General features: G+C 65.6%; 166 protein-coding genes. 39 read left to right on the forward strand and 127 right to left on the reverse strand.

What is annotated here, in order from left to right; all coding sequences use genetic code 11:
* Positions 1-185, forward strand: a 185-nt coding sequence (locus ACIP9X_RS09625) for a hypothetical protein (RefSeq protein WP_400479512.1), incomplete at its 5' end; no start/stop codon positions are given.
* 283 nt (positions 186-468) lie between these two features.
* Here the strand turns inward: ACIP9X_RS09625 and tyrS are convergent.
* The 3 genes from tyrS to ACIP9X_RS09640 all read right to left on the reverse strand — a co-directional run bounded on the left by tyrS (position 469) and on the right by ACIP9X_RS09640 (position 4,911).
* Complete coding sequence (gene tyrS / locus ACIP9X_RS09630; protein ID WP_400479513.1) at positions 469-1,782, reverse strand: tyrosine--tRNA ligase; 1,314 nt, start codon at positions 1,780-1,782, stop codon at positions 469-471.
* Positions 1,783-1,886: 104 nt separating this feature from the next.
* Positions 1,887-4,115 carry a HelD family protein gene (locus ACIP9X_RS09635; RefSeq protein ID WP_400479514.1) on the reverse strand — a complete coding sequence of 743 codons (2,229 nt, stop codon included), beginning with the start codon at positions 4,113-4,115 and terminating at the stop codon, positions 1,887-1,889.
* 148 nt (positions 4,116-4,263) lie between these two features.
* Positions 4,264-4,911 (reverse strand): DNA-3-methyladenine glycosylase, encoded by a 648-nt coding sequence (locus ACIP9X_RS09640; protein WP_400479515.1) that lies wholly within the window; start codon positions 4,909-4,911, stop codon positions 4,264-4,266.
* Between the two features lie 83 nt (positions 4,912-4,994).
* Here ACIP9X_RS09640 and ACIP9X_RS09645 point away from each other — a divergent pair, with 83 nt between their 5' ends.
* Entirely contained in the window at positions 4,995-6,617 is a 1,623-nt protein-coding gene (locus ACIP9X_RS09645; protein WP_400479516.1) for a DNA-3-methyladenine glycosylase 2 family protein, read from the forward strand.
* 44 nt (positions 6,618-6,661) lie between these two features.
* The gene (locus ACIP9X_RS09650) at positions 6,662-7,198 is read left to right on the forward strand and encodes a methylated-DNA--[protein]-cysteine S-methyltransferase (protein ID WP_400479870.1); all 537 of its coding nucleotides are present in this window, start codon (positions 6,662-6,664) and stop codon (positions 7,196-7,198) included.
* Between the two features lie 88 nt (positions 7,199-7,286).
* Here the strand turns inward: ACIP9X_RS09650 and ACIP9X_RS09655 are convergent, their stop codons facing one another.
* The 21 genes from ACIP9X_RS09655 to ACIP9X_RS09755 form a co-directional block, all read right to left on the reverse strand.
* The gene (locus ACIP9X_RS09655) at positions 7,287-8,894 is read right to left on the reverse strand and encodes a DUF222 domain-containing protein (RefSeq protein WP_400479517.1); all 1,608 of its coding nucleotides are present in this window, start codon (positions 8,892-8,894) and stop codon (positions 7,287-7,289) included.
* A gap of 97 nt (positions 8,895-8,991) precedes the next feature.
* Complete coding sequence (locus ACIP9X_RS09660; RefSeq protein WP_400479518.1) at positions 8,992-9,753, reverse strand: maleylpyruvate isomerase family mycothiol-dependent enzyme; 762 nt, start codon at positions 9,751-9,753, stop codon at positions 8,992-8,994.
* 162 nt (positions 9,754-9,915) lie between these two features.
* Positions 9,916-11,331, reverse strand: coding sequence for an argininosuccinate lyase (gene argH, locus ACIP9X_RS09665; protein ID WP_400479519.1), 1,416 nt, complete (start codon positions 11,329-11,331; stop codon positions 9,916-9,918).
* Entirely contained in the window at positions 11,331-12,536 is a 1,206-nt protein-coding gene (locus ACIP9X_RS09670; RefSeq protein WP_400479520.1) for an argininosuccinate synthase, read from the reverse strand. The genes argH and ACIP9X_RS09670 overlap by 1 nt, the downstream gene beginning before the upstream one ends.
* A 104-nt stretch (positions 12,537-12,640) precedes the next feature.
* Positions 12,641-13,171: an arginine repressor gene (locus tag ACIP9X_RS09675; RefSeq protein WP_400479521.1), complete on the reverse strand. Its 531-nt coding sequence runs from the start codon at positions 13,169-13,171 to the stop codon at positions 12,641-12,643.
* Complete coding sequence (argF, locus tag ACIP9X_RS09680; protein WP_400479522.1) at positions 13,172-14,167, reverse strand: ornithine carbamoyltransferase; 996 nt, start codon at positions 14,165-14,167, stop codon at positions 13,172-13,174.
* Positions 14,164-15,435 carry an acetylornithine transaminase gene (locus tag ACIP9X_RS09685; RefSeq protein ID WP_400479523.1) on the reverse strand — a complete coding sequence of 424 codons (1,272 nt, stop codon included), beginning with the start codon at positions 15,433-15,435 and terminating at the stop codon, positions 14,164-14,166. The genes argF and ACIP9X_RS09685 overlap by 4 nt, the downstream gene beginning before the upstream one ends.
* Positions 15,432-16,364: an acetylglutamate kinase gene (argB, locus tag ACIP9X_RS09690; protein ID WP_400479524.1), complete on the reverse strand. Its 933-nt coding sequence runs from the start codon at positions 16,362-16,364 to the stop codon at positions 15,432-15,434. Before argB ends, ACIP9X_RS09685 begins: the two co-directional genes overlap by 4 nt.
* Positions 16,365-16,394: 30 nt before the next feature.
* Positions 16,395-17,561 carry a bifunctional glutamate N-acetyltransferase/amino-acid acetyltransferase ArgJ gene (gene argJ, locus ACIP9X_RS09695; protein WP_400479525.1) on the reverse strand — a complete coding sequence of 389 codons (1,167 nt, stop codon included), beginning with the start codon at positions 17,559-17,561 and terminating at the stop codon, positions 16,395-16,397.
* Positions 17,558-18,589: an N-acetyl-gamma-glutamyl-phosphate reductase gene (gene argC, locus ACIP9X_RS09700; RefSeq protein WP_400479526.1), complete on the reverse strand. Its 1,032-nt coding sequence runs from the start codon at positions 18,587-18,589 to the stop codon at positions 17,558-17,560. The genes argJ and argC overlap by 4 nt, the downstream gene beginning before the upstream one ends.
* Positions 18,590-18,695: 106 nt before the next feature.
* Positions 18,696-19,793 (reverse strand): alanine racemase, encoded by a 1,098-nt coding sequence (locus tag ACIP9X_RS09705; RefSeq protein ID WP_400479871.1) that lies wholly within the window; start codon positions 19,791-19,793, stop codon positions 18,696-18,698.
* 29 nt (positions 19,794-19,822) lie between these two features.
* Positions 19,823-20,686: a DeoR/GlpR family DNA-binding transcription regulator gene (locus tag ACIP9X_RS09710; protein ID WP_400479527.1), complete on the reverse strand. Its 864-nt coding sequence runs from the start codon at positions 20,684-20,686 to the stop codon at positions 19,823-19,825.
* Between the two features lie 79 nt (positions 20,687-20,765).
* Positions 20,766-21,446 carry an SDR family NAD(P)-dependent oxidoreductase gene (locus ACIP9X_RS09715; RefSeq protein WP_400479528.1) on the reverse strand — a complete coding sequence of 227 codons (681 nt, stop codon included), beginning with the start codon at positions 21,444-21,446 and terminating at the stop codon, positions 20,766-20,768.
* Positions 21,436-22,731 (reverse strand): exo-alpha-sialidase, encoded by a 1,296-nt coding sequence (locus tag ACIP9X_RS09720; RefSeq protein ID WP_400479529.1) that lies wholly within the window; start codon positions 22,729-22,731, stop codon positions 21,436-21,438. Before ACIP9X_RS09720 ends, ACIP9X_RS09715 begins: the two co-directional genes overlap by 11 nt.
* Positions 22,732-22,734: 3 nt before the next feature.
* Positions 22,735-23,511, reverse strand: a complete 777-nt coding sequence (locus tag ACIP9X_RS09725) for an HpcH/HpaI aldolase/citrate lyase family protein (RefSeq protein ID WP_400479530.1) — start codon at positions 23,509-23,511, stop codon at positions 22,735-22,737.
* A gap of 37 nt (positions 23,512-23,548) precedes the next feature.
* Positions 23,549-24,538 (reverse strand): aldo/keto reductase, encoded by a 990-nt coding sequence (locus tag ACIP9X_RS09730; RefSeq protein ID WP_400479531.1) that lies wholly within the window; start codon positions 24,536-24,538, stop codon positions 23,549-23,551.
* 58 nt (positions 24,539-24,596) lie between these two features.
* Positions 24,597-25,424: an ATP-binding cassette domain-containing protein gene (locus ACIP9X_RS09735; protein ID WP_400479532.1), complete on the reverse strand. Its 828-nt coding sequence runs from the start codon at positions 25,422-25,424 to the stop codon at positions 24,597-24,599.
* Positions 25,417-26,337: an ABC transporter ATP-binding protein gene (locus ACIP9X_RS09740; RefSeq protein WP_400479533.1), complete on the reverse strand. Its 921-nt coding sequence runs from the start codon at positions 26,335-26,337 to the stop codon at positions 25,417-25,419. The genes ACIP9X_RS09735 and ACIP9X_RS09740 overlap by 8 nt, the downstream gene beginning before the upstream one ends.
* Position 26,338: 1 nt before the next feature.
* Complete coding sequence (locus tag ACIP9X_RS09745; protein ID WP_400479534.1) at positions 26,339-27,280, reverse strand: ABC transporter permease; 942 nt, start codon at positions 27,278-27,280, stop codon at positions 26,339-26,341.
* Positions 27,277-28,212 carry an ABC transporter permease gene (locus ACIP9X_RS09750; RefSeq protein ID WP_400479535.1) on the reverse strand — a complete coding sequence of 312 codons (936 nt, stop codon included), beginning with the start codon at positions 28,210-28,212 and terminating at the stop codon, positions 27,277-27,279. The genes ACIP9X_RS09745 and ACIP9X_RS09750 overlap by 4 nt, the downstream gene beginning before the upstream one ends.
* Positions 28,213-28,215: 3 nt before the next feature.
* Positions 28,216-29,790: an ABC transporter substrate-binding protein gene (locus ACIP9X_RS09755; protein ID WP_400479536.1), complete on the reverse strand. Its 1,575-nt coding sequence runs from the start codon at positions 29,788-29,790 to the stop codon at positions 28,216-28,218.
* Positions 29,791-30,035: 245 nt separating this feature from the next.
* Here ACIP9X_RS09755 and pdxA point away from each other — a divergent pair, with 245 nt between their 5' ends.
* The 3 genes from pdxA to ACIP9X_RS09770 all read left to right on the forward strand — a co-directional run bounded on the left by pdxA (position 30,036) and on the right by ACIP9X_RS09770 (position 34,080).
* Positions 30,036-32,423, forward strand: a complete 2,388-nt coding sequence (pdxA, locus tag ACIP9X_RS09760; protein ID WP_400479537.1) for a 4-hydroxythreonine-4-phosphate dehydrogenase PdxA — start codon at positions 30,036-30,038, stop codon at positions 32,421-32,423.
* Between the two features lie 95 nt (positions 32,424-32,518).
* Positions 32,519-33,484 (forward strand): quinone oxidoreductase family protein, encoded by a 966-nt coding sequence (locus ACIP9X_RS09765; protein WP_400479538.1) that lies wholly within the window; start codon positions 32,519-32,521, stop codon positions 33,482-33,484.
* Between the two features lie 83 nt (positions 33,485-33,567).
* Positions 33,568-34,080: a GNAT family N-acetyltransferase gene (locus ACIP9X_RS09770; protein ID WP_400479539.1), complete on the forward strand. Its 513-nt coding sequence runs from the start codon at positions 33,568-33,570 to the stop codon at positions 34,078-34,080.
* 290 nt (positions 34,081-34,370) lie between these two features.
* Here the strand turns inward: ACIP9X_RS09770 and ACIP9X_RS09775 are convergent, their stop codons facing one another.
* On the reverse strand, positions 34,371-34,811 hold the full coding sequence (locus ACIP9X_RS09775; protein ID WP_400479540.1) for a VOC family protein: 441 nt from the start codon (positions 34,809-34,811) through the stop codon (positions 34,371-34,373).
* A 436-nt stretch (positions 34,812-35,247) separates the two neighbouring features.
* On the opposite strand from ACIP9X_RS09775, the gene ACIP9X_RS09780 reads away from it, so the two are divergent.
* Positions 35,248-35,736 carry a GNAT family N-acetyltransferase gene (locus ACIP9X_RS09780; protein ID WP_400479541.1) on the forward strand — a complete coding sequence of 163 codons (489 nt, stop codon included), beginning with the start codon at positions 35,248-35,250 and terminating at the stop codon, positions 35,734-35,736.
* Positions 35,737-35,866: 130 nt separating this feature from the next.
* Here the strand turns inward: ACIP9X_RS09780 and ACIP9X_RS09785 are convergent, their stop codons facing one another.
* From ACIP9X_RS09785 to ACIP9X_RS09815, 7 genes are all read right to left on the reverse strand, one after another.
* Entirely contained in the window at positions 35,867-36,430 is a 564-nt protein-coding gene (locus ACIP9X_RS09785) for a dihydrofolate reductase family protein (RefSeq protein WP_400479542.1), read from the reverse strand.
* A 1,593-nt stretch (positions 36,431-38,023) separates the two neighbouring features.
* Positions 38,024-38,296, reverse strand: coding sequence for a DNA gyrase subunit A (locus ACIP9X_RS09790; RefSeq protein WP_400479543.1), 273 nt, complete (start codon positions 38,294-38,296; stop codon positions 38,024-38,026).
* Positions 38,297-38,525: 229 nt separating this feature from the next.
* On the reverse strand, positions 38,526-38,732 hold the full coding sequence (locus ACIP9X_RS09795) for a hypothetical protein (protein WP_400479544.1): 207 nt from the start codon (positions 38,730-38,732) through the stop codon (positions 38,526-38,528).
* Between the two features lie 67 nt (positions 38,733-38,799).
* Positions 38,800-39,594, reverse strand: coding sequence for a peptidase M56 family protein (locus tag ACIP9X_RS09800; RefSeq protein ID WP_400479545.1), 795 nt, complete (start codon positions 39,592-39,594; stop codon positions 38,800-38,802).
* A complete protein-coding gene (locus ACIP9X_RS09805; RefSeq protein WP_400479546.1) occupies positions 39,591-40,193 on the reverse strand; it encodes an RNA polymerase sigma factor in 603 nt (200 codons plus the stop codon). The genes ACIP9X_RS09800 and ACIP9X_RS09805 overlap by 4 nt, the downstream gene beginning before the upstream one ends.
* A gap of 91 nt (positions 40,194-40,284) precedes the next feature.
* A complete protein-coding gene (locus ACIP9X_RS09810; protein WP_400479547.1) occupies positions 40,285-40,836 on the reverse strand; it encodes an HIT family protein in 552 nt (183 codons plus the stop codon).
* Positions 40,837-40,965: 129 nt separating this feature from the next.
* A complete protein-coding gene (locus tag ACIP9X_RS09815) occupies positions 40,966-41,604 on the reverse strand; it encodes a hypothetical protein (protein WP_400479548.1) in 639 nt (212 codons plus the stop codon).
* A gap of 496 nt (positions 41,605-42,100) precedes the next feature.
* Here ACIP9X_RS09815 and ACIP9X_RS09820 point away from each other — a divergent pair, with 496 nt between their 5' ends.
* Together ACIP9X_RS09820 and ACIP9X_RS09825 are read left to right on the forward strand one after the other, a co-directional pair.
* A complete protein-coding gene (locus tag ACIP9X_RS09820; RefSeq protein WP_400479549.1) occupies positions 42,101-43,012 on the forward strand; it encodes a hypothetical protein in 912 nt (303 codons plus the stop codon).
* A 191-nt stretch (positions 43,013-43,203) separates the two neighbouring features.
* Positions 43,204-43,605, forward strand: a complete 402-nt coding sequence (locus tag ACIP9X_RS09825) for a hypothetical protein (RefSeq protein ID WP_400479550.1) — start codon at positions 43,204-43,206, stop codon at positions 43,603-43,605.
* A gap of 873 nt (positions 43,606-44,478) precedes the next feature.
* Here ACIP9X_RS09825 and ACIP9X_RS09830 read toward each other — a convergent pair.
* On the reverse strand, positions 44,479-45,267 hold the full coding sequence (locus ACIP9X_RS09830) for a tetratricopeptide repeat protein (RefSeq protein WP_400479551.1): 789 nt from the start codon (positions 45,265-45,267) through the stop codon (positions 44,479-44,481).
* 231 nt (positions 45,268-45,498) lie between these two features.
* Between ACIP9X_RS09830 and ACIP9X_RS09835 the strand changes: the two genes are divergently transcribed.
* Complete coding sequence (locus ACIP9X_RS09835; protein WP_400479552.1) at positions 45,499-45,978, forward strand: hypothetical protein; 480 nt, start codon at positions 45,499-45,501, stop codon at positions 45,976-45,978.
* Positions 45,979-46,721: 743 nt separating this feature from the next.
* Here the strand turns inward: ACIP9X_RS09835 and ACIP9X_RS09840 are convergent.
* Together ACIP9X_RS09840 and ACIP9X_RS09845 are read right to left on the reverse strand one after the other, a co-directional pair.
* Positions 46,722-46,859: a hypothetical protein gene (locus tag ACIP9X_RS09840; RefSeq protein ID WP_400479553.1), complete on the reverse strand. Its 138-nt coding sequence runs from the start codon at positions 46,857-46,859 to the stop codon at positions 46,722-46,724.
* 661 nt (positions 46,860-47,520) lie between these two features.
* Complete coding sequence (locus ACIP9X_RS09845) at positions 47,521-49,011, reverse strand: hypothetical protein (protein WP_400479554.1); 1,491 nt, start codon at positions 49,009-49,011, stop codon at positions 47,521-47,523.
* A gap of 1,791 nt (positions 49,012-50,802) precedes the next feature.
* Between ACIP9X_RS09845 and ACIP9X_RS09850 the strand changes: the two genes are divergently transcribed.
* Complete coding sequence (locus ACIP9X_RS09850; RefSeq protein ID WP_400479555.1) at positions 50,803-51,399, forward strand: recombinase family protein; 597 nt, start codon at positions 50,803-50,805, stop codon at positions 51,397-51,399.
* A gap of 10 nt (positions 51,400-51,409) precedes the next feature.
* Here the strand turns inward: ACIP9X_RS09850 and ACIP9X_RS09855 are convergent, their stop codons facing one another.
* The 6 genes from ACIP9X_RS09855 to pheS form a co-directional block, all read right to left on the reverse strand.
* Positions 51,410-52,591 carry an FAD-dependent monooxygenase gene (locus tag ACIP9X_RS09855; RefSeq protein ID WP_400479556.1) on the reverse strand — a complete coding sequence of 394 codons (1,182 nt, stop codon included), beginning with the start codon at positions 52,589-52,591 and terminating at the stop codon, positions 51,410-51,412.
* A complete protein-coding gene (locus ACIP9X_RS09860) occupies positions 52,588-52,959 on the reverse strand; it encodes a hypothetical protein (RefSeq protein WP_400479557.1) in 372 nt (123 codons plus the stop codon). Before ACIP9X_RS09860 ends, ACIP9X_RS09855 begins: the two co-directional genes overlap by 4 nt.
* A 42-nt stretch (positions 52,960-53,001) precedes the next feature.
* Entirely contained in the window at positions 53,002-53,208 is a 207-nt protein-coding gene (locus ACIP9X_RS09865) for a hypothetical protein (protein WP_400479558.1), read from the reverse strand.
* A gap of 311 nt (positions 53,209-53,519) precedes the next feature.
* A complete protein-coding gene (locus ACIP9X_RS09870) occupies positions 53,520-54,044 on the reverse strand; it encodes a hypothetical protein (RefSeq protein ID WP_400479559.1) in 525 nt (174 codons plus the stop codon).
* 254 nt (positions 54,045-54,298) lie between these two features.
* Positions 54,299-56,842, reverse strand: coding sequence for a phenylalanine--tRNA ligase subunit beta (gene pheT, locus ACIP9X_RS09875; RefSeq protein WP_400479560.1), 2,544 nt, complete (start codon positions 56,840-56,842; stop codon positions 54,299-54,301).
* 2 nt (positions 56,843-56,844) lie between these two features.
* Positions 56,845-57,906: a phenylalanine--tRNA ligase subunit alpha gene (gene pheS / locus ACIP9X_RS09880; RefSeq protein WP_400479561.1), complete on the reverse strand. Its 1,062-nt coding sequence runs from the start codon at positions 57,904-57,906 to the stop codon at positions 56,845-56,847.
* Between the two features lie 244 nt (positions 57,907-58,150).
* Here pheS and ACIP9X_RS09885 point away from each other — a divergent pair, with 244 nt between their 5' ends.
* Complete coding sequence (locus tag ACIP9X_RS09885; protein ID WP_400479562.1) at positions 58,151-58,654, forward strand: hypothetical protein; 504 nt, start codon at positions 58,151-58,153, stop codon at positions 58,652-58,654.
* Positions 58,655-58,749: 95 nt separating this feature from the next.
* A complete protein-coding gene (locus ACIP9X_RS09890; protein ID WP_400479563.1) occupies positions 58,750-59,871 on the forward strand; it encodes an Rv2578c family radical SAM protein in 1,122 nt (373 codons plus the stop codon).
* A gap of 101 nt (positions 59,872-59,972) precedes the next feature.
* Here the strand turns inward: ACIP9X_RS09890 and ACIP9X_RS09895 are convergent, their stop codons facing one another.
* The 4 genes from ACIP9X_RS09895 to ACIP9X_RS09910 form a co-directional block, all read right to left on the reverse strand.
* On the reverse strand, positions 59,973-60,779 hold the full coding sequence (locus ACIP9X_RS09895) for a MetQ/NlpA family ABC transporter substrate-binding protein (RefSeq protein ID WP_400479564.1): 807 nt from the start codon (positions 60,777-60,779) through the stop codon (positions 59,973-59,975).
* A gap of 48 nt (positions 60,780-60,827) precedes the next feature.
* Positions 60,828-61,529: a methionine ABC transporter permease gene (locus tag ACIP9X_RS09900; protein ID WP_400479565.1), complete on the reverse strand. Its 702-nt coding sequence runs from the start codon at positions 61,527-61,529 to the stop codon at positions 60,828-60,830.
* Entirely contained in the window at positions 61,526-62,506 is a 981-nt protein-coding gene (locus ACIP9X_RS09905; RefSeq protein WP_400479566.1) for a methionine ABC transporter ATP-binding protein, read from the reverse strand. The genes ACIP9X_RS09900 and ACIP9X_RS09905 overlap by 4 nt, the downstream gene beginning before the upstream one ends.
* Positions 62,507-62,658: 152 nt before the next feature.
* Positions 62,659-63,117 carry a (deoxy)nucleoside triphosphate pyrophosphohydrolase gene (locus tag ACIP9X_RS09910; protein ID WP_400479567.1) on the reverse strand — a complete coding sequence of 153 codons (459 nt, stop codon included), beginning with the start codon at positions 63,115-63,117 and terminating at the stop codon, positions 62,659-62,661.
* 117 nt (positions 63,118-63,234) lie between these two features.
* On the opposite strand from ACIP9X_RS09910, the gene ACIP9X_RS09915 reads away from it, so the two are divergent.
* Both ACIP9X_RS09915 and ACIP9X_RS09920 read left to right on the forward strand, forming a co-directional pair.
* Positions 63,235-64,443, forward strand: coding sequence for an MFS transporter (locus tag ACIP9X_RS09915; RefSeq protein ID WP_400479568.1), 1,209 nt, complete (start codon positions 63,235-63,237; stop codon positions 64,441-64,443).
* A gap of 171 nt (positions 64,444-64,614) precedes the next feature.
* Positions 64,615-64,884, forward strand: coding sequence for a GlsB/YeaQ/YmgE family stress response membrane protein (locus ACIP9X_RS09920; RefSeq protein WP_400479569.1), 270 nt, complete (start codon positions 64,615-64,617; stop codon positions 64,882-64,884).
* A 98-nt stretch (positions 64,885-64,982) separates the two neighbouring features.
* On the opposite strand, the gene ACIP9X_RS09925 is transcribed toward ACIP9X_RS09920, so the two are convergent.
* The 4 genes from ACIP9X_RS09925 to infC form a co-directional block, all read right to left on the reverse strand.
* Complete coding sequence (locus tag ACIP9X_RS09925) at positions 64,983-65,876, reverse strand: TrmH family RNA methyltransferase (protein ID WP_400479570.1); 894 nt, start codon at positions 65,874-65,876, stop codon at positions 64,983-64,985.
* Between the two features lie 55 nt (positions 65,877-65,931).
* Positions 65,932-66,402: a 50S ribosomal protein L20 gene (gene rplT, locus ACIP9X_RS09930; RefSeq protein ID WP_400479571.1), complete on the reverse strand. Its 471-nt coding sequence runs from the start codon at positions 66,400-66,402 to the stop codon at positions 65,932-65,934.
* A gap of 117 nt (positions 66,403-66,519) precedes the next feature.
* A complete protein-coding gene (rpmI, locus tag ACIP9X_RS09935; protein WP_009358635.1) occupies positions 66,520-66,714 on the reverse strand; it encodes a 50S ribosomal protein L35 in 195 nt (64 codons plus the stop codon).
* 117 nt (positions 66,715-66,831) lie between these two features.
* Positions 66,832-67,740, reverse strand: a complete 909-nt coding sequence (gene infC, locus ACIP9X_RS09940; RefSeq protein WP_400479572.1) for a translation initiation factor IF-3 — start codon at positions 67,738-67,740, stop codon at positions 66,832-66,834.
* A gap of 378 nt (positions 67,741-68,118) precedes the next feature.
* Between infC and ACIP9X_RS09945 the strand changes: the two genes are divergently transcribed.
* Complete coding sequence (locus tag ACIP9X_RS09945) at positions 68,119-68,505, forward strand: DUF1844 domain-containing protein (RefSeq protein ID WP_400479573.1); 387 nt, start codon at positions 68,119-68,121, stop codon at positions 68,503-68,505.
* Between the two features lie 310 nt (positions 68,506-68,815).
* On the forward strand, positions 68,816-69,277 hold the full coding sequence (locus ACIP9X_RS09950; protein ID WP_400479574.1) for a hypothetical protein: 462 nt from the start codon (positions 68,816-68,818) through the stop codon (positions 69,275-69,277).
* A gap of 52 nt (positions 69,278-69,329) precedes the next feature.
* Here ACIP9X_RS09950 and ACIP9X_RS09955 read toward each other — a convergent pair whose 3' ends face one another.
* The 9 genes from ACIP9X_RS09955 to ACIP9X_RS09995 form a co-directional block, all read right to left on the reverse strand.
* Positions 69,330-70,658 carry an MFS transporter gene (locus ACIP9X_RS09955; RefSeq protein ID WP_400479575.1) on the reverse strand — a complete coding sequence of 443 codons (1,329 nt, stop codon included), beginning with the start codon at positions 70,656-70,658 and terminating at the stop codon, positions 69,330-69,332.
* 58 nt (positions 70,659-70,716) lie between these two features.
* Positions 70,717-71,625 (reverse strand): SseB family protein, encoded by a 909-nt coding sequence (locus ACIP9X_RS09960; RefSeq protein ID WP_400479576.1) that lies wholly within the window; start codon positions 71,623-71,625, stop codon positions 70,717-70,719.
* Positions 71,626-71,634: 9 nt separating this feature from the next.
* Positions 71,635-72,381 (reverse strand): bifunctional 1-(5-phosphoribosyl)-5-((5-phosphoribosylamino)methylideneamino)imidazole-4-carboxamide isomerase/phosphoribosylanthranilate isomerase PriA, encoded by a 747-nt coding sequence (gene priA / locus ACIP9X_RS09965; RefSeq protein ID WP_400479577.1) that lies wholly within the window; start codon positions 72,379-72,381, stop codon positions 71,635-71,637.
* Positions 72,382-72,521: 140 nt separating this feature from the next.
* Positions 72,522-72,680: a hypothetical protein gene (locus ACIP9X_RS09970; protein ID WP_400479578.1), complete on the reverse strand. Its 159-nt coding sequence runs from the start codon at positions 72,678-72,680 to the stop codon at positions 72,522-72,524.
* Positions 72,681-73,511 carry an imidazole glycerol phosphate synthase subunit HisH gene (gene hisH, locus ACIP9X_RS09975; protein ID WP_400479579.1) on the reverse strand — a complete coding sequence of 277 codons (831 nt, stop codon included), beginning with the start codon at positions 73,509-73,511 and terminating at the stop codon, positions 72,681-72,683.
* Positions 73,508-74,134 carry an imidazoleglycerol-phosphate dehydratase HisB gene (hisB, locus tag ACIP9X_RS09980; protein WP_400479580.1) on the reverse strand — a complete coding sequence of 209 codons (627 nt, stop codon included), beginning with the start codon at positions 74,132-74,134 and terminating at the stop codon, positions 73,508-73,510. Before hisB ends, hisH begins: the two co-directional genes overlap by 4 nt.
* Before the next feature lie 62 nt (positions 74,135-74,196).
* Positions 74,197-75,315, reverse strand: coding sequence for a histidinol-phosphate transaminase (locus tag ACIP9X_RS09985; RefSeq protein ID WP_400479581.1), 1,119 nt, complete (start codon positions 75,313-75,315; stop codon positions 74,197-74,199).
* An 84-nt stretch (positions 75,316-75,399) separates the two neighbouring features.
* Entirely contained in the window at positions 75,400-75,711 is a 312-nt protein-coding gene (locus ACIP9X_RS09990; RefSeq protein ID WP_400479872.1) for a LysM peptidoglycan-binding domain-containing protein, read from the reverse strand.
* Positions 75,678-75,821, reverse strand: coding sequence for a hypothetical protein (locus tag ACIP9X_RS09995; RefSeq protein ID WP_400479582.1), 144 nt, complete (start codon positions 75,819-75,821; stop codon positions 75,678-75,680). Before ACIP9X_RS09995 ends, ACIP9X_RS09990 begins: the two co-directional genes overlap by 34 nt.
* Before the next feature lie 482 nt (positions 75,822-76,303).
* Here ACIP9X_RS09995 and lexA point away from each other — a divergent pair, with 482 nt between their 5' ends.
* The gene (gene lexA, locus ACIP9X_RS10000) at positions 76,304-77,050 is read left to right on the forward strand and encodes a transcriptional repressor LexA (protein ID WP_400479583.1); all 747 of its coding nucleotides are present in this window, start codon (positions 76,304-76,306) and stop codon (positions 77,048-77,050) included.
* A gap of 121 nt (positions 77,051-77,171) precedes the next feature.
* On the opposite strand, the gene ACIP9X_RS10005 is transcribed toward lexA, so the two are convergent.
* The gene (locus ACIP9X_RS10005; protein WP_400479584.1) at positions 77,172-79,229 is read right to left on the reverse strand and encodes an ATP-dependent DNA helicase; all 2,058 of its coding nucleotides are present in this window, start codon (positions 79,227-79,229) and stop codon (positions 77,172-77,174) included.
* Positions 79,222-80,799 (reverse strand): GTPase HflX, encoded by a 1,578-nt coding sequence (gene hflX, locus ACIP9X_RS10010; protein ID WP_400479585.1) that lies wholly within the window; start codon positions 80,797-80,799, stop codon positions 79,222-79,224. The genes ACIP9X_RS10005 and hflX overlap by 8 nt, the downstream gene beginning before the upstream one ends.
* Positions 80,800-81,142: 343 nt before the next feature.
* Here hflX and ACIP9X_RS10015 point away from each other — a divergent pair, with 343 nt between their 5' ends.
* The gene (locus tag ACIP9X_RS10015; protein WP_400479586.1) at positions 81,143-81,757 is read left to right on the forward strand and encodes a class I SAM-dependent methyltransferase; all 615 of its coding nucleotides are present in this window, start codon (positions 81,143-81,145) and stop codon (positions 81,755-81,757) included.
* Here the strand turns inward: ACIP9X_RS10015 and dapF are convergent.
* The 6 genes from dapF to ACIP9X_RS10045 all read right to left on the reverse strand — a co-directional run bounded on the left by dapF (position 81,738) and on the right by ACIP9X_RS10045 (position 87,353).
* Positions 81,738-82,682, reverse strand: coding sequence for a diaminopimelate epimerase (gene dapF / locus ACIP9X_RS10020; protein ID WP_400479587.1), 945 nt, complete (start codon positions 82,680-82,682; stop codon positions 81,738-81,740). The two genes, ACIP9X_RS10015 and dapF, sit on opposite strands and share 20 nt — an antisense overlap.
* A gap of 64 nt (positions 82,683-82,746) precedes the next feature.
* The gene (gene miaA / locus ACIP9X_RS10025) at positions 82,747-83,649 is read right to left on the reverse strand and encodes a tRNA (adenosine(37)-N6)-dimethylallyltransferase MiaA (RefSeq protein WP_400479588.1); all 903 of its coding nucleotides are present in this window, start codon (positions 83,647-83,649) and stop codon (positions 82,747-82,749) included.
* A gap of 3 nt (positions 83,650-83,652) precedes the next feature.
* Entirely contained in the window at positions 83,653-85,197 is a 1,545-nt protein-coding gene (miaB, locus tag ACIP9X_RS10030; protein ID WP_400479589.1) for a tRNA (N6-isopentenyl adenosine(37)-C2)-methylthiotransferase MiaB, read from the reverse strand.
* An 88-nt stretch (positions 85,198-85,285) separates the two neighbouring features.
* Entirely contained in the window at positions 85,286-85,909 is a 624-nt protein-coding gene (locus ACIP9X_RS10035; RefSeq protein WP_400479590.1) for a regulatory protein RecX, read from the reverse strand.
* A complete protein-coding gene (recA, locus tag ACIP9X_RS10040) occupies positions 85,896-86,948 on the reverse strand; it encodes a recombinase RecA (RefSeq protein WP_400479591.1) in 1,053 nt (350 codons plus the stop codon). Before recA ends, ACIP9X_RS10035 begins: the two co-directional genes overlap by 14 nt.
* 207 nt (positions 86,949-87,155) lie before the next feature.
* Complete coding sequence (locus tag ACIP9X_RS10045; protein ID WP_400479873.1) at positions 87,156-87,353, reverse strand: DUF3046 domain-containing protein; 198 nt, start codon at positions 87,351-87,353, stop codon at positions 87,156-87,158.
* Between the two features lie 70 nt (positions 87,354-87,423).
* Here ACIP9X_RS10045 and ACIP9X_RS10050 point away from each other — a divergent pair, with 70 nt between their 5' ends.
* Positions 87,424-87,933, forward strand: a complete 510-nt coding sequence (locus tag ACIP9X_RS10050; protein ID WP_400479592.1) for a MarR family winged helix-turn-helix transcriptional regulator — start codon at positions 87,424-87,426, stop codon at positions 87,931-87,933.
* Between the two features lie 85 nt (positions 87,934-88,018).
* Here the strand turns inward: ACIP9X_RS10050 and ACIP9X_RS10055 are convergent, their stop codons facing one another.
* The 7 genes from ACIP9X_RS10055 to ACIP9X_RS10085 all read right to left on the reverse strand — a co-directional run bounded on the left by ACIP9X_RS10055 (position 88,019) and on the right by ACIP9X_RS10085 (position 96,029).
* A complete protein-coding gene (locus ACIP9X_RS10055) occupies positions 88,019-88,471 on the reverse strand; it encodes a helix-turn-helix domain-containing protein (RefSeq protein WP_400479593.1) in 453 nt (150 codons plus the stop codon).
* 138 nt (positions 88,472-88,609) lie between these two features.
* The gene (locus tag ACIP9X_RS10060) at positions 88,610-89,104 is read right to left on the reverse strand and encodes a CinA family protein (protein WP_400479594.1); all 495 of its coding nucleotides are present in this window, start codon (positions 89,102-89,104) and stop codon (positions 88,610-88,612) included.
* On the reverse strand, positions 89,101-89,814 hold the full coding sequence (gene pgsA, locus ACIP9X_RS10065; protein ID WP_400479595.1) for a CDP-diacylglycerol--glycerol-3-phosphate 3-phosphatidyltransferase: 714 nt from the start codon (positions 89,812-89,814) through the stop codon (positions 89,101-89,103). Before pgsA ends, ACIP9X_RS10060 begins: the two co-directional genes overlap by 4 nt.
* A 52-nt stretch (positions 89,815-89,866) precedes the next feature.
* Complete coding sequence (locus ACIP9X_RS10070) at positions 89,867-92,767, reverse strand: DNA translocase FtsK (protein WP_400479596.1); 2,901 nt, start codon at positions 92,765-92,767, stop codon at positions 89,867-89,869.
* A gap of 137 nt (positions 92,768-92,904) precedes the next feature.
* On the reverse strand, positions 92,905-94,596 hold the full coding sequence (locus ACIP9X_RS10075) for a ribonuclease J (RefSeq protein ID WP_400479597.1): 1,692 nt from the start codon (positions 94,594-94,596) through the stop codon (positions 92,905-92,907).
* Between the two features lie 42 nt (positions 94,597-94,638).
* Positions 94,639-95,547: a 4-hydroxy-tetrahydrodipicolinate synthase gene (dapA, locus tag ACIP9X_RS10080; RefSeq protein WP_400479598.1), complete on the reverse strand. Its 909-nt coding sequence runs from the start codon at positions 95,545-95,547 to the stop codon at positions 94,639-94,641.
* 89 nt (positions 95,548-95,636) lie between these two features.
* Positions 95,637-96,029, reverse strand: a complete 393-nt coding sequence (locus ACIP9X_RS10085) for a hypothetical protein (protein WP_400479599.1) — start codon at positions 96,027-96,029, stop codon at positions 95,637-95,639.
* 121 nt (positions 96,030-96,150) lie between these two features.
* Here ACIP9X_RS10085 and ACIP9X_RS10090 point away from each other — a divergent pair, with 121 nt between their 5' ends.
* The gene (locus tag ACIP9X_RS10090; RefSeq protein ID WP_400479600.1) at positions 96,151-97,386 is read left to right on the forward strand and encodes a heparan-alpha-glucosaminide N-acetyltransferase domain-containing protein; all 1,236 of its coding nucleotides are present in this window, start codon (positions 96,151-96,153) and stop codon (positions 97,384-97,386) included.
* Positions 97,387-97,416: 30 nt separating this feature from the next.
* Here the strand turns inward: ACIP9X_RS10090 and ACIP9X_RS10095 are convergent, their stop codons facing one another.
* Entirely contained in the window at positions 97,417-97,905 is a 489-nt protein-coding gene (locus tag ACIP9X_RS10095; RefSeq protein ID WP_400479601.1) for a hypothetical protein, read from the reverse strand.
* A gap of 5 nt (positions 97,906-97,910) precedes the next feature.
* Complete coding sequence (dapB, locus tag ACIP9X_RS10100; protein ID WP_400479602.1) at positions 97,911-98,669, reverse strand: 4-hydroxy-tetrahydrodipicolinate reductase; 759 nt, start codon at positions 98,667-98,669, stop codon at positions 97,911-97,913.
* A gap of 223 nt (positions 98,670-98,892) precedes the next feature.
* Between dapB and ACIP9X_RS10105 the strand changes: the two genes are divergently transcribed.
* On the forward strand, positions 98,893-99,195 hold the full coding sequence (locus tag ACIP9X_RS10105) for a hypothetical protein (RefSeq protein WP_400479603.1): 303 nt from the start codon (positions 98,893-98,895) through the stop codon (positions 99,193-99,195).
* On the opposite strand, the gene ACIP9X_RS10110 is transcribed toward ACIP9X_RS10105, so the two are convergent.
* The 7 genes from ACIP9X_RS10110 to ACIP9X_RS10140 all read right to left on the reverse strand — a co-directional run bounded on the left by ACIP9X_RS10110 (position 99,166) and on the right by ACIP9X_RS10140 (position 104,876).
* Positions 99,166-99,489 carry a hypothetical protein gene (locus tag ACIP9X_RS10110; RefSeq protein ID WP_400479604.1) on the reverse strand — a complete coding sequence of 108 codons (324 nt, stop codon included), beginning with the start codon at positions 99,487-99,489 and terminating at the stop codon, positions 99,166-99,168. The genes ACIP9X_RS10105 and ACIP9X_RS10110 overlap by 30 nt on opposite strands.
* Before the next feature lie 242 nt (positions 99,490-99,731).
* Positions 99,732-100,490 carry a MerR family transcriptional regulator gene (locus ACIP9X_RS10115; RefSeq protein ID WP_400479605.1) on the reverse strand — a complete coding sequence of 253 codons (759 nt, stop codon included), beginning with the start codon at positions 100,488-100,490 and terminating at the stop codon, positions 99,732-99,734.
* Between the two features lie 146 nt (positions 100,491-100,636).
* Positions 100,637-101,104, reverse strand: a complete 468-nt coding sequence (locus ACIP9X_RS10120) for a molybdenum cofactor biosynthesis protein MoaE (RefSeq protein ID WP_400479606.1) — start codon at positions 101,102-101,104, stop codon at positions 100,637-100,639.
* Entirely contained in the window at positions 101,094-101,603 is a 510-nt protein-coding gene (locus ACIP9X_RS10125) for a MogA/MoaB family molybdenum cofactor biosynthesis protein (RefSeq protein WP_400479607.1), read from the reverse strand. Before ACIP9X_RS10125 ends, ACIP9X_RS10120 begins: the two co-directional genes overlap by 11 nt.
* A gap of 2 nt (positions 101,604-101,605) precedes the next feature.
* Positions 101,606-102,100, reverse strand: coding sequence for a cyclic pyranopterin monophosphate synthase MoaC (gene moaC / locus ACIP9X_RS10130; protein WP_400479608.1), 495 nt, complete (start codon positions 102,098-102,100; stop codon positions 101,606-101,608).
* On the reverse strand, positions 102,088-103,386 hold the full coding sequence (glp, locus tag ACIP9X_RS10135; protein WP_400479609.1) for a gephyrin-like molybdotransferase Glp: 1,299 nt from the start codon (positions 103,384-103,386) through the stop codon (positions 102,088-102,090). Before glp ends, moaC begins: the two co-directional genes overlap by 13 nt.
* Before the next feature lie 23 nt (positions 103,387-103,409).
* Entirely contained in the window at positions 103,410-104,876 is a 1,467-nt protein-coding gene (locus ACIP9X_RS10140) for a molybdopterin-dependent oxidoreductase (RefSeq protein ID WP_400479874.1), read from the reverse strand.
* A gap of 268 nt (positions 104,877-105,144) precedes the next feature.
* Between ACIP9X_RS10140 and moaA the strand changes: the two genes are divergently transcribed.
* On the forward strand, positions 105,145-106,296 hold the full coding sequence (moaA, locus tag ACIP9X_RS10145; RefSeq protein WP_400479610.1) for a GTP 3',8-cyclase MoaA: 1,152 nt from the start codon (positions 105,145-105,147) through the stop codon (positions 106,294-106,296).
* A gap of 4 nt (positions 106,297-106,300) precedes the next feature.
* Entirely contained in the window at positions 106,301-106,567 is a 267-nt protein-coding gene (locus ACIP9X_RS10150; RefSeq protein ID WP_400479611.1) for a MoaD/ThiS family protein, read from the forward strand.
* 133 nt (positions 106,568-106,700) lie between these two features.
* Here ACIP9X_RS10150 and ACIP9X_RS10155 read toward each other — a convergent pair whose 3' ends face one another.
* From ACIP9X_RS10155 to truB, 10 genes are all read right to left on the reverse strand, one after another.
* A complete protein-coding gene (locus ACIP9X_RS10155; RefSeq protein ID WP_400479612.1) occupies positions 106,701-107,162 on the reverse strand; it encodes a DUF1579 family protein in 462 nt (153 codons plus the stop codon).
* Positions 107,163-107,259: 97 nt separating this feature from the next.
* A complete protein-coding gene (locus tag ACIP9X_RS10160; protein WP_400479613.1) occupies positions 107,260-108,603 on the reverse strand; it encodes a M16 family metallopeptidase in 1,344 nt (447 codons plus the stop codon).
* Between the two features lie 174 nt (positions 108,604-108,777).
* A complete protein-coding gene (locus ACIP9X_RS10165; RefSeq protein WP_400479875.1) occupies positions 108,778-111,036 on the reverse strand; it encodes a polyribonucleotide nucleotidyltransferase in 2,259 nt (752 codons plus the stop codon).
* A gap of 244 nt (positions 111,037-111,280) precedes the next feature.
* A complete protein-coding gene (gene rpsO, locus ACIP9X_RS10170) occupies positions 111,281-111,550 on the reverse strand; it encodes a 30S ribosomal protein S15 (protein WP_400479614.1) in 270 nt (89 codons plus the stop codon).
* A 137-nt stretch (positions 111,551-111,687) separates the two neighbouring features.
* Positions 111,688-113,016 carry a kynureninase gene (kynU, locus tag ACIP9X_RS10175; protein WP_400479615.1) on the reverse strand — a complete coding sequence of 443 codons (1,329 nt, stop codon included), beginning with the start codon at positions 113,014-113,016 and terminating at the stop codon, positions 111,688-111,690.
* A complete protein-coding gene (kynA, locus tag ACIP9X_RS10180; RefSeq protein ID WP_400479616.1) occupies positions 113,013-113,867 on the reverse strand; it encodes a tryptophan 2,3-dioxygenase in 855 nt (284 codons plus the stop codon). Before kynA ends, kynU begins: the two co-directional genes overlap by 4 nt.
* A 41-nt stretch (positions 113,868-113,908) precedes the next feature.
* Positions 113,909-114,895, reverse strand: coding sequence for a bifunctional riboflavin kinase/FAD synthetase (locus ACIP9X_RS10185; RefSeq protein WP_400479617.1), 987 nt, complete (start codon positions 114,893-114,895; stop codon positions 113,909-113,911).
* A 126-nt stretch (positions 114,896-115,021) separates the two neighbouring features.
* On the reverse strand, positions 115,022-115,468 hold the full coding sequence (locus ACIP9X_RS10190; protein WP_400479618.1) for a hypothetical protein: 447 nt from the start codon (positions 115,466-115,468) through the stop codon (positions 115,022-115,024).
* A gap of 19 nt (positions 115,469-115,487) precedes the next feature.
* Complete coding sequence (locus ACIP9X_RS10195; RefSeq protein WP_400479619.1) at positions 115,488-115,841, reverse strand: hypothetical protein; 354 nt, start codon at positions 115,839-115,841, stop codon at positions 115,488-115,490.
* A 2-nt stretch (positions 115,842-115,843) separates the two neighbouring features.
* Positions 115,844-116,779 (reverse strand): tRNA pseudouridine(55) synthase TruB, encoded by a 936-nt coding sequence (truB, locus tag ACIP9X_RS10200; protein WP_400479620.1) that lies wholly within the window; start codon positions 116,777-116,779, stop codon positions 115,844-115,846.
* A gap of 100 nt (positions 116,780-116,879) precedes the next feature.
* Here truB and ACIP9X_RS10205 point away from each other — a divergent pair, with 100 nt between their 5' ends.
* The gene (locus ACIP9X_RS10205; RefSeq protein ID WP_400479621.1) at positions 116,880-118,034 is read left to right on the forward strand and encodes a pyridoxal phosphate-dependent aminotransferase; all 1,155 of its coding nucleotides are present in this window, start codon (positions 116,880-116,882) and stop codon (positions 118,032-118,034) included.
* Positions 118,035-118,056: 22 nt separating this feature from the next.
* Here ACIP9X_RS10205 and ACIP9X_RS10210 read toward each other — a convergent pair whose 3' ends face one another.
* Positions 118,057-118,542 carry a nucleoside deaminase gene (locus ACIP9X_RS10210; protein ID WP_400479622.1) on the reverse strand — a complete coding sequence of 162 codons (486 nt, stop codon included), beginning with the start codon at positions 118,540-118,542 and terminating at the stop codon, positions 118,057-118,059.
* A 189-nt stretch (positions 118,543-118,731) separates the two neighbouring features.
* Here ACIP9X_RS10210 and ACIP9X_RS10215 point away from each other — a divergent pair, with 189 nt between their 5' ends.
* Complete coding sequence (locus ACIP9X_RS10215; RefSeq protein ID WP_400479623.1) at positions 118,732-119,853, forward strand: ScyD/ScyE family protein; 1,122 nt, start codon at positions 118,732-118,734, stop codon at positions 119,851-119,853.
* A 104-nt stretch (positions 119,854-119,957) separates the two neighbouring features.
* Here the strand turns inward: ACIP9X_RS10215 and rbfA are convergent, their stop codons facing one another.
* The 5 genes from rbfA to rimP all read right to left on the reverse strand — a co-directional run bounded on the left by rbfA (position 119,958) and on the right by rimP (position 125,793).
* A complete protein-coding gene (gene rbfA, locus ACIP9X_RS10220) occupies positions 119,958-120,467 on the reverse strand; it encodes a 30S ribosome-binding factor RbfA (RefSeq protein ID WP_400479624.1) in 510 nt (169 codons plus the stop codon).
* A 120-nt stretch (positions 120,468-120,587) separates the two neighbouring features.
* Positions 120,588-123,473, reverse strand: coding sequence for a translation initiation factor IF-2 (gene infB, locus ACIP9X_RS10225; protein WP_400479625.1), 2,886 nt, complete (start codon positions 123,471-123,473; stop codon positions 120,588-120,590).
* Between the two features lie 152 nt (positions 123,474-123,625).
* Positions 123,626-123,967 carry a YlxR family protein gene (locus tag ACIP9X_RS10230; protein ID WP_400479626.1) on the reverse strand — a complete coding sequence of 114 codons (342 nt, stop codon included), beginning with the start codon at positions 123,965-123,967 and terminating at the stop codon, positions 123,626-123,628.
* A 231-nt stretch (positions 123,968-124,198) separates the two neighbouring features.
* Entirely contained in the window at positions 124,199-125,176 is a 978-nt protein-coding gene (nusA, locus tag ACIP9X_RS10235) for a transcription termination factor NusA (protein WP_400479627.1), read from the reverse strand.
* Complete coding sequence (gene rimP, locus ACIP9X_RS10240; RefSeq protein ID WP_400479628.1) at positions 125,176-125,793, reverse strand: ribosome maturation factor RimP; 618 nt, start codon at positions 125,791-125,793, stop codon at positions 125,176-125,178. The genes nusA and rimP overlap by 1 nt, the downstream gene beginning before the upstream one ends.
* A gap of 105 nt (positions 125,794-125,898) precedes the next feature.
* Between rimP and ACIP9X_RS10245 the strand changes: the two genes are divergently transcribed.
* Positions 125,899-127,191 (forward strand): ferritin-like domain-containing protein, encoded by a 1,293-nt coding sequence (locus tag ACIP9X_RS10245; RefSeq protein ID WP_400479629.1) that lies wholly within the window; start codon positions 125,899-125,901, stop codon positions 127,189-127,191.
* 108 nt (positions 127,192-127,299) lie between these two features.
* On the opposite strand, the gene ACIP9X_RS10250 is transcribed toward ACIP9X_RS10245, so the two are convergent.
* Positions 127,300-128,961 (reverse strand): DUF222 domain-containing protein, encoded by a 1,662-nt coding sequence (locus ACIP9X_RS10250; protein ID WP_400479630.1) that lies wholly within the window; start codon positions 128,959-128,961, stop codon positions 127,300-127,302.
* A gap of 270 nt (positions 128,962-129,231) precedes the next feature.
* Here ACIP9X_RS10250 and ACIP9X_RS10255 point away from each other — a divergent pair, with 270 nt between their 5' ends.
* Positions 129,232-130,269 (forward strand): aminoglycoside phosphotransferase family protein, encoded by a 1,038-nt coding sequence (locus tag ACIP9X_RS10255; protein ID WP_400479631.1) that lies wholly within the window; start codon positions 129,232-129,234, stop codon positions 130,267-130,269.
* A gap of 24 nt (positions 130,270-130,293) precedes the next feature.
* On the opposite strand, the gene ACIP9X_RS10260 is transcribed toward ACIP9X_RS10255, so the two are convergent.
* The 9 genes from ACIP9X_RS10260 to dxr all read right to left on the reverse strand — a co-directional run bounded on the left by ACIP9X_RS10260 (position 130,294) and on the right by dxr (position 139,306).
* Positions 130,294-131,088 (reverse strand): sulfite exporter TauE/SafE family protein, encoded by a 795-nt coding sequence (locus ACIP9X_RS10260; RefSeq protein ID WP_400479632.1) that lies wholly within the window; start codon positions 131,086-131,088, stop codon positions 130,294-130,296.
* 18 nt (positions 131,089-131,106) lie between these two features.
* Entirely contained in the window at positions 131,107-132,918 is a 1,812-nt protein-coding gene (locus ACIP9X_RS10265; RefSeq protein ID WP_400479633.1) for a proline--tRNA ligase, read from the reverse strand.
* A gap of 123 nt (positions 132,919-133,041) precedes the next feature.
* Complete coding sequence (locus ACIP9X_RS10270; protein ID WP_400479876.1) at positions 133,042-133,929, reverse strand: GNAT family N-acetyltransferase; 888 nt, start codon at positions 133,927-133,929, stop codon at positions 133,042-133,044.
* Positions 133,892-135,058, reverse strand: coding sequence for a flavodoxin-dependent (E)-4-hydroxy-3-methylbut-2-enyl-diphosphate synthase (gene ispG, locus ACIP9X_RS10275; protein WP_400479634.1), 1,167 nt, complete (start codon positions 135,056-135,058; stop codon positions 133,892-133,894). The genes ACIP9X_RS10270 and ispG overlap by 38 nt, the downstream gene beginning before the upstream one ends.
* 36 nt (positions 135,059-135,094) lie before the next feature.
* Entirely contained in the window at positions 135,095-135,385 is a 291-nt protein-coding gene (locus tag ACIP9X_RS10280) for a YciI family protein (RefSeq protein WP_400479635.1), read from the reverse strand.
* Between the two features lie 25 nt (positions 135,386-135,410).
* Positions 135,411-135,956 (reverse strand): hypothetical protein, encoded by a 546-nt coding sequence (locus ACIP9X_RS10285; protein WP_400479636.1) that lies wholly within the window; start codon positions 135,954-135,956, stop codon positions 135,411-135,413.
* A complete protein-coding gene (locus ACIP9X_RS10290; protein WP_400479637.1) occupies positions 135,953-136,648 on the reverse strand; it encodes a MarR family transcriptional regulator in 696 nt (231 codons plus the stop codon). The genes ACIP9X_RS10285 and ACIP9X_RS10290 overlap by 4 nt, the downstream gene beginning before the upstream one ends.
* 81 nt (positions 136,649-136,729) lie before the next feature.
* Positions 136,730-138,061: a M50 family metallopeptidase gene (locus ACIP9X_RS10295; protein ID WP_400479638.1), complete on the reverse strand. Its 1,332-nt coding sequence runs from the start codon at positions 138,059-138,061 to the stop codon at positions 136,730-136,732.
* Between the two features lie 18 nt (positions 138,062-138,079).
* Positions 138,080-139,306, reverse strand: coding sequence for a 1-deoxy-D-xylulose-5-phosphate reductoisomerase (dxr, locus tag ACIP9X_RS10300; protein WP_400479639.1), 1,227 nt, complete (start codon positions 139,304-139,306; stop codon positions 138,080-138,082).
* 132 nt (positions 139,307-139,438) lie between these two features.
* Between dxr and ACIP9X_RS10305 the strand changes: the two genes are divergently transcribed.
* Complete coding sequence (locus tag ACIP9X_RS10305) at positions 139,439-140,914, forward strand: lipase maturation factor family protein (RefSeq protein ID WP_400479640.1); 1,476 nt, start codon at positions 139,439-139,441, stop codon at positions 140,912-140,914.
* Between the two features lie 35 nt (positions 140,915-140,949).
* On the opposite strand, the gene ACIP9X_RS10310 is transcribed toward ACIP9X_RS10305, so the two are convergent.
* The 7 genes from ACIP9X_RS10310 to ACIP9X_RS10340 are packed head-to-tail and all read right to left on the reverse strand — an operon-like array spanning position 140,950 to position 149,099.
* On the reverse strand, positions 140,950-141,789 hold the full coding sequence (locus ACIP9X_RS10310; protein ID WP_400479641.1) for an HpcH/HpaI aldolase/citrate lyase family protein: 840 nt from the start codon (positions 141,787-141,789) through the stop codon (positions 140,950-140,952).
* 48 nt (positions 141,790-141,837) lie between these two features.
* Positions 141,838-142,404 (reverse strand): MaoC family dehydratase, encoded by a 567-nt coding sequence (locus ACIP9X_RS10315; RefSeq protein WP_400479877.1) that lies wholly within the window; start codon positions 142,402-142,404, stop codon positions 141,838-141,840.
* Positions 142,405-142,445: 41 nt separating this feature from the next.
* Complete coding sequence (locus tag ACIP9X_RS10320) at positions 142,446-143,192, reverse strand: CoA transferase subunit B (RefSeq protein WP_400479642.1); 747 nt, start codon at positions 143,190-143,192, stop codon at positions 142,446-142,448.
* Between the two features lie 2 nt (positions 143,193-143,194).
* Positions 143,195-143,977 (reverse strand): CoA transferase subunit A, encoded by a 783-nt coding sequence (locus tag ACIP9X_RS10325; protein ID WP_400479878.1) that lies wholly within the window; start codon positions 143,975-143,977, stop codon positions 143,195-143,197.
* Between the two features lie 44 nt (positions 143,978-144,021).
* Positions 144,022-145,197, reverse strand: coding sequence for an acyl-CoA dehydrogenase family protein (locus tag ACIP9X_RS10330; protein WP_400479643.1), 1,176 nt, complete (start codon positions 145,195-145,197; stop codon positions 144,022-144,024).
* A gap of 60 nt (positions 145,198-145,257) precedes the next feature.
* Positions 145,258-147,483 carry an acetyl/propionyl/methylcrotonyl-CoA carboxylase subunit alpha gene (locus ACIP9X_RS10335; RefSeq protein ID WP_400479644.1) on the reverse strand — a complete coding sequence of 742 codons (2,226 nt, stop codon included), beginning with the start codon at positions 147,481-147,483 and terminating at the stop codon, positions 145,258-145,260.
* Between the two features lie 8 nt (positions 147,484-147,491).
* Positions 147,492-149,099: a carboxyl transferase domain-containing protein gene (locus ACIP9X_RS10340; RefSeq protein ID WP_400479645.1), complete on the reverse strand. Its 1,608-nt coding sequence runs from the start codon at positions 149,097-149,099 to the stop codon at positions 147,492-147,494.
* 149 nt (positions 149,100-149,248) lie between these two features.
* On the opposite strand from ACIP9X_RS10340, the gene ACIP9X_RS10345 reads away from it, so the two are divergent.
* Positions 149,249-149,935, forward strand: coding sequence for a TetR/AcrR family transcriptional regulator (locus ACIP9X_RS10345; protein ID WP_400479646.1), 687 nt, complete (start codon positions 149,249-149,251; stop codon positions 149,933-149,935).
* A 121-nt stretch (positions 149,936-150,056) separates the two neighbouring features.
* Here ACIP9X_RS10345 and ACIP9X_RS10350 read toward each other — a convergent pair whose 3' ends face one another.
* Genes ACIP9X_RS10350 through pdhA form a run of 3 tightly spaced genes read right to left on the reverse strand, consistent with a single transcriptional unit; the run spans position 150,057 to position 153,615 of the window.
* Positions 150,057-151,430: a dihydrolipoamide acetyltransferase family protein gene (locus tag ACIP9X_RS10350; protein ID WP_400479647.1), complete on the reverse strand. Its 1,374-nt coding sequence runs from the start codon at positions 151,428-151,430 to the stop codon at positions 150,057-150,059.
* The gene (locus ACIP9X_RS10355) at positions 151,427-152,437 is read right to left on the reverse strand and encodes an alpha-ketoacid dehydrogenase subunit beta (protein ID WP_400479648.1); all 1,011 of its coding nucleotides are present in this window, start codon (positions 152,435-152,437) and stop codon (positions 151,427-151,429) included. The genes ACIP9X_RS10350 and ACIP9X_RS10355 overlap by 4 nt, the downstream gene beginning before the upstream one ends.
* Positions 152,437-153,615 (reverse strand): pyruvate dehydrogenase (acetyl-transferring) E1 component subunit alpha, encoded by a 1,179-nt coding sequence (gene pdhA / locus ACIP9X_RS10360; RefSeq protein ID WP_400479649.1) that lies wholly within the window; start codon positions 153,613-153,615, stop codon positions 152,437-152,439. Before pdhA ends, ACIP9X_RS10355 begins: the two co-directional genes overlap by 1 nt.
* Positions 153,616-153,809: 194 nt before the next feature.
* Here pdhA and ACIP9X_RS10365 point away from each other — a divergent pair, with 194 nt between their 5' ends.
* The 4 genes from ACIP9X_RS10365 to ACIP9X_RS10380 all read left to right on the forward strand — a co-directional run bounded on the left by ACIP9X_RS10365 (position 153,810) and on the right by ACIP9X_RS10380 (position 156,131).
* The gene (locus tag ACIP9X_RS10365) at positions 153,810-154,283 is read left to right on the forward strand and encodes an Lrp/AsnC family transcriptional regulator (RefSeq protein ID WP_400479650.1); all 474 of its coding nucleotides are present in this window, start codon (positions 153,810-153,812) and stop codon (positions 154,281-154,283) included.
* 120 nt (positions 154,284-154,403) lie between these two features.
* Positions 154,404-154,943, forward strand: a complete 540-nt coding sequence (locus ACIP9X_RS10370; protein ID WP_400479651.1) for a hypothetical protein — start codon at positions 154,404-154,406, stop codon at positions 154,941-154,943.
* 112 nt (positions 154,944-155,055) lie between these two features.
* Positions 155,056-155,460: a DUF4383 domain-containing protein gene (locus tag ACIP9X_RS10375; protein ID WP_400479652.1), complete on the forward strand. Its 405-nt coding sequence runs from the start codon at positions 155,056-155,058 to the stop codon at positions 155,458-155,460.
* A 38-nt stretch (positions 155,461-155,498) separates the two neighbouring features.
* Entirely contained in the window at positions 155,499-156,131 is a 633-nt protein-coding gene (locus ACIP9X_RS10380; protein WP_400479653.1) for a hypothetical protein, read from the forward strand.
* A gap of 125 nt (positions 156,132-156,256) precedes the next feature.
* Here the strand turns inward: ACIP9X_RS10380 and ACIP9X_RS10385 are convergent, their stop codons facing one another.
* Entirely contained in the window at positions 156,257-157,873 is a 1,617-nt protein-coding gene (locus ACIP9X_RS10385; RefSeq protein ID WP_400479654.1) for a cation acetate symporter, read from the reverse strand.
* Positions 157,870-158,265, reverse strand: coding sequence for a DUF485 domain-containing protein (locus ACIP9X_RS10390; RefSeq protein ID WP_400479655.1), 396 nt, complete (start codon positions 158,263-158,265; stop codon positions 157,870-157,872). Before ACIP9X_RS10390 ends, ACIP9X_RS10385 begins: the two co-directional genes overlap by 4 nt.
* Positions 158,266-158,429: 164 nt before the next feature.
* On the opposite strand from ACIP9X_RS10390, the gene ACIP9X_RS10395 reads away from it, so the two are divergent.
* The 4 genes from ACIP9X_RS10395 (at position 158,430) to ACIP9X_RS10410 (ending at position 162,249) form a co-directional block, all read left to right on the forward strand.
* Complete coding sequence (locus ACIP9X_RS10395; RefSeq protein ID WP_400479656.1) at positions 158,430-159,620, forward strand: sensor histidine kinase; 1,191 nt, start codon at positions 158,430-158,432, stop codon at positions 159,618-159,620.
* Between the two features lie 79 nt (positions 159,621-159,699).
* Positions 159,700-160,419 carry a LytR/AlgR family response regulator transcription factor gene (locus ACIP9X_RS10400; protein ID WP_400479657.1) on the forward strand — a complete coding sequence of 240 codons (720 nt, stop codon included), beginning with the start codon at positions 159,700-159,702 and terminating at the stop codon, positions 160,417-160,419.
* Entirely contained in the window at positions 160,416-160,778 is a 363-nt protein-coding gene (locus tag ACIP9X_RS10405) for a hypothetical protein (RefSeq protein WP_400479658.1), read from the forward strand. Before ACIP9X_RS10400 ends, ACIP9X_RS10405 begins: the two co-directional genes overlap by 4 nt.
* A gap of 7 nt (positions 160,779-160,785) precedes the next feature.
* Positions 160,786-162,249, forward strand: a complete 1,464-nt coding sequence (locus ACIP9X_RS10410; protein ID WP_400479879.1) for a cation acetate symporter — start codon at positions 160,786-160,788, stop codon at positions 162,247-162,249.
* A 39-nt stretch (positions 162,250-162,288) separates the two neighbouring features.
* Here ACIP9X_RS10410 and ACIP9X_RS10415 read toward each other — a convergent pair whose 3' ends face one another.
* The 6 genes from ACIP9X_RS10415 to rpsB form a co-directional block, all read right to left on the reverse strand.
* Positions 162,289-162,873, reverse strand: coding sequence for a DivIVA domain-containing protein (locus ACIP9X_RS10415; RefSeq protein ID WP_400479659.1), 585 nt, complete (start codon positions 162,871-162,873; stop codon positions 162,289-162,291).
* A gap of 59 nt (positions 162,874-162,932) precedes the next feature.
* Positions 162,933-163,865 (reverse strand): phosphatidate cytidylyltransferase, encoded by a 933-nt coding sequence (locus tag ACIP9X_RS10420; protein WP_400479660.1) that lies wholly within the window; start codon positions 163,863-163,865, stop codon positions 162,933-162,935.
* A complete protein-coding gene (gene frr / locus ACIP9X_RS10425; RefSeq protein ID WP_400479661.1) occupies positions 163,865-164,422 on the reverse strand; it encodes a ribosome recycling factor in 558 nt (185 codons plus the stop codon). Before frr ends, ACIP9X_RS10420 begins: the two co-directional genes overlap by 1 nt.
* 96 nt (positions 164,423-164,518) lie before the next feature.
* Positions 164,519-165,256, reverse strand: a complete 738-nt coding sequence (gene pyrH / locus ACIP9X_RS10430) for a UMP kinase (protein WP_400479662.1) — start codon at positions 165,254-165,256, stop codon at positions 164,519-164,521.
* Between the two features lie 118 nt (positions 165,257-165,374).
* A complete protein-coding gene (tsf, locus tag ACIP9X_RS10435) occupies positions 165,375-166,211 on the reverse strand; it encodes a translation elongation factor Ts (RefSeq protein WP_400479663.1) in 837 nt (278 codons plus the stop codon).
* 126 nt (positions 166,212-166,337) lie between these two features.
* The gene (gene rpsB, locus ACIP9X_RS10440) at positions 166,338-167,198 is read right to left on the reverse strand and encodes a 30S ribosomal protein S2 (protein ID WP_400479664.1); all 861 of its coding nucleotides are present in this window, start codon (positions 167,196-167,198) and stop codon (positions 166,338-166,340) included.
* 419 nt (positions 167,199-167,617) lie between these two features.
* On the opposite strand from rpsB, the gene ACIP9X_RS10445 reads away from it, so the two are divergent.
* Positions 167,618-168,202: a M23 family metallopeptidase gene (locus ACIP9X_RS10445; RefSeq protein WP_400479665.1), complete on the forward strand. Its 585-nt coding sequence runs from the start codon at positions 167,618-167,620 to the stop codon at positions 168,200-168,202.
* 2 nt (positions 168,203-168,204) lie between these two features.
* On the opposite strand, the gene ACIP9X_RS10450 is transcribed toward ACIP9X_RS10445, so the two are convergent.
* Entirely contained in the window at positions 168,205-169,395 is a 1,191-nt protein-coding gene (locus tag ACIP9X_RS10450; protein ID WP_400479666.1) for an acyl-CoA dehydrogenase family protein, read from the reverse strand.
* Positions 169,396-169,641: the final 246 nt, after the last annotated feature.

The following is a 169,641-nucleotide window of genomic DNA, read 5'->3' on the forward strand; positions in this document are numbered from 1 at the left end:
AACCAGGCTGCACAAAATTTGAAACCAGCCAAAACACCAGACCACACCCACAGGGGCAGGCGCAGCCCGGCAATTCAACCAATTTAATAAAAAATTGGTATCAACAAACTTGGCACACTATTGAGTTCTCAAACAACAGACACATTCGAATACTTCTCGAAGCAGACTTACAATTCAATTTGTAATCTATATTCGCTTCGCATTTCTTCGCTGCGATGTTTACAGCTTATTTCATTCATTTTCACTTTGCAAATCCGGGTTGTTTTCCCGTTATTCACCCAGTGAGCCGAATCCGCCCATAACAATAGGAAGCTTTTCCTCATTTCATGCTTCGCATATGAAGAATTGCTTCTCAGTTGAAGGGGGTTGTTCACCGCTCAGCGGCGGCGACTCAAAAAACAATACACGCTCCCCCAGGGCCGCGCAAATCGGCCCCGGGGAAGCGTGCAGAGGGTAGTAACTGAGGTGCTAAACGCCCGATACCTGGACCGTGGCGAGGTTCTTTTTCCCGCGGCGCAGCAGCAGGTATTTTCCGTGCAGCAGCTGCGATACGGGGATCACCGCATCTGGATCAGAGACTTTCGCGTTGTTCACGTAGGCGCCGCCTTCGCCGACAACCCGGCGCGCTGCCGACTTGCTCTCGGACAGCCCCGAGGCCACGAGCAGGTCGATGATGCCCAAGCCGGCACCGTCCACGGAAGCTGAGGGCAGCTCCGAGGTGGCGGCAGCGAGGGTCTGTTCGTCAAGCAGGGAGAGGTCGCCGTTACCGAAGACGGCAGCGGATGCCGCGATGACCTTCTCGGTTGCATCGACGCCGTGAACCAGTGAGGTCACTTCGTAGGCCAGCTTCCGCTGCCCCTCGCGTGCGAACGGACGTTCAGCAATCGATTCGGCCAGCGCCTCGATCTCGGAACGGTTCAGGAAGGTGAAGACCTTCAGCCGGGGTACGACATCCGCGTCCGCCGTGTTCAGCCAGAACTGGTAGAACGCGTACGGGCTGCACATCGCCGGATCCAACCAGATGGCGTTGCCTTCACTCTTGCCGAACTTTGAGCCGTCCGCGTTGGTGATGAGCGGAGTCCCCAGGGCGTGGACGCTCTTGCCCTCCACCTTCCGGATGAGTTCCGTGCCGCTGGTCAGGTTGCCCCACTGGTCGGAGCCGCCGGTCTGCAGCACGCAGCCGTACTCGCGGTACAGCTCCAGGTAGTCCATGCCCTGCAGGATCTGGTAGCTGAACTCGGTGTAGCTGATGCCCTCCTCGGAGTTGAGGCGGGACGCGACGGCGTCCTTGCGCATCATCGTGCCGACGCGGAAGTGCTTGCCCACCTCACGCAGGAAGTCGATGGCCGAAAGCGGCGCGGTCCAGTCGAGGTTGTTCACCATGCGCGCGGCATTCGCACCTTCGAAACTGAGGAACCTGCGGACCTGCGCCTGCAGGTAGCCGACCCACTCGGTGACGGTGTCCTTCGTGTTCAGGGTGCGTTCCGCCGTCGGCCGCGGATCACCGATCAGCCCGGTGGATCCGCCCACGAGGCCCAACGGCTTGTGCCCGGCCAGCTGCAGGCGCCTCATGAGGAGGAGCTGGACCAGGTTGCCCAAATGCAGGCTGGGAGCGGTCGGGTCGAATCCGCAATAGTACGTGACCGGGTCTCCGGCGAGCAGTTTCTCCAGTTCCACCTCGTCGGTGGAAACGTGGACAAGGCCGCGCCATTTGAGCTCCTGCCAGATGTTGGCGAAGCTGGGGTCGTTCTGCTGGGATTCGAGGTCGTTTTCGTGTGACACGCTTTCTAAGGTAGCAGGATCGGGGGTCCGGAGCGCTCTGTGCCGGACACCCCGAACGCCAGGCACCCCGGACCGCGCCGCGCGGGCTGATGCCCGCGGACCGCTTAGCGTTCGATGCCTGCGGGGACTTCCGCTGCTGCGATAAGGCGCAGCCGCTGCGTGGGCCTGGTCATGGCGACGTAGAGGTCTCCCACCCGGCCGTGCTCATGGTTGAGCATGGCGGACGGCTCAAGGACCACCACTGCGTCGAACTCCAGCCCCTTGGCTTCCCTGGGGCTGATCACCACGACATCCTGTTCATAGCTGCCGGCACCGGTGCCGATGCGGCGCCCGTAGACGGCGCGCAGGGCAGAGGTGGCCTCCGGCAGGAGGCGGTCGTCGGCAATCACGGCGAGCAGGCCGCCGTCGATCGCCTCCAGCTCCCCTGGAAGCACCTCAACCAGGCGGTTCACAATCTCGCCGGGCGCGACCCGGTCGATGATGGGCGCCCAACTGCCCTCGCGGACTGCCTTGGGCGCGGACACCACGAGGCCGGCAGCGTTGGCCATCCGCGCAGCGGCTTCAGCGATCTGCGACGGCGTCCGGTAGTTGACGGTGAGTTCCTCGAGCTGCCAGCGCCTGCCGAACATCGGCGCCAGGGCGCCTTGCCACGACTTGGCTCCAGCCACCGAGCTGGTCTGCGCAATGTCCCCCACGATGGTGAAGGACTTCAGGGGGCAGCGCCGGACAAGGAGGCGCCACTGCATGGGCGAGAGTTCCTGCGCCTCATCCACCACGATGTGTCCGAAGGCCCAGGTGCGGTCGCTGGTGGCGCGCTCGGCGGCGGTCAGTCGTGCCTCGCGCTCCTGGTTCTGCTCCACGAGCTCCTCTGCGGACATGAGGGCATCGACCCCGGCCGCCTCCATGTTGACGAGCGTCTGGCGGGCGTTCGCGAGATCGCGGGCACGGTCGTGCTCCTGCTGTGCGAGCCCCCGGCCAGCTGCGGGGTCGAGCTCCCCAAGGAGTTCAGCTGCCTCGTCGAGGAGGGGCACATCGGACTCGGTCCAGGGTGCGTCGGGGGCGCGGAGCAGGAGTTCGCGCTCCCTGGGAGTCAGGTGCGGCGTGCAGGCCTCCAGGATGGCGGGCTTGCTCAGCAGTTCACCGACGAGCTTTTCCGGCGTCATCGGCATCCAACAGAGGTTGAGCGCGATGCGGACGTCCCGGGCAGAGCGGACGTCCTCGGCCAGATATGATCGGTCGGCGTTGTTGCCGATGTTGCCGGCTTCCACCAGCTCCGTCAACTGCTCGGTCAGCTCGCGAAGGAGGATCTTCACGAACGTGAGCCGGGCCTCATTGTGCGGCTTGCCGGTGGAGCGTGCGCGGTCACGGGCACGGCGGACCTGCCGCGGCGTGAGGGTCAGCTTGCGGCCGTCGACTTCGAGGATGCGGTTCTCTGCGGGGAGACGCTGCCGGTTGGCGACGGCATTGGCGATGACGTCAGCCATGTCCAGCCGCCCCTTGATGGCCGCCACTTCCGCTTCCTGCTCAGGCACGGCGTTGATGCCGGGCATGAGCCGGCCAAGGCTCGCCATGACCACGCCCGTTTCGCCGAGCGACGGCAGGACGCGCTCGATGTACTTCATGAAGGACGACGACGGTCCCACGAGCAGCACGCCGGCGGTCTTGAGCCTGTCCCGGTGCGTATAGAGGAGGTACGCGGCACGGTGCAGCGCCACGGCGGTCTTGCCGGTTCCCGGGCCGCCCTGAACCACGAGCGCGCCGGAGATGGAGGACCGGATGATGCGGTCCTGCTCGGACTGGATGGTGCCCACAATGTCGGACATCCGTCCGGTCCGCTTGGAATTCAGGGCAGCGAGCAGGGCGCCCTCCCCCTGCAGGGAGTCGCTGTCTGCGAGCATGTCGGGGTCGAGGACGTCGTCTTCAATCGCCTTGACCTCGCGGCCCTGCAGGATCAGGTGCCTGCGCCTGCGTACACCCTGGCGGTCAAATGCCGTGGCCTGGTAGAAGTGGCCGGCCTCCGGAGCGCGCCAGTCCACCATAAGGCGCTGCAGGTCATCGGTGGTCAGGCCGATGCGCCCGATGTACTGCGCTTCACCGGAGTCCAGGTCCAGCCGGCCGAACACCAGGCGGTCGTCGACGGCGTCCAGCTGCGCCAGGCGGTCCTCGTACAGTGCGGCGAAGGCGTCGCGTTCGGAGACGTTCTGCATGGTGCCAACTGCTCCGGCGCGGCGCACCTGCGCCAGCTGGGCGCGCTTTTCCGCGCGCAGCTCATCAAGCCGTGCATACAGGCCGGCAACATAGTCCCGTTCGTGGGCCAATTCGGCGTCGAGCATTAACGTTCCCCTATCGCAAAAGACAGACCGTCCATTCTACAACCATTTTTACGAACGCGCCCTTGGCTTGCCGGTATTTGCGGGGCTGGCAGCGTGCCACTCCCCCCGCGCGCACCGGTGGGCCGGCGAGTAGGACGAACTGGAGGGGTCAGGTGCGGGCGGCGCGCACCTTGGCTGCCTTGTACCGGGAGACTGTTGGGTCGCCTGTGAGCCAGAAGCGCCACGGGTAGTCGTGGGATCCCCCGTCCCCCGCGACACCTACGCGTGGTCCGGAGCTGACGTCCCCAGCCGGGACAGTCGCCAGCTCCAGGCCGAAGGGGTGAACGAGCGCATCGCGGCCGCTGTCCGCCGTCGTCAGTCCCAGTGCCGTGGCCAGGCGGGCGGGCCCGCTGGCAAGATCCTTCGGCGATCTCGACGTCGGCCGCCTCGCCGCTGCCAACGGCAGCCCGTCCACCACTTCCCCCGCCCGCAGCAGCACGGCGGAGGCGTGACCGTCCGGTCCGCAGACGAGGTTGGCGCAGTAGTGCATCCCGTACGTGAAGTAGACGTAGAGGTGGCCGGCGGGGCCGAACATCGGCGCGTTGCGGCGGGTGGGTCCGCGGAAGGTGTGGGAACCGGGGTCAGGGTGCAGGGAGTCCCCCGGCCCCATGTAGGCCTCCAGTTCGGTGATCCGCACGGACACGCACCCCTCCGGGCTGTGATGGGTAAGGACGGACCCGAGGAGCAGGGGTGCCACTTTCCGTGCGTCCCCGGTCAGGAATTCCCGCACCTCATTCCGCTGGAGCTCGTTATGCATGCTCCGACTTTACCCATATGCCGACTCACGGCCATGTCCGATTTCCGCTAGCCGCCCCTCCTGCAGGCTGGCAGGATGGATTCATGGACTTCTGGCAGCGCTACCGTGCAATCGATGCGCGGGACACCCGTTTCGATGGGCAGTTCTACACGGCGGTGCGGAGCACGGGCATCTACTGCAGGCCTTCCTGCCCGGCGAGGACGCCGAAGGCGGAAAACGTCACGTTCTACGAGACGTCGGCTGCCGCCCATGACGCCGGCTACCGTGCCTGCAAGCGCTGCCTCCCGGAAGCGGTGCCCGGCACCCCGGCCTGGAACCTGCGTTCGGACATTGCGGGACGGGCCATGCGCCTCATCAACGACGGCGTAATCAACCGCGACGGCGTCGAGGGCCTGGCCGCACGGCTGGGATATTCGTCCCGGCAGCTAAACAGGATCCTCACCCACGAACTCGGCGCCGGCCCGCTCTCCCTCGCCCGGGCGAGCAGGGCCCAGACAGCACGGACACTGCTCGTGTCCACGTCGATGAAGCTTGCAGACGTCGCGTTTGCCGCCGGGTTCAGCAGTGTGCGCCAGTTCAACGAAACCGTGGGCGAGGTGTTCGCCATGACACCCACGGCCCTGCGTGCCACGGCGCACCGTCATCCGGCGCCGGCAGCCTCCACGGCGCTTACGTTGAATCTCCCCTATCGTGAGCCGTTCGATCCCGGCATCTTCAGCTTCCTCGCGGTCCGCGCCATCCCGGGAATCGAGGCCGGAACAGCCACGTCCTACGCCAGGACCCTCCGGCTGCCGCACGGCGACGCGCGATTCACGGTGGAATACACCGGCCCGGACAACAGCGGTGCCGGAACCAACGCTGCGGAATACAAAACCGGGGATCGCAACACGGCGGCGTACGACGGCGGCAGCCGGGGGCGGTCCCTGGTCCTCACCATCGGCGCGGTGGATCTGAGGGATCTGCCGGCCCTGCTGAGCAGGGTCCGCCGGCTTTTCGACCTCGACGCCGACCCTGTCGCCATCGACGAGGCGCTGGCCGCCGATCCCCGTCTTTCGGCATCTGTAGCCGAGGCTCCCGGGATCCGCATGCCGGGCGCACTGGACCCGCACGAACTCCTGATCCGGGCCATGGTGGGGCAGCAGATAACTGTGGCCGCTGCCCGGACGGCGCTCACCCAGCTGGCGGCGGCGGGCAGCCCCAGCGCGGTCCCCGGGGAAGGGCTGGACAGGCTGTTTCCCAGACCGGAGCAGATTGCGGTCAACGGCAGGGAATTCCTGCGGGGGCCACAGCGCAGAACGGATTCGCTGCTGGCTGCAGCCGCAGCTCTGGCCGCCGGCGACCTGGAACTGGGATACGGTGATGACCTGCCCGGCCTTCATTCCAAGCTGCTTCCGCTGGCCGGCATCGGACCCTGGACCGTGGGATACGTGGCCATGCGGGTCATAGGCGCTCCGGATGTTTTCCTGGGCAACGACGCCGCAGTCCGCAACGGCATCCGCAACCTCTCCCCAGGGGTTGCTGCCGGCTCTGGTGCCGGGGCTGCCCATGGCCTGTCTTCCGGGTTCAGCGGCTCTCCTGATTTCACCGACGTCAGCCCGTGGCGCTCATACGCCACCATGCACCTCTGGCGCGCAGCGGCTGTCCCGAAATCCGCCCGCACTCCGAAGACCACCACGACAACAACTGCGGCAAAGGCAATGACATGACAAGCCAGTACAAGATGACAAGCCAGGACTTCAAAGGAAAAGGAATGGCAGTGGGGCTTACGGAAACGGCCGGCACTGCGCAGTTGCTGACCATGGCCACTCCGGACGGACCGTTCACGATCATCGCCCGGGACGGCGTGGTACTGGCTTCCGGCTGGACCGCGGAAGTGCAGGAACTCACCGGACAGATCCACCCGGCACTGCTGCCCGCCGCCTATGAGAGCGTTGAGTACCTCGGCGCCATCTCCTCAGCGGTGGAAGCCTTCTATGCCGGAGATCCTGCGCCTGCCATGAATGTTCCGGTGCTCCAGAGGTCGGGCCCCTTCCGGGCCCATGCCTGGGACGTGCTGCGGACCGTCAGCCCGGGAGCGCCTGTGACCTACACGGAGTATGCGGCGCTGTCGGGAAACTCAAAGGCTGTGCGGGCGGCGGCCAGCGCATGCGCACTGAACGCCGCAGCACTGTTCGTACCCTGCCACCGCGTGGTCCGCACAGACGGCACCCTGGGCGGATTCCGGTGGGGCCTGAAGGTCAAGGAAAGCCTGCTCGCCCGTGAAAAGCAGGGGCTGGCAGCCGTTTGAACGACGTGCGCTTCCTCAGCCCCGTGGTTGCTCACCGGAATCGTCCTCTATCCAGTCATCCTGTGGCTGGGCCAATGCGGGAGATTCCTCATGCGGCGATGAATTGGGCCCAGTCGGGGAAGGGATCCACTGGCAGCGGATCTAATGGCAAGGCATCCACCGTCAGTGGATCTGGTGGCGGCGGCGGATCGAGGCCCCCGAGGCTATCCGGCCAGCCTGGACTGTCCGGTTCCTTGATCCTGTCCGGCCAGTCGGGGCTCTCCGGTTCCTCGAGGTTGTCTGGCTCGAGATTTTCTGGCCAGTGGGGTGGTTCCCAGTCCTGTTGTTCGCTGGGGTAGTAGCGGCCGGTCGGTGAGATCCACCCGGGTGGCCTGTCATGGTTTGCGCCGACCGGCCTCCAGCGACTGCTGTGTTTGAGGCGGTGATGCCGGGGGCATGCCTGGCCGAGATTAAGGATGCCGGTGTTCCCGCCGTCGGACCAGGCGAGGAGGTGGTCTGCTTCGTTGTCGAGGGACGGGTTGTTGCAGGCGGGGAACGTGCAGCGCGCGTCGCGGAGCCGGAGCCATTGGCGCATCGGGGTGGTCAGCCGGTAGCTGGTGCGGCCGATCTCCAGCGGCGCGCCGTCGCGCGGATCGACCAGCACCCGCAGGAAGGAGGTCGCCCCGTCTGCGACGAGCTTTCGTGCCATTGATGCCGGGATGGGGCCGTACCCGTCGAGGGTGGCCGGTTCCTCCCCGGCGCCGATCAGCGAGAACACCGGGACGGTGACCAGCACCTGCGCCGTAGGGGACGGGGTTCCGTCGGCGACACCGCGCAGCAGCCAGCCTTCGGTGACGTCCGCGCGCAGCTGCGTCAACGTCCTCGATTCGCCCGGACCCTGCAGGGCCCGGGCCGCGTCGGTAACCCGGTTCCAGATGGCGGCCGCGGTGTCCGCGGGCAGGTACGCCGAGAACCAGGCCATCCCGTCCCGGTCCGGGGTGTACTCCACCCGGCGGTCCGCGGCGCTTCTGCGGTGGCGGGTTTCGATGCTGACCGGGTGGTGCCGTTCCCGCCAGGCGCGTACCTTGGCGCGGAACCTGCCCGGCACCAGGTCCCCGGCCGGGCAGCCGCGGGCGGCGCCGGGTGCGTCCGGATCCAGGAAGTGGGCTTCCAGGGCCGCGGCGGCAGCCGGTTCCAGGTTGGCTGCTTCATCGCACAGGATCCGTACGTGCATCCAGGAAATAGTCCCGGATCCCAGCGCGGCCAGCGCCAGCGGCCGCCCGGTGGTCAGGGTGCGGGCGTCGGACAGCAGGGCATTGGCGGTGCGTTCACTCACCGTCAGCACGCCGGCGACCTCGGCGGTCACGGCCATCTCCCGGGCGGTGCGCTCCTGCGGGGAACGAGCCTGCGCCGCCAGGGCCTCGGCAGCGGCGGCGTACGCGGCGATGAGCTGAACCTTCAACGCCGCCAGCCGGGCTTCCAACCCGGCCACCCCGGCCAGGCCATCCAAAAACGCGTCCGCCTGATCCCGCAAAGGATCGTGATGTGAAGGAGAGTCAGCGCTGATCAGGGGGACAGCGCCCGCCGCGGCCGCGTTGCCGTCGCCGGCCCCGCCGTCGGCACTGGCGACAAAACCAGCAGGGCGGAGAGCAACAGCCAGCGCAGCAACGGAGGACTCTATGCCCTCCAACGTCTCCCCAACCGCCGCGTCATCCATACCCACAGCATGCCAGCAGGCACCGACATTAAAGCGTCTCTGGGGGAGCACCCTCACCTCGCCGCCACTAAGTATGTCGCCAATAGGGAAACACGACCTAAGGCGTGGGCACTCCGGAAGGCCATGGCAGCAATTCCGGCAGGTCCACGCTGTCGGCGGCGGCCGACGCGCGCAGGCTGCCCAGCGTAGGTTCCCGCCCGGCGAGCCACGCGGCGATGTCCGTGACCATTCCACTGACCACGATGGAGCGCCCGCCGGTGCCGATCGTCACAGGAGGCATGCCCAAAGGCTGCAGCACGAGTTTCTGGTCTTCAGGTACACGTGCTGACAGGAAGCTGAAGAGGTGCTCGCAGAAGTGCCTGCTCCAGGTCTCCGGACCGCGTCCTGTGCCGAGATCCGAGGCATGGATCACGAGCTCGCGCCAGAGTGCGAGGCCGCCGTCGAGCACCACTCCCCCGCGGTAGGAGATCGGTGCCTGCCAGCTTCCTGCTCCCGATGAAGCGTCGATTGAATCGAAGGCGCGCAGCGCCCGTTCCAGCGCTGCATCCAGGTCCGCGCGGTGCTGCTCCAGGGCGTGTCCGGCGCTCATTTCGATCGCCTTCGTGCGGCCGTCATAGCCGCCGTCGTACAGTTCGACCGTTTCGCCGCGCGCCGCGAATTCGACCTGCCGCGCCATGGCGTTGCAGATGCCGGTGATGTGCGCCAGGACGTGGCCCCGGCTCCAGCCCGGCAGCGCGGAGGGTGCCGGGACGTCCGCGTCGGTGAGCTTCGCTGCCAGGGAGGACACGACGTCGGCCGCTTTGTGGAGCTCAGCGCGCACAGTGTCGGGTGTGATTGCGTCAGGTGTGATTGCAGTCATGCCGCCATCGTAGCGGAGGGCTAATCACCGCTAACGCGCACGAGATGGCACGTCAGGGCAGTAGTTTCGAAAAACATTGCCGCGACGTGCTCCCCACCGGCTCCCGGCCTTCGCGAGCTCAGGCCGGGTCCCTCGCCGGCGGGGCACATCTCGGATCGATTGCTAGCCTGCGTACTCCCGCACGCCGGCAAGCTCGCCTTCCAGGGCGGCCAGCTGGCGTTCGACGGCGGCCGGTGCGGTGCCGCCCTGCGAGTTGCGGCTGTTGAGGGAACCCTCGGTGCTCAGGACCGTGCGGACCTCGGGAGTCAGGTGCTCTGAAATTGAGGCGTACTCCTCGTCCGTCAGGTCCCAGAGTTCGACGTCGCGGCTTTCGGCCTGCTTCACCGCGGCGCCGGAGAGCTCGTGCGCCTCACGGAACGGAACGCCCTGGCGGACAAGCCATTCGGCGATATCCGTGGCCAGCGCGAAACCCTGCGGAGCCAGGGATTCCATCCTGTCGGCGTTGAACTTCAGTGTTGCGATCATGCCGGACACGGCAGGGAGCAGCAGCTCCAGCGTGTCGGCGGCGTCGAACACCGGCTCCTTGTCCTCCTGCAGGTCGCGGTTGTACGCGAGCGGCAGGCCCTTCAGGGTGGCAAGCAGACCGGTCAGGTTGCCGATCAGTCGTCCGGCCTTGCCGCGCGCAAGTTCAGCCACGTCCGGATTCTTCTTCTGAGGCATGATGGACGATCCGGTGGAGTAGGAGTCGTGCAGCGTGACGAAGGAAAACTCCTTCGTGGCCCACAGGATGACTTCCTCGGAGACCCGCGAGAGGTCAACGCCGATCATGGCCGCGACCCAGGCGAATTCGGCGAAGACGTCGCGGGAGGCGGTGCCGTCGATCGAGTTGTGGGATGCGGAGAAGAAGCCCAGGTCCGCGGCGACGGCCTCCGGGTCCAGCCCCAGTGAGGAGCCGGCGAGGGCGCCGGAACCGTAGGGTGAAACACCGGCGCGCTTGTCCCAGTCCAGGAGCCGCTGCACATCACGCAGCAGGGCCCAGGCGTGGGCCAGGAGGTGGTGGCTGAGCAGGACGGGCTGGGCGTGCTGCAGGTGGGTGCGGCCGGGCATGGCCACGCCCTGGTGCGCCTTCGCCTGGTCCACCAGTGCGTCGATCGTGGCAAGCACACCGCGGGCGATGATCCGGGCATGGTCCCGCAGGAACATGCGGCCGAGGGTGGCCACCTGGTCGTTGCGCGAGCGGCCGGCACGGAGCTTGCCGCCCAGCTGCGTGCCCGCACGCTCGATCAGTCCGCGTTCCAGCGATCCGTGAACGTCCTCGTCGGACTCCGCAGGCAGGTAGGCGCCGGAGGCCACGTCAGCGTCCAGCTGCTTCAGGGCAGCCAGCATGCCTTCCAGCTCGGCGTCGTCCAGCAGCTGTGCCTTGTGCAGCACACGGGCATGTGCCATGGAGCCGGCGATGTCGTAGCGCGCCAGGCGCCAGTCGAAGTGTGTGGACTTGCTCAGCGCCGCCAGTGCGTCCGCGGGGCCGCCGGCGAACCGGCCGCCCCAGAGCGCACCCTCGTTGGTTGCCGAAGCCATTACTTTCCTGCGACGCGGATGTCGCGGCCGGAGGCAACCTTGGCGGACATGCCCCACAGCTCGATGAATCCGCGGGCCATGGACTGGTCGAAGGTGTCACCGGTGTCGTAGGTGGCGAGGTCGAAGTCGTACAGCGAGGTGTCCGAACGGCGGCCGTTAACGATCGCCTGGCCGCCGTGCAGCACCATGCGGATGTCGCCGGAGACGTAGCGCTGGGTGTCCTCGATGAAGGCATCCAGGGAGCGCTTGAGCGGGGAGAACCACTGGCCGTCGTATGCCAGTTCGGCCCAGCGCTGGCCAACGGTGGCCTTGAAGCGGGCCTGTTCGCGCTCGATCGTGATGTCCTCGAGGTGCTTGTGCGCGGTGATCAGCGCCATGGCGCCCGGTGCTTCGTAGATTTCCCGGGACTTGATGCCGACCAGGCGGTCCTCGACCACGTCGATCCGGCCCACGCCCTGGGCGCCGGCGCGGCGGTTGAGTTCCTTGATGGCCTGCAGCGGGGTGACCTTCACGCCGTCGATCGCTACCGGAACGCCGGCTTCGAAGGTGATGGTGACTTCATCCGGGGCCGGCGGGAATTCCGGGGCGGCGGTGTAGTCGTAGATGTCCTTCGTGGGGGCGTTCCAGATGTCTTCGAGGTAGCCGGTTTCGACGGCGCGTCCCCAGACGTTCTGGTCGATCGAGTACGGGTTCTTCTTGGTCGTCTCGATGGGCAGTCCCTTTTCCTCGGCGAAGGCAATGGCCTTGTCGCGGGTCAGGGCGAGGTCGCGGACCGGTGCGATGCACTTCAGGTCCGGGCCGAGGGTCTGGATGCCGACTTCGAAGCGGACCTGGTCGTTGCCCTTGCCGGTGCAGCCGTGGGCCACGGTGCTGGCGCCGAACTCACGGGCGGCCTTGACCAGGTGCTTAACGATGACCGGACGGGAAATGGCGGAAACCAGCGGGTAGTGGCCCTGGTAGAGGGCGTTGGCCTTCAGCGTGGGCATGCAGTACTCGTTGGCGAACTCGTCGCTCGCGTCAGCCACGTAGGCCTCGACGGCGCCGCAGCCCAGTGCGCGCTGGCGGATGGTCTCCAGTGATTCGCCGCCCTGTCCGACGTCCACCGCGACGGCGATGACCTCGGCACCGGTGGCTTCACCGATCCAGCCGATGGCTACGGAAGTATCGAGGCCACCGGAGTAGGCCAGAACAATACGCTCAGTCACGTCAAATGCTCCTTAGTTGTTTGGTTGAACTTGTTTTTCGTCTGATGAAGAGCCTGTCACATTGGCGTGCCGGGCCCAATCTGGGGTGGTGCCTGGGGTCCGGTTTACTGGCCGGCTTCCTCTGCGAGCTGCAGAAACCGCGCGGCGAGGTCCGGTCCGCCCTGCGGGTCACGGGCCACAAGCAGGACGGTGTCATCCCCTGCGATCGTGCCGAGGATCGAGGGCATGACGGAGTGGTCGATCGCCAGGGCCAGGAAGTTGGCGGCCCCGGGAGGGGTACGGAGCACCGCGATGTTGGCCGAGGCTTCGGCGGTGACCAGCAGTTCCCCGCACAGCCTGGCGAGCCGCGCATCAAGGATTTCCTGGCTGACGCCGCTTTTCGCCGCCCGCTCCCCGCCTTCGCCGGGAACAGCGTAGACCAGCACGCCTTCCTTCCCGCGGACCCGGACGGCGCCGAGCTCCACGAGGTCCCGGGACAGCGTCGCCTGGGTGACCTGCACGCCGTCGTCCGCCAGCAGAGCTGCAAGCTCTGCCTGGGACCGCACGGACTCGCCCGTCAGGATCGCGGTGATCCGCGCCTGCCGGGCTGTCTTGGTGGCCGGGCTCGCGCCCGGAGCCGGGGGTTGGACGGACAACTAGGCCTGCCCCGCCACCGGCGGCAGCCCGTCCACGACGGCCAGTCCCGAACGGTGCATGAGCCATGCCATCAGCGCCTTTTGCGCGTGCAGCCGGTTTTCCGCCTCATCCCACACGATGGACTGCGGTCCGTCGATGACGCCTGCCGAGATTTCGTAGCCCCGGTACGCCGGGAGGCAGTGAAGCACGACGGCGTCATCCGCCGCCAGTGCCATGGCGGCGTCATCCACGGAGTACTCACGGAACAGCTGAAGCCGGGCTTCCTTTTCGGCTTCCTGGCCCATTGAAACCCACGTGTCCGTAGCCACGACGTCCGCGCCCTTGAGGGCTTCGGCGGCGTCGGTGGTGATGAGGACGGAGCCGCCCGTCTCGGCGGCGCGTTCTTCCGCTGCGGCAACAATGGCTTCAGCCGGCAGGTATCCGTCAGGTCCGGCGATCCGCACGTGCATTCCTGCGGTGACGCCGGCCAGCAGGTAGGAGTTGGCCATGTTGTTGGCGGAGTCACCGAGGTAGGCCATGGTGAGGCCCTTCAGCCTGCCCTTGTGTTCCTTGACCGTCAGCAGGTCCGCGAGGAGCTGGCAGGGGTGGTAGTCGTCGCACAGGGCGTTGATGACCGGAACCCTGGAGTTTGCCGCCATGGCAACCAGCCCCGCGTGGGCTCCGGTGCGCCACACGATGGTGGAGACCATCCGCTCGAGCACCTTTGCGGTGTCTTCCACGGACTCCTTGTGGCCGATCTGCGCCTCGCCGGGATTGATGATGAGGGCGTTGCCGCCCATGTCGGCCACGCCCGCAGCGAAGGACACCCGGGTGCGGGTGGAGGTCTTGTCGAAGATCACGGCCACCGTCTTGCGCCCGCTGCCTTCCGCGGCGAAGGGCTGCACGCTGTAGGGCGCGGCCTTCATGCGGACCGCGAGCTCCAGGACCTCAGCCTGCTCAGCGGGGCTGAGGTCGGTGTCCTTGAGGAAGTGGCGGGTGGTGGCTGGTGCAGTCACTGTGCGTCCTTTGCAGTTTGCAGGATGGCCGGGAGGGCGGCCAGGAACCGGTCCGCCTGCTCCTCGGTGAGGATGAGGGGCGGGGCGAGCCTGATGGTGCGCGGGCCGGGGCTGTTGATGATGAACCCGACTTCGAGGCCGGCATTGACGGCCGCGGGTGCGACGTCGGCGTCCAGGTCGAAGCCGATCAGCAGTCCTTCCCCGCGGACTTCGGTGACGCCGACGACGGCGGCCAGGGCTGAGCGGAGGTGGTCCCCCACCTTCCGCACATTGTCCAGGACCTGCTGGTTTTCGATGGCGTGCAGGGTGGCCAGGGCCGCGGCGGTGGCCACGGGGTTTCCGCCGAACGTGGTGCCGTGCTGCCCGGCGGACAGGAGCGATGACGTTTCCTGGCCGAAGGTCAGGAGCGCGCCGATGGGGAATCCGCCGCCGAGTCCCTTGGCCAGGGTGATGGCATCGGGCACGATGCCTGCGTCCTCGCTGGCCAGCCATTTGCCGGTGCGTCCGATGCCGGTCTGGACCTCGTCCAGGATCAGCAGCGCACCGGCGGCCGAGGTGGCTTCGCGGGCGGCCCGCAGATATTCGGCCGGAAGCGGACGGACGCCGGCTTCACCCTGGATGGGTTCGAGAAAGACCGCCGCCACGGTCTCGTCCACGGCGTTACGGAGCGCCTCAATGTCGCCGAACGGGATGTGCTCCACACCGCCGGGCATGGGCTCGAACGGTGCGCGGTAGGCTTCCTTCGCCGTCAGCGCCAGGGCACCCATGGTCCGGCCGTGGAACGCACCTTCCAGGGCGATGATTTTGGTGCGGGTCCCGCCGGGCCCGTCCGAGTTCCGGCGGGCCAGCTTGAAGGCGGCCTCGTTGGCTTCGGTTCCGGAGTTGGTGAAGAACACCTTGGACCCGGACGGGGCATTGCTCAGCGCCAGCAGCTTCTCAGCCAGGGCGATCTGGGTGGGGCTGGTGAAGAAGTTGGAGACGTGTCCAAGGGTGGCCAGCTGGCTGGAGATCACCGAGGTCACGAACGGGTGGGCGTGTCCCAGGGCGTTAACGGCGATGCCGCCGAGCAGGTCCAGGTACTCCTTGCCGTCGGCGTCCCAGACCAGGCAGCCCGCTCCGCGGACCAGGACGCGCTGGGGTGTGCCGAAGACACCCATGAGGGATGAAGAATAGCGTGCGAGCCACTCCGAGCCCGCGTGCCCGCTGGTTTCAACGAGCTCGGTGACCGGGGACTGCTCGACCACTGCGGATTGTTCAAGGTTGCTCATGCGTCCACTTCCTCAGCGGGGATCACCTGGGTGCCGATGCCCGCCGTCGTAAATGTTTCAAGGAGCATGGAGTGCGCGAGGCGCCCGTCCACGATGTGCGCGCGTTCCACGCCGCCGTCGACGGCCTTCAGGCAAGCCTCCATCTTGGGAATCATGCCGGACTCGAGGGAGGGCAGCAGGTCGCGGAGCTCCGAAGCGGTCAGCGATGAAATCAGTGACGAGCGGTCCGGCCAGTTCGCGAACAGGCCTTCGACGTCAGTCAGGATGACCAGTTTGGAGGCGCCGAGCGCTTCGGCCAAGGCGGCCGCGGCGGTATCGGCGTTGACGTTCAGGACCTGTCCCGTGGTGCTGCCGTCGCCGGAGATTTCCGGCGCCACGGTGGAGATCACCGGGATCCGGCCGGCCGCGAGAATGTCGACGATACCTTCGGGGTTGACGCCCACCACTTCGCCGACGAGGCCGAGGTCCACCTCTTCGCCGTTCACCACGGTTCCGGTGCGAACGGCGCGCAGCAGGCCGCCGTCTTCACCGGACATTCCCACGGCGTAGGGGCCGTGGGAGTTGATGAGGCCGACCAGTTCGCGGCCCACCTGGCCGGTGAGGACCATGCGGACCACATCCATGGCTTCGGGGGTGGTGACGCGCAGGCCGCCCTTGAACTCGGATTCGATGCCCAGCCGGCTCAGCATGGCGTTGATCTGCGGACCGCCGCCGTGGACCACCACGGGGTGGATGCCCACGTGGTGCAGGAACACGACGTCTTCGGCAAAGGCGCGGCGCAGTTCGTCGTTGACCATGGCGTTGCCGCCGTACTTGATCACCATCGTGGTGCCGGCAAAGCGCTGGATCCAGGGCAATGCCTCGATCAGGGTGCCGGCTTTGCCTTGCGCGTCACGCATGGATGTTGTCTCGCGGGTCTGGGTGTTCATGCTGCCGTTTCTCCAGGGATGCTGGTGGATTTAGCTTGAGTACGCGCTGTTTTCGTGGACGTAGTCGTGGGTCAGGTCGTTCGTCCAGATGGTGGCTTCCGAGCTGCCGGCCTGCAGATCGATCTCAACGATCACCTCGCGCGGCTCGAGGTCCACAAGCTTGCGGTCCTCGCCGATGCCGCCGTTGCGGCAGATCCGAACGCCGTTCATGGAAACGTTCAGCTGGTCCGGTTCGAAGGCGGCGTCGGTGGTTCCGACGGCGGACAGGACGCGTCCCCAATTCGGGTCCTTGCCGAAGATGGCAGCCTTGAAGAGGTTGGAGCGGGCCACGGCGCGGCTCACGGTTTCGGCGTCGCGTTCACTGGCGGCGTTGAAGGTCCGGATGGCGATGTCATGGCTCGCGCCCTCGGCGTCACCGATAAGCTTGCGGGCCAGTTCCGCGCACACCTGGGTGAGTCCCTTGCCGAAGGCCTCGGCGGAGGGAACGGCGCCGGATGCGCCGGAGGCCAGCAGCACCACGGTGTCGTTGGTGGACATGCAACCGTCCGAGTCGGCACGGTCAAAGGTGACGCGCGTAGCCTCGCGGAGGACGAAGTCGAGCATTTCCGGCAGAACGTTTGCATCAGTGGTGAGGACCACCAGCATGGTGGCCAGCCCGGGAGCGAGCATGCCCGCCCCCTTGGCAATGCCGCCGATGGTGAATTCCTGGCCCTCAGCGTCAACGCCCTTGAAGACCGCCTGCTTCGGCACCGTATCCGTTGTCATGATGGCGGCAGCAGCGGCCGCTCCGCCGTCAGCGTCGAGCGCAGCGGCCGCAGCGTCGACCGCCGGAAGGAGCTTGTCCATGGGGAGCTGCTCGCCGATCAGGCCGGTCGAGCAGACGAAGACGTCGGTGGCGGAGATGCCCAGGACCCTGGCCGTCTTCTCCGCCGTCGCGTGGGTGTTCTGGAAACCCTGCGGACCGGTGCAGGCGTTGGCTCCGCCGGAGTTCAGGATGACCGCGTCCACCCTGCCGTCGGAGACCACCTGGCGCGACCAGTGGACAGGGGCGGCAGCTACGCGGTTCGAGGTGAAGACGGCTGCGGCAGCCTTGGAGGGACCGTCGTTGACCACGAGGGCGAGGTCGGGGTTGCCGGACGCCTTCAGGCCGGCTTTCACGCCGGCGGCCCGGAAGCCCTGGGGTGCGGTAACGGTCACGGGGCTACTCCCTGCAGATTGAGGCCTGCGGTTTCCGCAAGGCCGAGGGCGATGTTCATGGACTGCACGGCTCCGCCTGCGGTCCCCTTGGTCAGGTTGTCGATGGCGCACGTGACGATGACGCGGCCGGTGTGCGAGTCCAGGGCCAGCTGCATGGCGGCGTGGTTGGAACCCTGGACGGACTTGGTGGAGGGCCACTGGCCTTCCGGCAGCAGGTGGACGAACGGTTCGTCGTCGTAGGCCTCGATCCAGGCGGCGCGCAGCTCCTCAGCGGACACGCCGGGCTTGACCCGGGCCGTGGCGGTGGTGAGGATGCCGCGGCTCATCGGTGCCAGCGTGGGCGTGAAGGACACGGTCACCGCCTCTCCCCCGGCGTTGGACAGGCCCTGCTCGATTTCCGGCGTGTGGCGGTGTCCGCCCCCGACCCCGTAGGGGCTCATGGAGCCCATGACCTCGGAACCGATCAGGTTGATCTTCGCTGCCTTACCGGCTCCCGAAGTGCCGGAGGCGGCGACGATGACCACGTCCTCGCCCTGGAGCAGCCCGGCGGAGAAGCCCGGCGTCAGCGCCAGCAGGGCCGACGTCGGGTAGCAGCCGGGTACGGCGATCCGCTTGGCGCCTTTGAGCTTCTCCCGCTGTCCGGGCAGTTCCGGCAGGCCGTAGGGCCAGGTGCCGGCATGCGCGGAGCCGTAAAACTTTTCCCACGCCGCCGGGTCCTCGAGGCGGTGGTCAGCGCCGGCGTCGATCACCACGGTGTCCCCGGACAGCTTGGCGGCGATTTCCGCGGAGGCACCGTGGGGAAGGGCGAGGAACACGACGTCGTGCCCGGCCAGGTTCTCCACGGTGGTGTCCTCAAGAATGCGGCTGGACAGGCCATGGAGATGCGGCTGCAGTTCGCCTAGTCTTGAACCGGCGTTGCTGTGTGCGGTGATGGCGCCGATGGTGACACCGGGGTGGCCGGACAGAATGCGCAGCACCTCGCCGCCGGCGTAGCCGCTGGCACCTGAGACGGCAACAGAAATAGTCATGGTTCCGACTATACAGCAAGAGTATGCATAGGTCCCGATATTTATGCATGGCTGTCACCTGCCCGCACGAGTGCCCGTGCCCGTGCCCAAGGCGAAGGCTGGTGCGTCAGCTGTTCCTACCCCGCGCCGCTACTGCCCAGCGGCCGGCGAGCGCTCCCTCACGAACGAGGGACACCTCGTCCACCAGGTTCATCGTCAGGCACACGTGGTTGGGTACCACCCGGAGCAGCTCTCCACGGTCCGGCAGGGCGAGTCCCTGCGGCCATTCAACCGTGGCGTGGTGTTCGGACAGGGCGGTGATCCTGGCGTCCGGATGGTCCAGGAGACGGCCGTAACCGCTGGCCCAGGCCGGACGGTCGCTGCCCAGGACCTTGCTGCCGGCATCGATGATGAAGCGCCCCGGTTCACCCGCCGCGGTGCGGTGGTGGCTGACCACCGTGCTGGCAACGGTCAGCGCGATGTCCGCGGGTTCGCACCGCCCGAGCTCGAACTGCTGGGCGTCACCGAACACGTAGACTCCGGGGCGCAGCTCAGTTCCGGCCGTGGCCCGGTCACGTGAGTAGGCGGGGTCGAGTGAGTCGGTGGGATCAAGTGAGGCGGTGGGCGTGGACCCGCCGCTGATGGTCCGCACTGTAAAGCCCGCAGCTGCCAGTTCGTCGGCCCCGCGGCGCAAGGCTTCATCTTCCTGCCGGACGGCCGCCATTGGCATTCCCGGTGCGTAGCTGTGGCCCGGGAACGTGAAGACACCGGCCACGTCCAGTCCTGCATCTGCAGCAGCCCGCGCCACAGCGGCTGCGTCTTCGGGGCGGACTCCGCTGCGGTGGTGTCCGCTGTCGAGCTCCACAAGTACGGCAATCCTGCCGGCACCGGCTCCCAGGTTCCTCCCCATAAAGGACGCGCTTTCCGCAGAATCCACGCCCACGGTGATGCTGTTTGCCTCGGCGAGCGCCCGCAGCCTCGCAGCTTGTGGTGCAGTCACCCACAGTGGGTAAGCGATGAAGATGTCCCGAACGCCGGCCTTGGCGAAGACCTCTGCTTCACCGATGGTCGCCACCGTCAGTCCGACAGCGCCGGCCGCGAGCTGCCGCTCCGCGATCTCCAGCACCTTGTGCGTCTTGGCGTGCGGGCGCAGCCGGAGTCCGCGGGCCTGCGTTGCCGCGGCCATGCGGGCGATGTTCCGGTCGAGAATGTCGACGTCGATCATCACCTCAGGCGTGATGACTTCAGGAGGGATCACGACGCCGGGACCTTGCTGCTGGCGCCGCCGGCAACTTCTTCGTGGGCAGCTTCTTCATGGGCAACTTCTTCGCGGGATCGGGTGCCTGCTCCCCCGGGGTCAACGAGGTGAACGGTGACCCCAGTGTCCCGGAACAGCTGCACCTGCCCAACGTCGGCAACTGTATCGGTGACGAGGATCCAGGGCAGCGGGATCCGCGCCCACGCATGGAACGGCCGTTTGCCGAGCTTGGTGGAGTCCGCCAGGACGTACACGGTCGTTCCCCGCCGTGCCATGAGCTCCTTGAGCCTGGTCTGGGCGTGGTCCACCTCGCACAGGCCGTCTTCGGCGGTCACGGCGTCGGCGCTCAGGAAGACCCGGTCGAAGGTCATGCGCTCCAGCGCGGCTTCGGCGAGCGGCCCGACGAACGTCTGGCTCACGCCGCGGAGCCTGCCGCCCAGGCAGTCCACCTGGACCCCCGGCGAGTCCGCCAGTTCCTGGAGTGTGTTGATGCCCGGCGTGGCGACCGTCAGGTTCTCCCGGTCCCTCAGGGCGTGGGCCAGGGCACCCACTGTGGAACCGCCGTCGAGCAGGATGTTCTCGCCCTCCTGGATTTCTGCTGCCGCCCAAGCGGCAATCGCATGCTTCTGCTCGAAAGCCTCACCGGTGCGCTGGCGCAGGGACGGTTCCGGATGGGCGCCGAGGGCAACCGCACCCCCGTATGTCCGGGCCAGCTTTCCTTCACCGTTCAGGTGCGCCAGGTCCCGGCGGATGGTCGAGGCGGTCACGTTGAAATGCCGCGACAGTTCCTCCACAGATGCCAGCCCGGTGGTGACGGCGAGGTGATAGATCTCTTCCCGTCGTGCCTTGGCTGTTGTCATGCTGCTCCTTCTTCCGGGCGGTGACGCCGTCCTCATGCTATGGCCAAATCCCGCCTGCCGGTCGCAGGGAGGCGTCTGGTCACAGCGAGGCCCCGCCGCACACGACGTAGTTCTGGCCGGTGATGGACTTCCCGTGCGGGCCCAGCAGGAATCCGGCCAGCGCGGCGACGTCCTCCGGGTCCACCAGTGCGCCAAGCGGCGGCATCACCGGCGGAGTGGCCGACCGGCCGGGGTCGGCCAGCATAGGGGTGTCCGTCGGGCCCGGTGACAGGACGTTGACCGTGATGGCCCGGGGTGCGAGCTCCTGCGCCCAGGACCGGCCCATGCCGAGCAGCGCAGCCTTGGTGGCCGCGTACTGGCTCTTGCCCGGGAACCCCGTGGAGGTCCTGCTGCCGATCAGCAGGACGCGTCCGCCGTCCGGCATGCGCGGCACCACGGCGTTTGCAAGGGCCTCGGCGGCGGCCACGTGCACTGCGAACATGCCAGCGAGGGCATCAGCGTCCAGTTCCCCCAGGACGGCGGTGCGCTGGAATCCCGCCGCATGCACCAGTGCCTGGGCAGGACGCACGTCGGCCACCACAGCGGCCAGCGAGCCGGGATTGGAGAGGTCCGCGGGCAGCCAGTCAAAGCCGGGGCCCAGGTCCGCCTCCCGGCGGCTGAGTCCCGTGACGTTCCAGCCCTCCAGCAGCAGTTTGGTTGCGATGGCCTGCCCGATGCCGGAACTGCAGCCCGTGACGACCGCGTGGCGCTCAGCTGCCATTGGCAGCACGCTCCCCTTCGCCGCCGGGCGTGGTGCTTCCGTTATATGCCCACTGCGGCGCAACCCGCACGTACTTGATCGCCTGCCGGAAGTAGGTGTAGGCGATGTTGAGCGCGCCATCCGGGCTCTGGTGAATGGAGGGGTACGAGTACTCGCGGTTCAGGCCTTCGCGGGAGTTGTTGGACAGGCAGTAACCGTCCCCGACGTCGAGGTTCCGGCGGATGGGCCAGGTGCGGCCGGAGTCCTCCGAGATGGCCAGGGTCATGGGCGAGCGTGGCGTCCCCCAGAAGGCGCGCCGCTCGCCGTCGTCCTTTTCAGCACCCGGAGCTCCAACACCCGGAGCCGGAACCGGCTCGGTGAGCTGGCCCTGTTCGGCGGCGAGGCCGTCGTCGTCAATCTCGTCATAGAGCGAAAGGCGCCGCTCGGTGTTCGCCCCGGCGCGGCTGTGGTTGTAGACCAGCGCCAGGCGGCCGTCGGCGAGCGCCGTGAACTGAATGGAGGAGTTGTTGTTGGGCAGCTCGGTGGGGACGGGTTCGCTCCAGGTGGTGCCGTCGTCGGTGGAGCGGGACTCGTAGATGGAGTCCGCCCAACGGCTGCGGAAGAGGGCCAGCAGTGAGCCGTCGGCGACAGGCTGGATGTTCATGTGGACGCAGCCCAGGCTTCCGGGCAGGACCTGCTCGCGCCATGTGGCGCCGGCGTCGTCGGAAATCATCACTGCGCTGTCGTCGCTGTTGCCCACCCATCTTTCGCCAGGCGTGGTGATGCAGCGGAAGATCGGGATAATCAGGCGGCCGGACGGCAGGACCACCGGCAGCTGGCGGACGAACACACCGCCGGTCTCGTTGGCCGGGAACAGCGTCTCCACCGGCCCCCACGTCCGGCCGCTGTCCGTGGAAATCCGACGGCGGACCTCAGCGGTGTCCTGGTTCCCTGCCTTCTGCGCGGTGTAGAGGAGCCAGAGTGAGCTGCTCTCTCCGGCAAGGCCGGGCGCCGTGAACAGGATGGGGTTCTGCTCGGAGCGGGTGGAGTCGTTGGAGAGCTGCTGCGCGGCCGACCACTGGCTGCTGCCCGGCTCCAGGGTGGAGAACCAGATGGAGATGTCCGGGACGCCCTCCTGGGTCCCGCCGAACCATACGCAGCCGAGCCGGCCGTCCGGCAGGGTCAGGAGGTTGGCGGCGTGGCTCTGGACGGTGGGCGCCGGAAGGTAGGCAAAGTCGGCGCCGTCAGCGTGCTTCAGGATGCCGTCCGGCGTGATGGTGCTGTAGTCGGCGTTGGTTGTCTGCATGCCTCAGCCCTCCGACTTGGCGGCTGCCAGGTGTGCTTTGGCGGCGAGCTCGAGGTGGGTCAGGTCGGAGGCGACCGTGGTGAACGTGTAGCCCTGGCGGAGGCGCTGGGCGGCGATCTCACCGGAGGCCGTGTGGATGCCTGCGGCGATGCCGGCAGCGGCGGCCGCGTCCGCAACCGTTTCCAGCGCGGCGTTGAACTCGGCCTCGATGGCCGGGTCGCCCGGGAAGGCGCCGCCGACGGCGATGGCCAGGTCGGAGGGGCCGACGTAGATGCCGTCGAGGCCGGGCGTCGCGCAGATCTCCTTGACGTTGGCCAGTCCGTCCGGCGTCTCGATCATGGCGAACACCAGTGTGGCGGCGTTGGCCTGGGCCGGGACGGGCCCGATGCGCAAGGCGGAACGCATGGGCCCGTAGGAGCGTCCTCCCATGGGCGGGTACTTTGCCGCCGCCACTGCGGCGGCGGCGTCCGCGGCGGTGTTGACCAGGGGCACAATGACACCGACGGCACCCGCGTCCAGGGCCTTGCCAATGGCGGTGAGGTTGTTGTCCTCCACACGCACCATCCCGACGGCGGTGTGCCCGGCGTCGATGGCCATCAGCCCGTTCAGGACGCCCGAGTAGCCGAGCAGCCCGTGCTGGGCGTCGAGGGCAACGTAGTCGTAGCCGAGCCGGCCGATGCGCTCCGTGGCCACCGGGGCGTCAAGCACCGCCCAGTAGCCGACGGCCTGTTCGCGGGCGCGGATTTTGCGGGCGAATTCAGTGGCCAGTTCCGATGTCATCTTGATCTTCTACCTTCAGTTTCGGGTGGGGTCTTGGTCAGCGGTTGTAGGCGGGCATGGGACCGCGGAGCCCGGCGCCGACAGCATCGCAGGCTTCGGTCACGTCCCGGGGCAGCGCGCCCTTGGCGACGGCGGCGATGTTCGCCTGCAGCTGCTCCACCTTGGACCCGCCGAGCAACATGGAGCCGACGCCCTCGCGGTAGGCGAGCCAGCGCAGCGACAGCTCTACGAGGCTGATGCCGGCATTCTCGGCAATTCCTGTCAGTGCCGTGACAGCTTCAAACAGCTGCTTGTCCCAGTAGCGCTGGGTGTACATGGCGGCGAGCTTGGAGTCACCGAAACGCCCCTCGGCCGGCCTGGACTCGAAGCTGTGCCGGCCTGTCAGCAGGCCGCCGCCCAGCGGGTTGTAGACCATGGTGTGGACATTGTGGGTGGCGGCGAATTCGAGGTATTCCTCCTCCACACGCCGGGCCACGAGGTTGTAGAGCTGCTGGGCGACCACGGGCCGGGGCGCACCCACTTCACGGGCCACATGGATGACGTCGGCAATCTGCCAGGCTGCGAAGTTGGAGACGCCCAGGGCCCCGATCTTGCCTTCGGCTGCGAGCTCGGCCACGGTGCGCAGGGTGTCCTGCAGCGGTGTGGCGCGGTCCGGCTGGTGCAGGTAGAACAGGTCGATGCTGTCCACGCCGAGCCGGCGCAGACTTCCTTCGATGCTGTTCCGCAGGCCCTGCGGCGACAGCGGCGAGTGCTGCCCGTGGTCCGCGTGCGGCATGCCTGCCTTGGAGGCGAGGATCACCTCGTCGCGCCGGTCCTTCAGCAGGCGGGACAACATTTCCTCCGTCACCCCGCCCACGTAGGCGTTGGCGGTGTCGATGGTGGTGATGCCGGCGTTCAGTGCTTCATCGATCATGCGTCCGGCGGTGGCTTCGTCGGCCGTGTCGCCGAACGTCATGGTGCCCAGGACGAGCCTGGAGATGGGTAGCTTCAAGCCGTCCACCGGGGTGCCTTCTGGCTGCTTGCTCATGCGTTGATTCTCCGTGGTTGCAGTATCGGTCAGTTTGGATACCGGGGCGGCCTCCGGCTCAGGCGCCCTTCAGCGCCAGCGAGCGGACGACGTGCCGCGGCTTGAGGCCCCGCATGGTGGACGGGTCCAGGGCGGCGCGGCGCAGTTTGCGGGTGTAGTCCTCCTTGGGTGCGGTCAGCACGGACGCAGTGCTGCCGGACTCCACCAACTTGCCGCGCTGCATGACCATGACGCTATCGCTGATCTCCTGCACCACGCCAAGGTTGTGCGAGATGAAGACGTAGGTGATGCCGGTCTCCTCCTGGATGGACTTCAGCAGCCGCAGCACCTGGGCCTGGACGGACACGTCGAGCGCGCTCGTGGCCTCGTCGCAGACCAGCAGTTCCGGCTTGGAGGCGAGCGCCCGGGCAATGCCGATGCGCTGCCGCTGGCCGCCGGAGAACTCCGAAGGATGGCGATCCAGGGATTTGGCCGGCAGGCCCACCTGGTCGATCAGCTTGGCGGCTTCCTTGTGCCGCTCGGCCTTGGACCGGACGCCCTGCAGTTTCAGCGGTTCGGCCACGATCTCCTGGGCGGTGAGGTGCGGGTCCAGCGAACCGTAGGGGTCCTGGAAGACCATCTGGAACTTTGAGCGCAGCGGCCGCAGCTTGGCTTCGCTGAGTGCAGCCAGGTCCGTGCCGTCCAGCACGATCCGTCCGCCGGCCGGCGTGACGAGCCGCATCAGCGCCTTGGCAACCGTGGACTTTCCGCAGCCGGATTCACCGACGACGGCGATTGTCTTGCCTTTGTCGACGGCAAAGGAGACGTCGTCCACGGCACGGAACGTACCGCCGGGCACGTGGTAGTCCACCACGAGGTTTTCGACGGAGAGGAACGGCTTAGTCATGCTGGGCTCCTGTGCTGGTGAGGGCGGTGTTATCCGTCGGGGACGTAGGGCCGGTGGTGTCACCGGTGCCGGCCGGGGTCTCGTCCCACGGCCCCAGGACCGGAACGGCCGCCAGCAGGCTGCGGGTGTACTCGGTGGACGGGTGGTCCACGATCTGCTGCACGTCGCCGGACTCGACAAAGGAGCCGTCCTTCATCACGTTGATGCGGTCCGAGATCAGCCGGGCGACGCCGAGGTCGTGGGTGATCATCAGGATGCCGATGCCGCGCTGCTCCTGCAGTTCCAGCAGGAGGTCCAGGATGCCGGCCTGCACGGTGACGTCCAGTGCCGAGGTGGGCTCGTCGGCCACGAGGAGCTGCGGCTCACTGGCCAGGGAGATCGCGATCAGCACGCGCTGCAGCATGCCGCCGGACAACTGGTGCGGGTACTTCTTCAGCTGCGCTTCCGGGGTGGGGATGTGCACCTGTTCCAGCAGCCGGATGGCCCGGGCGCGGACGGCGTCCTTGTCCTTGGAGGCGGCTCCGGCAATGCGGATGGCTTCGGACAGCTGGCTACCGATCGAGTGGACGGGACTCAGCGCGGTCATGGGATCCTGCGGGATCAGCGCCACCGTGCGGCCCCGGACCTTGCCGATCGCCTTGGGCTCGGCCACGACGTCCACACCGTCGATGAGTACGGTGCCGGAAAGCACCGCCAGGTCGTCCGGCAGGAGGCGGAGGATGCCCATCGCCGTCGTCGATTTTCCGGAACCGGACTCGCCGATGATGGTGACGGTCTCGCCGCGGTGGATGCTGAAGTTCACCGAGTCCACGGCCCGGATGATGCCGGCGTCGGTGATCAGTTCCACCTGGAAGTCGCGGACCTCCAGCAGGGCCGGCTCGGTGCGGCCCTGCGTTTCGGGCTGTGCGTTCATGTCAGGCATCCTTGTTCTTGCGGCGGGGGCGGTCACGGAGGCCGTCGCCCAGCAGGTTGACGCCCACCACCATCAGCACGATCACCAGGCCGGGCAGGGTGACCATCCACCAGGAGGTGGTGATGTAGTCCTGGCCGTCCGAGATGATGCGGCCCCAGGTGGCGAACGGGCGCTGGGGTCCGGCGCCGAGGAAGCTGAGCGCGCTTTCGAGCAGCACGGCCTGGGCCAGGAGCAGCAGGACCACCAGCGTCGCCTGCTTGATGACGTTCGGGATGATGTGCTGGATAAGGATCTGGATGCGGTGGAGGCCAAGGATGCGGGCCGCGGCGACGTAAGGTTTTTCGCGCTCCACCAGCACCATGGATCTGGTCAGCCTTGCCACTTCCGGCCATTGGGCTATGGCGATCACGAACGTGATCACCGGGATGGACGGGCCGAAGAGCGCCACCACGAGGAGCAGCATCATCAGGAGCGGCAGGGACATCTGCGCCTCGAGGAGGCGGGAGACCACGGTGTCCACCCAGCCGCCGAAGTAACCGGCGGCGGCACCGAGGAGGATGCCGATGGCGCCGGAGACCACAACGGCCAGGATGCCGATGGTCAGGGAGACCTGGCCGCCGTGCAAGACGCGGGAGAGCAGGTCACGGCCCAGCTGGTCGGTGCCGAACAGGTGGCCGTCCACCAGCGGAGCGAGCCGGCGTGCCGAGAGGTCCTGGTGGTTGGCGTCCGGCAGCGGCAGCACCTGGGCGAACAGGATGGGAATGATGACGATCAGCGTGCAGACGGCACCGATGCGCAGCTTCCACTTCGCGGCGTTGCGGCGGCGGGTGGCACCTGCCTTGGCGATCAGATCCTTGGTGACGGCACTGGGTGAGGGCGTGCGGGACGGTTGTGCGCCTGGCAGTCCTCCTGCGGAAGGTGTCGCCGTGTCGCTGAGGCTCATGCTGTTGCCGCCTTTCCAAGACGAACGCGGGGATCAAGGAGCGGGTAGGCGAGGTCGATGACGAGCTGGACGGCTACGGCCAGCAGCGCCGTCAGCAGGACGGTCGCCTGGATGAGGGGGTAGTCGCGGGTTTCGAGGGCCCGGACGATGAGGGATCCGACGCCGGGCCAGGCGAATACGACTTCCACCACCACGACGCCGTTGAGCATGGCCGCGAACCGCGTGCCGAGGGCGGTAAAGACCGGGATGGCGGAGTTGCCCATGGCGTAGCGCCACGTCAGTGCGGAGCTGCCGATCCCCCTGGACCGTGCGACGGTCAGGTACGGGGCGGCGAAGTTGGCGGTCATCTCCCGCCGCACCATCCGGGAGATCAGTGCGATCTGCAGGATGGCGATGGTGACAGTGGGAAGCACGAGCCCTCCCCAGGTGGCGAAGCCCGAGGCCGGGAACAGCGGGATCAGGACGGCGAACCCGGTGAGGAGCATGATGCCCGTCCAGAAGTCCGGCATGGACTGCCCGGCGATGGTGAGGACGTTGACGCCGAGTTCCCGGTTGGTGTCCGGCCGGCGGGCCATCCACACGCCCAGCGGGATGGCGACGACGGCGGTGAGCAGGATGGACGCGGTGGCGAGCGTCAGCGTGTACGGCATGCGTTCGGACACCACCTGCATGGCCGGGGCCTGGAAGGAGTAGGAGGTGCCAAGGTTGCCGGTGAAGAGCTGCTGCAGGAAGATCCAGTACTGCTCCAGCACCGGACGGTCCAGTCCGAACTGCTCACGGACCTTGGCCAGCTGTTCGGTGGTGGCCAGCGGGCCGGCGTAAGAAACGGCCGGGTCACCGGGGGCCATGCGGATCAGGATGAAGACCGTGGAGACCGTGAGGAAAACGGTCAGCAGGCCCTGCCCGAGCCGCTTGAGGATGTAGTTCGTCATGACTCAGGCCTCCAGCCGGACATCAACAAGGGGGTAGGAGTTGGTGGGCGCCAGGTTCACGGCGGCGACCCGCTCCCGGTGCGCCAGGACCGACTTCGGCACGAACGCCCAGGCACAGGGCCAGGTGTCCCAGATGGCCTTTTGCGCGGTGGCGAGCAGCTGCTGCCGGCGGACGGGATCCACCTCCGAGGAGGCGGCACGGATCTTGGCTTCCACGTCCGGGACCACGTAGCCCTGGTAGGTGTCGCGGGTCGTTTCCTTAGCCGCGGTGCCGGCGTACATGCCCTGCATCATGGTGATGGCCAGGCCGGTGGGGCTGCTGAACCCGTTGCCCAGCAGGTCCCAGTCGCCCTGCTTGCCCTGGCGCCAGGCCAGGATGTTGCCGCCGGGTTCGAACTGCTGGAGCTGGGTCTTCACGCCCACGTTGCCGAACATCTCCACGAGGGCCTCCATCACGGAGGTGTCGGAGGCGAACTCGCCGGTTTCCCAGATAATCTTCAGGGTCAGGTCGGTGACGCCGAGGCTCTTCAGGGTGGCCTTGGCCTTCTCCGGATCGTAGGTGTAGGTGCCTGTCTTGGAGTAGCCGGTGAGGCTGGACGGCACCACGCCCTCGGCCTCGCTGACGGAATCCACAAGCACGTCCTTGACCAGTGCCTCGCCGTCGATGGCCCAGCTAAGCGCCTCGCGGACCCTCACGTCTGCCAGCGGGTGTGAGGCCGGCTTGCGGAAGTTGTAGAAGATCTGGTTCAGCCGCAGGCTGGATGCCTCTTTAAGCACGACGCCGGGAAGTCCGGCGAGCTGTTCGCGCGAGTCGGGCGTGATGGAGTCGATGACATCCACCTCGCCGCTGCGCAGGGCGATGACGCGGCTGGATTCCTCCGGCAGGAAGCGGACTTCGACGTTGTCCACGGCGGGTGCGGGGCCCCAGTAGTTCTCGTTGCGCTGGAGGCTGTAGGTACCGGCGCCGCGGTTGAACTTCGTGACGACGTAGGGGCCTGAGCCGACGCCTTCCTGTAGTTCCTCCGGCTTGTTCTTGGCCGCCGGGCTGATCAGGATCATGCTCATCAGGGAGTCGAGGATGGGGATGGGGTTCTTGGACTCCATCCGGAAGGTCCGGTCATCAACCGGCACGACAGTCGGGAATTCCGGGAAGAACCCGGCCACGAAGGAGCCCTGCACCTGCTGGTACATCTTCAGCGCGGTGGCCACGTCGTTGATGGTCACCGGGCTGCCGTCGGAGTAGCGGACGCCCTCGCGGAGCCGGACGGTCCACTGGGTGGGCGAGGTCATCTCGAAGCGGTCTGCCAGAACCAGGACCGGCTTGGTTTCGGGGCCGATGGCCGTCAGTCCCTGGCGCACGGCGCGCTGGACAGTGACGGCGGCGTCGAACTGGTTGAGTTTGTTGTCCAGGCTCACGAGGGACCTGTTGAGGGCCAGCGTCAAAGTACTGGGTCCCGGCAGGCCGGTGGGGCCGGCACACCCGGCCAGGGAGCCTGTGCCCAGGAGAAATCCGGCGGCTGCGCCAAACTGCAGAAGGCGGCGCCGTGAGATCTCACTTCCTTGAGGAAGAACGGTCATCGTTGACCTCTCGGTTGAATGGGTCGGCTGGCGGCCGGATGGCCAGCGCCGTGTTACATGGATCACTCTGCCACCTCTGCGCGAAATGCGCAACCGTCCTAGCGCATTTCGCGCAACCGTGACATGATGGTGCTACCGACGGCGCCTCGGTGCTCCTCCCGAAGGCCCAAGGAAGTCCACAGCAACGGTGGATTACAGCAGTGTTGATCCGCGCAGGACCTGATCTCAAAAGAAGGGAGGACGACGTGACTGCAGTCCTCATCCAGACCGACGACTTTTCCGGCGCAGCCGAAGTGGGACAGTGCTTTGCATCCCACGGGCTGGACACGCGCCTCCTCCTGTCCGCGACGGAAGCCGGGGCTGACCTTGAAGCCGCAGCCGCTGTAGACGGCAACCCCGCTGTTTTGGTGTTCGACACCCACACGCGGTCCATGGCTCCGGAGGCGGCAGCCGCCCGGTGCAGCACAGTCTTCGGCGGTTCTGCTGCCGACGGTGCACGCGTCCTGTTCAAGAAGCTTGATTCCCTGTGGCGCGGCAACGTTGGCCCGGAACTTGCGGCACTGACTGCGCTGGGGCTCCACGTTGTGGTGGCGGGCGCACTTCCCCAGCTGAACCGCACGGTGGTGGGCGGCATTGCGTTTGCGGACGGCGTGCGGCTGGACCGCACCGGGCTCTGGCGGGCGGAGTCGGCGCCGCCGCCCTCCGAGGTTGGGCAGCTTTTGGGCTCCGGCTCCTCCGTGCAGCTTGCCGGGCTGACGACGGTGAGGTCGGGCGGCCTGGCCGCCTTCCTGGCAGATGCCCTTGCGGGCGGCCCCTCCGCCGACATCCCCGCCACGGTGATCGTCGACGGCGAGACAGCTGCAGATCTCGAGGCCGTCGTCGACGCACTGCTGGACCTCGGGTTCACGGCCGCCGGGCGGCGGGTCGTGCTGGCCGGGACCGGCGGCATCGCTGCCCTGCTGGCCGCGAAACTGGGCAGCGGACCGGCTGGAGCGGGCGATCCTTCCCGAACCGATCCTGCGCGAAACGCGCAGACCCATCTCCCGCCGTCGCACGCCCTGCCCATGCCGGACAGCGCCCGGCCGGTGCTTGCCGCCGTCGGCTCCGCTTCCGATACGGCAGCAGCGCAGTTGCGGAACCTGGAAGCAAGCGGCTTCACAGCCCTGCGGATCGGCCCGGACGAACTGCAGCGCCCGGAGGCTGCCCTCCCCCGGCTCGCAGAGGCGCAGCAGCTCATCGCGGCAGGCGGGCCGGTGGCCTTGACGGTCAGGGCCGACGTCGTGAATCCGCACGAATCCGGCAGGATTGTGCGGAACCTCGCGCAGCTGACAGCAGGCGCCGGAGCCAGCGCGGATCTCATTCTTACCGGCGGTGAGACGGCCCGCGAGGTGCTCGATGCCCTCGGCGTCCGTTGGCTGACGCCGCTGGCGTCCGTGCAGCACGGCGCTGTGGTCAGCCTTTCCGACGACGGGCGGCTGGTGGGCACCAAGCCCGGCAGCTTCGGCGACGACGCCGCGCTCGTCCAGCTTTACTCAGCAATCAGAGACCTTCGGTCAGCCAACGACCTTCACCCCTTTTCCCATGAACCTGGAGCATCAATGACATCCGCAGTGAACGCAACCAAGCAGGACACCCGGCCTTTCATCGCCGTGACCATGGGCGACGGCGCCGGCGTCGGCCCCGAGGTGACCGTGGGGGCTCTCCTGGCCGAAAACGCCTACCGCGACTGCCGGCCGGTGGTCATCGGCGACGTCCACCGTCTGCAGCTGGGCGCCAAGGCGCTGGGCGTGGACGCCGACATCGTGGAGGTGGAGACGGTGGACGAAGCTGTTTTCGAGGCCGGCCGGATCAACGTGATCGACCCGAAGCTGCTCCCGGAAGACCTGCCCTGGGGCCGGGAGTCGGCCGAAGCAGGCAACGCGGCGTACCACTACATCCGGATCGCGTGCGAGCTGGGCATGAGCGGCCAGGTCCAGGGCATCTGCACGGCTCCCCTGAACAAGGCGGCACTGCACAGGGCCGGGCACATCTACCCGGGGCACACTGAACTGCTGGCGCGCTTCATGGGCGTCGAGGAAGTGTCGATGATGCTCTCCACGCCCAAGGTGAAGGTTATTCACGTGACCACGCACATCGGACTCATAGACGCGATCAACAAGATCGAACCGGGCCTGGTGGAGCGGACCGTTCGCCGCGGCCACGGCGCAATGCAGCGGGCCGGGATCGAGAACCCGAAGATCGGCGTCTGCGCCATCAACCCGCACGCGGGCGAGAACGGCCTCTTCGGCTACGGCGAGGAAGCGGAAAAGATCACCCCGGCCATCGAGAAGCTCCAGGCGGACGGCGTCGACGCCCGCGGCCCGCTGCCTGCCGACACGGCGTTCTTCCTGGCCGGCCGCGGGGACTATGACCTGATCGTGGCGATGTACCACGACCAGGGGCACGGCCCCATCAAGGTCCTCGGCATAGAAGCAGGCGTCAACATCACGGTGGGGCTGCCCGTCATCCGGACGTCGGTGGACCACGGTACGGCCTTCGACATCGCCGGCAAGGGCATCGTGGATGTGAGGAGCATGATCGAGGCGCTGCGCCAGGCCGCTGAAATGTCTCCGAGCCCGGCTCCGCGCCCCTGATGAGGTGTGCCTGACTTCGCCTCGTGCACGGCTCTCCATAGGATGGTTTGAGAATCCGACGGTCGGAAGTCCCGGCCCGGGAAAGGAGAGCTTCCATGACGCATGCCATCGTCGCCCAGCAGCCGGGCGGTCCCGAGGTCCTGGACTTCGCGGAGACCGACCGTCCCGTTCCCGGCCCCGGCCAGCTGCTCATCAAGGTGGCAGCAGCCGGCGTGAACTTCATCGACACGTACCAGCGCGGCGGCATGTACCAGGTGCCCTTCCCTTTCACCCCGGGCTCGGAGGTAGCCGGCACAGTTGAGGAAGTCGGCGAAGGCGTCGAGACTTTCTCGGTGGGCAGCCGGGTAGCTACGGCCGAGGGTTCCAAATGCTACGCCGGCTACACGGTGCTGGATGCGGCGAAGGCTCTCCCGGTGCCGGACGGAGTTGACGACCAGACGGCGGCGGCACTCCCCCTGCAGGGCATGACGGCGCATTACCTCATCAACTCGTCCTTCAGGGTGGAGCCGGGCCACACGGTGCTGACGCATGCCGGCGCCGGCGGTGTTGGCCTGCTGCTGACCCAGCTGCTCAAGGAGCGCGGCGCAAGGGTCCTCACCACCGTTTCCTCCGACGCCAAGGAGGAACTGGCCCGGGAAGCCGGCGCCGACCACGTGCTGCGGTATGAAGGGTTCCCCCACCACGTCCGCGAGCTGACCGGCGGCAGGGGCGTTGACGTGGTGTACGACGGCGTCGGCCGGAACACGTTCGACGGGTCGATGTCCTGCCTGCGCACGCGCGGATCGCTGGTGCTGTTCGGGGCGGCGTCCGGTGCCGTCCCGCCCGTTGACCCCCAGCGACTGAATGCCGGCGGATCCCTGACGCTGACCCGGCCGTCCCTTGCACACTTCCTGCTCAACGAACAGGAACGCCACTGGCGGTCCGGGGAGATCTTCGCTGCCGCCGCCAACGGCAACCTCAAGGTCCGGATCGGCGCCACCTATCCCCTGGCCGATGCCCGCCAGGCCCACGAGGACCTTGAAGGCCGGCGCACCACGGGCAAGGTGCTGCTGGTTCCGTAACGGGCTCGCTTTTGGTGCGGTGCCGGGCTTGCCGGGCACCGCACGCTGGCCCGTGCCTGAACAGCCCCCTTATGCTCAGGCTTATGACAGAAGGCTTCCTTGTTCGCGCCGCCAGGGCTGAAGATGCTCAGGCCATGGCATCCATGCACGTCGCGTCCTGGCAAGAGACCTATCGCGGACTCATGTCAGACGAACTCCTCGACAGTCCGGATTTGCTCCCGGCCCGGGAGTCGTTTTGGACCACCGTACTGACAGAAGAACGATTCTTCGCCTATCGCGTGGCCGTTGCAGAGCGCCAGGGGTCGCTTATTGGTGTTGCAATGGCCGGACCGGTGCAGGACAAGCCTTGGTCAGTGCATCTTTACGTGCTGTACGTTCTCGCACTGAATCATGGCTTTGGTGTGGGAGAAGCTCTCTTGGACGCTGTTGTCGACCCTGGCGAAACGGCAGCGCTGTGGGTCGCGGACCCCAACCCGCGGGCACAGGCCTTCTATCGCAAGCATGGGTTCGTGCCGGATGGGGTCAGCCAGACCGAGGATAACGTGCGAGAGATTCGCATGGTGCGTTCCAGCCGCTGGCATCCCGGGCAAACCTAGGGGCCTACTACTCTCGTAGGCATGACTGATGAGCATGTCCGGGCCGCGTATCGAGCACGTGCCGCGGAGTGCACGGCTCTCTTTGGGTCGCCACTCTCCGCAGTCTCGGCGAACCGGAATCCTTGCAGGGTGTGCTCGCCTGGTGCTTCCTCCTGAGCCTGCTTGCCGAAATGGCGCTGCCCGACTATGCCCGGAAGGGCCATACGCCCACACGCGGCGGTTGGTGACGTGTGGCGGCCGTAACCCGGACGGGTTGCACCTGCACCAGCAATCGGTACAACTCGCCGGTGTTAACCGATCCGCTCGGCCAGGGCCACGATGATCCCTTCCGGTCCGCGCACGTAGGCCATGCGCCAGATGTGCTCGTATTGACCCACGCCGCCGATCAGGCCGTAGCCTTCCTGGGCCAGCCATTCGACGGCTGCTTGGAGGTCGTCCACCTCGAACGCCACGTTGCGCAGGCCTAGCTCGGTAGACATTGCGGCAGGAGACCCGGGCTCGTGGTCCGGTCGAACGAAGCTCGACAGCTCCACGCCGGCACCTCCGTCAGGCGGCCGCAGCATGACGATCTCGCTGCGGGAATCGGGGATGCCGATGACGGTGTCCACGAATTCGCCCTCCATGAACATCCGGCCCTCGACCTCGAGACCCAGACCGACGAAGAACGCCGTTGCTCTGTCAAGGTCAGCAACGGTGATGCCGGCGTGGTCGAAGCGTCGCACATGCGACATGGTCCAACCTCCAGTTCTCGTTGACAACGTCCGCGTGGACGTCTGCACAGACGGGCCCGCCGTCGAAGCCGCCCATCCCGCATGGATTAGAGAGATCCTCAGCCTACCCGCCTGGCGTGGACAAAAGACGGCAACGCTGGATTCGGCAGCGGATGGGTGAAGTGTACGGCCGACGTTCCTGCCACCGGTCGGCCACAGGTGAATTGCAGTACGGGAGCCCGGTAGTAACAATGGCGGCGGGTTGTTGGCAAGGAACCCGTATACGTCATCGACGGACTCGCAGTCCAACCGGTGAGTCCAGAAGACTACCTGCCGGTCAGTCTCATTACAGCCAATGGTTAGTGCCGCGGATAATCTGCGTCCCTGAGGTGGAATTATCATTCTCAGCGCATTACCGCGCGAGTCACAGCACCGGTTTCAGAGCTAGCATCAGTGGATGGTGCGAATCGTCGGCTACACGCCGGATTACCGGGAAAAGGTACTCGCGCTTTCGCTGAGAGCCTGGGAACCGGTGTTTCCCTTGGTCCGCGACTCGGTGCCCGGCTTCGTTTACGAGGCCTTCTATCCATTGGGATGGGAGGAACGCCAGTACCGCGACATGGCGGCTGTCCTTGATAATGAGCCGGAAAATGTAGCGATGGCTCTTGAGAGTAATCAGCTAGTGGGCTGGGTATGTACTCGGCTGCACCCGGAGGACAGCATGAGCGAGGTATATGTTCTAGCCGTGGATCCTGCCCACCAGCGTAAGGGGATTGGCCGGGCCCTCATTGATTATTCTTTCGATGTAGGCCGGGAAGCTGGCATGAGCATGGTGCTTGTAGAGACCGGTGATGATCCCGGCCATGAACCTGCCCGGCGCGTATATGAGGCACTTGGCTTCGAACGATGGCCAGTAGCTCGCTACTTCAAGAATCTTTCCGATTAAGGAGATGGTCTGCGCGTTAGAGAGACGCTGTTGGGGCAGGATCCGGCAGGAACGTCACGATTGTCTTGGAAATACAGCGCCACGAGATCCTAGGGTGGCCCGAAGCCCGCGCTGATTCGACGTCGGGCACTCAGCGCTTGGTCTCGTACCTGGTAAGGAGCACGCTGTCGGGAAACGTCCGGGTCTCCACTAGGCTCAGGTTCACCCAGTTGTCCAGGGCTGTGAAAAACGGCGTGCCGCCGCCCACCAGGACCGGATGGGTGACGATCGCGTACTCGTCGATCAGCCCGGCCCGAATGGCCGCCGCGGCGAGGGTGGCACCGCCGATGTCCATGGGGCCGCCGTCTTCGGCCTTGATCCGGGTGATCTCGGTGACCGCGTCGCCGGTGACCAGGCGGGTGTTCCAGTCGACCGTGCTGGTCGTCGAGGAGAACACCACCTTCGGCATGTCCCGCCAGCGGCGGGCAAACTCGATCTGCGCCGGTGTGGCGCCAGGCTGCTGGTCGGCGGTCGGCCAGTGGGAGCTCATCGTCTCCCACAGTTTGCGCCCGTACAGCGCCAGGCCCGTTGCCCCCACCCGGTCGGACCACCATTGGAACAGCTCGTCGCTCGGTACGCTCCAGCCGAGGTCGTCGCCGGGCGCGGCGATGTAGCCGTCCAGGCTCACGTTCATGCCGAAGGTCAGTTTGCGCATGGCGCCAGTCTCCCGTGAGTCGGTATTCGTTGTACAGACCAACACGGCGCGGAAAAGTTATCGGTCAGGCCAGGCCGAGGGCGAGCTGACAACCACGCCAAGCAGATGCTTCGTACGGAAAGGATGGAGTCCCGACCTTTCGCCAGTGTAGCTATCGACCGTTTGGGGGAACCTGTAGCGGGACAGGTTTCTCTACCTACGGACTGTGCGCGGCGTGGCCATGACCGAGCTAAGGAACCACGGGCATTGGGGCTGGAGAAGCACTTTTCATACGTTCGGGGGTCCAGCCGCGGTGCTCCCCTTCATGGGGTACCGTAGCCTGCGAATCCGCAGAGCTGCTTTCGGAGCCCGGATCTATCTGGACGGGCATCGGCTCGGGCGAAGCATTTCGCATCTGTTCTTCGGTCAGCAAGATTGAGCTGTTGCCACAACTGGAGGCAGTCGCAGAATCGGCGGGGAGACCTGTCGATTCTGCCGGGCCGACAGGGTAGCGAGCAGTTTCACTGCATGTTAACGGGGCGGCTGGATCCGCAACAGTAACGCCAGGCGAAGGCTCACTAGAAGGCAACGGCAATGCATCGTCTGGTGTTTCCAGCTGCATTCCGCTACCAGGATTTCCGCAAGCAGTTAAGGCGAAGACAACGGCATAAACTGCCGCAAACCGATGGATCTCGCGCAAGCGTCCCATGCCCCGATTGTCCCGGCAATCCGGGGACATAAATAGGGGTTTGGCCTGAACTGCTCGTCTCGATCCGATCAACATTTCTATTTTCCGGTCGTGGGTGTGCTGGTTAGGGCCGCAAGGCCCGTCAGCAGGTCCCCGAGGAACCCCTCACGGCACAAGTCGCTAGGTCTCGTCCATTTTCCTTCGGGAACCCGGGACGGACACCGGTTGAGCGCTGTGGCCCGATATGTGGGTTAACGGTCCATATTGAACGCACTGACATGGTTTTGCCCTTGTGTCTGAAGGTTGTCCTTCTTCTGACAAAACGGCTGTGGCGTTATACGCTTCGAGAAATCTCGGCCTAGGCGGGGGCTATGAAGAATCTAAAGATACTTGCTTGCATCACTGTTGTTCTTTTCATGGGAATGACGGTTACCTCGTGCGGTTCCAGCATGGGGTCGCCAAACCCAAGCCAGACATCACCGACGTCATCGAGCGAATGTGCCCAATTCGTGCCTGAGGCCCCTTGCGGGAAATACACCAGCACGGCCGGGTCTGATGGCGGCGCACCAATCTCCTGGGTAAGGGCAGGGGAGGTAACGGCGCAACTCTCTAAACGAGATGGGGAGACCTACCTGACAGTAGTGATGCCGTGCGGTCCCCTCGATGCCGTTGTGACGATCAATGACAACACCATGCGACTGACGGGGCAGAGGGCGATCGGTGCCTCAGGCTGCATAGAAAACCTTGGGGAGAGACAGGACTGGGTCCTTAAGCTCCTCGGGGGAAGTGTGGAGCTGGGCTACAGCAACAACACCCTGACGTGGGCGAACGGCAAAGATTCGCTTTCTTTCGTTACCCGCTGAAGTTTCCAGCCAGGCTGTGCGTCCCAATTGCATAACCAGTAATCGACGGAGAACACGAAGTCCTCAGCGGCCATCAGGCAACTTTGATCTAAGTTCTTCTGCACGGGAAGCGATGCCCCGACGCTGTTCGCGGGTGAATCTTCTAGCCTGCAGGTCGAGGACTGCCCGGCTGCCCAACTCTCCCACACCCAACAGCTGACCCACCCGACGGACTGCTTCGTCCCCGTCCTCTGAATCCTCAATCATCTGGAAGACCTCGTCACGCCGATCCATCGCCTGTATTAGGGCATCGAGGATCATCAATTCTTGCCTGGTCTGCCGCTCATCCTCATCCATGCGGCGATTCTTGCACGACGGAAGTCATTGGGCATTGCGTCCAGTTGAGGATGGCCGAAGGAGCCCTTTACGGCACCCAGCCGTGCCTTGGCATAGCCACTGTTCCTTCTGCTGAGACGAGGGGGTACATTCATCTGGCCTCTGTTCCTAAGAGCGGGGAGATAGTCAGCAGATGAGCAGGGGGACCGTCGTGGTTTTACAGGGAGCCGCTTTCACACTATTCGGGGGGCTATTCCTGCTCATCGGCTTGGCGATAGCCGTATTTCGGACTGCCGTCTCGAAGGGGCATCGGGAATGGATGAACATGTTCGCCGGCCGACGAGGCCGCGAAGCAGCTGAAGCGGTGACACAGGGCACCTGGCTGGCGATAGGAGTGATGTTTGGGCTCCTTGGAGCCGGGCTTCTGTTCGCTGGCCTGAACCTTCTCCTGCGTCATTGAAAGCCGTGTCGCCCAATTTGACGCCTATAGGAGCATCGTCGTTGGATCGCGGATTGAGGAACCCCTATGGGGACGTCGAGTGGGAGGCAGGAATTCCGCCGCCGGAGCCTGGTGCTTGGAAGATCCCGACTTTGGTTTGGCCGTCGCTGAGGTACACAGGGATCTCGCGCGGCGGGCGTGGGGTGCTGAAGTTCTTTGAGGCGTCTTCGGGGCTGGTGGGCGTGGGTCCACCGTAGAGGTCTTTGGCGTAGGCGTAGCCGGATACGCCGTTCGATGCGGTGACGGCGATCAGGTCGGGAGTCCCTTTTTCGGGGCTTTCGACGCCGTAGGTCTCGCCATCGGCGTTGATGCCCCACTCTGTTCGTTCATGTTTGACGTATTTGGCTGTGAGCTTCCAGCGGCTTTCGGGCTCCGTCTTGATGGTCACGCTGTGCTGGCCTGGGGCGAGGCCGATGGTGTAGCCGGACCAGCCTGCGGTGGGGTTTGCCGCGTCTGCGGCGGAGCAGGTGCTGGCAACTCCGTCGGGCCACTCAAAGCGGCCGGCGGTAAGGCAGGTAAGTTCCATGGCGATCCCGGTGGTTCCTTCAGGTGGTTCGCCCAGTTCAATGGTGGCGGTTCCCGTCTGGACTGTCGTTGAGGGGGAAGCCAGCGGGGTGGTGTTCTCGCCTCCGGGGAGTGTGAAGAGGCCCGCAGTTGCCGCTCCGATGCCACCGAGGAGGCCGGCACTGGCCAGGACGCCGCCGCTTAGCCATAGCCGTGTCTGCCTGCGGGTCCGGGCGGGGACGGATTTTTGGACTCGGGAGACAAGTTCGGCCTCGAGTGCATTGCTGAAGCGGTCATCGACGCGCAGCTCGTTCATGAGAGTTCTCCTTCCAGAACTGGAGTTGTGGAGGTAGAGGCGGGCTGCTCACCCGTGAGGGCGTTCTTCATGCGCTGACGTGCACGGTGCATTCTTGTTTTCGCCGCTCCAGGGGTGAGGTTGAGGACCGCTGCTGCGGCGGCGATGGTGTATTCCTCGAAGACGACCAGGCTCACCAGGTGCACGTCCTCAGCGCTCAGTGCGTCAAGGGCACGGGCGACATTCTGGTCGAGAACCTCCTGTGCCGCGCCCGTCGGGTCCTGGGCAGTGCGGTCTGTTTCGTCCGCTCTAGGAAGGGAGGCCAGGAGCCGGCGGTAGCGGAGCGCTGAGCGCCGGCGGTTGCGTGCAGCGTTCGTGGTTGTGACCAGCAGCCAGGGAAGAATTGATCCTTCGACGATCCGCACCTTCGCCCGGCGCCTCCACAGTTCAAGGAAGGCTGTGGCCATGATGTCCTCAGCGTCATGCCTGTCTCCGCAGAGCCGATATGCGTGGCGGAAGATCCTGTCGCGGTGCCGGGAGTACAGCACCCTGAAAGCTTCACCCTCGCCATTGCGGCTGCGGTTCCATAGCCCCGCATCATCCGACTGAACGTTCCCCATGCCCTGTATTGTCCGTGACAGCCGGAAAGGTTACACATGGCCGAAGAATCTTTTGGGAACCCTCTACGGAAGTTTCTGCCCAGAATCCGCCTCAGCCGCGAGTTCCGCTTACTGCACCAGCATCAAACTCACGGATAGCGTCGGCGAGTAAACGCGCAGGACTTGCTGAAACCTTCTTTAAGGAGCGCTGACTCGGCCATGTGGTGAACCCGTCATCTTCCCATCGAGGAACGACATGGAAGTGAAGATGGGGTACGGATTGCTCTGATCCTGGACCACTGGCGCTGAGTAGGTTCACACCTGGGGCACCCAACGTGGCGCGCAGGGCCAGACTGACCTTCTGAATAAGCGCCATTGTGGCCATTAGCGAAGAAGAACCAGCTTCATGGACGCCCGATGCATGCGCCGTTGGGATTACCAGAGTGTGTCCCGGCGCCAATGAGCTTGACGGCAGGGGTAGGAACGCAGCGGCATGCTCCTCTTTCGCGACCCAATCAGCAGACGTGGCATCTAGCAGCAAGGAACAAAATACGCAGCTCATCCAACCATCCTGCCTTGTGGGTACGGAGCGGTGGAATCGCGTCGAGGTCGACACGCTCCAATAGGACCCAGTTTTGACCGACCTGCGACAGGCCCTGCCCATCTGTGTCGGCGAAGAAGACAGCTCCTCCCTTGTTAGGACACTTTTCGAGGCTGCCGATTGTACGGCTGTACCGGGCCCTATTCCGGGAACGGGGCAGTCCGATGACGGCGGGGATGTAAGAGGGGGGTGTCAGCTCGTTGCTAGGGCGGTCAGCGCCGCTGAATCCAAGAAGTCTAAGAGAACATCGTCGTGGGCCGCGTCCAGCTTGCCGTATTGCCCGTCGTCGTAGATCTCAGCTCGCACAATAAAGCGGGTGGCGGCTGGAGGCGAAGTCGCCCAACAGCGCCATGTGACACCATCTTCGTTCGCTTTCGGACTCAAAACTTCGCAGGTCGAGTGGAAAGGTTCGTCAGTCACATCTATCGCTTTGAGCGACTCTGCTTCGAGCAAATTGATTCTGACGGAGTATTTGCGGTCGGTAAATCCGAAGAGTGAGGCTCTGACCAACACCTCGACACCGCGGGGAGAAGGCTCATCTCTAGGAGAGGAAGGCTCTCCTCGATTCATCTTGTCCTCGTAGGCGCGGTAATCGACGCTTTGCTCAATGCCGATCCGATCCACCGTAGCTCCAAGCTTGTCTCGCGGTTTCAGGTCAGGGGCTATCAGGTACGTTGCCCCGACCAGGGCAGCGACAAGTGAGGCCACCGCGCCGAGCCACGTGATCACGCCTTTAGTGAATCCGCTAAGCCGCGTGAACCGCGAGAAGATGCCAGTCCCCTCTGCCGGGGGGACGCTCTCATCCCCCTCCCGCTTTTCCTTTTTAGGCATCCCCTGAGTCTAGGTGAGTCAGTTCGAAAGCTCCCCAGACGATGCGGAGTTGGACCAAGCGTAGGATCCCGCCAAGGCACGGCCCCGAGGGTCAGGCCCGCCGACTGTGTTCAGCACTCTGAGAGCTGTTCCGCTGCAAGTCACAAACGACCGTTTCTGACCTGCCGCCGGCACGCCTCCGAAAAATGTGTGACTTTCGGCGCTATTTGGCGGCGTTCTGTGATCGATATATGGCGCGTAGAACCACCATGGACCGAGGCGCGGCCTAGCCCCTTATCTCGTATCCCTAGGGTTGCGAGACTCCCTCGCAGCCTTCCTGCGCTTCCGGGTCTACGGCCCGGGGGGGCTGAAAACCTTCTCTCGGCGCCGTCCCTAGGGCACGTGTACATGGCCGGGCTTTCCTCGGCATCACCGGCCGTATTCACCCGTCACCTTCCTTGTCAGCGCGGATTCCCCGGGTGTAACTTCAAGACTCCATCGGAGGGGAAGGAGCATTATGGAGCGCCTGCCCGATGCGCTAATCACTACTGCCATGTGGCTGGCAGCAGTATTTGTCGCTTTCCTAGTCCTTGCGTTGCTTTTTCGGTGGGTAGGGTTCGCCCGCGCGCGAAGGAGGTTTAGTGATTTGGACATGGACCGCCTCCGTGAAGAGCTAGTGGAACATGTGTCGTCCAAGAGTAAAAACCGTCGGCAACCCGTACCCCTAAAGGTCTTCTGGAAGGGTAGACGGATTCCTCGAACCGCCAGATATGAGGTTGTGAAGCCTCTTCTGGAAGAGGGCATCCTTCATGCCGTTGAAAAGGCTAAGCCAGCGTCGGAGGGGCAAGGCTTAGCCGATGACTTCCAACGTTGGATCAATGGGCAAGGCGACAGGTTTTTTGCTTGGTTGACACCCGTGGCTCCTGAAGTAGTTTTTCTCAGTGACATGGATTGGGAAGTACTGAAGAGACAACATTATTCGGCCCGTGAACTCTTGGAGATGCGCAAGGTGATCAACGTATTCGGGGACGGTAATACCTTCGGCAACGGTAATCAGGTAGACCACAGCCGGCATGTTGATAAGAGCAGGCACAAAACACGTGCCGGTAGGGACAACATAGGTTCAGGCATCAGCGGCGGATCCACAGTGTCCGTCCGCTGGCTCAACGGTTCAAATGAAACAGAAAACCTGGCGGCACTTGCTGCGGCGCTCAGGAAAGATGCTGCGGCACTCGAGTCCGACGACGACAGGGCCTTTGCCAGGAGCCTAGCCACGAGAGTTGAGGAAAAGGCGGCGGCGGCTGAACCGGACAAGGGGGAAGTCGCTCACGTTCTTGAGCGGGTAGCTTCTTTCGTGACGCCCTTGGCTACAGCGATGACCGAGACCCACAAGACACTAGGTCTCTTCTGGCCATCAGAAACGGGATGACCAGTCGCGCTCGGAACTAGATCGGGCCCCAGGGTTAGACCGACGCCGCTATTGCTTGCTGTGATTTCCTCCTGCATTCTTAGTCACCGGATCTTTCTGGAACGGTCTAGTTTCCGGCCTCATTCCCGGCTAGGAGGTTGTGTCTGGTGTCGAGGAAATGCTCACCGGCTGGCTTTGTCACAGGCATTGGGGTGGTGTTTATGGGCGTGAATCTTGGCGCTTGTTCCCTGGAGCCCGCCGCTAATACCGCACCCGCCTCCAGTTCACCCACGGCTGCCCACCTCATCGTCACCGATTGGCGCAATGGAGATGACGCCATGCTGGCCCAGCACTCGGGAGTCCTTATCACGCAGTCGGACGGCTGCGTTGGTCTGGGAGTTCCGGACGGGAAGAAGTCCAAGCCGATACTTTTACGCTGGCCGGCCGGGACAACCCTGTCCGAAGACGGCGAAGCCGTCGTGGGATTGTCTGGTAAGCGCTTTGCTTTCGGCACGGAGATTGGCCTGGGCGGCGGTTTCGGTCAGGTGACGGTTCCTCCTGACTGCGATTCGACCATGTGGGACAGCGTTTACGACGTGCAGCAGCCACTTTGAACTTTCGAGGACCTAAGACAGCTTCAAGCGCTCAGACGCGCTCCTTTGATGAACGCTGAACGGCACATTGGCTGCTCATGGTCGAGATGCTCTGCCAATGGAACGGCTCACTCCAGCTGCGAGTCCCGGTAACCGACTCCGCAGGAGATCGGCTACGAACATTTCAGTCAGCGGGAGTGAGCCGGGACCGAACCGCCACGAGCCCTGGCCCGAAACGTGAACTCATTGCCTTTTGGAGCGACCCGTCGTCATAGGAAACGTTGAGGAGAACGTACCCGTTTTCAATGAACGTATCCGTCCATTCACGCTGGTTCGATTTCCATAGCTGACGTTCAATTTGCTGCAAGCGCTCCTTGTTCCCGCGGCCAGGGTTGTGAGGATCCAGTCGAGGATCCGGTTTGCCCCACGGTTCGTCATGAGCGATGTGCCGTGGGGGCTGCCTCGTAACGGTCAGGCTGGTCCCGTTCCAGGTTCCATACACCACATAGTTTCCCCACGTCACGTTGGCCGCTTTTTCCTCACCATCCGCTAGCGACCAGTCCCACCCGTGAATGGGGGGGGTCCAATGCAACCTGGCGGGTAGGAGTCGTTGCCTATGCCCATACACAGTTCGGGCAGCTCGTTATTTTCCTGACGTACGAGGCCTGCGCCGACGAGCTCGTCGGAGCGCGCTGTTAGGGGCGGTTGCTCCGTTGGCTTGCCGGATGGTTCATCGGCAGGCGGCCCGGGCACCGTACAGGCTGCGAGTACTGCCGTAAACGCGGCAACGACTCCGGTACCAATAAGCCCTGCCCTCATAGCAAAAGTATGCCCCCAGTTAACGTCAACCGGGCGGTTGGGAGGCAAGGGATGAACTAAGTCTGTGGCCCGGACCTATTTCAGCCGTATGTGCCGTTGTTTGCCGCGAAGATTATGCAAGACCTTCGGCGACAGTTTGTCGCCCTGCTGTGCTGCCTTCTTCAGGAGGGCCCTGCCTTCTCGAGTCTGCCCGGACTGCCAGAGAGCCAGCCCCAGGTTATGCAGTGCATTTGGTTCGCCTTCCGCCACGCTGCGTCGAAGGAGTTCAATCTCTTTGTCCGGATTGCCCGCTTTTGAGTAGAGGTCGGCCAGCGGAATCAGGACGTCGACTTCGCCGTTTTGAAGATGCTTTTCAAGTAGGTTGATTGCGCTTTCAGGATCCAGGTCGTCAGTGGTGTCGATGTATTCCACTGCCGCCTCGGCGCTGGTTTCGCTACCTTCCCTTAGAACCTTCACAGCTGATTCTTCATCACCTAGTGCTCTGTACGATCTGGCAAGTCGAAGCGGAATGGCGGCGTTACTGCCGGCGAGGCGCAGCCACTTAATAGCTTCAGCATGCCTTTCCATCTCCCAGTTCGTTTCTCCCAAAGCGAATGCCGCCTTCGGATCCCCTACGGCATGTGCCTTCTCGAACTGAACCAGGGCCTCCTTGGGTCTGTTGATGTCACGAAGGAACACCCCATAGTTCAGGTACGCTTCATTCACTCCCTGCTCAATGGCCAGACGGTACAGGACTTCAATGGCTTCCGACTGCGAGATCAGCCGTAAATCATTCGCTGCATTGAACAGACCATCCGGGTCGCCCGCCAGGATCAGCTCCACGGACGACCGAAAGTCCACCCCTTCGGTCTCTGCACTATTCACTGCCCCACCTGACTTCGGGTCCCTGCCGGGAACGCTACGGAAAAACACGGGGCCGCAGGCCCAGCATCAGGGCCAGACTATGGCAGCACCTCTTACTGGGCCAGCAATTTATGCCCACTTCATGGGAGGAACCGTGAACGGAACGTTTCACGACCTGGCGTGAGAGCGTTGGGCTGAACGCCGAACGACCGCCGCTCGGAGTAGCATGAGAATCTCGCGAAGGGGCCAGCATTGGGGCAGGAGTCGTTCATTCCGGATTGGGCATTTCCAATCCTGGCAACTCTCGGAGTGTGCCTTTTGATCCTCATTGTGCTTATTCCGATGGCTCTGCTCCGCACTCAGCGCGGGCGGGCAGCCGCTCAAAACGAAGGAATCCACGTTGAAGGCGTAAGGGCATCAAAGTCTCTTACATTGGGGATTTCATCAGAAATGCTGCGCGAAAAAATTCACTCCATCGTGCAAAGCGAGAGAAGGTTTTCGAGAATTGAAGAGGCTCCGGGCCGCATAGACGTTTTTGTCCGCGGCAATCTCTGGACCTGGGGTGAGGTCATCCAGGTTACGTTCACCGAGACGGCCGACGGCACCGAAGTCACGGCAATTTGCCGGCCCCGAGTCTCTACGACGCTTTTCGACTACGGGCAAAGCGGCAGTGATCTGGGCTTGTTTATCGACCTGCTGGTAGACCGGACGGAGTCCGGTCAGCGGGGCTAAGCCACCTAAGGTGTCGAGTCAGTTGGGTCATCAGCCGAACCCCCTACGGGCAATTTCGCCGCACGAACACCATCCGAGTCTGTTGGCGCCCCGCTACGGAAATTCCGCCCCGCGGAACCACCGTTAGACTACAATCCCTAGGCGCTAGGAGCTAGCGGTGCGAATACTCATTGGATCCAGCAGTGCGCAAAGCATTCATGCTGTCGTAGCATCTACAGCCGCCGAGAAGGCTTCATGGCTGACTGGGATCTCTCTTGTCCCTGCAGCTCCTGGCGGGATCACGTTATCGACTGATGCGGACTTGTTGGGCTCAGGAACGGTGCAGCTTGAGAGTTTAAGCCTCGTAACAGTTTCAGCCGGGGCAGAAAACTTGCTGGGCGTTCCCTCGGCTCCCATTGGCCAGCGGAGGACGTTCGGGGCCCACTTGTCGCTCACCGCACGGGATGTTGCAGGCTTTCTACACGTCGATTTGGAGTTGCCGCGCCTAGCGGCAGGCGAGCAGAGTGAGGCATCAGCAGCGTGGGAGGAAGTGCCTCCAGACGGTCATGTTCTCTTGGTGCATACCCACATCATGGGCAGGGCGGAGATGGACATAACCTACCTGCTTTTTCGTTACGTCTGACGGAAACTCCTTATCAAAACTGTCCGAACGTACCTCTGAAGGACCGGTGTCAACGCCGGCGCTTCCTTCTGGGAATCCGCTGCGGGACAGTCCGACCGGAGGGTACCGGCGAAGGGACGTATCAGGTGGCGGGCCAAAGCGCGGATTCAACTGCAACAATTTTCGCGCCATAGCGCCGGTCCATCTTTTTCTGGATGCTCCCGTCGTCGTAGATGACGGTCAAAAAGACATAGCCGTTTTCGACTAGCACAGAGAGCATTGTTGGTTCCCCGGAGTTCAACAGTTCATTTCGGATCTTCCTCAACTGATCCGGTGTGCCAGCGCCTCGATGCTCGGCATCCCGGCGTGGGTCGCCTGGTCCTCGGGGGACGTACTCATTGAGTCCGAGAGGCCGTGGAGGTGTTCGCCCCAAGGTGAAGGTTTTGCCGTCCCACGTCCCCTGCAGCAGGTAATCGCCATGCGTGACCGTTCCTACGGTTTTCGATCCGCTGACCGTGTTCCAGTTCCAGCCCTGGATGACTGGACCGCTGCACAGGGGCGGGTCAGACGCCGCTATGTAGCCTAAGCAGAATTCGGGCTCTGCGGGTCGCTGTTGAAGCACCGTTCCCTGGCCAATGAGTTCCCCGGGAACGGAGGACTTCGACGCCGCGTCACTGACGGTAGGACCGTCGCCTGGTTGAGCGGTGGCGGTGCAGCCAGCAAGCACTACGGCAAGGCTGCCGATTAACGCGCTCTTGGCAATTCCGCCTCTCCTCATGCCTAAAGTATCGCTCTTGCGTTCCTGAGGAACCACGGGAATTTACCGATCAAGGCCCACAGAACCTACCTAGTTGAAGCTGGTGCGGCTGCTCAGCGGCCCCTGTGAGGAACGCTTTACGGGCCGGTTTTCGACTCAATTGACAGGGCGGACTTCCGGGCTTCTATTCTTCGGGAAAGGACCGGATGATCTCGGGCGGGAATGCTTCGAGTAGTTGCCTCCTGAGCTTTTTGCCGGCTTTCCACTCATCCATGTTGAGGTCGCAGCTTCTGCCTCGTTGGTCCATCAGTGAGATGCAGCCGCAGCTGCGGTCACCGACGACGGCGACGTCGGCCAAGAAGATCGACTTCGATTTGCCGGAGGCGTGAGTCACCAGGTGTGTTGGGGTAAGTGTCAAGGTGGCGTGGGTAGATTTGTTCCGCCACGTTGGGTGCTCAGCGTCGCCTTCTGCTGCCGGTTGATGATTTTTCGGCGTGTTGTTCCGCTGCCAGATTTCATAGCGATCTATCGCGAGCCCTAGGCTTTCGGCCTCTTTTTTGGAAAGCTTCACCGAGTTATCGAATGCGACGATCAGCGAACCGATACTGGTTCTGAGGATCTTTGTGAGTTCGGCGGAGCTGATGGCTGTCGCCCGGTCAAGGAGTTCCTGCCGGTCCCGCCTGCACCGTCCGAGCAGGGTGTCGATTGCCAGTTGATCCAGGTAGTCCTGGGGAACGTAATCGTCCCATCCCAATTCGGCGATCCGGGCGTGCCGTGCTGACTGGACGGCATCCTCGCTGAACCCTGCATCTACGATGCCGCGCAGGGTGTTTACGCCTTCCCTGAGAGCCGGGATGCTGTTCTGCCGGACCGGATCAAGAATGAGATCGAGTTGGCTCTGGTCGGTATCGATCGCGGTTGTGAAGTTTTCTACGGAATAGATGATTCCGGCTGCGTGCCGAAGCCGAGTCAGTAGTTCGTACCGCAGTGCTTCACAGAGGAGATCGGCATCGTGTGATGGCACCAGAAGAGACAGCGCGACGCCCTGTTTCCGGGACCTGATCAGTGTCGGAGCCGTGACGAGCGGTGGATCCTGATGATGAATGACGGCCTTCCCCGATGGCAGACGGATGTCCAACGTGGAGGGCAAGGGACCCGTGAAGGTGAGGGCCGCATTGGCGGCGGTGAGCCAGCCCCAGGCCCATTTGGTGGTTTCAGCCTTGGTTAGACCGGCGGTAGCAGGTGCCCCGAATTGCGCGGCGCCCACGCCGCTCGGCCCGTACCGGTAGGTCAACAGGCCGGCGGAGACAGTACTGAACTCGTGCGGGTCCTCCGCCTCGAGGACGGACTTTTCAAGCGCGATAACTTCATCTGTTACGGCTTCGAAAGTTGATACGGCGGCCGCGATCGCATTGAGGAAACCGGCGACATCCTCTGGCCTGCCCAGGGCGTAGAACTGGAGTGAGTCAGTGGTCACGGTACCGCCGTGCACCACCGTTGCGGGCTGCGCCATGCGCAAAAGCACGTGCTCAACAAGATGAGTGATTCCGGCGAGCGTTGGTGGTTCATCGCGCATTCCGACGCCGAATATCAAGGTGCCCGTGCAGAGACCTTCCCGGTCCAGCCAGAATGAGGTAATCCCGTTGTGGGAGCTCGTGTTTACGGTCTGCATCATGGGTGACAGTCTTGCAGAACGTCGTTCAGTTATTTATCAGATGCAACGACGGATAGCTGCCGGCCGGGAAGCGATTCACCATCCGTGTGAGGAACCCCTCACGGCAGGGCGGCCCAGTCTAGTCCAAGTTCCCTCGCGGACCATTGAAGGTAATTTTATTCTCGTCCGTAGCTGCACTCTTTGGCTGTCCCCTTTAGTCCACTTGGCTGTAGATGAAGCCGGTAGCAGCGGATGCGCACAGGAAAATCCAGAACAATGCCCAGTTCTTGTTAGTAACTACTTGGGCCGACAGCTGTCGAGACCGCACTACTGGCACGAAGAATGCGGCCAGACCTGCGAACAAAAAGACTGTGCAGAGGACTATGAGAAGCCACGCCATGCGAAAATCACTCTCCCAAAGTGGTTCTGCTCCCTTGCCGGAGGGCTCTTATCCACGAGCTGTTTTCGCTCACAATGCAGGATCAGGCTGGTCTCACGCAAGGCCACCAGAACAACAACCGTCCCAAAGAGGGCCAACCCGCATTGCCTCCCGTCAGCCGGTGATGGCCTTCGGGCCTTCAGCGAACCCCCTGTCGGACTATTGTCCTGCGCCGACTTGGCTGGCGCACCGCTATTTCTACCGCCAGATGGTCTGAATCAGCGCCGTCGCTGCGAATAGTGTCATAAATATTGCCTTTCCTGCACCTATGGCACGTGCAGTTCCCGTATCCATTAGCCACCCCACACCAGCCGACTCAAGACCTCTGCCCCGCACGTTTTCGGCCCAGATCTCGGCCGTTCGTTCATAGTTCCTCCAGGTCAATAGCCCTACGCCGACCACGGATACCGATAGGACGATGAGGGGCGCGGCCATCAATAGATCCATCGGAGGCACCGGCAACCGAAAGATAAGCCCAACAAGAAGCAAGAGAATGATGACCGCAACGCTGGCCCCTTGCCAGACGCGAAAAATACGCACAAGTCGGGGCAGTCTCCGATGTTCAGCCAACGTCCTCCGAAAGAACCTCATCTCGATCCCTTTACTGCTGCAGGACTGATCCTTTGGCGCCGCCATTGCATGAATCTTTTCCCTGCTACAAAAGTGCACAACATGGGAATGAGTGGAATGAACGGGACCCTTGAGTCAGCGGCAACGAAGGCCACCGCACCCCAGAAGAGAGTTGTGGCTACCACCCAAGCCGCGACCGTCTTCCCTTTTACTGGCCCTGGAGGAAGTTCCTCACCACTGGCGCGCCGCTCTTGCAATTCCTTCCAGGCGTACCAACCCAGGGGAATCAAGATGGCGGCGGTCAGACCGAGGATGATCATGGCGGCCAAGAAAGAAGATGTGCCAACCATCTCAAGGGGTATGCGACCTAACGGACCGAGAAGAAAGAGCAACAGAAACAGCCAGAAGTAGAAGCGTCTGCGTTTAGGCGGCAACTCATCCCAGGTTCTATTGTGCCGATCGTAACGGGAGGTTGAGTTGTCGTTCGCGGCCGCCATGCTTCACTGTCTCACTTCAGGCTTCGGCGCACTACCGGTCACGTGCCGGGTACTGCTGCAGCTTAAGCCCAGGAGAACGGGAGACGGCTGAACCGCTTTTGCGAGTTCACGAGCCAGATTTCCCGTTACTTCACGAGACAAAATCGTCCGGAGAGGGTCCGTCCGCGAATCGTCCCGTAAGCCGGTACTCCCCCGGAAACGCTGGGTCCTGACCTGCGCTTTTGTCGCTAAAGCTTTTCGACTTTCCCGTAAGCCCGGTTCTATGAACTGTTCGGTGAAGGCGCCTGATATGGCACACTGCTGTGCATGGCTGAACTCACGATCGGTTACGCGAGAGTCTCCACCGACGAACAGGACCTCACAGCTCAGCGGGACGCCCTGTTAGCAATAGGCATCCACCCTGATCGAATCTATGTCGATCACGGCCTAACCGGCAGCGATAGGAACCGCCCTGGCCTTCGTGAGGCGTTGGCAGCCTGCCGCGCCGGCGACACCTTTGCCGTGACCAAACTCGACCGACTTGCCCGGTCCGTGCTGGACGCGCATCAGATTGCCAATGAGCTCGCCGAACGCGGGGTCAAACTCAACATCGGCGGCTCGATACATGATCCCACCGACCCGATGGGGAAGTTGCTGTTCAACGTCCTTGCGATGATTGCTGAGTTTGAAGGCGATCTCATACGGGCCCGGACCCGCGAAGGCATGAAGATCGCCAAGGCAAAGGGCCGGCTACGCGGGAAGCAGCCCAAACTCTCGCCCAGGCAGGAAGCTCATCTGGTTCAGCTGCATGCCGGTGGCGAACACACGATGTCTGAGATCGCCGAGCTGTTCTCGGTTGGCCGTTCCACCGTCTACCGGGCCCTCGAACGGGCGCGCAAGAAAGCGGGAACCGCGGACTCCTGACGCTGCACCGCTATCCGATTCTGCGCAGGACCTGGCGGGCCACTATCCGATTGATCCCCGGTACGTGCGTTGCCCGTATGATCCACCTGCGCAGGAGCCGCTGAGCGTGGCTAGCGGGGAGGAACGACGACGCCGCTCGCCTTCCCGCGCGCTGCGCCACCTCCACCACCGGTCGCCAGCAACGTTCGAACTGCCCGAGAGCAACACCGATCCCATTCGGCGAGGCCACCGGACCGAGCGTGTCCCCCAGCAAGGCGGCCCCTGCCACGGCGAGCGAGGCACCCTGGCCTGCCAGGAGGGAGACTGCCCCGCAGGCATCCCCCACGAGAACGCACCTACCCTTCTGCCAGTCCGGCATGACGATCTGCGCGACGACGTCGTCATACGGTTGCTCGGGACACAGTTCAAGGAGCCGGTCGACAGCACCACCGAGTCCGGCGAACTCCCGGCGCAACCGTTCCCGGACGCTTTGCGCTCCGGAGTTCCTGCCCGCGGCCGCATCGCGATACACGAGGAACGCGGCCACCTCGTCGGTGCGGAGGCTGTAGAGTCCGGCCATCCGGTCGACGGAATCGGTAAGCACGAAACGGTTCCTGTAGCGGGCATTGAGCCTGGGATCCCTAACGATGAACGCAGCCGCGCGCATGCCCAGGGGACGCAGGTACTCCTGTTCGGGTCCGAAGATGTGGGCACGCACTTCGGAATGGACTCCGTCAGCCCCGATGAGAACATCTGCGGTGAGCACCTTCCCCGGCGAGCCGTCGACGGCGGCACTCGCCCCGCCGTCGTCCGTCCAGGCCCGGGCGACCCGGGCGCCGTAGCGGACGTGGATCCGGCCGGCGGGGACGTCCCCGAGTGCTGCCAGGGCCGCCCGCTCCAGGTCCGGGCGCAGGAGGCTCAGCACCTTCCCGCCGGCAAGTCTGGCCAACTGGCCGTAGTCGAGGCTGGACGTGCGGCGCCCCGCCGCATCCACATAATCGGCCGCTTCGACACGGTAGGCGACGGCCGCCAGCCGCGGGTAAAGGCCGATCCTCTCTGATGAATCAATCCCCGGACCGAAGAAGTCCATCATGTAGCCGTCGGGCCGGGGTGCGGACGACTTCTCGAGGACCTCCACGTCCCAGCCAGCCAGACCGAGTTGGCGGGCGGCGACAAGCCCCGCTATCCCCGCCCCGACAACAATGGCTTTCATGTCACCAGACGCCGCGCGTGCTCTACGTCCCGGGGTGTCGGGACCTCAGCCGTGCTACCGCTGAACACCCAACGGGTTGTGGCGCCGTCGGGGCCGGTGAGGGCACCTGGGCGGAGTGCGTGCTCGATGCGCTGGCGCACCTCGGCCTCATTGGCCGGCTCGCAGCTGAAGATGACACGGACCACGAGGCGGTCGCCGTCGCCCTGAGAGTCGTCCCGCTGTGCGGAGGTGTAGTGGGCTGCCAGCGGGCAGGGCGGATCGTGCTCCCAACTGCCGCACGACTCCAGGGTGATGGCGGCGCCCGGCGCCCGCGCGTCGCCGCCGGGCGGCAGGAGCAGAAGCGCTCGGTGCGCGAAGGGCGTCCTCATGGCTCATTGTCCCGCGTCTGAACACGAAGTGTTGGGAACTCCCTAGTCGGTGCCGATGTTTCCGACCATCCACAGTCTGCCCTTGGCGCAGCCCCGTTCGGCCCAGGCGTCGTTGAACGAATCGGCACCGCCTCCACCGATGGCAAGGGGCAGTCCTGAGCGCGCTACGACGTTCTTGCTGGCGTCAAGGACTTGGAAGGACCACGCATCGCCCTCGACGGTGTACCCCTTTGGCCATACGAGAGTCACTGGGTCTCCGGCCGTCTTTGCATGGACGCAGCCGTCGTCATCAACTGCCAACGTGCCACGGAGAAGCGCTTCCATGCCGCTCCGCTCGGGTCTATCGGATGTGACAATGCGCAGCGGCGAAGACAAACACCCACTGGCCGTCGTCAGCATAGCCAAAGCCAAAGCGAATCCAATAACTAGCAGTCGTGGCCGCAGGATTCTCATACGGCGGACTATACGCGCCCCGCCAGGCGAACGGGAGGTCCCTGGCCGCTGTGCCCCTGCGACGCCCAGCCAGCCCACAACACTGACTTTTCCCTGGACAGCCAAACCTAGACAGTCAGGGTGACAGGGGCTGCTGTCGAAGGTCCCCCGCACTGCCCGCTTCCCCCTACGCGTGTCCATTGCAAGGGGACTTCCCGCTCCACCAGCACCTGCCCCTCTGCTGAACGGGCGCGAATGACAGCCCGTTCCGGGGTCCGCATCATCAGCTGGAACCGCCAGGTCCGGTCATCCGCCTTCGAGGCAATGAAAGGACTGGGCGTCCTGGCAGAAGTCGACGGCGTGGCCACCTGCGGAGAACGTGACGGGACAGCATCTGCGTCAGGGGTGGCGCCCGGAATCCGGGAAGCGCTGGGTGCCGGACGTGGTGCCGGCACTGAGCAGGTATTCTCCACACAGAATTCCACCACTCCCACGCTCTCAACGGCGCCGTCCAGCGACACGGTGAGCGAATTGCTCCAGGCAATCGCCGGGCAGACGTTCGGCGAAGCGCAGGAGCCCAATCCCAGCGTGAGCGGCAAAGCGACGGCCGCAGCCACAGGAGTCAGGTGGCGCAGCCCCTTAACAACGCGCACTAGGCGGCCAGGAAACCGCTCACTTCCAAGTTCCGGCATGCTCCATTGCATTTCGTTCCCCCAGTTCGAACACGGCCCAACGGCTGTGGCGCGTTCAGCATCGCACCCGCCGCACCCCCTGTAAACCCGCGCCCCCTGTAAATAGGGAAACCTGTAGCTGATAGGAAAACCCGCAGGGACAAGAAATCCCCGCAGCCGGAAGGCTGCGGGGATTTCTTAGCCAGGCTCAGGAACCCGCCGTCACCAAACACAGATCAGCGCTGAACAGCCCCGAAACGCTCGGCAGCCACAGCCACCGCACTTTCACGGGCCGCAGATGCCTCGTCGGCGGTCAGGGTCCGGTCGTTGGCGCGGAAGCGGAGCCCGAAGGCGAGCGACTTCTTGCCGTCCTCGATGCCCTTGCCGGCGTACACGTCGAACAGGGCGACGTTCTCGAGCAGCTCGCCGGCGCCTTCGCGGAGGGCGGCCAGTACGGCGTCGGCAGGGACTTCCTGCGGCACCACGAGAGCAACGTCCTGCGTCGCCACCGGGAAGGTGGAGATGTGGCGTGCCACGATCACGTCGGCGGCGGCCTCGAACAGGGCGTCAGCGTTGATCTCGAGCGCAACGGAACGGGCCGGCATGTCCGACGCAGCCAGGAGCTTGGGGTGCAGCTCGCCGGCGTAGCCCACCACCTCGCCGGTGCGCAGCGACAGCTGAGCGGCCCGGCCGGGGTGGAAGGCCTGGTGCTGGCCCTGCGCCACCACGACCTCGACGCCGAGCACGTCGCCGATGAGGCGGGCGATGTCCAGCGCGTCGGCCCAGTCCCACAGCCTCGGCGTGTGGCCTGCGGCGGCCGGGGAGTCGTGGCCGGTCAGGACGGCGGCGACGTGCAGCGGCTGGGCGGGAACGCCGTCGTACAGGGCGTCCAGCACCTCATCGGCAGGCTTGACGCCCAGCGGCGGAATGGAAGCAGTTCCCACCGACTCGCCGGGCAGGAAGACGAGTCCGGCCTCGAACAGCGCCAGGTCGCGGAAGCCGCGCGAATGGTTGCGCTTGGCCACCTCGATCAGGCCCGGCAGCACCGACGTCCGCAGGTAGCCGTGCTCCTCGCTGATCGGGTTGGCCAGCTTGACGGCGGTCCGGGCAGCCCCGGCCTCCGCCACACCAAACGTGTCGTTGGCAGCCTTCGAGACGAACGGGTAGGCCAGCACCTCGGTGAGCCCGGCGTCGGCGAGCGACTGGATCAGCCGGCGCCGCTGCTGCTGCACGCGCGTCAGGCCCCGCCCCGGAGGAGCGACCGGCAGGGTCGCCGGAATCTGGTCGTATCCCACCAGTCGGGCGATCTCCTCGGACAGGTCTTCCTTGGTTTCAAGGTCCTGCCGCCAGCTGGGCGCCGAAACTGTCCAGCCGCCGTCGGACTTTTCCACCACGGCGCCGAGGTCCTCGAGGGAGGTGACAATCTGTTCTTCTGTGAAGTCGATGCCGATCCGCTGGGCTGCGAAATCCGCGGGCAGGGCGATGGAGACGGCGTCCGGCGCAGTACCGACGTCGGTGCCCGTCTCGTCAGCCGTGCCTCCGGCAAGCTCCACGAGCAGGTCGACGGCGCGTTGGGCCGCAATGTTCGCCACCTGCCAGTCGACGCCGCGCTCAAACCGCTTCGACGCTTCGGACGGCAGCTTGTGGCGCCGGCGCGAGCGGGAAATCGAGACTTCCTCGAAATGGGCCGCCTCAATCAGCACTGTGGAGGTGGCGTCGGAGACCTCGGTGGACGCGCCGCCCATGACGCCGGCAACACCGATGGGGCCAGAATCGTCCGTGATCAGCAGATCCTCGGGGTCAAGCGCGCGTTCCTTGCCGTCGAGGGTGGTGAGCTTCTCCCCCACCACGGCACGCCGGACCACGATGTCGCCTGACAGCTTGTCCTGGTCATAGAAATGCAGGGGTTGGCCAAGCTCAAGCATCACGTAGTTGGAGATGTCCACGGGCAGGGAGATCGAGCGGATCCCGGCCAACCGAAGCCTGGAGGACATCCATGGCGGCGTGGGCCGGGTGGCGTCGACGCCGCGCACGGTGCGGGCAACGAAGCGGTCGCAGCCCGGGTTGCCGTAGATGGGAGCGTCGTCGTTGATCTTCACGCCGTAACCGCCGGTCAGGGAAGCCGGGGCGTTCACCTTGGAGGCGGGGTCGGTGAAGACCGTACCCGTCGCGTGGGCGTATTCCCGGGCGACGCCGCGGATCGAGAAAGCGTAGCCGCGGTCCGGGGTGACGTTGATTTCGGCTGCTTCGTCATAGAGGCCCAGGAGTTCCATGGCATCGGTGCCGATTTCCGGGTCGAGCCCGATCCTTGAGAGCACCAGGATGCCGTCGTGGTCCTCGCCGATGCCCAGTTCGCGGACGGAGGCGATCATGCCGGCGGACATGTGGCCGTAGGTCTTCCGCGCCGAAACGTGGAAGTCACCGGGCAGCACGGCACCCGGCAGGGTGACAACCACCTTGTCGCCCTCGACGAAATTGTGGGCGCCGCAGACGATGCCCTGCACGCCGGACGGGTCGATGCCCTTGCCGGTGAGGGTCTGCTCCTGCCCCTCGGGGACAACGCGCACCTGGCACCAGTTGATGGTCTTGCCGTTGGACTGCGGCTCCTTAACCAGGCTCAGCACCTGGCCCACCACGACCGGTCCGCGCAGGGCGTCCGTGGGGCGGTGGACCGCTTCTTCTTCAAAACCGACCTTGACCAGGTCCGCCATGACGTCTTCAGCCGTTGCTCCGGCCGGTACCTGCGCGGACTCACGCAGCCAGGAAAGTGGGATACGCACTGTTAGATCTCCATCCCGAAGTGCTCGCTGAAACGTACATCGCCTTCGATCATGTCGCGCATGTCGCCGACCTCGTTGCGGAACATGAGCGTGCGCTCGATGCCCATGCCGAAGGCAAAACCTGAATAGACGTCCGGGTCGATGCCGGCGGCGCGGAGGACGTTGGGGTTGACCATGCCGCAGCCGCCCCACTCGATCCAGCGCGGACCGCCCTTGGCGCCCGGGTGGAAGATGTCGAGCTCCGCGGACGGCTCGGTGAACGGGAAGTAGTTGGGGCGCAGCCGGATCTGGGCTTCGTCGCCGAACATCTGGCGGGCGAAGTGCTCCAGCGTGCCGCGCAGGTCCGCCATGCTGAGGTTCTTATCAATCGCCAGGCCCTCGAACTGGTGGAAGACCGGGGTGTGCGTGGCGTCGAGCTCGTCGGTGCGGAACACCTTGCCGGGGCACAGCACGTAGATGGGCACCTCGCGCTCCAGCATGGAGCGGACCTGCACGGGTGAGGTGTGGGTGCGCATGAGGAGGTGCGCTTCCGGCGGCTCCACGAAGAACGTGTCCTGCATTTCGCGGGCAGGGTGGTCCGGCTTGAAGTTCAGGGCGTCAAAGTTGAACCATTCGGATTCCACCTCGGGGCCCTCTGCGATTTCCCAGCCCATGCCCACGAAAATGTCCGCCACACGGTCCTGCAGCGTAGAGAGCGGGTGGCGCGCTCCAGCCCGGCGGCGGCGCGGGGCGGCTGTCACGTCAACGGTTTCCTCTATAAGGATGCGCGCGTCGTTCTCGGCCTCAAGCTCCGCGGTACGGTCGGCGAGCGCCTTGTTAACACGTCCGCGGGAGGAGCCCATGAGCTTCCCGGCGACGGCCTTCTGGTCCTTGGGCAGGCTTCCGATCTCGCGGTTGGCCAGGCTCAGGGGCGATTTCTCACCGGTGTGGGCCAAACGCACAGCCTTAAGCTCATCGAGCGTGGAGGCACCTGCGATGGCGGAGATTGCCTGATCGACGGCGGCGGTGATGGCGGCTTCATCCGTGGGGTTCGGGACGGCAGCGCCCGGCAAAGTTTCAGTCATCTACTGTTCTTAGCTACGAGTCGGGTGATGCCAGCGGCCGGTGCTGCTGGACCGGTTTCCCGGCAGCGCGTCCGTCACTGGCACGTCATCGCACAGCGCCGTTCAAGAACGCCGCGCAAGGACAAGGGCAGGCTCGCCGGGGTTGGCCGGCAGGCACTGTTCCCAGTCTAATTGAACCGGCCCGGCTGCCCGAACTGCCGTCCCGCAGTGCCGGCCGGGAGGGCTGCGACGCTAGCATGGCTTCATGACTCCGGCACAGCGGCTGCGCCAACTCGCGAACCTGCTTAACGCCTCCACGCCACTGGGACTCCTGCTCGCACGGCTGGCCGGGACCACGACGCTCAAGGGACCGCGCGGCCTCATCATCGCCACGGGGTATGACCGGAAGCTACCCCTAGCGGGGGCGTTCGCGGTGGGCAACGTGATCATCTACCGCGCCGGCCCCGAGGCGGCACTGGCGAACCCCTTCCTGCTCGGGCACGAGGAACGGCACAGCACGCAATACGCATGCCTCGGCCTGCCGTTCCTGGTGCTCTACTTTGCGGCCGCCGGCTGGTCCCTGCTGCGGCACGGGGACCCGGCGTCGGGAAATCCCTTTGAACGGCACGCGGGGCTTGCAGCCGGCGGCTACACGTACGACGGCGTCACTCGCCGCCGGCCGCACTTGCGGCGCCGCCTCCGTCCCGGCCCTCAGGGCAAGGCGTGCGACGGCGTCACTCGCCTTGGTCGGCGACGTCACCGTCCGTGACGGCTGCTGATGCCGCAACGCCCATATGACAGCAACTGCGTGGACACGCGGCTCCGGTCCTTGACTTCTATTCGAACGTACATTCGAATAGAGCCATGAGGTGGGACGCACAAGCACTTAAGCCGGCACCCGGAGAGCGCAGTACAGACGGCGCACCCGCGGCCGCCCCAGCCGCAGTGCCGCTGTTGCCGCTGGCCGGGCTTGTGCGTTCCGTCTCCACCCCTGAGTTTGCCGGCGTCACCTTCCATGAGGTCACCGCCAAATCGGTGCTCAACAAGGTACCGTCCGGTTCCAGGATGCCCTTTGAATGGACCGTGAACCCTTACCGGGGCTGCAGCCATGCGTGCGTTTATTGCTTTGCCCGCAAGACCCACACTTATCTGGACTTCGATGCCGGGCTCGACTTCGACAGCCAGGTGGTCGTCAAGATCAACGCCGCGGAAGTGCTGCGCAAGGAACTGGCCAAGCCGTCCTGGGGACGCCAGCAGGTGGCGCTCGGCACCAACACCGATCCCTACCAGCGCGCCGAGGGCAGGTACCGGCTGATGCCCGGCATCATCGGCGCCCTGGCCGACTCCGGCACGCCCCTGTCCATCCTGACCAAGGGGACGCTGCTGGCCCGCGACATCCCGCTGCTGAAACACGCCGCCACACAGGTGCCGGTGGGGCTCGGTATTTCGCTCGCCATGACGGACGAACAGCTGTCAGAGGCCATCGAACCCGGCACCCCCGGTCCCCGGGCCCGGCTCAAGCTCGTGTCACGGCTGCGTGACGCCGGTCTGCCCTGCGGCGTCATGGCCATGCCCATCCTGCCCTGGCTTTCGGACAGCGACGAGGCCCTCGACGATCTGTTTGCCTCCCTCGCCAAGGCCGGAGCCACTGGAGTGACAGCAGGGGCGCTCTATCTCAAGCCCGGCACGCGCGAATGGTTCATGCAGTGGCTTGCGGCCACGCACCCCGAACTCGTCGGACGGTACCGGCGGCTGTACAGCACTGGTTCCTACGCCTCCAAGGAATACCGGTCGTGGCTTGCGGGGAAGGTCCGGTACTTCAAAGCGCGGCATGGATTTGGCGGCTCTCACGGGTTCAGCCACCGTGATGTCGACGATCCCCGCGGCGAGGAGGCGGCCTACCCGGAAGGCAGCATTCCCGAGCCGGCCGGCGGGCACACCGCCGAGGCGGCCGCAGCACAGGCGTCCCAGCCGACGCTCTTCTGACGCCGTGCGGGCCTCTGCCCGCGCGGCACATTTGGAACAACAAAAGGAGGGGCAGGACGGTTCACAAACCGTCCTGCCCCTCCTTCTGTTCCCGTCCGGTCTTAGCTCGCGGGGATGACGAGGCCCTTGAACTCCGTCTGGATGAAGTCCTTCATCCCCTGGGACGTGAGGATCTTGTAGAGCTTCTGCACTCGGGGGTCGTCCTTCATCTCGGCCTTGACGGCGAGGACGTTGTAGTAGGCGCTGTCTTTGCCTTCGACGAGGATCTGCTTGTCGGCGCTCAGGCCGGCGGGCAGGGCGAAGGCCAGGGTCACGATCGCGGCGTCCTTGTCATTGAGGGCCTGCGGCAGGCTGGCGTTCTCGATCTCCGTGAACTTCAGGTTCTTGGGGTTGGCCTTGACGTCCTTGAGGGTGACCGGGTTCTCGGTGACCTCGATGAGGCCCTTGGACGCCAGCAGCTTCAGGGCGCGGGCCTCGTTGGTGGGGTCGTTCGGAATGGCCACGGAAGCGCCGGCGGGCAGGGCGTCCAGGCTGCTGAAGTTGTTGGAGTACAGGGCCATAGGCGGCAGGTACACCTTGCCCACGCTGACCAGGTTCTTGCCGGACGCCTTGTTGTAGGTCTCGAGGAACGTGGTGTTCTGGAACAGGTTGGCGTCAATGTCGCCGTCGCTGACGGCGGGGTTCGGCGTGTTGTAGTCGCTGAACTCCTTGTAGTCGACGGTGAGGCCCTCCTTGGGCGCAAGCTCGCGCTGGACGTGCTTCAGCATGTCCCCGGCCGGAACAGCCAAGGCTCCAACCTTGATGGATTCCGATGCCGGCGAGGAGGAAGCTCCGCCGCCGCATGCGGACAGGGTGAGGACTGCGGCTGCGCCGGCAGCGGCCGCCTTAAGGAGAGAGGAGCGAATCATGGGGAACTCTTTCAGGGATGGAACGGATGGAATCGAAAACCAGGGTGGTCAGCGGTGGGAAAGCCTGCGTGCCGCGAAGTTTCCCAGCGACTGGAAGAGCTGGACCAGCAGGATCAGTAGGATGACCACGCCGAACATGTACTCGGGGCTGTAGCGCTGGTAGCCGTAGCGGAAAGCGACATCGCCGAGTCCGCCGCCGCCCACGGCGCCCACCATCGCGGAGTAGCCGATCAGGCCCACCACCGTGGTGGAGAGTCCAAGGGCCAGGGCCGGTACGGCCTCGGCGACCAGTACTTTCGTGAGAATGGTCCAGCGTGTGGCACCGAGGGATTCGGCAGCTTCAACGAGGCCCCTGGGCACCTCCCGGATGCCGATTTCCACGAGGCGCGCGAAGAACGGGATGCCCGCGATCGTCAGTGGAACGATGGCCGCCGTCGGGCCGATAAACGAGCCGACCAGCAGGCGGGTGAAGGGAATAAGCAGGATCATCAGGATGATGAACGGGATCGAGCGTCCCATGTTCACCAGCACGTCCAGCAGGCGGTTGATGGCCAGTCCCAGCACTCGGCTTCCAAACGGCTTGGCAAGCAGGCCGCCTGCCTCGGTGGTCACGAGCAGCACGCCGGCGGCAAGGCCGAAGATCACAGTCAGCAGGAGACTCACGCCGACGGTATAAAACGTCTCCCCCGCGCCCTTGAGGATGGTGTCCAGCCAGTCCGACCAGAAGTAAGGGTCGTTGCGGTCGATCATTTGATTACCTCCACATAGAGTCCCTGCGAACGCAGGTCGGCAATGGCACCTGCCACGGTCCCCCGGTCGCCGGGCAGTTCCAGCCGGGTCCGCCCGGTCTGCCGCCCGTGGATCGTCTCGACGGCGGCGCCGAGGATTCCGACGTCGATACCGTGCTCGCGTGCCAGATGGGCGATGACGGGCCGGTCCGTGGGAACTCCCGTAAAGGTGATTTCGACGACGGAGGAGGAGGTCTCCGGCAGGTCGCCGAGGGGAAACAGTGCCTGGCCCAGAAGGGACCGGTCGGTCGTCAGCAGCTCCTCCACGCGCCCCTGCTCAAGAATCCGTCCTTGGCTCATGACAGCGGCGGAATCGCAGATACGCTTGACCACGTCCATCTCGTGCGTGATCAGAAGCACTGTCAGGCCGAGGTCCTTGCTCAGCTGGCGGATGAGATCCAGGATCTGCCGGGTCGTTTCGGGGTCAAGCGCGGAGGTGGCTTCGTCGCTCAGCAGCACCGAGGGGCTGGAAGCCAGTGCCCGGGCGATCCCGACACGCTGTTTCTGCCCGCCGGACAGCTGGGCGGGATAGGCATCCGCTTTGCCCTGCAGGCCTACGAGTTCCAGGATCTCCATGGCGCGGCTGCGCCGCCGGCTGCGTCCGGTTCCCGTGATCTCCAGGGAGAGCTCCACGTTGGACCTGACCGTCCGGCCGGTGAGCAGGTTGAAGTGCTGAAAGATCATGCCGATGTCGTGGCGTGCTTCCCGCAGTTCCCTGCCCCCAAGCTTGGTCATCTCCCTGCTGCCCACGCTGACGCTGCCCGAGTCAGGCGTCTCCAAGGAGTTGATGGTGCGGATCAGCGTGCTCTTGCCAGCACCGCTTTGACCGACGACGCCGTAAATCTCCCCCGGGGCCACGGACAGGGACACGTCATCGAGGGCCCGGACCTGTGAAGCTCCGGAGCCGTAGCTCTTGACGACACGGCTCACCGAAATCATGGAACTCCTTAGGCTGGGATTGATACGCCGGTCCCCTCGAAGATGTCCAAGGGGTGGACGCAGCAGAAACGTCCAGCATGCAAATTCTGCCCAGATGCCCCCAGCATCCCTAATCCGAACAATAGGAAGGGATCCGGGGGTTGGGGCGGAATTTAATTTGCGGGGAGTGAGTCCGCGGTCGCTGTGGCGCCGAGCTCCGCCAACAGGGCCCGGACAATCGGAAGGTCGGCCGGGATCCAGGGGAGGCTGAGAGCTTCCTCACTTTCCCGGATGCTGATCCAAGCCAGTTCGTCATGGTCCTCAAGGGGCCGGGGCTCGCCGTCTGTGACTTCAGCAAACCAAACGCGCATGGAGGCCCGCTCATTGAGCGGCCAGCCGGACTGCCGAGGGGAGGTCAGCTCAGCTCCCAGGCGGACTCCGATACCCAACTCCTCACCCAGCTCCCGGCGCAGGGCGGCTTCGGCCGTCTCGTTGGGTTCCACTTTGCCGCCGGGAAACTCCCACATGCCGGCGAACTGCGGGGGTGCTGTCCGCCTGGCCACCAGCAAGCGGGTTGGCCGGTCAAGTGAATCCAGGACTGCACCGCCCACGACGCTTATCGGTTCTCTCACCTCCCCAGTGTATGGGGGACAATGGTTAAGGCGCGCGCCTCTGCCGCCCCCTCCCCCAACGCCGCGGAATTCGCTCCAGCAGCGCCCTGTCACCACCAAGCTCGGAAAAGCAGGCACATGACCACCACCATTCACGCTCCCGGCAAAGCCGCAGCCAACCGCTCCCATCTCGGCCTCGCCATCCTGGCACTGGCCATGGGAGGGTTTGGAATCGGCGTTACCGAGTTCGCCATGATGGGGCTTCTGAAGGAGGTGGAGCTTGGCCTGAACATCGGCACCCCCGAGGCCGGCCACCTCATCTCCGCGTACGCGCTGGGCGTTGTCGTCGGGGCACCCGCGCTGGCCGCCGTCGGTGCGAAACTCCCGCGCAAGCATCTCGCCCTCGGCCTCATGCTGTTCTTCAGCGTTGCCAACCTGACGTCCTTCATCGCCGCTGACTACACGAGCATGCTGGTGTCCCGTTTTGCCGCCGGGCTGCCGCATGGTGCCTTTTTTGGTGTGGCCGCCGTGATTGCGGCATCGCTCGTGGCCCCGACAAAGCGCGGGTGGGCGATTTCCATGGTCATGGCCGGCCTGACGGTGGCGAACGTCATCGGCGTTCCCTTCGCCACGTGGCTGGGACAAACGTTCGGCTGGCGGCTGCTGTTCGTTCTGGTCGGTGCCCTCGGTCTGCTGACGCTGGCCCTGATCTGGAAATTCGTTCCCTTCCAGAAGGCCCATGCCGACGCGAGCATCCGCCGCGAACTTGGTGCACTGAAGCGGGCACAGGTCTGGCTCGCCATCATGATCGGCATCGTCGGGTTCGGCGGGTTCTTCGCCACCTACACATACATTGCACACACAATGACCTCGGTTGCAGGCATTCCCTCTGCTTTCCTGCCGTTTGTGGTGGCCCTCTATGGCCTCGGAATGGTGGCGGGCAACATTGTCGGCGGCAGAATCGCCGACAAGTCTGTTATGGGAACCATTTATAGCGTGCTGCCGGGAATTGCGGTGGCACTGGTGGTTTACGCGGTCGCCGTGCACTGGCCCTGGTCGGCGTTCGTGATGGTGTTCGTTGTGGGCGCAGTCGGCTCAATGCTGGTTCCCGCACTGCAAACCAGGCTACTCGATGCCTCGCCCGACGCCCCGTCCCTGGCCTCCTCCCTGAACCACGCGGCGCTCAACGTTGCCAACGCCCTGGGCGCGTTCCTCGGCGGCCTCGTAATTGCCTGGGGATGGGGATACGTCGCTCCTGCTTTGGTGGGGGCAGTGCTGGCCGTCCTGGGCCTGGGCGTAGCGGTGCTCAGCGGCCTGCTGGAACGCAAAAGGCCGCTGGCCCCGTAACCCGGAGGTCAGGCTGACGCCAATGAGTGCGAAGAGGGCACCAGACCTGGGGCCGCTGCGCCACGAAATCCTTGAAACTAAGCGTACTGACAAAGAAACATGCGCTGTGCTAGCTTGAAGCCATATCGGGAGTGATTTTGTGTCGGTCCCGACGAATATGAAGGAGGAGACATGGGTTTTCTTGCTTGGATTATTCTCGGCCTGATCGTAGGCGCAATCGTTAAGGCCGTCATGCCCGGCAGGGTTGGCGGCGGCTGGGTCACCAGCCTGGTTCTGGGCGTCGTTGGCGCAATCGTTGGTGGCTGGATCGGCAGCCTTCTTTTCGGCAGAGGTGACCTGGCCTTCTTCGACCTCGGCACCTGGATCCTCGCTATCGTCGGCGGCCTGGTAGTCGCCGGCATCTACGGGGCCATCACCGGACGCAACCGCACAACAACCTAAGAACACCAAGGCCGCCTCGTGGGCGGACCTGACTTAAAGAAGAACGCGGGAACCCACTCCGGTGGGTCCCCGCTTTTTTATGCCCCTGAAGCCTCCTGCTACGGCTGCTGGGACCGAGCACTCGCATAAAGGCAAACGGTGGCTGCCGTTCCGAGGTTCAGGCTTTCGGCAAAGCCGTACACAGGAACTGCCACCCGGTGGTCGGCCAGGGCAAGCTCGGCTTCAGAGAGTCCCTGCGCCTCGTTTCCGAAAAGCCAGGCTGTAGGCGCCTCAAGTGCGTAGTCCGAGCCGGTGTCCGCACCGCTCAGCCGCCGGGCAGCGCTCTCATCCTGCAGCCGGTCCAGATTCAGCTTCCCGTAGCCATCAGCCGCCAGCACGCCGATGCCCCGGGACTTGCACTGCGCCGCAAGCTCCTCGACGTCGGCGCCAAGCACCACTGGCAGGTGGAAGAGCGAGCCGGCCGTGGACCGCACGGCCTTGGGGTTGTAGATGTCCACACTCGAGCCGGTCAGGACCACGGCATCCGCGCCGGCCGCATCGGCAGCGCGGAGGACGGTTCCGGCGTTTCCTGGATCCCGGACCTGGCACAGCACGGCGATCAGCCGCGGCCGCGCGTCGAGCACTGTGTCCAGAGGGACGTCGACGAAATCACAGACGGCGATGATCCCCTGCGGAGTCACGGTATCGGCCATGGCGGCCAGCACGTCGTCGGTTGCCAGCCGGGCGCTGGTCCCGGCTGCCAGGTCTTCGAACTCCGGATACCGGTCCAGGCACGCTTCGCTGGCGTACACTTCGCGAACGACGCCCGGCTCCCCCGCCTCCAGTCTCTTGCGGTGCAGCACCAGGGCTTCACGGACGGCCTGGGGCCCCTCCGCCAGGAACTGCCGGCGCTTTAAACGGACCGGGCGCCCGGCAAGCTTTGCCACATCCCGGACCCGATCAGCTCGGGGGTTGGAAAGTGGAAAGTCTTGCGGGCGCCCGGTTTCGTTCATATAAGAACCTTAGTTGCTGTCGCAGCAGGTCCTCGAACTGCCAGAACGGGAACTGCTAAACAGCAGCCTCGTCAGCGGCCGGCTTTTTGGCGGCAGCCTTCTTGGCAGCAGGCTTCTTGGCCTTGGCAGCCGGCGCGGCTTCGGCGGAAACAGCCGGAGCGGAGGTGTCGGCAGGCAGGGAGTCCTTGGCGACCTGCACCAGCGCAGCGAAGGCGTTGGCGTCGGAAACGGCCAGCTCAGCAAGCATGCGGCGGTCAACCTCGACCTCAGCGGCCTTCAGGCCCTGGATCAGGCGGTTGTAGGTGAGGCCGTTGGCGCGGGATGCAGCGTTGATGCGCTGGATCCACAGACGGCGGAAGTCGCCCTTCTTCTTCTTGCGGTCGCCGTAGCTGTACACAAACGAGTGCAGCAGCTGCTCTTTTGCCTTTCGGTACAGGCGTGAGCGCTGTCCGCGGTAACCTTTGGCGCGTTCGAGAACTACCCGGCGCTTCTTGTGGGCGTTTACCGCCCGCTTCACACGTGCCACGTGCGTACTCCTTCAAAATTCTTATCCCAAGCGACTGCTGCCGGAATCCCGGCGGGCCTGAGAAGGCTTATTGGTGGTTGACGGCTGCCAGCGGCAACCAGTCAGAGTGCTTGGAAATTAGATGCCGAGCATCTTCCGGATGACCTTGGCGTCGCCCTTGAAGACGATCTTGTCGCCGGCGAGGCGACGGGTCAGCCGGGAGGACTTGTGCTCGAGGTAGTGGCGGCGGTTGGCCTGCTGGCGGCGCAGCTTGCCGCTGCCGGTCAGCTTGAAGCGCTTCTTAGCACCACTGTGGGTCTTCATCTTCGGCATGGGAACCGATCTCCTAACGTTTCCGCAGACTATGTCTGCAGTCTTTCGTGCAGCCGCCCCTGCGGGCGGCGTGCTGGTTGCTTACTGCCTGAAGGCGGTACCTTCCGCAGCTGTGAACTAGGTGGTCTTCTTGCCTGCCGGCTTCGGCGTGGCCCGGGGTGCTGCAGGGCGTGCAGCGGGCTTCGGCGCAGCGGGCCTGGCCACCGGCTTCGGTGGAGCAGGCACTGCTGCAGGCTTGGGTGCTGCAGGAGCAGCGGCCTCAGCCTCGGGGGCCTTGGGTGCGGCGGGAGCCGCGGGGGCCGGAGCCGGGGGCTTCGGAGCTTCCGGAGCCTCTGCCGCCGGTGTTTCGACGGCGGGTTCCGGCGTTTCGACGGCGGGTTCCGGCGCAGGTGCTTCAGTGTTGACCTGGAAGCCCTCGGGCAGCAGGTCTGCAAGCGACTGCGTCATGGGTGCCTGCTCATCGCCCGAGGTGTCGATCCGGCCGGATGCCTTGGCTTCGTTCTGGGCCTTCGCTTCGGCGCGCTGGGCCGTACGGCGGGCTTCGGCCTTGGCCTCAGCCTTGTTCTTCAGTGGACCGATGACCATGACCATGTTGCGGCCGTCGATGCGCGGGCTTGATTCCACCACACCAACTTCACCGACATCCTCAGCGAAGCGCTGGAGCAGGCGCAGGCCCATCTCGGGACGCTGCTGCTCGCGGCCACGGAACTGGATCATTGCCTTAACCTTGTCCCCGGCTCCAAGGAAGCGCAGGGCGTGGCCGCGCTTGGTCTCGTAGTCGTGGGTGTCGATCTTGAGGCGGAACCGGATTTCCTTCAGAACCGTGTTGGTCTGGTTCTTGCGGGCCTCACGGGCCTTGACTGCGGCCTCGTACTTGTACTTGCCGAAGTCCATCAGCTTGCACACCGGAGGCTTGGCCTGAGGTGCAACTTCAACGAGATCTAGGTCGGACTCGGCAGCCAGACGCAGGGCATCCTCGATACGGACGATTCCTACCTGTTCGCCGGCAGGGCCGACCAGCCGCACCTCAGGGACGCGGATACGCTCATTGATTCTTGGCTCGCTAATGTTAAAGCTCCTGTGTTCGTGATTGGTGTTCCACCGGCAAACAGAGAAGGCCCCCAATTGCCGGAGCAATCGAAGGCCTCGAGGATCGGACAGGCATACCCGGAAGGGCTGCCCGCGCTTCGCCAGGACTGTGCCTGCCGGAAACGCCCGACCTTTACCCGGCAACCTTGCTTCCCTGTGGAACTGGGAAAACGGCCGACGCGGGTGGGAGAGAACTCCGCTTGCAAACTGAAAGACGATTCTACAGAAAGATACCCGCCAACCGCACATTGCGGCAGTGGGTCTCATACACGGCAAAATAACGACATTCAGTCGGTCTGTGTCAAGCTTACCAGTATGAGCACTCCAGACAGTAATTCACACGTTTACCAGGCGCCCGCGCCGCAGGCCGATGTCTCACAGCAGGTCCGCGACATCGCAGAAGTTCCCGCCATCGAGGTCATCACGACGGCCGCTGTCCACCTCATGAGCGCCGCGGCCGTGAAGCTTGGCCTGGCCGCCGAGGAGAACGCAGAGGAACTCAAGGACCTGGATGAGGCCCGGAAGCTCATCACCGCCCTTGCCGGACTCGTGACTGCGGCGGCTCCTGAAATCGGTTCCCAGCACGCCGGTCCCTTGCGCGACGGGCTCCGTTCCCTGCAGCTCGCCTTCCGTGAAGTGTCAATCATTCCGGATCCCCCCGGCAAGGGTCCGGGCGAGAAGTTCACCGGCGCGGTCAACTGACTCAGGGCAGTAACTGACGCAAAGAAGCGTTCGACGGCGGCGGGCCGGCCTTCCGGGGCGGGTCCGCCGTCGTTCTCTTTTAAGTTCGAGGGCGGTGCAGCACCCCAGCCCGACAACCCCAATAAATTGGCTATTGTCACCGAAGCTGACCCTGAGTAAGCTCAGCTAGCCGGTTTTCCCGGCTAGCATTCGGGGCTGCGTCCTGAACGGCGCTCCCGTCAGGGGCAATGCCCCGTACACCCAGGCAGCGGGCTTCCCGGCTCACCGCCCGGAGGCAAGGACCGCCCTTTTACAAAGGCAGAACGCCATCATGCTAGGCACAACAATCCGTCTCGCCATCATCCTCGTCGCCAGCCTCGGACTGACTGCAGTCGCCACACCCGCTTACGCTGCCCCCGCAGTCCTGGTAGACGTCGGGCCTGGCACCCTCGTTGCTGACGGCGCCGCCGTCGATGTCCCAATAACGTTCACCTGCGACACGGACCCCGGCAGGATCATCGCCGTCCCTGTGGTGGAAGTGAACCAGCGCGTCACCGAGGGGCGGATTGCCAACGGCTTCGGCAACGCCCAACTCAGCTGCACGGGACAAAGCCAGACTGTCACCATCCGGGTCATTCCCCGCGCGATCGCCTACGATCCCGGGATCGCTGTGGTGTTCGTCGTGCTGCAGACGTGCACAGCGGAGTTCCAGTGCGCCGTTGTGACTGAAAGCAAGGAAATGCAGCTCGAAAAGCCGCTTGAAGTCCGGATTCCGCCCGTGGTTCCGGAGTAGGTCGCTCCAGAGCAGGAATCTTCGAAAGGAACCCTGCCGGGCCCTGTCGACATCAGGACCCGGCAGCCCGCCGGCGGCGGCGCTGCTGAAGGGCGATGCCGGCGGCGCAGAGCAGCACGCCGGCCACACCCACCGAGACGAATCCGCCCCACGCTCCGACGCCGTCGATGAACAGCCCCGCGAGCGGCGCCCCGAGCGCGATGCCCGCCGTCAGGGCCGACCCGTACCAGCCCATCGCTTCGCCCCGGCGCGCCTCGTCCACGAGGTCGGCGACTTTTTCCGACGCAGCCGAGAGAACCGGTGCGCACAGGAAGCCCGGAAGCAGGGACAGCAGGCTCAGGGTCAGGGTATCGGTGGCGAATCCCATCGGGATGGTCAGTGCCGCCATTCCCATCAGGAGCAGGATCGGGGACACGGGGCGATGCAGAGCGCCGTAGACGATGCCGCCCAGGACGGAGGCAGCACACCAGAAAACGAAGACGATTCCGATCTCGGCCTCGCGTCCGTTGGTTTCAAGGGCCGCGACGATCCCCACGTCGGTGCCGCTGAGCACCATTCCGGCCCCGGCCGCCACGGCGAACACAGCGGCCACGGACGCGGTGAACCAGGCGAAGCTGGCCGCTGCCCTCCCCCGCAGGCCTGCGTTTCGCAAACCCATCCATCCCAGGCCGCTCCGGCGGCGCTCCGCCGTCGCAGGTCCCAGCTCGGCGGCAGCTTCCTGGACGTGGGCCGGCGCTGCGGCAGCAACCGCCATTGCGGCAGCGGCCTGTTCCTCGGCCTCGCTGGCCCCGTTGCCGGCCGCACTTCGGGTGGGCGGGTTGAACCACATCAGGAACAGGCCCGCCAGGGAGGTGGAGACCCCAACGATGGTCAGGCCAAGGACTGATTGGCCGCTGGTGGCCACGACCGCCCCCGCCGCAGGCCCGACCATGAACACCATCTCCGTACTGATGGCATCGAGCGCGAAGGCCGTCCGCCGCTGGTCGCCGTCGGCGAGCACGCCCAGCGACTGCCGCACCACGCTGAAAATGGGCAGCGTCAGCAGGCCGCCCACGAAGACAAGCGGCAACAGCCACTGATAGGAAACGTGCGGCACTATCGACCAGATGACGGTCTCGGAAACCACCGAGGGGATCAGCGCCTTGCGCAACCCAACGGTGTCCACCCGCCGCCCGCGCCAAGGGGCACCCAGGGCAATGCCAACGGTCATGACCGCGGCAGCTGCGCCGGCAGCGGCATACCCCTGCCCCAGGGTGAGAACGATATGCAGCGTCAGCAGCACGCCGGCGGCCGAATGGGGTATGCGGGCAATCATGCCGACCACCAGGAGGCGGCGTATCGGCGCCACGGCCAACAGCTCCCGGTACAGGGTGAAATTCACGGGTAGTTCCTTCGTTCCGCTGCGGGGCAGAATCGGACGGACCACCATGGACCGGCGGTTACTCTGCGGCGCGCCTTAGCTTGACTTCGACCGAGTCAACACGTTCACCGAACAATACATTCCGGCTCCACTCATTGTGCAGGTCCCCAACGAGTGACTGGACGGCGGCGGCGTCCAGCCCGTCCTCCAGATACAACACCACGCGGAGCTCGGGGCCGGGTCCTCCGCCTGCCATCCGACGGCCGGATGCTGTTGCCGCAGCCACTCCTTGCCCGGGCAGAACTTCCAGACGCCGGACGGCAGGCCAGGCGGCCGCTGTCGCTTCCAGCACTGCAGCAAGCTCGGGGTCCGCGTAGGCGGGAACCCAGGGCTGCTGCTGCGCGAGAGACCAGACCGCCGGCCGACGCACCACGAACGTCACCTCGGAGCCGGGATCCACGACGAGCAGTTCCGCGCCCTCAGAGACTGCTGAGAGAGCAGCCCGCGCCGCGTATACGGCGACAGGCCTCGCGTCGGAGTGCCAGGCGGTCAATGCCGCCGAAGAAGTGAAGACCGGCATGGCGAGCCGGCCGTCCGGCGCCTTGAGTGTCACCAGCGCCATGTCCGCCTGCTTGTCGGCATGGAGCCCGGCGGCGCCTTCCGCTTCCTCGGCCAGCTGCGCCACCACGGGGACAAAGACACGCGCTGTTGCCAGCGAGGCGACAACAGCGGCTTCATCCGCGTCGCCGCTCAGGAGTGCGTCGATGGCGGCGAGATAGGCGTTGTCTGCCGTACCGTCGTCGTCCTCGAAGTTGTGGATCTTTGCATCCTCACCGGATAGGCTGCGCCCTGCCCAGGGCTGGCCAGCGGAATCCGTGGCTCCGCCGGCGCCCGCAAGGGCCGCCTCGATATGGCCCGGTAGACGGCGGGCGGGCAGCTGCCCTGCCGCATCCTCCCGGTTTTCCGGGGTCAAGCCTTGCCCAGCCATGGGGGCAGCCTAGGGGCGGCCGGCGACGTCGAGGGCCTCGGGCAGGGTGAAAGCCCCGGCGTAGAGGGCCTTACCGACAATCGCGCCTTCGACGCCCAATGGGACCAGTGAGCGAAGGACCTTCAGGTCATCGAGGCTGGAGATGCCGCCGGAGGCGACCACGGGCTTGCCGGTCTTTTCCACCATCTGGCGCAGCAGCTCAACGTTCGGTCCCTGCAAGGTGCCGTCCTTGGTCACATCGGTCACCACGTAGCGGGCACAGCCGGCTTCCTCGAGCCGGCCCAGCACGTCCCACAGGTCGCCGCCTTCTTTGGTCCAGCCGCGCCCGGCGAGGGTGGTTCCCCGGACATCGAGTCCGACGGCGATGCGGTCACCGAAGCGGTCGATCGCACGGGCCGTCCACTCCGGGTTTTCCAGGGCTGCGGTTCCCAGATTGACCCGGGCGACGCCCAGGTCAAGCGCCCTTTCCAGCGACTCGTCATCGCGCAGCCCGCCGGAGAGTTCCACCTTGATGTCCAGCCGGCCCACGACTTCGCGCAGCAGCTCGGCGTTCGAACCGCGGCCGAACGCCGCGTCCAGGTCCACGAGGTGGACCCACTCGGCGCCCTGCTGCTGCCAGTTCAGGGCTGCCTCAAGCGGCGTGCCGTAGCTGGTCTCACTGCCGGCTTCGCCCTGGACCAGGCGCACAGCCTGACCGTTCACGACGTCGACTGCGGGAAGCAGTTCAAGTGCCGGCAGTTCGTTCTGGCTGGTCATCTCGGTCCTCTGTTCTCGTGGGGCGCAGTTTCCGGTACGTGTCAGTCTGACGCAGCGGCCTTTGCGGGGTGTTGTGGCGTGCAGTGGTTGTGAATCGGGCACCTGGCCATGAAAGCGTGCAGTGGCCAGCGCGCCCGGGGTCAGGCTGCCGGCAAGGTCAGCAGGTAGGCGGCGAGCAGTGACATTGCCGCCAGGACGCCGAAGCCTATCTGCGTCCAAAGCGGCTTCTTCTGCTGCCTAAAGGAAAGCGCGCCGCCGATCAGCAGGCCGGCGAGGCCCATCAGGACGACCGACCACATCTAGGCGTCCGCTGCAGGCGTGCTGCCTGCGGCCTGCGTGCCCGCCGGCTTGGTGTCGGCCTGCGCGCTGTCTTCCCGCGCGCTGTCTCCCTGGATTGGGCCAGCAGCAGTCCGGTGGTGGGAAGTGTGCAGGCTGTTCACCCAGTTCCTGAGGAGGCGCCCGCCCGCGTCGCCCGATTTTTCCGGGTGGAACTGCGTGGCGCACAGCGGACCGTTCTCCACGGCTGCGATGAAGGGCGCACCGTGCTCGGACCAGGTGACGAGCGGCGGTGCCATGCGAGGCTGGATGACGTCGAAGTCCCAGCTCTGCACGCCGTAGGAGTGCACGAAGTAGAACCGGTCATTTTCCACGCCTTCGAAGAGCTTGGAACCCTCCGGGACCTTGACCGTGTTCCATCCCATGTGAGGAACCACGTCGGCGGGAAGGAGCTCGACCTTGCCCGGCCACTCCCCCATGCCTTCTGCTTCTGTCCCGTGTTCCACGCCCGCTTCAAAAAGGACCTGGAGGCCGACGCAGATGCCAAGGACGGGTCGGCCGCCGGCAACGCGCCGGCCGATCATCCGGATGCCGTCCACGGCCTTCAGCTCGCGCATAACGGTCTCGAAGGCGCCGACGCCGGGAACCACCAGGCCGTCAGCGTTCAGGACGTCCTCCGGCTTGGAGCTGAGGATGACTTCAGCACCGGCCCGCTCGAGCGCACGAACAGCAGAACGGACATTGCCGGAACCGTAGTCCAGCACGGTGACGGTCGGTTTCCCTTCGGGCGACGGCGGCTTCACCGTGGCTGAGGGGTCAATAATGGCGCCGTCGCGCAGCACTTTGCCGGTCACAGTGCACCCTTCGTGGACGGAATCCCCTCAACTCGGGGGTCGGGCTCGACGGCGGCGCGCAGCGCCCGGGCAAACGCCTTGAACTGGGCCTCGACAATGTGGTGCGGGTCCCGCCCGGCGAGGACGTTCATGTGCAGGCAGATGCCGGCGTGGAGGGTGATGGCCTCGAAGACGTGGCGGGTGAGCGAACCGGTGAAGTGTCCGCCGATGAGGTGGTATTCCTGGCCAGCCGGCTCTCCGCCGTGCACCAGGTAGGGCCGGCCGGAGACGTCAACCACGGCGTGGGCAAGAGCCTCATCCAACGGCACGGTAGCTTCACCGAAACGGCGGATGCCGGCCTTGTTGCCAAGGGCAGTGCGCAGCACCTCGCCGAATGTGATCGCCACGTCCTCCACCGTGTGGTGGACGTCGATGTGGATGTCGCCGGTTGCCTTCACGGTCATGTCGATAAGCGAGTGCTTGCACAGCGCGGTGAGCATGTGGTCGTAGAACGGGACCGAGGTGCTGATGTCTGATACGCCGGTGCCGTCGAGGTCGATCTCCACGAGCACGGAAGATTCGCTGGTGGTGCGCTCCAGGCGCGCGGTCCGGGCCTTGACAGTCTGGATTCCGGTATCGGTCATGGTGATAGGTGTCCTTTTTAACGAAGGAGGATGCAGACGCTGCTCTCGGTCTACCCTCCAGTTTAGGCCGGAAGAGCTGCCTGCCGGGCCAGGATGGTTTCCAGCGCCTCGAGGAAGGCTGTGGTTTCTGTCTCAGTGCCGGCGGTGACACGCAGATGTCCGGGGATGCCGACATCCCTGATCAGCACGCCGGAGTCGAGGAGTTCCTGCCACACCTGGTGCGGGTTCTCGATGCCGCCGAAGAAAACGTAGTTGGAGTCCGACGTTGCGGGCTTCAGGCCCATGCGCGTCAGCTCGGTGACAATCCTGTCGCGCTGCCGCTTGATGTCTTCAACGTCGGCCATCAGGGCTTCCCGGTGCTCCAGTGCGGCCAGAGCCGTGGCCTGGGTGATCGCCGACAGGTGGTATGGAAGGCGGACCAGGCGCAACGCGTCAGCCACTTCCGGGGCTGCCGCCATGTATCCGAGGCGGGCCCCGGCCAGGGCAAACGCCTTGCTCATGGTCCGGGAGACGATAAGCCGCTCGCGCCCGGGCAGCAGGGTCAGTGCGCTGGGCGTGCCGTCGTGGGCAAACTCGTGGTACGCCTCGTCGACGATAACTACCGTCTGGCTGGCCTCGCCGGCTTCATAGACAGCTTCCACCACATCCAGCCCCAGGCCGGTGCCGGTGGGATTGTTGGGTGAGCAGAGGAACACGACGTTCGGCTGCAGCTCACGGACCTGGCGTGCGGCCGACTCGGCGCTCAGGCCGTAGCCCTCCGCCCGCTGCCCCACAATGTATTCGGTGTCGGTTCCACTGGCCAGCAGGGGGTACATGGAGTACGTGGGTGGAAAGCCCAGGGCCGTGCGGCCGGGGCCGCCGAATGCCTGGAGAATCTGCTGGAGGACTTCGTTGGAGCCGTTGGCGGCCCAGATATTCTCGGCGCCCAGCCCGTGGCCCAGGTACTCGGCGAGGGCTTCCCGGAGCTTGGTGAACTCGCGGTCCGGGTACCGGTTCAAGCCGGCCGCGGCTTCCGTCACGGCCTCCGAAATTGCAGCCCTGACGTCCGCTGGCACCCCGTGGGTGTTCTCATTGACGTTCAGCAGGATGGGCACCTCCAGCTGCGGTGCACCGTAGGGCGTCAGCCCCCGCAAGTTGGTCCGGAGGGGCAGGCGGTTCAGTCGCTCAAGCTGGTCAGTCACTTGGACAGTTTATTTGCCCGGAGCGGCGAGCAGGAAACTGTGACCGGTGAGGCGGCGGGCGGGGGGCAGACGGGGCGCCCGCAATCAGGACCTGGCGGAAGGGACGAACAGCTGCTGCCCCGGCATGACCTTGCCATTCTCCAGGCTATTTAACTGGACGATATCGGCGATGGTGTCACGGGCGTCCCTGGTGGGATCTGCGCTCACGGCGATGGCCCACAGGGACTCCCCCGGCTGCACCGTCACGGTGACGGTCTCTGTGACTGAGAGTCCGCTGGCTGTGTCCGCTGCCTTGGCCGGGGAATTCAGCAGGCCGGCGAGGGAGATCAGGAGCGCCGCAAGAAGCACCAGCGGGAACCCGATCAGTACGATCCGGCCACGTCGGGTGAGCCGCAGACGAGGCGGCTTCCCCGCCTGCCCGCTTGCGGCCTGAGACCGAACCGCGTGAGGCTGCAGTGCATGAGTCTGACGTACGTCAGACTGCATGACGTGAGGCTGCACCCCATGAGACTGCACTTTGTGAGACTGCACTTTGTGAGACTGCCCTGCGGGAGACTGCACTGCGTGAGGCTGATGAACCGTTGTTGAAGCTGACATGACCTAAGCCCTCCTGGACTACTCTGTGCTGCTGCCGGTCGGTACTGCTGAGCATGTGTACAGCTGCTTCCCTGGCTGCCGCCGGGGCTGAGCTGCTGCCCACGCGCCCGGGTTCAACCGGATGTCCGCCATCATGTTCGAAGAACGGATCGGACCTGCAGTGGCAATAGAACACATGTTCGAACTTTGCTTCTCCAGTTTTAGCACTTATCAACGAACAAAGTCGAGACTCGCTAGAACAAATGTTTGAAAAAGCCGTGCGGCTGGCCTACGTTGGAAATCAAAGAACAACCACTTCTGCAGTTGATCAGCAGGGTCTGACATTTTCAGGCCGGGGGGTTCCCGGCACTGCAGCCCCGCAGTCCGGGTGGAACGAAAGGCACTTGCGAACATGGCAGCATCAGCCTCCGAAGGCAAAGCTACCCAGCGCAGCCAGCGGCCCCGGAAGCCCAAGGGGCTCACCATCCGCCAGAAGAAGATCCTGGAAACCATACAGCGTTCGGTAAATGACAACGGCTACCCTCCCTCCATGCGGGAGATTGGCGATACCGTCGGGCTGGCCAGCCTGTCCAGCGTGACCCACCAGCTCTCACAGCTGGAGAAGCTCGGATATCTCCGGCGCGATCCCAAGCGGCCCCGGGCAATGGAAGTCCTCATGCCGCTGACCCTGGACGCCGGCCTGTCCAAAGCTTCCGACCCCGAGCAGGACGTCCGGCTTCGCAGCGTCGGCCCGGCCGGCGTGTCCGAGCTTCCCAGCGCAACGGACACAGCCATGGTGCCGCTGGTCGGCCGCATCGCGGCCGGCGGCCCCATCCTCGCGGACCAGATGGTGGAGGAGCTGATGCCGCTCCCCCGGCAGCTTGTGGGCCACGGGGAACTGTTTATGCTGCGGGTCGCGGGTGACTCCATGGTGGACGCCGCGATCTGCGACGGCGACTGGGTGGTGGTGCGCCGTCAAAGCGACGCCGTCAACGGCGACATCGTTGCGGCGCTGCTGGATGACGAAGCAACAGTGAAGACCTTCCGGCAGCGTGACGGCCACACCTGGCTGCTTCCGCAAAACACGCAGTACGAGCCCATCCTGGGCGACCACGCCGTCGTCATGGGCAAGGTCGTTTCGGTGCTCCGCTCGCTCTAGGCTCCGTTCGCTCTAGGCTGCGTTTGCTCTAGGCTGCGTTCGTTCCGGGCTGCGTTCGTTCTGGACACGCGCACCCGAGGACTCCGACGCACTGCAGGCCACGCTGACTCCGGGCCCCCGCTCACTCCGCCTGGGCGAGCCTTTCCAGTGCTGCAATGGCGATCTTGCGGTCCGTCGTGGGCCAGAACGGCGGGAGCGCAGCCCGCAGAAATCCGCCGTAGCGCTCGGTGGAAAGCCGCGAATCCAGTACTGCCACCACACCCCGGTCATCCGTGGACCGGATAAGACGTCCGGCACCCTGGGCCAACCGGATCGCCGCATGCGTGGCCGAGACGGACATGAATCCATTGCCGCCGGACTGCGCCACCGCACGCGAACGTGCAGTCATCAGCGGATCATCCGGCCGCGGGAACGGAATCCTGTCAATCACCACAAGCCGGCACGAGCCGCCGGGCACGTCCACCCCCTGCCAGAGGGACATGGTCCCGAACAGGCAAGTGTCCGGCTCGTCTGCGAACTGCTTGACCAGCGCGGTCATCGTGGAATCGCCCTGGCAGAGCACGTCGACGTCGAGGCGGGGGCGAAGAGCATCAGCGGCCTCCTCGGCGGCGCGACGGGACGAGAAGAGGCACAGTGCTCCCCCGCCCGAGGCCTTGATGAGAGCTTCGAGTTCGTCGAGCGCTTCGGGCGACGTGCCCCTCCCCGGCTTGGGCAGATGCCCCGCCACATAGAGAATGCCTTGCTTCGGGTAATCGAAGGGGGAACCCACGTCCACGCCGGTCCAGCTGGGGGCGCCCTCGCCCAGGAGGCCGAGGCCGCCGGCCGCGGGTTCGAAGGCCGAGCCGATGGCGAGCGTGGCGGAGGTCAACACTACGGTGTGGTCCGCGAACAGTCCCTCCCGGAGACGCCCGGCGACGCTCAGCGGGGCGATATTGATCAGCGCGGGCTGGGTGTCGTCCGGCGGTGAGTAGCCCTGCTGGGGATCGAAGGTGCTGTTCCGGGAAAACCAGACCACTTCGCGGTTCTCGCGCGCGGCGAGCAGCCGTTCGCACAGTTCCAGAATGACAAGGAGGCGGGAACGCGCGAGCTGCCGGCCGCCGTCGGCCGTGCTGTTGCTGTCCCCCTTGGAATCGGAGAGCGCTGCCCTGCACGCCTCCCGGAGCTGGTCAACGCAGTCGAGCTGCTCGGCATTGAGTCCGTTCGGCAGCAGGCCGCTGGGAACGCCCGCGAGGGCAAGTTCAAGGTTGGCTGCGGCGTTATTGAGCGCATCCACAGTGATCCCGGTGTGCTTCCGGGCACCTGATGCTGCCGCGTGGACCATGGCAACGGACAGCTGCCCGGACACTGCGCCGGTGACGCGGTCCTGCAGCTCGTGCGCCTCGTCGACGACGACCACATCGTATTCGGGCAGGACAGCCAGGCCCTCAAAGGCGCTGACGGCGAGCATGGCGTGGTTGGTGACGACGACGTCCGCCTCGGCTGCTTCGTGCCTGGCCAGTTCACTGAAGCACTCTTCGGCGAGGGGGCATTTTTGGGCGCCGAGGCATTCCATCGACGTGACGGAAACCTGCCGCCAGGCGCGGTCGGTGACGCCTGGAAGGAGTTCATCACGGTCGCCCGTGGCAGTCTTTTCTGCCCATTCGCGGAGCCGGACGACCTCCTTGCCGAGCTGTGATGAGGGCCCGCCCATGGCAGCGGCGAAATGCGGGACGCTGGTGTCCTCGCCGAGGGAGAAGAGCTGTCCCTCGGAGGGCTCCTCCGAAGGAAAGCCGCCTTCAAGCTTGTGCCGGCAGACGTAGTTGGCCCGGCCTTTGACGAGGGCCACCTTCACCGGGCGGTCGAGGGCCGGCTTGAGGGCCTCCAACAGCCGGGGCAGGTCACGGCCAACGATCTGGGTCTGCAGCGCCAGGGTGGCGGTGGAGACAAGAGTGGGCTTGTTGCTTTCCAGCGAGTGGGCGATGAGCGGGACCAGGTAGGCCAGGGACTTTCCGGTGCCTGTGCCTGCCTGGACCAGCAGGTGGTCGCCGGTTTCGATGGCCCGCGCCACCTGCCGCGCCATCTCATGCTGGCCGCTTCGGCTCTGGCCGCCCATGCCGGCCACGGCGCGGTCGAGGAGCTCGATGACGAACTCCTCGCCGGCCGTGGCACCGGAGGAGGCGGAGGCCGCCCGGTCAGTCATTGGTAATGAAGGATTCCAGTTCAGCCGCAAGGCCTTCCCGGACCATCACGACGGCCCGGGTGCCGCCCTCTTCGTGCTCCATGCTCAGGATCTCCGCGTCAGACTCGTGGAGCTTGTTGATCAGGTCACCCCGGTGGTACGGCACCAGCAGCTCCAGCTTGACGCTGGGCCGCGGGATGCCGTCACTGATGGCCTTCAGCAGCTCGGAAATCCCCTCGCCGGTGCGGGCCGACACCACCACGTGGCGGGGCTCGCGCTGCTTCAGGCGCTCGACGACGAACGGGTCGGCCGCGTCTGCCTTGTTCAGCACGATGATCTCGGGCACCTTGCGGGCATCCACCTCGGCGAAGACCGAGCGCACGGCAGCGATCTGCCCCTCCGGATCCGGGTGGGAGACGTCCACAACGTGCAGGATCAGGTCGGCGTCCGCGACTTCCTCCAGCGTGGAGCGGAATGCCTCCACGAGCTGGGTGGGAAGTGACCGGACGAAGCCCACCGTGTCCGCAAGCGTGTACCCCAGACCGTCCGAGGTCTCAGCCTTGCGGACGGTCGGGTCCAGCGTGGCGAACAGGGCGTTCTCCACCAGGACGCCGGCGTCGGTCAGCCGGTTCAGCAGTGAGGACTTGCCCGCGTTGGTGTACCCCGCAATCGCCACAGACGGTACGGCATTGCGACGGCGGTTGGCCCGCTTGGTCTCCCGGGCCGGCTTCATCGCGGCGATTTCGCGGCGCAGCTTTGCCATCCGGGTGCGGATACGCCGGCGGTCAAGTTCGATCTTGGTTTCACCGGGGCCACGCGAACCCATGCCGGCACCGGCACCGCCCACCTGGCCACCGGCCTGCCGGGACATCGATTCACCCCAGCCACGGAGGCGCGGGAGCAGGTATTCGAGCTGCGCAAGCTCCACCTGGGCCTTGCCCTCGCGGCTCTTCGCGTGCTGGGCGAAGATGTCGAGGATCAGCGCTGTGCGGTCGATGACCTTGACCTTGACGATGTCTTCGAGTCCGCGGCGCTGGGAGGGTGCAAGTTCCGCGTCAACCACCACGGTGTCTGCGCCGGTGGACATCACGACGTCCTTGAGTTCCAGGGCCTTTCCCGCGCCGAGGAACGTGCCGGGGTCCGGCTTCGCCCTCCGCTGGACCAGTCCGTCGAGGACCTCCGAGCCTGCCGTTTCGGCCAGGGCGGCGAGTTCGCGCAGGGAGTTCTCGGCGTCGGCAAGGGTGCCTTCGCTCCAGAGCCCCGTCAGCACCACACGCTCCAGGCGCAGCTGCCGGTATTCGACTTCGGTGACGTCCTCGAGTTCGGTGGACAGCCCTGCCGTACGGCGCAGGGCGCGGCGTTCCTCGAGATCCTGCTGGTCTCCGTCGAACATGCTGTGTTCTTCGTCAAGCCGTGAGATGGCCTGTGCTTGGCCAAGGACCGCGTTGCCGGCGGCTTCCGAGCCGTTGGCGTCCGCGGCGTTCCGTGCCGGAACGTCCTTGGATAGGATCCGGTCGATCACAGCCTGGATTTCCGCAGGACTCATGTCCTGGGCGGCTGGTTCGGATCCGGAATTGTGCTGACTGGTCATGGTCTCCTTAGAAGGTTCTGCATCTTCAGAATAGTGCTGATTGCTGCCCTTGGGCGTGGTATTCGCGCTGGGCTGACTGCGAGGGGTCATGAAGGCTCCTGAAATGCCGACGGCTCAAGGGCCGGAGCGGCAGGAAGTGGACTGGCTGAGTGTTGATGGGTGCGCTCCGGGCGGAAGGTGGTACACCTGCGTCGCGACGGGAGGGCATGTGGCCGGGGCCGCGGCTAAAGCCTGCGGCGGAGAAATACCGGCTACTCAAAAGTCAGGAACATGCCTACTAGGATAGCAGAAGTCCGGCACCGGTTTTCCATCCCGCAGGTGAGCCCACTAATATGGGCCAGTTATGGACTCTGCCCACTATTTCAGCGCCTCGCCCGCAGGGCCGTTCACCCGCAAGCCGCTTACCGTGGAGCTGGCCGGTGAATCGCGCAGGCTGCACACGTCCTCGGGCATCTTCAGCCCGGACGGGATCGACAAGGGGACGGCGATCTTGCTGGCGGAGGTCCCCGCCCCGGCGCCGCAGGGAAACCTGCTGGACATAGGCTGCGGCTGGGGCCCCATTGCGCTGTCCATGGCGCTGCGTGCGCCGCACGCGCAGGTTTATGCGGTGGACGTCAACGAACGCTGCATTGCGCTCACGAATGAGAACGCTGCCCTTCTTGGGCTGAACAACGTCACCGCCAGCGCGCCGGAGGGGGTTGATCCGGAGCTGCGGTTCGATACCATCTGGTCCAATCCGCCGATCCGGATCGGCAAGGACGAGCTGCACTCACTGCTGTTGCTCTGGCTGCCGCGCCTGGCACCGGGCGGCTCGGCATGGCTGGTGGTGCAGAAGAACCTGGGTTCCGATTCCCTGCAGCGCTGGCTGGACACGGTGCTCGATGATTCCTTCACGGTGACCCGTGAGAGCACGTCAAAGTCGTTCCGGATCCTGCGCGTCAGGAAAGCGTCCCGCTAGCAACGATCGTTGCCGGGCCGCTCAGCTCCACGTGCTCGCGGCCGTCGGCCACTGTGAAGAATTTCACGCCGACGACGCCGCCCGGTACCTTCACATGCCAGGCGTCCGGTGCCCCCTGTCCGGCCCAGTGACGGATAGCCACGGCGGCGGCGCACGCGCCGGTGCCACAGGATTGGGTCTCCCCGACTCCGCGTTCGTGCACCCGCATGGTCACGGTGCCCACGCCGTCGTGGACCAGCGGCTCTGAGGGCACGACGAACTCGACGTTGGTTCCGTGCTCGGGCTTCGGGTCCACGTGGGGGGCGGCGAAGAGTTTCATGCCGTCCAGCTCGGACAGTTCCGCCAGGGCCACCACCGTGTGCGGGTTTCCCATGCTGACTGACAGCGCGGGCCGCGGCACCTCCAGACCGTCAGCACTGACGAGGGAGTCCATGGCCCGGGCGGCGGCATCGGCGGGGAAAATGAATTCCCACGGGCCCATGTCCACGGCGTACCCGTCAGCGGTGCGGACGATCGTTTTGACGCCGCCGCGCGTTCCGATTGTGAGCGCGCCCCCCGGCGGCAGTTCCGCCAGGCCCTCGGCGAGGAGGAAGTGAACGAAGACCCGGACGCCGTTCCCGCACATTTCGGACAGTGAACCGTCGCCGTTGCGGTAATCCATGAACCATTCGGCATCCGGGTTCACGGAGAGAATCTGGCGGCCTTCATCGAGCAGCCGGGACGGGACGGCACGGATGAGGCCGTCCCCGCCGATGCCGCGGTGCCGGTCGCACAGCCCGGCGACCTGCTCCGGGGAGATGGAATGCATGCCCTCAGGGTCGGCGATCAGCACGAAGTCGTTGCCGGTGCCGTGGCCCTTCGAGAAGCGGAGGCCACTCAGTTGTGACACGGGGCGCTCAGCGGTTTCTGCAAGGGCTTCATTCATATTTCAAGGTTACCCGCCGCCAGAGGGGTCCGAAAAACAGACGGCGCCGTATCTGCTGGGCGCGTCAGCTGCAGAGAACCGCGGCCTTTGCGACCAGGTCAGGATCCTGCCAGTCCAGCCACGCGATGCGCGGATCCGCACGGAACCACGTGAGCTGGCGGCGGGCGAACTGCCGGGTGGCCACGATCGTCTCCTCGGCTGCCTGCGGAACGTCGGCTTCGCCGTCGAGCACTTTCAGGAACTGGGCGTATCCCAGTGCGCGGGGCGCGGTTCGGCCGCGCCGCAGCCCGGCAGCATCAAGGCGCTCAACCTCTGCCAGGAGTCCCCTGTCGACCATCCGGTGGACGCGTGCGGCGAGCCGCTCCCGGAGTATCTCCCTGTCCACCTCCAGTCCGATCTGGACGGTCGGCTGCACGTACTCCCGGTTGGGCATGAACGAACTGAACGGGCGGCCTGTCAGCTCAAAGACCTCCAGCGCACGGATGATCCGCCGCGCGTCGCCGAGCCGGCCGGCGGAAACCGGGTCGACGCGCCTCAGCCGCTCCAGGAGCGGGGCAATGCCGGCGTCAGCGTGTTCCTGCTCGAGCCGCTTCCGGATGGAGGCCGAGGTACCCGGGAACTCAAGGACGTCGACCGCGGCACGGACATACAACCCGGAGCCGCCCGCGAGGATCGCGCGTTTCCCCCGGCTGTGGATGTCAGCGATGGCGGCCCGGGCGTGCTGCTGGAACTCGGATACGGATGCTTCCTCGGTCACATCCAGGATGTCCAGCAGGTGGTGCGGAACCCCCTTGCGTTCGGCATCGGTGACCTTGGCAGTTCCGATGTCCATGCCGCGGTAGAACTGCATGGCGTCGGCGTTGATAACCTCGCCGTCAAGTTTCAGTGCGAGCTCGACGGCCAGGTCTGACTTTCCGGACCCAGTCGGCCCGACCACCGCGATGACAGGCGGCTGCCTGGCGTCCACTGGCTAGCGACTGGGGATCGGGAGCGACGGCATGCCGAGCGAGACGCTGGATTTCCCGCTCGGAGCAGCAGGCGCGGGAGCGCCGCAGGAATCGGCCTGTGACCTGTCCCATGCGTCCCCTGCCCGCGATCGGCGCAGGGAGTAATCCTCCGCGGTTGCGGGGTCGGCAACCAGGTGGAAAGCGGCAGCCTCGGTAATCGTGACGGTGACGAGGTCACCGGGCCGCGGGGCGGGGGCACCCTCCGGCACGGAGAAGTGGACGAGCCGCTGGTCCTGCGCCCTGCCGGACAACCTGTGGGTTTCCTCTGCCTTGCGTCCCGACTGGGCGGTCACCATGACCTCGACCCGCCGCCCGAGCTGCTTCGCGTTTTCCTCCGCAGCGATGCGGTCCTGCAGGGCGGTGAGCCGTTCGAAGCGTTCCTGGACCACAGCCTTGGGCAGCTGGTCGGGAAGGTCGGCTGCCGGCGTACCGGGCCGCTTGGAGTACTGGAAGGTGAAGGCAGTGGCGAAGCGGGACTTTTCGACAACGTCCAGGGTCGCCTGGAAATCCTCTTCGGTCTCGCCGGGGAAGCCCACGATGATGTCCGTGGAGATCGCGGCGTGCGGCATCTTCTCCCGGACCTTGTCCAAGATTCCCAGGAACTTCGAGGAGCGGTAGGACCGTCGCATGTCCTTCAAAACCTTGTCCGAGCCCGACTGCAGCGGCATGTGCAGCTGCGGCATGACGTTCGGCGTCTCGGCCATGGCGTCGATGACGTCGTCCGTAAAGGCGGCGGGGTGCGGGCTGGTGAAGCGGACCCTCTCCAGGCCCGGGATCTCGCCGCATGCGCGGAGCAGCTTGGAGAACGCCTGGCGGTCGCCGAACTCCACGCCGTAGGAGTTCACGTTCTGGCCAAGGAGTGTCACTTCGATGGCGCCGTCCTCCACCAGAGCCTGCACTTCGGCGAGGATGTCCCCGGGGCGGCGGTCTTTCTCCTTGCCGCGCAGGGCGGGAACGATGCAGAAAGTGCAGGTGTTGTTGCAGCCGACCGAGATGGACACCCAGCCGGAATACACCGAATCGCGCTTCGTGGGCAGCGTCGACGGGAAGACGTCCAGCGACTCAAGGATCTCCAGCTGCGCCTCGCTGTTGTGGCGCGCACGGTCCAGAAGGGCCGGCAGGGCACCGACGTTATGCGTGCCGAAGACGGCATCCACCCACGGAGCCTTCTTCAGGATGGTGTCGCGGTCCTTCTGGGCCAGGCAGCCGCCGACGGCGATCTGCATCCCGGGGTTGGCCGCCTTGACCGGGGCCAGCTGGCCAAGGTTTCCGTACAGCTTGTTGTCTGCGTTTTCCCTGACCGCGCACGTGTTGAACACCACGACGTCGGCCTGGGTGCCCTCCGCCGGAACGTAGCCCGCCGCTTCGAGCATCCCGGCCATGCGCTCGGAATCATGGACGTTCATTTGGCATCCGAAGGTGCGCACCTGGTAGGTGCGGGGCGCGCCGGAAGCGTCGGCGGCTGCGGGTAGGGCGCCGCTTGCTGGGGAAGGGTAGGTCAGGCTCACCCATTAAGCGTACCGGCTGCGTCCGCATGCAGGGCGCGGCCCTTAGGCGGGCATGCTGTGGGCGGGCGCTCTGCCTGCCCGTGACGCTCTAACTGCCCGAGACGCTCTCACTGCCCGAGACGGAGTCCAGCACTTCGCCGACGATGCGGAAGGCCTGCGACGGCTGGTACCCCTTGCGCGCGAGCATGGAGGCCAGGCGCCGGGCTACTTTGTCCCGCTCGGCGCGGTCCGTCAGGTCCAGGCCAGGACGCAGCTTGCGCTCCACCAACTGCCGGGCCGCAGCTTCCTCGTCCTCATCGCTAAGCTGCTCCAGCGCCGACGCCGCCATCTCGGGGTCGATGCCCTTCTCCGACAGCTCGCGGCGCAGGGCGCCCTTTGCCAGCTTGCGGGTCTGCGAGCGGCTCCGCACCCACATGTCGGCGAACTCCGCATCATCGACGAGCTTGACCTCCTCGAAGCGGTCCAGCACAGCAGCAGCGACGTCTTCCGGCACATTGCGTTCCGCCAGTTTGCGCTCCAGCTGCAGCCTGCTCTTGGGCGCGCTGGTCAGCTGGCGCAGCACGATGGCACGCGCCACCGACGCCGGATCTGCTTCCCTGTCCTCGGAGGGTGGCGGCGGTGCGCTCTCTCCGGACGGAGATGCCGGGGCAGACCAGTGGCCTTCCCCGGCACCGGCGCCCCGGCCGCGCCGCCTGCTGCTAGAAACCGTCAACAGCCTTCAGCTTCGGCGAAGCCTCAGCCTCAGCAGCGGGCTTGACTCCCACGCCGAGCTTTTCCTTGATGAGCCGCTCCAGTTCCGCCGCGAGTTCGGGGTTGTCGCGAAGGAAGCGCCTGGAGTTCTCCATGCCCTGGCCAAGCTGGTCGCCGTCATACGTGAACCAGGAGCCGGACTTCTTGATGATGCCGTGCTCCACGCCCATGTCGATAATGCCGCCCTCGCGGGAGATGCCCTGGCCGTAGATGATGTCGAATTCGGCGATCTTGAAGGGCGGCGCCATCTTGTTCTTGACGATCTTGGCCTTGGTGCGGTTACCGACCGAGTCGGCGCCTTCCTTCAGCGTCTGGATACGGCGGACGTCGATACGGACGGAGGCGTAGAACTTCAGCGCCTTACCACCGGTGGTGGTTTCGGGTGAGCCGAAGAACACACCGATCTTTTCGCGGAGCTGGTTGATGAAGATGGCGGTGGTCTTGGTCTGGCTCAGCCGGCCGGTGATCTTTCGCAGGGCCTGGCTCATCAGTCGTGCCTGGAGGCCGACGTGGCTGTCGCCCATGTCGCCTTCGATTTCCGCACGCGGGACGAGGGCAGCCACGGAGTCAATGACCACAATGTCCAGTGAACCGGAGCCGACCAGCATGTCCATGATCTCGAGCGCCTGCTCACCGGTGTCCGGCTGGGATACCAGCAGTGCATCGGTGTCCACACCCAGCTTGGCCGCGTACTCGGGGTCCAGGGCGTGCTCAGCGTCGATGAAGGCGGCGATCCCGCCGTTGCGCTGAGCGTTCGCTACGGCGTGGAGGGCAACGGTGGTCTTACCGGAAGATTCGGGACCATAGATCTCCACGACCCTGCCACGCGGAAGCCCGCCGATGCCAAGGGCGACATCCAGGGCAATCGATCCGGTGGGGATGACCTCGATGGGGGCTCGGGTCTCATCACCCAGCCGCATGATCGATCCTTTGCCGAACTGCTTGTCAATCTGGGCAAGCGCTGCTTCAAGCGCCTTTGCACGGTCCGGGGCTGCCGCCATGGTTCACACCTCTGTTGCTTTCTCGCTGTGGAGTGGCCTGCGCGGCCCTTTTCTCTGTCATCTCTGACGCTATCGCCGGCCTGTGACAATATTGCCCGGCGCGGTTGCGTATGTGGATAACCCGCTGGAAAAAAGCATAGTCCCATCCGAACAGATATTCGAAGAACTGGTCGGCGTGTCAGGATTCTGCCAGCGGAGTGGGAGGACTCAGTGCCTGGTGGGTTTGATATCCCGGCCAAGGCGGCGTTCAGCGGGAACGTCCTGTACGTCGCACATGGCCAGCCAAACGTCGCGGGGATTGACGCCGGCGGCCAGTGCTTCGTCGGCGGTCCGGCCTCCGACTCCCGCGAGGCTCAACGAGCTGCTGAGTACGCGGGAATAGCCTGCACCAAACTCATCGTCCATGAGCCGCCAAAAATCACTGATCCGCACAACATAGAGTCTCTCATGGCCGGCGGACTCTAGAATGGTTGCCATGAGCAACCCCGTTGACGTCCCGGGGACGTCCGCCCCTTCTGAAGACACCCTGGATGCCGCCCTGAAGTCTGTGGAGCAGCAGATCAGCATCTTCTGGCGGCGTGCCCGCGCTGTTTCCCAGCAGTTGTCGCGCCAGGTGCATCCGGACATGGAACCCGCCGCCTACGGGCTGCTCACGATGATCCGCAAGACGGGACCCATCAGGCTGACCGAACTGGCGTCGTGCATCGGCGTCGGCAAGCCCTCCGTGAGCCGCCAGATTGCGTTCTTGGAGAGCATCGGCCTCGTTCTCAAGGAAGCGGATCCCCTGGATGGACGCGCACAGACAATCCGCCTCACGCCCAAGGGCGAAGAGAAGATGCACCAGGTACAGGACGCCAGGCACCAGGTCTTCCGGGAGCGGTTGGGCGAATGGCCGGTGGAGGACCTGGAAGCACTCGCCACCTATATGGCCAAGTTGAATTCAACATATGAGCGTGACGGGTTTCCAAGGGACGAAACCCCGTAGATGGACGAAGGCCCCCGGCTGCTGCCGGGGGCCTTCGGTCTCGTTATGAAGCTGTCTCGTTATGAAGCTTTAGATTCGGTGCCGGTCACCGGGCGCCGGACAGCAGGCCCTTGGCCAGCTCGTTGTTCAGCTCAGTGTTGAGGTCGCGGTCGAGATCACGGCCGTAACGCTGGGAGAATTCCTGCGGCACCGTGTCGGGCACTGCAACGCCCTCGGCCATGGCCACACGGTCACTGACCTCGCGGAGCATGCTGGACAGCGGAACGTCCAGGGCAGAGCAGATTGAGGACAGGAGCTCCGAAGAGGCTTCCTTCTGGCCGCGCTCCACTTCGCTCAAGTAACCCAGGGAAACCCGGGCGCTGTGGGACACTTCGCGGAGGGTACGCCCCTGGCGCTGGCGGACATCGCGCAGGACATCACCGATTTCGTGACGTAGTACTACCATCTTGCGCTCCTTCTGTTCGCTCTTGGACTGATCAGCGAGGCCCACATCCTTCCAGCGGACAACGCCGTTTACGGATACGGGCTGCTTTACCATCTGTATCGCCTTGCTCCCTCATGAGTCCGGTCCGCTGGAGGGCGAACCGATGTTGGTGTTTTCATCCTAGGCGCCTCCCTATTCCGGAAGCGACACAATGTAACAACTATTCGGAAATGGTTTTTGTTCCCGGCAACCTTACTCCCGGTAACTTAGCGAGGCGAGGGCCTCCCGAAGCCGTTCCAGGGCGGCCTCGCAAGCCAGCGCCCTGATCTCCGCCCGCGTGCCCTCGAAACTGTAGGGATAGGAGGTGGCACCGTGCGCGCTGGCGACACCGATGAACACCGTTCCCACCGGCTTCCCGTCATGCTCCCCCGGCCCCGCCACGCCGGTGGTCGCTACGGCCAGGTCCGCTCCACAGGCGGTGCGTGCCCCTTCGGCCATGGCTGCGGCCACGTCGCCGTTCACCGACCCCACGGCGTCAAGTAGTTCCTGGGGAACGCGGAGGAGGTCACGCTTGACGGAATTGCTGTACGAGACGACGCCGCCCCGCAGCATTGCAGAGGCACCGGGTGTGTCAGCAAGGATGGCGCTGACCATGCCCGCAGTCAGGGACTCTGCGGTGGCTATCGTGATGCCGCTGCCTGCCGCTGCCGCCACGGTTTCGCCGGCAAGTCTGTGAAGGTTGCTCATGCCTCCCCCTCCCGGGTGTCCGGCCGGTGCTCTTCCTCGGCCATATGTTGGTCCCCTGCCCTGTGCTCTTCCTCGGCCATCTGCTGTTCTTCTGCCCTGCGGCGCAGCCCCTGGGAGCGGACCTTGAGTGCCTCGATGACGTACTCGACGCCGGTCCACACCGTGATGAGCACGGCGACCAGCATGACGGCGAGGGCCACCCAGACCAGCCAGGGCGCGATGGCGGACAGCGGAAGCAGGTACAGGAAGATTGCGGCGGTCTGCACCACGGTCTTGAGTTTTCCTCCCCGCGACGCCGGAATGACGCCGTAGCGGATGACGAAGAACCGCAGTGCGGTGATACCCCATTCGCGGACGAGGATGACCAGCGTGATCCACCAGGGCAGTTCGTTCAGGACCGAGAGCATGACCAGCGCGGAGCCGGTCAGCAGCTTGTCGGCAATGGGATCGGCAATCTTGCCGAAATCGGTGACCAGTCCGCGGCTGCGGGCGATGTCGCCGTCGAGCTTGTCCGTGTAGATGGCGACGGCGAACGCCGCCACGGCGGCCCACCGCCAGGGCCCGGACTCGCTGCTGAGCCCCGGCGCGTCTGCCAGGAGGAACCACACGAAGAACGGCACCAGCACGATGCGGAGCATGGTGAGGATGTTGGGTAGATTCCAGATCCCGGAGCTGTTGGAGCCGGCCGCGGTCGCTTCGGTGCTAGTCACCTTCCTAGGCTACCGTCTTCCGGGCCCCCGCTTCAGGGCTACCGGTTCAGTGCTACCGCCCCGTGAGGGACCAGGCGTCTTCGGAGCCGTCACCGTCGTCGCCCGGGCCGTCGGCGCCGTCGTAGTACTCAACGTTTTGCGTGCGGTTGTCCAGGTCGGCGGCAACGAGGTCCTCCGCATAGCCGCCCTGCGCAATGTTGGCGTTGGCGTTGTCGCTCAGTGCGGCGGTCTGCGAATCGGGCGCAGCCGGGGCCTCCTGGCCCTTCATGGCAGCCAGCACGGCGGCAAGGTCGTCCGGCTTGACCAGGACGTCGCGGGCCTTTGATCCTTCGGACGGGCCCACCACTCCCCTGGACTCCAGGAGGTCCATGAGGCGGCCGGCCTTGGCGAATCCGACCCGCAGCTTGCGCTGCAGCATCGACGTGGAGCCGAACTGTGTGGTGACCACAAGTTCGGTGGCCTGCAGCAGCACCTCGAGATCGTCTCCGATGTCGTCGTCGATCTGCTTCTTGGGGGCATCTGCGGCGACGTCGTCCCGGTACTCAGCTTTGAGCTGGCCCTTGACGTGCTCCACCACGTTATGGATTTCAGACTCCGTCACCCAGGCGCCCTGCACGCGCATTGCCTTGGAGGCGCCCATGGGCAGGAACAGGGCGTCACCCTGCCCGATCAGCTTTTCGGCGCCTGGCTGGTCGAGGACCACGCGGGAGTCGGTGACCGAGGAGGTCGCGAACGCCATGCGGGACGGCACGTTCGCCTTGATGAGGCCGGTGACGACATCCACGGACGGCCGCTGGGTGGCCAGGACCAGGTGGATGCCGGCGGCGCGCGCCAGCTGCGTGATCCGGACGATGGAGTCTTCGACGTCGCGCGGGGCCACCATCATGAGGTCGGCGAGCTCGTCCACGATCACCAGGAGGTAGGGGTAGGGCCGTATGACGCGCTTCGAATCGACCGGTGGATGGACCTTGCCGGCGCGGACTGCTTTGTTGAAGTCATCGATGTGCTTGAAGCCGTAATTGGCAAGGTCGTCGTAGCGGGCGTCCATTTCCCGGACCACCCACTGCAGCGCCTCCGCCGCCTTCTTCGGGTTCGTGATGATCGGCGTGATGAGGTGCGGCACGCCCTCATAGGCGGTCAGTTCCACGCGCTTGGGGTCCACCATGACCATGCGGACCTCGTCAGGGGTGGCCCGCATGAGCAGGGACGTGATCATGGAGTTGACGAAGGAGGACTTACCGGCGCCGGTGGCACCGGCCACCAGGAGGTGGGGCATCTTCGCCAGGTTGGCGACGACGTATCCGCCTTCCACGTCCTTGCCGACGCCCATGACCATGGGATGGTCGGTGCGCCGGGCGTTCTGGCTCCGCAGGACATCGCCCAGCGACACAGTCTCACGGTCCGTGTTGGGAATTTCGATGCCGATGGCGGACTTACCGGGGATGGGGCTCAGGATGCGCACATCGGAACTGGCAACGGCGTAGGAGATGTTCTTGGACAGCGCCGTGACGCGCTCCACCTTGGTCCCGGGCGCGAGCTCGATTTCGTAGCGCGTGACAGTGGGACCACGGCTGAACCCGGTCACCGTGGCGTCTACGTTGAACTGGGTGAGCGTATCGGTCAGGGCGGCAACGACGGCGTCGTTGGCTTCCGTCCGCTCCTTCGGGATGGACCCTGGAGTCAGCATGTCCGACGACGGCAGGGTGTAGGTGACGTCGCCGGCCAGCGAAAGCTGCTCTGTGCGCTGCGGGATGGGCGTGGGCGGCGGCGGGGGCGCCACCGGCTTGGACGGCACGTGAACGGCCGCACCCGGTGCATTCATGCCCGGCGCTGCGCCGGGCATGTTCAAGCCCGGGGTCACGAGCGGGATGGCCTCCGTGGCGTTCTCCCCGTGGGCGTCCGCCCCCTTGGTTCCAAGCCCCTGGGCGGCCTTGATCTTCTCGACGGCGATCTCCGCCTGGGTGGGGCGGCGGACTCCCGGGGCCACAGCTGAGGCGCCCTTGCCCGACGAGGCGGGCTCGTCGTCGTCGTCAATGACCGCATGCTCGAAGGCCTCGTCACCAACGTAGCCCTCGAGACGCGGGTCGGCGCCCTGCTCCTTGCCGAAGAGGCGCTTGCGCTTCTTCTTCGGCGCTGCCGGGGCACTGTTTTCGTAAAGGTAGCTGCGGTCGTGGCTGTCCGTGTCGTGTTCCTGCAGGTCAATGCCCATGAGGTGCTCATAGGCCGCGCGCAGCCGCCGCGGGATGGCCGTGAACGGTGTGGCGGTGACGATCAGCAGAGACACGAACGCCAGCAGTCCATACAAGGCCAACGGTACGGCGGCGTGGATGGCGGCAAGGGGCGATGCCGCCAGGAAGCCCAGCATGCCGCCTGCCTGGCGGAGGCCGTCGAAACCCTGGGCGACAGTGGGCTGGCCGCCGATGATGTGGGCCAGTCCGCAGCCCGCGAGGGTCATGATGAGGAAGCCGATCCCCACGCGGTTGTTGCCGCGGCCGTCGGCAGGCCGGCGGAACAGCCGCACAGCGCAGATGAACAGCATCAGCGGCAGCACCAGCGACATCCACCCGAACGTCCCGTTGACCACGGCGTACACCGCGTCGGGGAACCAGCCCCGGAAGCCCCACCACGCGAAGGTCGCGATGAAGACGGCCAGCGCGAGGTTGAACAGCGCTGCGCCGTCCCTGCGCTCTTCGGGCGCCAGGTCGCTGACATCGTGGCCGATCCGGCGCACTCCCCCGCCCACCAGGTGGCCGACGGCAAGCCAGGCCCCACCCAGGATCCGCAGGAGCCAGGGCTGGTGGGGTTCGACGGCGGCCATCTGGCGGGTGCGGGCGGTCTGGCCGGTCGAGCCCGACCGTCCCGACTTGGAGGCCGTTGCACCGGCGCGGCCTGATGACGTGCCCGATTTGGTGCCGGGCGTACGTTTTGGCGCGGAGGAAGTACGTGTGGCCATATGTGCCACGGTACTCCACCCCGCGCCTGATTCCGCGGATTTCCGGGCCTTGGGGCGCTGTGTTCGCCTGCCCCTGTTTCCACCCGGATCCCTGTCTTCTCCCAAATCCCAGGCCCGCTGCACCCGCGGGAGTAACCCTAAGCTTCGAGGACCACCGGAATGATCATCGGGCGGCGCCGAAGCTTGCGGTTGACCCAGGTCCCCACGATCCTGCGGACAACCTGCTGCAGTTGGTGCGTGGTGTGGTCCGCGTTGCTAAGCACTGCTTCTTCGAGAGCTGTGTTGATCTTGGGAATAATGTCATCGAAGACCGAGTCGTCCTCAGCCACTCCCCTGGCGTGGATTTCCGGCCCGGAAACCACCTTGCCGGTGGCCCGGTTGATGACCGTGATGATGGAAATGAACCCTTCATCGCCCAGGACACGCCGGTCCTTGAGGTCGGCGTCGGTGATTTCGCCGACGCTGGAGCCGTCCACGTAGACGAAGCCCACTTCGACCTGGCCTACGACGTCGGCCCGGTGGTCCTTGAGGTCAACGACCGTGCCGTTGTCCGCCAGCAGGATGCTGGCCTCCGGCACGCCGGACTCCTCGGCGATCTTTCCGTTGGCGATCAGGTGCCGGGTTTCGCCGTGGACGGGCATTGCGTTGAGCGGTTCGAGGATGTTGTAGCAATAGAGCAGTTCCCCGGCCGCGGCGTGGCCTGAGACGTGGACCTTGGCGTTGCCCTTGTGGATGACATTGGCGCCGAGCTTCAGCAGGCCGTTGATGATGCGGAACACGGCGTTCTCGTTGCCCGGGATGAGGCTCGAGGCGAGGATCACGGTGTCGCCCTGGCCCACCACCACGCGGTGGTCGCCGTTGGCCATGCGGGACAGCGCGGCCATGGGTTCGCCCTGCGACCCGGTGGACATCAGCACCACCTTGTTATCCGGCAGGGTGTCGATGTTTTTGAGGTCCACGAGGATGCCGTCCGGCACGTCCAGGTAGCCGAGCTTTTCGGCGATGGCCATATTCCTGACCATGGAGCGTCCCACGAACGCCACGTTGCGGCCATGCTTGGCTGCGGCGTCCAGGACCTGCTGTACGCGGTGGACGTGGGAGGAGAAGGAAGCCACGATGATGCGCTTCGTGGCCTGCGCGAACAGCCGCTCCAGGGTGGGGCCGATCTCTTTCTCAGCGGTGGTGAACCCGGGGACATCGGCGTTTGTCGAGTCGGACATGAAGAGGTCCACGCCTTCTTCGCCAAGCTTGGCGAAGTGCCGCAGGTCGGTGATCCTCCCGTCCAGCGGCAGCTGGTCCATTTTGAAGTCACCCGTGTGCAGCACGGTGCCGCCGGCGGTGCGAAGGAAGACGGCCAGCGCATCCGGAATGGAGTGATTGACGGCGACGAACTCGCACTGGAACGGGCCGAACTGCTCCACCTGCCCCTCGGTCACCGTCAGGGTGTAGGGCCGGATGCGGTGCTCCTGGAGCTTCGCTTCGATCAGGGCCAGTGTCAGCTGTGATCCCACCAGCGGGATGTCGCTGCGGAGACGGAGGAGGTAAGGTACGGCGCCGATGTGGTCCTCGTGGCCGTGCGTGAGCACCACGGCCACGACGTCATCCAGCCGGTCCTCGATGTAGGAAAAATCGGGCAGGATCAGGTCCACCCCGGGCTGGGTCTCCTCCGGGAAGAGGACACCGCAGTCAACGATCAGCAACTTTCCGTCGATTTCGAAGACAGCCATGTTGCGGCCGATCTCGCCCAGCCCGCCAAGCGGAACAATCCTTAGGGTGCCGTCCGCAAGTCGGGGAGGCGTAACGAGGCCGGGTAGGGCTACTTGGGTCATATTGCACTTCTTTCCAGGCGGAAGAGTGCCGGTCTCAGTCCGTCAGGAAAAGACCAGCCCTCCTTCCGCCAAATCCCCGCGGATGGTTTCGATCTCGGCTTCGTCCGGCTCCACGAGGGGCAAGCGGACAATCGAGTTGGGCAGGACTCCCTGCCATTTAAGAATTTGTTTGGCCGCGACGGCACCCTGGACGCGGGTCATTGTTGCGCGCACCACGGGCTCGAGCTCGAAGTTGATCTTGCGCGCGGTTCCGAGGTCGTTGGCGTTGACGGCGTCGATGAGCTCGCGGAAGCGGCGGGTGGCGACGTGGGTGGTCACGCCCACCAGGCCGACGGCGCCCAGGGCCATCCAGGGAAGGGTCAGGCCGTCATCCCCGGAGTAGAAGAGGAGGTCAGTCTCGGCCATGACCCGGGTGGCAGCGGTGAAGTCAGCCTTGGCGTCCTTGACGGCGACAATGTTCGGGTGCTGGGCGAGCCGGATCATGGTCTCGGGTGCGATCGCGATGGAGGAGCGGCCCGGGATGTCGTAGAGCATGACGGGCACGTCGACTGCCGACGCGATGGTTTCGAAGTGCGCCCGGACGCCGGCCTGGCTGGGCTTATTGTAGTACGGCGTCACGAGCAGGAGACCGTCGACGCCCAGTGCCGCTGCCTGCTGGGACAGGTGCACAGAGTGCGCGGTGTCATTGGTTCCGGTGCCGGCGATGATTGCGGCCCGTCCCCCAACCGCTTCCTTGACGGCGCGGAACATGCCCAGGTTTTCCTCGTCGGTGAGGGTGGAGGTTTCACCGGTGGTGCCGGTGACCACCAGGCCGTCGCAGCCGTCATCGACGAGCTTGCCGGCCAGCTCCGCGGCCTGCTGGTAGTCCACTTTGCCGTCCTGGGTAAAGGGCGTGACCATGGCGGTCAGGAGGGTTCCAAGAGCAGGAATGTTCGCGGGAGTTTCAGCCATGGGAAAAACGTTACCCTGTCACCGGCACGTTAGGACAATGGCGGGCGAGTGATGATGGTCAAAGTCGCGCCTGCCGTCAAGCGCGGCGGTCACAGATGGCGCGGGCCGCCCGGAGCCTTGCTGGAATCATTTCCGGCGCAGTACCGGCCTACAGCCGCTTCTCTGAGAGACTCTGCCCACGCCGCCAGGCGCTGGGCAGCCCGGACGTAATGGAACAGCTCCGTCGGTGTCAGCGCGTCGAGGTCAGTCTCGGACAGGCGGCGTGCCAGCTCTCCCCCTGGCGCCTGGGCAGAAAGAGGCGTGCCCTCCCGCTCCCATTGCACGTCCTCTGCCGGCTCTCCGGAGACAAGCTGCCGGAAGAGGTAGTCCACCACTCCCGGACTCATGGCCCTCAGCGGACCATCCGTGCCGCCCTTCTTCCCCGGCCCGGGGCTGCCCGGCTGATGGTTGCTTGAGGAGTAATCGCCAAAGGGTTGAACCATGCCGATAGATTATTCGAATATATGTTCGAATGCAATAGGCGCCTGCGTCAATTCCGGGACGACAAGCTGCTGCCCGGCTGAAGCACGCTGGCCGCACAGGTGAATGTGAGACGATCACATCATGACCTCGGGGAGCACGGCTGCATCGTCCAGAACATCGAAAGGCAAGGCAGCCTCCACCCGCCTCTCAGGCATTGACGCCGCCCGTGGCCTTGCCCTCTTGGGGATGATGGCCACCCACCTGCTGCCGACTTTCGAGGCGGACGCCAACCTGACCCCGACATGGATCGGGCTGACTTTTTCAGGACGGGCCGCGGCCCTCTTCGCAGTGCTGGCCGGCATCGGTCTTGCGCTGTCCACGGGCAAGAAACACCCCTTGGAGGGCAGTGCCCTCGCGGCTGCCCGGCGGGGCATAGCCCTGCGCGCCCTGGTGATCGCCGTCGTCGGACTGGCACTGGGCGGCCTCGAGGTCAACGTCGCGGTGATCCTGGTGCACTATGCCGTCCTCTTCCTGTGCGTTCTGCCGTTCCTCGGCCTGCGACTCAAAGCCCTGTGCGCCTGGACCGCCGGCTGCATCCTGGGCTCACCGGTGCTTGGCTTCCTACTGCGGCCCTGGCTGATGGCCGCGGAACCTCCGCTGCAGCTGAACCACAACCCGGGGTGGGAAGACCTGACCACGCCCGGCCAGCTGCTGGGCGACCTGTTCCTGACCGGCTACTACCCGGTCCTGCAGTGGCTTTCGTATCTGCTGATCGGCCTGATCATCGGCCGCCTCTCCCTGACGGCACCGGGGCTTCCGCTGCTGCTGCTGGCAGCGGGCACCGCCGTCGCCGCCTTCGCCAAGGTGCTGGGCACCGCGGCCATGGAGGCGTGGGGCGGCCGGGAGGCCCTGCAGGCAATACTGACGGACCCCAACTACCCGCTGGACAGCCTCCTGCAGGTGAATCTGGCCGGCGTCCGGCAGGAAGGTTCCTGGTGGTGGCTGGCCGGCAGCGCCCCGCACTCCGGAACCACCCTCGATCTGCTGCATACCAGCGGAGTGGCTGCCGCCGTCGTCGGACTTTGCCTTCTGGTGGGCAAGCTTGGCGAATGGCTGGACCTGGACCTCCTGCTGCCCCTCCGGGGCGCAGGGGCCATGACGCTGACCCTGTACACCGTGCACGTCTGGGTGGTGGCATCGTTCCACCTCAAGCCCCTGCCGGAGGGATGGACTGAGGACGGCATGTACTTCGCGCACGCCGCACTCGCCGTGCTCATCGGCATGGCCTTCGTGATCCTGAAGCGCCGCGGCCCCCTCGAATGGGTCGGCCATGCCGCCAACCAAGTGGGACGGCAGGAGCCGGACAGGGTGCGCTGAGGGCGTTGCACTTACGTGCGCCCGGGGCGGTTACCGCGCGAGTGCGCCGTTGGAGGCACGGAAAAGCCGCACCGCGTCCCGCATGGCAGAACGGGCGCGCTTGCGGTCCCCTGCTGCGTCGTAGGCGCAGCTGAGCCGGAACCAGGAGCGCCAGTCATCAGGGGCCGCTTCGGTCTCGGCGCGGTACTTCTCGAACTCCTCGTCTGCGGCGGCGCGGACAATCCTTCCCGCCGGGGTGCGGGGCAGGTTGTCCACCGGGAGGCCGCCTTCGGCCTCGAGAACCTTCGCCATCTGTTCCGTGCGGGCACCAAACAGCAGCTCGCGGATCAGGGCCCAGGCGCCGATCACCGGAAGGACGAGATACGCCGCCCCGATGGCGCGCGCCACCGGTTCAGGATCCGTCAGCAGGAGGAGAGAGCGCTGGAATGACACGACCAAATAGAACACAAGCAGGAGCGTGACGGCGCCTACCCAGATTTTGGTGCGGTTCTGCTTCAGCCGGCCGAAAAAGCGATTCACGGTCCCTACAGCCCCAGATCCAGATAGCCGTCCAGGCCGACCGTCAGACCGGGGTGCCGGGCGACGTTCCGCACACCCAAAAGGACTCCCGGCATGAAGGAGGCGCGATCGAAGGAATCGTGGCGGAAGGTGAGCTGTTCCCCCGGTCCCCCGAGCAGGACTTCCTGGTGCGCCACGAGGCCGCGGAGCCGGACACTGTGGACGCGCACGCCGTCGACGTCACAGCCCCGGGCACCCGCGAGCTCGCTGGTGGTTGCATCCGGGCTGGGATCGAGGCCGGCATTGGCACGCTCCCCGGCGATGAGCTGGGCAGTGCGGACCGCGGTGCCTGAGGGGGCATCCACCTTGTCGGGGTGATGGAGTTCGATGATTTCAACCGACTCGAAATACCTGGAGGCCTTGGCGGCAAAGGCGGAGGCCAGCACCGATCCGAGGGCAAAGTTCGGCGCAATGAGGACGCCCACGTCCGGCTTGCCGGACAGCAGGGATTGCAGCTCCGCGAGCCTGCCGGCGTCCCAGCCCGTGGTCCCCACCACGGCGTGCATGCCGTGCTCGACGGCGAAGCGGACGTTCGCTTCCGTGCTCTCCGGCACCGTCAGGTCCACGATGATCCGGGCGCCTGAGCTGCTGAGCGTATCCAGCGAATCGCCCCGGCCCAGGGCGGCCACGAGCTTCATATCGGAAGCTGCTTCGACGGCCTTGACTGCTTCGGCGCCCATGCGCCCGTGCGCGCCCAGAACGGCGACGGGGAGTTGTTCGGTCATGGCTTCAACCCTACCTTTTGCCCGGCCTGACAGTAGAACCGGGGTGCGCGTTACCCCCCGTGGATGACCGCCGCGACGGAAAGCCAAAGGCTGGGAAAACGGAGGGAGAACGGCGTATGAGAAGACTCTCAGACGAGTCTCATTCATGCTTCACGTTGACGGCCCATGATGGAAGCACCCAGGGGGCAGGGACAGAGACTTAGACGAGCTGAAGGAGGCCTCAATGCGTACGGAAATTCGCGGGCTGCACAAGTCATCAGCTTTGCAGGAATGGGAAACGGCCGTACCGGAGCCGCTGGCATGCGTCCAGCTCGGCAGCCCGGAACTGCGCCGGCAGATTGTGGACATCATCCTGGACGTCCTTTCCGATGCGGAACCCGTCCGTCCGGAGGTCCGTGAGCGGATGTTGCAGCACCTGGCCGAAAACCCCGGGCACCCGGAACGGGCCCTGCTGGACCACCTTCGGGACCCCGACCTCCGGACGGACGCGGCTCCCTCAGGGATTCTCGAAACCGAGGATGTGTGAGAGCAGGGCCTGCTCCGGGTTGCCCGGATACTCCATCAGCTGCCATAGAAGCCGCTGGCGGACCTCAGGGGACGTCGCCGCTCCAGAGACCACGTCTGCGATAACGTCCAGGACCTGACCGCGCAGGGACGGATCACCCCGGACCCGCGTCGGAGGACGTCTGTTCCCGTCAAATCCTCCGAACCCGTCCAGTCCTGTGGAACGGGCCGTTCTTCCGATGTCCCGCTTTTGCAGCGGCGTATCCTCCCGTGGTCCTTGGATTCCGGTCTCCGAGCCTGAGTCCGCCGGTTCCATTGGCCTATCCTTTCTGCTGCAGCTGCCAGTGCACCCCTCCGCACACTGCCGTGAGACCGGCCCGGGCAGGAGTCCGGGCCTCATCCGGAGCAGCCTGCGGGCCGTTTTCAGCGCCGCGGGCTCCTCCCGATGACTGTCATCGTGCCGCACATCAGCTACAGAAAGCCGGACCCCCGACCCCCTTTCCTGACCCCCCTGCTGTTCCCCCACCCGCGCTGCTCCCCCCAAAGGATGTTCCTGCCTTATAAGTGCTTCTCGGCAAAGACGCGGAGGGCGTCGCGGACGAAGCGCGCTCCCTGCTCGCCGCCGTAGTTGGCGGCGAAACGGGGGTCTGCCACGTACATCTCGCCAAGGCCGGTCACGTATCCCTTGCGGTCCCCTCCGGGGACGAATGCCGGTGTGCCAGGAATCGCCGAGAGCCACTCCACGTGCCGTCTGGCAAGCTCCTGCGCCGCATCGCTGTCCGCCGGCATGCCGGATTCTGCCGCCCGGATCCAGTCGCTGCCGAGTTTCTCAGCGCCCTGCCGCCAGGCCTTCTTCTCCTCGGCGCCCATGCCCTGCCACCAGGAATTTCCGGCGGCATACGCCTCCTTGCCCCACCGTTCCTCGACCTCGTCTTTGTAGAGGGTGTGGTCAAAACCGTCGAACATTTCTTCAGCCACGAGCTCTCCATCTCCTTTCAGCGCTTCCAGTGTTTGCCGGACGGAGGCAGCCTGCCGTGCAAGCCGTGCCTGCTCCTGCCGCAGCCACTCAAGGTGGTTGCCGAGCGCCCGGACGGCATCGGTTTCGTGCCTCAGCACGTCGGAAATCGCCGGCAGTCCCAGTCCGAGTCCGCGCAGGAGGAGGATCCTTTGCAGCTGCACGAGGGCAGCGGAGTCGTAATACCGGTAGCCGTTCTGTCCCGTCCGGGAAGGCTTGAGCAGCTCGATGTCGTCATAGTGGCGGAGCGTGCGGCTGGTTGTGCCGGCAATCTTCGCGATCTCCTGGATAGACCAGTCCACGTCCGCCCCTGTCCGTCCGCGGGCCTGCGGTTTGCGGCCCGACACAGCGACTCTAAAGGTTGACGCAACGGAAGGGTCAAGAGGTTGCCGCTCGCCCCTAGGTTCCCGACGCTCCTAGGCTCCGGCGCTGGCCCCTGCGCCGGCCCCTAGGCTCCCGCCCCGACCCACTCCACGGTGCCGTCAGTGAAGAACTGTTCCTTCCAAATGGGAACCTGTTCCTTGATCCGGTCCACCAGTTCCGAGCACACCGCGAACGCCTGCCCGCGGTGCGCGGCAGCCACGGCGCAGACCAGGGCAGGATCACCGATCTTCAGGTCACCCACCCGGTGAGCGGCCCAGATGCGCACCGGAGTACCCGGCTCTCCGCTGTCATCGCGGGAATGCTCGGCCACGAGTTTCGCCACGACGTCGGCAAGAACCCGGTGCGCCGTTGGATGCGCGGTGTAGTTCAGCCTGTCCACGCTCTTGCCGCCGTCGTGGTTCCGCACCACGCCGCTGAAGCTAACGACAGCCCCGGCGGTCTCCGACTCGACGGCAGCGATGGCCACATCGACGGAGATCGGTTCCTCGCTCAGTACGGCGTGCACAATGTCGAACGCCTGTTCAGTGTCCATGTCCGCCCTCCAGCTGGTCACAGAGATGCCCGATCACCGGATCCAGCACGGACAGTCCGTCCATGACGCCCTTGGGTGATCCGGGCAGATTAACGATGAAGGTTCTGCCGGCAGCGCCCGCATGCCCGCGGCTCAGCATCGCCAGCGGTGTCTTGGCAATGCCCGTCTGCCGGATCCCTTCCATGATGCCGGGAATTTCCCGGTCCAGCAGGGGCAGCGTCATTTCGGGCGTCCGGTCGTCGGGGCTGAGCCCGGTCCCGCCGCTGGTGATGACGACGGCGGGCTGCTGGGTGAGCAGGGCCCGGATGGCGGCACCTACCGGCTCCCCGTCAGGAACCACCATGGCCGGGAAGGCGTCGAAACCGTGCTCGGTGAGCCAGTCGATGATGACCGGCCCGGTCTCGTCCTGGTAGAGGCCGGCCGCTGCGCGCGTAGAGGCAATGACCACGCCGGCTTTCCTCCCCTGGACCTCCCCGTGGACGTGCGGTACTCCTGGCATGCTCACAGTGTCCAGTCCCCGCTCTTGCCGCCGCTTTTGGCAAGGACCTTGATGTCGGTCAGCACCGCGTGCTTGTCCACCGCCTTGATCATGTCGTACACGCTCAGGGCCGCGACGGAGGCCGCCGTCAGCGCCTCCATCTCGACGCCGGTGACTCCCCTGGTCTTGACGGTGGCCAGGATGCCGACGGTCTCGGGGCCGAGCTCGAAGTCCACGGTCACCTTCGAAATCGGCAGCGGATGGCACAGTGGAATGAGGTCAGGGGTTTTCTTAGCCGCCATGATGCCGGCTACCCGCGCAACGGCCATGGCATCGCCCTTGGGCAGCCCGCCGGTGCCGAGCAACGCCAGCACCTCCCGGGTGCTGTGGACCGTCGCGGTGGCTGTCGCCTCCCGTGTGGTTTCGGATTTTCCTGAGACGTCCACCATCTGGGCGGTGCCGTCGCTGCGCAGGTGCGTCAGTGCGGCAGGGTCATTTTGTGCTGTCACAGCATCCATACTTCCACTTCGGCGCCCTCATCGAGAGCGGAGACACCTTCGGGCACCTGTACCAGGGCATTTGATTGCGCCAACGCCCTGATCAAATGGGAGCCTTCGCCTCCCTTAAGCCGAACAGTACCGCCGGGCAAAAAGGTCCCGCGCCGCACCTGGTGCTTGCCCGCGGGCGACGTGAGCGGCTGCAGGAGCCGGCCGCGCACAACGGTTCTGGGTGCGGGCGAGCCAAACAGTTCACCGAGGACAGGGCGCAGGAACATCTCGAACGACACAAGGCAGCTGACCGGGTTGCCGGGAAACCCCAGGAGGGGCACGCCGTCGAACCTTCCGATGCCCTGTGGACCGCCGGGCTGCATGGCCACGTGGGCGAAGTCCACATCCTGGCCGTCCATCGCCTGGCGGACCACTTCGTAGGCTCCCTTGCTGACTCCCCCGGTGGTAACGATGAGATCGACCCCCGAATGGCTTCGCAGCAGGCGGCGGAGGGCCTCGGGATCATCCGTCGAGATGCCGGCCCTGGTCACGGCCAGCCCGGCCTGCAGCAGCGAGGTCTCCAACAGCGTGCCGTTGGCGTCGTAGATCTTTCCGTCGCCCAAGGGTCCGCCCGGTGCCACCACTTCATCTCCAGTGGTGACCAGCAGGACTGTCAGCCGGCGGTGCACCAGCACGTCGGGCAGGCCAAGCGCCGCGGCCAGGCCCAGCTGGCCCGGGCCCAGATGCGTGCCTGCGGCCAGGGCCGTCTCCCCGGCCTGGATGTCGCTGCCGGCCTGCCGGATGAATGTCCCGGGCGGCGTGGACGGCAGCTGCACTGTTGCCGCTGTTCCGGGAGCCGGAAACACGGCGGGAACCGCCCGCTCAACGGGAACGACGGCGTCCGCCCCGGGAGGAATCATCGCGCCCGTCATGATGGGAGCTGCTGTCCCCGCTGCCAGCCCGGCGGGACTGGCACCGGCCGGCACGGGAGCGGCGACGCGCAGGACCGTGACGCCGTCGAGCACGTCCTGGGAACGGATGGCAAAGCCATCCATCTGGGAGTTGGCGAAGGGCGGAAGATTCAGCGGCGCGGTGATGGTCTCGGCCAGCCCCCGGCCCAGGGCCTCGGTCAGGGGAACCCGCTCCGTGGGGCGGGAGGACAGCAGCGGCTCCAGGAGGTTCCGCACCGCCTGCCGGTGTTCGGCCACGCTGCGGTGCCTGGCAGCCGGAGCAGTGTCCGCTGCGGCAGTGTCGGCGGTTGCGGAGGCAGTGTCGGTTGCGGAGGCAGTGGCGTGCGGCTGCGGGTGACTGTGCATGGTCCTGCCTTAGGGAGCGCCGGCTATGGGTTTACGTCAACTCTAATGGTGTGGAAGCCTGTGGCGCCGTCCGGGGCAACGGATCGGCGTTCCTCCGTCTGGACGCGGCCGTTGAGGTCTGTGGCGCGCACCTGGACTTCATGCCGGCCCGGCTGCAGGTTGATTCCCAGCTTCCACTGGTACCAGGTGTCCACAGAAATGCCCGGCGCCAACTCGGCCTGCTGCCAGTCGCCGCGGTCCACGCGCAGCTCCACTTTCCCGATGCCCGTGTGCTGTGCCCACGCCACGCCTCCGAACATCAGAGCACCCGGACGGCCGGACCGGCCGTCACGGGGAACATCAATCCGCGAGGAAATCTTGATGGGTCCGCGTTCAGACCAGCCGCGCGGTGTCCAGTAGGCGACGTCGTCGGCGAACCGGGTGACCTTGAGTTCCGTGAGCCATTTCGTGGCGGACACGTATCCGTACAGTCCGGGGACGATCATGCGCACGGGGAAGCCGTGTTCGAGCGGCAGAGGCTCGCCGTTCATGCCGATGGCGAGCAGCGCGTCCCGGTGGTCCGTCAGGACTTCCAAGGGCGTGCTCGCGGTCCAGCCGTCCGAGCTTCTGGACAGGACCATGTCTGCGCCCGGCAGCGGGCGGGCCATGGCCAGCAATTCACGGACCGGCCAGCCGAGCCACAGCGCGTTGCCGATCAGGTCACCGCCCACCTCATTGGATACGCAGGCAATGGTCACGTACCGTTCCAGCAGGGGCTTCGCCTGCAGGGCCTCGAAGTCGAGTTCGACCTCCCGCTCCACCATGCCGGTGACTTTCAGCGTCCACTCGCGCGGATCGAGGACGGGGACGGAGAGCGCTGTGTCAATGCGGTAGAAATCGGGATTCGGTGTGACGAGAGGCTGCATTCCGTCCAGACCAATCTCGGCTCCGGGCGGAATCGCCACGGCCTGGGACCGGGGAGCAGGCAAATGCAGGGTGCGCCGGAGTTCGTTGACCCCCGCCGCCCCTCCCCGCCAGGCCGTTGCAACCGCCCCGCCCACCAGGACTGCCCCGCTTGAACCTCCGAGCAACGAGAGGAACCCCCGCCGCCCGTTTTTCGCGGCGTCCGGGCCGTTCGTTGCCGCATCCGGCCCGGCGTCCCGCCTGCCGTCCCGCCCGCTGGCCCGCCACGCACCGAGCCGGGCTATGAGGCTTTGCATCAGCAGTCCGCCGATGCCCGCTGCCAGCACCGGAAGGGCGACGGCGGGAACAGTCACCTGGGCGCGGGTCAGCACAGCTGCCACGCCGACAAGTCCGAAGACGGCGAACACGGCGGCTCCGGCCAGACGTCTGCGGAGTTCCAGCACGCCGGCGAATGCGGCCAACGCCGCGATCACCAGGGCCATGCCAGCCAGCAGCGCCAGCTTGTCCGCGGTGCCGAACAGCGCCACCGCCCAGTCCTTGACCACGGGCGGAACAACATCGATGACCACGCCGCCCACGGCCGTCATGGTGGACAGCGAAGGGCTGACGAATCCCGCGATGAGCTCGCTCGCCACCAATCCGGCACCTGCCGCAACAACTCCCGCGGCTGCCGCCCACCGGCGGGACGGGGCCACCGGAAGTCCTGATCCGGCGCGCGTTTGAGGGGCGGGAGCGCTTTGCTGTGCGGCCGCTGTCCCGGGCACGTCGGGCTGGGACTCGTTCACCCTTCCAGCATATGTTCGCGGCGGCGTCATGCGCGTGATGCTTTGGCCCAATCTGGCGTAGCCTGAATTCATGAGTGTTCAGCTTGGCATGCCGCAGCCCCGCGAAGGGAGCAGTCCGCTTGCCGACGCGCAAGGCACTGCCGGCGCACAGGGCGTTTCCGGCGCGCAGGGCATTCCGGCTGCTCGCCCGGCGGATGCTCCCGCAGGCCTGGCTGACCGCTATGGCCGACGCGCCACGGACATGCGCCTCTCCCTGACGGACAAGTGCAATCTGCGCTGCACCTACTGCATGCCCGCCGAAGGGCTGGAATGGCTGGCGAAGCAGGCGGTCATGTCGGCCGATGAAATCGTGCGCATTGTCCGCGTGGGCGTTGACCTGCTCGGAGTCCGGGAGCTGCGGCTGACCGGCGGCGAACCCCTGGTCCGTGCCGACCTCGTCGACATCATTGCGGCGCTCCGCCAGGAGCACCCGGACCTGCCGATCTCCATGACCACCAACGGTGTAGGCCTGGACAGGAAGGCCGCCGCGCTCAAAGCCGCGGGACTTACCCGGATCAACGTTTCGCTGGACTCCCTGCACGAGGAGACGTTCGCCAAATTGACCAGGCGCCCCTTCCTGGACCGCGTCCTTACGGGCGTGGATGCCGCCTGGGCTGCGGGACTCGGCCCGGTCAAGCTCAACGCGGTTCTCATGCGCGGCATCAATGACACCGAATCACCCGCGCTGCTGGCCTGGGCGTTGGAGAAGGGCTATGAGCTGAGGTTCATTGAGCAGATGCCGCTCGACGCCGACCACGGCTGGACCCGGCGGAACATGATCACGGCGGCAGAGATCCGCGAGCTGCTGTCCGCGGACTACGTCCTGAGCCCGGATCCCCGCGCCCGCGACGGCGCACCGGCGGAACGCTTCGAAGTACGGCATCGACCCGCGGGGCCGGTGTTGGGAACCGTGGGGATCATCGCCTCCGTCACCGAGCCGTTCTGTTCCGACTGCCGGCGCACCCGCATCACCGCGGAAGGCAAGATCATGAGCTGCCTCTTCTCGCGGGAGGAATTCGACCTGCTCGGACTGCTCCGGGCGGGCGCCACGGACCAGGAACTGGCAGAACGCTGGCAGGATGCCATGTGGCTCAAGCCCAAAGCCCATGGCATGGACCACGTGGGACTCGACGCTCCGGACTTCGTCCAGCCGGACCGCAGCATGAGCGCCATCGGAGGCTGAACCCTTGAACGTACGTTACTTTGCTGCCGCACGCGCTGCGGCAGGCGTGGAAGAAGAACGCTTCGACCTCCCGCCCGGGTCCACGGTGGAGGCCCTGCTCGCCGCCGTCCTCGACGTCGAACGTCCGGAGCCTCCGGCCGGAACGCCGGGGCTTGCCCGCATCCTTGCGCGCAGCAGCTTCCTGCTCAACGAAGTCGCGGTCCGGGACCGCTCAGTGGTCCTCTCCGAGGGCGACATGGTGGACGTCCTGCCGCCCTTCGCCGGCGGCTGAAGCCAAGCCCACGGCTGGCCCTTCTCCGGGGCTCATCCCAACTAAGTAGCAGCTCAGGCGGTTCTCAGGGCTGGGAACGGCCTGACGTGCTACTTAGTTGGGGCTCAAGGGGCTTAAGTGTCCGTTCGCGCTGTCAGGCGCGGCGGCAGACTGAGGTCATGAAGGGGCTGTAGTCGTGGGCGTCCCCCAGCCGGAGCTCGGTGGTGTGGATCAGGGTACCGTTATCCACGCGGAAGGTGTGCCGGGCGGTGCCGCGGTCGCTGTGCCGTTCGACTGTGAGCTTGGCATCGTGCCAGGCACCGCGGGCCGGAGCTTCGGGCGGCTTCCCCATGCTGTCCACGAAGTACCAGAGCGTTTCGCCGTGGTCGGGATCCACCGTGAAGACGCCGTGGCCTTCGAAATGCGTGCCGTCGGGCTCGGTGTGGCGGTACGTCTGCACCACGGCCAGCCCGCCGGCAGCCCTCGTGAATGTCACTTCAGCCTTGGCCGTCCGGGCCGGACCCCATGGCGACGCGGCCAGCTCGGTGGTTCCCAGCCAGTGCCCGACGAGCATCTCCAGCGCCTCGTGGGCTGTCCCCGGGTGAGGCTGGTCCATCGTTCCTCCGAGTGCGGTTCCGCGCGGTATCCATGCGCAGTGGGATCTGGCTCCATCATGGTCCTGCCCACCGGGGGTGTCCAGCGGCATCCCCAAGTCAGAAGCCGAAAGTTTCCGTCTCCTCGAACGGGCCCACTACCGTCACGGTCCGGGGCGCTGCGGCGAGTTCGCCGGCCAGTTCCTGGACCTGCTCTGCTGTCACGGATTTGATCAGCCGCAGGGTCTCATCGATGTCCTGGTACTCCCCGGAAACGAGTTCGGCGCGGCCCAGCCGGGACATGCGCGAGCCGGTGTCCTCCAACGCCAGAACGATGCCGCCGCAGAGCTGGCCCACAGCCTTGCGAAGTTCTTCCTCGGAGATGCCACCCTCGGCGAGGTTGTCCAGCTCCGCGCCCAGCAGTTCAAGGACCTGGCGGACCTTCGTGGGGGTGCAGCCGGCGTACATGCCGAAGTAGCCGGCGTCCGCGTAGGAGGAGGCAAAGGAATAAGTGGAGTACACGAGCCCCCGCTTTTCACGGATCTCCTGGAACAGGCGCGAGGACATGCCTCCGCCAAGCACCGCGTTCAGCACGCTCATGACGTACCGGCGTTCATCCGTGGCTACGATCGTGGGGCAGCCCATGATGATGTTGGCCTGTTCCACCGGGCGCTTAACCACGTGCATCCCGGCGGTCCCGGTGATCTCCGCGCGTTCCGTGGACCGCCGTTCCACCGGAGCCGCATCGGGCTCCAGCGGCCAGCCGGCACCGTGGAGTGCATCCACCACAAGGCGGCACACGTCGTCGTGATGCAGACCGCCGGCGGCGGTGATGACCAGTTCATCGGGACGGTAGTAGCGCCGGTAGTGGTCCCATACAGAGTCGCGGGCCACTGCCCTGATCGCGTCCGGGGTCCCGCCGATGGGCCTGCCCAGGGGGTGTGAGCCGAGAACCGCGGCGACAAAGTGCTCGTGCGCCACGTCCGTGGGGTCATCGCTGTCCATGGCGATTTCCTCGAGGATGACGTCGCGTTCCTGTTCCATTTCCGCCGGGTCCAGCACAGCGCCGGTGATCATATCCGCAATGACGTCGATGGCCATCGGCAGGTCCGTGTCCAACACGCGGGCGAAGTAGCAGGTGCTTTCCTTGGCGGTGGCCGCGTTGGATTCCCCGCCCACCTCGTCGAAGGCAGACGCGATTTCCAGGGCCGTGCGCCGCCGGGTGCCCTTGAACAGCAGATGCTCAAGGAAGTGGGTTGAGCCGTGCTGGCCGGGTGCCTCGTCCCGGGATCCCACTCCTACCCAGAATCCGATGGTGGCGGAACGCTGGCCGGGCATGGCCTCGGTCAGCACGCGCACCCCGCCCGGCAGAACGGAACGGCGCACTTCAGAGCCTCCGTCAGCTCCGTGGATCAGGGTGTCACCGTGGAGGTTCTGCGCCAGCGGCAGGGGTACGACAGTCATCAAGGCCTTTCAGGAAGCGGAGCCAAATCTGCCTGCAATCGTACCAGCGGCGCCCCGGGTCGTAGTCCCCAAAGGGCTGCCGGCAGAGTGTCAGGAAGTCTTAACGGGGGCGGAGCCGGTGGATCAACCACCGGCCCCGCCGTTTCATGCTGTGTGTCCCGGAAACCGGAACTGTTAGACGTCAGCGCCTTCAGCAGGCTCCGTCGTGTGGGCGCGCTCGGACTCGCCGGCGCCTTCCTCTTCAGCCACGACCGGCGACAGGGAAAGCTTGCCGCGGTCATCGATCTTGGTGATCTCCACCTGGATCTTCTGGCCGACCGAGACCACGTCTTCGACGTTGTCCACGCGCTTGCCGCTGGCGAGCTTGCGCAGCTCGGAGATGTGCAGCAGGCCGTCCTTGCCCGGGGTGAGGGAGATGAACGCACCGAAGGTGGTGGTCTTGACGACCGTACCCAGGTAGCGCTCGCCGATTTCCGGTACCTGCGGGTTGGCGATGGCGTTGATCGCGGAGCGTGCTGCGTCGGCAGACGGTCCGTCGGTGGCGCCGATGTAGACCGTGCCGTCGTCCTCGATGGAGATGTCGGCGCCGGTGTCCTCCTGGATCTGGTTGATCATCTTGCCCTTGGGGCCGATGACCTCGCCGATCTTGTCCACGGGGATCTTGACGGCTATGACGCGCGGAGCGAACTCGGAGAGCTCGTCCGGGGTGTCGATCGCTGCGTTGATGACCTCGAGGATATGCAGGCGGGCTTCGCGTGCCTGCTTCAGTGCTGCTGCCAGCACCGAGGCGGGGATGCCGTCGAGCTTGGTGTCCAGCTGGATGGCGGTGACGAACTCGGACGTGCCGGCCACCTTGAAGTCCATGTCGCCGAAGGCGTCTTCGGCGCCGAGGATGTCGGTGAGGGCGGCGTAGCGGGTCTGTCCGTCAACCTGGTCGGACACGAGGCCCATGGCGATGCCGGCAACGGCAGCCTTCAGCGGAACACCGGCGTTGAGCATGGACAGCGTGGAGGCGCAGACCGAGCCCATCGACGTCGACCCGTTGGAGCTGAGGGCCTCGGACACCTGGCGGATGGCGTACGGGAACTCCTCGCGGGACGGGAGCACCGGCACGAGCGCGCGCTCCGCCAGGGCTCCATGGCCGATTTCGCGGCGCTTCGGCGAACCGACGCGGCCGGTCTCACCGGTGGAGTACGGCGGGAAGTTGTAGTTGTGCATGTAGCGCTTGCGCGTTACAGGCGACAGCGAGTCAATCTGCTGTTCCATCTTCAGCATGTTCAGCGTGGTGACGCCCATGATCTGGGTTTCGCCGCGCTCGAAGATTGCCGAGCCGTGGACGCGGGGCAGAACCTCGACCTCGGCGGTCAGCTGGCGGATGTCCGTCAAACCGCGGCCGTCGATGCGGACCTGGTCCTTCAGGATGCGCTGGCGCACGACGTGCTTGGTGACGGAGCGGAACGCTGCCGACACTTCCTTCTCGCGGCCCTCGAACTGGCCGGACAGCGAAGCAACAACTTCGTCCTTCAGCTCGTCGGCTGCGTTGTCGCGCTCCTGCTTGTCGGCGATCTGGAAGACGGCGGTCAGCTTCTCGGCTGCAGCGGCCTCAACGGCGGCGTACACGTCGTCCTGGTAGTCCAAAAAGACCGGGAACTCGACGGTGGGCTTGGCGGCGCGGGCTGCCAGGTCCTGCTGGGCGTCGCAGAGGGCCTTGATGAACGGCTTGGCAGCCTCGAGGCCCTCGGAAACGACCTCTTCGGTGGGAGCGGTGGCGCCCTGTTCCTTGATGAGGTTCCAGGAGTTGTCTGTGGCTTCGGCCTCGACCATCATGATGGCGACGTCATCGCCCGCAACGCGGCCGGCAACGACCATGTTGAACACGGAGTTCTCAAGCTGGGAGTGCTTCGGGAAGGCAACCCACTGCGAACCCTGCTCGTCCGCCACGAGGGCAACGCGGACGCCGCCGATCGGACCGGAGAACGGCAGGCCGGAAAGCTGGGTGGACATCGAAGAGGCGTTGATCGCCACGACGTCGTACAGCTCGTCCGGGTTGATTGCCAGCACGGTGACGACAATCTGGACCTCGTTGCGCAGGCCCTTAACGAAGGCCGGACGCAGCGGGCGGTCCATCAGGCGGCAGGCCAGGATAGCTTCCGTGGACGGGCGGCCTTCGCGGCGGAAGAACGAACCCGGGATGCGGCCTGCGGCGTACATGCGCTCTTCGACGTCCACCGTCAGGGGGAAGAAGTCAAAGCCTTCGCGCGGGTGCTTGCCGGCGGTCGTGGCGGAAAGCAGCGCAGTGTCTTCGTCGATGTACACCATGGCTGCGCCGGCTGCCTGCTTGGCAAGACGGCCGGTTTCGAAGCGGATTACGCGCTTGCCGAAGCGGCCATTGTCAATGACTGCTTCTGAGAACTGGATTTCGGGACCCTCCAAGAGAGTCACCTCCGTTTCTTGGTTAACGGAAGTCCAGCCGCATCAACCCAGTCCAGCATCTGTCTACTGGCCTGCACTGCACCCGGTCATCGATCGAGACCCACGGGCCGGCTTCTGTCAGCGAAGCTTCCCGGGGATCACTACCGAGGACCGCGAATGCGTGATGCGGTTGATCCTCCTGTTGAATTTTTTAGTGCAGAAGGCGGCCCGTTCCCAGCGGGAATGGGCCGCCCCCTAAGTCAGACTAGCGGCGCAGGCCGAGACGCTCAATGAGCGAACGGTAGCGGGCGATGTCAGTCTTCTTGAGGTAGGTCAGCATGCGCTTGCGACGACCGACCATGGCCAGCAGACCGCGCTGGGTGTGGAAGTCGTGCTTGTGCTCCTTCATGTGCTCAGTCAGATCCTTGATCCGCTGGGTCAGAACCGCAATCTGGACCTCCGGCGAACCGGTGTCGCCCTCGGACGTTGCGTATTCCTTGATGATGGACTGCTTTACGGCGGCGTCAAGTGCCACAATAACTCCTAGAGATGTGCCGTGAGGCCCGAGTCAGAAATTTACTGCCGGGTGTGCAGGCGCGGACGGTCCCGTCAACAACAGGCTGTCCGCACGAAACAGGATCCAGCAACCACGGACTGCAGCCGGATCCTCGGTTAGTTTACCGGCCCTGTCGCAATCTTGTCGAAACGCCCACCAATGACCCGAGCGGCGTCAGTGCCCGGCAGCAGGTCCCGGATGGCCGCCATGCCGCGGTGCAGTTCGGCGAAGCCGGTGCTGAGCGGCGAAAGACCGATCCTGATGCCCGACGGCGCGCGGAAGTCCGGGATCACGTCGCTGTTCCACAGGGCGGCCGTGACTTCCCGGAACGAGGGATGGTCCAGGGTGATGTGGCTGCCGCGCTGCCCGGGGTCGCGCGGCGTGGCGAGCCTGACGCCGGCGGGAGCCAGCCACGCGTCGTGCAGCTCCACTGCAAATTCCGTGAGCTGCAGCGACTTTTCCCGGATCGCGGTCATCCCCACCTCCTCGATCAGGTCCAGCGTGCCGCGCATGGCGATCATGCCGAAGATGGCCGGCGTTCCGCTGAGGAAACCGCGGATACCGGAGGCGGCCTCGTAGCCGGGGCCCATCTCGAACGCGTCCTTCCGGCCCATCCAGCCCCAGATGGGCTGCGCCAGACCGGGCAGGTGCCGGGCGTTGACATAGGCGAATGCGGGCGATCCCGGTCCGCCGTTAAGGTACTTGTAGGTGCAGCCGGCGGCGAAATCAACACCGGCCGCGTCCAGCCCGATCTCCACTGACCCCGCTGAATGGCACAGGTCCCACACAACCAGCGCGCCGGCGTCGTGCACTGCCGCCGTGATGCCCGGCAGGTCCGCGAGGAACCCCGAGCGGTACGCCACATGGCTGAGAAGCACGACGGCGGTGGCCGGCCCTGCGGCCTGCCTCACCTGGTCAAGGGTCACGCCGGTGGCCGGATCGGCCTCGATCCAGCGCAGCGCCAAACCTTCCTCCCGGGCGATGCCTTCGACAAGGTAGCGGTCCGTGGGGAAGTTGTCCGTGTCGAGGACGATCTCGGTCCTTGCGGGGTCGTTGACGGCGGCAAGAGCGGCGCGGATCAGTTTGTACAGCACAACGGTGGTGGAGTCCGCGACGATGGTCTGGCCCGGGGCGGCGCCGAGGACTGCACGTCCCAGCTGGTCCCCGATGGCCTGGGGCATCTCCAGCCATTCCTCGTCCCAGCCGCGGATCAGGCGGCCGCCCCAGCCGGCGTGGATGAAGGCGTTGATGTCATCTGCAGTCCGCTTCAACGGGCGGCCGAGGGAGTTGCCGTCCAGGTATGACAGGTCCGTCTCAGTGCCGATGAAGCGCTCCCGGTAGGCGGCGAGCGGATCCTGCGCATCGAGCAGGAATGCGCGCTGGAGGAGCGTGTCGTGGGTCTGCTGAATCGCGTCGATGTCCCGGGTTCCGTCAAGGGCGGTCATTGGCCAATCTCCGTCCGCACAGCAAACAGCTCAGGGAAGAACGTGAGTTCGAGGGCCTTCTGCAGGAACGCCACGCCGCTGGAGCCGCCGGTCCCGGTCTTCATTCCGATGGTCCGCTGCACGGTGCGCAGGTGCCGGAACCGCCACAGCTGGAAGTTGTCCTCAAGGTCCACGAGCTCCTCGCAGGCCTCGTAAGCGCCCCAGTTGTCGGCGGCATTCTCGTAGATGTGCTTGAACAGCGGAACCAGCCCGGGCGTGAACTCGTGGGCGCGGGTGACATCGCGGCTGAGGAGCTGGGCGGGGACGTCGTGGCCCTGCCGGTGCAGGTAGGCCAGGAACTCGTCATAGATGCTGGGCGCCTCGAGGACCTCGGTGAGCAGCGCGTGGGCCTCGGGGTCCGATTCAAACACCGGCAGCATTTTCCGGTTTTTGTTGCCCAGGACGAATTCCACGGCGCGGTACTGGCTGGACTGGAATCCGGAGGAGTTCCCGAGGAAGCCCCGGAACTGCGAATACTCCGTGGGCGTCAGCGTGGCCAGCACGGACCACTGTTCGGTGAGGGTCTTCTGGATGTGCTTGACGCGGGCGATGCCCTTCAGGGCCGTACCCAGATCGTCTGCGCGGAGGTGGGCGGCGGCGCTGCGCAGCTCGTGCAGCACCAGCTTGAGCCAGAGCTCGGTGGTCTGGTGCTGGATGATGAACAGCATCTCGTCATGGTGTTCAGGTGTGCTGACGGGCTGCTGCGCGCTCAGCAGCGTGGGCAGCTGAAGGTACGCCCCGTAACTCATCCTGGAACTGAAATCACGGACGATCCCCTTGTCCAGTTTCCTGGTGTTCTTCTCAACGGTCACAGCGTTGCCTTCCTTGCCAAGTACTGTGTGGGGCTGACGGATCAGCGCCGTTTGAGGAGGATGTCGTGGGTCTGCACGACGTCCTGGCGCATCTGCTCCACAAGGGCCTCGGGCCCACGGTACGCCACCATACCCCGCAGCCTGGCGACGAACTCCACCACTACTGTCTGGCCGTACAGATCGAAGTCCTCTATGGTTTCCTCGGGGCGGTCAATGACATGGGCTTCCACCTGGCGGCTGACGCCGTCGAACGTGGGGTTGGAGCCGACCGAGATGGCAGCCGGCCACCGGGTGCCTGCCTGGTCCACCAGCCAGCCCGCATAGATCCCGTCGGCAGGAATGTAACCGCTGGCGTCATGTGAAAGGTTGGCGGTGGGAAATCCCAGTGCCCGGCCGCGGGCTGCACCGTGGACTACCTCACCGCGCATCTGGTGCGGGCGTCCCAGCACCGCGGCAGCCGTGGCGACGTCCCCTTCCATCAGCGCTTCACGCACCCAGGTGGACGAACAGCGGCGGTCCTTGCCGCCGTCGTCATGGAGGGGAAAGCCTTCCGAACCGAATTCACTAATGACGAGCACCTCGAAGCCGAACTCAGCCCCGAGCTTGCGCATGGTGTTCAGGTCTCCGGAGTTGCCGCGGCCGAAGCGGGCGTCATGGCCGATGACCACATGGCTGGCGTGGAGGGCGTCGACCAGGACGGTGCCCACGAACTCTTCGGGGGTGAGGCTGGCGAGTTCGAGCGAATACTTCATCACCAGGATGGCATCGAGGCCGAGCTCTCCCAGTGCCAGGAGCTTGTCCTGCAGTCCCATGATGAGTTCAGGCGCCGACTGGGGCCGGTGCACCTGGGCGGGGTGCGGATCGAACGTGACGGCCACGGACCGTGCCTTGTTGAGCCGGGCGGTCCGGATGAGCTGGGACAGCACCTGCTGGTGACCGCGGTGCACGCCGTCGAAGTTGCCGATAGTGACAACGGAAGGACCGAAGTCTTGTGGAACTTCGGTCGGATCGTTCCAGATGTGAACCATCAACCTCGCCTTTTACTGCCTGACAGGAACTCCCGTGCGCCGCCAGGGCGCCGGAACTCTCCTAGATTACCCGCAATCACCGCAGTCCACGGACGGGCCGGGACGGCCTGCTCTGGCTGAGGACAGCTAAGCGGCAGGTGCCGCCGGCCGCCGTCGGTAGAGCCATATCAGTCCCAGGACGGGCAGGATCAGCGGGATGAAGGCATAGCCGCGGCCGAACAGGGACCATACCGTCTCATGCGGAAACGCGACGGCGTCGAACACGCTCAACGCTCCCACGACCACCACGCCCACCAGCTCGACGAGCACGGCAATGAGTGACACGCGGAACCATGCCCGCCCCGGCTTGGCCAGCGAAACCGTGGCGACCACATAGACGGCGGCGGCGAAGGCGGACAGCAGGTACGCCAGCGGGGCCTCGGAGAACTTGGTGAGGATCTGGTACCCGGCGCGCGCTGTTGCCGAGATGGCGAACACGGCGTATACGGCGATGAGGAGCCGTCCGGGGCCGGTGTTGCGGGTGTTGCCGGTCCCGCGGGGATTGCGTTCGGTGTGGGCGGGAGTTGCGGTCACGTCGGGTGCTTCTTCCACGTCAGTACCAGATTTGGTTCATTCGGGCGGCCATGACCAGGGCTGTGACCCCGACGGCCGCAAGGACAAAATTGCTCCAGCGGGTGCGTTCCAGGACCGACCAGTACACCGCCGCAACGGGCAGCAACAGGGCGGTGCCGAGATACCCCCAGAACTCCCAGGCCTCCCCTGCAATCGGCTCCCCCGCGATGACACGGATGATCGAGCCGACGAGGTACACCAGCAGCGCAAGTTCCACCGCGGCCACCGACAGGATGGTGATGTCGTTCGGTGCCTTTTTGAGGATCCCTGCCACCGCGCAGATGAGGGTGGACAGCAGCCCGACCACCAGGATGATGTAGAAATAGGCGTCCAAGGCTAATCGGCCTGCCCGCTGCCGGCGCCGGGTCCGGTGCCGGGCGCGAAGACAAGTACCGGTTTGGCGAAGTTGCCCGAGTCCGCCAGCAGTGCCACGAGGGAGCCGTCGGGAGCAAACGCCGCAGCGGGCCGCTCGGCGGTGGCCGCATAAGCAGATCCGGCAGGGGCTCCCGCAGCGATGCGGCGGCCGAACGATATCTCTGTGGTTTCCTCCGGGCTGAGTTCCCTGTTGGGCATGAGCGCACGGGCCGCTTGGGACATCTCGAACACTTCCAGGTCCTCGGCGAGCTCCTCGAGCGTCCGTGCCTGGTCGAGCGTATACGGCCCCACGTGGGTACGGCGCAGCGCCGTCAGGTGGCCTCCGACGCCGAGGGATGAGCCCAGGTCGCGAGCGAGGGCACGGATGTAGGTTCCGGACGAGCATTCCACTGTCACATCGAGGTCCACCACGTCCCCGCCGCGTTCCCGGCGGATGTCCTGCACCTCAAAACGGTGGATGGTCACCGGTCTTGCTGCCAGCTTCACTTCTTCACCGGACCGGACGCGGGCGTAGGCGCGTTCTCCGTTGACCTTGATGGCGCTGACGCTGCTGGGCACCTGCTGGATCTCCCCGGTCAAGGCGGCCACTCCCGCGCGGATGTCCTCGTCGGTGACGGCGGCGGCGCTCATCGTGGCCACCACATCGCCTTCGGCGTCGTCGGTGATGGTGGATTCGCCGAGCCGGACGGTGGCGGTGTACGTCTTGGACGTTCCCACGATATAGGTGAGCAGCCGGGTGGCCTTGTTGATTCCGAGCACAAGGACCCCCGTGGCCATGGGATCGAGCGTTCCTGCATGGCCCACTTTCCGGGTACCGGCGATCCGCCGCATCCGTCCAACCACATCGTGGCTGGTCCATCCCTGCGGCTTGTCCACTATTACCAGTCCAGAAAGCACGCCTCCCAGTATATCGGCGCGGCACCGCCCTCCCTGTCCGCTGAAAGAAGCCCCCGGAAGCCGCCCCACCACAGAGGGCTCCGGCACTAGGATGACAGTCATGCCTGACCTTGCGCCGCACGTACCTGACGTCCCCGTCAACCAGATCCGCGAGATCACTGAAGCGGCGTGGCGCACTCCCGGCGCGCTGGTGCTGAGTATCGGCGAACCCGGCTTTCCGCTCCCCCGCCACGTACTGGAGGCGGGGATGTCGTGCCTGGACCGTGACGAGACCAACTACACGCCTAACGCCGGGATTCCTGCACTCCGCAAGGCCTTCGCCGACAGGTTCAGGGAGCAGTCGGGGGCCGACGTCGGAGCAGACCGCGTGTACGTTGTTGCCGGCGCGCAGCAGGGGCTGCACCTGGCGATGAGCCTCCTCCTCGGCCCCGGGGATGAAATCCTGATTCCCAACCCCGGATATCCCACGTTCGCCATGACAAGCCGGTTGCTGCATGCCGTGCCTGTGCGGTATCCCCTCTACCCGGGGTATGACTTCCAGCCCCGGATCGAGGATGTTGAAGCGCTGATCACCGATCGGACCCGCGTCCTGATGATCAACTCGCCGTCGAACCCGCTCGGGGCGGTACTCAGCGAGGACGTGACGCGGCAACTGGTGGACCTGGCCAGGCGGCACGATCTCTGGATCATCTCCGACGAGTGCTACGAGGCGTTCACCTACGACGTCCCCCACGTCAGCGCGGCGCGCTTCGACAGCAGCATTCCCGGCGAGGCCCGGATCTTCACCTCCCTGACGCTGTCCAAGACCTATGGCCTCACGGGGCTGCGGATCGGCGCACTCATCTGCCCGCCGGGACTCGAGCAGCAGATGAACAAGGTCATGGAGGCCATCGTCTCCTGCGTGGCTTCACCGTCGCAGTACAGCGCACTCGCGGCCCTCACCGGTCCCCAGGACTATGTGGTGGACGCCCGCAGGCACTACCGGGTGAACCGCGACGCCGCATCGGCCATCCTTCGCTCCAAGGGCATACCTTTTCTCTCCGCCCAGGGCGCGTTCTACCTGTGGGCGGATGTGTCTCATGTGAGCGGAGGGGACGTGCGGAGCTGGGTGCACACATTCCTCGCGGAGTCCGGCGTCTCCGTTGCCCCGGGAACCGCCTTCGGCTCCATCGGTGAGGGCTGGATCCGGATTGCGTTGTGCGGCAGCGAAAAAGACCTTGTGGAGGGACTCGGCCGGCTGCCCGCACGGGCCTAGTGCCGCCGAAGCTGATCCTTAATCAGTAGTCGGTGCGCGCCGCATTGCTGCGCCAGGCGTCAAAGGGCGTGCCCGACGTCGGGACGGCGGTTTGGGTGACCGGCAACAGGTCCGGCCGGGTACCGCCGAAGTACTCGTAAAACACGGCGTCGTCGAACCCAGCCGCAGCCGCCCCATGGCGGTCTGCGGCGAAGTAGACGCGGTCAACCCGCGCCCACAGGGCCGCCGCCAGGCACAAGGGGCAGGGCTCGCAGCTGGCATACAGCACCGCGCCGCTGAGATCGAAGTTCCCCGATTCGGCAGCTGCCGTGCGGATGGCGACCACTTCGGCGTGGGCGGTGGGGTCGTTGTCCCGGGTGACCCGGTTGACGCCCTCATGCACAACGCCGTCGGCTGTGACCACAATCGCGCCGAAGGGCCCGCCTCCGGCGGCCACGTTCCGTTCGGCCAAGGCCACGGCCTCGGTCAGGTACTCAAGGACGTCTGCGTCAGTTGGTGTGGCAGGCATGCTCTGATCATAGTCAGAAGGATGCGGTCTGCCGGACCCCACCGTCCACTTGCCTTCGGTCCAGACTTGTTTTCGGCCATCGACAGCCTCGAATTCCCGGGACTACAATGCGCGCGACGGGGGAACCCGATTCGGGCCAACAATCAGGTCTCAATGCTCTGGATGATCACCATTGACATTGGAGACAGCATGAAAAACAAACCAGCAGTCCTGGCCGTCCTTGCCGCCACAGCCACCATCTTTTCCTCTGCACCGGCCACCCAGGCCGCACCGGCTCCCCAGCCTGCCGCGCAGAAAGTGCTTGCGAAGGGATTGGTTGCTCCCCTGCACCTCAGTGTCGGACACGACCGTTCGGTTCTCGTCAGCGAAGAGTTCGCGGGCCGCCTGGTGCGCATCGCCAAGAACGGAGCCCGGTCTGTGGTCTACGAAAACGCTGCATGGGATGTGGCGGGCTCCGACCGGCAGCGCGGCACCATCTTCTTCGCCGCCAGCCAGGGGGCCGGCCCGATGGATCCCCGTCCATTGGCCGGACACATCCACAGCATCGACTCCAACGGCAAGCACCGCATGTTTGGTGACCTGGCTGCCCTGGAGAAGAAAGAAAACGCCGACGCCGGCATCCAGTACGGCTTCCGCAACCTGCCGGCGGCCTGCGCCGCGCAGCTGCCGAAGGACGTACCGGTCTCCTACAAGGGCGACGTCGATTCCCATCCGTACGGCATCGAAGTTGCAGGCACGAAGGTGTACGTGGCTGACGCGGGAGCCAACAGCATCGTGTCCGTCAATGTGAAGTCCGGCACGACCAAGACCGTCGCCGTGCTGCCGGCACGCCCACACCGCGTCACCGCAGCCCAAGCGGCTGCCTTGCAGATGCCTGCCTGCATCGTCGGGCATACCTACAGGTTCGAGTCGGTGCCCACTGACGTCACCGTCGGCCCGGACGGCTGGCTGTATGTGTCGTCGCTCCCCGGCGGACCTGAGGACCCCGCCCTTGGCGCCCGCGGCGCAGTCTTCCGGGTCAACCCGGACACCGGACAGGTGAGGCTGTTCGCGGACCGGGTGATGTCGCCGACAGGCATTGAGACCGACGCCGACGGCAACGTCTATGTCGCATCCCTCTTCGGTAAGGGCGTACTCAGGATCGACGACGACGACCGCAAGCAGCGGGTGCTGCTGCCGGCTGCGCTGACTGCCGACGTCGACCTCAGGGGCGATACCCTCTACGCCACAGTGAATGCGCTGCCTGAACCGAAGAAGGCACCGGACGGCCGCGTTGTCTCCATACCCCTGACCGGGCACAGGGACGATTAAAGCCACGAGAAGAACCGGAGAGCCTTCAGCAGATAAGAATGGCGCAGCCGGACCCTCTGGTCCGGCCGCGCCATTCCGTTCACTGCTTACTTGCTGCTTACTGTCTACTTGCTCTGGTCCTCGTCGAGGTCATCCGCACGGCTGAACTCGAGGTCCTCTTCGTCGAAATCGTCTTCGTCGAGGTCCACGTCAGGCTGGACGTCCGTCTTGTACGGGTCGGCCTCGCCTGCGTGCTTGGCCTTCTCGGCCAGGGCGGCCACCTCGGCGTCACGCCTCTTGGCCTCCCGGAGCAGCTCCTCGAGGTTGGATGCATTCACCGGAATCTGGTCGGCCACGAACTCCAGCGTGGGAGTCAGCCGCGCGGTGATGTTGCGGCCAACTTCCTGCCGCAGTACGCCCTTGGCCTTCTCCAGCCCCTTGGCAGCGTCAGCCTGCACAGCCTGGTCACCGAACACGGTGTAGTAGATGGTGGCATGCTGCAGGTCGTTGGTCACCCGGGCATCAGTGACGGTAATGCCCTCAAGCCGAGGATCCTTGACCTTGCGGCCCAGGGCCTCTGCCACAACAACCTTAATCCGCTGCGCCATCTTGGCAGCGCGTGCCGGATCAGCCATTTTTACTCCTCAAAAGTTTGGGGTGCGACGGCAGCCGGATGGGCTGCGTGGCCGCACGATTCAGTGCGGGGCCGCCGGAAAAATCCAACGGCCCCGCACCTTTGAAACAGCTAGACCAACTTAGACGCGCGGCTTCTCGCGCATCTCGAAGGTCTCGATGATGTCGCCTTCGGTGATGTCGTTGTACGAGCCAAGGCCGATACCGCACTCGAAGTCCGTGCGGACCTCGGTGGCGTCGTCCTTGAAGCGCTTGAGCGTCTCGACCGTGAGGTTGTCGCCGATAACCTTGCCGTTGCGGCTGATGCGGGCCTTCGTGTTGCGCCGGATGATGCCGGAGCGAACGATGGAACCTGCAATGTTGCCGAACTTGGAGGAGCGGAACACTTCGCGGACCTCGGCCGTGCCCAGCTGGACTTCCTCGTACTCCGGCTTGAGCATGCCCTTGAGGGCCAGCTCAATGTCATCGATTGCTGCGTAGATGACGGAGTAGAAGCGCATGTCCACGCCTTCGCGGTCTGCCAGCTCGGCCACCCGCTCGGCAGGCTTGACGTTGAAGCCGATGATGACGGCGCTGTCGACCGTTGCCAGGTTGACGTCGTTCTGCGTGATCGCACCGACACCGCGGTGGATGACGCGGAGCTGGACGCCTTCGCCGACGTCGATCTTGAGCAGCGCGTCTTCGAGGGCTTCCACGGCACCGGACACGTCACCCTTGAGGATGAGGTTGAGGGTGTCGATCTTGCCTTCGGCGACGGCCTGGTCGAAGTCTTCCAGGCTGATGCGCTTGCGGCGCTTGGCGAGCTGGGCGTTGCGGTCAGCGGCTTCACGCTTTTCGGCGATCTGGCGGGCCGTGCGCTCGTCGGTGGTCACCAGGAAGGTGTCACCGGCGCGCGGCACGTTGGACAGGCCCAGGACCTGGACCGGGCGGGACGGCAGTGCAACGTCGAGGGCTTCGCCGTCTTCGTCGAACATGGCGCGGACGCGGCCGTGGGCCGTGCCGGCCACGATCGTGTCGCCGACGGCCAGGGTACCGGACTGCACCAGGACGGTGGCGACGGAACCGCGGCCCTTGTCCAGGTTCGCTTCGATGGCGATACCGCGGGCGGCCTTGTCCGGGTTGGCACGGAGGTCCAGCGCGGCATCGGCGGTCAGCAGCACGGCATCGATCAGCTCGTTGATGTTGAGGTTCTGGCGGGCAGAAACCTCAACGAACATGGTGTCGCCACCGTATTCTTCCGGAACGAGGCCGTACTCGGTCAGCTGGCCCTTGACCTTGTCAGGGTTGGCGCCTTCCTTGTCGATCTTGTTCACGGCCACGACGATCGGCACGTTGGCCGCCTGGGCGTGGTTGAGCGCTTCAACGGTCTGAGGCATGACGCCGTCATCCGCTGCGACCACCAGGATGGCGATGTCGGTGACCTTCGCACCACGGGCACGCATGGCGGTAAACGCTTCGTGACCCGGGGTATCGATGAAGGTGATGTCGCGCAGCGCGCCCTCATGCTCGTGGCTGATCTGGTAGGCACCGATGTGCTGCGTGATGCCGCCATGCTCGCCTGCGACGACGTCGGAGTTGCGGATGGCATCCAGCAGGCGGGTCTTACCGTGGTCAACGTGACCCATCACGGTGACAACCGGAGGACGTGCCTCAAGCTCTTCGTCGCCTTCAGCCTCGAGTTCGGCTTCGACGTCGATATCGAAGGTGCTGAGCAGCTCGCGCTCCTCATCCTCCGGCGAAACGACCTGCAGCTTGTAGCCAAGCTCCTCACCCAGCAGGGCAAAGGTGTCTTCGTCCAGCGACTGGGTTGCCGTTGCCATTTCACCGAGGTGGAAGAGCACGGTCACCAGCGCAGCGGGGTTCGCCTCGATCTTGTCGGCGAAGTCCGTGATGGACGAGCCACGGCGAAGCCGGATAACGGTGTTGCCGTCGCCGCGGGGTACGCTCACGCCACCCAGCGACGGGGCGCTCATCTGCTCGAGCTCCTGGCGCTTTGCACGCTTCGACTTGCGCTGCTTGCCGCGGCCTGCGCCGCCCTTGCCGAATGCACCCTGGGTACCGCCGCGACCGCGGCCGCCCTTGCCGAAACCGCCGCCGGCCGGAGCGCCGCCGCCACCGCCGGGACCGCCGGTTCCGGGAGCGCCGCCTGGGCGGCCGGGACCGCGTCCGCCGCCGCCGGGACGGCCGGCACCTGCAGGTGCGGGCCGCTCGGTGCGGTTAGGCATCATGCCGGGAGTAGGACGGTTGCCGCCGGAACCCGGACGGGGACCACCGGCACCTGCTGCGGGACGGGGACCACCGGGACGGGGACCACCAGCGCCTGCAGCCGGACGGGGACCACCGGGACGGGGAGCACCTGCTGCGGGACGGGGACCACCGGGACGGTCGCCGTCGGTACGGCCGCCACCCGGGCGGGGCATGCCCTGGGAAGTTGCGAACGGGTTGTTGCCCGGGCGCGGCGGACGGTCTCCGTCGCCGCCACGGCCGCGGGGCATGCCCTGCGAAGTGGCGAAGGGGTTGTTGCCGGGGCGCGGGCCGCCCGGACGCGGGGCGGAACCGCCCTGTCGCGGTGCGGGTGCAGCCGGGGTCTCAGCCTTGGGGGCCGGACGGGCTCCGGGCTTGGCGCCAGTCGAGGGAGCTGCCGGAGCGGCCGCCGAAGGAGCCGCCGGGGCCGGAGCTGCCGGAGCGGCAGGTGCCTCAGCCTTGGGGGCCGGGGCGGGTGCCGGGGCCGGAGCCGGTGCAGGCGCCTGGGCCTTCGGGGCTGCCGGGCCGGGAGCCGGAGCGGGACGTGATTCTGCCGCCTTGGCCGGAGCCTTGGGAGCGCTTGCGGGCGCTTCGGTGGAAGCGGACGCAGCCGGGAAGGCGTTGCGGAGTTTCCGCACAACGGGGGCCTCAATGGTGGATGAGGCAGAGCGAACGAATTCGCCCAGTTCCTGCAGTTTGGTTACTGCATCTTTGGAAGTAATACCGAGCTCTTTCGCGAGCTCGTGTACGCGGACCTTGGCCACATTTCTCCTGTCTCGGTCCGCACCGAGCCAGGCACGAACCGTCTACTTCTTACTGCGGACCTCCGCCGCGAGTGCAGCTGAAAGGTCCATTGCAGAGCGCAACAAAGTTGTCATCGTTACGCACTCATCGCTGGGAACTCATCGGGTTTCCATCAGTTTTCTGACCTGCTTTCAGGTTGGACGGTTGGTGCTGCAGGCGCCGGGACGTCCGCAGCGTGCGCGCCTTTCGCTATCCAGCGTTCGACGTCGGCGGTTCCGGTTGCGCCGTTAAGGGCCCTTCCGAAAGCACGCCGCTTGATCGCCAAGGCAAAGCACGCTTCGCTGGGGTGCAGCCATGCACCCCTGCCAGCCAACCGGCGTCGTTCATCCACTACGACGGCGGATGACCCGCCGGCGTCGGAGACGAGCCGGAGTAACTCCGACCGCAGCCCTTTCTTCCGGCATCCGATGCAGGTACGTTGCGGCTGGTTCCCGAGGTGTTGCACTGCTGCCACTTTCGAGTATCTTCCTGCCTGTACATATCTGCCTGCCTGGTGGCCCCGCTGCTGCCCTCAGACAGAAACGCGGCCGCACAAAGGCACACTGATGCCGGCTGCTAGGCACGGTCATGTTCCATTCTAGCCCCTCGGACCCCCCACACCCGAAACGGCGGCCGGAACCGGCCGCCGTCGGAGAGCGAAGTTTCAGGCTCCGCTCAACCCCCGGATGACCGGGGAAAACGCTGCCTAGGAGCGCGGCGCCGCCGCGTCAGAGACAATATCGATCCGCCAGCCGGTCAGCTTCGCCGCGAGACGGGCATTCTGGCCTTCTTTGCCGATGGCCAGGGACAGCTGGTAGTCGGGGACCACCACACGTGCCGAACGGGTGGCTTCATCGGTGATGGTGACAGAATTCACACGGGACGGCGACAGCGCGCTGGCGATGAAGGTCGCCGGATCCTCGCTGTAATCGACGATGTCGATCTTTTCGTCATTCAGCTCGGTCATGACTGCCCGCACGCGGGAACCCATCTCGCCGATGCAGGCGCCTTTGGCGTTGATCCCGGGAGTGTTGGCCTTCACTGCGATCTTGGTGCGGTGCCCGGCTTCGCGTGCCAGCGCGACGATCTCCACGGAGTGGTCGGCGATTTCCGGCACCTCCAGCTCGAAGAGCTTGCGCACGAGGCCCGGGTGCGACCTGGACAGCGTAATGGAGGGTCCCTTGGTGCCGCGGTGCACGTCGATGACGTAAGCGCGGAGGCGGTTTCCGTGGATGTACTTCTCCCCCGGAACCTGCTCGGGCGGCGGCAGGAGGGCTTCCACTGCGCCCAGGTTGACCTGGATCATGTGCGGGTTGTTGCCCTGCTGGATCAGTCCGGCCACGAGCTCGCCCTCACGGCCCTTGAACTCGCCCAGGACGTTGTCATCCTCAACGTCCCGTAGGCGCTGCAGGATGATCTGTCGGGCGGTGCTGGCTGCGATCCGGCCAAAGCCCGCGGGGGTGTCTTCGAACTCGCCGATGGGCACACCGTCGTCGTCAATCTCGGTGGCCCAGATGGTCACGTGCCCGCTCTTGCGGTCCAGCTCGGCGCGGGCCTTCTCGAAGGCGCCGGGAGACTTGTGGTAGGCAACCAGCAGTGCCTGCTCGATCGTGGGGATGAGGAGATCCAGTGGGATTTCGCGCTCACGCTCCAGGAGTCTCAGCGCGCTCATGTCAATATCCATCAGGCCTCCTCAGAAGGTCCATTGTGTTCATTTTCCAGACCGGCCTCGTCGAGGTGGCTGAACTCAATTTCGACTTTTCCGCTGCGGATCTTGTCGAAAGGAAGTTTTACGGGATCGCCCTGTTTGGGCTTCATCCCCTTTTTCACGGCAATCTCAGGAACCAGCGTTACCCCGGAGTCATCCACGGACTGGACCCGGCCGGTGACGTTGTCACCCTGGATCACGTTGACGGTGACCATGCGGCCGCGGGCCCGGTGCCAGTGACGGGGCTCCCCCAGCGGGCGGCTGACGCCGGGCGAGGAAACCTCAAGGTCGTAGGGGCGGCTGTCAGTGCCGGGATCGTTGTCCAGGATGTCAGAGAGCTCCTTGGAAATGTCTGCGATGACATCGAGGCTGACTCCGCCGGTCTCTTCCTGCGGCAGGTCCACCACCACGTGAACCACGCGGTTGGAGCCTGCAACGTTGATGGCAACATCCTCCAGATACAGCCTGTGCGCCTGAACCGCCGGCTCAAGCAGAGCCCGGAGGCGCTCAGCCTCGGGATTATGGACACCCGCGGATTCGGTCGTTCCCGCGTCGGTCCGGTCTGATGAAGTCGTGGCTTCTGCATTGCTCACGATGCCGGCCGCCTCCCGATAGATGATGTTGTGACTACTAGCGTAGCGATTTTCCGGCCGCCTTGGTGCACGCAGTTCCGCGCTGCCGTGACAACATGGTGTGTTGTGAAAAAGGACACCAGGGAAAGCGGCCGGACTACAGGCTATTTCCGGTACGCGCTTGCAGCCTTCACGGCCCTCCTGGTGCTCAGCCTCGGTTTTGCCCTGATTCCCCGGCCCGTCCCGGAGCCCGCAGCCCCGCCTTTTTCCGAGCAGGCACGCGCTGCGGCACTGGCCGAGACCATGCGTTTGCGGGCGGCCGGCCAGCAACTCGCGGAGGGTTCATCCGGTGCCCGGCGGCAGGCCTTTTCCCGGACTGTGACATTGCTGACTATCCAGGCGAGGGCACTGTTTCTTCCGTCCGACGATCCTTCCCGTGCTGCTGCAGACCGTCCCGCTGGGGCCGCTTCTGGTTCCGCTCCGGCCTCTGCCGGTGCGTCCGCGGCGGCTCCGGCCACTACTGCTCCGGCCACTGCCGCTCCAGCCACGGCTCAGGCACTCGTAGCGGGATTGTCAGCGAGCGGAAAGTTGCGGCTGGCCCATGCCCAAACCGCCGACGGGGGCATGGCCCGCCTGCTCTCGTCCGTCGGAACCGCACAGCTCCTGCAGGCGGCCGCACTGGCCCAGGCCTCCGGAACCCCTGCGCCGGCCATGCCTTCAGCGGCTGCTCTTCCCGCCGCACCGGCGCTGCCTTCAGCTACGGCGCTTCCTTCAAACTCAGCGCTGCCTTCGGCTTCGACACAGGCACCTGCCCCGTCAGCCAGTTGCCAGCCTTCAGCCCGGGAGGGCGCGACGGACCCGGCTGCGCTGTCATCCCAGGCACCGGCAGCCTCAGCAGCTGCACCTGCAGCGTCGGGAACTGAATCAACACAGCCGGCCAGTGACGCCTCAACGGTCGACGCCCTCGCGCAGGTAGTCCGCACGGAGCTGGAGACCGTCTACGGGTACCAGGTGGCGCTTACTCGCCTTGAGGGCCCGGCTGTCCAGCAGGCGACGGACCTGCTGTCCAGGCACGAGGCAGCCGTCACTGAAGCGGAGGCCCGCAGCCGCCTCTCGTGCGCAGAGGTTCCACCGCGCGAGCCGGGCTACACTCTGGATGCCACCTTCCTGAACAACCCGACCGCGGGGCTGGCCAGCCTTGAAGCCGGCACACTGCCCGTCTACGGGGATCTCGTTGCCCTGAGCGAAGGTGCCACCCGGCAATGGGCCATCGCATCACTGGTGGCAGCAGCGCAGCGCACCGTCCGCTGGGGATCCGATCCCGGCCCCGTACCCGGGCTCGTGCTCGACACGTCACAGCTTCCACCGTTACCCGAAGCGGCCGCGCCCTCCATCTCAGGAACGGCCCTGCCGGGCTAAATTTCAGCGTGGCCTCTGGCAGCCCAAATGACGTGATGGTCGCTGGAGCCGTGGGTCCTGTGGTTGCTGCAGCGGCCGGCAACCGGCGGGCGCCACAGGATCCCCATCCTAGGCGGCACTAAATTGTGCCCAGTCGGGGAAGGGATCCACTGGCAGTGGTGGATCCAGACAGGCAAGGCTGTTCGGTTCCTCGGGGTGGTCTGGTCCGTCGAGGTACTCCGGTTCATCGAAGCTGTGAGGTTCATCGAAGCTGTCAGGTTCCTCGAAAGTGTTGAGGTACTCCGGTTCCTCGAGGTTCTCGGGTCCCCATGGGTGGTCTGGCCAGTGGGGTGGTTCCCAGTCCTGTTGTTCGCTGGGGTAGTACCGCCCGGTCGGTGAGAGCCATCCGGGTGGCCTGTCATGGGTCGCGCCGACCGGCCTCCAGGGACTGCTGTGTTTGAGGCGGTGGTGGCGGGGGCATGCCTGCCCGAGGTTGCTGATGCCTGTGGTCCCGCCGTCGGACCAGGCCAGGATGTGGTCTGCTTCGTTGTCGAGGGACGGGTTGTTGCAGCAGGGGAAGGAGCAGCGCGCGTCGCGGAGCCGGAGCCATTGGCGCATCGGGGTGGTCAGGCGGTAGCTGGTGCGGCCGATCTCCAGGGGCGCGCCGTCGCGCGGATCGACCAGCACCCGCAGGAAGGAGGTCGCCCCGTCTGCGACGAGCTTTCGTGCCATTGATGCCGGGATGGGGCCGTACCCGTCGAGGGTGGCCGGTTCCTCCCCGGCACCGGTGAGGGACAGCACCGGCACGGTGACCAGCACCTGCGCCTTCGGCGTGGGGATTCCGTCGGCGACACCGCCCAGCAGCCAGCCTTCGGTGACGTCCGCGCGCAGCTGCGTCAACGTCCTCGGCTCGCCTGGACCCTGCAGGGCGCGGGCGGCGTCGGTAACCCGGTTCCAGATGGCGGCGGCGGTGTCCGCGGGCAGGTACGCCGAGAACCAGGCCATCCCGTCCCGGTCCGGGGTGTACTCCACCCGGCGGTCCGCGGCGCTCCTGCGGTGGCGGGTTTCGATGCTGACCGGGTGGTGCCGCTCCCGCCAGGCGCGTACCTTGGCGCGGAACCGGCCCGGCACCAGTTCCCCGGCCGGGCAGCCCCGGGCGGCACCGGGCGCGTCCGGATCCAGGAAGTGGGCTTCCAGGGCCGCCGCGGCGGCCGGGTCCAGGTTGGCTGTTTCATCGCACAGGATCCGTACGTGCTGCCAGGAAAGAGTCCCGGATCCCAGCGCGGCCAGCGCCAGCGGCCGCCCGGTGGTCAGGGTGCGGGCGTCGGACAGCAGCGCCCCCGCGGTGCGTTCACTCACCGTCAGCACACCGGCGACCTCGGCGGTCACCGCCATCTGCTGGGCGGTGCGCTCCTGCGCAGAACGAGCCTGCCCTGCCAGGGCCTCGGCAGCGGCGGCGTACGCGGCGATGAGCTGAACCTTCAACGCGGCCAGCCGGGCTTCCAGCCCGGCCACCCCGGTCAGGCCGTCCAGATACGCGTCCGCCTGATCCCGCAAAGGATCCTGGTCCGAAAGAGCGTCAGCACCACTCAGGAGATCAGCACCCGACCTGGGATCAACACCGATCTGGGGATCAGCACCGGTCTGGGGATCATCACCCGGCGCTGTCACGTCGCCGCCGGCCCCGCCGTGGGCACTGACGACAAAACCAGCGCGGCGGAGAACAACAGCCAACGCAGCAACGGATGCCCCGATGCCCTCCAACGTCTCGCTAACCGCCCTGTCATCCATACCCACAGCATGCCAGTGACCACCGACAAAAATAGCCGCTTGAGCAACTGGCAGTCTGATCTAATCTGGGACCGCCCGGGAGTGCGCAGTCAACGGAGCATAGCCAACCCGCGGCAATCCATCTCCCGCGAGAACGCCGGCGAGATCGCCCGCGCGGATAGCCGCGCGGCCATTTATCTGATTCGGCAGGAAGCGGCCAGGCTCAAGCTGCAAGTCAAAGCCGACCTGGCAATCCGAACCAAGACTGTCCGGTCAACTACGCTTGAGCTGATGAGCCCTCCAGCCGTTCCCGTGCCGCCTGACCTGGCCCGCCGCTATTCCCGCAGCAGCGCCGGGCGGGCGTGGCTGGCATCCCTCCCGGGGCTAATCAGCAGCCGGATGGAGCGCTGGGAGCTGACGCTCGACCTCGAGCCCGGAGCACTGCCCCGGAGCGGACACGGCGGGCTGGTGGTGCCTGTGCTGGCCGGGGATGTTCCGGCAGTCCTGAAAGTCGCCTATCCGCATGACGAAGCCCTGGTGGAACGGCATGCGCTGGCTCTCTGGAACGGACGGGGTGCCGTCCGGCTGCTGGCCTCAGACGCGGGCACCTGCTCGATGCTGCTGGAACGCCTGGATGCGGGCAAGTCACTCCAAACCGAGCCGATGGGCGTTGCCGCTGAAGTGTGGGGCGGGCTGGTGCGCCAGCTGAGCCTGGTCCCCGGCAGCGAGCCGCAATGGCGCGAATTCGAGCACATCGCAGCCCGGGCGGAGCAATGGAGCGATGATCTGCCGGCCGAATGGGAGCAGCTGGGCCGGCCCTTCCCGAGGTGGCTGCTGGAAGCTGCGCTGGAAGTATGCCAGACCAGGGGCGCTGTGGGCCGGCGCTCCGGTTCCGACGTACTCGTCAACACCGACTTCCACTTCCTGAACATCCTGGCCAGGCTCGGCCCCTCCGAGAACCACCAGCGCCCCGCCTACGCGGCCATCGATCCGCAGCCGATGATTGGCGAGGCCGAATTCGGGGTCGCCCCGGTGTTGTGGAACCGCATTTCCGAACTCCCGGCCGCAGATCCCGGAGCCGGCTTGCGCGCCCGGTGCCGAGATTTCAGCAGGGCAGCTGGGCTGGACGAGGAAACCGCGCGGCAGTGGAGCCTCGCCCGTGAGGTGGACAACGCCCTGCACTACGCCTCGAAGCCTGGCCACGAAGGTGACTTGGCGCGTTCCCTCTGGGTTGCCAGCACCCTTGCGGGCCGCACGCTTGACGGGCTTCCCGCGCCGCATGCACTGCCCGAGCCGGGTCAGGCAGGCGGTGATTCGTTCCCGTCATAGCCGGCCGGTCAGGTTCGTTGAAGCTTAGGCGAAGTTTTCCTGCCAGACGTCAAAGCCGAGCTTGATGATCAGGGCGCCGACCACGGCGAGGAAGACCAGCCGCACAAAGCGGCTTCCCTGCCGGACGGCGGTGCGTGCACCCAGGTATCCACCGGCCATGTTCGCCAGCCCCAGCAGCAGGCCGATCCCCCACAGCAGGGAGCCATGCGGCAGGAAGAACAGCAGCGCACCGGCGTTGGTGGCCATATTGACGATCTTGGCCTTGGCGCTTGCTTCCAGGAACGCGTATCCCATGGCCGAGACCAGGGCGATCACCAGGAACGAGCCCGTGCCGGGGCCGATCAGGCCGTCGTAAAAGCCAATCACCCCGCCAATGGTGCAGGCCACCACGTAGTGGGTGCCGCCGTCGTGCCTGAGAACGGTGAGGTGCCCGGCGTCGGGCTTCAGGGCGGTGAAAAGCGCGACGGCGACCAGCGCCACTACGATGATCGGCTTGAACACTTCCGCAGGCAGCCGGGCCGCCAGCAGGGCGCCCCCGAAGCTGCCGGCCAGCGCTATGGCCGCCATGGGCACGGCCGTCCGCAAGTCCGGCCGGACCCGCCCGTAGTAAGTGACGGCGCTGGTGGTGGTGCCGAAGATGGAGCCCATCTTGTTCGTGGCAAGGGCCTGGACCGGGGTGATCCCCGGAACAAGCAGGAGCGCGGGAAGCTGCAGCAGGCCTCCGCCTCCCACCACGGCGTCCACCCAGCCTGCGGCGAAGCCCGCCACCACTATCGGGATGATGGTGGCGAGCTCGATCGATTCGAAACCTGAGAGCACCTCGCGCGCTGCGGAGCGTTAGCTGTTGCGGACAGCGTTGACCACGAAGTCAACGGCCTTGTCCACTGCCACGTTTTCCGCTTCGCCGCTGCGGCGGTCCTTGATTTCGACGACGCCGTCCACGAGTCCCTTGCCGACGGCAAGGATGGTGGGGACACCAATGAGCTCCGCGTCGCCGAACTTCACGCCCGGGGAAACCTTGGGCCGGTCGTCGTAAATGACGTCGAGCCCGGAGGCTTCGAGTTCCTGGGCGAGCTGCTCTGCTGCGGCGAAGATCTCCTCGCCGCGTCCGACGGCCACGACGTGGACATCGGCCGGAGCCACGGAACGCGGCCAGACGAGGCCCTTGGCGTCGTGGTTCGACTCGGCCAGCGCTGCCACGGCACGGGTCACACCGACGCCGTAGGAGCCCATGGTCACCACAACCTGCTTGCCGTTCTGGTCCAGGACCTTCAGTTCAAGGGCCTCGGCGTACTTGCGGCCGAGCTGGAAGATGTGTCCCATCTCGATGCCACGGGCCGTTTCCAGCGGGCCGGAGCCGTCGGGGGCTTCGTCACCTGCGCGCACCTCGGTGCACTCAATGGTGCCGTCCCAGCCGAAGTCCCGTCCTGCGACCAGGCCGTAGACGTGCTTGCCGGCCATGTTTGCTCCGGTCACCCAGGAACTGCCGGTTACGACGCGCGGGTCCACCAGGTAGAGGAGCTTGGCGGCGCCTTCCAGGCCGAGGAGGGGTTCTTCCAGCGACATTCCCGGGCCAAGGTAGCCGCGCACGATGAGCGGGTTCTTTGCCAGGTCCTCGTCACCCGCAGCTTCGACGTTGATTTCCCCGGCAACGGGGAGGTAGGCGCCGATGTTGGCTTCGACGCGCTTGAGGTCCACTCCGCGGTCGCCCGGCACGCCGATGACGACGATCTGCCGCTCACCCGTGGGCAGGGTGACGGCGAGGACCACGTTCTTCAGGGTGTCGGCGGCAGTCCAGGGACCGCCGTCGGCATCGCTGCGCGGAACGATCTCGTTGGACGCAGCCACGAGCGTGTCTATGGTGGGCGTGTTCGGGGTGTCCCGGATCTCGGCCGCCGGAGCGTTGGTGTAGTCAATCTCGGCGGGGACCACGGTGGTCACGGCCTCGACGTTCGCTGCGTAACCGCCTGCCGACCGCACGAACGTGTCTTCACCGATCTCGGTGGGGTGCAGGAACTCCTCACTCCTGGAACCGCCCATGGCGCCGGCCGTGGCGGCGACGGGAATTACTTCCAGGCCGAGGCGCTCGAAAATCTTCAGGTACGCGGCGCGGTGCGCGTTGTAGCTGGCGTCCAGCCCGGCGTCGTCCACGTCGAAGGAGTAGGAGTCCTTCATGATGAACTCGCGGCCGCGCAGCAGGCCGGCGCGCGGCCGGGCCTCGTCACGGTACTTGTTCTGGATCTGGTAGATGCTCAGCGGCAGGTCCTTGTAGGAGGAGTACAGGTCCTTGACCAGCAGCGTGAACATTTCCTCGTGCGTGGGCGCCAGCAGGTAGTCCCCGCCCTTGCGGTCCTTGAGGCGGAAGATGCCCTCGCCGTACTCGGTCCAGCGGTTCGTGGCCTCGTAGGGCTCCTTGGGCAGCAGTGCCGGGAAGTGGACTTCCTGGGCGCCAATGGCGGACATCTCCTCGCGGATCACCTGCTCCACCTTGCGCAGCACGCTCAGACCCAGCGGCAGCCAGGTGTAGATGCCGGGTGCGGCCCTGCGGATGTACCCGGCACGGACCAGGAGCCGGTGGCTCGCCACTTCGGCGTCGGCGGGATCTTCACGCAGGGTGCGCAGGAACAGCTTGGAAAGTCGAAGAACCACGGGTAAGCATCCGTTTCTGGGGGAAAGTGCAAATTGTCTGGGTACTAATCTACCGGCAACATGGCGAGGCAGCTTCCGCAGGCCCCTGCGCACGGTCCGTCGGAGGCGGCAGCCCAGGGCCGGTCAGAAAAGGACCGTCGCGAAAGTTCCGACCTGCCGGAAGCCGACCCGCTCATAGGTGGCGCGGGCGCGGGAGTTGTAGTCGTTGACGTAGAGACTGGTCACGGGCGCCATTTTTTGGGCCAGCAGCACCACCGCCGCCATGTAGCCGGCGCTCAGGCCGAGGCCCCGGTAGCCGGGGTTCATCCACACGCCCTGCACCTGCGTGACGTCCCGGGTCACAGCGCCGAGCTCGGCTTTGAAGACCACTTCGCCGTCCTTGATATGAACCAGGGAATGGCCCTGGCGGATCAGTCCCGCCACGCGCCTGCTGTAGAAGTCGCGGCCCCCGAGGTAGGGGGAATAGCCCACTTCCTCTTCGAACATCGCCGCGCAGGCGGGCAGGATGGTGTCAAAATCCGAGTCCTGTCCGAGGCCCAGCTGCCAGTTGGGCTCGACGGCGGGCGGCCCGTCAATAGTCATGAGCGGCTGGGCCGGCCGCACTTCATGGGCCTGGTGCCCTAATTTCTCCAGTTCGCCATGTAGCGCCAGCACGGTTGGGGCCGGACCAAAAATTGACGCGTACCGGCGGCCGGAACGATGGGCCGCGGCTGACACGGCCCCGGCCAGGGCCGGCGCCAGCTGGACAGGCACGAGGTTGGCGCCTGCCCAGCAGGCGCCAACCAGCACATTGTCGTCGAAAACCCCCAGAACATTGGCTCCCCCGGGGGTCGGGGCAGCGGTTCCTGTTGTTTCCAGATGGGCAAGGATGAAGACGTTGGCCACCGGATCGACGCCGGCCAACTCCCGCAGCGCGGCTGTGTCGGCGGCGCCCAGCGCCCGGACGGACACGCCGTCCGGGGCGGCTCCATCTTTATGAGACGCTAACCACGGGGCTACCCTTGACAGCATCTTCGCCATCGGCCTCCCCCATCTCTTCTGCGATACGCATGGCCTCTTCGATCAGTGTCTCAACAATCTGGCTCTCGGGGACAGTCTTGATGACTTCGCCCTTCACAAAAATCTGGCCCTTGCCGTTGCCGGAGGCTACGCCGAGGTCAGCTTCGCGTGCTTCGCCGGGTCCGTTGACCACGCAGCCCATGACCGCGACTCGGAGCGGGATCTCCATGCCTTCCAGTCCGGCCGTGACCTGTTCGGCGAGGGTGTAGACGTCCACCTGGGCACGGCCGCAGGACGGGCAGGACACGATTTCCAGCTTACGCGGACGCAGGTTCAGCGACTGAAGGATCTGGTTGCCCACCTTGATCTCCTCCACCGGCGGGGCGGAGAGGGACACGCGGATGGTGTCGCCGATGCCTTTGGACAGCAGCGCGCCGAAGGCCGTGGCTGACTTGATGGTGCCCTGGAAGGCGGGGCCCGCCTCGGTGACACCCAGGTGCAGGGGCCAGTCCCCCTTTTCCGCCAGCATCTCGTAGGCCGCGACCATGATGACGGGGTCGTTGTGCTTGACCGAGATCTTGAAGTCGTGGAAGCCGTGCTCCTCGAACAGGGAGGCTTCCCAGACAGCGGATTCAACCAGCGCTTCCGGAGTTGCCTTCCCGTACTTCTTCATGATGCCGGGCTCCAGCGACCCGGCGTTGACGCCGATGCGGATGGAGGTGCCGTGGTCTCTCGCCGCCTTGGCAATTTCCTTCACCTGGTCATCGAACTTGCGGATGTTGCCGGGGTTGACGCGCACCGCGGCGCAGCCTGCCTCGATGGCCGCGAAGACGTACTTCGGCTGGAAGTGGATGTCGGCGATGACCGGGATCTGGGACTTGCGGGCGATGATCGGAAGGGCTTCGGCGTCATCCGCCGAAGGGCACGCCACCCGGACGATGTCGCAGCCGGAAGCCGTCAGCTCGGCGATCTGCTGCAGGGTGGCGTTGATGTCCGTGGTGGGAGTGGTGGTCATCGACTGCACGCTGATGGGCGAGTCGGAACCGACCCCGACCGGACCGACTTTGATCTGGCGCGTCTTGCGGCGCGGAGCAAGGACGGGAGGCGGGGCGGATGGCATTCCCAGGCTGACCGAGGTCACGTGGACTCCTTGATTCGAAAAGGTGAGGGGAAGGGGTTAGGCGTGGTCGGCGAGGAGGCCGGTCACGGGAACCCATTCGGTAGTGCGGGTGCCGGAGATGACGCCTGCAGAGGCGAAGGGATCCTGCTTCAGGATGTCGTTCAGGGCGCTCTCGTCGGCGGCCTTGAAGATCAGCAGCGCGCCGGCGCCGTCCCCGTAGGGTCCGCTGGCGAGGAGAACGCCGTCCTGGGCCAGGCCTGCGGTCCACTCACGGTGCGAAGGGCGGCTGGCTGCGCGGGCCTCGGAGGATTCGGCGTCGTATACGTACTCAACAGCAAAAACAGTCATACAGACACCCTATCCCGCGGCCGCCCTAGCCGAGGAGCACCACCTTCGTAAAGGCTGCCACTCCGGCCGCCCACAGCATCGAGGACAGGGTACCGATGATGAACCGTTCAGCAGCAACGGGGGTCTCCTTGAGTTCGGCGAACCGTCCCAGGCCCTTAATGGCCACGACGTAGGCGATGGCGACGGGCTGCCCGGCAAGGATGGCCAGACACACGGCGAGGCGTTCCAGCACGCCGATAATGGCCCCTCCCCGCAGGATCCGGGTTGTGGGCTCGGCGGCAGTTTCCCGCGGCACCGTGATGTCGCCGTTGACGGTGTTACCGCCCTTCGCGTCGCCGGCGTCCGCTTTCCCGGCACCTGCTTTCCCGACACCCGGACCAGTCCCTGAATCAGGAGCCCTTTCACGGTCTACCGTGACATCCGCAGAGGGATCGTCCCCACTGCTGGCCAGGCCGGCGTCGGCATCGGCCTTGTCGTCGATGGTGCGGGCCAGCTTGAACACCAGGGCGGTCACCGGCCAGCCAACGAATCCTGCCGTCAGCAGGGCAACTGCGATCCAGAGTGCGTTCACCGTTCTCCTCGGTCGGGCGCTTCGGGGCCGGCGGCTTTCAGGACCAGCCCGTGGGCGGTGGCCAGCAGCATTTCCACTGCCGGTCTCGCCGCCCATTCTTCCTGCCATCCCGACCTGATGACGGCCCGGCTCACCGACTGCTCGCTGATTCCCAGATCCCGTGCGACGTGCTTCTGCTGTCCGTGCCGGCCGGGGTCGTGTCCGTTCCGGGCGCGGAGCGCGTCCACCACCCGCCATTGGGCCTCGGTGCGTTCCTGGACCAGCCGGCCCACGAGCCGCAGGACGGCTTCGGCGTTGGCGCACGCCCTGGCGCCCTCTTCGGAGTCGTCCGTTGCAGGGGCACCACGGCCGGCGGCTCCGGAGACAACGGCCAGCGGAACGTGGCTGCCTGCGGCCTTGGCCCGCTCCACTGCCTGCCTGGCCGCTACGAACGCTGCTCCCGATCCTTCCCGGGGGCTCGCGGGCTGTGGCTCGTTCACCGGCCCGATGCCAACGCCGACGTACCACAGGCCGCTGCGGAGCGCATGAAGGCTGACTTCCACGACGTCGCGCGGGTCATTGAGGACGCCTTGAACCTCATCCCCCACTGAACGTTCAAAGCCGCGGGAGATCCGGTGCAATGCGGCGAGGAACTCCGGCACCCGGTCGACGTCGGTACTGCTGCCGCGCTGGTCAATGGTCAAGACGTACATGTCTCAACCTTAAACGGCAGATTTTTCAATATCAATCAGATCCAGCTGATAATCCAAAATCAGCTACCATCGGTTTAGGAGTTAGCCGAAGAGATTGACCGGTTTCACAATGTCGGCGTAGATCAGCAAAGCGCCCATCCCCATCAGCAGCACTGCCACGACATACGTCACGGGGAGAAGCTTGGCGATATCGAAGGCGCCTGGATCGGGCTTGCCGAAGAGCTTGGCGACACGGCGACGGAGGCCTTCATACAGCGCCCCCGCCACATGACCGCCGTCGAGGGGCAAGAGCGGCACCAGGTTGAAAACTGCCAAGGCGAAATTCAAGCCGGCGAGCAGACCAACAAGGGCGGCGAGCCTGGATTGTGCCGGCACCTGCTCCATGGCGGCGACTTCGCCGGCTACCCGGCCCACGCCCACCACGCTGATAGGGCCGTTCGGATCCCGCGGCTCTTCGCTGAACGCCGCCTGCGCCACGCCGGCCACGCGGGCCGGGAGATTCAGGATGACGCCGGCGATCTGGCGGATGTTCTCCCCCGCCATCGGCAGGACTGACGACGCCGGCTGGGCAACGAGGGCGGTCTGCGCACCGATGCCGAGGAAGCCGACGTCCTGGAACATGGGGTCGCCCTGGCCGTCCCTTGCCTGCCGTCCGTCCTCCCCGACTACCGGCCGCGCCGACAGGACGGGGGTGACGGTGGTGGTCACGGGCGCACCGTCCCGTTCGACCGTGATGCTGACCTCCCGTCCGGCTGAAGCACGGATCCATCCTGTGAGCTCAGCCCAGTCCGTCACCGTTTTGCCGTCAAAGGAGGTGATGACGTCATTGGGCTTGAGCCCGGCGGAGGCAGCGGGGGTGAGCTTGCAGTCCGCGGAGTCCGGGTCCACCGTCTCCCCTGCCTTCACCTGGCATTTCGAAACGTCGGCAATGGTCGTCGTCGGGGTGGCGATGCCGAAGCCCATCAGCAGCACAGCGGTCAGCACGAGGCCGATCAGCAGGTTCATCGCCGGTCCGCCCAGCATCACCACGATCTTTTTCCAGACCGGAAGCCGGTAGAAGACGCGGTTTTCGTCGCCCGGCCCCACCTCTTCATGGGCCATGGAGCGTGCCTCGGTGGCCAGGGTCTGGAACATGCCGGTGCTGGAGGGCCGCACTGACCCGTCGTCCTTGTTGGGCGGGTACATGCCGATCATCGACACGAAGCCGCCCAGCGGCAGGGCTTTGAAGCCGTATTCCGTCTCGCCCTTTTTCTTCGACCAGAGGGTGGGGCCGAAGCCGATCATGTATTTCGTGACGCGGACTTTGAAGAGCTTGGCCGGAAGCAGGTGCCCCACTTCGTGCAGGGCAATTGACACGGCGATGCCGATCGCCACGAAGACGACGCCGAGGATAAAGAGAATGACGGGACTCATGCCTGGATCTGCTGCTTCCTAGAGACTGCTCACTGCTAAACGTTCGTGGGTGCGTGCCCGTGCCCACTTTTCAGCCTCCAGCACGGACTCGACCGTCAGCTGGGAGGAGCCCGGGTGTTCGCTGAGAACCACTTCGATGGTATCCACAATGTCGGTGAACCGGATGCGGCCCTCGTGGAACGCCAGGACGGCTTCCTCGTTTGCCGCGTTGAAGACGGCAGGGAACGTACTCCCCCGCTCCGCGGCTTCCTTGGCGAGCTCGACGGCGGGAAACGCGGCTGCGTCCAGCGGCTCGAAGTTCCAGCTCACGGCGCGGCTCCAGTCGCAGGCCGTGGCCGCGTTCGGAACCCGGTCCGGCCAGCCCAGCCCCAGGGCGATCGGCAGGCGCATGTCCGGCGGGGAGGCCTGGGCAATGATCGACCCGTCCACGAACTGCACCATGGAGTGGACCACGGACTGGGGATGAACCACGACGTCGATGCGGTCCAGCGGGATGTCGAACAGCAGGTGCGCCTCGATCACCTCCAGGCCCTTGTTGACCAGCGTGGCGGAGTTGGTGGTGACCATCAGGCCCATGTCCCACGTGGGGTGCGCCAGGGCTTCCTCGGGGGTGACATCGGCGAGCCGCTCCCGGGTGCGGCCGCGGAACGGTCCCCCGGACGCCGTGAGGATGAGCCGGTCCACCTCGGCGGCGGACCCGGAGCGCAGGCACTGGGCGATGGCGGAATGTTCCGAGTCGACCGGCACGATCTGGCCCTCCCTGGCCGCGGCCTTGACGAGCGACCCGCCCACAATCAGGGATTCCTTGTTCGCCAGCGCCAGGGTGGCTCCGGTGCCCAGGGCAGCCAGGGTAGGCGCCAGGCCGATGGAGCCGGTGATGCCGTTGAGCACCACGTCTGCTTCAACCGCAGCGATCGTGGTGGAGGCATCCGGACCTGCGACGATCTCGGGCCGGTACGACGAGAGCCCGGCTGCGCGGGCGGCGTCGTCAATCAGTTCACGGAGCCGGCCCGGATCGCCGGTGGCGATGCCCACCGCGAGCGCCTTCGTTTGGACAGCCTGCTGCGCAAGGAGTTCAAGGTTCCCGCCGCCGGCGCTGAGTGCCACTACCTCGAAAAGGTGCGGGGCGCCGTCGACGACGTCAATCGCCTGGGTGCCGATGGAACCGGTCGATCCGAGGAGGACAATTCTGCGCGGATTGCCCGCTGGTTGGCTGGTGGAACGGCCGGCGCCCGAAGTCTGCATGCCTTAAGTATCCCGCACCCTGGGCGTCCCGCCGTTTGCCGGAAACGGCCGCTCCGGGAGCTTGTGCTGCGGCCGTTTTTGGCAATCGGGCAACCATCTTGACGCTCATGGCGCCGTGAGTAACGTGGAATCGTGGACTGGGCCGCGTGGTTTGACTGGTTTGACGCGCCGGACTACGAATTCGCCCGGCAGGTATTGCAGCGCGGCGTCGCCGGGCTCTTTTTCGTTGCGTTCCTCTCCTCACTGAACCAGTTTCCGGCGTTGCTCGGGGAGCGCGGACTCCTTCCCGTTCCGGACTTTCTGGAGGCATTCAGCAGGTTCCGGCGGCCTACGCTGTTCCGTTGGCGCTATTCGGACCGTCTGCTGCGGGCGGTCTGTGTGACCGGTATGGTCATCGCCGGGACGCTCGTTCTGGGCCTCCCCCAGCTCGGGCCGCCATGGGTGCCGCTTATTGCGTTCCTGGCCCTGTGGCTGCTGTACATGTCCATCGTCAACGTGGGGCAGACGTTCTACGGCTTCGGCTGGGAGATGCTGCTGCTCGAAGCGGGCTTCACCGTGGCGTTCCTCGGCTCCGACCAGACGGACCCGCCCCGCACCATTCTGATCCTTATCGCCTGGCTGGTGTTCCGCCTGGAGTTCGGCGCGGGCATGATCAAGATCCGCGGCGGACGGGAATGGCGGGACCTCACGGCGCTGTACTACCACCATGAGACGCAGCCCATGCCGGGACCGCTGAGCCGACAGGCACACCTCCTGCCCAAGCCGTTCCACAAGCTGGAGGTGCTGGGCAACCACTTCGCCCAGCTCGTGGTGCCGTTCTTCCTCTTCGCCCCGCAGCCGATCGCGAGCATCGCAGCAGGCATCATCATTTTCACGCAGCTGTGGCTCGTGGCCAGCGGCAACTTCGCCTGGCTGAACTGGATCGCCATTGTGCTGGCCTTCGCCGCCGTCAGCGATCCGGTGGCCCATGCAGTGCTGCCCGTCATTCCGCTCGACTGGCATGCCGCCGGCGCCGGGCGTGAAACGCCGCTCTGGTGGCTCGTGATTACCCTGGCCGCGACTGTGCTCCTGGTGGTCCTCAGCTACTGGCCAATCCGCAACCTGTTCTCGCACTACCAGCTCATGAACGCCAGCTTCAACCGCTGGCAGCTGGTCAACACCTACGGAGCGTTCGGCACAGTCACGAAGCAGCGGATCGAGGTCGCTGTTGAGGGCACCATGGACGAGGACCCCGACGAGTCCGCGGACTGGCGGGAGTACGGCTTCAAGGGCAAGCCCTGGGACGTGCGCAGAATGCCCCGCCAGTACGCGCCGTACCACCTGCGGCTCGACTGGCTCATGTGGTTCCTGCCGCTGCGCACGGTCCATGAAGAGTGGTTTTACGTGTTCCTTTCCAAACTCCTGGAGGCGGATCGAGCAGTGCTGCGCCTGCTGCGGCATGACCCGTTCGACGGCGAGCGCCCCCGTTGGGTGCGCGCCCGCACCTACCTCTACCGCTTCTCCACCCGCGACGAGTTCCGTAAGACCGGCCAACGCTGGATCCGCACTCCGCTGTATGAGGCCATTCCGCCGCTCTCGCTGCGGCGGGTTCCCGGGCGGCGGCAGTAGAAAGGCGGCAGTAGAAAGCGGGCGCCAGTTGAAAGCTACGCTCTGATGCCCGCCCGGCGGATGGTGGATTCCGCGTGCTTCAGGATGGGCCCGTCGATCATTTTTCCGTCGTACTGGAACACCCCGCTGCCGGAGGCATGGGCCGCTTCCAGCAGCTGTCGTGCTGCAGCCACGTCCGCTTCGGACGGGGCGTACGCGCCGCGCACCACGGGCACTTGGGTGGGGTGGATGCACGCCTTCGAGCTGAATCCTGAGGCCACTGCGTCCCGGGCCTCAACTCCGAGTCCTTCAAGGTCAGGGATGTTGACGTACACCGCGTCCACGGCTTCCTTGCCGAAGGCGCCCGCCGCCAGGAGCACGGATGACCGCGCCTGCAGGGCAACGGCGCGGTAGCCGCCGTCGTCCTTCCTGCTTGAGGTGCCGCCAAGGGACGCGAGGAGGTCCTCGGCACCCCACATCAGCGCCACCACGTTGGGGGCGGCGGCGATGGCAGGGGCGTTCACGATTCCGGCGGCCGTTTCGCACAAGGCAATGACGTGGAATCCTTCCAGTGCCCGAAGCTGCGCTGCATTTTCAGTCTTGGCGAGCATCACCGTCCGGTACGGCGTATGCGCCAGGCAGTGCAGGTCCTTCTCGAAGTCCTCCGTGCCGGCGGGGTTGATCCGGATGATGGTCCGGCTCGGGTCCAGCTCGGGCACTTCTAGCGAGCCCGCGAGCTGGGCCAGGATGGCTCCGCGGGCCCGCTGCTTATCAGGAGCAGCAACCGCGTCCTCGAGGTCGAGGATGACCGCGTCTGCACGGTCGGCAGCCTTTTGGAAGCGCTCCGGGCGGTCGGCGGGGCAGAAGAGCAGGGCGGGACCCATTACGAAAGTCATACAGTCATTCTCCGATTATTCTTCCGTCCGCGCTTCATTGTCCGGGGCTTAAGTGTCCGTTCGCGCTTCAGTGTCCGTTCGCGCTTCAGTGCCTCGCTGGATCCGGGCATGCGCCTCCCTCGTCCACATGAGGCAGCTGCGGGTCGCCAGCGCCACCACGGTGCCGTCCTGGTTGCGGCCGGTGTGCTGCATGGTGACAATCCCCTGGCCGGGGCGGGATCCGGAGAGCCGCTTTCCGGTGATAACCGTCTCCGTGTACAGCGTGTCCCCGTGGAACAAAGGGCCGGGAAAAGACACGTCCGTCAGTCCCAGCTGCGCGATGATGGTGCCCTGCGTCAGCTGGGTCACGGACTGCCCGACGACGGTTGCCAGCGTAAACATCGAGTTCACCAGCCGCTGCCCGAACGGCTGCCCCGCGCTCCACGCCGCGTCCAGGTGCAGCCCCTGCGTGTTCATGGTCATGGTGGTGAAGAGGACATTGTCGGCCTCGGTGACTGTACGGCCTGGGCGGTGCGCGTAGACCACGCCCTCCTCCAGTTCCTCGAAGTACAGCCCGCGCTGCTCGATAACCCGTTGTTCGGTGACAGGGTGTTCAGGCACACGCTGATCAGGCATCCGGTGTTCAGGCGCAGGCTGGTCAGGCACAGGCTCTTCCGTCATACGGTGAGTTCCTGGTCTTCCTCGAACAGCTCCGCACCGGTGGCCGCGGCGACTTCCTCGACGGAGACGTTGGGGGCCAGCTCGCGCAGCACCAGGCGCGGGACTGCGCCGTCGGTCACGACGTCGATCACGGCAAGGTCGGTGATGATGCGGTCCACGCAGGCCTTGCCGGTCAGCGGCAGCGTGCACTGTTCGACGATCTTGGGCCTGCCGTTCCGATCCACGTGTTCCATCATCACGATGACCTTCTTGGCCCCGAAGACCAGGTCCATGGCGCCGCCCATGCCCTTGACCATCTTGCCGGGAATCATCCAGTTGGCCAGGTCGCCGTTGGTTGCCACCTCCATGGCACCGAGCACGGCGACGTCTACGTGGCCTCCGCGGATCATGCCGAACGACAGCGACGAGTCGAAAAATGCGGCGCCCTTGTTGACGGTGACGGTTTCCTTTCCTGCATTGATCAGGTCCGGGTCCACCTCGTCCTCGCCCGGGTAGGGGCCGACTCCAAGGATGCCGTTCTCGGAATGGAGCACCACCTCAACGCCGGCGGGAATGTAGTTGGGAATCAGCGTGGGCATGCCGATGCCCAGGTTGACGTACTGGCCGTTGCTGAGCTCCTGCGCCACCCGCGCAGCGAGTTCGTTTCGTGACCATCCCCTGCCGTCGGGGTGCGACGAAGCGGCGCGCCGGTATTCGTGGCGGACACCTTCGGGGCGGGGAGCCTGGGGGCTGTTCGGATCCATTCCTATGCTCCTGCCTGCTCACGGGCGCCGGCCGCAGTGAGGGCCACCGTCCTCTTTTCGATGCGCTTCTCGCCCTGCGGAACCACGACAACCCGCTGGACGAAGATTCCCGGCAGGTGGACGTGCTCGGGGTCCAGCTCCCCCGGTTCCACCAGCTCTTCAACCTCTGCGATGGTGATCTTCCCCGCCATGGCGCACAGCGGGTTGAAGTTCATGGCGGTGGCGTGGAAGACGAGGTTCCCGTGGCGGTCGCCCTTCCACGCGTGGACCAGGCCGAAGTCCGGCGTCAGGGACTCTTCAAGGACATAGTCCACGCCGTTGAAACTCCGGACTTCCTTGGGCGCCGACGCGACCGCGATGCCGCCGTGGGCGTCGTACTTCTGGGGCAGGCCGCCCTCGGACACCTGGGTGCCGACACCGGCCTTGGTGTAAAACGCAGGAATTCCTGCCCCGCCGGCCCGCAATTTCTCGGCGAGGGTTCCCTGAGGGGTCAGCACCACCTCGAGCTCACCGGCAAGGTACTGCCGGGCGAACTCCTTGTTCTCCCCCACGTACGAGCTGATGGTCCGCCGGATGCGGCCGTCACGGAGCAGGATACCCAGGCCCCAGTCGTCCACGCCGCAGTTGTTGCTCACCGTTTCGAGGTCCGTGGTGCCGTGCTCATGCAGGGCATTGATCAGCGCCACCGGGATACCGCACAGGCCGAATCCCCCCACGGCGAGTGAAGCGCCGTCGGGAATATCCGCAACGGCCTCCGCAGCGCTCGCAACAACCTTGTCAATCATCATTGATCCTTTCAGGTGTTCCCGACCTCGTCCCCTCGGACCGTCTAGAGCCCGAGCTCCCGGGCGATGAGCATCAGCTGGACCTCCGTGGTGCCTTCGCCGACTTCAAGGATCTTGGAGTCACGGTAATGGCGTGCCACGGTGAACTCGTTGATGAAGCCATAGCCGCCGAATACCTGGGTGGCATCCCGCGCGTTATCCATGGCCGCCTCGCCTGCGACCATCTTAGCTATGGCCGCCTGGGTCTTGAACGGCTTTCCCGCGAGCATCCTGGCGGCCGCGTCGTAGTAGGCCAGGCGGGCAGTATGGGCCCTCGCCTGCATGCGCGCGATCTTGAAGGAGATCGCCTGGTACTTGCCGATATTGTTTCCGAACGCGCTGCGCTCCTTGGCGTACCGCACCGACAGATCCACGCAGCCCTGGGCGGCACCCGTGGCAAGCGCCGCGATGGCGATGCGGCCTTCGTCGAGGATGGACAGGAAGTTGGCGTAGCCCCGTCCCTGCTGTCCCAGCAGGTTGGCTTCGGGGACGCGGACATCCTTCAGGGTCAGGGGATGGGTGTCCGAGGCATTCCAGCCGACCTTGTTGTAGGCCTTCTCAGCCTTGAAGCCGGGCGTGTCGGTCGGCACCAGGATCGTGGAGATCTCCTTCTTGACGCTGCCGTCCTTGCGTTCGTGCTGGCCCGTCACGGCGGTCACCGTGACCAGCCGGCTGATGTCCGTGCCCGAGTTGGTGATGAATTCCTTGTTGCCGTTGATCACCCAGCTATTTCCGTCTGCGCCGACTTCCAGCCGCGCCGTGGTCTTGGTGCCGCCGGCGTCCGAACCTGCCTCAGGTTCTGTGAGCCCGAAGCCTGCGAGCGCCTTTCCCGAGGCGAGCAGCGGCAGCCACTCCTCTTTCTGCGCCTCGGTGCCGAACCGGTGGACGGGCATGGCTCCCAGGGAAACGCCGGCCTCCAGGGTGATGGCGACTGACTGGTCCACGCGGCCCAGCTGTTCCAGGGCAAGGGCCAGTGCGAAATAGTCTCCGCCCATGCCGCCGTATTCCTCCGGGAACGGCAGTCCGAAGAGCCCCATATCCGCCATTTGCGAGATGACTTCGTACGGGAAGCTGTGTTCCTCGTCGTGCTTAGCCGCGACGGACGCCACGACCTCATCGGCGAACTCCCGGACAGTGTTGCTGAGGTCCTGGTATTCCTCGCCGAGCTCAAAATCGGCCATGCTCAGGCTCCCTTACGTTCAATGGTTTAGGTTCGATGGTTCAGGTTCGTTGGTTTACGTTCAACGGTCGGATCTGTGGTCTGGCGCGTCGGCGTTTGATGCCGCATGGATGGTGGCCAGCACCTGGTCGGCTTTGACCAAGTCCCCTGGGCCGACGCTGATGTGCACTGTGCCGGCCACTTCGGCGACCAGCTGGTGCTCCATCTTCATCGCCTCCACGGAGAGCAGCACCTGCCCGGACTCCACGGCGTCGCCGTTGGCTACGGCCACAGAGACGACGGTGCCGGGCATCGGCGAGCGCACCTCGGGGTCCGCCGCACCCTCTTCGCGCTCGATGGCGGCGAGCACCCGCTCCAGGCGAGCTTCCCGGGTGAGCACGTCGAGCCTGCAGGACCAGCCGCCCCTGCCCACGTAGACATGCTGCGGACGGCCTTTCCCCTTCCCGTCATCTTCGCGGCCGTCATCCCGACGGCCGTCCTCCCCCGGGGACCCGAGGGCGAAGACGTGCTCCTGGCCGTCCACGTGGAGCTGAATGGATTTACTTGTCAGGCCGAGGACGACGACCGTGTACTGCGGTCCCCCATTGACGCGGGCCAGGGCGTGGCCAGAGGCGTTCCCGAACCACGTGATGGCAGCTGTGGCAAGGGCACCGCCGGGCAGGCCGAAACTTACGCGCCAGGGCGCCGGGCTGCCCAGCCGCCAGCCCCGGACGGTGTTCCAGGGGGAGGCAACCCCGCGAGGGCCTTGGGCCGCGGCCCAGAACTTCATGGCGGCTGCGATGACTTCAAGGTCGCCCGGCGCGTGGAAGGCCAGGTCCGGCATTTTCCGGTCGATGAGCGTGGTGTCCAGGTGCCCGGCGCGGACATCGGCGTCGTTGATCAAGAGCCTGAGGTATTCAACGTTCGTGCCCACTCCGAGAACCGTGTATCCCGCGAGCGCCGCGTCCAGCCGGTCGAGCGCCGACTGGCGGTCCTGGCCCCAGGCAATGACCTTGGATAGCAAAGGGTCGTAGTCGCTGGAGATTTCCAGCCCCGGCAGCAGTGCCGAGTCGATCCGCAGATGCGGATCAGCGGCAGGCCTGGCGACGTCGGCTTCCGCCGGGGCGGTAAAGATGCTGCCGCGTTCATCGAGCAGCACTACTTCGCCGGTGGACGGCAGGAAGTTCCGCTCCGGCACTTCCGCGTACACGCGCGCCTCCACCGCGTGGCCGTTAAGCACGACGTCGTCCTGCGCCACGGTGAGCACCTCACCGGCGGCGATGCGCACCTGCCATTCGACGAGGTCCACTCCGGTGACCATTTCGGTGACCGGGTGCTCCACCTGGAGGCGGGTGTTCATCTCCATGAAGAAGAACTCGTCCGGGTCGTTGTCCGAGACGAGGAATTCGACCGTTCCGGCCCCGGTGTACTGCACGCTGCGGGCCGCCTGGCAGGCGGCTTCACCGATGCGGGCGCGCCTCGCGCCGCCGTCGTCCAGGGATTCCAGCAGCGGTGACGGTGCTTCCTCGATTACCTTCTGGTGCCTGCGCTGCAGGGAGCATTCGCGCTCGCCAAGGTGGATGACATTGCCGTAGGAGTCCGCCAGGACCTGCACCTCGATGTGCCGCGGCGCCGCGACGAGGCGTTCCAAGAAGAGGGTGTCGTCCCCGAACGCAGCGGCCGCCACGCGCCGGGCGGTGACCAGGGCGGCGGGGAGGTCCGACGGCCGCTCCACGATGTGCATGCCCTTGCCGCCGCCGCCGGCAGACGGCTTGATGAGCAGCGGAAAGCCGACGCCGGCCGCGGCGTCGATCAGTTCGCGGTCCGTCAGCCCGGGTTCGGCGACGCCGGGGACAACGGGAACGCCGTAGCCGGCCACGTGGTTCTTAGAGCGGATCTTGTCGCCCATGACTTCGAGGGCTTCGGCGCCCGGACCAATGAAGGCGATTCCGGCCGCGGCCAGGGCCCGGGCGAATGCGACGTTCTCACTCAGAAACCCGTAGCCGGGATGTACCGCCTGAGCGCCGCTCTCCCGGCAGGCCCGGATGATGGCCTCGATCCTGAGGTAGCTCTCGCCCGCCGCGGCGGGACCGATCCGGACGGCAGTGTCCGCCTCCTTCACATGGCGGGCGCCCACATCGGCGTCACTGTAGACGGCGACGGACCGGATGCCCATCGCGCGCAGCGTGCGGATCACGCGGCATGCGATCTCGCCGCGGTTCGCGACCAGGACCGTGGAGAAAATGGCGTGGTCAGCGGCGGGACGGGCAAAGGCCGGGGCCGGCGTCGTAATTGCTTGGTCGGTCATTTTCTGGCTCACATCCGGAAGAGGCCGAAGGAGGTCTCCGGCAGGGGCGTGCGGGATACGACGTCGAGGGCGAGTCCGAGAACGGTGCGTGTGTCCGCGGGGTCAATCACACCGTCGTCCCAGAGGCGCGCGGTGGAGTAGTACGGGCTGCCCTGGTCCTCGTACTGCTGCCGGATGGGGGCCTTGAAGGCTTCCTCATCCTCGGCGGACCACTCCTGGCCGGCTGCCTCGTACTGGTCACGCTTCACGGTGGCGAGAACGCTTGCTGCCTGGTTTCCGCCCATCACGGAGATGCGGCTGGCGGGCCACATCCACAGGAACCGCGGGGAATAGGCGCGGCCGCACATGGAGTAGTTGCCCGCGCCGAAGGACCCGCCGATCACCACGGTCAGCTTGGGCACCCGGGCCGTGGCCACGGCGGTGACCATCTTGGCGCCGTTCTTGGCGATCCCGCCCTGCTCGTAGTCCTTGCCCACCATGAACCCGGAGAGGTTCTGCAGGAAGACCAGCGGGATGCCGCGCTGGTCGCAGAGTTCGATGAAGTGCGCTCCCTTGAGTGCGGACTCGCTGAACAGCACACCGTTGTTGGCCACGATGCCCACCGGGTGTCCGTGCAGCTTAGCGAACCCGGTCACCAGCGTGGTGCCGTAGTTCTTCTTGAACTCGTGGAACCTGCTGCCGTCGACCAGCCGGGCGATCACCTCACGCACGTCATACTGGGCGTTGACGTCCGTGGGGACCGCACCGTAGAGCCCGGCCGTGTCAACCACCGGTTCGACGGCGGCATCCACCTGCCAAGGGGGCGCTGCGGGCCGGGGCAAGGTGGCCACGATGTCCCGGACGATCTGCAGGGCGTGTTCATCGTTTTCCGCCAGATGGTCGGTGACACCGGAAATACGCGAATGGACCTCGCCGCCTCCGAGTTCCTCGGCAGTAACGATCTCACCGATGGCGGCCTTCACGAGGGGAGGACCGCCCAGGAAGATAGTGCCCTGGTTCCGAACGATCACCGTTTCATCACTCATCGCGGGAACATAGGCACCGCCCGCAGTGCACGAGCCCATGACGGACGCGATCTGGGGAATCTTTGCGGCGGACATCCTGGCCTGGTTGTAAAAGATCCGCCCGAAGTGTTCCTTGTCCGGGAAGACCTCATCCTGCTTTGGCAGGAAGGCGCCGCCGGAGTCGACCAGGTAGATGCAGGGCAGCCGGTTTTCCAGAGCGATCTCCTGGGCACGGAGGTGCTTCTTAACTGTCATGGGATAGTAGGTGCCGCCCTTGACGGTGGCGTCATGGGAAATCACCAGAACATGCCGCCCATGGACCAGCCCAATACCTGCGATCAGTCCGGCGCCCGGTGAATCGTCGTTGTACATGCCGTTCGCTGCCAGCGGGGCGATCTCCAGGAAGGGGCTGCCTTCATCAAGCAGCTGGTCAATGCGCTCCCGCGGCAGAAGCTTTCCGCGGGCCACATGGCGCTCGCGGGACTTTTCGGGACCGCCCAGCGCAGCTTCGGCGAGCCGTTTGCGGAGTTCAGCCGCGAGCGCCTGCTGCGCAAGGCTGTTGGCTTCAAAGGCCTCGCTGGTGGTGTCCAGCCGGCTGGCAAGTGTCTCCATTGACCGCTTCCGTTCCTGGCCAGCCCTTTCGATGCGGGCTGACCACATTTCGGTTAGTGCCGCGTAACTGAGATTTAGGTTAGTCTCTATTAACTGTGATGTCCAACACACGCGCGGCTTGCTAGAGTTTGCAGGTTCGAGGAGGAAAAGTGCCGATCGCAGAACAGGACATGCTCGCCGGGAGCGAACCGTCAGCAGCTCCGACCCTGGCCGAGGGTGTCCCGCCAAGCCGGGCAACGCAGCGCAGCCGTGCCAAGGAGACCCGCCGGCAGGCGCTGCTGTCCGCCGCAGCGTCGCTCTTTGCCGTCAACGGGTTCAACCGGGTGTCGCTGGAGGATCTGGGCGCCGCTGCCGGCGTCAGCGGACCCGCCGTCTACCGCCATTTCCCAGGCAAGCAGGCCGTGCTGGGTGCACTCCTCCTGACCGTCAGCCAAGACCTGCTGGACGGCGGGCGGCACGTGGTGGCGGACGCAGCAGACCCGACTTCAGCCCTGGGCCGGCTGGTCCAGTTCCATGTGGACTTCGCCCTGAGCAATCCGGATGTGATCCGGGTCCAGGACCGGGATTTCACCAACCTCTCCGAGGAAGACCAGGCGCAGGTGCGGGCCTTACAGCGCAGCTACGTGGAGCTGTGGGTAGACGTGCTGGCAGGCATTCACAGCGAAACGGACACGGCCGACCTGCGGATGCGCGCCCATGCGACCTTCGGGCTGATCAACTCCACGCCCCACTCCGTCCGGAACCATGGCCGCCGGATGGCTGTCAGATCGGCCCGGCCGCTGCTGGAGAACATGGCGCTGGCAGCCCTGACCGCCCCGGGTGGGCCGTCGGCCTAAGCCCTGGCTCTCCCCATCCGGCAAGGACGGCCCTGGCCCGCTTGACCGTTGCTGGTTAGCGCCGGTCATACGGGCCTGGGCCGCTTGTACGGGGTAGGGCCGCTTGTACAGGGTAGGAGTGTCAGGCCAAGGCCAGCGCCATGCCCGGATCGGCCAGGAGGGCACCGACGTCGGCCAGGAACCTCGAGCCCTGCTCGCCGTCCACCAGCCGGTGGTCGAAGGAGAGGCTCAGGGTCATGACCTGCCGGAGTGCGATCTGGTCCTGGTGCTCCCAGGGCATCTTCCGGACCGCACCCATCGCGAGGATGGCCGCTTCCCCCGGATTCAGGATGGGCGTGCCGGCGTCGATGCCGAAGACCCCTATGTTGGTGATCGAAATGGTGCCTCCGGTGAGATCGGCCGGGCTCGTCTTCCCGGCCCTCGCGGTCTCGGTCAGTTCGGTCAGTGCCGCGGAGATGTCAGCGAGCGTCATCCGGTCGGCGTCCTTGATGTTGGGCACCGTGAGGCCGCGCGGGGTGGCCGCAGCAATGCCGAGGTTGACGTAGTTGAACTGCACGACCTCCTGGTTGGCCTCGTCCCACCTGGAATTCAGGGTGGGATTACGGCGCAGGGCGATGAGGGCAGCCTTCGCCACGAGTGTGAGCGGCGTCAGCTTGAGCCCTTCAAAAGCCTTGGCGGCTTTGAGCCGGGACAGCAGTTCCATGGCCGGGGTGACGTCGACGGTGAGGAATTCCGTGACGTGGGGCGCCGTGAAGGCACTCGACACCATCGCTGCTGCCGTGAGCTTCCGGACGCCCTTGATGGGCATACGCACTTCACGCCCGCCGGCCGCCAGTTCCTGAGCCGTCGGTCCCTCGGCTGCCAGCTCGTGGGCCGCCGCGGGCAGATCCCCTCCGCCCACGAAGTTCCGGACATCGTCGCGGGTTATCAGACCGCCGGGACCGGTGCCCTTGACCTCCTCAAGGGACACCCCCAGGTCCTTCGCCAGCTTCCGGACGGGCGGGGTGGACCGGGGGCGTTCGTCCGGCGTGGTTTCGGCGGGCGCAACCAGCGGGGCGGGCGCAACCAGCGGGGACTTGGTTTCGGCAAGCTCAACCAGAGGAGCAGGCTCAGCCAGCTTGCGCGGCCTGCGCACCGGGTGGCCGGAATTCTCGACGACGGCCCCGTACCCCACGAGGTTCGGTTCACGTTTTGCGGGGGCCGCCTCAGTGTCAGCGGCGGCGGGAGGTTGCCCGCCGTCGTCGCCCTCAACTTCGAAGGAGACGATCGGCTTGCCGACCTCCACCACGGTTCCCGGCTGCTCATGCAGGGCCGTGATGACGCCGGCGAACGGGGACGGAAGTTCCACCACAGCCTTGGCGGTCTCCACCTCGGCGATGATCTGGTTCAGGCTGACCGTATCCCCGACATTCACCTTCCAGCTGACGATTTCCGACTCGGTGAGTCCTTCGCCGAGGTCGGGAAGCCGGAATTCCTTGATCATTGTGGCCGTCATCCTTCCAACCCGCTCAACGAGTTGGGCCGGCCCAGGGCGCGGTCAACGCCGTCGAGAATCCTGTCCAGACCCGGAAGGTGATGCATCTCCAGCTTTGAATACGGGTACGGCACGTCGAACCCTGTGACGCGGACGGGTGCCGCTTCCAGGTGATAGAAACAGCGTTCCGTGATGCTGGCAGCAATCTCGGCGCCGAGCCCGCCCGACTGCACCGCCTCGTGCGCAATCACGAGCCGTCCGGTCTTGCGTACTGAGGCCTCCACCGTGGCGAAATCCACCGGTGCCAGGGAGCGGAGATCGATGACTTCGACGGACATGCCCTCGTCAGCGGCAGCAAGGGCTACATCGCGGGCGGTCTTAATAAGCGGCCCGTAGGCGACCAGCGTGACGTCGCGGCCGTCGGCCACCACCCTGGCCTTCTCAAAGGACAGCGCTGCGGCGGGATCGATGGACTCGTCCACTTCGCCCTTGTCGTGGTAGCGGCGCTTGGGCTCGAAGAACAGCACGGGATCATCGCATGCGATCGCCTGCTGGATCATGGTGTGCGCATCCTGGGGACTGGATGGGCTGATGATCCGCAGGCCCGGGGTGTGCGCGAAGTACGCCTCGGGAGATTCAGAGTGGAATTCCGGGGATCCGATGCCTCCGCCGAACGGGATGCGGATGGTGATGGGCATCTTGACCGCACCCTTTGTGCGGTAATGCATCTTGGCAACCTGGCACACGATCTGGTCGAACGCGGGGTACACGAATCCGTCGAACTGGATCTCCACCACCGGACGGTAGCCGCGGTAGGCAAGTCCCACTGCCGTGCCCACGATGCCGGACTCAGCCAGCGGCGTGTCGACCACGCGGTGCTTGCCGAAATCCTTCTGCAGCCCGTCTGTCACCCGGAACACACCGCCGAGGGTTCCGATGTCCTCACCCATGAGGACCACCTTGGGATCGTTCTCAAGGGATTTGCGAAGCCCTGAGTTTATTGCCCGGGCAAAGGTCATCTGGGTCATCAGCGTGCACCTTCTTCAGAAGCGGCTCCTGCGGGATCGCCGAAGGAGTCCAGATAGCGGGAGTAGTGGTCCTGCTGGCGGTCCAGCCAGGAATGCGGCGTGCTGTAGACGTGCTTGAAGACGTCCAGCGGTTCCGGGTCGGGCATGGTGGTGCAGCCGGTGCGCATCTCACGGGCCACGGCGTCCGCCTTTTGCTGTATAGCTGTTTCGAGCTCCTGGGTGAACAGACCCTTGCGCTCCAGCAGGGCCTTGACCCGGCGGATGGGGTCCTTCTGTGCCCAGTCCTCTAGTTCATTGGGGTCCCGGTAGCGGGTGGGATCGTCCGCCGTCGTATGCGGGCCCATGCGATAGGTGACGGCCTCGATGAAGGTGGGACCGCCTCCGCGGCGTGCCCGGTCCAGGGCGACCCGGGTGGCTGCCATTACGGCGAGGACGTCATTGCCGTCCACGCGCATGCTGGGGATGCCAAAGCCCACCGGGCGGTCCGCGATCTGGACGTGGGACTGCAGCCGGACGGGCTCGGAAATGGCCCAGTGGTTGTTCTGGCAAAAGAACACCAGGGGCACCTGGAAGCTGGCCGCAAAGACCATGGCCTCGTTGACATCGCCCTCGCTGGTTGCACCGTCGCCGAAGTAGGTAATGGCCACGGAATCCGCGCCGTCGTTCTGGATGCCCATGGCGTAGCCGGTAGCGTGCAGCGTCTGGGAGCCAATGATGATCTGGGGAGTCGACATGTTGACTGTGTAGGGGTCCCATCCCCCGGACGCATTCCCGCGCCAGACGCGGAGGATGTCCGTCAGCTTCACTCCGCGGCAGTAAGCAACCCCGTTCTCGCGGTAGCTCGAGAAGACAAAATCATCATCCCGGAGAGCCCTGACTGAACCGATCTGCGCCGCTTCCTGCCCCAGCATCGGCGGCCAGAGTCCAAGCTCACCCTGCCGCTGCAAGGCAGTGGCCTCGGTATCGATACGCCGGGTGACCACCAGGTCCTCATACAGGGAGCACAGCTGCTCGTCTGAGATGTCCTGCACCCAGGGGTCGTACTCGGGATGGCTGACGCGTTCCCCTGCGGGAGTGATCAGCTGAACCAGGTTCTGGCCGGTCCCGCCCTGATGTCCTGCACTGTTGCCCGGGCCGCCGGCGGTTGTACCGCCCTGGCCCACCTCGTCTGTCACCACAGTTGTGCAACCTTCTGACGTCGTGTCACCGTGCGGCGGAAGGACTCGTGATCCCGCCCCGCGCGGCCTTCCGGGCGCCGTTGCTCCGGATAATTGTGACCATACTCACAACACCCAGGGGGTACAACCACCGCTGGAAAAACTGAGCACAATGCACTCTTTCACGCCCCTGGACCGTGCTAGCCTTGCGCATTATGCGAGCTTTGGATGGCACAGACACCCGGCTGCTCTCAGCCCTGGCGCAGGACCCGCGGCAGACAGTTGTGGCACTGGCCCAAAAGCTGGGACTCTCCAGGAACACCGTCCAGGCCCGGATGGCGCAGCTGGAAAAGAAGCACGCCTTCCTCTCCTTCGAGCGCCGCATCAATCCAGTTTCCTTGGGTTACCCGCTCATGGCCTTCATCTCTGTCCACGTCCAGCAGCAGAAACTCGGCAGCCTGGCGGAAGACCTGGCCAGCGTGCCGGAAATTCTGGAGGGCTACGGGCTGACGGGTTCGGCCGACCTTTTGTTACGGGTGGTGGCGCTCGACGCCGAGGATCTGTTCCGCATCAACGGAAAGATCCTCGCGTGCGACGGCGTGGAGCGAACCGACACGGCGCTCGCCATGGGAGAGCTGATTCCGTTCCGGATCCGGCCGCTCCTGGACCGCGGCTCAGCCGCGGAATAACGACGGCTAACGCTATAGGCTAATGCCACGGAAAGTGGCCATGGCCACGGAAGCGACGGGGCGCCGATGGTGTGCCCGGCAACGAGGTGCGCCTTGCCAGGGCCGCCGGAAAGGCCCGCCTTGAGCAACACCCAGGACCCCGGGTACGAAGCGCACGCCCCGCTGCGGCCGCGCCGCCGCAGGTCTTCCCTCCCGCCGTCGCCATTTGGCCTGCCCGGGCAGCCACCCGCCAAAAGCCGCAAGGGGCTGTGGATTGTGCTGGGGATCGTAGGCGGCGTCCTGCTCCTGGTCGCAGTGGGCGTCCCTCTCCTGATGGGCCTCGTGGGCGGGCAAACGCGCCAGGCGTCCGATCTCGCGGACAGTTTCACCAGACTCGTCATTGCCGGCGACACGGACCAGGCATACGACGAATACCTCGATCCGGCACTGAAAGAACAGCTGCCGCGGGAAGACTTCGCTTCGGGCATCGAGAGCCTTAACCTCGATTCCTCCTGCTCCACGGCGTTTGACGATCTCAAGGTCAGTGAGGACAGCGGCTCCAGCATTGCCGATGTGGCGGGCGTGATCCAGTGCGACGGGAAGGACGTCGAGATGGTGTACCGGTTTGCGGGGACGGAGGACCTGAAGATGGTCACCATCCGGCTGAAACCAAAAGTTTGAACTTCTTCCCATCCGCAGGCGCAGGTGGTCCGAATTGCTTCCGAGAGTCCCGACCGGGGCTCCGCAGTCCGGCCGGGATGAGTGTCCCGGCCCTACCGGAAGGATTCGGGCCATGCGCAACTCACCGAACCGCCTCGTCGCCACCGTCTTCGGCGCCGTCTATCTGCTCGTCGGGCTTGTCGGATTCGCCGTAACGTCAGGCGTGGGCTTCTTCGCCACCGAAGGCGCCAACCTCATTATCTTCGAAGTCAACCCCCTCCATAACGTCATCCACCTGGCCATCGGCGCCGCATTGCTCTACGCCGGGCTCAAGAACGTGCAGACTGCCCGCACCGTCAACGCCGGCGTTGGCGCCGTTTACCTCCTGGTGGGCATCCTGGGCCTCTTCCTGCTCAGCTCGCCGCTGAACATCATCGCCCTGAACGGCGCGGACAACGTCCTGCACCTCGCGAGCGCCGTGCTGCTGCTGGGCGTGGGCCTCTCCGTCGAGAAGTCCCCGGTCGCCGCACGCGCCTAACTGGGTAGATGTTGCGTAGTCAGAGGAGGCAGGCAGTGATGCAGCAGAGCACTCAGGAAAGCAATGCAGTGGCCGTGGTCCGGCTGGTGGCCGGCTTCGCAGGATTTGGGGCGGCGTCAGTCTCGCTCGCCATTTCATCCAGCCTGTTCACCGCTGCAGCTGCCGGCCGTTCCCTGCTGCTGGTCCCGGCGATCGCCGCGGCCCTGTGGGGAACGGCCCTTCTCGGCTGGACCGTGGCGGCGCTGCGCAGGGGCGGATTTCCCTGGCCGAGGCTGTCGTCGGCGTTGCTGCTGACGGCAGCGGCCCTCCACCTGCTGTCCCTGCTGAGTGGTGGCGGTACCGACCTGGCAGGCTTGAACATCAGCCACCTGGCCGCGCTGCTGCTCACGCTGGCCGTTGTCGCTGCGCAAGCCTGGTTACAGCGGCAAGCTTGGCTAAAGCGCCAGGCTTGGCTGCAGCAGGACAGTGTCCGTGGCGCGGCTGGCGGTGCGTCCGGCCGCACCGGCGCGGGACGGCTGCTTCTGGGAGCTTTCGCGGGAGCCGTTGCCGTCGCAGCCATTACGACGCCGGGACTCGCCGCTTCCACGGCAGGACAGTTCGCGGTGCCGCACGGCAGCCATCTCGACGGCGGCCATTCGGACGGCGGCGGTGCCGGGCACCACGGTCCCTGAACCGGACTGCAAAGCCGGGCAGCAAGAAGCCCCTGCACGCTCCAGCCTGGAGTGACTCCAGTTTGGAGTGACTTCAGCTCGGAGGGAGCAGGGGCTTCTGCCGTGCCGGCAAACAGCGGCGGCGGTTAGTGTTCGACGGCCTTCTCAGCCCCGACACCGGTGAGTGAGCGGACTTCCATCTCCGCCTGCTTGACGGTGTCCTCCTTCTGCTTGTCCAGAACCGTACCCAGCCATCCGAGGAAGAACGCCAGCGGAATGGAGACGATGCCCGGGTTGCTCAGGGGGAAGATGGCGAAGTTGGCTCCCTGGATCATCGATGTCACCGCACCCGAGACCACTGGCGAGAACACGATCAGCAGGATGGCCGACGCCAGGCCCCCGTACATGCTCCAGATCGCGCCCTGGGTGGTGAACCTCCGCCAGAACAGCGAGTAGATGATCGTGGGCAGGTTGGCCGAGGCAGCGACGGCGAACGCGAGAGCCACGAGGAAAGCCACGTTCTGTCCGTTGGCCAGGATGCCGCCGAGGATCGCCAGGACGCCGATGACCACAACCGTCCGCCGGGCCACCTTGACCTCGGTGTCGGCGTCGGCCTTGCCCTTGGAGATGACGCTGGCGTAGATGTCGTGTGCGAAGGAGGCCGCGGCGGTGATGGTGAGTCCGGCCACCACGGCGAGGATCGTGGCGAAGGCCACCGCGGAGATGAAGCCCAGCAGCAGCGGTCCGCCCAGGTAGAAGGCCAGCAGCGGAGCGGCCGAGTTGACGCCGCCCGGGGCCGCCTTGATGGTGTCCGCACCCACGAGGGCAGCGGCGCCGTAGCCGAGGACCAGGGTGAAGATGTAGAACAGCCCGATCAGCCAGATGGACCACACCACGGATTTGCGGGCCTCCTTGGCGGTGGGCACGGTGTAGAAGCGCATGAGAACGTGCGGCAGGGCGGCCGTGCCGAGCACCAGGGCCAGGCCGAGTGACATGAAGTCCAGCTTCGAGGTTTCCGTCTTGCCGTACTGCAGCCCCGGGTTCAGCACAGCCGGGTTGTTCGCCGTGTCCACCGCGGCACCGAGCAGACTGGAGAGGTTGAAGCCGTAGATGGCCAGGACCCAGAGCGTCATGACGGCGGCGCCGGCGATCAGCAGGATGGCCTTGATGATCTGCACCCAGGTGGTGCCCTTCATGCCGCCGATCAGGACGTACATGATCATCAGCGCGCCGACGACGATGATGACGAGCGCCTGGCCGCCCCAGTCACTGATGCCGAGCAGCAGGGAGATCAGGCTGCCGGCGCCGGCCATCTGTGCCAGCAGGTAGAAGAAGCAGACGGCAAGGGTGGAGATGGCGGCGGCGATGCGGACCGGGCGCTGCTTGAGGCGGAAGGACAGAACGTCCGCCATGGTGAACTTGCCGGTGTTCCGAAGCAGTTCGGCCACGAGCAGGAGCGCCACGAGCCAGGCGACGAGGAACCCGATGGAGTACATGAAGCCGTCGTAGCCGTTGATGGCGATGGCCCCGGTGATGCCAAGGAATGAAGCAGCGGACAGGTAATCGCCGGCGATGGCGGTGCCGTTCTGTGAGCCGGTAAAGGACCGGCCGGCCGCGTAGTAGTCAGCGGCCGTCTTGTTGTTCCGGCTTGCCCGCAGGACGATCACCATGGTGACCGCGACGAACAGGCCGAAGATGCCCATGTTGAGGAGGGTTGTGTCCTTGAGTGCGGCGACGTCCACCGCTGTTGGAATGTTGATCATTTCGCTGCTCCGCCCGTTGCGCTGCCGGACGCTCCCGCGCCGGTCCTGTCGAATTCGTGCCCTTCAATGCCGTGGCGGATCTCTGCAGCAATGGGGTCCAGGCGCCTGTTGGAGTAGCTGACGTACCAGCCCGTGATGGCGAAGGTGGTCACGAACTGCAGCAGCCCCATGAGGATGCCGATGTTGATGTTGCCCCACACCTTGGTGGACATGAAGTCCACCGCGTAAGCCGCCAGGATGACGTACGCGAAGTACCAGAGCAGGAAGGCGATGGCCATGGGAAATACGAAACTGCGGTGGCGCTTGCGCAGTTCCTTGAACTGCTGTGTGGCTTGGACTTCTTCGAAGTCCGCGGACGCCGCGACGTCCGGGGTGCGGGCATCATTACCCATCGTTCCTCCTCGTTGAGACTGATCTCCCACACCGGCCGCGCATTCCACCGCCAGTGTGACTCCCATCACTGTGCTCTGTCCGCGGGTCCCGTTCCAGTGTTTTCGGTCCCGCGGTCGCTTAGCGGTTGTGATGCTGCGATAAACGGCAGGCTACGCTGGTCAGCATGCCGGATTCCCCTCTGTATTCCGCTGCGGCCATAGCGCTCATCGCCCTGGCGATTGCCGTCGTCGTCGGCGTTGGACTCAAAGTGCTCAAGTCCTTCCGTGAGCTGGGCACCGATGCAGAACGCGCCACCTACAACACACTGCACGCGGCTTCCAAGGCGGGCCAGCACCTGCGGACCGGACTGAACCCTGCCGGTGCCGCGAAGGCAAGCCGCCAGCTGCGGGGGCTGCTGGGATGCGATGCGCTGGCCATCACCGACGTTTCGGGGGTGCTGGCGTGGGATGGCGCGGCTGAGGAGCTAAAACCCCGGCTGATGGACCTGGCGGCCGACGTGCTTGCGGGCGGGCGGACCCAGGTGATTGATGCGGGACAGATCCCTGCCCTTGGCGCGGGACGTGTCGCCTCCGCCGTGATTGCGCCGATCCGGGCAGGCTCCCGGGTGGTGGGGGTGGTGGCTGCTTTCGCGCCCTCCGCCGGCGCCGGCCTGGTCCGGGCCACGAGTGAAGTGGCGGACTGGGTGGCGGCGCAGGTGGAGCTCGCCGAACTTGACGCGTCGCGGACGCTCCTGATGGAGGCGGAGGTGCGCGCGCTGCGGGCGCAGATCAGTCCGCACTTTATCTACAACTCCCTGAACGCCATCGCCTCCTTCATCAATACGGACCCCGCCAGGGCGCGTGAGCTCGTGGTGGAGTTCGCGGACTTCACGCGCTATTCGTTCCGGCGCCACGGGGACTTCACCACGCTGGCCGAGGAATTGCGGTGCATCGACCGGTACCTCCTGCTGGAACGGGCCCGCTTTGGCGAACGGGTGCAGGTAAGCCTCCGGATCGCGCCGGAGGTGCTGAGCACCGTCATTCCGTTCCTGAGCCTGCAGCCGCTCGTGGAAAACGCCGTACGGCACGGCCTGGAAGCGAAGGAAGGACCGGGGCACATCACCATCGCTGCCAACGATTCGGGCGCCTTCGCGGAAGTCACCATCGAGGACGACGGCGTGGGCATGGATCCAGTGCAGCTCCAGTCCGTGCTGGCCGGGCACACGGACGGGGACCATGTGGGCCTGCGGAACGTGGATGCGCGCCTGCGCCAGGTTTATGGTGACGACCACGGCCTCGTGATTGAGACGGCCCCCGGGGAAGGGACGCTGATCACCATGCGGGTCCCGAAGTCACAGCCGGGCCATGACGCTTGACGCTCGCCGTGTACGGGTGCGTCTGCTGCCGGGTACGCCGCTGCGCGGGTGAGCCCTGCCCGGAGGTTAACCTTGAACCATGATTAACGTCCTCGTCGCGGACGACGAGCTGCCCGCCATCGAAGAACTCGCCTTTTTGCTGGGCAAGGATGAGCGCATCGGCACCATACACCGGGCTTCTTCAGGCAATGAAGCGCTGCGCGCGCTGGAGACCGAAGCGGTGGATGCCGTGTTCCTTGATATCCACATGCCCGCTGTCTCAGGCCTGGATATCGCACGGGTGATCTCCCGCAGCAGCCGCCCGCCCGCCGTCGTGTTTGTCACCGCGGACGAGGACTGCGCCCTCGAGGCGTTCGAACTGGCAGCCGTGGATTACCTCCTGAAGCCGGTACGCGCTGAGCGGCTGGCACGCTCCGTGGGACGGATCAGCGAACTGATCCGCGACGGCGGCAATGCGCCCGAGATGATCACCGTGGACCAGGGCGGCACCACCAGGATGATCAGGCGCGACGACGTCACCTACGTCCAGGCGCAGGGTGACTACGCCCGGCTCCACACAGCCGACGCCAGCTACCTGATCCGCGTTCCCCTGGCCGACCTCGAACAGCAGTGGGCGGACGCAGGCTTCATCCGCGTCCACCGTTCGTACCTGGTTGCCCTGTCACACGTCACGCACCTGAAACTGGGCGCAGCCCGGCCCAGCGTCATGGTGGAAGCTGCCGAACTGCCGATCAGCCGCCGTCATCTTCCGTCAGTGCGGGAGAAGCTCGAAGCCACCCGGATCAGGCCGCAGGCATGACGCGGGTGAGAGTGACAGCCCCCCGCTCCGTTGCTCGCCCCGCCGTCGAATTCCGCGGGACGGCAGAGGAATCAGCCATGGGCCAGGTCTTCGTCCGGTCGCTGATCCGCTCCCAGCTCAGGCTGGCCCTGGTGGTGGCGGGAGGATTCGTGCTGATAGTGGGTGCCTTTCCGCTCCTGCTGGCGGCGTTTCCGGGACTGGCGGAGTCGACGGTGGCCGGCATCCCCTTTGACTGGCTGCTGCTCGGTGCCGGGATCTACCCGGTGACAGGGATCAGCGCCTGGTTGTACATCCGAAGCGCCGCCCGGAACGAGGCCCGCTACCGGGATCTTGCCCGTGACCTGGGCGGGGACCGGTGACGGGACTGTGAACCCTGCAGTAGGAATCACCGCCTTTGCCGCCGTCACCGTGGCCACGGCTGTCATCGGCTTCTACGGACTCAGGATCTCCCGCACCACCGGCGACTTCTACGTGGCCTCCCGCACTGTTCCGCCCTGGTGGAACGCCTCGGCGATCGGCGGCGAGTACCTCTCCGCCGCGAGCTTCCTGGGCGTGGCCGGGCTCATCCTGCTTTCGGGCACCGATGCACTCTGGTTCCCCGTGGGCTACACGGCCGGCTACCTGATGCTCCTGCTGTTCGTGGCCGCCCCGCTCCGGCGCTCGGGGGCCTACACCATCCCGGACTTCACCGAAGCGCGGCTCGATTCCCGCGCCGCGCGCCTGGTCACCAGCCTCGCAGTGGTGATCGTGGGCTGGCTCTATATCGTGCCCCAGCTCCACGGCGCCGCGCTCACCATCCGGACGACGACGGGCCTGCCCTCGTGGGTGGGCTCCACCGCCGTCGTGGTGGTGGTAGTCCTGACGGTGGTGGCCGGCGGGATGCGCTCCATCACCTTCGTGCAGGCCTTCCAGTACTGGCTCAAGCTCACCGCGCTGGCCGTGCCACTGGTCTTCATCCTCCTGGTCCTCAACGACAACGGCGCCCCGGCTGTGGCCGCCGCGGCCGCGAACCCCACCGGCCAGGCGCCCGCGGGGCCGTACCAGAACATCTCGCTGCTGGTCGCCCTGCTGTTCGGAACGCTCGGGCTGCCCCACGTGCTGGTCCGCTTCTACACCAACCCGGACGGGCAGTCAGCCCGCAGGACCACGCTGATCGTGCTCGGCCTGCTCTCGGTCTTTTACCTCTTCCCCACCGCTTACGGGCTCGTGGGGCGGATGTTTGCGCCCGGCCTTGCCCAGGCCGGCCAGGCCGATGCACTGGTCCTGCTGCTGCCGGGACGGCTCATCGGCGGACCGGCCGGGGAACTGCTGTCCGCCTTCGTGGTGGCGGGCGCCTTTGCCGCTTTCCTCTCGACGACGTCCGGTCTTATCGTCTCTCTGGCCGGCGTCATCAGCCAGGATTTGCTCGGCGGCAGCGTGCGCGGATTCCGGCTCGCCGCGCTGGTTTCCGCTGCTGTTCCGCTGGCGGTGGCGTTCATGACGGACACACTGGCGCTGGCGGGCAGCGTGGGACTGGTGTTCGCGTTCACGGCGTCCACCATCTGTCCTGTGCTGCTGCTGGGCATCTGGTGGCGGGGGCTTACCGACGCCGGCGCTATCGCCGGCATGGTGACCGGCGGCCTGCTCTGCGGCGGGGCGATGGTGGCGGGGGCTGCGCTCGGTGCCGGCACACCCGTCTGGCTGGCGCAGCCCGCGGCGTGGACCGTGCCGGCGGCCTTCGCGGTTATGGTGCTCACGTCCCGCGCCACCAAATCGCGGATTCCGCGCACCATCACGAAGGTTATGACGCGGCTCCATACTCCGGAGAGGCCACTGGCCACGGGGCGGTGAGGCGGCTTTGCCGGAACCGTGCTTTCCGCTGAGCCCGGCTCAGTCGATGGCTGCCATGAGTTCGACGACCCGGTCCAGGAACGCGTCCACCTGGGTTTCCTCGTAGCCGGCCTGGCCCACGGCCGGACGGAACACGGCCCGGCGGACGTTGTCGACGCTGAGCGGCCTATCTTCTTCGAGGTACCCGATAAGGTCGACGCACAGCCTGTCCACATCCTTGATGTTGTAGCTGCGGGTCTTTTTCTTCGCCGGGCGGCGGAAGCGCTCGCCGTCGGGCCGGTGAAGGCGGCCGCGCAGGGTGGCGGAAAGCTGCCCGATCTGGCGCAGCCACGCCTCTTCCCCCTGTGCGGCGATGAGTTCGTCCCGCTCACGGCGCGCGAAGGCATCCTCAAGGCGGTCCAGCGCGGCGTCGACGGCAGTGGCCGAGTAGCCGCCCTTGACCGGATCGAAGGACACTGCGCGGACGTCGAAGCTTTTCACGGGGTGGGCGGCAGCCTCGGGTGTCTCGAGGGTAACGCGGGCCCGCTGCAGGAACTGGTCCACCTGCTTGGCGTTGTAGCCGTATTCGGTACGGGCCACACGCTCAAAAGACCCGGCAACCTGCCGCTTGCTGTCCACTGTCACCTTGTAATCCTTCAATGCTTTTCAGCTGAGTTTCTAACCGGCATATTTCAGGGCTGCTCTCACGCGCCGGACACGAGGACGAACAGCAGGTATGCCACCGGGGAGGCGAAGACGATCGAGTCCAGCCGGTCCATTACCCCGCCGTGCCCGGGAAGGATGCTGCTCATGTCCTTGATGCCGAGCTCACGCTTGACCATGGATTCCGCGAGGTCGCCGGCCGTGGCCGCTGCCACCATCCCGACGGCGAGCACCACGCCCACCCACCACGGTTTTCCGAGCACGAACATGCAGGCCAGGACGCCGATCAGCATGGCGCCGCCGATGGACCCGGCAAAGCCCTCCCACGACTTCTTCGGACTGATCTTGGGAGCCATGGGGTGCTTGCCCAGCGACGCTCCGACCAGGTATCCGAAGGTGTCGTTGGACACCACCAGCAGGAGCAGGATGACCACCTGCCAGGCGCCCTCCGGGACGGTTCCTCCCGGCCACAGGCCAACAGGGGTCACTCCCCCCGCAACGTGCAGCGGCAGGGCGGAGAAGCTGATCAGGAAGGGCACCCAGGCAAGGGTGAAAACGCCGGCAAAGATGCTCCGTGCCGAGCCGATAGCGCTCTCGATGGACCGCCAGAGCAGCACCGCCACGCTGCTGGCCAGCATGGCGAACAGCAGGCTTTCCAGACCGCCGAAGTAGGCGGCAAAAGGCATCGCCACCGTGCCCACCATGACGGGCACAATGGGCAGGCGTGTGCCGTTGGCTTCCAGGGCCCGGAAAATTTCCCACACGCCGAACACAGCAAAGGTGGTGGTGACGGCGACGAAGCCAAGCGGGAAGAAGAGCAGTCCGCCCAACACCGCGAAGAGCATGGCAAGCCCGACGGCGATTGCCGCCGGCAGGTTGCGCCCTGCGCCGGGGGTCGGGTTGGGCTTTGCTTGCCGGCTCTGTCGGGTCCGGGATCGGGCCCGCGCTCCGGGGGCCTGCTGTGCCTGCCCCATCAGACCTCGAGCAGCTCTGCTTCCTTGCGCTTGAGCAGCTCATCGATGCCTTCGACGTGCTGCTTGGTGATGGCGTCCAGTTCCTTTTCGCCGCGGTTGCCCTCATCCTCGCCGGCTTCGCCGTCCTTGACCAGGCGGTCCAGGGTTTCCTTGGCCTTGCGGCGGATGTTGCGGATCGAGACCTTCGCCTCTTCGCCCTTGGACTTCACGATCTTCACGTATTCCTTGCGGCGCTCCTGGGTGAGCTCCGGAATGGTGACGCGGATGACGTTCCCGTCGTTGGACGGGTTGGCGCCGACTTCGGAATCGCTCAGCGCACGCTCGATATCCCGCAGCGCCGTCTTGTCGTAGGGCGTGATGAGGATGGTGCGCGCGTCGGGCACCGCAAAGGACGCAAGCTGCTGGAGGGGTGTGGGCGTACCGTAGTAGTCCACCATCACCTTGTTGTAGAGGCCTGGTGTGGCCCGGCCGGTCCGAATCGAGGCGAAGTCTTCCTTGGCTACCTCAACCGCCTTGTCCATCTTGTCCCCGGCTTCGAGCAAGGTTTCTTCGATCACGATCTCTCCTCAGCAATTGGCTCCCGGCACCCGGGGCATTTCACAATCCGGGTTCCGCCCGGTGGACGGAACCTCCTAGAAATATCCTAGCTGTAACTAGGGGGTGACCAGCGTTCCCAGCTGCTCGCCACGGATGGCCCGGGTAACGTTCCCCTCACCCTCCATGCCGAACACCACCATGGAGAGGTTGTTGTCCTTGCACATGGTCATCGCGGTCTGGTCCATGACCCGGATGTCGCGGCGGAGGGCGTCGTCGTAGCTGAGCTTTTCCAGCTTCTCGGCGGTCGGATCCTTCTTCGGATCGGCGGTGTACACGCCGTCCACGCCGCTCTTCGCCATCAGGACGACGTCCGCATGGACTTCGAGTGCGCGCTGGGCAGCAACTGTGTCGGTGGAGAAGTACGGCAGCCCGGCCCCGGCACCGAAGATGACCACGCGGTTCTTCTCCATGTGGCGGATGGCGCGGCGCGGAATGTAGGCCTCGGCCACCTGGCCCATGGTGATGGCGCTTTGCACGCGGGTTTCAACGCCGGCCTGCTCCAGGAAGTCCTGCAGGGCCAGGCAGTTCATGACTGTCCCGAGCATGCCCATGTAATCGGCGCGGGAGCGGTCCATGCCGCTTCCGGACAGTTCGGCTCCGCGGAAGAAGTTGCCGCCGCCCACCACGATGGCGACCTCGACGTCGGGAACGGCTGCGGCGATCTGCTTGGCGACGCCGCGGACGGTATCCGGATCCACGCCGAGCTTGCCGCCGCCGAAGACCTCACCGGACAGCTTCAGGAGGACCCGGCGCCTGCTCTTCTCTGACTGGACTGAAGTATTAACGGCTTCCATCGTGCCTTCCCGTTGGTGAGTTCTGAGCTAGATTATCGTGCTGGCTGGCCAAGGGCCATTGTGGCCGGCGCATGCAAAAGGGGCGGCCACCAGAGTGACCACCCCCTTGCGTGTCTGACTAGGAGCCGACGCGGAAACGCGTGAAGGCTGTTCCCTTGACGCCGGCCTCTTCGAGGACCTGGGCCACAGACTTCTTGGCATCCTTGGCGAAGGCCTGGTCAACCAGGACCTCACCCTTGTAGAAGCCGGTGACGCGGCCTTCCACGATCTTGGTCATGGCAGCTTCGGGCTTGCCCTCGGCCTTGGCGGTCTCCTCGGCGATGCGGCGCTCTGACTCGACGAGGTCAGCCGGAACGTCCTCGCGGGAGAGGTAGTTCGGGGCCATGGCAGCAATGTGGACAGCAACGTCGTGGGCTGCGGCAGCGGCAGCTTCGCCTTCGCCGTCAACAGCAAACAGGACGCCGACCTGGGCCGGGAGGTCCTTGGAGGTCTTGTGCAGGTACGCGTCGACCGTGGCACCCTCGATGCGGGAGATGCGGCGGACGACTACCTTCTCACCGAGAACGGCGCCTTCTTCAACAACAACTTCAGACAGCGGCTTGCCGTCGACGTCGGTTGCGAGGAGTGTCTCGAGGTCGGCGGCGCCGGACTCGACGGCGACGGCCAGGACCTTGTCGGCGAGTTGGATGAACTTGTCAGCCTTGGCGACGAAGTCGGTCTCGCAGTTGACCTCGATCATCACGCCGACCTTGCCGTCGACCTTGGCAGCAACCAGGCCTTCAGCGGTGGAGCGGCCTTCGCGCTTGGTGGCGCCCTTCAGACCCTTGATGCGGATGATCTCGATCGCCTTCTCGGCGTCGCCGTTGGCCTCGTCGAGAGCCTTCTTGACATCCATCATGCCGGCGCCCGTGCGCTCGCGCAGAGCCTTGATATCAGCGGCAGTGTAGTTCGCCATGTGAACCCCTCTGTCTAGAAAATTTATATGGTGTACGTACTGACAGGACGGCAGCCCACCTGGTGGGCCGCCATCCTGTCAGTTGCCCCGGCGCCTGAGAGCGCCGGGAAATCCCGATGGAGTTGTTTACTTCTCGGCGTCGGTGGCCTCGGCGTCAGCCGGGGCTTCCTCTGCGGCGGGAGCTTCGGCAGCCGGAGCTTCGGCTGCAGCAGCCTCGGCCTTGCTGCCCTCGAGGAGCTCGCGCTCCCACTCGGCCAGCGGCTCTTCCGGAGTCTCGGTGGTGCCGGTTGCACGCTGGTTGCGGGCAATCAGGCCCTCGGCAACAGCGTCAGCAACAACGCGGGTCAGCAGGTTCACGGAGCGGATGGCGTCGTCGTTGCCCGGGATCGGGAAGTCGACTTCGTCCGGGTCGCAGTTGGTGTCCAGGATGGCCACAACCGGGATGTTGAGCTTCTTGGCTTCGTCAACAGCCAGGTGCTCCTTCTTGGTGTCCACGATCCAGAGCACGGAGGGTGCCTTGGTGAGGTTGCGGATACCACCGAGGTTGGACTCAAGCTTCGTCAGCTCGCGGCGGAGGAGCAGCAGTTCCTTCTTGGTGTAAGCGGAACCGGCGACGTCGTCGAAGTCGATCTCTTCGAGTTCCTTCATGCGCTGGATACGCTTGGCAACCGTCTGGAAGTTGGTCAGCATACCGCCGAGCCAACGCTGGTTGACGTACGGCTGGCCAACGCGGGTTGCCTGCTCGGCAATTGCTTCCTGGGCCTGCTTCTTGGTGCCGACGAACAGCACGGTGCCGCCGTGGGCGACGGTGGCCTTGACGAACTCGTAGGCGCGGTCGATGTAGGACAGCGACTGCTGGAGGTCAATGATGTAGATGCCGTTGCGCTCGGTGAAGATGAAGCGCTTCATCTTCGGGTTCCAACGGCGGGTCTGGTGTCCAAAGTGGACGCCGCTGTCAAGCAGCTGGCGCATGGTTACGACGGGCATGCCGACGCTCCTTCCGGCAGGTCATTCATGAGAGCGCCCGTAGGCCGCTCTTACCCTGCCAATAGTTGACGGTTAATTAGCTTCACCCAAGCCGGGCGATGCTCCTGGCATCCATTGCGCTTCTCATCCGGACTGTTGGTCCGGACCGCAAGAGGCACAATCCTCCGCCGGGAACCTGTGGCTTCCGGTGGTGGAGGGCTGGATACGCGTAGTCAGCTGCTGCTCCCCCGCACTCCTGAATGGGGCGTGCTGACGCTACCCAAAAGAACTGGAATACGTTGAGGGCACAGCAAACTGCTCCGTCAAGTGTACTACAGCGCTCCGCCTCCCCGGCACCATAAACAGGGCCGTCACCGCCGTTGTCCACATAGGCTTTCAGGCCCGTATCCACATCCCTTCATCGCCGCAACACTGGAGCCATGAAAGCCCCCATCCTGCTCGCTGTCCTTGCGCTCGCGGCGGCAGCCGCGGCCCCTTCGGCTGGGCCATCATTCTCACCCGCGGCGGGACCACCCTCACACACGGCGGGATTCAGCGCTGCGGAACCCGCGGTTCGGGCCACCCCGGCGGCTGCCGCCCCTGCCACACGGTCCTGGGCGTGGCCCCTGGCTCCCCGGCCCGCGGTGCTGCGGCCCTTTGACCCGCCGGACAAGCCGTGGCTGAGCGGCCACCGCGGCGTGGATTTGCAGGCAGCGTCCGACGGCGGCCCGGTCACCTCCCCGGAGTCCGGCACCGTCAGCTTCGCGGGAGTCGTGGTGGACCGGCCGGTCATCACTGTGGACCACGGCAACGGCCTGCGCAGCAGTTTCGAGCCAGTGCGCAGCGGGCTCAAGACGGGCGATGCCGTCGCAAAGGGTGACGTCCTGGGCACCCTGATGACCGGCCACTGCGGAGCAACTCCCTGCGTGCACTGGGGCGTGCGCCGCGGGGAGGACTACGTGAACCCGCTGGGGTTCGTGATGGATCTGCGGCCTTCCGTCCTGCTGCCGCTGCATGAGGGGTGAGTTCAGACGATGGCGGAGATGCCGGTGATGGCGCGCCCGGCGACCAGCGTGTTCACCTCGTGGGTGCCCTCATAAGAGTAGATGGCCTCTGCATCGGCGAAGATCTTGGCCATTTCAAAGTCGGTCACTATGCCGTTCCCGCCCAGGAGGCTCCTGCCGATGGCCACGCTCTCGCGCATCCGGGCGGTGGTGAAGGCCTTGGCCAGCGCGGACTGTTCATCCCTGGCCTGCCCGGCATCCTCAAGCTGGGAAAGGCGGACCATCATCCCCAGGGAACTGACGGCGTTGCCCAGGATCTGCACCAGCTGGCTCTGCACCAGCTGGAAGGAGGCCAGCGGGCGGCCGAACTGGTGGCGCTCGACGGCGTAGCGGCGGGCGACGTCGAAGGCTGCCAGTTGCTGCCCCACGGCCTGCCAGGCGACGGCGAGCCGGGTGACCTTCAGGACCTTGTTGATGTCGCGGAAGCTGTTGGCGTTCGCGAGTTTGAAGAAGTCAGGAACTGCCACATTATCCAGGGTGATATCCGCGTTCTGGACGGTACGGAGGGAAATCTTGTTCTCGATCTTGGCGGCGCTGAAGCCGGGAAGGGTGGCGTCCACCAGGAATCCCTTGACCTGGTTGTCGGCCAAGTCCCGGGCATAAACCACCACCCAATCAGAGAACGTCGCGTTGCCGATCCAGCGCTTGGCCCCGTTCAAAATCCACCGGTCACCGTCCCGCCGTGCCGTGGTGCGGGTTCCGCCGGCGACGTCGGAGCCGCCGAGGGGTTCCGTCAGCCCAAACGCGCCGACCTTTTTCAGGGCGTAGATGTCCGGCAGCCATGCCTCCTGCTGCTCGGGCGAAGCAAGGGCTTCGATGGACCCGGTGAACAGTCCGTCGTGAACTCCCATGAAGGTGGCAATTGATGTGTCCGCGCGGGTGACCTCGGCGTGCACGATGCCGGCGAAGAGGTTGGAGTGGCCCTGGCGACGCACGGGGCTGACAAGGTCAACTTCGGCAAGCTTCGGAATCAACTCCATGGGGAATTCCCCGCGGTTCCAGCAGTCAACGGCGATCGGCCGGACCTCCCGCGCCAGGAAGGATCGGATTTCGGCCAGCCGGTCCTGCTCTTTGGCGCTCAGAAGCTGCTCAAAGGCGAAGAAGTCCCCGTCGGCGTAGGGAAGGCTGTTGATGTCGATTTCTGCTGTGGACATGGGGTTCCTTCACGGTGGGCAGCGGCCTCGGACGTATGTTACTGACCAGTAACATACCGCACTTGCCTGCAGAATCCCAGTTGCTTGGCATTCCCAGTTGAGCCAGGAAACAGAAGAGCCGCGGGGGGGGGGGGGGGGGGGGGGCGGGGGGGGGGGTGGGGGGGGTTGGGGGGGGGGGGGGGGGGGGGGGGGGGGGCGCCGCCCGCCGGCCCGCGCCCCCCCCCCGCCCCCCGCCCCGGCCCGGGG

Source organism: Arthrobacter sp. NPDC093125, from assembly GCF_044754225.1.
Lineage (GTDB): Bacteria > Actinomycetota > Actinomycetes > Actinomycetales > Micrococcaceae > Arthrobacter.

Coding starts and splice junctions, on each gene's coding strand:
- ACIP9X_RS09635 (WP_400479514.1), bottom strand. CDS start 4,115: ATGCTCGACGCCGAATTGGCCCACGAACGGGACTATGTTGCCGGCCTG.
- ACIP9X_RS09640 (WP_400479515.1), bottom strand. CDS start 4,911: ATGCATAACGAGCTCCAGCGGAATGAGGTGCGGGAATTCCTGACCGGG.
- ACIP9X_RS09645 (WP_400479516.1), top strand. CDS start 4,995: ATGGACTTCTGGCAGCGCTACCGTGCAATCGATGCGCGGGACACCCGT.
- ACIP9X_RS09650 (WP_400479870.1), top strand. CDS start 6,662: ATGGCAGTGGGGCTTACGGAAACGGCCGGCACTGCGCAGTTGCTGACC.
- ACIP9X_RS09655 (WP_400479517.1), bottom strand. CDS start 8,894: ATGGATGACGCGGCGGTTGGGGAGACGTTGGAGGGCATAGAGTCCTCC.
- ACIP9X_RS09660 (WP_400479518.1), bottom strand. CDS start 9,753: ATGACTGCAATCACACCTGACGCAATCACACCCGACACTGTGCGCGCT.
- argH (WP_400479519.1), bottom strand. CDS start 11,331: ATGGCTTCGGCAACCAACGAGGGTGCGCTCTGGGGCGGCCGGTTCGCC.
- ACIP9X_RS09685 (WP_400479523.1), bottom strand. CDS start 15,435: ATGAGCAACCTTGAACAATCCGCAGTGGTCGAGCAGTCCCCGGTCACC.
- argB (WP_400479524.1), bottom strand. CDS start 16,364: ATGAACACCCAGACCCGCGAGACAACATCCATGCGTGACGCGCAAGGC.
- argC (WP_400479526.1), bottom strand. CDS start 18,589: ATGACTATTTCTGTTGCCGTCTCAGGTGCCAGCGGCTACGCCGGCGGC.
- ACIP9X_RS09705 (WP_400479871.1), bottom strand. CDS start 19,793: ATGATCGACGTCGACATTCTCGACCGGAACATCGCCCGCATGGCCGCG.
- ACIP9X_RS09710 (WP_400479527.1), bottom strand. CDS start 20,686: ATGACAACAGCCAAGGCACGACGGGAAGAGATCTATCACCTCGCCGTC.
- ACIP9X_RS09715 (WP_400479528.1), bottom strand. CDS start 21,446: ATGGCAGCTGAGCGCCACGCGGTCGTCACGGGCTGCAGTTCCGGCATC.
- ACIP9X_RS09720 (WP_400479529.1), bottom strand. CDS start 22,731: ATGCAGACAACCAACGCCGACTACAGCACCATCACGCCGGACGGCATC.
- ACIP9X_RS09725 (WP_400479530.1), bottom strand. CDS start 23,511: ATGACATCGGAACTGGCCACTGAATTCGCCCGCAAAATCCGCGCCCGC.
- ACIP9X_RS09730 (WP_400479531.1), bottom strand. CDS start 24,538: ATGAGCAAGCAGCCAGAAGGCACCCCGGTGGACGGCTTGAAGCTACCC.
- ACIP9X_RS09735 (WP_400479532.1), bottom strand. CDS start 25,424: ATGACTAAGCCGTTCCTCTCCGTCGAAAACCTCGTGGTGGACTACCAC.
- ACIP9X_RS09740 (WP_400479533.1), bottom strand. CDS start 26,337: ATGAACGCACAGCCCGAAACGCAGGGCCGCACCGAGCCGGCCCTGCTG.
- ACIP9X_RS09745 (WP_400479534.1), bottom strand. CDS start 27,280: ATGAGCCTCAGCGACACGGCGACACCTTCCGCAGGAGGACTGCCAGGC.
- ACIP9X_RS09750 (WP_400479535.1), bottom strand. CDS start 28,212: ATGACGAACTACATCCTCAAGCGGCTCGGGCAGGGCCTGCTGACCGTT.
- ACIP9X_RS09755 (WP_400479536.1), bottom strand. CDS start 29,790: ATGACCGTTCTTCCTCAAGGAAGTGAGATCTCACGGCGCCGCCTTCTG.
- ACIP9X_RS09765 (WP_400479538.1), top strand. CDS start 32,519: ATGACGCATGCCATCGTCGCCCAGCAGCCGGGCGGTCCCGAGGTCCTG.
- ACIP9X_RS09770 (WP_400479539.1), top strand. CDS start 33,568: ATGACAGAAGGCTTCCTTGTTCGCGCCGCCAGGGCTGAAGATGCTCAG.
- ACIP9X_RS09775 (WP_400479540.1), bottom strand. CDS start 34,811: ATGTCGCATGTGCGACGCTTCGACCACGCCGGCATCACCGTTGCTGAC.
- ACIP9X_RS09780 (WP_400479541.1), top strand. CDS start 35,248: ATGGTGCGAATCGTCGGCTACACGCCGGATTACCGGGAAAAGGTACTC.
- ACIP9X_RS09785 (WP_400479542.1), bottom strand. CDS start 36,430: ATGCGCAAACTGACCTTCGGCATGAACGTGAGCCTGGACGGCTACATC.
- ACIP9X_RS09790 (WP_400479543.1), bottom strand. CDS start 38,296: ATGGATGAGGATGAGCGGCAGACCAGGCAAGAATTGATGATCCTCGAT.
- ACIP9X_RS09795 (WP_400479544.1), bottom strand. CDS start 38,732: ATGACGCAGGAGAAGGTTCAGGCCAGCGAACAGAAGCCCGGCTCCAAG.
- ACIP9X_RS09800 (WP_400479545.1), bottom strand. CDS start 39,594: ATGAACGAGCTGCGCGTCGATGACCGCTTCAGCAATGCACTCGAGGCC.
- ACIP9X_RS09805 (WP_400479546.1), bottom strand. CDS start 40,193: ATGGGGAACGTTCAGTCGGATGATGCGGGGCTATGGAACCGCAGCCGC.
- ACIP9X_RS09810 (WP_400479547.1), bottom strand. CDS start 40,836: ATGGGCAGGGCCTGTCGCAGGTCGGTCAAAACTGGGTCCTATTGGAGC.
- ACIP9X_RS09815 (WP_400479548.1), bottom strand. CDS start 41,604: ATGCCTAAAAAGGAAAAGCGGGAGGGGGATGAGAGCGTCCCCCCGGCA.
- ACIP9X_RS09820 (WP_400479549.1), top strand. CDS start 42,101: ATGGAGCGCCTGCCCGATGCGCTAATCACTACTGCCATGTGGCTGGCA.
- ACIP9X_RS09840 (WP_400479553.1), bottom strand. CDS start 46,859: ATGCTCTCTGTGCTAGTCGAAAACGGCTATGTCTTTTTGACCGTCATC.
- ACIP9X_RS09845 (WP_400479554.1), bottom strand. CDS start 49,011: ATGATGCAGACCGTAAACACGAGCTCCCACAACGGGATTACCTCATTC.
- ACIP9X_RS09850 (WP_400479555.1), top strand. CDS start 50,803: ATGGCTGAACTCACGATCGGTTACGCGAGAGTCTCCACCGACGAACAG.
- ACIP9X_RS09855 (WP_400479556.1), bottom strand. CDS start 52,591: ATGAAAGCCATTGTTGTCGGGGCGGGGATAGCGGGGCTTGTCGCCGCC.
- ACIP9X_RS09860 (WP_400479557.1), bottom strand. CDS start 52,959: ATGAGGACGCCCTTCGCGCACCGAGCGCTTCTGCTCCTGCCGCCCGGC.
- pheS (WP_400479561.1), bottom strand. CDS start 57,906: ATGACTGAAACTTTGCCGGGCGCTGCCGTCCCGAACCCCACGGATGAA.
- ACIP9X_RS09885 (WP_400479562.1), top strand. CDS start 58,151: ATGACTCCGGCACAGCGGCTGCGCCAACTCGCGAACCTGCTTAACGCC.
- ACIP9X_RS09890 (WP_400479563.1), top strand. CDS start 58,750: ATGAGGTGGGACGCACAAGCACTTAAGCCGGCACCCGGAGAGCGCAGT.
- ACIP9X_RS09895 (WP_400479564.1), bottom strand. CDS start 60,779: ATGATTCGCTCCTCTCTCCTTAAGGCGGCCGCTGCCGGCGCAGCCGCA.
- ACIP9X_RS09900 (WP_400479565.1), bottom strand. CDS start 61,529: ATGATCGACCGCAACGACCCTTACTTCTGGTCGGACTGGCTGGACACC.
- ACIP9X_RS09905 (WP_400479566.1), bottom strand. CDS start 62,506: ATGATTTCGGTGAGCCGTGTCGTCAAGAGCTACGGCTCCGGAGCTTCA.
- ACIP9X_RS09915 (WP_400479568.1), top strand. CDS start 63,235: ATGACCACCACCATTCACGCTCCCGGCAAAGCCGCAGCCAACCGCTCC.
- ACIP9X_RS09920 (WP_400479569.1), top strand. CDS start 64,615: ATGGGTTTTCTTGCTTGGATTATTCTCGGCCTGATCGTAGGCGCAATC.
- ACIP9X_RS09925 (WP_400479570.1), bottom strand. CDS start 65,876: ATGAACGAAACCGGGCGCCCGCAAGACTTTCCACTTTCCAACCCCCGA.
- rpmI (WP_009358635.1), bottom strand. CDS start 66,714: ATGCCGAAGATGAAGACCCACAGTGGTGCTAAGAAGCGCTTCAAGCTG.
- ACIP9X_RS09945 (WP_400479573.1), top strand. CDS start 68,119: ATGAGCACTCCAGACAGTAATTCACACGTTTACCAGGCGCCCGCGCCG.
- ACIP9X_RS09950 (WP_400479574.1), top strand. CDS start 68,816: ATGCTAGGCACAACAATCCGTCTCGCCATCATCCTCGTCGCCAGCCTC.
- ACIP9X_RS09960 (WP_400479576.1), bottom strand. CDS start 71,625: ATGGCTGGGCAAGGCTTGACCCCGGAAAACCGGGAGGATGCGGCAGGG.
- priA (WP_400479577.1), bottom strand. CDS start 72,381: ATGACCAGCCAGAACGAACTGCCGGCACTTGAACTGCTTCCCGCAGTC.
- ACIP9X_RS09970 (WP_400479578.1), bottom strand. CDS start 72,680: ATGTGGTCGGTCGTCCTGATGGGCCTCGCCGGCCTGCTGATCGGCGGC.
- hisB (WP_400479580.1), bottom strand. CDS start 74,134: ATGACCGATACCGGAATCCAGACTGTCAAGGCCCGGACCGCGCGCCTG.
- ACIP9X_RS09995 (WP_400479582.1), bottom strand. CDS start 75,821: ATGGGGTGCAGCCTCACGTCATGCAGTCTGACGTACGTCAGACTCATG.
- lexA (WP_400479583.1), top strand. CDS start 76,304: ATGGCAGCATCAGCCTCCGAAGGCAAAGCTACCCAGCGCAGCCAGCGG.
- ACIP9X_RS10005 (WP_400479584.1), bottom strand. CDS start 79,229: ATGACTGACCGGGCGGCCTCCGCCTCCTCCGGTGCCACGGCCGGCGAG.
- hflX (WP_400479585.1), bottom strand. CDS start 80,799: ATGACCAGTCAGCACAATTCCGGATCCGAACCAGCCGCCCAGGACATG.
- ACIP9X_RS10015 (WP_400479586.1), top strand. CDS start 81,143: ATGGACTCTGCCCACTATTTCAGCGCCTCGCCCGCAGGGCCGTTCACC.
- dapF (WP_400479587.1), bottom strand. CDS start 82,682: ATGAATGAAGCCCTTGCAGAAACCGCTGAGCGCCCCGTGTCACAACTG.
- recA (WP_400479591.1), bottom strand. CDS start 86,948: ATGGCGGCAGCCCCGGACCGTGCAAAGGCGCTTGAAGCAGCGCTTGCC.
- ACIP9X_RS10045 (WP_400479873.1), bottom strand. CDS start 87,353: ATGGACGATGAGTTTGGTGCAGGCTATTCCCGCGTACTCAGCAGCTCG.
- ACIP9X_RS10050 (WP_400479592.1), top strand. CDS start 87,424: ATGAGCAACCCCGTTGACGTCCCGGGGACGTCCGCCCCTTCTGAAGAC.
- ACIP9X_RS10055 (WP_400479593.1), bottom strand. CDS start 88,471: ATGGTAAAGCAGCCCGTATCCGTAAACGGCGTTGTCCGCTGGAAGGAT.
- ACIP9X_RS10060 (WP_400479594.1), bottom strand. CDS start 89,104: ATGAGCAACCTTCACAGACTTGCCGGCGAAACCGTGGCGGCAGCGGCA.
- ACIP9X_RS10070 (WP_400479596.1), bottom strand. CDS start 92,767: ATGGCCACACGTACTTCCTCCGCGCCAAAACGTACGCCCGGCACCAAA.
- ACIP9X_RS10075 (WP_400479597.1), bottom strand. CDS start 94,596: ATGACCCAAGTAGCCCTACCCGGCCTCGTTACGCCTCCCCGACTTGCG.
- dapA (WP_400479598.1), bottom strand. CDS start 95,547: ATGGCTGAAACTCCCGCGAACATTCCTGCTCTTGGAACCCTCCTGACC.
- ACIP9X_RS10085 (WP_400479599.1), bottom strand. CDS start 96,029: ATGGTTCAACCCTTTGGCGATTACTCCTCAAGCAACCATCAGCCGGGC.
- ACIP9X_RS10090 (WP_400479600.1), top strand. CDS start 96,151: ATGACCTCGGGGAGCACGGCTGCATCGTCCAGAACATCGAAAGGCAAG.
- dapB (WP_400479602.1), bottom strand. CDS start 98,669: ATGACCGAACAACTCCCCGTCGCCGTTCTGGGCGCGCACGGGCGCATG.
- ACIP9X_RS10105 (WP_400479603.1), top strand. CDS start 98,893: ATGCGTACGGAAATTCGCGGGCTGCACAAGTCATCAGCTTTGCAGGAA.
- ACIP9X_RS10110 (WP_400479604.1), bottom strand. CDS start 99,489: ATGGAACCGGCGGACTCAGGCTCGGAGACCGGAATCCAAGGACCACGG.
- ACIP9X_RS10120 (WP_400479606.1), bottom strand. CDS start 101,104: ATGGACACTGAACAGGCGTTCGACATTGTGCACGCCGTACTGAGCGAG.
- ACIP9X_RS10125 (WP_400479607.1), bottom strand. CDS start 101,603: ATGCCAGGAGTACCGCACGTCCACGGGGAGGTCCAGGGGAGGAAAGCC.
- moaC (WP_400479608.1), bottom strand. CDS start 102,100: ATGGATGCTGTGACAGCACAAAATGACCCTGCCGCACTGACGCACCTG.
- glp (WP_400479609.1), bottom strand. CDS start 103,386: ATGCACAGTCACCCGCAGCCGCACGCCACTGCCTCCGCAACCGACACT.
- ACIP9X_RS10140 (WP_400479874.1), bottom strand. CDS start 104,876: ATGACGGCCGTGGGCGGCGTGGTCATCGATGTTGTTCCGCCCGTGGTC.
- moaA (WP_400479610.1), top strand. CDS start 105,145: ATGAGTGTTCAGCTTGGCATGCCGCAGCCCCGCGAAGGGAGCAGTCCG.
- ACIP9X_RS10155 (WP_400479612.1), bottom strand. CDS start 107,162: ATGGACCAGCCTCACCCGGGGACAGCCCACGAGGCGCTGGAGATGCTC.
- ACIP9X_RS10160 (WP_400479613.1), bottom strand. CDS start 108,603: ATGACTGTCGTACCCCTGCCGCTGGCGCAGAACCTCCACGGTGACACC.
- kynU (WP_400479615.1), bottom strand. CDS start 113,016: ATGACCGCCCTTGACGGAACCCGGGACATCGACGCGATTCAGCAGACC.
- ACIP9X_RS10185 (WP_400479617.1), bottom strand. CDS start 114,895: ATGGTTCACATCTGGAACGATCCGACCGAAGTTCCACAAGACTTCGGT.
- ACIP9X_RS10205 (WP_400479621.1), top strand. CDS start 116,880: ATGCCTGACCTTGCGCCGCACGTACCTGACGTCCCCGTCAACCAGATC.
- ACIP9X_RS10210 (WP_400479622.1), bottom strand. CDS start 118,542: ATGCCTGCCACACCAACTGACGCAGACGTCCTTGAGTACCTGACCGAG.
- ACIP9X_RS10215 (WP_400479623.1), top strand. CDS start 118,732: ATGAAAAACAAACCAGCAGTCCTGGCCGTCCTTGCCGCCACAGCCACC.
- rbfA (WP_400479624.1), bottom strand. CDS start 120,467: ATGGCTGATCCGGCACGCGCTGCCAAGATGGCGCAGCGGATTAAGGTT.
- nusA (WP_400479627.1), bottom strand. CDS start 125,176: ATGGATATTGACATGAGCGCGCTGAGACTCCTGGAGCGTGAGCGCGAA.
- ACIP9X_RS10250 (WP_400479630.1), bottom strand. CDS start 128,961: ATGGATGACAGGGCGGTTAGCGAGACGTTGGAGGGCATCGGGGCATCC.
- ACIP9X_RS10255 (WP_400479631.1), top strand. CDS start 129,232: ATGAGCCCTCCAGCCGTTCCCGTGCCGCCTGACCTGGCCCGCCGCTAT.
- ACIP9X_RS10270 (WP_400479876.1), bottom strand. CDS start 133,929: ATGCTGTCAAGGGTAGCCCCGTGGTTAGCGTCTCATAAAGATGGAGCC.
- ACIP9X_RS10280 (WP_400479635.1), bottom strand. CDS start 135,385: ATGACTGTTTTTGCTGTTGAGTACGTATACGACGCCGAATCCTCCGAG.
- ACIP9X_RS10290 (WP_400479637.1), bottom strand. CDS start 136,648: ATGTACGTCTTGACCATTGACCAGCGCGGCAGCAGTACCGACGTCGAC.
- ACIP9X_RS10295 (WP_400479638.1), bottom strand. CDS start 138,061: ATGAGTCCCGTCATTCTCTTTATCCTCGGCGTCGTCTTCGTGGCGATC.
- dxr (WP_400479639.1), bottom strand. CDS start 139,306: ATGCAGACTTCGGGCGCCGGCCGTTCCACCAGCCAACCAGCGGGCAAT.
- ACIP9X_RS10310 (WP_400479641.1), bottom strand. CDS start 141,789: ATGACTTTCGTAATGGGTCCCGCCCTGCTCTTCTGCCCCGCCGACCGC.
- ACIP9X_RS10315 (WP_400479877.1), bottom strand. CDS start 142,404: ATGCCTGATCAGCGTGTGCCTGAACACCCTGTCACCGAACAACGGGTT.
- ACIP9X_RS10320 (WP_400479642.1), bottom strand. CDS start 143,192: ATGGATCCGAACAGCCCCCAGGCTCCCCGCCCCGAAGGTGTCCGCCAC.
- ACIP9X_RS10325 (WP_400479878.1), bottom strand. CDS start 143,977: ATGATTGACAAGGTTGTTGCGAGCGCTGCGGAGGCCGTTGCGGATATT.
- ACIP9X_RS10330 (WP_400479643.1), bottom strand. CDS start 145,197: ATGGCCGATTTTGAGCTCGGCGAGGAATACCAGGACCTCAGCAACACT.
- ACIP9X_RS10335 (WP_400479644.1), bottom strand. CDS start 147,483: ATGACCGACCAAGCAATTACGACGCCGGCCCCGGCCTTTGCCCGTCCC.
- ACIP9X_RS10340 (WP_400479645.1), bottom strand. CDS start 149,099: ATGGAGACACTTGCCAGCCGGCTGGACACCACCAGCGAGGCCTTTGAA.
- ACIP9X_RS10350 (WP_400479647.1), bottom strand. CDS start 151,430: ATGACGGCCACAATGATCAAGGAATTCCGGCTTCCCGACCTCGGCGAA.
- ACIP9X_RS10355 (WP_400479648.1), bottom strand. CDS start 152,437: ATGACCCAGATGACCTTTGCCCGGGCAATAAACTCAGGGCTTCGCAAA.
- ACIP9X_RS10365 (WP_400479650.1), top strand. CDS start 153,810: ATGCGAGCTTTGGATGGCACAGACACCCGGCTGCTCTCAGCCCTGGCG.
- ACIP9X_RS10375 (WP_400479652.1), top strand. CDS start 155,056: ATGCGCAACTCACCGAACCGCCTCGTCGCCACCGTCTTCGGCGCCGTC.
- ACIP9X_RS10380 (WP_400479653.1), top strand. CDS start 155,499: ATGCAGCAGAGCACTCAGGAAAGCAATGCAGTGGCCGTGGTCCGGCTG.
- ACIP9X_RS10385 (WP_400479654.1), bottom strand. CDS start 157,873: ATGATCAACATTCCAACAGCGGTGGACGTCGCCGCACTCAAGGACACA.
- ACIP9X_RS10390 (WP_400479655.1), bottom strand. CDS start 158,265: ATGGGTAATGATGCCCGCACCCCGGACGTCGCGGCGTCCGCGGACTTC.
- ACIP9X_RS10395 (WP_400479656.1), top strand. CDS start 158,430: ATGCCGGATTCCCCTCTGTATTCCGCTGCGGCCATAGCGCTCATCGCC.
- ACIP9X_RS10400 (WP_400479657.1), top strand. CDS start 159,700: ATGATTAACGTCCTCGTCGCGGACGACGAGCTGCCCGCCATCGAAGAA.
- ACIP9X_RS10405 (WP_400479658.1), top strand. CDS start 160,416: ATGACGCGGGTGAGAGTGACAGCCCCCCGCTCCGTTGCTCGCCCCGCC.
- ACIP9X_RS10420 (WP_400479660.1), bottom strand. CDS start 163,865: ATGGGGCAGGCACAGCAGGCCCCCGGAGCGCGGGCCCGATCCCGGACC.
- pyrH (WP_400479662.1), bottom strand. CDS start 165,256: ATGGAAGCCGTTAATACTTCAGTCCAGTCAGAGAAGAGCAGGCGCCGG.
- tsf (WP_400479663.1), bottom strand. CDS start 166,211: ATGGCGAACTACACTGCCGCTGATATCAAGGCTCTGCGCGAGCGCACG.
- rpsB (WP_400479664.1), bottom strand. CDS start 167,198: ATGCCCGTCGTAACCATGCGCCAGCTGCTTGACAGCGGCGTCCACTTT.
- ACIP9X_RS10445 (WP_400479665.1), top strand. CDS start 167,618: ATGAAAGCCCCCATCCTGCTCGCTGTCCTTGCGCTCGCGGCGGCAGCC.
- ACIP9X_RS10450 (WP_400479666.1), bottom strand. CDS start 169,395: ATGTCCACAGCAGAAATCGACATCAACAGCCTTCCCTACGCCGACGGG.